The 223,173-nt window shown below is 69.2% G+C and carries 226 protein-coding genes, 5 tRNA genes and 1 pseudogene (2 of these 232 only partly in view); 113 read left to right on the top strand and 119 right to left on the bottom strand.

The window, feature by feature from the left end:
* Window positions 1-491, bottom strand: partial view of a trimeric intracellular cation channel family protein gene (locus AB4Z18_RS08715; protein ID WP_441782287.1) — the 5' portion only. The gene continues 271 nt to the left of window position 1, outside the view; 491 of the gene's 762 nt are visible here — the first part of the coding sequence; its start codon is at window positions 489-491; its stop codon lies beyond the left edge, outside the window.
* 146 nt (window positions 492-637) lie between these two features.
* Between AB4Z18_RS08715 and recO the strand changes: the two genes are divergently transcribed.
* Genes recO through AB4Z18_RS08695 form a run of 4 tightly spaced genes read left to right on the top strand, consistent with a single transcriptional unit; the run spans window position 638 to window position 3,077 of the window.
* Window positions 638-1,423, top strand: a complete 786-nt coding sequence (gene recO, locus AB4Z18_RS08710; protein WP_441782286.1) for a DNA repair protein RecO — start codon at window positions 638-640, stop codon at window positions 1,421-1,423.
* Complete coding sequence (locus AB4Z18_RS08705; protein ID WP_441782285.1) at window positions 1,420-2,244, top strand: isoprenyl transferase; 825 nt, start codon at window positions 1,420-1,422, stop codon at window positions 2,242-2,244. Before recO ends, AB4Z18_RS08705 begins: the two co-directional genes overlap by 4 nt.
* Window positions 2,245-2,271: 27 nt before the next feature.
* Window positions 2,272-2,943 carry a DsbA family oxidoreductase gene (locus AB4Z18_RS08700; protein WP_441782284.1) on the top strand — a complete coding sequence of 224 codons (672 nt, stop codon included), beginning with the start codon at window positions 2,272-2,274 and terminating at the stop codon, window positions 2,941-2,943.
* Entirely contained in the window at window positions 2,940-3,077 is a 138-nt protein-coding gene (locus AB4Z18_RS08695; RefSeq protein WP_441782283.1) for a hypothetical protein, read from the top strand. The genes AB4Z18_RS08700 and AB4Z18_RS08695 overlap by 4 nt, the downstream gene beginning before the upstream one ends.
* Before the next feature lie 21 nt (window positions 3,078-3,098).
* Here the strand turns inward: AB4Z18_RS08695 and AB4Z18_RS08690 are convergent, their stop codons facing one another.
* Complete coding sequence (locus AB4Z18_RS08690; protein ID WP_441782282.1) at window positions 3,099-3,857, bottom strand: endonuclease domain-containing protein; 759 nt, start codon at window positions 3,855-3,857, stop codon at window positions 3,099-3,101.
* A gap of 288 nt (window positions 3,858-4,145) precedes the next feature.
* Window positions 4,146-4,664 (bottom strand): aminoacyl-tRNA deacylase, encoded by a 519-nt coding sequence (locus tag AB4Z18_RS08685; protein ID WP_441782281.1) that lies wholly within the window; start codon window positions 4,662-4,664, stop codon window positions 4,146-4,148.
* Window positions 4,665-4,697: 33 nt separating this feature from the next.
* On the opposite strand from AB4Z18_RS08685, the gene dusB reads away from it, so the two are divergent.
* The 12 genes from dusB (at window position 4,698) to AB4Z18_RS08625 (ending at window position 18,939) form a co-directional block, all read left to right on the top strand.
* On the top strand, window positions 4,698-5,888 hold the full coding sequence (dusB, locus tag AB4Z18_RS08680; RefSeq protein ID WP_441782280.1) for a tRNA dihydrouridine synthase DusB: 1,191 nt from the start codon (window positions 4,698-4,700) through the stop codon (window positions 5,886-5,888).
* Window positions 5,878-7,176: a deoxyguanosinetriphosphate triphosphohydrolase gene (locus AB4Z18_RS08675; protein ID WP_441782279.1), complete on the top strand. Its 1,299-nt coding sequence runs from the start codon at window positions 5,878-5,880 to the stop codon at window positions 7,174-7,176. Before dusB ends, AB4Z18_RS08675 begins: the two co-directional genes overlap by 11 nt.
* Before the next feature lie 106 nt (window positions 7,177-7,282).
* Window positions 7,283-8,548: a DUF4282 domain-containing protein gene (locus AB4Z18_RS08670; RefSeq protein ID WP_441782278.1), complete on the top strand. Its 1,266-nt coding sequence runs from the start codon at window positions 7,283-7,285 to the stop codon at window positions 8,546-8,548.
* Window positions 8,549-8,638: 90 nt separating this feature from the next.
* Entirely contained in the window at window positions 8,639-10,534 is a 1,896-nt protein-coding gene (gene dnaG / locus AB4Z18_RS08665) for a DNA primase (RefSeq protein ID WP_441782277.1), read from the top strand.
* Between the two features lie 194 nt (window positions 10,535-10,728).
* Complete coding sequence (locus AB4Z18_RS08660; RefSeq protein WP_441782276.1) at window positions 10,729-12,357, top strand: ABC transporter substrate-binding protein; 1,629 nt, start codon at window positions 10,729-10,731, stop codon at window positions 12,355-12,357.
* A 95-nt stretch (window positions 12,358-12,452) separates the two neighbouring features.
* Window positions 12,453-13,550: an ABC transporter permease gene (locus AB4Z18_RS08655; RefSeq protein WP_441782275.1), complete on the top strand. Its 1,098-nt coding sequence runs from the start codon at window positions 12,453-12,455 to the stop codon at window positions 13,548-13,550.
* A gap of 1 nt (window position 13,551) precedes the next feature.
* The gene (locus AB4Z18_RS08650) at window positions 13,552-14,622 is read left to right on the top strand and encodes an ABC transporter permease (RefSeq protein WP_441782274.1); all 1,071 of its coding nucleotides are present in this window, start codon (window positions 13,552-13,554) and stop codon (window positions 14,620-14,622) included.
* Entirely contained in the window at window positions 14,619-16,310 is a 1,692-nt protein-coding gene (locus AB4Z18_RS08645; protein WP_441782273.1) for an ABC transporter ATP-binding protein, read from the top strand. The genes AB4Z18_RS08650 and AB4Z18_RS08645 overlap by 4 nt, the downstream gene beginning before the upstream one ends.
* A 10-nt stretch (window positions 16,311-16,320) precedes the next feature.
* Complete coding sequence (locus AB4Z18_RS08640) at window positions 16,321-17,190, top strand: ATP-binding cassette domain-containing protein (RefSeq protein WP_441782272.1); 870 nt, start codon at window positions 16,321-16,323, stop codon at window positions 17,188-17,190.
* Entirely contained in the window at window positions 17,190-18,227 is a 1,038-nt protein-coding gene (locus tag AB4Z18_RS08635) for a D-isomer specific 2-hydroxyacid dehydrogenase family protein (protein WP_441782271.1), read from the top strand. The genes AB4Z18_RS08640 and AB4Z18_RS08635 overlap by 1 nt, the downstream gene beginning before the upstream one ends.
* 90 nt (window positions 18,228-18,317) lie before the next feature.
* Window positions 18,318-18,393 (top strand) — tRNA-Asn (locus AB4Z18_RS08630).
* Between the two features lie 75 nt (window positions 18,394-18,468).
* Window positions 18,469-18,939, top strand: a complete 471-nt coding sequence (locus AB4Z18_RS08625; protein WP_441782270.1) for a hypothetical protein — start codon at window positions 18,469-18,471, stop codon at window positions 18,937-18,939.
* Window positions 18,940-19,223: 284 nt separating this feature from the next.
* On the opposite strand, the gene AB4Z18_RS08620 is transcribed toward AB4Z18_RS08625, so the two are convergent.
* The 3 genes from AB4Z18_RS08620 to AB4Z18_RS08610 form a co-directional block, all read right to left on the bottom strand.
* The gene (locus AB4Z18_RS08620; protein WP_441782269.1) at window positions 19,224-19,886 is read right to left on the bottom strand and encodes a response regulator transcription factor; all 663 of its coding nucleotides are present in this window, start codon (window positions 19,884-19,886) and stop codon (window positions 19,224-19,226) included.
* Window positions 19,883-21,190: a sensor histidine kinase gene (locus AB4Z18_RS08615; protein ID WP_441782268.1), complete on the bottom strand. Its 1,308-nt coding sequence runs from the start codon at window positions 21,188-21,190 to the stop codon at window positions 19,883-19,885. Before AB4Z18_RS08615 ends, AB4Z18_RS08620 begins: the two co-directional genes overlap by 4 nt.
* A 105-nt stretch (window positions 21,191-21,295) precedes the next feature.
* Window positions 21,296-21,505: a hypothetical protein gene (locus AB4Z18_RS08610; RefSeq protein ID WP_441782267.1), complete on the bottom strand. Its 210-nt coding sequence runs from the start codon at window positions 21,503-21,505 to the stop codon at window positions 21,296-21,298.
* A gap of 275 nt (window positions 21,506-21,780) precedes the next feature.
* Between AB4Z18_RS08610 and AB4Z18_RS08605 the strand changes: the two genes are divergently transcribed.
* Both AB4Z18_RS08605 and AB4Z18_RS08600 read left to right on the top strand, forming a co-directional pair.
* Window positions 21,781-22,092 carry an SHOCT domain-containing protein gene (locus AB4Z18_RS08605; protein ID WP_441782266.1) on the top strand — a complete coding sequence of 104 codons (312 nt, stop codon included), beginning with the start codon at window positions 21,781-21,783 and terminating at the stop codon, window positions 22,090-22,092.
* 134 nt (window positions 22,093-22,226) lie between these two features.
* Window positions 22,227-23,102 (top strand): sensor histidine kinase, encoded by an 876-nt coding sequence (locus AB4Z18_RS08600; protein ID WP_441782265.1) that lies wholly within the window; start codon window positions 22,227-22,229, stop codon window positions 23,100-23,102.
* Between the two features lie 31 nt (window positions 23,103-23,133).
* Here the strand turns inward: AB4Z18_RS08600 and def are convergent, their stop codons facing one another.
* Window positions 23,134-23,700, bottom strand: coding sequence for a peptide deformylase (gene def, locus AB4Z18_RS08595; protein WP_441782264.1), 567 nt, complete (start codon window positions 23,698-23,700; stop codon window positions 23,134-23,136).
* 40 nt (window positions 23,701-23,740) lie between these two features.
* On the opposite strand from def, the gene AB4Z18_RS08590 reads away from it, so the two are divergent.
* The 5 genes from AB4Z18_RS08590 to AB4Z18_RS08570 all read left to right on the top strand — a co-directional run bounded on the left by AB4Z18_RS08590 (window position 23,741) and on the right by AB4Z18_RS08570 (window position 28,039).
* A complete protein-coding gene (locus tag AB4Z18_RS08590) occupies window positions 23,741-24,706 on the top strand; it encodes a multidrug DMT transporter permease (protein ID WP_441782263.1) in 966 nt (321 codons plus the stop codon).
* A 95-nt stretch (window positions 24,707-24,801) separates the two neighbouring features.
* Window positions 24,802-26,055: a glycosyltransferase gene (locus AB4Z18_RS08585; protein ID WP_441782262.1), complete on the top strand. Its 1,254-nt coding sequence runs from the start codon at window positions 24,802-24,804 to the stop codon at window positions 26,053-26,055.
* Window positions 26,056-26,339: 284 nt separating this feature from the next.
* The gene (locus tag AB4Z18_RS08580) at window positions 26,340-27,233 is read left to right on the top strand and encodes a hypothetical protein (protein WP_441782261.1); all 894 of its coding nucleotides are present in this window, start codon (window positions 26,340-26,342) and stop codon (window positions 27,231-27,233) included.
* 318 nt (window positions 27,234-27,551) lie between these two features.
* Window positions 27,552-27,625, top strand: a tRNA-Ile gene (locus AB4Z18_RS08575).
* A 174-nt stretch (window positions 27,626-27,799) separates the two neighbouring features.
* Complete coding sequence (locus tag AB4Z18_RS08570; RefSeq protein ID WP_441782260.1) at window positions 27,800-28,039, top strand: hypothetical protein; 240 nt, start codon at window positions 27,800-27,802, stop codon at window positions 28,037-28,039.
* A 196-nt stretch (window positions 28,040-28,235) separates the two neighbouring features.
* On the opposite strand, the gene AB4Z18_RS08565 is transcribed toward AB4Z18_RS08570, so the two are convergent.
* The 3 genes from AB4Z18_RS08565 to AB4Z18_RS08555 all read right to left on the bottom strand — a co-directional run bounded on the left by AB4Z18_RS08565 (window position 28,236) and on the right by AB4Z18_RS08555 (window position 29,574).
* Window positions 28,236-28,466: a hypothetical protein gene (locus tag AB4Z18_RS08565; RefSeq protein ID WP_441782259.1), complete on the bottom strand. Its 231-nt coding sequence runs from the start codon at window positions 28,464-28,466 to the stop codon at window positions 28,236-28,238.
* A gap of 82 nt (window positions 28,467-28,548) precedes the next feature.
* The gene (locus AB4Z18_RS08560; protein WP_441782258.1) at window positions 28,549-28,992 is read right to left on the bottom strand and encodes a hypothetical protein; all 444 of its coding nucleotides are present in this window, start codon (window positions 28,990-28,992) and stop codon (window positions 28,549-28,551) included.
* 57 nt (window positions 28,993-29,049) lie between these two features.
* Window positions 29,050-29,574, bottom strand: a complete 525-nt coding sequence (locus AB4Z18_RS08555; RefSeq protein WP_441782257.1) for a DUF1269 domain-containing protein — start codon at window positions 29,572-29,574, stop codon at window positions 29,050-29,052.
* Window positions 29,575-29,726: 152 nt separating this feature from the next.
* Between AB4Z18_RS08555 and AB4Z18_RS08550 the strand changes: the two genes are divergently transcribed.
* Entirely contained in the window at window positions 29,727-30,275 is a 549-nt protein-coding gene (locus AB4Z18_RS08550) for a hypothetical protein (protein WP_441782256.1), read from the top strand.
* A 112-nt stretch (window positions 30,276-30,387) separates the two neighbouring features.
* Entirely contained in the window at window positions 30,388-31,008 is a 621-nt protein-coding gene (locus AB4Z18_RS08545) for a 4'-phosphopantetheinyl transferase family protein (RefSeq protein ID WP_441782255.1), read from the top strand.
* Here AB4Z18_RS08545 and AB4Z18_RS08540 read toward each other — a convergent pair.
* From AB4Z18_RS08540 to AB4Z18_RS08525, 4 genes are all read right to left on the bottom strand, one after another.
* Complete coding sequence (locus tag AB4Z18_RS08540) at window positions 30,978-32,279, bottom strand: M1 family metallopeptidase (RefSeq protein ID WP_441782254.1); 1,302 nt, start codon at window positions 32,277-32,279, stop codon at window positions 30,978-30,980. The two genes, AB4Z18_RS08545 and AB4Z18_RS08540, sit on opposite strands and share 31 nt — an antisense overlap.
* A complete protein-coding gene (locus AB4Z18_RS08535; RefSeq protein WP_441782253.1) occupies window positions 32,276-36,223 on the bottom strand; it encodes a Pls/PosA family non-ribosomal peptide synthetase in 3,948 nt (1,315 codons plus the stop codon). Before AB4Z18_RS08535 ends, AB4Z18_RS08540 begins: the two co-directional genes overlap by 4 nt.
* Window positions 36,224-36,281: 58 nt before the next feature.
* Window positions 36,282-36,644: a hypothetical protein gene (locus tag AB4Z18_RS08530; protein WP_441782252.1), complete on the bottom strand. Its 363-nt coding sequence runs from the start codon at window positions 36,642-36,644 to the stop codon at window positions 36,282-36,284.
* Between the two features lie 65 nt (window positions 36,645-36,709).
* On the bottom strand, window positions 36,710-37,189 hold the full coding sequence (locus tag AB4Z18_RS08525) for an NUDIX domain-containing protein (protein ID WP_441782251.1): 480 nt from the start codon (window positions 37,187-37,189) through the stop codon (window positions 36,710-36,712).
* 95 nt (window positions 37,190-37,284) lie between these two features.
* Here AB4Z18_RS08525 and AB4Z18_RS08520 point away from each other — a divergent pair, with 95 nt between their 5' ends.
* From AB4Z18_RS08520 to AB4Z18_RS08510, 3 genes are all read left to right on the top strand, one after another.
* The gene (locus tag AB4Z18_RS08520) at window positions 37,285-37,743 is read left to right on the top strand and encodes an NUDIX domain-containing protein (protein ID WP_441782250.1); all 459 of its coding nucleotides are present in this window, start codon (window positions 37,285-37,287) and stop codon (window positions 37,741-37,743) included.
* Between the two features lie 163 nt (window positions 37,744-37,906).
* A complete protein-coding gene (locus AB4Z18_RS08515; RefSeq protein ID WP_441782249.1) occupies window positions 37,907-39,610 on the top strand; it encodes a bifunctional 3'-5' exonuclease/DNA polymerase in 1,704 nt (567 codons plus the stop codon).
* A gap of 67 nt (window positions 39,611-39,677) precedes the next feature.
* Window positions 39,678-40,538 (top strand): DUF1684 domain-containing protein, encoded by an 861-nt coding sequence (locus AB4Z18_RS08510; protein ID WP_441782248.1) that lies wholly within the window; start codon window positions 39,678-39,680, stop codon window positions 40,536-40,538.
* Here the strand turns inward: AB4Z18_RS08510 and AB4Z18_RS08505 are convergent.
* Window positions 40,535-41,143 carry a PadR family transcriptional regulator gene (locus AB4Z18_RS08505; protein ID WP_441782247.1) on the bottom strand — a complete coding sequence of 203 codons (609 nt, stop codon included), beginning with the start codon at window positions 41,141-41,143 and terminating at the stop codon, window positions 40,535-40,537. The genes AB4Z18_RS08510 and AB4Z18_RS08505 overlap by 4 nt on opposite strands.
* 187 nt (window positions 41,144-41,330) lie before the next feature.
* Between AB4Z18_RS08505 and AB4Z18_RS08500 the strand changes: the two genes are divergently transcribed.
* Window positions 41,331-41,822 carry a DUF3145 domain-containing protein gene (locus tag AB4Z18_RS08500; RefSeq protein WP_441782246.1) on the top strand — a complete coding sequence of 164 codons (492 nt, stop codon included), beginning with the start codon at window positions 41,331-41,333 and terminating at the stop codon, window positions 41,820-41,822.
* On the opposite strand, the gene AB4Z18_RS08495 is transcribed toward AB4Z18_RS08500, so the two are convergent.
* The 6 genes from AB4Z18_RS08495 to aceE all read right to left on the bottom strand — a co-directional run bounded on the left by AB4Z18_RS08495 (window position 41,819) and on the right by aceE (window position 49,445).
* Entirely contained in the window at window positions 41,819-43,060 is a 1,242-nt protein-coding gene (locus AB4Z18_RS08495; RefSeq protein WP_441782245.1) for a beta-ketoacyl-[acyl-carrier-protein] synthase family protein, read from the bottom strand. The two genes, AB4Z18_RS08500 and AB4Z18_RS08495, sit on opposite strands and share 4 nt — an antisense overlap.
* Window positions 43,061-43,170: 110 nt before the next feature.
* Window positions 43,171-43,422 carry an acyl carrier protein gene (locus tag AB4Z18_RS08490; RefSeq protein WP_021765217.1) on the bottom strand — a complete coding sequence of 84 codons (252 nt, stop codon included), beginning with the start codon at window positions 43,420-43,422 and terminating at the stop codon, window positions 43,171-43,173.
* A 44-nt stretch (window positions 43,423-43,466) separates the two neighbouring features.
* A complete protein-coding gene (locus tag AB4Z18_RS08485) occupies window positions 43,467-44,471 on the bottom strand; it encodes a beta-ketoacyl-ACP synthase III (RefSeq protein ID WP_441782244.1) in 1,005 nt (334 codons plus the stop codon).
* Window positions 44,472-44,489: 18 nt separating this feature from the next.
* Entirely contained in the window at window positions 44,490-45,410 is a 921-nt protein-coding gene (locus AB4Z18_RS08480; RefSeq protein WP_441782243.1) for an ACP S-malonyltransferase, read from the bottom strand.
* Between the two features lie 85 nt (window positions 45,411-45,495).
* A complete protein-coding gene (locus tag AB4Z18_RS08475; RefSeq protein WP_441782242.1) occupies window positions 45,496-46,710 on the bottom strand; it encodes a PucR family transcriptional regulator in 1,215 nt (404 codons plus the stop codon).
* An 8-nt stretch (window positions 46,711-46,718) separates the two neighbouring features.
* Window positions 46,719-49,445, bottom strand: coding sequence for a pyruvate dehydrogenase (acetyl-transferring), homodimeric type (gene aceE, locus AB4Z18_RS08470; protein ID WP_441782241.1), 2,727 nt, complete (start codon window positions 49,443-49,445; stop codon window positions 46,719-46,721).
* 201 nt (window positions 49,446-49,646) lie between these two features.
* On the opposite strand from aceE, the gene AB4Z18_RS08465 reads away from it, so the two are divergent.
* Entirely contained in the window at window positions 49,647-50,117 is a 471-nt protein-coding gene (locus tag AB4Z18_RS08465) for a peroxiredoxin (RefSeq protein WP_441782240.1), read from the top strand.
* Between the two features lie 43 nt (window positions 50,118-50,160).
* Window positions 50,161-50,233, top strand: a tRNA-Val gene (locus AB4Z18_RS08460).
* Between the two features lie 4 nt (window positions 50,234-50,237).
* Here AB4Z18_RS08460 and AB4Z18_RS08455 read toward each other — a convergent pair.
* Window positions 50,238-50,846: a TetR/AcrR family transcriptional regulator gene (locus AB4Z18_RS08455; RefSeq protein ID WP_441782239.1), complete on the bottom strand. Its 609-nt coding sequence runs from the start codon at window positions 50,844-50,846 to the stop codon at window positions 50,238-50,240.
* 99 nt (window positions 50,847-50,945) lie between these two features.
* On the opposite strand from AB4Z18_RS08455, the gene AB4Z18_RS08450 reads away from it, so the two are divergent.
* The 6 genes from AB4Z18_RS08450 (at window position 50,946) to AB4Z18_RS08425 (ending at window position 57,765) form a co-directional block, all read left to right on the top strand.
* Window positions 50,946-52,265, top strand: coding sequence for an MFS transporter (locus AB4Z18_RS08450; RefSeq protein WP_441782238.1), 1,320 nt, complete (start codon window positions 50,946-50,948; stop codon window positions 52,263-52,265).
* A 61-nt stretch (window positions 52,266-52,326) separates the two neighbouring features.
* Window positions 52,327-54,615 carry a glycoside hydrolase family 3 C-terminal domain-containing protein gene (locus tag AB4Z18_RS08445; RefSeq protein WP_441782237.1) on the top strand — a complete coding sequence of 763 codons (2,289 nt, stop codon included), beginning with the start codon at window positions 52,327-52,329 and terminating at the stop codon, window positions 54,613-54,615.
* A gap of 123 nt (window positions 54,616-54,738) precedes the next feature.
* A complete protein-coding gene (locus tag AB4Z18_RS08440; protein ID WP_441782236.1) occupies window positions 54,739-55,491 on the top strand; it encodes a methyltransferase in 753 nt (250 codons plus the stop codon).
* Between the two features lie 94 nt (window positions 55,492-55,585).
* Window positions 55,586-56,653 carry a zinc-ribbon domain-containing protein gene (locus AB4Z18_RS08435; RefSeq protein WP_441782235.1) on the top strand — a complete coding sequence of 356 codons (1,068 nt, stop codon included), beginning with the start codon at window positions 55,586-55,588 and terminating at the stop codon, window positions 56,651-56,653.
* 108 nt (window positions 56,654-56,761) lie between these two features.
* Entirely contained in the window at window positions 56,762-57,190 is a 429-nt protein-coding gene (locus AB4Z18_RS08430; RefSeq protein ID WP_441782234.1) for a VOC family protein, read from the top strand.
* A 20-nt stretch (window positions 57,191-57,210) separates the two neighbouring features.
* Window positions 57,211-57,765 (top strand): universal stress protein, encoded by a 555-nt coding sequence (locus AB4Z18_RS08425; RefSeq protein WP_441782233.1) that lies wholly within the window; start codon window positions 57,211-57,213, stop codon window positions 57,763-57,765.
* On the opposite strand, the gene AB4Z18_RS08420 is transcribed toward AB4Z18_RS08425, so the two are convergent.
* Window positions 57,762-57,986: a hypothetical protein gene (locus tag AB4Z18_RS08420; RefSeq protein ID WP_441782232.1), complete on the bottom strand. Its 225-nt coding sequence runs from the start codon at window positions 57,984-57,986 to the stop codon at window positions 57,762-57,764. The two genes, AB4Z18_RS08425 and AB4Z18_RS08420, sit on opposite strands and share 4 nt — an antisense overlap.
* 145 nt (window positions 57,987-58,131) lie before the next feature.
* On the opposite strand from AB4Z18_RS08420, the gene AB4Z18_RS08415 reads away from it, so the two are divergent.
* The gene (locus AB4Z18_RS08415) at window positions 58,132-58,977 is read left to right on the top strand and encodes a class II glutamine amidotransferase (protein WP_441782231.1); all 846 of its coding nucleotides are present in this window, start codon (window positions 58,132-58,134) and stop codon (window positions 58,975-58,977) included.
* A 25-nt stretch (window positions 58,978-59,002) separates the two neighbouring features.
* On the opposite strand, the gene AB4Z18_RS08410 is transcribed toward AB4Z18_RS08415, so the two are convergent.
* The gene (locus AB4Z18_RS08410; protein WP_441782230.1) at window positions 59,003-59,491 is read right to left on the bottom strand and encodes an FBP domain-containing protein; all 489 of its coding nucleotides are present in this window, start codon (window positions 59,489-59,491) and stop codon (window positions 59,003-59,005) included.
* A gap of 352 nt (window positions 59,492-59,843) precedes the next feature.
* On the opposite strand from AB4Z18_RS08410, the gene AB4Z18_RS08405 reads away from it, so the two are divergent.
* Window positions 59,844-60,233: a RidA family protein gene (locus tag AB4Z18_RS08405; protein WP_441782229.1), complete on the top strand. Its 390-nt coding sequence runs from the start codon at window positions 59,844-59,846 to the stop codon at window positions 60,231-60,233.
* 18 nt (window positions 60,234-60,251) lie between these two features.
* Here AB4Z18_RS08405 and AB4Z18_RS08400 read toward each other — a convergent pair whose 3' ends face one another.
* Window positions 60,252-60,482 carry a hypothetical protein gene (locus AB4Z18_RS08400; protein ID WP_441782228.1) on the bottom strand — a complete coding sequence of 77 codons (231 nt, stop codon included), beginning with the start codon at window positions 60,480-60,482 and terminating at the stop codon, window positions 60,252-60,254.
* 115 nt (window positions 60,483-60,597) lie between these two features.
* Here AB4Z18_RS08400 and AB4Z18_RS08395 point away from each other — a divergent pair, with 115 nt between their 5' ends.
* The 5 genes from AB4Z18_RS08395 to AB4Z18_RS08375 all read left to right on the top strand — a co-directional run bounded on the left by AB4Z18_RS08395 (window position 60,598) and on the right by AB4Z18_RS08375 (window position 63,997).
* Window positions 60,598-61,341, top strand: a complete 744-nt coding sequence (locus tag AB4Z18_RS08395) for a class I SAM-dependent methyltransferase (RefSeq protein WP_441782227.1) — start codon at window positions 60,598-60,600, stop codon at window positions 61,339-61,341.
* 79 nt (window positions 61,342-61,420) lie between these two features.
* Window positions 61,421-61,804 (top strand): YciI family protein, encoded by a 384-nt coding sequence (locus AB4Z18_RS08390; protein ID WP_441782226.1) that lies wholly within the window; start codon window positions 61,421-61,423, stop codon window positions 61,802-61,804.
* A 197-nt stretch (window positions 61,805-62,001) separates the two neighbouring features.
* A complete protein-coding gene (locus AB4Z18_RS08385) occupies window positions 62,002-62,970 on the top strand; it encodes an RNA polymerase subunit sigma-70 (protein ID WP_441782225.1) in 969 nt (322 codons plus the stop codon).
* A gap of 61 nt (window positions 62,971-63,031) precedes the next feature.
* Window positions 63,032-63,586 (top strand): dihydrofolate reductase family protein, encoded by a 555-nt coding sequence (locus AB4Z18_RS08380; protein WP_441782224.1) that lies wholly within the window; start codon window positions 63,032-63,034, stop codon window positions 63,584-63,586.
* Between the two features lie 60 nt (window positions 63,587-63,646).
* Window positions 63,647-63,997: a VOC family protein gene (locus AB4Z18_RS08375; protein ID WP_441782223.1), complete on the top strand. Its 351-nt coding sequence runs from the start codon at window positions 63,647-63,649 to the stop codon at window positions 63,995-63,997.
* Between the two features lie 20 nt (window positions 63,998-64,017).
* On the opposite strand, the gene AB4Z18_RS08370 is transcribed toward AB4Z18_RS08375, so the two are convergent.
* Window positions 64,018-64,824 (bottom strand): SRPBCC domain-containing protein, encoded by an 807-nt coding sequence (locus AB4Z18_RS08370; RefSeq protein ID WP_441782222.1) that lies wholly within the window; start codon window positions 64,822-64,824, stop codon window positions 64,018-64,020.
* A 75-nt stretch (window positions 64,825-64,899) separates the two neighbouring features.
* Here AB4Z18_RS08370 and AB4Z18_RS08365 point away from each other — a divergent pair, with 75 nt between their 5' ends.
* The 4 genes from AB4Z18_RS08365 (at window position 64,900) to AB4Z18_RS08350 (ending at window position 66,919) form a co-directional block, all read left to right on the top strand.
* Window positions 64,900-65,358 carry an SRPBCC family protein gene (locus tag AB4Z18_RS08365; protein WP_441782221.1) on the top strand — a complete coding sequence of 153 codons (459 nt, stop codon included), beginning with the start codon at window positions 64,900-64,902 and terminating at the stop codon, window positions 65,356-65,358.
* A gap of 84 nt (window positions 65,359-65,442) precedes the next feature.
* On the top strand, window positions 65,443-65,826 hold the full coding sequence (locus AB4Z18_RS08360) for an ArsR/SmtB family transcription factor (protein ID WP_441782220.1): 384 nt from the start codon (window positions 65,443-65,445) through the stop codon (window positions 65,824-65,826).
* Entirely contained in the window at window positions 65,823-66,299 is a 477-nt protein-coding gene (locus tag AB4Z18_RS08355) for an SRPBCC family protein (RefSeq protein WP_441782219.1), read from the top strand. The genes AB4Z18_RS08360 and AB4Z18_RS08355 overlap by 4 nt, the downstream gene beginning before the upstream one ends.
* Before the next feature lie 5 nt (window positions 66,300-66,304).
* Window positions 66,305-66,919, top strand: coding sequence for a dihydrofolate reductase family protein (locus tag AB4Z18_RS08350; RefSeq protein ID WP_441782218.1), 615 nt, complete (start codon window positions 66,305-66,307; stop codon window positions 66,917-66,919).
* 15 nt (window positions 66,920-66,934) lie between these two features.
* Here the strand turns inward: AB4Z18_RS08350 and AB4Z18_RS08345 are convergent, their stop codons facing one another.
* Window positions 66,935-67,384: an ester cyclase gene (locus tag AB4Z18_RS08345; protein WP_441782217.1), complete on the bottom strand. Its 450-nt coding sequence runs from the start codon at window positions 67,382-67,384 to the stop codon at window positions 66,935-66,937.
* A gap of 76 nt (window positions 67,385-67,460) precedes the next feature.
* On the opposite strand from AB4Z18_RS08345, the gene AB4Z18_RS08340 reads away from it, so the two are divergent.
* Both AB4Z18_RS08340 and AB4Z18_RS08335 read left to right on the top strand, forming a co-directional pair.
* Window positions 67,461-68,069 carry a TetR/AcrR family transcriptional regulator gene (locus tag AB4Z18_RS08340; protein WP_441782216.1) on the top strand — a complete coding sequence of 203 codons (609 nt, stop codon included), beginning with the start codon at window positions 67,461-67,463 and terminating at the stop codon, window positions 68,067-68,069.
* A gap of 44 nt (window positions 68,070-68,113) precedes the next feature.
* Entirely contained in the window at window positions 68,114-68,863 is a 750-nt protein-coding gene (locus AB4Z18_RS08335; RefSeq protein ID WP_441782215.1) for a nucleotidyltransferase domain-containing protein, read from the top strand.
* A 30-nt stretch (window positions 68,864-68,893) separates the two neighbouring features.
* Here AB4Z18_RS08335 and AB4Z18_RS08330 read toward each other — a convergent pair whose 3' ends face one another.
* On the bottom strand, window positions 68,894-69,088 hold the full coding sequence (locus AB4Z18_RS08330) for a hypothetical protein (RefSeq protein WP_441782214.1): 195 nt from the start codon (window positions 69,086-69,088) through the stop codon (window positions 68,894-68,896).
* Window positions 69,089-69,134: 46 nt separating this feature from the next.
* On the opposite strand from AB4Z18_RS08330, the gene AB4Z18_RS08325 reads away from it, so the two are divergent.
* From AB4Z18_RS08325 to AB4Z18_RS08305, 5 genes are all read left to right on the top strand, one after another.
* Window positions 69,135-69,641: a GNAT family N-acetyltransferase gene (locus AB4Z18_RS08325; RefSeq protein WP_441782213.1), complete on the top strand. Its 507-nt coding sequence runs from the start codon at window positions 69,135-69,137 to the stop codon at window positions 69,639-69,641.
* 51 nt (window positions 69,642-69,692) lie between these two features.
* Window positions 69,693-70,292, top strand: a complete 600-nt coding sequence (locus AB4Z18_RS08320) for a dihydrofolate reductase family protein (RefSeq protein WP_441782212.1) — start codon at window positions 69,693-69,695, stop codon at window positions 70,290-70,292.
* 14 nt (window positions 70,293-70,306) lie between these two features.
* A complete protein-coding gene (locus AB4Z18_RS08315; protein ID WP_441782211.1) occupies window positions 70,307-70,636 on the top strand; it encodes a YciI family protein in 330 nt (109 codons plus the stop codon).
* Window positions 70,633-71,853, top strand: a complete 1,221-nt coding sequence (locus AB4Z18_RS08310) for an RNA polymerase sigma factor (protein WP_441782210.1) — start codon at window positions 70,633-70,635, stop codon at window positions 71,851-71,853. The genes AB4Z18_RS08315 and AB4Z18_RS08310 overlap by 4 nt, the downstream gene beginning before the upstream one ends.
* 99 nt (window positions 71,854-71,952) lie before the next feature.
* Complete coding sequence (locus AB4Z18_RS08305; RefSeq protein ID WP_441782209.1) at window positions 71,953-72,294, top strand: DUF4190 domain-containing protein; 342 nt, start codon at window positions 71,953-71,955, stop codon at window positions 72,292-72,294.
* 19 nt (window positions 72,295-72,313) lie between these two features.
* Here the strand turns inward: AB4Z18_RS08305 and AB4Z18_RS08300 are convergent, their stop codons facing one another.
* Complete coding sequence (locus tag AB4Z18_RS08300) at window positions 72,314-73,207, bottom strand: hypothetical protein (protein WP_441782208.1); 894 nt, start codon at window positions 73,205-73,207, stop codon at window positions 72,314-72,316.
* Between the two features lie 93 nt (window positions 73,208-73,300).
* On the opposite strand from AB4Z18_RS08300, the gene AB4Z18_RS08295 reads away from it, so the two are divergent.
* A complete protein-coding gene (locus AB4Z18_RS08295) occupies window positions 73,301-73,594 on the top strand; it encodes a DUF4287 domain-containing protein (protein WP_441782207.1) in 294 nt (97 codons plus the stop codon).
* Window positions 73,595-73,603: 9 nt separating this feature from the next.
* On the opposite strand, the gene AB4Z18_RS08290 is transcribed toward AB4Z18_RS08295, so the two are convergent.
* The gene (locus AB4Z18_RS08290; protein ID WP_441782206.1) at window positions 73,604-74,065 is read right to left on the bottom strand and encodes a VOC family protein; all 462 of its coding nucleotides are present in this window, start codon (window positions 74,063-74,065) and stop codon (window positions 73,604-73,606) included.
* 75 nt (window positions 74,066-74,140) lie between these two features.
* On the opposite strand from AB4Z18_RS08290, the gene AB4Z18_RS08285 reads away from it, so the two are divergent.
* The 3 genes from AB4Z18_RS08285 to AB4Z18_RS08275 are packed head-to-tail and all read left to right on the top strand — an operon-like array spanning window position 74,141 to window position 75,812.
* Window positions 74,141-74,575: a hypothetical protein gene (locus AB4Z18_RS08285; protein WP_441782205.1), complete on the top strand. Its 435-nt coding sequence runs from the start codon at window positions 74,141-74,143 to the stop codon at window positions 74,573-74,575.
* A 31-nt stretch (window positions 74,576-74,606) separates the two neighbouring features.
* Window positions 74,607-75,371, top strand: a complete 765-nt coding sequence (locus AB4Z18_RS08280) for an SDR family NAD(P)-dependent oxidoreductase (RefSeq protein ID WP_441782204.1) — start codon at window positions 74,607-74,609, stop codon at window positions 75,369-75,371.
* A 42-nt stretch (window positions 75,372-75,413) separates the two neighbouring features.
* Complete coding sequence (locus AB4Z18_RS08275) at window positions 75,414-75,812, top strand: VOC family protein (RefSeq protein ID WP_441782203.1); 399 nt, start codon at window positions 75,414-75,416, stop codon at window positions 75,810-75,812.
* A 9-nt stretch (window positions 75,813-75,821) separates the two neighbouring features.
* Here the strand turns inward: AB4Z18_RS08275 and AB4Z18_RS08270 are convergent, their stop codons facing one another.
* Both AB4Z18_RS08270 and AB4Z18_RS08265 read right to left on the bottom strand, forming a co-directional pair.
* The gene (locus tag AB4Z18_RS08270; RefSeq protein WP_441782202.1) at window positions 75,822-76,772 is read right to left on the bottom strand and encodes an arginase family protein; all 951 of its coding nucleotides are present in this window, start codon (window positions 76,770-76,772) and stop codon (window positions 75,822-75,824) included.
* A 107-nt stretch (window positions 76,773-76,879) separates the two neighbouring features.
* Window positions 76,880-77,731: a GNAT family N-acetyltransferase gene (locus AB4Z18_RS08265; RefSeq protein WP_441782201.1), complete on the bottom strand. Its 852-nt coding sequence runs from the start codon at window positions 77,729-77,731 to the stop codon at window positions 76,880-76,882.
* Between the two features lie 289 nt (window positions 77,732-78,020).
* Here AB4Z18_RS08265 and AB4Z18_RS08260 point away from each other — a divergent pair, with 289 nt between their 5' ends.
* Window positions 78,021-78,446, top strand: coding sequence for a VOC family protein (locus AB4Z18_RS08260; protein ID WP_441782200.1), 426 nt, complete (start codon window positions 78,021-78,023; stop codon window positions 78,444-78,446).
* Between the two features lie 21 nt (window positions 78,447-78,467).
* Here AB4Z18_RS08260 and AB4Z18_RS08255 read toward each other — a convergent pair whose 3' ends face one another.
* Together AB4Z18_RS08255 and AB4Z18_RS08250 are read right to left on the bottom strand one after the other, a co-directional pair.
* The gene (locus AB4Z18_RS08255) at window positions 78,468-79,391 is read right to left on the bottom strand and encodes a S1C family serine protease (RefSeq protein WP_441782199.1); all 924 of its coding nucleotides are present in this window, start codon (window positions 79,389-79,391) and stop codon (window positions 78,468-78,470) included.
* Between the two features lie 104 nt (window positions 79,392-79,495).
* A complete protein-coding gene (locus AB4Z18_RS08250; RefSeq protein WP_441782198.1) occupies window positions 79,496-80,782 on the bottom strand; it encodes a MinD/ParA family ATP-binding protein in 1,287 nt (428 codons plus the stop codon).
* 234 nt (window positions 80,783-81,016) lie between these two features.
* On the opposite strand from AB4Z18_RS08250, the gene AB4Z18_RS08245 reads away from it, so the two are divergent.
* Window positions 81,017-81,154: a hypothetical protein gene (locus AB4Z18_RS08245; protein ID WP_441782197.1), complete on the top strand. Its 138-nt coding sequence runs from the start codon at window positions 81,017-81,019 to the stop codon at window positions 81,152-81,154.
* A 66-nt stretch (window positions 81,155-81,220) separates the two neighbouring features.
* On the opposite strand, the gene AB4Z18_RS08240 is transcribed toward AB4Z18_RS08245, so the two are convergent.
* Window positions 81,221-81,748, bottom strand: a complete 528-nt coding sequence (locus AB4Z18_RS08240; protein WP_441782196.1) for a DUF1269 domain-containing protein — start codon at window positions 81,746-81,748, stop codon at window positions 81,221-81,223.
* 457 nt (window positions 81,749-82,205) lie between these two features.
* On the opposite strand from AB4Z18_RS08240, the gene AB4Z18_RS08235 reads away from it, so the two are divergent.
* The 4 genes from AB4Z18_RS08235 to AB4Z18_RS08220 all read left to right on the top strand — a co-directional run bounded on the left by AB4Z18_RS08235 (window position 82,206) and on the right by AB4Z18_RS08220 (window position 83,816).
* Window positions 82,206-82,628 carry a DUF7144 family membrane protein gene (locus AB4Z18_RS08235; RefSeq protein ID WP_441782195.1) on the top strand — a complete coding sequence of 141 codons (423 nt, stop codon included), beginning with the start codon at window positions 82,206-82,208 and terminating at the stop codon, window positions 82,626-82,628.
* A 155-nt stretch (window positions 82,629-82,783) separates the two neighbouring features.
* Window positions 82,784-82,984: a hypothetical protein gene (locus tag AB4Z18_RS08230; RefSeq protein WP_441782194.1), complete on the top strand. Its 201-nt coding sequence runs from the start codon at window positions 82,784-82,786 to the stop codon at window positions 82,982-82,984.
* 55 nt (window positions 82,985-83,039) lie between these two features.
* Window positions 83,040-83,324: a hypothetical protein gene (locus AB4Z18_RS08225; RefSeq protein WP_441782193.1), complete on the top strand. Its 285-nt coding sequence runs from the start codon at window positions 83,040-83,042 to the stop codon at window positions 83,322-83,324.
* A 27-nt stretch (window positions 83,325-83,351) separates the two neighbouring features.
* Window positions 83,352-83,816, top strand: a complete 465-nt coding sequence (locus AB4Z18_RS08220; RefSeq protein ID WP_441782192.1) for a universal stress protein — start codon at window positions 83,352-83,354, stop codon at window positions 83,814-83,816.
* 13 nt (window positions 83,817-83,829) lie between these two features.
* Here AB4Z18_RS08220 and AB4Z18_RS08215 read toward each other — a convergent pair whose 3' ends face one another.
* Window positions 83,830-84,477: a response regulator gene (locus AB4Z18_RS08215; RefSeq protein ID WP_441782191.1), complete on the bottom strand. Its 648-nt coding sequence runs from the start codon at window positions 84,475-84,477 to the stop codon at window positions 83,830-83,832.
* A complete protein-coding gene (locus AB4Z18_RS08210; protein WP_441782190.1) occupies window positions 84,474-86,156 on the bottom strand; it encodes a GAF domain-containing protein in 1,683 nt (560 codons plus the stop codon). The genes AB4Z18_RS08215 and AB4Z18_RS08210 overlap by 4 nt, the downstream gene beginning before the upstream one ends.
* Window positions 86,157-86,369: 213 nt before the next feature.
* Here AB4Z18_RS08210 and AB4Z18_RS08205 point away from each other — a divergent pair, with 213 nt between their 5' ends.
* Genes AB4Z18_RS08205 through AB4Z18_RS08195 form a run of 3 tightly spaced genes read left to right on the top strand, consistent with a single transcriptional unit; the run spans window position 86,370 to window position 87,902 of the window.
* Window positions 86,370-87,272: a universal stress protein gene (locus tag AB4Z18_RS08205; protein ID WP_441782189.1), complete on the top strand. Its 903-nt coding sequence runs from the start codon at window positions 86,370-86,372 to the stop codon at window positions 87,270-87,272.
* Window positions 87,259-87,678 carry a pyridoxamine 5'-phosphate oxidase family protein gene (locus AB4Z18_RS08200; RefSeq protein ID WP_441782188.1) on the top strand — a complete coding sequence of 140 codons (420 nt, stop codon included), beginning with the start codon at window positions 87,259-87,261 and terminating at the stop codon, window positions 87,676-87,678. The genes AB4Z18_RS08205 and AB4Z18_RS08200 overlap by 14 nt, the downstream gene beginning before the upstream one ends.
* Window positions 87,675-87,902: a universal stress protein gene (locus AB4Z18_RS08195; protein ID WP_441782187.1), complete on the top strand. Its 228-nt coding sequence runs from the start codon at window positions 87,675-87,677 to the stop codon at window positions 87,900-87,902. Before AB4Z18_RS08200 ends, AB4Z18_RS08195 begins: the two co-directional genes overlap by 4 nt.
* A gap of 33 nt (window positions 87,903-87,935) precedes the next feature.
* Here the strand turns inward: AB4Z18_RS08195 and AB4Z18_RS08190 are convergent, their stop codons facing one another.
* Window positions 87,936-88,490, bottom strand: coding sequence for a flavodoxin family protein (locus tag AB4Z18_RS08190; protein ID WP_441782186.1), 555 nt, complete (start codon window positions 88,488-88,490; stop codon window positions 87,936-87,938).
* Between the two features lie 134 nt (window positions 88,491-88,624).
* On the opposite strand from AB4Z18_RS08190, the gene AB4Z18_RS08185 reads away from it, so the two are divergent.
* A complete protein-coding gene (locus AB4Z18_RS08185) occupies window positions 88,625-89,554 on the top strand; it encodes a universal stress protein (RefSeq protein ID WP_441782185.1) in 930 nt (309 codons plus the stop codon).
* Between the two features lie 18 nt (window positions 89,555-89,572).
* Here AB4Z18_RS08185 and AB4Z18_RS08180 read toward each other — a convergent pair.
* A pseudogene (locus AB4Z18_RS08180) lies at window positions 89,573-90,033 on the bottom strand (MBL fold metallo-hydrolase RNA specificity domain-containing protein); the annotation flags it as partial.
* Window positions 90,034-90,181: 148 nt separating this feature from the next.
* Window positions 90,182-91,285: a bactofilin family protein gene (locus AB4Z18_RS08175; RefSeq protein ID WP_441782184.1), complete on the bottom strand. Its 1,104-nt coding sequence runs from the start codon at window positions 91,283-91,285 to the stop codon at window positions 90,182-90,184.
* A gap of 496 nt (window positions 91,286-91,781) precedes the next feature.
* On the opposite strand from AB4Z18_RS08175, the gene AB4Z18_RS08170 reads away from it, so the two are divergent.
* On the top strand, window positions 91,782-92,321 hold the full coding sequence (locus AB4Z18_RS08170; protein WP_441782183.1) for a hypothetical protein: 540 nt from the start codon (window positions 91,782-91,784) through the stop codon (window positions 92,319-92,321).
* A 424-nt stretch (window positions 92,322-92,745) separates the two neighbouring features.
* On the top strand, window positions 92,746-93,378 hold the full coding sequence (locus AB4Z18_RS08165) for an HdeD family acid-resistance protein (protein WP_441782182.1): 633 nt from the start codon (window positions 92,746-92,748) through the stop codon (window positions 93,376-93,378).
* Window positions 93,379-93,664: 286 nt separating this feature from the next.
* On the opposite strand, the gene AB4Z18_RS08160 is transcribed toward AB4Z18_RS08165, so the two are convergent.
* Together AB4Z18_RS08160 and AB4Z18_RS08155 are read right to left on the bottom strand one after the other, a co-directional pair.
* Entirely contained in the window at window positions 93,665-95,665 is a 2,001-nt protein-coding gene (locus tag AB4Z18_RS08160; RefSeq protein ID WP_441782181.1) for a S9 family peptidase, read from the bottom strand.
* Window positions 95,662-96,432 carry an SDR family oxidoreductase gene (locus AB4Z18_RS08155; RefSeq protein WP_441782180.1) on the bottom strand — a complete coding sequence of 257 codons (771 nt, stop codon included), beginning with the start codon at window positions 96,430-96,432 and terminating at the stop codon, window positions 95,662-95,664. Before AB4Z18_RS08155 ends, AB4Z18_RS08160 begins: the two co-directional genes overlap by 4 nt.
* Window positions 96,433-96,539: 107 nt before the next feature.
* Between AB4Z18_RS08155 and AB4Z18_RS08150 the strand changes: the two genes are divergently transcribed.
* From AB4Z18_RS08150 to AB4Z18_RS08135, 4 genes are all read left to right on the top strand, one after another.
* Window positions 96,540-97,040, top strand: coding sequence for an NfeD family protein (locus tag AB4Z18_RS08150; RefSeq protein WP_441782179.1), 501 nt, complete (start codon window positions 96,540-96,542; stop codon window positions 97,038-97,040).
* The gene (locus tag AB4Z18_RS08145; protein WP_441782178.1) at window positions 97,037-98,080 is read left to right on the top strand and encodes an SPFH domain-containing protein; all 1,044 of its coding nucleotides are present in this window, start codon (window positions 97,037-97,039) and stop codon (window positions 98,078-98,080) included. Before AB4Z18_RS08150 ends, AB4Z18_RS08145 begins: the two co-directional genes overlap by 4 nt.
* Window positions 98,077-98,826 (top strand): glycerophosphodiester phosphodiesterase family protein, encoded by a 750-nt coding sequence (locus AB4Z18_RS08140; RefSeq protein ID WP_441782177.1) that lies wholly within the window; start codon window positions 98,077-98,079, stop codon window positions 98,824-98,826. The genes AB4Z18_RS08145 and AB4Z18_RS08140 overlap by 4 nt, the downstream gene beginning before the upstream one ends.
* Before the next feature lie 123 nt (window positions 98,827-98,949).
* Window positions 98,950-99,321: an RNA polymerase-binding protein RbpA gene (locus tag AB4Z18_RS08135; protein WP_441782176.1), complete on the top strand. Its 372-nt coding sequence runs from the start codon at window positions 98,950-98,952 to the stop codon at window positions 99,319-99,321.
* Window positions 99,322-99,352: 31 nt separating this feature from the next.
* On the opposite strand, the gene lnt is transcribed toward AB4Z18_RS08135, so the two are convergent.
* The 10 genes from lnt to AB4Z18_RS08085 all read right to left on the bottom strand — a co-directional run bounded on the left by lnt (window position 99,353) and on the right by AB4Z18_RS08085 (window position 109,770).
* Window positions 99,353-100,933 (bottom strand): apolipoprotein N-acyltransferase, encoded by a 1,581-nt coding sequence (lnt, locus tag AB4Z18_RS08130; RefSeq protein ID WP_441782175.1) that lies wholly within the window; start codon window positions 100,931-100,933, stop codon window positions 99,353-99,355.
* Between the two features lie 65 nt (window positions 100,934-100,998).
* The gene (locus AB4Z18_RS08125; protein WP_441782174.1) at window positions 100,999-103,431 is read right to left on the bottom strand and encodes a DEAD/DEAH box helicase; all 2,433 of its coding nucleotides are present in this window, start codon (window positions 103,429-103,431) and stop codon (window positions 100,999-101,001) included.
* Window positions 103,432-103,492: 61 nt separating this feature from the next.
* Window positions 103,493-104,245, bottom strand: a complete 753-nt coding sequence (gene tatC, locus AB4Z18_RS08120; RefSeq protein ID WP_441782997.1) for a twin-arginine translocase subunit TatC — start codon at window positions 104,243-104,245, stop codon at window positions 103,493-103,495.
* Between the two features lie 43 nt (window positions 104,246-104,288).
* Window positions 104,289-104,567, bottom strand: a complete 279-nt coding sequence (tatA, locus tag AB4Z18_RS08115) for a Sec-independent protein translocase subunit TatA (protein WP_441782173.1) — start codon at window positions 104,565-104,567, stop codon at window positions 104,289-104,291.
* A gap of 4 nt (window positions 104,568-104,571) precedes the next feature.
* Window positions 104,572-104,931, bottom strand: coding sequence for a hypothetical protein (locus AB4Z18_RS08110; protein WP_441782172.1), 360 nt, complete (start codon window positions 104,929-104,931; stop codon window positions 104,572-104,574).
* Between the two features lie 29 nt (window positions 104,932-104,960).
* Complete coding sequence (locus AB4Z18_RS08105) at window positions 104,961-105,935, bottom strand: helix-turn-helix transcriptional regulator (protein ID WP_441782171.1); 975 nt, start codon at window positions 105,933-105,935, stop codon at window positions 104,961-104,963.
* Entirely contained in the window at window positions 105,928-106,959 is a 1,032-nt protein-coding gene (locus AB4Z18_RS08100) for a helix-turn-helix transcriptional regulator (protein ID WP_441782170.1), read from the bottom strand. The genes AB4Z18_RS08105 and AB4Z18_RS08100 overlap by 8 nt, the downstream gene beginning before the upstream one ends.
* Window positions 106,960-106,980: 21 nt before the next feature.
* A complete protein-coding gene (locus tag AB4Z18_RS08095) occupies window positions 106,981-107,916 on the bottom strand; it encodes a peptidylprolyl isomerase (RefSeq protein ID WP_441782169.1) in 936 nt (311 codons plus the stop codon).
* 73 nt (window positions 107,917-107,989) lie between these two features.
* A complete protein-coding gene (locus tag AB4Z18_RS08090) occupies window positions 107,990-109,021 on the bottom strand; it encodes a tRNA (adenine-N1)-methyltransferase (RefSeq protein WP_441782168.1) in 1,032 nt (343 codons plus the stop codon).
* Window positions 109,018-109,770 (bottom strand): HAD family hydrolase, encoded by a 753-nt coding sequence (locus AB4Z18_RS08085; protein ID WP_441782167.1) that lies wholly within the window; start codon window positions 109,768-109,770, stop codon window positions 109,018-109,020. Before AB4Z18_RS08085 ends, AB4Z18_RS08090 begins: the two co-directional genes overlap by 4 nt.
* 90 nt (window positions 109,771-109,860) lie before the next feature.
* Here AB4Z18_RS08085 and AB4Z18_RS08080 point away from each other — a divergent pair, with 90 nt between their 5' ends.
* A complete protein-coding gene (locus tag AB4Z18_RS08080; protein ID WP_441782166.1) occupies window positions 109,861-110,796 on the top strand; it encodes a proteasome assembly chaperone family protein in 936 nt (311 codons plus the stop codon).
* Between the two features lie 14 nt (window positions 110,797-110,810).
* Here the strand turns inward: AB4Z18_RS08080 and mshC are convergent, their stop codons facing one another.
* From mshC to AB4Z18_RS08065, 3 genes are read right to left on the bottom strand one after another with little or no spacing between them, the layout of a single operon-like run.
* On the bottom strand, window positions 110,811-112,064 hold the full coding sequence (mshC, locus tag AB4Z18_RS08075; protein ID WP_441782165.1) for a cysteine--1-D-myo-inosityl 2-amino-2-deoxy-alpha-D-glucopyranoside ligase: 1,254 nt from the start codon (window positions 112,062-112,064) through the stop codon (window positions 110,811-110,813).
* Between the two features lie 21 nt (window positions 112,065-112,085).
* The gene (locus tag AB4Z18_RS08070; RefSeq protein ID WP_441782164.1) at window positions 112,086-112,949 is read right to left on the bottom strand and encodes an undecaprenyl-diphosphate phosphatase; all 864 of its coding nucleotides are present in this window, start codon (window positions 112,947-112,949) and stop codon (window positions 112,086-112,088) included.
* Between the two features lie 37 nt (window positions 112,950-112,986).
* Entirely contained in the window at window positions 112,987-114,306 is a 1,320-nt protein-coding gene (locus AB4Z18_RS08065; protein WP_441782163.1) for a M20/M25/M40 family metallo-hydrolase, read from the bottom strand.
* 133 nt (window positions 114,307-114,439) lie between these two features.
* On the opposite strand from AB4Z18_RS08065, the gene AB4Z18_RS08060 reads away from it, so the two are divergent.
* Window positions 114,440-114,524: transfer RNA gene (locus AB4Z18_RS08060), tRNA-Leu, on the top strand.
* An 80-nt stretch (window positions 114,525-114,604) separates the two neighbouring features.
* On the opposite strand, the gene AB4Z18_RS08055 is transcribed toward AB4Z18_RS08060, so the two are convergent.
* A complete protein-coding gene (locus AB4Z18_RS08055; RefSeq protein ID WP_441782162.1) occupies window positions 114,605-115,528 on the bottom strand; it encodes a hypothetical protein in 924 nt (307 codons plus the stop codon).
* A gap of 84 nt (window positions 115,529-115,612) precedes the next feature.
* On the opposite strand from AB4Z18_RS08055, the gene AB4Z18_RS08050 reads away from it, so the two are divergent.
* From AB4Z18_RS08050 to AB4Z18_RS08040, 3 genes are all read left to right on the top strand, one after another.
* Window positions 115,613-116,563, top strand: coding sequence for a cation diffusion facilitator family transporter (locus AB4Z18_RS08050; RefSeq protein ID WP_441782161.1), 951 nt, complete (start codon window positions 115,613-115,615; stop codon window positions 116,561-116,563).
* Between the two features lie 61 nt (window positions 116,564-116,624).
* On the top strand, window positions 116,625-117,626 hold the full coding sequence (locus AB4Z18_RS08045) for a helix-turn-helix transcriptional regulator (protein ID WP_441782160.1): 1,002 nt from the start codon (window positions 116,625-116,627) through the stop codon (window positions 117,624-117,626).
* 10 nt (window positions 117,627-117,636) lie between these two features.
* Window positions 117,637-118,725, top strand: a complete 1,089-nt coding sequence (locus AB4Z18_RS08040; RefSeq protein ID WP_441782159.1) for a VIT1/CCC1 transporter family protein — start codon at window positions 117,637-117,639, stop codon at window positions 118,723-118,725.
* Between the two features lie 49 nt (window positions 118,726-118,774).
* On the opposite strand, the gene AB4Z18_RS08035 is transcribed toward AB4Z18_RS08040, so the two are convergent.
* Window positions 118,775-119,317: a DUF1707 SHOCT-like domain-containing protein gene (locus AB4Z18_RS08035; RefSeq protein ID WP_441782158.1), complete on the bottom strand. Its 543-nt coding sequence runs from the start codon at window positions 119,315-119,317 to the stop codon at window positions 118,775-118,777.
* A 191-nt stretch (window positions 119,318-119,508) separates the two neighbouring features.
* Here AB4Z18_RS08035 and AB4Z18_RS08030 point away from each other — a divergent pair, with 191 nt between their 5' ends.
* The 6 genes from AB4Z18_RS08030 to AB4Z18_RS08005 all read left to right on the top strand — a co-directional run bounded on the left by AB4Z18_RS08030 (window position 119,509) and on the right by AB4Z18_RS08005 (window position 129,532).
* Entirely contained in the window at window positions 119,509-122,493 is a 2,985-nt protein-coding gene (locus AB4Z18_RS08030; RefSeq protein WP_441782157.1) for a DUF7927 domain-containing protein, read from the top strand.
* A 75-nt stretch (window positions 122,494-122,568) separates the two neighbouring features.
* Window positions 122,569-122,859, top strand: coding sequence for a DUF6504 family protein (locus AB4Z18_RS08025; protein ID WP_441782156.1), 291 nt, complete (start codon window positions 122,569-122,571; stop codon window positions 122,857-122,859).
* Window positions 122,860-122,937: 78 nt separating this feature from the next.
* The gene (locus tag AB4Z18_RS08020) at window positions 122,938-123,780 is read left to right on the top strand and encodes a DUF3097 domain-containing protein (protein WP_441782155.1); all 843 of its coding nucleotides are present in this window, start codon (window positions 122,938-122,940) and stop codon (window positions 123,778-123,780) included.
* 67 nt (window positions 123,781-123,847) lie between these two features.
* A complete protein-coding gene (locus AB4Z18_RS08015; protein ID WP_441782154.1) occupies window positions 123,848-124,540 on the top strand; it encodes a hypothetical protein in 693 nt (230 codons plus the stop codon).
* Window positions 124,541-126,109, top strand: a complete 1,569-nt coding sequence (locus AB4Z18_RS08010; protein ID WP_441782153.1) for a DNA polymerase Y family protein — start codon at window positions 124,541-124,543, stop codon at window positions 126,107-126,109. It begins immediately after the preceding gene.
* A 33-nt stretch (window positions 126,110-126,142) separates the two neighbouring features.
* The gene (locus tag AB4Z18_RS08005; protein WP_441782152.1) at window positions 126,143-129,532 is read left to right on the top strand and encodes an error-prone DNA polymerase; all 3,390 of its coding nucleotides are present in this window, start codon (window positions 126,143-126,145) and stop codon (window positions 129,530-129,532) included.
* 14 nt (window positions 129,533-129,546) lie between these two features.
* Here AB4Z18_RS08005 and AB4Z18_RS08000 read toward each other — a convergent pair whose 3' ends face one another.
* The 3 genes from AB4Z18_RS08000 to AB4Z18_RS07990 all read right to left on the bottom strand — a co-directional run bounded on the left by AB4Z18_RS08000 (window position 129,547) and on the right by AB4Z18_RS07990 (window position 133,020).
* Window positions 129,547-130,383: an AMP nucleosidase gene (locus tag AB4Z18_RS08000; RefSeq protein ID WP_441782151.1), complete on the bottom strand. Its 837-nt coding sequence runs from the start codon at window positions 130,381-130,383 to the stop codon at window positions 129,547-129,549.
* Between the two features lie 48 nt (window positions 130,384-130,431).
* Complete coding sequence (locus AB4Z18_RS07995) at window positions 130,432-131,172, bottom strand: VIT1/CCC1 transporter family protein (RefSeq protein ID WP_441782150.1); 741 nt, start codon at window positions 131,170-131,172, stop codon at window positions 130,432-130,434.
* Window positions 131,173-131,244: 72 nt separating this feature from the next.
* A complete protein-coding gene (locus AB4Z18_RS07990; RefSeq protein WP_441782996.1) occupies window positions 131,245-133,020 on the bottom strand; it encodes a DEAD/DEAH box helicase in 1,776 nt (591 codons plus the stop codon).
* Window positions 133,021-133,135: 115 nt separating this feature from the next.
* Here AB4Z18_RS07990 and AB4Z18_RS07985 point away from each other — a divergent pair, with 115 nt between their 5' ends.
* Window positions 133,136-133,924, top strand: a complete 789-nt coding sequence (locus AB4Z18_RS07985) for an SGNH/GDSL hydrolase family protein (RefSeq protein WP_441782149.1) — start codon at window positions 133,136-133,138, stop codon at window positions 133,922-133,924.
* A 68-nt stretch (window positions 133,925-133,992) separates the two neighbouring features.
* Here the strand turns inward: AB4Z18_RS07985 and AB4Z18_RS07980 are convergent, their stop codons facing one another.
* Complete coding sequence (locus AB4Z18_RS07980) at window positions 133,993-135,249, bottom strand: D-alanyl-D-alanine carboxypeptidase family protein (RefSeq protein ID WP_441782148.1); 1,257 nt, start codon at window positions 135,247-135,249, stop codon at window positions 133,993-133,995.
* Window positions 135,250-135,269: 20 nt separating this feature from the next.
* Window positions 135,270-136,094, bottom strand: coding sequence for a TrmH family RNA methyltransferase (locus AB4Z18_RS07975; protein ID WP_441782147.1), 825 nt, complete (start codon window positions 136,092-136,094; stop codon window positions 135,270-135,272).
* A 77-nt stretch (window positions 136,095-136,171) separates the two neighbouring features.
* Between AB4Z18_RS07975 and AB4Z18_RS07970 the strand changes: the two genes are divergently transcribed.
* Both AB4Z18_RS07970 and AB4Z18_RS07965 read left to right on the top strand, forming a co-directional pair.
* Window positions 136,172-137,017 (top strand): Sir2 family NAD-dependent protein deacetylase, encoded by an 846-nt coding sequence (locus AB4Z18_RS07970; protein ID WP_441782995.1) that lies wholly within the window; start codon window positions 136,172-136,174, stop codon window positions 137,015-137,017.
* Between the two features lie 43 nt (window positions 137,018-137,060).
* Complete coding sequence (locus tag AB4Z18_RS07965; RefSeq protein ID WP_441782146.1) at window positions 137,061-137,660, top strand: histidine phosphatase family protein; 600 nt, start codon at window positions 137,061-137,063, stop codon at window positions 137,658-137,660.
* Window positions 137,661-137,750: 90 nt separating this feature from the next.
* Here AB4Z18_RS07965 and AB4Z18_RS07960 read toward each other — a convergent pair whose 3' ends face one another.
* Both AB4Z18_RS07960 and AB4Z18_RS07955 read right to left on the bottom strand, forming a co-directional pair.
* Window positions 137,751-138,833, bottom strand: a complete 1,083-nt coding sequence (locus AB4Z18_RS07960) for a glycosyltransferase family 4 protein (protein ID WP_441782145.1) — start codon at window positions 138,831-138,833, stop codon at window positions 137,751-137,753.
* Window positions 138,830-139,741, bottom strand: a complete 912-nt coding sequence (locus AB4Z18_RS07955) for an alpha/beta fold hydrolase (protein ID WP_441782144.1) — start codon at window positions 139,739-139,741, stop codon at window positions 138,830-138,832. The genes AB4Z18_RS07960 and AB4Z18_RS07955 overlap by 4 nt, the downstream gene beginning before the upstream one ends.
* Before the next feature lie 173 nt (window positions 139,742-139,914).
* Between AB4Z18_RS07955 and treS the strand changes: the two genes are divergently transcribed.
* The 3 genes from treS to AB4Z18_RS07940 all read left to right on the top strand — a co-directional run bounded on the left by treS (window position 139,915) and on the right by AB4Z18_RS07940 (window position 142,768).
* Window positions 139,915-141,624: a maltose alpha-D-glucosyltransferase gene (gene treS, locus AB4Z18_RS07950; RefSeq protein ID WP_441782143.1), complete on the top strand. Its 1,710-nt coding sequence runs from the start codon at window positions 139,915-139,917 to the stop codon at window positions 141,622-141,624.
* 59 nt (window positions 141,625-141,683) lie between these two features.
* Complete coding sequence (locus AB4Z18_RS07945) at window positions 141,684-142,370, top strand: exonuclease domain-containing protein (RefSeq protein ID WP_441782142.1); 687 nt, start codon at window positions 141,684-141,686, stop codon at window positions 142,368-142,370.
* Between the two features lie 80 nt (window positions 142,371-142,450).
* A complete protein-coding gene (locus AB4Z18_RS07940; RefSeq protein WP_441782141.1) occupies window positions 142,451-142,768 on the top strand; it encodes a DUF4190 domain-containing protein in 318 nt (105 codons plus the stop codon).
* Window positions 142,769-142,944: 176 nt separating this feature from the next.
* On the opposite strand, the gene AB4Z18_RS07935 is transcribed toward AB4Z18_RS07940, so the two are convergent.
* The 3 genes from AB4Z18_RS07935 to glgA all read right to left on the bottom strand — a co-directional run bounded on the left by AB4Z18_RS07935 (window position 142,945) and on the right by glgA (window position 145,372).
* Window positions 142,945-143,196, bottom strand: a complete 252-nt coding sequence (locus AB4Z18_RS07935) for a type B 50S ribosomal protein L31 (RefSeq protein ID WP_441782140.1) — start codon at window positions 143,194-143,196, stop codon at window positions 142,945-142,947.
* A 154-nt stretch (window positions 143,197-143,350) separates the two neighbouring features.
* Window positions 143,351-144,151, bottom strand: a complete 801-nt coding sequence (locus tag AB4Z18_RS07930; RefSeq protein ID WP_441782139.1) for an ABC transporter ATP-binding protein — start codon at window positions 144,149-144,151, stop codon at window positions 143,351-143,353.
* Between the two features lie 30 nt (window positions 144,152-144,181).
* On the bottom strand, window positions 144,182-145,372 hold the full coding sequence (gene glgA, locus AB4Z18_RS07925; RefSeq protein WP_441782138.1) for a glycogen synthase: 1,191 nt from the start codon (window positions 145,370-145,372) through the stop codon (window positions 144,182-144,184).
* A gap of 47 nt (window positions 145,373-145,419) precedes the next feature.
* Here glgA and AB4Z18_RS07920 point away from each other — a divergent pair, with 47 nt between their 5' ends.
* The gene (locus tag AB4Z18_RS07920; RefSeq protein ID WP_441782137.1) at window positions 145,420-146,664 is read left to right on the top strand and encodes a glucose-1-phosphate adenylyltransferase; all 1,245 of its coding nucleotides are present in this window, start codon (window positions 145,420-145,422) and stop codon (window positions 146,662-146,664) included.
* On the top strand, window positions 146,661-147,317 hold the full coding sequence (gene serB, locus AB4Z18_RS07915; protein ID WP_441782136.1) for a phosphoserine phosphatase SerB: 657 nt from the start codon (window positions 146,661-146,663) through the stop codon (window positions 147,315-147,317). The genes AB4Z18_RS07920 and serB overlap by 4 nt, the downstream gene beginning before the upstream one ends.
* A gap of 18 nt (window positions 147,318-147,335) precedes the next feature.
* On the opposite strand, the gene fabG is transcribed toward serB, so the two are convergent.
* Window positions 147,336-148,046, bottom strand: a complete 711-nt coding sequence (gene fabG, locus AB4Z18_RS07910; protein WP_441782135.1) for a 3-oxoacyl-ACP reductase FabG — start codon at window positions 148,044-148,046, stop codon at window positions 147,336-147,338.
* Window positions 148,047-148,135: 89 nt separating this feature from the next.
* On the opposite strand from fabG, the gene AB4Z18_RS07905 reads away from it, so the two are divergent.
* The 3 genes from AB4Z18_RS07905 to AB4Z18_RS07895 are packed head-to-tail and all read left to right on the top strand — an operon-like array spanning window position 148,136 to window position 149,561.
* Window positions 148,136-148,444, top strand: a complete 309-nt coding sequence (locus AB4Z18_RS07905) for a DUF3099 domain-containing protein (RefSeq protein ID WP_441782134.1) — start codon at window positions 148,136-148,138, stop codon at window positions 148,442-148,444.
* Window positions 148,441-148,701 (top strand): hypothetical protein, encoded by a 261-nt coding sequence (locus AB4Z18_RS07900; RefSeq protein ID WP_441782133.1) that lies wholly within the window; start codon window positions 148,441-148,443, stop codon window positions 148,699-148,701. The genes AB4Z18_RS07905 and AB4Z18_RS07900 overlap by 4 nt, the downstream gene beginning before the upstream one ends.
* The gene (locus AB4Z18_RS07895) at window positions 148,698-149,561 is read left to right on the top strand and encodes an SURF1 family cytochrome oxidase biogenesis protein (RefSeq protein ID WP_441782132.1); all 864 of its coding nucleotides are present in this window, start codon (window positions 148,698-148,700) and stop codon (window positions 149,559-149,561) included. The genes AB4Z18_RS07900 and AB4Z18_RS07895 overlap by 4 nt, the downstream gene beginning before the upstream one ends.
* 67 nt (window positions 149,562-149,628) lie before the next feature.
* On the opposite strand, the gene AB4Z18_RS07890 is transcribed toward AB4Z18_RS07895, so the two are convergent.
* The 6 genes from AB4Z18_RS07890 to sufB all read right to left on the bottom strand — a co-directional run bounded on the left by AB4Z18_RS07890 (window position 149,629) and on the right by sufB (window position 155,476).
* Window positions 149,629-151,227 (bottom strand): ABC-F family ATP-binding cassette domain-containing protein, encoded by a 1,599-nt coding sequence (locus AB4Z18_RS07890; RefSeq protein ID WP_441782131.1) that lies wholly within the window; start codon window positions 151,225-151,227, stop codon window positions 149,629-149,631.
* A 104-nt stretch (window positions 151,228-151,331) separates the two neighbouring features.
* The gene (locus AB4Z18_RS07885; protein WP_285116646.1) at window positions 151,332-151,661 is read right to left on the bottom strand and encodes a metal-sulfur cluster assembly factor; all 330 of its coding nucleotides are present in this window, start codon (window positions 151,659-151,661) and stop codon (window positions 151,332-151,334) included.
* Window positions 151,662-151,684: 23 nt separating this feature from the next.
* Window positions 151,685-152,479 carry a Fe-S cluster assembly ATPase SufC gene (gene sufC, locus AB4Z18_RS07880; RefSeq protein ID WP_441782130.1) on the bottom strand — a complete coding sequence of 265 codons (795 nt, stop codon included), beginning with the start codon at window positions 152,477-152,479 and terminating at the stop codon, window positions 151,685-151,687.
* Window positions 152,480-152,481: 2 nt separating this feature from the next.
* Window positions 152,482-152,811, bottom strand: coding sequence for a non-heme iron oxygenase ferredoxin subunit (locus AB4Z18_RS07875; protein ID WP_441782129.1), 330 nt, complete (start codon window positions 152,809-152,811; stop codon window positions 152,482-152,484).
* Window positions 152,811-154,061, bottom strand: a complete 1,251-nt coding sequence (gene sufD / locus AB4Z18_RS07870) for a Fe-S cluster assembly protein SufD (protein WP_441782128.1) — start codon at window positions 154,059-154,061, stop codon at window positions 152,811-152,813. Before sufD ends, AB4Z18_RS07875 begins: the two co-directional genes overlap by 1 nt.
* On the bottom strand, window positions 154,058-155,476 hold the full coding sequence (gene sufB / locus AB4Z18_RS07865; protein ID WP_441782127.1) for a Fe-S cluster assembly protein SufB: 1,419 nt from the start codon (window positions 155,474-155,476) through the stop codon (window positions 154,058-154,060). Before sufB ends, sufD begins: the two co-directional genes overlap by 4 nt.
* A 329-nt stretch (window positions 155,477-155,805) precedes the next feature.
* Between sufB and AB4Z18_RS07860 the strand changes: the two genes are divergently transcribed.
* Window positions 155,806-156,744 (top strand): COX15/CtaA family protein, encoded by a 939-nt coding sequence (locus tag AB4Z18_RS07860; RefSeq protein ID WP_441782126.1) that lies wholly within the window; start codon window positions 155,806-155,808, stop codon window positions 156,742-156,744.
* Here the strand turns inward: AB4Z18_RS07860 and AB4Z18_RS07855 are convergent.
* Both AB4Z18_RS07855 and AB4Z18_RS07850 read right to left on the bottom strand, forming a co-directional pair.
* On the bottom strand, window positions 156,718-157,302 hold the full coding sequence (locus AB4Z18_RS07855; RefSeq protein WP_441782125.1) for a GNAT family N-acetyltransferase: 585 nt from the start codon (window positions 157,300-157,302) through the stop codon (window positions 156,718-156,720). The genes AB4Z18_RS07860 and AB4Z18_RS07855 overlap by 27 nt on opposite strands.
* 67 nt (window positions 157,303-157,369) lie before the next feature.
* Window positions 157,370-158,290 (bottom strand): heme o synthase, encoded by a 921-nt coding sequence (locus AB4Z18_RS07850; protein WP_441782124.1) that lies wholly within the window; start codon window positions 158,288-158,290, stop codon window positions 157,370-157,372.
* A 272-nt stretch (window positions 158,291-158,562) separates the two neighbouring features.
* Between AB4Z18_RS07850 and tkt the strand changes: the two genes are divergently transcribed.
* The 6 genes from tkt to pgl are packed head-to-tail and all read left to right on the top strand — an operon-like array spanning window position 158,563 to window position 166,720.
* Window positions 158,563-160,656: a transketolase gene (gene tkt / locus AB4Z18_RS07845; protein WP_441782123.1), complete on the top strand. Its 2,094-nt coding sequence runs from the start codon at window positions 158,563-158,565 to the stop codon at window positions 160,654-160,656.
* Window positions 160,657-160,685: 29 nt separating this feature from the next.
* Window positions 160,686-161,816, top strand: coding sequence for a transaldolase (gene tal / locus AB4Z18_RS07840; protein WP_441782122.1), 1,131 nt, complete (start codon window positions 160,686-160,688; stop codon window positions 161,814-161,816).
* Complete coding sequence (locus AB4Z18_RS07835) at window positions 161,813-163,423, top strand: glucose-6-phosphate isomerase (RefSeq protein WP_441782121.1); 1,611 nt, start codon at window positions 161,813-161,815, stop codon at window positions 163,421-163,423. Before tal ends, AB4Z18_RS07835 begins: the two co-directional genes overlap by 4 nt.
* A gap of 26 nt (window positions 163,424-163,449) precedes the next feature.
* The gene (zwf, locus tag AB4Z18_RS07830; RefSeq protein WP_441782120.1) at window positions 163,450-164,991 is read left to right on the top strand and encodes a glucose-6-phosphate dehydrogenase; all 1,542 of its coding nucleotides are present in this window, start codon (window positions 163,450-163,452) and stop codon (window positions 164,989-164,991) included.
* Window positions 164,988-165,953: a glucose-6-phosphate dehydrogenase assembly protein OpcA gene (locus AB4Z18_RS07825; protein WP_441782119.1), complete on the top strand. Its 966-nt coding sequence runs from the start codon at window positions 164,988-164,990 to the stop codon at window positions 165,951-165,953. The genes zwf and AB4Z18_RS07825 overlap by 4 nt, the downstream gene beginning before the upstream one ends.
* Window positions 165,950-166,720 (top strand): 6-phosphogluconolactonase, encoded by a 771-nt coding sequence (gene pgl / locus AB4Z18_RS07820; protein ID WP_441782118.1) that lies wholly within the window; start codon window positions 165,950-165,952, stop codon window positions 166,718-166,720. The genes AB4Z18_RS07825 and pgl overlap by 4 nt, the downstream gene beginning before the upstream one ends.
* Here the strand turns inward: pgl and AB4Z18_RS07815 are convergent.
* The 23 genes from AB4Z18_RS07815 to polA form a co-directional block, all read right to left on the bottom strand.
* Window positions 166,701-167,072: a hypothetical protein gene (locus AB4Z18_RS07815; RefSeq protein WP_441782117.1), complete on the bottom strand. Its 372-nt coding sequence runs from the start codon at window positions 167,070-167,072 to the stop codon at window positions 166,701-166,703. The genes pgl and AB4Z18_RS07815 overlap by 20 nt on opposite strands.
* A gap of 156 nt (window positions 167,073-167,228) precedes the next feature.
* Window positions 167,229-167,594: an RNA polymerase-binding protein RbpA gene (locus tag AB4Z18_RS07810; protein ID WP_441782116.1), complete on the bottom strand. Its 366-nt coding sequence runs from the start codon at window positions 167,592-167,594 to the stop codon at window positions 167,229-167,231.
* Between the two features lie 26 nt (window positions 167,595-167,620).
* Entirely contained in the window at window positions 167,621-167,866 is a 246-nt protein-coding gene (secG, locus tag AB4Z18_RS07805) for a preprotein translocase subunit SecG (RefSeq protein ID WP_018191139.1), read from the bottom strand.
* Window positions 167,867-167,936: 70 nt separating this feature from the next.
* Window positions 167,937-168,740, bottom strand: a complete 804-nt coding sequence (gene tpiA / locus AB4Z18_RS07800; protein ID WP_441782115.1) for a triose-phosphate isomerase — start codon at window positions 168,738-168,740, stop codon at window positions 167,937-167,939.
* Window positions 168,728-169,945, bottom strand: a complete 1,218-nt coding sequence (locus AB4Z18_RS07795; RefSeq protein WP_441782114.1) for a phosphoglycerate kinase — start codon at window positions 169,943-169,945, stop codon at window positions 168,728-168,730. The genes tpiA and AB4Z18_RS07795 overlap by 13 nt, the downstream gene beginning before the upstream one ends.
* 15 nt (window positions 169,946-169,960) lie before the next feature.
* Window positions 169,961-170,965 (bottom strand): type I glyceraldehyde-3-phosphate dehydrogenase, encoded by a 1,005-nt coding sequence (gene gap / locus AB4Z18_RS07790; protein WP_441782113.1) that lies wholly within the window; start codon window positions 170,963-170,965, stop codon window positions 169,961-169,963.
* A gap of 103 nt (window positions 170,966-171,068) precedes the next feature.
* The gene (locus AB4Z18_RS07785) at window positions 171,069-171,695 is read right to left on the bottom strand and encodes a superoxide dismutase (RefSeq protein ID WP_441782112.1); all 627 of its coding nucleotides are present in this window, start codon (window positions 171,693-171,695) and stop codon (window positions 171,069-171,071) included.
* 120 nt (window positions 171,696-171,815) lie between these two features.
* A complete protein-coding gene (gene whiA / locus AB4Z18_RS07780; protein ID WP_441782111.1) occupies window positions 171,816-172,796 on the bottom strand; it encodes a DNA-binding protein WhiA in 981 nt (326 codons plus the stop codon).
* A gap of 55 nt (window positions 172,797-172,851) precedes the next feature.
* Complete coding sequence (rapZ, locus tag AB4Z18_RS07775; protein WP_441782110.1) at window positions 172,852-173,745, bottom strand: RNase adapter RapZ; 894 nt, start codon at window positions 173,743-173,745, stop codon at window positions 172,852-172,854.
* A gap of 34 nt (window positions 173,746-173,779) precedes the next feature.
* The gene (gene uvrC / locus AB4Z18_RS07770) at window positions 173,780-175,843 is read right to left on the bottom strand and encodes an excinuclease ABC subunit UvrC (protein ID WP_441782109.1); all 2,064 of its coding nucleotides are present in this window, start codon (window positions 175,841-175,843) and stop codon (window positions 173,780-173,782) included.
* Window positions 175,844-175,851: 8 nt separating this feature from the next.
* Window positions 175,852-178,764, bottom strand: coding sequence for an excinuclease ABC subunit UvrA (uvrA, locus tag AB4Z18_RS07765; RefSeq protein ID WP_441782108.1), 2,913 nt, complete (start codon window positions 178,762-178,764; stop codon window positions 175,852-175,854).
* A 156-nt stretch (window positions 178,765-178,920) separates the two neighbouring features.
* On the bottom strand, window positions 178,921-179,448 hold the full coding sequence (locus tag AB4Z18_RS07760; protein ID WP_441782107.1) for a hypothetical protein: 528 nt from the start codon (window positions 179,446-179,448) through the stop codon (window positions 178,921-178,923).
* Window positions 179,445-180,797 (bottom strand): DUF58 domain-containing protein, encoded by a 1,353-nt coding sequence (locus tag AB4Z18_RS07755; protein ID WP_441782106.1) that lies wholly within the window; start codon window positions 180,795-180,797, stop codon window positions 179,445-179,447. The genes AB4Z18_RS07760 and AB4Z18_RS07755 overlap by 4 nt, the downstream gene beginning before the upstream one ends.
* Window positions 180,798-180,870: 73 nt before the next feature.
* On the bottom strand, window positions 180,871-181,896 hold the full coding sequence (locus tag AB4Z18_RS07750) for an AAA family ATPase (protein WP_441782105.1): 1,026 nt from the start codon (window positions 181,894-181,896) through the stop codon (window positions 180,871-180,873).
* Window positions 181,886-182,488: a hypothetical protein gene (locus AB4Z18_RS07745; RefSeq protein ID WP_441782104.1), complete on the bottom strand. Its 603-nt coding sequence runs from the start codon at window positions 182,486-182,488 to the stop codon at window positions 181,886-181,888. Before AB4Z18_RS07745 ends, AB4Z18_RS07750 begins: the two co-directional genes overlap by 11 nt.
* Window positions 182,485-183,249 (bottom strand): DUF4129 domain-containing protein, encoded by a 765-nt coding sequence (locus AB4Z18_RS07740; protein ID WP_441782103.1) that lies wholly within the window; start codon window positions 183,247-183,249, stop codon window positions 182,485-182,487. Before AB4Z18_RS07740 ends, AB4Z18_RS07745 begins: the two co-directional genes overlap by 4 nt.
* Window positions 183,250-183,303: 54 nt before the next feature.
* Window positions 183,304-185,370: an excinuclease ABC subunit UvrB gene (uvrB, locus tag AB4Z18_RS07735; protein WP_441782102.1), complete on the bottom strand. Its 2,067-nt coding sequence runs from the start codon at window positions 185,368-185,370 to the stop codon at window positions 183,304-183,306.
* 65 nt (window positions 185,371-185,435) lie between these two features.
* On the bottom strand, window positions 185,436-186,038 hold the full coding sequence (gene coaE, locus AB4Z18_RS07730) for a dephospho-CoA kinase (protein WP_441782101.1): 603 nt from the start codon (window positions 186,036-186,038) through the stop codon (window positions 185,436-185,438).
* An 86-nt stretch (window positions 186,039-186,124) separates the two neighbouring features.
* Window positions 186,125-187,567, bottom strand: coding sequence for a 30S ribosomal protein S1 (gene rpsA, locus AB4Z18_RS07725; RefSeq protein ID WP_441782100.1), 1,443 nt, complete (start codon window positions 187,565-187,567; stop codon window positions 186,125-186,127).
* A 108-nt stretch (window positions 187,568-187,675) separates the two neighbouring features.
* Complete coding sequence (locus AB4Z18_RS07720) at window positions 187,676-188,659, bottom strand: epimerase (protein ID WP_441782099.1); 984 nt, start codon at window positions 188,657-188,659, stop codon at window positions 187,676-187,678.
* Window positions 188,656-189,303, bottom strand: a complete 648-nt coding sequence (locus tag AB4Z18_RS07715) for a DUF4166 domain-containing protein (protein ID WP_441782098.1) — start codon at window positions 189,301-189,303, stop codon at window positions 188,656-188,658. Before AB4Z18_RS07715 ends, AB4Z18_RS07720 begins: the two co-directional genes overlap by 4 nt.
* 20 nt (window positions 189,304-189,323) lie before the next feature.
* Window positions 189,324-190,997: a DUF885 domain-containing protein gene (locus AB4Z18_RS07710; RefSeq protein WP_441782097.1), complete on the bottom strand. Its 1,674-nt coding sequence runs from the start codon at window positions 190,995-190,997 to the stop codon at window positions 189,324-189,326.
* Between the two features lie 127 nt (window positions 190,998-191,124).
* Window positions 191,125-193,797 carry a DNA polymerase I gene (polA, locus tag AB4Z18_RS07705; protein ID WP_441782096.1) on the bottom strand — a complete coding sequence of 891 codons (2,673 nt, stop codon included), beginning with the start codon at window positions 193,795-193,797 and terminating at the stop codon, window positions 191,125-191,127.
* Between the two features lie 56 nt (window positions 193,798-193,853).
* On the opposite strand from polA, the gene AB4Z18_RS07700 reads away from it, so the two are divergent.
* Complete coding sequence (locus tag AB4Z18_RS07700) at window positions 193,854-194,258, top strand: hotdog fold thioesterase (RefSeq protein ID WP_441782095.1); 405 nt, start codon at window positions 193,854-193,856, stop codon at window positions 194,256-194,258.
* An 89-nt stretch (window positions 194,259-194,347) separates the two neighbouring features.
* On the opposite strand, the gene AB4Z18_RS07695 is transcribed toward AB4Z18_RS07700, so the two are convergent.
* Entirely contained in the window at window positions 194,348-194,953 is a 606-nt protein-coding gene (locus AB4Z18_RS07695) for an ANTAR domain-containing response regulator (RefSeq protein WP_441782094.1), read from the bottom strand.
* A 38-nt stretch (window positions 194,954-194,991) separates the two neighbouring features.
* Between AB4Z18_RS07695 and AB4Z18_RS07690 the strand changes: the two genes are divergently transcribed.
* Window positions 194,992-195,074: transfer RNA gene (locus tag AB4Z18_RS07690), tRNA-Leu, on the top strand.
* 5 nt (window positions 195,075-195,079) lie between these two features.
* Here the strand turns inward: AB4Z18_RS07690 and AB4Z18_RS07685 are convergent.
* A complete protein-coding gene (locus tag AB4Z18_RS07685) occupies window positions 195,080-195,580 on the bottom strand; it encodes an FBP domain-containing protein (RefSeq protein ID WP_441782093.1) in 501 nt (166 codons plus the stop codon).
* Between the two features lie 84 nt (window positions 195,581-195,664).
* On the opposite strand from AB4Z18_RS07685, the gene AB4Z18_RS07680 reads away from it, so the two are divergent.
* The gene (locus tag AB4Z18_RS07680) at window positions 195,665-195,988 is read left to right on the top strand and encodes a thioredoxin family protein (protein ID WP_441782092.1); all 324 of its coding nucleotides are present in this window, start codon (window positions 195,665-195,667) and stop codon (window positions 195,986-195,988) included.
* A 55-nt stretch (window positions 195,989-196,043) separates the two neighbouring features.
* Here the strand turns inward: AB4Z18_RS07680 and AB4Z18_RS07675 are convergent, their stop codons facing one another.
* Entirely contained in the window at window positions 196,044-196,853 is an 810-nt protein-coding gene (locus AB4Z18_RS07675; protein ID WP_441782091.1) for a hydrolase, read from the bottom strand.
* Window positions 196,854-196,902: 49 nt separating this feature from the next.
* Here AB4Z18_RS07675 and AB4Z18_RS07670 point away from each other — a divergent pair, with 49 nt between their 5' ends.
* The gene (locus AB4Z18_RS07670; protein WP_441782090.1) at window positions 196,903-197,934 is read left to right on the top strand and encodes an LLM class flavin-dependent oxidoreductase; all 1,032 of its coding nucleotides are present in this window, start codon (window positions 196,903-196,905) and stop codon (window positions 197,932-197,934) included.
* Between the two features lie 154 nt (window positions 197,935-198,088).
* Window positions 198,089-199,042 carry a hypothetical protein gene (locus AB4Z18_RS07665; protein ID WP_441782089.1) on the top strand — a complete coding sequence of 318 codons (954 nt, stop codon included), beginning with the start codon at window positions 198,089-198,091 and terminating at the stop codon, window positions 199,040-199,042.
* 33 nt (window positions 199,043-199,075) lie between these two features.
* Here AB4Z18_RS07665 and AB4Z18_RS07660 read toward each other — a convergent pair whose 3' ends face one another.
* The gene (locus AB4Z18_RS07660) at window positions 199,076-199,543 is read right to left on the bottom strand and encodes a VOC family protein (RefSeq protein WP_441782088.1); all 468 of its coding nucleotides are present in this window, start codon (window positions 199,541-199,543) and stop codon (window positions 199,076-199,078) included.
* A 77-nt stretch (window positions 199,544-199,620) separates the two neighbouring features.
* Between AB4Z18_RS07660 and AB4Z18_RS07655 the strand changes: the two genes are divergently transcribed.
* A complete protein-coding gene (locus AB4Z18_RS07655; protein ID WP_441782087.1) occupies window positions 199,621-200,409 on the top strand; it encodes an SGNH/GDSL hydrolase family protein in 789 nt (262 codons plus the stop codon).
* Between the two features lie 11 nt (window positions 200,410-200,420).
* Here the strand turns inward: AB4Z18_RS07655 and AB4Z18_RS07650 are convergent, their stop codons facing one another.
* Window positions 200,421-202,865: a phosphoketolase family protein gene (locus AB4Z18_RS07650; protein WP_441782086.1), complete on the bottom strand. Its 2,445-nt coding sequence runs from the start codon at window positions 202,863-202,865 to the stop codon at window positions 200,421-200,423.
* Between the two features lie 167 nt (window positions 202,866-203,032).
* Between AB4Z18_RS07650 and AB4Z18_RS07645 the strand changes: the two genes are divergently transcribed.
* From AB4Z18_RS07645 to AB4Z18_RS07635, 3 genes are read left to right on the top strand one after another with little or no spacing between them, the layout of a single operon-like run.
* Window positions 203,033-203,860, top strand: a complete 828-nt coding sequence (locus AB4Z18_RS07645; protein ID WP_441782085.1) for an alpha/beta fold hydrolase — start codon at window positions 203,033-203,035, stop codon at window positions 203,858-203,860.
* Complete coding sequence (locus AB4Z18_RS07640) at window positions 203,857-204,426, top strand: GNAT family N-acetyltransferase (protein ID WP_441782084.1); 570 nt, start codon at window positions 203,857-203,859, stop codon at window positions 204,424-204,426. Before AB4Z18_RS07645 ends, AB4Z18_RS07640 begins: the two co-directional genes overlap by 4 nt.
* A 36-nt stretch (window positions 204,427-204,462) precedes the next feature.
* Entirely contained in the window at window positions 204,463-205,350 is an 888-nt protein-coding gene (locus AB4Z18_RS07635; RefSeq protein WP_441782083.1) for an EamA family transporter, read from the top strand.
* A gap of 13 nt (window positions 205,351-205,363) precedes the next feature.
* Here AB4Z18_RS07635 and AB4Z18_RS07630 read toward each other — a convergent pair whose 3' ends face one another.
* From AB4Z18_RS07630 to hisF, 15 genes are all read right to left on the bottom strand, one after another.
* Window positions 205,364-206,251, bottom strand: a complete 888-nt coding sequence (locus AB4Z18_RS07630; RefSeq protein WP_441782082.1) for an ABC transporter permease — start codon at window positions 206,249-206,251, stop codon at window positions 205,364-205,366.
* Window positions 206,238-207,173 (bottom strand): ATP-binding cassette domain-containing protein, encoded by a 936-nt coding sequence (locus AB4Z18_RS07625; RefSeq protein ID WP_441782081.1) that lies wholly within the window; start codon window positions 207,171-207,173, stop codon window positions 206,238-206,240. Before AB4Z18_RS07625 ends, AB4Z18_RS07630 begins: the two co-directional genes overlap by 14 nt.
* Window positions 207,170-208,231 carry a LolA family protein gene (locus AB4Z18_RS07620; RefSeq protein ID WP_441782080.1) on the bottom strand — a complete coding sequence of 354 codons (1,062 nt, stop codon included), beginning with the start codon at window positions 208,229-208,231 and terminating at the stop codon, window positions 207,170-207,172. Before AB4Z18_RS07620 ends, AB4Z18_RS07625 begins: the two co-directional genes overlap by 4 nt.
* A 143-nt stretch (window positions 208,232-208,374) precedes the next feature.
* Window positions 208,375-209,790 (bottom strand): pyruvate kinase, encoded by a 1,416-nt coding sequence (gene pyk / locus AB4Z18_RS07615; protein WP_441782079.1) that lies wholly within the window; start codon window positions 209,788-209,790, stop codon window positions 208,375-208,377.
* Window positions 209,791-209,870: 80 nt separating this feature from the next.
* Window positions 209,871-211,328, bottom strand: coding sequence for a glutamate synthase subunit beta (locus AB4Z18_RS07610; RefSeq protein ID WP_441782078.1), 1,458 nt, complete (start codon window positions 211,326-211,328; stop codon window positions 209,871-209,873).
* A gap of 42 nt (window positions 211,329-211,370) precedes the next feature.
* The gene (gene gltB, locus AB4Z18_RS07605) at window positions 211,371-215,948 is read right to left on the bottom strand and encodes a glutamate synthase large subunit (RefSeq protein ID WP_441782077.1); all 4,578 of its coding nucleotides are present in this window, start codon (window positions 215,946-215,948) and stop codon (window positions 211,371-211,373) included.
* 195 nt (window positions 215,949-216,143) lie between these two features.
* Window positions 216,144-217,133, bottom strand: coding sequence for a prolipoprotein diacylglyceryl transferase (gene lgt, locus AB4Z18_RS07600; RefSeq protein WP_441782076.1), 990 nt, complete (start codon window positions 217,131-217,133; stop codon window positions 216,144-216,146).
* An 81-nt stretch (window positions 217,134-217,214) separates the two neighbouring features.
* Window positions 217,215-218,015: a tryptophan synthase subunit alpha gene (trpA, locus tag AB4Z18_RS07595; RefSeq protein ID WP_441782075.1), complete on the bottom strand. Its 801-nt coding sequence runs from the start codon at window positions 218,013-218,015 to the stop codon at window positions 217,215-217,217.
* Window positions 218,012-219,223 (bottom strand): tryptophan synthase subunit beta, encoded by a 1,212-nt coding sequence (gene trpB, locus AB4Z18_RS07590; RefSeq protein ID WP_441782074.1) that lies wholly within the window; start codon window positions 219,221-219,223, stop codon window positions 218,012-218,014. The genes trpA and trpB overlap by 4 nt, the downstream gene beginning before the upstream one ends.
* The gene (trpC, locus tag AB4Z18_RS07585) at window positions 219,223-219,993 is read right to left on the bottom strand and encodes an indole-3-glycerol phosphate synthase TrpC (RefSeq protein ID WP_441782073.1); all 771 of its coding nucleotides are present in this window, start codon (window positions 219,991-219,993) and stop codon (window positions 219,223-219,225) included. The genes trpB and trpC overlap by 1 nt, the downstream gene beginning before the upstream one ends.
* A gap of 3 nt (window positions 219,994-219,996) precedes the next feature.
* Window positions 219,997-220,227 carry a DUF6704 family protein gene (locus AB4Z18_RS07580; protein ID WP_441782072.1) on the bottom strand — a complete coding sequence of 77 codons (231 nt, stop codon included), beginning with the start codon at window positions 220,225-220,227 and terminating at the stop codon, window positions 219,997-219,999.
* A 91-nt stretch (window positions 220,228-220,318) separates the two neighbouring features.
* Complete coding sequence (locus tag AB4Z18_RS07575; RefSeq protein ID WP_441782071.1) at window positions 220,319-221,044, bottom strand: Trp biosynthesis-associated membrane protein; 726 nt, start codon at window positions 221,042-221,044, stop codon at window positions 220,319-220,321.
* Window positions 221,034-222,575 carry an anthranilate synthase component I gene (locus AB4Z18_RS07570; protein WP_441782070.1) on the bottom strand — a complete coding sequence of 514 codons (1,542 nt, stop codon included), beginning with the start codon at window positions 222,573-222,575 and terminating at the stop codon, window positions 221,034-221,036. Before AB4Z18_RS07570 ends, AB4Z18_RS07575 begins: the two co-directional genes overlap by 11 nt.
* Entirely contained in the window at window positions 222,572-222,955 is a 384-nt protein-coding gene (gene hisI / locus AB4Z18_RS07565; protein ID WP_441782069.1) for a phosphoribosyl-AMP cyclohydrolase, read from the bottom strand. Before hisI ends, AB4Z18_RS07570 begins: the two co-directional genes overlap by 4 nt.
* Window positions 222,952-223,173: the final stretch of an imidazole glycerol phosphate synthase subunit HisF gene (gene hisF / locus AB4Z18_RS07560; RefSeq protein ID WP_441782068.1), read on the bottom strand. 543 nt of this gene lie beyond the right edge of the window; only the last 222 of its 765 coding nucleotides appear in the window; the start codon falls outside the window, past its right edge; it ends in the stop codon at window positions 222,952-222,954. Before hisF ends, hisI begins: the two co-directional genes overlap by 4 nt.

Below are 223,173 nucleotides of genomic sequence, written 5' to 3'. Positions count from 1 at the left end.
GCGTAGAGCGAGCCGACGTGCATGAGCGCGATCGGCAAGTTCAGCAGCACATCGCGCAGGATGGAACCGCCCACCGCCGCCACCACGCCGACGAACACCGCGGGCACTTCCGGTAGGCCGAGCGCGAGCGCCTTGCTCGCGCCGATCGCGCCGAACAGACCGATCGTCAGCGCGTCGAGGAAGGTGATGACCGGGTCGAGCCGACGGAACAGGCGGATCAGCAGCATCCCGAGCAGTGCGGCGACGACCGTGATCGGCAGGTACCAGTTCGACTGCAGCGCGACCGGCGTAACGTTCAGCAGCAGGTCGCGCAGCAGACCGCCGCCGACGCCCGTCGCCACGCCGATGATGGCGACGCCGAGCAGGTCGAGACGGCGGTCGCGGAAGCCGGAGGCGAACATCGCTCCCTGGAGGCTGCCGACGCCGACGGCGATCAGGTCGCCCCACAACGGGATCGACAGGGCGCCGATAGTCTGGGCGGTCGTGCTCACTTGTCATATGTACCATGCGCGCGCGGTGGAGCTTAGAGGGGCGCGAAGCGGTCCTGCGACCCCAGCGCCGAGGGAGCCTGCGACCGAGGTAACCCCGCACGGCTCTGCATACCCGTTCCTGTCAGCCGTAGGCGCGATACTGGGGTGTGCCTGTCTACCGTGATGAAGCCGTCGTGCTCCGCACCCACAAGCTGGGGGAAGCCGACCGCATCGTCACCATGCTCAGCCGGCAGCACGGCAAGATCCGGGCGGTGGCAAAGGGAGTGCGGCGCACCGCATCCCGGTTCGGGTCGCGTCTCGAGCCGTTCATGGTCGCCGACGTGCAGTTGTACGAAGGCCGGAGCCTCGACATCGTCACGCAAGCCGAGTCGATCGGGGCGTACGGCGCGCTGATCGCCGAGGACTACGCGAGCTACACGGCGGCGAACGCGATGGTGGAGGCGGCGGACCGGCTGACCGACGCCGAGGCGTCCCTCCAGCAGTACCTGCTGCTTGTCGGCGCCCTGCGGTCGCTGTCGCGCCGAGAGCACGGCCCCGGGCTCACCCTCGACTCGTACCTGCTGCGGGCCCTGTCGCTTGCGGGATGGGCGCCGAGCTTCGAGGACTGCTCCCGCTGCGGCGCCCCCGGGCCGCACACCGCGGTCGTCGTCCAGCTCGGTGGAGTGGTCTGCGACAATTGCGCGCCTCAGGGTGCACCCCGGGTCGACGCGGACACGATCGCGCTGCTCGGCGCGCTGCTGACCGGCGACTGGGCGGCGGCGGAGGCGGCTCCCGAACCCACCCGCAGCCGTGCGAACGGCGTCGTCGCGGCGTACACGCAGTGGCACCTGGAGCGCGGCCTGCGCTCACTGCAGCACATCCCGCACGACCAGACGCCGCATAGCCCGGCCCCGCACGACCAGCCCACGCACGACCAGAAGGCGAGTGGATGAGTCCGAAGCCCTACACCCACAAGGATGCGGTCGAGTACCGCCCGCTGGACTGGACCGGGGTGTACCCGCCGGCGTTCCCGGCCGGCGGAGTCCCCTCGCACGTGGCCATCGTCATGGACGGCAACGGCCGCTGGGCGAACCGGCAGGGCCTCACCCGCATCGAGGGTCACCGTGCGGGGGAGGCGGCGCTGCTGGATGTCGTGGCCGGCGCCATCCAGGTCGGCATCAAGCACCTCAGCGTGTACGCGTTCTCGACCGAGAACTGGAAGCGTTCGCCCGAGGAGGTGCGCTTCCTGATGGGCTTCAACCGCGACGTGCTTCACCGCCGCCGCGACCAGCTCAACGAGTGGGGCGTGCGCGTCCGGTGGGCGGGCCGTAAGCCGCGGCTGTGGTCGTCGGTCATCAAGGAGCTGCAGTACGCCGAGCAGCTCACGGCCGGGAACGACGTGCTGACCCTGACGATGTGCGTGAACTACGGCGGACGGACCGAGATCGCCGATGCCGTGCGCTCGATCGCCGACGACGTCGCGGCCGGGCGGTTGCGGCCGTCCGCGGTGAGTGAGAAGACCATCCAGCGTCACCTCTACCTCCCCGACATGCCGGACGTCGACCTCTTCGTACGGAGCTCGGGGGAGCAGCGGACCAGCAACTTCCTGCTGTGGCAGAGCGCCTACGCCGAGATGGTGTTCCTCGACACGCTGTGGCCGGACTTCAGCCGCACCGACCTGTGGGATGCCGTCGACCTCTACCTGCGGCGCAACCGCCGGTTCGGTGGTGCGGTGGATGCGCCGACCGAGGAGACCACGGGCGCCGCGGAATAGTTGCCGTCCCGCACGGTTGTCCTCAGAGTGAGCGAACCCATCAAGGTCGACATCTGGTCCGATATCGCGTGCCCGTGGTGCTACATCGGGAAGCGCAAGTTCGAAGCCGGGAGCGGCCTGTTCTCCGACGCGGGCGATGACCGCGCAGTGGAGGTCGAGTACCACTCGTTCGAACTCTCGCCGGACACCCCCGTCGACTTCGAGGGCAGCGAGATCGACTTCCTCGCCGGGCACAAGGGCATGCGGGCCGCACAGGTCGAGCAGATGCTGGAGCGGGTGACCGGTATCGCCTCCTCCGTCGGGCTCGACTACGACTTCGAGAACCTGAAGCACACGAACACCGTCAAGGCGCACGAACTGCTGCACTTCGCGAAGGCGCATGGCAAGCAGCTGGAACTGGCCGAGCGCCTGTTCCGCGCGTACTTCGTGGAGGGTCGTCACGTCGGCCGCGTCGCAGACCTCGCCGACCTCGCCGCCGAGGTGGGACTCGATCGGGATGCCGCCGTCGCGGCCCTGGAGTCGTCGCAGTACCTCGACGACGTCCGCGCCGACCAGTCCACCGCCGTCGAATACGGCATCAACGGCGTCCCCTTCTTCGTGATCGACGGCAAGTACGGTGTCTCCGGTGCGCAGGATGCGGCGACCTTCGCCCAGGTGCTGGAGCAGGTCTGGTCCGAGCGCGCGGCGGTGACCGCGTGAGCGCGCCCGCCGACGGCGCTGCGGCCCCGCTGCAGCCGACGCCTGCGCCGGCTGCGCCTGCGCCGCGCGTCCCGCTGGTCTCACTCGGCGCCCCCGCCGCCGTCTGCGACGGCGACACCTGCGCCCTCCCGTGATCTACTGGTCCCAAAACGCCGTTACCGACCATGTGATCGCGGCGTGTTGGGACCACCCGTTTTCAGGGCGCCCCGTATCCGCCGCACCGCTTCGCACGCATCGTGGCGCATGTGCTCTTTGCTGATGCGGAGCACCGCCCATCCGAGCGTTTCGATTCGATAGAGCCGGTCGATATCCGCCTGGTACTGCACAGGATTTGACCGATGGTGGTCACCGTCGTACTCGATCACCAGGCGGACAGAAGGGTAGACAAGATCGCCGGATGCGATCGCTCGACCGGTTGCATCGATGATCGTGAAGTTCACCTCGGGTTCGGGCAACCCGGCACGGACGATGGCCAGCCGCAATACCGACTCCATCGGTGAATCGGTCCGCGCCCGCACGAGTTCCGCGGCGGCGCGCAGCTTGCGAACACCGGGACGGGCGGTCGCGGTTCGTGCCGCGTCGGTGAGTTCCTGGTGATCGCAAAGCGGGTGCTTGCGACGGAGGAGGGCGTCGCCGGCGAGGACGAGATCGTCCACGGTGAGTTGTGCGGCGAGCTGACACCACACCTCCACCGGCTCAGGGACGGTGAATCCGGTGATCGCGCGCAACCTCGGAGCCCGTCCGAGGGCGTGGCCGATGACGCCCCGCCCCTTCGGTGCACGAGAAGGAAGCACGGACGACACGTGCAAGGTGTGGTGCAGAACCCAGCGTGGCAACGGCAATCCATAGAGCGCGGCGGCGGTCGAGTGGCTGAAGAATGTGCCTTCGCGCATCACAGTGCGATAGCCGTGCATGCCCGAACGAGATCACCATGGTCCCGGCGGTCTGGCATCCGGACCCCATGGAACGGAGCCGCCAGGTCGGACCGCCGCAACCGTTGCGGTGGAACGCCCGCCGCCCGTGCAGCTGCAACAGAGAAGGCCGAGAGGTGCAGTGATGGAGGCAGGGGCTGTGGAGGTCTCACCCCGTCACCCTGCCGTAACGCGTCCCATCCACTTCCCGTTATCCACAGGCAGCTCAACTACTGGTCCCAACATGCCGTTACGACGCGCGTGTGACGGCGTGTTGGGACCAGCAGATGGCTACTCGGGGTCGGTGATGTCGGCGACGGTGGCGCCGAAGGCGGCGATCAGGGCGTCGGCATCCACGAAGAGGGAGTAGCCGTGCTCGCCGGCGCCCATCGAGACGGTGCGGCCGAGGATGCTCGCGTCGGCGACCACGGGCCAGGCCGTGGTGCTGCCGAAGGGGGTGATGGTCCCGCGCTCGTAGCCGGTCGCCGCGAGGGCGACGGACGCGTCGGGCAGCTGCAGCTTGTTCACCTGCAGCACCGAGCGGAGCTTGGGCCAGGCGATCTTGCGACCGCCGGGCACGAGCGCGAAGACGAACGTGTCGTCGCTGCGCTTGACGACCAGCGTCTTCACGATGTCGGACGGTTGGATGCCGAGCAGCGACGCGGCCTCCTCAAGGCTTCGGGCGGCGGGACGTTCGATGATGCGGATGTCCACACCTCGCGCCTGCGCATCCTCGGCCACTCGCTCGCGACCGGTGCTCACAGCACCGCCAGCGGGGGAGTTGTCCACCTGTTCCGGGCTCTCGGCCATAGTTCAGCGCGCCTTCTGGGAGAATCGAGTGAGATGTCTACCACTGCCACCCTAAGCCACGCGCCCCAGCTGACCATCGGTCCGCTGCAGCTCAACGTGCCCGTGGTCCTCGCGCCCATGGCGGGGATCACCAACACCGCCTTCCGGCGGCTCTGCCGCGAGTTCGGTGCCGGGCTCTACGTCAGCGAGATGATCACGTCGCGCGCCCTCGTCGAACGCACCCCCGAGTCCCTTCGGCTGATCACGCACCACGAGTCGGAGACCCCGCGGTCCATCCAGCTCTACGGCGTCGACCCGAAGACCGTGCGCGAAGCGGTGACCATGCTCGTCGCTGAAGACCGCGCCGATCACATCGACCTCAACTTCGGCTGTCCCGTCCCCAAGGTGACCCGGAAGGGTGGTGGGGCGGCCCTGCCGTGGAAGCTCGGGCTCTTCCGCGAGATCGTCGAGGGAGCGGTCAAGGCCGCAGGCGACATCCCGCTCACGATCAAGATGCGCAAGGGCATCGACGACGACCACCTGACCTACCTCGAGGCCGGGCGCGTCGCCGAGGGAGCAGGCGTCGCATCGATGGCGCTGCACGCGCGCACGGCGGCGGAGTTCTACTCCGGTCACGCCGACTGGTCGGCGATCGCGAAGCTGAAGGAGACGGTCACTTCGACGCCCGTCCTTGGCAACGGCGACATCTGGTCGGCCGCGGACGCGATCCGGATGGTGGAGGAGACCGGCTGCGACGGCGTCGTGGTCGGCCGCGGCTGCCTCGGGCGCCCCTGGCTGTTCGGCGACCTGGCCGCCGCCTTCCGTGCTCGCGCCGGTGAGATCACCGCGGCGGAGGCCGAGGCTGCGCAGGCGCATCCGACGCTCGGACAGGTCGCGCAGGCGTTCCGCAGGCACGCAGAACTGCTCGTCGAGTTCTTCGACAGCGAGGAGCGCGGCTGCCGAGACATCCGGAAGCACGTGGCCTGGTACTTCAAGGGCTATCCGGTCGGCGGCGACCTGCGGGCGAGCCTGGCCACCGTCGACACTCTCGAGCACCTCGACGAGCTGCTCGCGACCCTCGACGCCGACCAGGAGTATCCAGGGGAGGCCGCGGAAGGCCAGCGCGGGCGCGCCGGCTCGCCGAAGCGTCCTGCTCTTCCCGACGGCTGGCTGCAGAGCCGTGAGCTCGACGGCGCACAGCGCGCCGAGGTCGCCGATGCGGAGGTGCATAACAGTGGTGGATGACGTGGCGGCGACCGCACGCCCGACGGCCTCTAGCGGCGAGACGATCGGCGGTGGCTACACCGAGCACGACCAGGAGCGGTGGATGCCTGAGCACCACTCCAACCGCCGGAGCGACTTCGCCCGCGACCGGGCGCGGCTGCTCCACTCGAGCGCGCTGCGACGGCTGGCGGCCAAGACGCAGGTTCTGAGCCCCACCGCCGGGCTCGATTTCGCGCGCAACCGGCTGACGCATTCGCTGGAGGTCGCCCAGGTCGGTCGCGAACTCGCCAACAGCCTGGGGCTCGACCCGGACATCGTCGACACCGCCTGCCTCGCGCACGACATCGGCCATCCACCGTTCGGCCACAACGGCGAACGGGCGCTCAACGCGTGGGCCGACGACATCGGCGGATTCGAGGGCAACGCACAGACCCTCCGGCTGCTGAGCCGGTTGGAGCCCAAGGTCTTCGGCCGTGACGGCCGCCCGTACGGCCTGAACCTGACGCGGGCGAGCCTCGACGCGAGCTGCAAGTATCCCTGGCCGGCTTCCAACTCGGTGGCCGATCCGAGCGGTCGGGCGAAATTCGGGTTCTACGCCGACGACCGGGCGGTGTTCGAGTGGATGCGCACGGGCGCTCCTGAGCGTCAGCGCTGCATCGAGGCGCAGGTCATGGACCTCTCCGACGACATCGCCTACTCGGTGCACGACTTCGAGGACGCCGTGGTCAACGGTTACATCGACGTGGCGGCGCTGGGCAGCCGGGTCGACCACGAGGACCTGGTGGAGTCGATGCACGAGTGGATCGGCGGCGAGATCAGCCACGAGCACCTGATCGAAGCCTTCGACAGGCTCGACAGCATGGATATCTGGCTCGATGGATGGGACGGCTCGCGCCGTTCGCAGGCCCGGCTGAAGAATCTGACCAGTCAGTTGATCGGACGGTTCGCTCACGCCGCCGTGCATGCGACGAAGGAGTCGGCCGGCCGGACGGATCTGATCCGCTTCGGGGCGGACGTCGTGGTTCCGGAGGGCATCCAGGCAGAGATCGCCGTGCTGAAGGGCATCGTGGCGACGTTCGTGATGTCCCGGAACACTCGTCAGCCGATCTACGCGCAGCAGCGGCAGATCCTGACGACCCTGGCCGACCTGCTGTTCCAGCGCGGGCCGGCCGAACTCGACCCCGGATTCGCCGAGGACTGGCGGGCCGCGTCGACCGACGACGAACGCCGCCGCGTGGTGGTGGATCAGGTGGCCAGCCTCACCGACCAGTCGGCGTTGGCCTGGTACGAACGGCTCGTGCAGCACTGAGTCGCAGAGAACTGTGACGCACAGAAGGGACGCTGGGCGCGCAGCCCGGGCTTGAATACCTCGGCCCTGTGCAGAATGCTGGGAGTCGAGCCTCAGGAGGAGACCAATGAGCACCGCAGAACCACCGACGGACGGCGAGCGCCCCACCGAGGGCGGGTCGGCGACGGACGGCTCGGCAGCAGCGGAGGCGGCACAGCCGGCCCCCGTCACGCCGGGAACGCGTCGCCGCACGCCGCGCACGTCCACGGCAAGCGGTGCGACTCGCACGCCTCGCGCGGGAACCACTGCGAAGGCTGCTGAGGCGAAGCCGGCTGCAGCATCCAAGCCCACCGCCGCAGCGAAGCCTGCCGCAGCCAAGAAAGCCGCTACGGAGAAGCCTGCCGCCGCAGCGAAGCCTGCCGCCAAGAAGCCTTCCACGCCGCGCACCCGCCGCACGGCCGCGAAGACGGCGGCGATCGCTCCGGAGGGCGAGGCTCCGGGCATCATGGATGCCACGCTCGGCGCGCGCGAGCCGCTCGCCACCGCCGCTCCGACCACCGCCGCTCCGACCACCGCCGCTCCGACTACCTCAGCCAGCACGGACACCTCCACGTCCCCGGCAGAACCGCTGATCGAGAGCGGCGAAGCAGCCTCGACCGACAACGCCACGACGAAGCGCCTCCCCACTGCGGCGGAACTCTATGCGGGTACCGCGTCGGGCGTGTCGTCCGCGGCCGCGGTTCCGGCCGATACGGTGAGCACGGAGCCGGCTGCCGGCCCCGATGAGGCCACGCAGGAGGCTCCAGTGGATACGACCGAGGCTCGCGAGACGCCCGAGGCCACCGAGGTCGTCGCGACCGAAGTGATCGCGCCCGAAACCGTCGCGCCCGAAACGGCCGCGCCCGAAACCGTCGCGACCGAAGTGATCGCGCCCGAAACCGTCGCGCCCGAAACGGCCGCGCCCGAAACCGTCGCGCCCGAAACGGTCGCGCCCGAGGCCGGCACCCCCGCCGACGCGCAGACCGACCCGAGCCAGCCGGGGCACGGACGCACCGTGACCGACCTCGCCGACCGCCTGGACGACTCGCGCTTCTTCTCCTCGCTGTTCGACTTCACCTTCACGAACTACGTGACGCGCAAGCTCGCGGGTCCGGTGTACGTCGTCGGCCTCGTGCTCATCGGCCTCGGGATCGTGGTCGGCTTCACGAACTCCCTGACGTCCGCCATCGCGACGCACGCGCCGATCGGGGCGTTCGTCTTCCTCTTCGGCGTGCTGATCACGCTGGTCGGGGCCATGCTCAGCGTGCTCCTGCTCCGCGTCGGGATCGAAGTGTTCTGCGCCATCATCGAGATCGCCCAGAACACACGTCGCCGTCGCCCGCCGGGGAAGTAGCAGGACAGTAGCCGGGGCGAGCCCGGGGGAGTACTCCACAGATTCGGCCGAGCCGGACCGAGTGTCTCCGCGGCTCACTAGAATCGAGATATGGCCGGCCGGATTCGACAAAGCGACATCGAAGAGGTCAAGGCCCGCACCAACATCGGCGACATCGTCGGCGACTACGTCAGCCTGAAAACGGGTGGTGTCGGCGCGCTCAAGGGCCTCTGCCCGTTCCACGACGAGAAGAGCCCCAGCTTCTACGTGCGCCCGGGCGTGGGCCGCTACCACTGCTTCGGCTGCGGCGAGGGCGGCGACGTCTACGAGTTCCTCCTCAAGATGGATCACGTGTCGTTCACCGACGCGGTCGAGCGTCTCGCGGCCCGGATCGGGTACCAGCTCCACTACGAAGAGGGTGGCGGCGGCCCATCGGAGGGCTCCGGAAACCGGGCGCGGCTCCTCGCCGCGAACTCCGCGGCGGAGGAGTTCTTCCGCGACCGGCTCTCGGCGCCCGACGCCGACCCCGGCCGCCGGTTCCTCGGTGAGCGCGGTTTCGACTCGGCCGCAGCAGCACACTTCGGCGTCGGCTTCGCCCCGAAGAGCTGGGATGAGCTCACCAAGCACCTGCGCGGCAAGGGATTCACGCAGGAGGAGCTGCTCACCGCCGGGCTCGTCTCCCAGGGCGACCGCGGTGTGTACGACCGGTTCCGCGGTCGGCTGATCTGGCCGATCCGGGATGTCACCGGCCAGACGATCGGCTTCGGCGCCCGCCGGCTGCTGGAGGACGACAAGGGTCCGAAATATCTGAACACCCCCGAGACGCCGGTCTACAAGAAGGCACAGGTGCTCTACGGCCTCGACCTCGCCAAGCGGGACATCTCCCGGCAGGACCAGGTGGTGGTCGTCGAGGGTTACACGGACGTCATGGCGTGCCACCTGGCCGGCATCACCACGGCCGTCGCCACGTGCGGAACGTCGTTCGGCGTCGATCACATCAAGGTGATCCGCCGCGTGATGGGCGACGACAACAGTCAGGGGTCGGTGATCTTCACCTTCGATCCGGATGCCGCAGGCCAGAAGGCGGCAACGCGTGCGTTCGGCGAGGAGCAGCGCTTCTCAGCGCAGACCTATGTCGCTGTGGGTCCGGACGGCCTCGACCCGTGCGACCTGCGGCTCTCCAAGGGCGACGATGCGGTGCGCCGCATGATCGACGCGCGCAAGCCGATGTTCGAGTTCATGATCCGCCAGGTGGTCGAGCGATTCGACCTCGACTCGGTGGAGGGCCGCGCCGCCGCGCTCCGCGCGGGAGCGCCGATCGTCGCCACCATCCGCGACCCCGCCTCGCAGAACGGGTACACGCGCGAACTCGCGCGACTCTCCGGAGGCGACCTTCAGGATGCGGTGCGAGCTGTGCGTGCGGCCCAGCGCGGCGGCTCCCGAGACGGCTCGGGCGGAGACTCCCGCGGCCGTTCCCGCGACGGCCAGGGCGGCACCGCGCAGGGCGGCGCCGACGGCACGTCCGGCCCGGGCGGCGAAGGTCAGGTCCAGCTGTCGCGAGCCGAGCTCTCCGACCCCACACAGCGCACCGAGCGCGAGAGCCTCATGGTCCTGCTGCAGCTGCCCGGCGAGGTGGGCGCCGAGCGGGCCGCCCGCGCCGTCCAGGTGCCCTTCGTGAACCCCACGCACGCCGTCGTGCGGGACGCGATCGCCAGCCAGCTCCCCACGATGACGCAACCGGGGTGGGTCGACCGCGTCCTCGCCGAGGTGCCGCAGGCGTATGCCCCGACGGTGAACGGGCTCGCGGTCGCGGCCCTGCCGCAGGGCGGCGACCCTGGCCGCTACGCCCGGTCGATCGTCGACGGCCTGATCGACCGTGACCTGCTGCGCGAGAAGGCGGAGCTGACATCCCGCCTCGGCCGCACGGAGGAGCCTGAACTGCGCCGCCAGATCGAGCGGGCGATGGTCGCGATCGAGACCGAACGGCGCCGTCTCCGCGGCGAATGACGCTCCTGCGAAATCCGTCGCCGTTCGCCCCGATAGTCGCTCTTTTGTTGCGTCCCTGTAAAGATCGCGCCCGGATCCCTATCCGAATGCATGAATCGTGACCTTTCCGTGCTAGGAAAGTTCTCACGCGATGGGCGACCCGCATGCCTGCGACGACGCCGCCGCGATCCCACACCAGGAAGAGGTAATCGGATATGACATCCGCACACAACGGCGGACGGCGCCTGCTCGCCGTATCCGCCGCGTTCGCAGCAACGGCACTGGTGCTCGCCGGCTGCTCGGGGAGCAACAACGGCTCCGGGGGAGGCGGCGGCGCCCTGACCGTCGGCACGACCGACAAGATCACGTCGATCGACCCGGCCGGCTCGTACGACAACGGCTCCTTCGCCGTGATGAACCAGGTGTACCCGTTCCTTCTGAACACGCCCTACGGCAGCCCGGACGTGAAGCCGGACATCGCCGAGAGCGCCGACTTCACCTCGCCGACCGAGTACACGGTCAAGCTCAAGCCGGGCCTGAAGTTCGCTAACGGTCACGACCTCACCTCGTCGGACGTGAAGTTCACGTTCGATCGTCAGAGCAAGATCAACGACCCGAACGGGCCGGCATCGCTCCTCGCGAACCTCGACAGCGTCTCGACCCCGGACAAGACCACGGTCGTGTTCAAGCTGAAGGTCCCGAACGACCAGACGTTCCCGCAGGTGCTCTCGAGCCCCGCCGGTCCGATCGTCGACGAGCAGGTCTTCTCGGCCGACAAGGTCACGGCTGACAACACCATCGTCAAGGGTCACCCGTTCGCCGGTCAGTACGACATCACGAGCTACGACTTCAACAACCTGATCGCGTACAAGGCGAACCCGGACTACAAGGGCCTCCTCGGAAAGCCGGCGACCGAGAAGGTCAACGTCAAGTACTACGCCGAGTCGTCGAACCTGAAGCTCGACATCCAGAAGAACGCGATCGACGTCGCCTACCGCAGCCTCTCGGCGACCGACGTCTCGAGCCTCCAGGGCAACAACAAGGTCAAGGTCGTGAAGGGCCCGGGTGGCGAGTCCCGCTACATCGTGTTCAACTTCAACACCCAGCCGTACGGCGCCACAACGCCCGAGGCCGACCCGAAGAAGGCACTCGCCGTGCGCCAGGCGGCGGCAGACCTCGTCGACCGCTCGGCGATCGCCGACCAGGTCTACAAGGGCACCTACACCCCGCTGTACTCGTTCGTTCCGGACGGCCTGACCGGCGCCACCACGGTCCTGAAGGACCTGTACGGCGACGGCAACGGCGGCCCGAGCCTCGACAAGGCCAAGCAGGCCCTGCAGTCGGCGGGCGTGACCACCCCGGTCTCCCTGAACCTGCAGTACAACCCGGACCACTACGGCCCGTCCTCGGGTGACGAGTACGCACTGGTCAAGGAGCAGCTGGAGAACGGCGGCCTGTTCAAGGTCAACCTGCAGTCGACCGAGTGGGTGCAGTACTCCAAGGACCGCACGTCCGACGTGTACCCGGCCTACCAGCTGGGCTGGTTCCCGGACTACTCCGACGCCGACAACTACCTGTCGCCGTTCTTCATCAAGAAGAACTTCCTCGCCAACCACTACGACAACGCCGAGGTCCAGGACCTCATCGCCAAGCAGGCGGGCACGACCGACAAGGCCGAGCGCACCAAGCTGATCGAGGAGATCCAGGCCAAGGTCGGAGCCGACCTGAGCACCCTGCCGCTGCTGCAGGGTTCGCAGATCGCCGTCGTGGGCAAGGACGTCTCGGGTGCCGACAAGACGCTCGACGCCTCGTTCAAGTTCCGCTACGCGGCTCTTTCGAAGTAATCCGGCCCTGAGCCACCAGCTCTGAGCCGAACCGGGGGGTGGCTCGCTCACGCAGCGAGCCGCCCCCTTTCCACGAACCACCACGATTGGCTTCCATGACAGCGACTGTCAGTGCTCCGGCGGCGGGACCCGCCCCCGGGCCAGAACGGACGAAGGCGAATCGACGTCCGGGAGGCGGCCTGGGCCGCTACATCCTGGTCCGCGCCCTCCTCATCATCCCCACCATCTTCATCCTGGTCACCGTCGTCTTCTTTCTGATGCGGTCGACCGGTGACCCGATCACCGCCGCGCTCGGCGGCAAGCTGCCCCCCGAGCAGCTCGCCCAGCGCGTGCACGAGGCCGGGTACGACCGCCCGATCTTCGTCCAGTACTTCGAGTACCTGGGCCAGCTCCTGCGCGGCGACTTCGGCACGACGTTCACGGACAACCGGCCGGTCACCGAGGTGCTGCTGACGTACGGCGCCGCCACGCTCGAACTCGCCTTCTACGCACTCATCGTCGCGTTCGTCGTCGGCATTCCGCTGGGCCTCGTGGCCGCGTACTTCCGCGACAAGGCTCAGGATGCGAGCCTGCGCGTCTTCGCGATCCTCTGCTACGCGACGCCCGTCTTCTTCGTGGGCCTCGTCCTGAAGCTCGTGTTCTCGATCTGGCTGGGATGGCTCCCCGTGTCGGGGCGCGCGTCCACCGGCTCCGAACTCGAAATGCAGACGCTCGAGAACAAGACCGGCATCTACCTGATCGACGCGTTCCAGACCGGCGACCCGGCAGTGGTCGGCGACGTGCTGACGCACGCCATCCTGCCCGCCGTCGCGTTGGGCCTGCTGACGGCCGGCATCTTCCTGCGCCTGGTCCGGACCAACGTGATCGGGACACTGTCGACCGATTACGTGGATGCCGCCCGCTCACGTGGCGTAAGCGAATCCCGGCTGCTCCGGAAGCATGCGTACCGGCCGGCGCTCATCCCCATCATCACGGTCATCGGTCTGCAGATCGCCCTGCTGCTCGGCGGCGCGGTGCTGACCGAGTCGACCTTCGAGTGGAAGGGCCTCGGCTTCCAGCTCGTGCACTACCTTCAGGCGCGCGACTTCGTCGCCGTGCAGGGCATGGTGGTGCTGCTCGCGGTGATCGTCACGCTCACCAACTTCGTGGTCGACATCATCGCGGCCCTCCTCGACCCGAGAGTGAGGTATTGAGATGTCCACGGCATCGCTCACCTCCCGCAAGCGCTCCCTCTGGGACCGCCTCCCTGTCGTCCACCAGCTGCGCCAGAGCGTCGGACTGCAGCGCGGGATGCTCGTCGCAGGCCTCGTCATCACGGCCGTCTTCATCCTCCTGTCGATCTTCGCTCCGCTGGTCGCGCCCTACGGCTTCGCGCAGTCGAAGGCCGACGGGGTGTCGTTCGGCGCGCAGCAGCCGCCGAGCGCCGCCCACATCTGGGGCACCACCTCCGGCGGCTACGACGTGTTCTCCCGGGTGATCTGGGGTACCCAGACGGCGATCCTGGTGATGATCGTCGCGGTGATCCTCTCGATCTTCCTCGGAGTGTTCCTCGGCCTGATCTCGGGATACTTCGGCGGCTGGCTCGACCGTGTTCTCGTCGTGCTCTGCGACGCGATCTACGCGTTCCCGTCGCTGCTGCTCGCCATCGTCATGGCCATCGCGATCAGCGGCGGGCAGTCGAGCCTCTGGGGCGGCATCCTGGCGGCGGCGATCTCGATCACCGTCGTGTACATCCCGCAGTACTTCCGGGTCATCCGCTCGGAGGTCGTCCGCATCAAGGCGGAGGCGTACGTCGAGTCGGCGAAGGTCGTCGGGGCGAGCAACAGCCGGATCATGTTCCGTCACGTGCTGCGCAACTCCACCCGCACCCTGCCGCTGATCTTCACGCTGAACTCGTCCGAGGCGCTCCTGACCCTCGCGGGCCTCGGCTTCCTCGGGTTCGGCATCGAGCCGACGGCCGCAGCTGAGTGGGGTTATGACCTCAATAAGGCCGTGGATGACGTGACCAGCGGAATCTGGTGGACCTCGATCTACCCCGGTCTTGCGATCGTGCTCGTGGTGCTCGGCATCACGCTCGTGGGCGAGAGCCTGAACGACCTGGCCGACCCGCGCCTTCGCGGCCGCCGTCGTGCGGCCGCCGCCTCCGGCGAGGTCGCCGAGACCTCGGTGGTGCCGGGCGGCACCCTGACCGCCGGTCCCGGCGGAGTGGACGGCCTCGAGGGCGGCGAGTCCTTCGACGAGCACGGAATCGAGGTACGTCCATGAGCGACGACGTCGTACAGATCAAGGACCTGTCGGTCACGTTCTCCACCGACGCGGGCGCCGTCAAGGCGGTCGATGGCGTGAGCCTCACCGTGGCGCCGGGGGAGGTGCTCGCGATCGTCGGCGAGTCCGGCTCGGGCAAGACCGTGACGGCGAAGACGATCCTCGGGCTGCTCCCGGAGACGGCGACCGCATCCGGCGCGGTCATCCTCCGCAGTCGCGACGGCGGCACCGAGGCGGACATCGTCTCGATCGGTAAGAGCAAGCTGCGCGAGGTGCGCGGCACCGACGTCGCCATGGTGTTCCAGGAGCCCTCGACGGCTCTCAACCCCGTCTATCCGGTCGGCTGGCAGATCGCCGAAGGGCTGCGGGCGCACGGGAAGCTGTCGAAGAAGGAGGCGCAGGCCCGGGCGATCGAGATCCTGCAGCGGGTCGGCATCCCGGAGCCGGAGAAGCGGGTCAAGTACTACCCGCACCAGTTCTCCGGCGGCCAGAAGCAGCGCATCGTCATCGCGATGGCGCTCGTGCTGAACCCCGGGCTCATCGTCGCCGACGAGCCCACCACGGCGCTCGACGTGACGGTGCAGGCCGAGATCCTCGACCTGCTCCGCCGCTGCCGCGACGAATTCGGCGCGGCGATCGTGCTGATCACCCACAACATGGGCGTGGTCGCCGATCTCGCGGATCGGGTCGCGGTCATGTACCAGGGCAAGGTCGTGGAGCAGGCGGAGGTGCGGACGCTGTTCGCCGACCCGCAGGCGGACTACACGAAGAAGCTGCTCGCCGCCGTGCCCAAGATCGGGCAGGGCCTGATGGCCACGCAGGACCGCGCGATAGCGCGAGCCGAGCGTCCGATCGAGGCGCCTGTGGTGCAGGCCCGCGATCTGCGCATCCAGTATCCCGGCCGGCTCGGCCGTCCCGGGTTCGTGGCGGTCGACGGAGTGTCGTTCGACATCCATCCGGGCGAGGTGCTCGGCCTCGTCGGTGAGTCCGGCTCCGGCAAGACCACGATCGGTCGTGCCATCGCGGGGCTCAACCGGGTCACCGGCGGTTCGCTGCAGGTGCTCGGCCAGGAGATGAACGGCGTCCGCGAGCGGCACTTCCGCAAGGTGCGCAGCGACATCGGATTCGTGTTCCAGGACCCGGCATCCAGCTTCAACCCGCTGCTCACCATCGCCGAGTGCGTCGCCGAGCCGCTGGTGGTGCACGGACGCGCGAGTTCGGCCGGCGATGCCCGCAAGCGGGTGGATGAGCTCCTCGAGGCCGTTCAGCTGCCCCGCGCCTACGGCGACCGCTTCCCGCACGAGCTGTCCGGTGGACAGCGGCAGCGTGCGAGCCTTGCGCGTGCGCTGGCCCTCGAACCGTCCCTCCTGATCGCGGATGAGCCCACCTCGGCTCTGGATGTGTCGGTGCAGGCGCGCGTGCTCGAACTGTTCGCCGACCTGCAGCGCGAGTTCGGCTTCGCGTCGCTGTTCATCAGCCACGACCTGGCCGTGGTGGACCTGCTGGCCGACCGCATCGCCGTGCTGCACCGCGGCATCCTGGTCGAGGAGGGGACCGGCGCCGAGGTGCTCGGCAGCCCTCGAGAGGCGTACACGCAGCGGCTGCTGGCCTCGCTGCCCGTCCCCGACCCGATCGAACAGGCCGACCGGCGGGAGGCGCTGCACCAACTGCAGTCGGAGAGCGCTTAGGGTCGAATATGTGAGTTCCGAGCCCGCCATCGTCGTCAGCGACCTGTCCGTCGAATACCCCGCGCGGGGCCCGAGCGCATCGTGCGTGGCCCTGCGCGGGGTGAGCTTCCGCCTCGAGCACGGGCAGGTGCTGGGCGTGCTCGGCGAGACCGGCTCGGGCAAGAGCACGCTCGCGCAGGTACTGGCCGGCCGCGTGCTCCCGGCGCGTGCGTCCGACCCGGGCCCGCGGATCAGCGGAGGCGAGGCGTCCGTGCTCGGGCACCCGCTCCGCAAGGCCCGCAAACGCGACATCGCCGAGGTGACCTTCCACGTCGGATACCTGCCGCAGGAGGCGGCTGCGACTCTGGAGCCGTCGCTCAGCGTGCAGGACAACGTCACGCTGCCGATCTTCGAACGCGACGAGCACTACCCGCGCCGGGCGGCGGGGGAGCGCGCGGCCACGATGCTCGACACGGTCCACCTGCCGTTGAGCGTGCTGAACAAATACCCGTACGAGCTGAGCTCCGGCCAGCGGCAGCGTGTCGCCCTCGCGCGTGCGCTGGTGCTCGGGCCGAGCATCCTGATCGCCGACGAGCCGACGGCGGGCATCGACGCGACGGTCCGGGATGCGGTCATCGACCTGCTCGCACAGCTGCGCGCGCATCCGGACTTCTCCGCGGTCGTCGTCAGCCACGACCTCTCCGTGCTTCGCCGGGCGACCGACACCTCGCTGGTGCTGCAGGGCGGACGGCCGGTCGGCTACGGGCCGATCGAGGACGTGCTCGCCGACCCGACGCATCCCTTCGTCGCCGGACTCGCGCGCGCCCTCAAGCCGCCGGCGCAGCGGACCGAGCGGCGGCCGCAGCGTGCCGCCACGCGGCGGGCCGCGAAGGACCTCTGATGGCAGACGAACGGACGAATGGGGATGCAATGAGCGACGGTTCTGCAGGACCGCGTCACCGGGCGGTGCTCGCCGTCGAGGCGACGCAGTTGTCCGCCGGGGAGCGACCGGAGTCCGGCCCGATCGCGGTGCTGCCCGAGCCGGAGAAGCAGTTCGTGGATGCGGTCGAGGCCGCCGGCGGCACGGTCGAGCCGCTCTCGGAGCGGACCCGTGGCGTCGTCTGGCTGTCGAACAAGGATGCCGCGGCGTTCCCGCCGGTGCTGGAGGCGCATCCCGGCATCGGCTGGGTGCAGCTGCCGTTCGCCGGCGTCGATGCGTTCGCCGACATCCTCTCGGCCGAGGACCGCCCGGGACTCGTGTGGACGAGCGCGAAAGGCGCCTACGCGCAGCCCGTCGCCGAGCACGCCCTGGTGCTGAGCCTCGCGCTCTTGCGGGTGCTGCCCAAGCGCGTGCGCGCGCGATCGTGGGCCACCGAGCCGGAGGGGCGGTCGTTGTACGGGCTCGACGTCGTCATCGTCGGCGCCGGCGGGATCGCCCTGGAGCTGATGCGGCTGCTGGAGCCGTTCGGAGTGCGCGCGACGATCGTGCGACGGTCCTCCGCTCCGGTCGAGGGAGCCGTCCGGACGGTTTCCGCCGACCGGCTTGCCGAAGTGCTGCCCACGGCGGACCTCGTGGTGGTCGCCGCGGCGCTCACTGGTGGCACGCGTCACCTGTTCGGCGCCGACGAGTTCGCCGCCATGAAACCGACCGCGTACCTGGTCAACATCGCGCGCGGCGGCCTGGTCGACACCGATGCCCTGCTCGAGGCCCTGCGTTCCGGCGCGATCGCCGGTGCCGGGCTCGACGTGACCGAGCCGGAGCCGCTGCCCGACGGGCACCCGCTGTGGGACGAGCCGAACGTGATCATCACCCCGCATCAGGCGGACACCCCCGAGATGACGGCGCCGCTGCTCGCCGAGCGCATCCGCCTGAACGTGCGCGCCTTCCTCGACGACGGCCGGTTCGTGGGCGTGGTCGACCCGTCGGCGGGGTACTGAGTGTGGTGCTGAATATGACGCGCGCGGGATGCGGCCCCGATTTCTCGACGGGCCGCGAATATTGCTAGAGTAGCTTCGCTGATCAAGCATTCCTCGATAGCTCAATTGGCAGAGCAGCCGGCTGTTAACCGGCAGGTTCTTGGTTCGAGTCCAAGTCGGGGAGCCAGTGAAACCCCCGGCCTTCTGCGGAAGGCCGGGGGTTTTCGGTGTCTGGCGATCCTGTGATGGAATGGAGCGTGCGGTGACCGGTGACGACGCAGAAGCGCCGATCGCGGCGTCATGGTCGAACAACTCCGCTGTGCTCGCAGCGTTGATCCTGCCCGTCTTGATTGTGGTCGGCGTCTCGATCGCCGTTCGCGTCCATTCGGTCGGAGAGATCGTGTTCCTGGCGTTGTGGTTCGGAATTCTCGGGTGGAACGCGTACTGGTTCCTCTTCCGAGTGGTCCGCCGCCTGGAGCTCCGTGGTGAGACGCTGTACTGGTACGCGATCCTGCGGCGTGGGAGCGTTCGCGTCGAGGACATCGTGGGGCTTTCGCGGATGCGCGGTGCGCCGGGAGTGCTGTTCCTGCGTACGCGCGCCGGCGTTTCGCCCGCGATCCTCGTGCGTGGCGGGTTCGGTACGTTCCTTCGGCACCTGCACCGTATGAACCCTGCTGTGCCGGATCGTCTTCCGTTCGCCGCGCGGCTCATGAGCGGTCCGCCCTGGCGGTGACCTGGCTGCGCGGTCTTTCGCGTGGTCGGGTGTCCTGTTTTCAGGACATGGGAGTTGTCTGGCCCCGATTCCTCCCCCTTTTCAGGACATAGCAGCGCATAGAACGTGCGATCTCCTGAATACAGGACGCCGCCAAAGCATCCCCGCCCGGATCGTGTCGTGCGGGTGGCGCGGCCGACGCCATCCTGTATTCAGGACATCGGCGCTGGGGGAGCGCACTTTCTCCCCCTATTCAGGACGTGGCTGCACGCAAGAGGCGCAAAGTCCTGAATACAGGAGCGCCCCTACTGCCACCCCGGCTGCACGAGCCCGGTCTCGTACGCGAGGACGACGAGGTGGACGCGGTCGCGCGCATCCAGCTTGGTCATGATCCGGGACACGTGCGTCTTGGCGGTCAACGGGCTGAGGTAGAGCCGCTCGCCGATCTCCGTGTTCGTCAGGCCGTGGGCGACCAGCGCGAGCACCTCCCGCTCGCGGTCGGTCAGTTGCTCGAGCCGCGCGGTGTCCGGGGCGGGGCGAAGTCCGCCCGAGACGCGCTCGATCAAACGGCGCGTCACCCCGGGGGAGAGCAGCGCATCCCCGGCGGCGACCACCCGCACCGCACGGATCAGCTCGACCGGTTCCGTATCCTTCACCAGGAATCCGCTCGCGCCGGCCACGATCGCCTGCGCCACGTACTCGTCCAGCTCGAACGTGGTCACGATCACGATGCGCGTACCGGCCAGTGCCGGGTCGGCGACGATCTCGCCGGTCGCCCAGAGCCCGTCGCCGTCGGGCATGCGGATGTCCATGAGCACGACGTCGGGATGCGTCTCCCGCACCACGTCGAGGGCCGCGCGTCCGGTGCCGGCCTCGCCGACGATCTCGACGTCGTCCTCAGACTCGAGCAGGGCGCGGAAACCGGCCCTGACCAGCAGCTGGTCGTCCGCGAGCGCCACCCGGATCACGATGCGCGCCCCGAAGCGGGCGACGAAGACGCCCGGCCGGACGGGATGCGCGCCTCCACGACGAGACCGCCGCCCTCTGCGCCGCGCACCTCGAACCGCCCGCCGAGCAGCTCGGCGCGCTCGCGCATCCCGAGCATCCCTCTGCCCGTCGAACCGCCGTCGGCGAGGTCGCCGGCGACACCGGCCCCCGGGCCACCGGGCTTCTCCTCCGGAAGCCCGCGCCCGTCGTCCTGCACCGTGAGCACGTACCAGCCGCCCTCCTCGACGAGCCGGATGGACACGGCGCGCGCCTGCGCGTGGCGGCCGACGTTCGTGAGCGACTCCTGCACGATCCGGTACAGCGCCAGCTGGGTCGCCGCCGACGGGGTGGAGGTCAGCTCGCGGTCATACGACACGCGGAGCCCCGCCTTGCGATACGTCTCGACCAGCACGGGGATGCGCGCAAGGTCCGGCTCCGGAGACCGCGACGCGTACTGCTCGGTCCCGCGGAGGAAGCCCAGCACACCGCGGACCTCCTCCAATGCCTGTCCGCTGGTGGCCTTGATCGCTTCGAGGCTCTCGCGCGCCTTCTCCGGACGGGAATCGAAGAGGTGCAGGCCCACGCCGGCCTGGACACTGATCTGCGACAGCGAGTGCGCCAGCACGTCGTGCAGCTCCCGGGCGATGCGCAACCGCTCCGCCTCGGCTGCCGACTCGCGCCTGGCCGCGACCGCGCGTGCCACCTCCCGGTAGCGTTCCCGGCGGTTGCGGAGCGCCTCGCCGACCCCCAGGAGCAGCACGAGGATGAGCGCGATGATCAGCGGGCGCAGCATGGCGGCGGGCTGGCCGCGCAACAGGTAGGCGGCCACGGGACCGGCGATCGCGAAGCCGGCGAGCGTCCACCACGCCCAGACCCGGGCGCCGCGCACGACCGCGCTGACGACGGCGAAGGCGAGGGGGACCGCCGAGAAAGGGGGGCCGGTCGTCACCGCGATCGCGGGCCCGCACAGCACCGCGATGGCCACGACCGTCGGTCCGGGATACCGGCGCGCACCGAGCAGCAGGAACGATGCGGCGAAAGCGAGCAGAGCGAATCCCAGCGTGACCGGGTCGTTGGCGGCATCCCGCCCGGCGATGAAGAGCCCGGGGATCTGCACGAGCGCGGCGACGATGGGGGCGAACCAGCGCGTGCCCGGCGGGCGCCCGCGTTCGCCCCATGGCGGACGTGACCACCGCTCGGAGGGGTTGGACCAGCGGTCGGCAGTGTGGGGCCCGGACTCGGGAGGCGCGCTCCAGCCGGGATCGGCGGACGCGTTCGAGGGCATTACCTCATGCTAGCCACGGCGCATCCACTCGACGTCGGCCGCGGGGTGTCTCGCGGCTACTCCCCTGGGAGTACCCGGCGGGCGCCCGGCGGACGCCCGGGCGGCTCACGGGTTGTGCTCGGCGTCGAAGCCGCCGTCGTCCGGCTGCTGGTCGAACAGGTGCCCGAACGTCGGACCTCCGAAGGCGGTCAGGCCTGCCTCGCGCTCGAGCGACTCCCGGTTGGACGCCTGGTCGTTCTCGTACTCGGTGACCGGGTCGTCCGGGTCCTCGTTGCTGCGGTCGTCCGCGTCGTGCCTGCCGTCGTCATGCTCCATGGGCGCATCGTATGTCCAGGGTGGGCCCTGCCGACAGGGACTGGTCGGCAAGTGAAGGAGATCGGGCGTCGAATCTCCTTCGAATGGCAGTACTGAAGGAGATTCGGCCGGAGGGGCGACGAAACTCCGTCGTAAGGGAGGGGAGGCGGGGGGCCTGCTCCCGGGGGAGTAGGCAGGAACGCTCCCGCCGGCCGATTCGCCGACGCCGCCGCCCGGCGAGGCTGTGGGTGACGGTTCGCGGATGGCGCGGGCCGCACACCGATTGGACAGACATCATGCTCAGCTCACTGGCCACCGCCGTCGCCGCCGCGCCGTGCGCCGTCGCGTACGGCCCACACTTCTTCGGCTGGTGGTGGATCTTCATCCCGATCTTCTGGATCCTCGTCTTCGTGCTCATCTTCGGCTTCGCCGGGCGGCGCTGGCGTCGGGCTGCCATCGCACGCGGTGGATACTCCGGCTGGGGCCCGAACGGTGGAACCCGCTCCGCCGAGCAGACGCTCGCACAGCGTTACGCCAACGGCGACATCGACGAGCAGGAGTACCGGGCCCGTCTGGAGGTGCTGCGGGCCAACCGCGACACCGCCTGACCCATCCCGGACGGGCGGCCGCCGAGTTATCCACAGAGCTCGGCGGTCGCCCGTCGCCCCGCCTGCGCGGCCCGGTAGTATCAACCGGGCCGCGCAGCCGCGTGGCCGGATCGGACAGAAGGAACGGAGCGGAGATGGACGTCATGCTGCTCGCAGCCGCAGGGCTCGGGCTCGCCGCGCTCGTCTTCCTCGTGCTCTGGCTGTGGGAGCGGAGCGGCCGCATCCGCCTGCGCGACACCCGGCAGGAGTCGGAGTGGGACCGCATCGACCGCGAGCTCGACCTCGCCGAGCAGGCCGGCCGGTTCCGCATCATCGGCGATCTGGGGGATGTGGCGATCCAGTCGGTCTCGCGTCTGGTGACGCAGGCCGAGGGTGTCCGTTACGCCGCCGACGCGGACCCAGCGACCGCGCTCCGCTCGGTCGCTGCGCTCGAGACCTCAGCCCGTGACGCCCTCGCCGACCTCCGTCGCCTGCAGGCTGTGGCACGGGAAGCGCAGGAGTCCGCGCTGCCGCAACCGAGCCTCCACTCCGCCCGCGACCTGTTCCGGGTGATGCGGGATGCCGGACTCGCCGTCACCTTCACCGAGAGCGGTGAGCGCTTCGAACTGCGGCCGGGCGCCGAACTCGCCGTGTTCCGCATCCTGCAGACGAGCCTCGAGAACGCGCTCAAGCACGGCGGCGCCGGCACGAATGTCGCCGTTGCGTTCGCCTGGACGCCGGACGGACTCCAAGTGAGCGTCGAAGACGACGGGATCCGCGCGGCCGCCCGCAGGCTCGGCCTCGATCGCGACGGGGTCGACCAGGCGACGGCGTACAGCATCGCAGACGACGTCCGCGCCCTCACGGAGCACTACGAAGGCGCAGGGATGATCGAGATGCGGGAGCGCGCTGCCCTCTTCGGCGGGACGCTGAACGCGCAGACCGTGCCTGGGGTCGGCTTCACGCTGTCCGTCGTCTTCCCGGCGCTCCGCCACCACAACGGCGTGCACGGGGTCGATCTGCGGCGCTGACCGCCGGCCCGTCTCCGGGCGCCGACGGCTTTCAGTCCTCCAGGTGGTCGCGGCCCGGCAGCCAGCTCAGCCCGGGCACGCCCCAGCTGTTCTTCCGCTGCGTCTTCAGCGCCGCCTTGCCGAACGGATGCTCCAGACGGTCGACGTAGAGCACGCCGTCGAGGTGGTCGTACTCGTGCTGGAAGATCCGGGCCAGCCAGCCGTCCGCGCGCACCTCGTACTCCGCGCCGTCGAGGTCGGTGGCCTGCAGGATGACACGCTCGGCACGGCGCAGCGGGAAACGTTCGCCCGGGAACGACAGGCACCCCTCCGACTCGCTGTCCTCATCGAGCTCGCCGACGGCGAGCGGACTCTGCCAGAGGGTCGGGTTGATCGCGACCCCGCGGTGCAGCGCGCCGTCGTCGGCGCTCCACCCGTACACGAAGAGCCGCAGCGGCACGCCTACCTGCGGTGCGGCGAGCCCCACTCCGGGCGCTTCATCCATCGTCTCGAACATGTCCGCGACCAGCGCACGCACCTCATCATCGATCTCGGCGACGGGCCTGGCGGGGGAGTGGAGTACAGAGTCACCGGTGATCCGGATCGGGAGGACGGCCATTCAGCAAGACTATCCGGATCATTCCCGGTAGGGTCGTGGGGTGGGTACGGAACTGATGGACGCTTTCGACCTGTCCTATCAGCCCAGCCAGCTCCTGGGCATCCCGGTCGCGCTGGTCGGTGCCTGCTTCCTGTCTGTCGGCGCGCAGTTGCAGCATCACGGCGTCGCCAAGGTCGAGGCGACCGCCGGCCATGCCGAGTCCGGACTGGGTGTCCGCGCGCTCGGACTGCTGCTCGCCCGGCCGTCCTGGGTGATCGGGACGCTGCTGCTGGGTCTCGCGATCGTGTTCCAGCTGGTCAGCCTGAAACTGTCGCCCCTCATCCTCGTCCAGCCGCTCGGTGTCGTCGGTCTCGTGATCACGAGCATCCTGAACGCCCGGGTCAGTGGCGTGAAGCTGAACCATCAATCGGTGGTGGCGGTCACACTCTGCGTGAGCGGCGTCGGTGCGTTCGTCCTGCTCGCCGCGGTCTTCGCCCGCGATCTGCCGGTGACGAGCCGGGCGCTGATCGTCATCCTCATCATCCTCGCCGTCGTGCTCATCGCGTTCGGCGTCCTGTTCTACTTCCTGCGGCACCGGTTCAAGGCGCTGATCTACATCGTGGGCGCGGGCGTCCTCTACGGTTTCGTGGCGACTCTCGCCAAGGTCGCGATCGACCGCATCTCGAACCAGGAATGGGACTGGCTGCTGGTCCTCTGCATCGTCGCGCTGCTGCTGGCCGCCGTCCTCGGCGCCTACTTCGTGCAGAACGCGTACTCCTCGGGGCCGCCCGATCTGGTCATCGCCGGCCTCACGGTCATCGACCCGATGGTCGCCGTCACCATCGGCATCGTCGTGCTCAACGAGGCGGCGGGCGCCCCGTGGTGGGCCATGGTCGGCTTCGCACTGACCGGCGCCGTCGCCGTCTTCGGTGTGGTCCGGCTGGCGAAGTACCACCCGCAGAGCGCGTCGGACGCGCCGGTCGCTGACCGCATTACGGACGTAGCAAGGGAAACCCGCCTAGACTAGGCCGTTGAATCGACCGGGCACACCCACTCGCCCGGACCGCGAACACCGTCGCAGGGTTCGCCTTCCGAAGCACACGACCGTAGGGAACGAACAACGTGCCTGATACGAGCGGACCGCATCCCACACCGCCCGCCCCGGCAGCCCACAAGCCGCTGACCATCGTCATGGGCTGCGACACCTTCGCCCCCGACGTCAACGGGGCCGCCCGCTTCGCCGAGCGCCTCGCCGCCGGCCTCGTCGAGCGCGGCCACGATGTGCATGTCGTCGCCCCCGCCGCGAGCCGTGCGCACGGCACGTGGGTGGAGGAGCACCAGGGCAGCAAGATGACGGTCCACCGGCTCCTCAGCTGGCGCTGGTACCCGCACGACTGGCTGCGGTTCGCGCTCCCGTGGACGAGCAAGGCGAACGCACGCCGGATTCTCGACGAGGTGAAGCCGGATGTCGTGCACATCCAGTCGCACATCGTCGTCGGGCGCGGGCTCGCAGCGGAAGCCGAGAAGCGCGGCATCCGGATCGTCGCGACCAACCACGTGATGGCGGAGAACGTCGTCGAGTTCACCCTCCTGCCGAAGTTCCTGCAGAAGATCTTCGTCAAGCTCTCCTGGGCCGACGCCCGCAAGAGCTTCGACCGCGCGGAGTCCGTTACCACGCCGACACGCAAGGCGGCGGAGTTCCTCGAAGCGTCGACCGGCCTGCGTGGCGTCCACGCCATCTCCTGCGGCATCGACGCCCACAACTACATCCCCGACTTCACCCAGCGGGCGGGCAACCACATCCTGTTCGTCGGCCGGGTGACCGGCGAGAAGCAGATCGACGTGCTGCTCAACGCGATCAAGCTGCTGCCCGCGAGCCTGGATGCGCGCCTTCAGATCGTCGGAGGCGGCGACCAGCTGAGGAACCTGCAGACCATGGCGGAGACCATCGGCATCGCCGACCGGGTCGACTTCCTCGGCTACGTGAGCGACGAGGAGCTGCGCCAGGCGTACACGCACGCGACCGTCTTCGCGATGCCGTCGATCGCCGAGCTGCAGTCGATCGCGACGATGGAGGCCATGGCGTCCGCCTTGCCGGTGGTCGCCGCTGACGCGATGGCGCTGCCGCACCTCGTCCACGACGGTGAGAACGGTTACCTGTTCCGCCCCGGCGACGCGCAGGACCTCGCGGACAAGCTGGAGGGCGTGCTCACGCTGCCCCAGGAAGAGCTGGATGTGCTCAAGCGCGGCTCGCTCCGCATCGTCGCCACGCACGACATCCAGACCACGATCAGCACCTTCGAAAGCCTGTATCGTGGTGAGCCGGTGGCCGACCCGGTGACGGACGCGGCCCCCAGCGTGCCCGCACCGGAGTGACCCGGGCCGGCGCACGATCGGGGCGGTAGCTCAGGACGCCGCCCCCGGCTGCGACGACTATCTCGATATAAAAAGAGTCCTCCGCGTCACGATTCGCCCGTTTCCGCGTCGTCATTGGTGACGGGGTCATTCCCCGTACGGTCGCAAACCGCGCCGCCCCTTCCGGATGCCGGGTGAGGGACACAGGTTCGCGAGTTCGACGGAGAACGAGAGGAGATTTCCATGCGGAAATCTCAGACCGCGAAGCCACTTACCAGAATCCAGCTGAGTTGCGTCGTCGTGGCGTGCTCGACCGTTGTCGCTGCCTGCTGGGGGCAGCGCCGGCGTCAGGGGACACCGCGGCCGACGACCCGCTTGCGGCGGTGCAGCAGGCGACCCCGCAGACGGCCAACAATGCCGCACAGATTGCGACTCGTGCTACCGGCCAAGAGGCCATCGATGTAACGGTGGCGGGTGTTGACGTTGCTCTTCCCGTGCGGGCTGCGGACGGAATCACTCTCGGTGCGGAGTCGGACTCGATTTCGATCAGCCTCCCATTCGCGGTGTCCTCCGACCCCGCAACGGTAGAGAAGAGAGGGATCGTGTCCTACGACAACAACAACGGGTCGACTACTGTCCCGGTGGTCACGAACGATGGCGTAGTGCAGATCAACACCGTCATCACGCAGTCCTCCGGTCCGACTCGCTACGACTACGAGTTGAGCATCCCAGACGGCGGCGAGATCGTTGCGGCGAACTGCGGCTTCGTGGTCGTGGACGCGGACGGCGATCCGCTCGCAAACGTGGCTCCGCCATGGGCCAAGGACGCCGAAGGAAACCCGGTGCCCACGCGCTACGAGCTGAACGGGAACACGTTGACCCAGGTGGTCGACTTCGACGCGCACACGGCCTTCCCGGTAGTGGCGGATCCTGCGGTCACCTGGTTGTGGTGGGGTAGGACGATCAAGTACACCAAGAACGAGACGAAACAGATTGCCAGCTTTGCAAGTGACGGGGCCGCAGTGAGCTTTGCCTGCGCGATCGCCGGGCCGGCCGCGGGTTTGATGTGCGGAGCGGTCATCGCCATTGGACTTCGGATCGTCGCGACGGCCGCCCGCAACGCAAGTAAGGCGGGCCGCTGCATCCAGCTCAACATTCCACACGTGGGACCGGGGCTTATCTATGACGTCAAATGCTGACCGCGATTCGTTTTTCACGAGGGCGGTGCTCGATGTCCTAATCGCCGTGCTGATGGGCTGCGCGTTCGCCGGTGGACTACTCGCGCTCGGCTCGCCCCCACGTGTGGTGATCGCGGTCGGGCTTCTGGTTCCTCCGACGTACTACTTCGGACAATGGCTGCGACGTCGGAATCGTGACCACGGCCGTGGTTAGCGTAGGTCGCAGCGGCGGCATCAGCACCTTCGAAAGCCTGTATCGTGGTGAGCCGGTGGCCGACCCGGTGACGGATGCGGCCCCCAGCGTGCCCGCACCGGAGTGACCCGGGCCGGCGCACGATCGGGGCGGTAGCTCAGCTGGTCAGAGCAGGGAACTCATAATTCCTCGGTCACGGGTTCAAGTCCCGTCCGCCCTACGACTGCGTGATGAGCTGTACCCGTCGACGGTCGCTCACCGCCGTGCGCGGCGTCAGTGTAGATTCTGGCGTGTGAGCGACCCGCACCGGAAGTCACGACCCCGGGGTCGACTCATCGCCCGCGGACGAGCACCGGGACTTGCACGCCCAGGCGCGTGGCTGGCGCGTGTCACCATGCCTGCCCGGCCCCTGAGCACGTGGGAGATGGCCTGGCGGCTGACCGTGCGGTGGACAGCCACCATGGTCATGTCCGGGTTCCTCGGTTTCGCCATCTGGTCCGCCGTGGTGACGCCGTCGTCGAGGGACTGGTCCGCGCTGCTCGAACTCGGTGCCGGGTGGGCAGGCAGCGTCCTGCTGACCGTCGGCGTGACGATCGCCGTGCTGCGTTCGCCGCGCGCGCGGCGGCGCGGCTGAGGAGCACTCCCTCCAAATCCACGGCTTCCTCGACGGCGAATCGGTCAGCGACGGACTCTACTTCCTCCGGCGCATGTGGCGAACCACGGCTGCCGCGACAATGACCCCAGCGAGCATGGTTAGGATCGCCGGTGCGAGAGCCCACCCCGGTCCCTCGAGGGACACGTACATACCCCGCAGACCCGCCACAACCGCTTCAGTCACGGCGCGCCCCGAACTCGCGCTCCCGTCTTCCTCGTCGGTACTGCTGGAAGTAGCCGATGCTCTGTATCGCGAGGAGGAGTGCCAGCCCTATTGCGATCCATCCCGTCCAGGAGCCAAGCACAATCCCGCCGATGCCACCCACAGTGACGATCGTGGCGGATACAGCGCACACCCATCCGAACGCCTGCCAGTACTCGGGGCTGCGAGTCTTCGGGTCGGTCACGGGTCGCACTCTACTCGCGGGCCTCGACTAGACATCCGATAGTCCGACATGCGGAACTGGCGATCGTCGACAGAAACTTCCGTCAGATGAGTTCGGCCAGCCAATGGTAGTGCTCGAGTGCGCGGGCGGTGAGGTCGCCGGTGTCCTTGTAGTCGTCGACGTGGAGGCGGTAGAACTGCTGACGGCCCGGGACCGCTTCAATCTGCATCTCGAAGTTGCATTCGGCCTGGTTGGCGGCCCAGGTCGTTGTTCCCGGTCCGAGCTTCCCGCTGGCTATGACGGCGCCGGACTGATTCAGGACGGTGACACGGCGACCCTGCAAGGGGTTCCGGTCGTCGCAGCGGCTGCCTTCAGGGAACTGCTGCTTCGTTGCGTTGCCCAGTCCGAACGTGAACGTTCCGGCGACACTGAACGGCGTCGATCGGGTCGGCTCCCGAGTGTCAGGAGTGCCGACCGCTGGCAGAGTCGTGCAAGCGGTCAACGCCAACGCCACGCCGATGACAATTAGTGCGGCGAGGCGTCTCATAACTGGATCGTACTTAGGGCTGGCGTCTCTGCGGTGCCACCCGCTCAGTAGTGCTGTTCAGGACGCGTTCTTCACCTCTTCGTCCAGCTTCTCCTCGTCGACCGCGAGCTCGGCTCGGGTGACCCCGGTGGCGTGCGTGAGCTGCTGCTGGACCGTGTCGGCCTGCTCCGGAGACACGACGACGACGATCCCGGCGCTGCCCGCGTGCAGGGTCTCGCTGATCTTCTTCAGTTCCTTCGCCGACGACTTGTTGGAGATGTGACCGGCGAGGGCGCCGATCCCTCCACCCACGCCGGCTCCCGCGAGGAGTGCACCGCCGAGGGCGACCGCGGGGAAGAGTGCGACGACGACGCCGCCGGCGATTCCGACCGCGATGCCTTTGCGCCCGCCGTGGCTCTTCGCCTCGTTGTCGCGTTTCGGGATGGAGACGTTCCCCTCCTTGTCGCGCACGACGACGGCGGCGTCGAACGACTGCTTCCGTCCGTCGTCCTTGTAGTGCTCCTTGAGCGCGTCGAAGTCCGCCACGGCCTCGTCTTCGCTCGCATACTGCGCGGTAATCGCCACATAAGGCTTGTCGGCCATGTCGCCGCTCCAATCGGGTCTGCACGCGCGCGAAGTGCGGCTGCAGGCACACGGTAGGTCTCGATGGGGAGGCGGCGATAGTCAGCGCCCAGCGCGCGCGAAGTATTTCAATCCCCTAGCGATTCCGCTTCTCAGGGGTACCGTGATGCAGCATGAACACAACCGGATGGATCATCCTGATCGTCGTCGTCGTTGTCGTGATCGCAGTGATCGCCATCATCGCGACCGTCGGCCGCAACCGTAAGCGCGAGGCGGACCGCCGCCGCGCCGAAGAGATGCGGCAGTCGGCCGCGCAGACCGAACTGGACGCGCGGGACCGGGAAGCGAAGGCGGCACGCGCCGCGGCGGACGCCAAGCAGGCGGAGGTCGACGCCGAGCGGTTGCGGCGCGAGGCGGAGGAGCGTGAGTCCTCGGCGGCCAGCGCCCGCTCCGAGTCGGAAGAAGCGATGCGTCGGGCGGACCACGTCGACCCCGACGTCCGCACCGACAAGAACGGCAACCGCATCGATGACGGGACGCGCACGGACGCCGCGGCCCCGGCGGGCACGACGCCCGCGGGTACGGCCCGCACCGACGCAACCGCAGGCACCGTCCCCCCTCAGGATGCGACGGTCACCCCGGCGGACGACGACGCGAGCCGCCGCACCGCCCGCCACGAGGCACCTCGTTTCGATGACGGAACCGGCCGCACCACCCCCTGACCCGACCTCCACAGATCGCGTGAATCGCCGGGTCGGGCCCGACCCCGGCCCGGCGGTTCGCGCTTCTGCGCGCTAGCATCGACGCGGATCGGGGTGCACGGACGGAGGTCGGATGCCCGCCTTCGTCGTGATGCCGTACAGCGAGCTGGATGCGGTGACCGCTTCCCGGGTGACAGCCCGGCTGGATGCGGGCGATCGCGCGCGGCTGACGTCGCACGCAGCGAATGACGAGAGCATCCGGCGATTCCTCTCCGGCCGCCGGGCCTTGCTGGCCGCTGCGGAACGCCTGGGCGAGCACAGCGTCCAGATCGCCGCGCCCTGCGCCGACTGCGGCCTGTCCCACGGGCAGCCGACCGCCTCCGGGGCAGGTCGCCCGCTGTACCTCGCACTCGCCCATGCCGACGGGTTCGCGTTCGCGGTGGCCTCTCGCAGCCCCGTCGGCATCGACGCCGAACCGGCCCGCGCAGAGGCGGACCGTACAGAGGCGGACCGCACCGCCGCCATCGACGACCTCGCACCCGGCCATGGGCATCCGCTCCGGAGATGGACCGCGGTGGAGGCCGTGCTGAAGGCCGACGGACGCGGGCTGCGCGTGCCGCCGGACGCCGTCCACCTCGGTCGGTGGACGGCGTCGCTCGACGGCGTCCGCTACCGCCTGCGCACCTCCCGGGTGTCAGGCTGCGTGGTCACTGTCGCGACCGGTCAGCGCGTCAGCGACGGCAGCCGGGGCTGACGCAGCCAGGCGTCGAAGAATCCGCCGAGCGGCTCGGCGGAGAACCGCTGTGCGTGCGCCTCGAAGTCGGCGGAGGTGACGGTCCCGAAGCGGTGGTCCTGCGTCCACCCGCGCAGCAGGTCGAAGAAGGGCCCATCGCCCAGCCGCAGCCTCAACGCGTGGAGCAGGCAGGCGCCCCGCTTGTAGACCCGGTCGTCGAACATCGAGTCCGGGCCGGGGTCGCCGATCAGAAGGTCGGCGGGCGCAAGGCGGAGGCCGGCGTGATGCGCCCGTGCCTGCGCCGAGGCCGACAGTCCGCCCGACGCCTCCGACCATAACCACTCCGCGTAGCAGGCGAAGCCCTCGTTCAGCCAGATGTCCCGCCAAGAGGCGAGGCCAACGCTGTTGCCGAACCACTGGTGGGCCAGTTCGTGCGCGATCAGGCGCTCCGAGCCGCCGTGGCCGTCGGCGTGCGATGAGCCGAACGTCGCCATCGCCTGCGCCTCCAAGGGGATCTCCAGCGGATCCTCCGTCACCACGACCGTGTAGGAGGGGAAGGGATAGGGCCCGAACAGCTCCTGGAAGGTCTCCAGCATCCGCCCGACTGGCTCGAAGTCGTGCAGCACCCGGCGGGCGAGGGCCGGCGGGTACGCCACCACCCACTCCACTCCGGCGGTCCGCCGCGGCTCGAGCGTGTACCGGCCGATCTGCACCGCCGCGAGGTAGCTTGCCGTGGGCTCCGGGCGATCGAACGTCCAGGTGCCGCGTCCGCCGCTCACACTGTGGCCGGTCGGCTCACCGGTCGCCAGTACCGTGTAGGCCTGCTCGGTGGTGACCCGGATGCCGTAGGCGGCGCGGTCGGAAGGCCGGTCGTTGCAGGGGAACCAGGTCGGCGCCCCCGAGGGTTGCGCTGCGACGATCACTCCGTCGGTCAGCTCCTCCCAGCCGAGGGCGCCCCAGCGGGTGCGGCGCGGCACGGGCGACCCGTCGTACGCGACTTCGACGGTGAACTCCATGCCGGCCGGGATGGGCGCAGCGGGCGCGATCCGCAGGTGCGTCGGCGTCTGGCTGAAGCGGACGCGTTTGTTGCCGTCCACTCGGACCCGCTTGGCCTTCAGGTGCACGAGGTCGAGCATGATCGCCGACAGTGCGACGTTCGCGCGCGCACGGATGATCGCCGTCGCATCCAGCCGGTTGGTCGCCACCCGGTAGTTCAGGTCCAGGTCGTACCGGAGGACGGAGTAGTCGGTGGTGCCGGAGCGCGGCAGGTAGGCGTGTGGGGCGTCGCTCATCCGCCGGACCGCGCCCGGTACTCGCGCACCACGACCTCGCGCCACGGCCCGATCGGGTTGCCGCTCCAGCGGCTTCTCGCCGGAACCGTCTCGCCGCGCATCACGAGGGACGCGGGCCCGACGGTCGCGTCGGAGCCGATATCGGCGGCGGGCAGGATGACGCTGTGCGGCCCGAGGGTGCCGCCCCGCTCGATGGTGACCTGGTCCATGCTCATGATTCGATCATGGAACAGGTGCGTCTGCACAACGCAGCCCCGATTGACGGTGGATGCGTCCCCGAGCGTCACGAGGTCGGCCTCGGGCAGCCAGTAGCTGTCGATCCACACCCCGGACCCGATCCGCGCCCCGAGGCTGCGCAGCCACCACACCAGCGCCGGGGTTCCGGTCGCCGCCCAGGCGAACCAGGGCGCGGCGACCATCTCGGTGAAGGTGTCCGACACTTCGCTCCGCCAGATGAAGGACGACCAGAGCGGATGCTCGCCCGGCTTCAGCCTCCCGAGCAGGATCCACTTGGCCGCTGTGCTGATGCCCGCGGCGACCGCCCCGGTCACGATGAGCACCGGTCCGCTGAGCACGACAGCCCAGACCGGACCCCACGCGGTGTCGATCGCGCCGAGCGCGATCACGACGCCGAAGCCGATGCCGCAGGTCACGATGACCGGTACGAACCGCAGCAGCTCCCAGGCGGTGCGGGCCACGCGAAGCGCGGTCGGCGGCTCGAACGTGCGTGTGAGGTCGCCCTCCTGCGCCCGCCGCCGCAGCCGGACCGGAGGGGAACCGAGCCACGAGGAACCCGGTTTGGCCTTCCTCGGCGCGGAGGACAGCACCGCGACGAGCCCGTCCCTGGGCACGCGGTTGCCGCCGAAGGCCATGCCCGAGTTGCCGAGGAAAGCCCGCGCACCGATGTCGACGGCCGCGATGCGCACGTAGCCGCCGCCGAGCTCGTAGGAGGCGACGAGGGTGTCATCGGCGAGGAAGGCGCCATCGCGGATCCGGGTCATGCGGGGGAGGAGCAGCACGGTGGAGGCCTCGACGTCCGTGCCCACCCGCGCGCCGAGCATCCGCAGCCAGACCGGCGTGAACAGGCTGGAGTACAGCGGGAACAGCACCGTGCGGGACAGGTCGAGCAGTCGTTCGGTCGACCAGGCCTGCCAGCCGGCTCGGCTGCGCACCGGGTGGACGCCCTCGCGCATCCCGATGCCGAGCAGGCGTACCAGGCCGACGATCAGTCCGGCGAGCACCAGGCCCGCCGCCAGTGTTCCCGGAACCAGGCCCGCGGCCGCCCGGGCGACGACGTCTCCCCAGGTGGATGCGCCACGCACGAACGCCGCGACGACCGCCGCCGCCGCGGCCAGGGCGATCACCGGAACGAGGGAGACGACGGTCGAGGCCAGCGCGTAGGCGGGGACCCATCGCGTCCGTCGCTCCGGGCGTGCCTCCGGCCACCATTCGCGGGCACGCCCCACGCGGACGGCCGGGGAACCGGACCAGTGCTGGCCGGCCGGAATCCGGCCGAACACCGCAGAACCTGGGGCGACCGTGGCGTTGCGGCCGATCTTCGTGCCCGGCATCAGCGAGCTTCGGGCGCCCACCGCACTGCCGGCGCCGATCCGGATCTCGCCGATCCGCAGCACATCCCCGTCGATCCAGTACCCGGCGAGGTCCACCTCCGGTTCGATGGAGGCGCCGGCGCCGATGCGCAGCATCCCGGTCACCGGCGGGAGGGTGTGCAGGTCGACACCGCGGTCGATGGTCGCGCCTAGCGCACGGGCGTAGTAGAGGATCCAGGGAGCTCCGGCGAGGCTCGCCGCCCCGATCTGGTGCGCGACCTGCTCGGCCAGCCACAGCCGCAGGTGCACGCCTCCACCGCGCGGATGGTCGCCCGCCTTCACACCGGTGAGCAGGAGGCGCGCGGCCACCACCGAGATCGCCATGCGGCCCCAGGGCGTCACGAAGACGAGGAGGCCGACGACCAGCCATACGAGGTCGACGGCGGGAAGCACATCGAAGCCGCCGAACGGACGGAGCAGCGCGGACGCGGTCAGCAGGTAAAGCAGCCAGCGGATCCCGCCCAGGATGAACAGCGGGACGCCGAGCACGGTCTGCAGCGCACGCATTCGCAGCGGTGTCGGCGGCACGACATGCGTGGAGGCGGCGGACGACGACGGAGAGCTCTCGGCGAGCGCCTGCGCCATCGCTCCGAACCGAGGCGTCGCATACACATCGGCGACGGTGACATCGGGATGCCGCCGGCGGATCAGCGACACGAGCTGGGCGGCCGCGAGCGACCCTCCACCCAGGTCGAAGAAGTTGTCGTCGGGGCCGGAGACCCGTAGACCCAGGACGCTGTGCCAGTCGGCAGCGAGCGCTTCGGCAACCGGGTCGTCCCCGCCCGCCGTGTCAGCCCCGGCGTCATCCAGCGGCCAGGGGAGCGCGGCCCTGTCGACCTTGCCGGAGGTGCGCACCGGGAGCTCATCGACGACCGCGAGCAACGGGACCAGCGCTGCGGGCAGCGTCTCGCGCAGGTGCTCGACGGCCGCCCGGCGATCGAACGCAGTGGCGTCCGGGACGGCGAGATAGCCGACCAGAACGTCGTTGCCCGCCGCGGACTTGCGCACCGCGGCCGCTGCGCCCGAGACGCCCGGGACCTGCTGGAGGGCCGCTTCGACCTCGCCCAGCTCGATCCGGCGCCCGCCCAGCTTCACCTGGTCGTCCGCACGGCCCAGATAGAACAGGCCCGCCGGGTCGAACCGCACCAGGTCGCCGCTGCGGTAGGCACGCTCCCAACCCAGGGCCGGCATCGGGGCGTATTTCTCGGCGTCCTTCGCCGGGTCGAGGTACCGCGCCAGCCCGACGCCTCCGATCACCAGCTCGCCGCCCTCGCCGTCGGCGACCGGGTGACCCGCCGCATCCACCACCGCGAGGTCCCAGCCGTCGAGCGGAAGCCCGATCCGCACCGGCTCGCCGGTGATGAGCGGCGCGGCGCAGGCCACGACCGTCGCCTCGGTCGGACCGTACGTGTTCCAGACCTCGCGGCCGGGCACCGCCAGGCGGCTCACGAGTTCCGGCGGGCACGCCTCCCCGCCGAAGATGAGCAGCCGGACGCTGTCCAGCGCATCCACGGGCCAGAGGGCCGCCAGCGTGGGCACAGTCGAGACGACGGTGATGCGGCGCGCGGACAGCCACGGGCCGAGGTCCATGCCCGTGCGGACCAGCGACCGCGGGGCGGGGACCAGGCACGCGCCGTGCGCCCACGCCAGCCACATCTCCTCGCAGGAGGCGTCGAACGCGACCGACAGGCCCGCCAGCACCCGATCCTGCGGCCCGATCGGCTCCTCCTGCAGGAACAGTCGCGACTCGGCGTCCACGAAGGCTGCGGCGGAGCGGTGCCGCACGGCCACGCCCTTTGGCGTCCCGGTCGACCCGGAGGTGAAGATGATCCACGCGTCGTCCTCCGGCGTGGGCGCCGTGCTCACCGGAATGGCGGACGTGCTGGGATGCGGTGCTCCGCCGTCGAAGACCGGGCGGGCGGCATCCTCACCCCGCAGCAGGAGTCCCTCGTCGGTCATCACCGCGCGCACGGCGGCCTCGCCGAAGACCAGCTCGGCTCGCTCCTCCGGATCGTCCGCGTCGACGGGCACGTAGGCGGCGCCGGCGGCGAGCACGCTCAGGATGGCGAGGTACAGGTCGCGCGTGCCGGAGCTCATCCGCACGCCGACCCGGTCGCCACGACGCACGCCGGCGTCGCGTAGCCGCGCGGCCCCGGCGGAGACGCGCGCGAGCAGCTCGCGGTAGCTGAGAGCGCCTGCGGCATCCTCTAGAGCGGAGGCGTCCGGGAAGCGCCGCGCGGTCTCCGTCAGGATGTCGAACAGCGTGCGGGCGGGAGGGGCGCTCTCGGCGCGCAGCAGCACTCCCGGCGCAGGGGTCACGGAAGCATCGGGCACGGCCGCACGCTACGGGTGGCGGGTTAAGCGGGGGTGAACGGCGGGTGCGCCCGCACGCTCATCCCTCGCCGAGGGCGTGCAGCAGTTGCGCCTTGTTCATCCGCGAATAGCCCTGGATTCCGCGCGACTTCGCCCGGTCGCGCAACTCGCGGAACGTCGGGATGCCGGTGCTCGCCGCGGGGGCCGCCACGTGCTCGGCGATCTGCTTCGCCGAGGTGCGGGCCTCAGCGGCGGTCTTCTTCGCCCGCCGGATCGCCTTCTGCGCGTCCTTCGCGGCCACCTGGAGGCGGTCCGCGAGATCCTCGGCCTGCCGTCGGGTCTTCTTGTCGAGCTTCTTCACGGCATGCTCAGCCTCGCCGACCGCGACCCTCGCCGCATCCAGCGCGCTCTCCGCTGCCTTCTCCGCCTTGCTCTTGGCCACAGTGCCTCCTTCGGGTTCGGCCCCCTGGATGGGGCTTACCCTACGGCTCGCAGCGCCTGTGCGCGCTAGTGGATTTCCGCGTCCTGCTCCAGGCGGGCGAGGAGCGCATCCAGAATGGGCCGCTGCGCCTTCGTCAGCTTCACGCGCGCCTCGTCGACGGTGAACCAGCGGGCGTCGTCGATCTCCGGGAACTCCTGCATCCGGCCGGAGCGTGGTGGCCACTCGAGCTCGAAGGTGTTGCTCTCGACGGTGCCGGGATCGAACTCGCTCTCGGCCGCGAAGACGACGATGGTCTTACCCGACCCGCGGAACTCGCCCAGCGGCACGTAGTCGGCATCCGGTGCGGGCGTCCCGATCTCCTCCGCGAACTCCCGACGGGCGGCGGAGAGCTCGTCGCCCAGGTCGTCCGACTCGACGATGCCCTTCGGGAAGGACCAGGCCGCCTCGTCCTTGCGCGCCCAGAACGGGCCGCCCATGTGCCCGATCCACACCTCCACTCCAGCGCGGCGGCGGTACAGGAGGAGGGCGGCGCTGCGGACGGTCATGCCGCCCAGCCTGCCACCTCGCGTCGCCGTGTGACACCGCGTCGCCGTGTGACACCGCGTCTGCTGGGCACGGCGACGGCGACTAACGTGGAGACGTGGATTCGGGAGACGCGTGGGTGGAAGGGCCGGAGGGCCAGCGGTTCTGGGGCCGGTTCGGTGCCGCGGGTCTGCTCGTGCACGACCTCCGGCGCGGCGTGCTGCTGCAGCACCGGGCCGACTGGAGCCACTTCGGCGGCACCTGGGGCCTCCCGGGCGGCGCCCGTCACGCCGACGAGAGCGCCGTGCAGGGAGCGCTGCGTGAGGCTGCGGAGGAGGCGGCCGTGCCTCCCGACGCCGTCCAGGTGCTGTTCGAAAGCGTTCTCGACCTCGGATTCTGGTCGTACACGACCGTCGTCGCGCAGGCGGTCCGGCCGTTCGAGCCGCACATGGCGGACGTCGAGAGCATCGAGCTGCGCTGGGTGCCCATCCACGAGGTCACCGACCTGCCGCTGCACCCCGGCTTCGCGGCCTCCTGGCCGCAGCTCCGCTCCCGCCTCACCGCCCTCTCCGACTGACGCGGCCGCCCCTCCCTCTCCTCCCGTCGGCCTCTGCGCCCGCCCCAAGCCATCCGCTCCTGAGTTTTTCGCCCGACACGCGGTCGCACAGGCGAAAAACTCAGGAGCGGATGGCGTGGATGTGCGGCAGAGAGGTGTCGGGGGTGGGCGCGAGAATGGGAGGGTGCACATCCTCCTCGAGCGCGCCGAGCGCGGCGTCGTCCGCGCCACGCGGCTGGGGGCAGGCGGCGCGGGCGACAGCGAGCGCGCCGAGACCATCGCGGCGGACGACCTCGCTGCGTTCGTCCGCAGCGAAGAAGCGGCGGCCGACCGGCCCCGCTGGGTGTGGGATGACACGCGCGCCTGGTATCCGCCGCTTCTGGCCCAGGGCGTGCGCGTCGAGCGCTGCGTCGACCTCCGGCTCAGCCACGCCATTCTGCGCAACTCCACGCTGACCGCCGCAAGCGCCCTGGCGCGCGCTGAGCCCGGGCCGTGGGATGTCGCCGCCGAGCCGGAGCTGGAGGCTCCGGCCGCCCATACCGCCCACACCGCGCTCTTCGACCTCGACGACGCCGCGCGTACCGCTGCGACCGTTCGACCGTCGTCGCGCGCCGAGTTCGCCGCCCAGGAGGATGCGGTCGCCACCAGCACCGACCCGCGTCGCCTCCGGCTGCTCCTCGCGGCGGAGTCGGCGGGCGCGCTCATCGGCGTGGAGCTGCAGCATGCGGGACTCCCGTACCGCGCCGACCGTCACGACGAACTCCTCACCGACCTTCTCGGCCCCCGACCCTCGTACGGGCGGCCGGCGGTGCTGGATGCGCTGGCGCGCGAGATCCGCGACGAGTTGGATGCTCCCGAGCTGAACCCCGACAGCCCGCCCGATCTGCTCAAGGCGCTGCAGCGCGCGGGCGTCATGGCGACATCCACTCGCTCGTGGGAACTGAAGAAGCTCGAGCATCCCGTCATCGACCCGCTCCTGCGCTACAAGAAGCTCGCCCGGCTGCTGACCGCGAACGGCTGGACCTGGCTCGACACGTGGGTGCACGACGGTCGTTTCCGGCCCGATTACGTGCCCGGCGGCGTCGTGACCGGCCGCTGGGCCACCCGGGGCGGGGGCGCGCTACAGCTGCCAAGGCAGGTGCGCGGTGCGGTCGTCGCCGATCCCGGCTGGAAGCTCGTCGTCGCCGACGCGGCGCAGCTGGAGCCTCGCGTGCTGACCGGGCTCGCCGGCGACCAGGCGATGGCAGCCGCGGGTCGGGGCAAAGACCTGTATGAGGGCATCGTCGCGTCCGGAGCCGTCGAGCAGCGCGCGCAGGCGAAGGTGGCCATGCTGGGCGCCATGTACGGCGCGACGACAGGGGAGAGCGGACGGCTCATGCCCCGGCTGACCCGCGCCTTCCCGCGCGCCGTCCGGCTCGTGGAGGAGGCCGCGCGGGCGGGGGAGCGCGGCGAGAAGGTGACGTCGCGCCTCGGCCGGAGCTCGCCGCTGCCCGGCCGGTCGTGGGCCGTGGCCCAGTCGGCCGCCTCCGCTGCCGATTCGACCGACGCCGACGAGCGCCGCGCGCGCGGCCAGGCACGCGACTGGGGCCGGTTCACCCGCAACTTCGTCGTGCAGGCGAGCGCGGCGGAGTGGGCGCTGTGCTGGATGGCCGAACTGCGCAATCGGCTCACCGCGCTCACGCCCGATGCGCCCCTGACCGCCGCGCCGCACCTGGTGTACTTCCTGCACGACGAGGTGATCGTCCACACGCCCGAGGCTCTGGCCGAGCCGGTCGCCGCGGCTGTCCGCGCCTCGGCGGAACAGGCCGGGAGGCTGCTCTTCGGGGACTTCCCGGTGGAGTTCCCGGTCACCACCGCCATCGTCGACACCTACGCGGAGGCGAAATGACCGCCCGCGCGGAATGCCCGAGTGTCGGAGTTGGTTGTCACCACAGACCTGGCCGAGGATGGAGATCATGACCGACACCGCCACGCAGAGCAACGAAGCCCCCAGAACCGACCCGAATTCGGTTCTCGCACGGTACCGCGCACGCCGCGAACAGGCGGTCACGGCTCCCCAGGGCAACCTGGCCCTCGTGAACACCCAGTGGATCACGGGCGAGCCCGACTCCGAGCAGCCCGTGTGGGGCGTCCCCGGCCTGTGGTCGCCGCTGCCGAAGGGCGAGTCCGGCCTGAAGGTCACCGCGCAGGCGACCGACAATATCTACGTGGATGAGGTCCTCGTCGACGGTTCGGCGATCGTTCGCGGCAAGGACGACCCGAACCCGGGCGCCATCCGCTTCAGCGACACCCAGACCGGTTTCGTCATCGCCAGCGAGGAGGGCGACTACGCCCTGCGGGTGTGGGATGCGCAGTCCGAGGCGATCCAGGAGTTCGGCTCCATCGACGCCTTCCCGTTCAACCCCGAGTGGATCATCACGGCCACCTTCAGCCCGATCGAGGGCGGGAAGACGGTCGGCTTCGAGCACCTGAAGGACGACGGCGCCACTCGCGACATGGTGATCCCGGGCGAGATCACCTTCAACAAAGACGGCGTCGACTACAACCTGGCCGCCTTCAAGGCGGGCCGCGCCCTCCAGCTCGTCTTCTCGGACACCACCAACGGCGACAGCACCTACTCGGTCGGGCGCTTCCTCTTCGTCGTTCCGAACGAGGACGGCACGGTCACCCTCGACTTCAACCTCGCGGTGCTGCCGCCGTGCGCATTCAGCTACAACTTCAACTGCCCGCTCCCGCCGGCGCAGAACCGGTTCGCGGTGCCGATCGAGGCCGGCGAGAAGAACGTCCTGAACAAGCAGGGCGAGCTGCTCCACTAGTCCGTCGCGGACGCTTCCTGACCGACGGGCGGGACGGTTTCGGTCGTCTCCGCTGCCGGCCGACGCCCGCGTCGCGGACGCTCGGGGGAGCGCGGCTGCACCAGTGCGCCGGGATGCGCTCTCAGGGTCGCGGCCACCTCATCCAGCCACTCGATGGCCGCTTTCGCGCCTAATTCCGCCGCTCGGTTTGCCGCGAGGAGCGCCCGCGAGTCGGCCTCATGGCTGAGGTACCGGATCTTCTCGGCGAAGGCGGCGCGGTAGTCGTCGACGATCGCGAGGGCGTCGGCTCCGTCGAGGGAGGCGGCGATCAGTACCTGATCCTGCATCTCGTCCCAGTCGGGCCGCGCGTCCGACGGCCCGCTCCGGAGCCACACCGCCGCGGCTTCGCGGCCGGCTGGCGTCAGTTCGTACAGCGGGAGGCCGTCATCGGTCGCGCCGGCGGAGGCGACGAGTCCCTGGTCGGTCATCCGGTCGAGGGTCGAGTACACCTGCCCAGGGTTCAACTGCCGTCGATGCGCAGCGCGGCACAGGAACTCGCTCTGCAGCTGCGACCCGTACGCCGCTCCCTGCGTCAGCAGGGCCAGGAAACCGTTCTGCACCGACATACTCGGTATGCTATTGCGCCGAACGTTCGCAGGACGAGCGAATCGCCGAATCACAATCTTGTAACTACCCGCGGTTCTCGGGCATAATCGTGGCAACGCGCGCGAGCGCCTGCACAATTGCATACGCCGAACCAATCCATCCGTTCCTGGTCGTAGGGGAAGACGCACCAACGAACGGAGGAGAACCATGTCGGCACAGACAGCTCGAGGGGTGCTCTACGTGCACTCCTCACCTGGCGCGCTCTGCCCTCACATCGAGTGGGCTGCAGGACGCGCGCTCGGTCGCGCCGTCAACTTCACGTGGGAGACCCAGCCCGTGCTCAAGGGCTCGCAGCGCACGGAGTTCTTCTGGGATGGCCCCCAGGGCACCGGCGCGCGCCTCGCCTCCGCCCTGCGCGGCTGGGAGCACCTGCGATACGAGGTCACCGAGGATGCCGGTCACGGCACCGACGGCGGCCGGTGGATGCACACTCCCGACCTCGGCATCTTCTTCGCCCAGGTGGACACGGCCGGCAACATGGTGATCCCGGAGGACCGCATCCGCTACGCCATGGAGATCGCAGGCTCGAACACCCTTGAGCTGCACCGCGAGCTGCGGCTCGCGCTCGGGCAGGCGTGGGACGACGAGCTGGAGCGGCCCCGGTCGATTCGACCGGGGCCTTCTCTACGGGAGCGTTAGTCTCCGTAGCTGCGGAAGGCGGCGACGGCGTTGTGGCCGCCGAAGCCGAACGAGTTGCTGATGACCAGCTGCGAGCCCGCGCCGAGCGGCTGCGGCTCACCGACGACCTTCAGCGGGATGGCCGGGTCCATCTCCGTGATGTTGATTGTCGGCGGCGCCTTGCGGTCGCGGATCGCCAGGATCGAGAACACCGCCTCCAGGGCGCCGGTACCACCGAGAAGGTGGCCGGTCGACGCCTTCGTGGCAGACACGGGGATGTCGTGCACGCGCTCCCCGAACACCTCGCGCAGGGCGACGTACTCGGACGGGTCGCCGACCGGCGTGCTCGTCGCGTGCGCGTTGATGTGGGTGACGTCGTCCGGAACCGCACCGGCGCGCTCCAGCGCGATGTGCACCGCGCGGCTCGCGCCACGGCCTTCGGGGTCGTTGGCGGTGATGTGGTACGAGTCGGCGGTCACTCCGCCGCCGGCGAGCTCGGCGTAGATGCGCGCGCCGCGGGCGAGCGCGTGCTCTTCGGTCTCGAGCACGAGGCTGGCTGCGCCTTCGCCCATGACGAAGCCGTCACGGTCGACGCTGTAGGGCCGCGACGCGGTCTCGGGGGAGTCGTTGCGGCGCGAGAGCGCCTGCATGGAGGAGAACGAGGCCACTGTGATGGGGTGGATGGCCGACTCGGTGCCGCCGGCGATGACCACGTCGGCGAGGCCGGCCTGCAGGTGCTCGTACGCGTTGACGATTGACTCGGTGCTGGAGGCGCACGCGGAGGCGACCGTACGGGCGAAGGCCCGCGCCTCGAAGTGCATCGATACCGCGGCGGAGGCGGCGTTCGGCATCAGCATCGGCACGGTCATGGGAAGCACACGCCGGGGCCCGCGCTCGCGCAGGGTGTCCCAGGCGTCGAGCAGCGTCCACACGCCACCGATGCCGGTCGCGTAGTCGACGCCGAGGCGCTCGGGGGCGACCTCGGGGCGTCCGGCGTCCTCCCATGCCTCCATGGCGGAGATGAGGGCGAACTGGCTGGACGGGTCGAGCCGCTTGGCGACGGGACGCTCCAGCACTTCCTCCGGGCGCACCTTCGCCTCGGCGGCGAACGTGACAGGCAGCTCGTACTTGGCGACCCAGTCGTGCTCGAGGGCGCGGGCGCCGGACGTACCGGCGAGCAGCCCTGCCCAGCTGTCGGGGGCGGTGCCACCGAGGGGCGAGGACGCACCCATACCGGTGACGACGATCTTTTTGGTCATAACGGCAACTCTCCGTGAGAAAGAACAGCGGCGCGCTCAGCTAGAGCGCGTTCGCACGCGCGGGCGGCGACTCGAGGTGGCGCCGCCCGCGCGGAAGTCCTTGGCGGCGCTTAGGCGTCCTGCGCCTTGACGATGAACTCGACCGCGTCTCCGACGGTCTTGAGGTTCTTGACCTCTTCGTCGGGGATCTTGACGTCGAACTTGTCCTCGGCGTTGACCACGATGGTCATCATCGAGATCGAGTCGATGTCGAGATCGTCGGTGAACGACTTGTCCAGCTCAACCGTGTCGGTCGCGATGCCGGTCTCGTCGTTGATGAGCTCGGCCAGGCCGGCAAGAACTTCTTCGGTGGACAATGCCATGGTTTTTCTCTCCTTGGGGGGTGTCGTTTTGACCGTGGAACAGTCTAGGGCAGCACGACGACCTGCGCGCCGAACACCAGACCGGCTCCGAAGCCGATCTGAAGCGCCAGACCGCCGCTCAGCTCCGGGCGTTCCTGGAGCAGTCGGTGGGTCGCGAGGGGGATGGACGCGGCGGACGTGTTGCCCGTCGTCTCGATGTCGCGGGCGATCGCGACGGTCTCCGGCAGCTTCAGCTGCTTGGCGAACTCGTCGACGATGCGCATATTCGCCTGGTGCGGAATGAACGCGGCCAGCTGGTCGGGGCTGACCCCGGCCTCGTCGAGCGCCTGCTTGGCGACCTTGGCCATCTCCCACACGGCCCAGCGGAAGACCGTCTGGCCCTCCTGGCGCAGGGTCGGCCACGGCTTCTCGCCGTCACGGTACTCGAGGAGCGTGTTGCCCATCCCGACCGCGTCGGCTTTTGAGCCGTCGGAGCCCCACACCGTCTTCGCGATGCCGGGGTAGTCGCTCGGCCCGATGACGACGGCACCGGCGCCGTCGCCGAGGAGGAACGAGATGGTGCGGTCGGTCGGGTCGACGACGTCGGACAGCTTCTCGGCGCCGACGACGAGCGCGTAGTGCGCGGCGCCGGTGCGGATGAGCGCGTCGGCCTGCGCGATGCCGTAGGCGTAGCCGGCGCAGGCGGCGTTCATGTCGTATGCCGCTGCGGGATTCGCACCCACACGGTCGGCGAGGACGGCGGCGATGGACGGCGTCTGCTGCACGTTGGACACGGTGGCGACGATGACGGCGTCGATGAGCTTCGGGTCGACGCCCGACTTCTCGATCGCCTCCTTCGAGGCTTCGGTGGCGAGGTCGACGGCGAGGATGTCGGCGCTGGCACGCGTGCGCGTGATGATGCCGGTGCGCTGCCGGATCCACTCGTCGGAGGAGTTGATCGGGCCGACCAGGTCGTCGTTCGGCACGACGAGGTCGCCGCGGGCGGCCCCGATGGAGAGGATGCGGGTGTACTGCGGGCCGTGAGACTGCTGCAGGGTGGGCTGGGTCATCGTGATGCTCCTTGCGGCTCAGGCGGCCTGGTCGATGAGGTCGAAGGCTGCGGCCAGGTCGTCCGGGGTCTTGATCGCGACGGTCGGCACGCCCTTGAGGCCGCGCTTGGCGAGTCCGACGAGGGCACCGGCGGGGGCCACCTCGATCAGCCCGGTCACGCCGGCCTGCTCGAACGCCTTCATGTCGAGGTCCCAGCGCACCGGCGACGACACCTGGCCGACCAGCAGGCGCAGGAACTCGGCGCCGTCGGTGACCTCGGAGCCGTCCTTGTTGGTCCAGAGCCGCAGGCTCGGGTCATTGGTGGTCAGAGTGGAGGCGAACTGCTCCAGCGCGGGCACCGCGGAAGCCATGTAGCGGGTGTGGAAGGCGCCGGCGACCTGCAGCGGGATGACGCGCGCGCGGGCCGGCGGGTTCTCGGCCAGCTGGGCCAGCGCATCCACGGCGCCCGCGACGACGATCTGGCCGCCGCCGTTGTAGTTGGCGGGGGATAGGCCGAGCTCGTCCAGACGGGCGAGCAGTTCCGCCTCGTCCGCGCCGATCACGGCGCTCATGCCGGTCTGCGCCTCGGCCGCGGCCCGGGCCATGGCGGCGCCGCGCTCGCGCACGAAGGCGACGGCGTCCGTCTCGCTCAGTACCCCGGCGCCCGCGGCAGCGGTCAGCTCGCCGACCGAGTGGCCGGCGATGCCGCCGACACGCTCGCGGCGTCCGTCCGCCAGCAGTGCCGACAGGGTCAGCAGGCCCGCCGAGACGATGAGCGGCTGTGCGACCGCGGTGTCGCGGATGGTGTCGGCGTCGCTCACGGTGCCGTGGGCGACCAGGTCCATGCCCACGGTGTCGGAGATGCCGGTGAGCTGATCGCGGAACGAGGACTCGCTGAGCCAGGGGTCCAGGAAGCCCGGGGTCTGGGATCCCTGCCCGGGGCATACGATGACGATCACGGTTTCCAGTCTGCCAATCTTCCGCCGAGCGGATGTGTCGAACGGATACGAAGTATCCGCGGATGCTTTGTGGTTGTCTACAAACTCAGCCGCCGCGACGCGACGAATCCGGCTCGTTGATGGAGCCGACGATCAGCGCCGCCTGCAGGATGAGGGCCTCCCGGGCGCCGGTCGCATCCCACCCGATCACCTCCGAGACCCGCTTGAGGCGGTACCGCACGGTGTTGGGGTGCACGAACAGCTCGCGGGCCGTGGCCTCCAGCGAGCGGCCGTTGTCGAGGTAGCACCAGAGCGTGGTGAGGAGCTCGGTGGAATAGCCCTGCAGCGGACGGTAGATGCGGCTGATCAGGGTGGCGCGCGCCAGGCCGTCGCCCGCGAGCGCCCGCTCGGGGAGCAGGTCGTCGGCGTGCACGGGGCGCGGGCAGTTGCGCCACGCCTTCGCGACCGCGAACCCGGCGAGGGCGGCCTTGGCGCTCTTGGACGCATCCACCAGGCTCGGCACCTCGTGACCGAGCACCAGGTGGCCGGCACCGAATCCTGGCTCCAGCTGCTGCGCGATCTCCAGGAACGGGACGATGGGCGCGGTGCCGATCTGGTCCTCCGGCGTGCTGCTGCTCGGCCAGGCACGGCCGATGACGAGCACCAGCCGGCTGCCCTGCACGCCGATCAGCACGTCGGCCGACATGTGTCGCGCCGTACGGCGCAGCTGGTCGACGTCGAGCATCTTCGGAGCGGTGCCGACCAGCACGCTGACCTCGCCGTGGCCGTGCCAGCCGAGGGCGGCGATCCGGCTGGGCAGTTCATCGTCGTACTCACCGGTGAGGATGCTGTCGACGACGAGCGCCTCCAGCCGGGCGTCCCACAGGCCGCGGGCCTCGGCGGCGCGCGCGTACACATCGGCGGCCGCGAACGCGATCTCGCGGGAGTACAGCAGGATGGACTCCCGAAGGTCCTCCCCGCCGCCGCTCTTCACGCGCTCCTCGACCACCTCGACGGTGATCTTGATGAGCTGGAGGGTCTGCTGCAGGCTGACGCTGCGGAGCAGTTCGCGCGGAGCCGCGCCGAACACGTCGGCAGCGATCCACGGTGTCGACCGCGGGTCGTCGTACCAGGAGATGAACGACGAGATGCCCGCCTGGGCCACCAGGCCGACGGCGCTGCGTCGGCCCGGTGGCATGTCGCGGTACCAGGGGAGGGTGTCCTCGAGGCGCTTGAGCGTGGTCGTCGCCAGCTCACCCGAGATCTTGCGCAGCCACGCGAGTGTCTCGGGCTTCGTCCTCTCCACCGGCTTGCCGGCCACGGGAGGCGTTACGCCTCGCCGCCCGCGGAGCCGGTGGTGCCGGCGTTGACGTCGTGCAGCAGGTACTTCTCGATCGCCCAGGCCGGTGCGTTCGGGTCGACCTTGCCCTGAGCTGCGAGCAGCTCGAGCGTGCGGACCACGAGCGACGGGCCGTCGATCTTGAAGAACCGGCGCGCGGCCGGGCGGGTGTCCGAGAAGCCGAAGCCGTCGGCGCCGAGGGTCGCGTACTCGCCCGGGACGAACTGACGGATCTGGTCGGCGACGGCGTGCTCGTAGTCACTGACGGCGACGAACGGGCCGTCGGCCTCCTGCAGCTTGCGGGTCACGTACGGCACCTGCTTCTCCTGCTGCGGGTAGAGGAAGTTGTGCTCCTCCGCCTTCAGGCCATCGCGACGCAACTCGTTCCACGAGGTGACGCTCCAGACATCCGCCGACACGCCCCAGTCCTGCGCGAGCAGGTGCTGGGCCTCGAGAGCCCACGGCACCGACACGCCCGACGCGAGCAGCTGGGCCTTCGGGCCCGCCACATCGGAGGTGCTGATGCGGTGGATGCCGCGGACGATGCCGTCCACATCCACACCCTCGGGCTCCGCCGGCTGGACGATCGGCTCGTTGTACACCGTGAGGTAGTACATGACGTTCGGGTCCGGGTGATTGCCGCCGTACATCCGCTCGAGGCCCGCGCGCACGATGTGGCCGATCTCGTAGCCGTACGCGGGGTCGTACGAGACGACCGCCGGGTTCGTGGAGGCGAGAAGCGGCGAGTGGCCGTCGGCGTGCTGCAGGCCCTCACCGGTCAGCGTGGTGCGGCCGGCGGTGGCGCCGATGAGGAACCCACGCGCCATCTGGTCGCCTGCCGCCCACATCGCGTCGCCGGTGCGCTGGAAGCCGAACATCGAGTAGAAGACGTAGACCGGGATGAGCGGCTCGCCCTGCGTCGAGTACGACGTGCCGACGTTGGTGAACGCGGCGAGCGCGCCCGCCTCGTTGATGCCGACGTGGATGATCTGGCCCTGCGGGCTCTCCTTGTAGGCCAGGAGCAGCTCGCGGTCGACCGACGTGTAGTGCTGGCCGTTCGGGTTGTAGATCTTCGCGTTCGGGAAGAAGGCGTCCATACCGAAGGTGCGCGCCTCGTCCGGGATGATCGGGACGATGCGGTGCCCGAAGTCCTTCGAACGCAGCAGGTCCTTCAGCAGGCGGACGAACGCCATCGTCGTGGCGATCTCCTGCGTGCCCGAACCCTTCTTCGAGATCGCGTACGCGGAGTCGTCCGGCAGGTTCAGCTGCGTGTACTTCGCGCGGCGCTCCGGGACGTAGCCGCCCAGGTCGCGACGGCGCTCGTGCAGGTAGCGGATCGTCTCGTCCTCGGCGCCCGGGTTGAAGTACGGCGGGAGGTACGGGTTCTCCTCGAGCTGGGCGTCCGACACGGGGATGCGCATGGCATCCCGGAACGCCTTCAGGTTGTCGAGGGTCATCTTCTTCATCTGGTGGGTCGCGTTGCGGCCCTCGAACGACGGACCGAGGCCGTAGCCCTTGATCGTCTTCGCGATGATGACCGTCGGCTGTCCCTTGTGCTCGACCGCCGCCTTGAAGGCCGCGTAGACCTTGCGGTAGTCGTGGCCGCCGCGCTTGAGGCCCCAGACCTGGTCGTCGCTGTAGTCCTTGACGAGCTCGAGGGTCCGCGGGTCGCGGCCGAAGAAGTTCTCGCGGACGTACGCGCCGTTCTCGGTCTTGTACGTCTGGTAGTCGCCGTCCGGCGTCTGGTTCATCAGGTTGACGAGGGCGCCGTCGTCGTCGTGGGCGAGCAGGTCGTCCCACTCGCGGCCCCAGATCACCTTGATGACGTTCCAGCCGGCGCCGCGGAAGTAGCTCTCCAGCTCCTGGATGATCTTGCCGTTGCCGCGGACGGGCCCGTCGAGGCGCTGCAGGTTCGCGTTGATGACGAAGGTGAGGTTGTCGAGCTTCTCGTTCGCCGCCACCTGGAGCTGGCCGCGCGACTCCACCTCGTCCATCTCGCCGTCGCCGAGGAACGCCCAGACGTGCTGGTCGGACGCATCCTTGATGCCGCGATTGGTGAGGTACTTGTTGAGCTGCGCCTGGTAGATCGCGTTGATCGGGCCGAGACCCATCGACACGGTCGGGAACTGCCAGAACTCGGGCATGAGGCGCGGGTGCGGGTAGCTGGAGAGCCCTCCGCCTGCGTGCGACTTCTCCTGGCGGAAGCCGTCGAGCTGGTCGGCGCTCAGGCGGCCCTCGAGGAAGGCGCGGGCGTAGACGCCGGGGGAGGCGTGGCCCTGGAAGAAGATCTGGTCGCCGCCGCCCGGGTGGTCCTGGCCGCGGAAGAAGTGGTTGAAGCCGACCTCGAACAGCGTCGCGCTGGAGGCGTAGCTGGAGAGGTGACCGCCGACGGCGATGCCGGGGCGCTGCGCGCGGTGCACCATCACGGCCGCGTTCCAGCGGATCCACGCCCGGTAGCGGCGCTCGATCTCCTCGTCGCCGGGGAACTCCGCCTCGTTCTCGGGGGAGATGGTGTTGATGTAGTCGGTGGTCGGCACCATCGGGACGCCGACGTGCAGGTCCTTCGAGCGCTTCAGCAGGCTGAGCATGATCTCGCGAGCACGCTCATGGCCCTGGGCCGCAACCAGTTGGTCGAGGGATTCGCGCCACTCGGCGGTCTCCTCCGGGTCCGAATCGATGTTATTCATCGAGTACGGGTCCTGGTCGTTTACAGTCACCCTCGACCTCTTTCTTGTGTCGGATGGATCGTGGACGGGCCTCAACGCTGTCGGGTCTCGACAAGCGTGGGCACCAACATTCAGCCTAGCCTCACTCCGCGGGTACTGATGACCGCCGCTTGGCTCTCCCGGAAGCGAGGTCTAAGCTCTGTTCTCGTGCCTGCGCGCGAGCCACGCCGCGCCGGCGTGAAAGGACTTTCGATGGCACTCGAGAACGACACACTGGCTCCCGACTTCGAGCTTCGCAACCAGTACGGCGAGACCGTGCGGCTGAGCGACTTCCGTGGACGCAAGGCGGTGGCGCTCGTCTTCTTCCCGCTGGCCTTCTCCGGCACCTGCACGGGGGAGCTCTGCGCGCTGCGGGACAACATCGGCCTGTTCGAGGACCACCGCGTCGAGCTGCTGGGCATCTCCGTCGACTCCAAGTTCACGCTGCGCGCCTGGGCCGAGCAGGAGGGCTACGACTTCTCGCTGCTGGCCGATTTCTGGCCACACGGCGAGATCGCGAAGGAGTACGGCGTGTTCCTCCCGGAGAAGGGCTTCGCGAACCGCGCCACGTTCCTGATCGACGAGCGCGGCATCATCCGCGCGTCGTTCATCACGGCTCCGGGCGAGGCCCGTTCGATCGACGCGTACCGCGCCGCCCTCGACCGGCTGCCCGCCCACGTCTGATGCGTCGGCGACTGGCCGCATCCACTAAGCTGGCGATCATCCCGGGCCTTTAGCTCAGCTGGTAGAGCGCCACGTTTACACCGTGGATGTCGTCGGTTCGATCCCGGCAGGGCCCACTCATTAGACGCCGCGGGCGGGGACCTTCGCGTCGAGGAGTTCGAAGAAGGCGTCGACGGTGGCGGACATGTCGACGGCGGGGTCCTGCATCCACTGCAGCTGCATGCCGTCGGAGACCGCCTGAACGAGGCGCGCCAGCGTGTCGGGATCGACCCGGTCGGTGAGGCGGCCGTCGCGCTGGCGGTCGGCGATGGCCTCGCTGAAGGTCTGACGGATCGCGGCGCTCCGCTCGACGAAGTACTCGTGGGCGGGATGCTGCGGATCGCCGGCCTCGACGGCGAGGCGCGAGAACAGCTCCACGAGGCCCGGGACCTCCGCGTTGTGCGCGACGATACCGACGAATCCCTCGCGGATGCGGTCGAGCGACGGATGCTCGTCGATGGCGCCGAAGCGCCGCGAGTCGACCTCGTCGCGCTTGCGGAGGATCGCCGTGAAGAGCTCATCCTTGCTGTCGAAGTAGTGCAGCAGCCCGGCCTGGCTGAGGCCGACCGCCTCCGCAAGCTCCTTCACCGACGCGCCGTGATATCCCTCGCGGGCGATCACCTCCAGCGCGCTCTCCAGGATCTCTTCGCGCTTCGCCACGCCCTTGGCGTAGGCCCCTCGTCGTGCCATGCCTCCACACTAAACCCGAACATCGCTTGCATTTCCAAAACCGAGTGACGTAAGGTTTTGCCACCATCCACGGTGGATGGTGAGAGGACACCTTCGACAATGACGTCAGACACCTCCGTGCCGACCGGCGACCCGGTCGCCGAACCCGTCCGTCCCATCACGACGAACACCTTCGTCGGTACCGCCTCCGGCAGCGACGACCCGCCCACGCCGCTCAACGGCCTCCGGCGCCTGATGGCGTGGATCATCCCGGCCAATATCGGCATCTACCTGATCTGGGGAGCCGTCCCCGGCATCCTGCTCCCGCAGCAGATCACCGTGCTGTTCGGCGAGGAGGACAAGGTCGCCAACCTGGCCATCGTCGCCACCATCGGCGCGTTCGCCGCCATGGTCGCGCAGCCGATCGCCGGGCAGATCTCCGACCGCACGCGTTCGCGCTTCGGCCGGCGGGCCCCGTGGATCATCATCGGAGCACTCGCCGGCGGGCTCTCTCTCGTCGGACTCGCGTTCGCCGGGTCGTTCATCGGCGTGATCATCGCCTGGACCCTCGTGCAGATCTCGTTCAACTTCGCCCAGGGGCCCCTGACGGCGGTGATGCCCGACCGTGTCCCGCTCAAGCGACGAGGCACGTTCGCGGCCCTCATGGGCATCGGACTGATGGTCGGCGCGCTCGGCGGATCGATTGTCGGGTCCCTGTTCTTCAACAGCATCGCCGTCGGCTACATCTTCTTCGCAGTCTTCGCCCTCGTCATGCTCAGCCTCTTCGTGCTCGCGAACCCGGACTACTCCAGCCGTCAGCTGCAGCGGGAGCCATTCACGATGACCGAGTTCCTGAAGACGTTCTGGGTCAACCCGATCGCGCATCCCGACTTCTTCTGGGCGTTCACCGGCCGGCTCCTGCTCTATACCGGCTACTTCGCCGTGACCGGGTACCAGCTGTTCTTCCTCACCGACTACTTCCACATCGCTCATCCGGAGCAGGTCATCCCGCTGCTCGGGCTGCTCAGCCTTGTCGGCATCATCGTGTCGACCCTCGTCGCCGGGCCGCTCTCCGACCGGGTCGGCCGCCGCAAGCCGTTCGTCTTCGCGTCGGCGGCCGTCGTGAGCCTCGCCTTCCTGATCCCCTGGATCTGGCCGGACATCACCGCCTGGTTCGTCATGACGATCATCGCGGGCTTCGGATTCGGGATGTTCCAGGCGGTCGACACGGCGCTCATGAGCGAGGTGCTCCCGTCGGCGAAGTCCTTCGCGAAAGACCTGGGCGTTGTCAACATCGCGGCGACCCTGCCGCAGACGCTCGCGCCGGGCGTCGCCGGAGCTATCGTCCTGGCGTTCGGCTTCGTGGGGCTCTTCCCCGTGGCCATCGTCCTCGGCATCCTGGGTGCACTGGCCGTGTGGCCGATCAAGGCGACCCGCTGACCCGCTCGCGCGCCGGCCGCGACGCATCCATCACCGCACAGTTCCGCACGGAAGGAAACACATGACCGACACGATCACGCACGGCCCGGCCGCCGACGTCACCGGCCTCACCACCGAGGAAAAGGCGTCGCTCACCAGCGGCGCGAGCTTCTGGCGAACCAAGGGAGTGGAGCGCGCGGGCATCCCGTCGGTCATGCTCACCGATGGCCCGCACGGACTCCGCAAGCAGCGGGAGGGAGGCGACCACCTCGGGATCGGCGACAGCGTTCCCGCCACGTGCTTCCCGCCGGCCGTCGCCCTCGGCTCCTCGTGGGACGTCGAGCTGGTCGAGCGCGTCGGTGCTGCCCTCGGCGTCGAGTCGTCGATCGAGGACGTCGCCGTCATCCTGGGCCCCGGCATCAACATCAAGCGTTCGCCGCTGTGCGGCCGTAACTTCGAGTACCTCAGCGAGGACCCGATCGTCTCCGGCGTTCTGGGCGCGGCTCTCGTGCGCGGCATCCAGTCGAAGGGCGTCGGCGCGTCGCTGAAGCACTTCGCGGCGAACAACCAGGAGGACGACCGGATGCGGTCCTCCTCCGACGTCGACCCGCGGCCGCTGCGCGAGATCTACCTGCGCGCCTTCCAGCGGGTGGTCGAGGACGCACAGCCGCACACCGTGATGTGCTCCTACAACCGCATCAACGGCGTCTTCGCCTCGGAGAATCGCTGGCTCCTCACGGACGTACTGCGCGATGAGTGGGGCTTCGAGGGCCTGGTCGTGTCGGACTGGGGCGCGGTCTCCGATCGCGTCGCCGCCCTGCGCGCGGGTCTCGATCTCGAGATGCCAGGGAACGGAGGACAGACGGATGCGAAAGTCGTCGCAGCTGTCTCCGACGGTTCGCTGGACGAGGCGCTTCTGGATGCGTCGGCGCAGCGGGTGGCGTCGCTGGCGACCCGCTGGGCGGCCACTCCGCGGGTGGAGGGACCGCTCGATGTCGAGGCACACCACACCCTCGCCCGCGAGGCCGCCGCGCGGTCGATCGTGCTGCTGAAGAACGAGCCGGTGGACGGCGAGCCGCTCCTTCCGCTGACGACCGGCCGCTCGATCGCGGTGATCGGCGCCTTCGCCGAGAAGCCGCGCTACCAGGGCGCGGGCTCGTCGATGATCAACCCGACGCGGGTGGATGATGCGCTGACGGCGATCCGCGCGGCGGCCGGCGAGGCGGCCTACGCGCCCGGCTTCACGTTGGCTGCCGAGCCGGACCCCGCCGAGACCGCGCGCCTGCGCGACGAGGCCGTGGCTGCCGCATCCGCCGCCGACGTGGCCGTCGTCTTCGCGGGTCTCCCGGCGCGGCTCGAATCGGAAGGCTACGATCGCGACGACATCGACCTGCCGGCCGACCAGCTGGCCGTCATCGACGCCGTCTCCGCGGCCAACCCGCGGACGGTCGTCGTGCTGTCCAACGGCGGCGTGGTCACCGTCCCGTTCACGCGGCGCGTGCCGGCGATCGTGGAGGGATGGCTGCTCGGCCAGGCGGGCGGCTCCGCGACCGCCGACGTGTTGTTTGGGGTGGTGAATCCGTCGGGCAAGCTCACCGAGACCATCCCACTGCGACTGGAGGACACCCCCGCGTTCCTCAACTTCCCCGGGGAGGAGGGGCACGTCCGCTACGGCGAAGGCCTGTTCGTGGGCTACCGCTGGTACGACGCGCGGCGGATGGAGGTCGAGTACCCGTTCGGCCACGGGCTCTCGTACACGACGTTCGGGTACGACGCGGCCCGGGTCTCCGTCACGGACGGCGGCGACCTGGAGGTGCGGGTCACCGTCACCAACACGGGCGACCGCGCCGGGCGTGATGTCGTGCAGGTGTACACGTCGCTGCCGGGATCCCGCGTTCAGCGGGCGCCGCGCGAGCTCAAGGGCTTCGCGTCGGTGGAGCTCGAGCCGGGCGCCTCGCGTGAGGTGGTCGTGGTCGTGCGGCGGAAGGACCTGCAGTACTGGGACCTCCGCGCCGAGCGCTGGCTGGTCGAGGGCGGCGACTACGTGGTCGAGGTGGGGGCGTCGAGCCGTGACCTGCGGTCCTCCGTCACCGTCGCAGTCGAGGGCGACGCGCTGCGGCTGCCGCTGACGCGGGAGTCGTCGCTCGGCGAGGTGCTCGCGCATCCCGTCGCCGGCCCGCTGGTGCAGGGAGCACTGGCCGGCATGTCGCAGATGCTGGAGGGCGCATCCTCGATCATGCCGGAGGGCGTCTCGATGGAACGGATGATGGCGTCGTTCCCGATCGGCCGGATCGGCATGATGGCCGGAGGCCAGGTCACTCCGGAGATGATCGACGGCCTCCTGGCCGCCGCCAACGCCCCGCAGCAGTAGCGCATCGCGCATCGCGCATCCAGTTGACACGACACGCCGTCGGGGCACCCGCTCCGACGGCGTGTCGCGTCAAGTAGGCGATGAAAAAGGGCGGACGTCGCCAGGCATTGCTAGCCTGACCGCATGCCCGAGGGAGCGTACCGCTGGTTCGTCTACGCCGAGTTGGCGCTGGCAGCGGTCACCTACATCGCCCTGCAGTTCGTGGTGGCGCCGTACGGCGGCCGGCACGGTCGCGCGGGATGGGGGCCGACCGTCCCCGCGCGCGTCGGCTGGGTCGTCATGGAGGCGCCCGCGTCCATCCTCTTCGTCGTCTTCTACCTGCTCGGGTCGCACCGGGCGGAGCTGGTGCCGCTGCTGTTCCTCGCGCTCTGGCTCGTCCACTACGTCTACCGCGCGTTCGTCTATCCGTTCCTGACGCGCTCGGGTTCGCGGATGCCGGTGCTCGTGATGCTGCTCGCGATCGGGTTCAACGTGCTGAACGCCTGGGTGAACGCGCGCTGGATCTCGGAGTACGGGACGTACCCCGTCGCCTGGCTCTCCGATCCACGGTTCTGGATCGGCGTGGTGCTGTTCGCGGGAGGACTCGCGCTGAACGCGCGGTCGGACCGGACGCTGCGGCGGCTGCGTCGCGCCGGCGGCGGTTACCGCATCCCGAGCGGCGGAGGCTTCCGGTACGTGTCGAGCCCCAACTACCTCGGCGAAATGGTCGAGTGGACGGGCTGGGCCATCGCTACCTGGTCGCTCGCCGGAACGGCGTTCGCGCTGTACACGATCGCCAACCTGGCTCCGCGCGCGATGGCGAACCACCGGTGGTACCGGGAGACGTTCGACGATTATCCGCCGGAGCGGCGCGCGCTGATCCCGTTCGTACTCTGAACGGATGTGGCGAACGCGGGATGCGGCGCGGGATGCGGTGAGAGCCCGATGACGGTGGTCCCGCTTACGCTGGCTGCGGGAGAAGGGATCGCTGGTGCCGGAGAGCGTCGAACAGTGGTGGGCACGCCGCCAGTGGTCGAAGGGCGTCGCGGTGCCGTACCCGATCGGCAGCTACCGCAGCGACTGGGAGCGGTATCCGGTGCTCATCCGGCAGTACCATCCCGACCTCAATCACGGCATCACCCTGACACAGGTGCCTCCCGCCGCCGACGTCTATCTGGTGTGGGAGTGCGACTCGGGCCACCGGTTCGTGGCGACGCCCGAGGAGCAGCGGTCGCGGCCCGGGGGCACGCGGCGTCGGTCGGTGTGGTGCCCGCAGTGCTTCGAGGCGGCGGCGCCGCGCCCAGTGCGCACCCCGGAACCCGACGCCGGCGTCCACGTCTGCGGCCATGTGCGCGATCTGCGGAGGATCGAGAACGACCCCGCCGATGACCGCTGCTACCTCTGCCGCCGGCTCGACCGCGAATCGATCACCCGGGAGCAGCTGGTGAGCATGGCGGCGCCCGGCTCGCGCGTCGCGGTCTCGGCCGACAACGGGACGGCGACGAAGCACTCCTGGCAGTGCGAGGCCGGACATCCGACCTATCAGGCGAACATCGAGCGGATCCTCGGCGGGCGACGGTGCCCGGTGTGTCGTCACGCGCGGGGCGGGGCGGACTCGGTGGCGGTGGGGGAGGCGTTCGTAAGCCGCTGGGCGCCTGTGCCGGCCTCCGCGGCGGAGCCCGAACTGAAGCGGCGCCTCGCCGCTCGCCTGGAGCTCGACCTGGGGATGAATGCGGTCCGCGTCGCGAAACCGTTCCATTCCCACCTCGAGGTGTGGCCCGACATCCTGCTGCCGGACCTCAAAGTCGCGATCGAGTACGACACCACCGGGCGGCACGGGCTGGAGCACGTCGGGCCGAGGGAGGCCTCGGACCGGCGTAAAGACCGCCTGCTGCGGGCGGCCGGCTGGGAGGTGGTGCGGGTGCGTTGTGGGAAGCTGCAGCCGATCGGACCGTACGACGTGACGGCCGGAGCCGTCAGCGACACGCTGGTCGAGCGCATCCTGGGGCGGCTGGGGGAGATCCGCGGAGACCTGTTCGTGGCGGCCTACCTGCGCTGAGCGGTGTGTGCGCATTTTCGCGCATCCGCACTCTGGTACCCGGCGCGCACCCGTGGCTACGCTGGGCGGCGAACCGGCATCCACACGCTCTCACGAGGAGGACCCACCATGCCGTCGACATTGAACCCGTACCTCAACTTCCGTGCGTCCGCACGCGAGGCGATGGACTTCTACCAGTCCGTCTTCGGCGGGGAGGTGCAGCGCAGCACCTTCGCCGAATACCAGATGGCGCAAGACCCGGCCGACAACGACCTGATCATGCATTCGCAGCTGACCTCTCCAGCCGGCTTCACCCTGATGGCCGCCGACGTGCCCGCCCACATGGACTTCAACGAGGGAACGAACATCAGCATCTCCCTGAGCGGCGACGATGAAGCGGAGCTCACCGGGTACTGGGAGAAGCTCGTCGACGGCGGCACCGTGGTCGAGCAGCTCGCCAAGGCGCCGTGGGGCGACAGTTTCGGCATGGCGGTCGATCGCTTCGGCATCCAGTGGCTGGTGAACATCGCTGGGGCTCCGCAGGCGTCCGCGGGCTAGGCGACTGGCCCGGCGGGGACGTGGACGAGAACGGGTCGGTACCCGCCGCGGATGTGACGGACGCCGACGAAGAGTCGCCGCAGACGGCGGGCGCCGTCGTGGTCGGCGTCCTCCGCGGGCAGGCCCGGACGGTGGTGGAGGAGGCCGCTCGCCTGGCCGCCGAGCTCGGCCGGCCACTGCTGTGCGGGTACGTCAGTGAGGACAGCTACCTGACGGAGTGGGACAAGCCGGACACGGTCGCCGGCGAATCGCTGCACCCCACGGAGGTGGGTGCGGGGGAGGGGCAGGCCGTGCTCGCCCTCACGGCCGCCGTTGCGGAGGTGCTGGACGCATCCGACATCACCGTCTGGTCGCTGCGGCTGCTCGCGGGCGATCCCGCCAAAGCCCTCGCCCGGCTCGCGGCCGAGGTGGAGGCGCGGCTGATCGTCGTCGGCACCCGGCGGCGCGGTTTCGCGAATGCGGTCGAAGACCGGCTCGCCGGATCCGTCGCCGCGCGGCTCGCGCACGACCAGCTCGTACCCGTGGTCGTGGTTCCCGTGCCGACGAAGGAGCGCGGCCGGCCGACCCTCGCTTAGGAGTGGAGCGCGTCGAGCGCAGCGTCGAAGGAGCGGAAGTAGCTGCGCTGGCCGGGACGCCCGATCTGCGTCACCTCGAACATCGCATCCAGCTGCAGGATGAAGCCCACCACGGGAGGCGCGCCGACCGCCGCGACCCGAGTGTCGCTGACCCTCCACTCGTGGTCCGAGATCTCCGACACCTCCAGCCCCTGCCGGAGGAAGCGCGCGTGCGTTTTCATAAGCCCAGCCAAGTAGACCGGTGAGTCCAGGGCCAGCGCTTGACAACGATCCCGAACGGTGGTCGATGCTTCGATTTGCTGTATTCCCGAACGGTCCTCGCGCGGGATATGTTCAGCCCGTCCACCCAGGACGAGGAGGTCATTCATGTGCCGTTGGCTTGCGTATACCGGGGAGCCCCTGAAGCCCTCGGAAATCATCCTCAACAGCCAGCATTCGCTGGTCGCCCAATCTCTCAACTCCGAACTCGGGGTAGAGACCGTGAACGGCGACGGTTTCGGCATCGGGTGGTACCCCGAGGACCCGTCGCACGGCAACATCCCGGCTTTGTACCACAGCATCGAGCCGGCCTGGAACGACGAGAACCTGCGCGAGCTGACCGGTGCGATCGCCAGTCCGCTGTTCTTCGCGCACGTCCGCGCGGCGGCCGGTCCGCCGATCCAGCAGACCAACTGCCATCCCTTCCGGTACGAGAACTGGCTGTTCATGCACAATGGCTTCCTCGACGGGTTCAGCGAGATGAAGCGCGACCTCGCGTTCGCGGTCGACCCGTCGCTGTACCCGCTCATCCATGGGACCACCGACACTGAGGTGCTGTTCTACCTCGCGCTCACCCTGGGCCTGAGGGATGACCCGGTGGCAGGCCTCAGCCGGGCGGTTCAGATGGTGGAGAAGGTGGGCCACGAAAAGGGCATCAGCTTCCCCATGCAGGGCACCGTCGCGGTGAGCGATGGACACACGCTGTGGGCGTTCCGGTACTCCACTTCGCACAACACCAGAAGCCTGTTCCACTCGGTGGCGGTTCCGGAGCTGCGTGAGCTCTACCCGGACGCGGAACGGCTCCAGATCTTCGGAGATAAGGCGAAAGTCGTCGTCTCCGAGCCGTTCAGCGACCTCCCGGGGACTTTCGTCGAAGTGCCTGAGTCGACCGTCGCGATCCTGGACGACTCCGGCTACCACCATGAGCCCTTCATGGAGGCGGTGGCGGTCTGAGCCGCCACCGCCTCCAGGGCCGGGTTCAGTCGTCAGCCTGAACCCGGCGGACGAACGCATCGACGTGCTCGCGCAGGGCGTCGATGCGCCGGAGGCGTGCCGCCTCGACGTCGAAGCCGACGTATGCGGTGGGCGGGCGCTTGCGCACATTCGCGGAGCACTGGAACTCGGCGCAGACCAGGGTGCCGAGGGTGTTGCCGTTCCGTCCGGCTTTTCCGGGGCGCTTGGCGATGAAGAAGACGACGTCGTTCGGCAGGTGGACGTCCTCGCACCAGGAGCACTGCGGCCGGGAGCGGGTCCGTCCTTCGGCCTGTCGCAGGAGGACGCCGACGGGTTCGCCGTCGATCTGCACGACCACGTAGCCCTGGCCGGGCAGCTTGCGGTCGCGCCAGCCGAGGTAGTCGATGTCGTCCCAGCGCACCTGCGCCAGGTCGGGGAGGGTGAGCTCCTTGCGTTCACGCTGGGACGCGTTGACGAAGGAGGAGCGGAGCTGTTGCTCGGTCAGGGGAAGCATGGATGAACGCCTGTCTGTCGTGACGATGGGTCGGCCTGCCGCGGGCAGGCCGATGCCGGAGAGAACCGCCGGCGGGCATGCCGCTGCGGCGGGGTCGCGCCCGAGGGCGCGCGGAATCACCGAGAAGGGGACAGCGCTATCTCGCGCCGGCGCGAGACGCGCCGACGACCTCCAGACGCCCGGCGACCGCAGAGGGCGCACTGGGCTGAGAGACGAGCGGGTTCACCCCACCACTCTACCTGCCGGTCCTGTTCTCAGTACGGCCCGGCGTGGCACGCCCGTACGGATGTCGGTGGTCGGCGGGAGAGTGGATGCGACACCAGGAACACACGCCAGAGAACAAGGGGGCGCCATGTCCGACACTCCGATCGCGGTCGATCCGCCGCAGCTGTACCGAAGCCCGGCCTTCGCGCAGGGGATGATCGTGCCCGCCGGCCCCATCCTCTTCGTCGGGGGTCAGAACGGCGTGGATGCGGAGGGCGCGCTACTCGACGGGTTGCAGGCACAGACCGAGCAGGCGCTGCGCAACCTGCTGCTCGTGCTCGCCGAGGCCGGAAGCGGACCGGAGCACGTCGCCAAGCTGACCATCCACCTGGCGCCCGGGATCGACCCGACCGACGCGTACGGTGCCACGCGGACCGTCTGGGGCGATCACCGGACAGCGGTCACCGTGCTGACGGTCGCTCCGGCCCGGCCGGGCGCGCTGGTCGAGATCGAGGCGGTCGCCGCCGTCCCGAGCTGACGCGGCGCCAGCCCGCCGTTATTCGTCGCGCGCGTCGGGCGCGTCGAACTCCGTCAGCTCCTCGACGATCTCTTCGCCCTCCTGGCCCGTGTCGTCGCGGCCGCCGTCATCGGCCGCCTCGTCGCCCGTCGGTCCCGTGCGGAAGGCACCGGTGCCCTCGTCGAGAGTCCCGGCGCCGTCCGGGTATCCCGCGTCGTCCGGATACTCCGCGCCGTTCGAGGTTCCGTCGCGGTCTGCTGCGTTGTCCATGAGCGTCCTTCCAGGTCGTGAACGCATCATCTACCCGAGCGACGTCCTCGACCAGCCCCGGTCGGACTCACGACCTCACAAGCCTGACGGCTCCGCCGCGGGTACAGTCGCATCCATGCCCGACCCGATGCACTTCGACCGGCATGCCGACCTGTACGACCATGCCAGGCCGCCGTATCCCGACCCGCTCTGGGATCGGCTGACGTCTCTCGGCCTGCTGACCGAGGGGAAGCGCGCGCTCGACGTGGGCGCGGGCACCGGGCAGGCCACCCACGCCTTGGTGAGCGCCGGGATGGACGTCACCGCCATCGAGCCGGGTGCCGCTCTGGCCGCGCGCCTTCGGGAGCGACTCCCGTCCGTCCGGGTCCTCCGGACGTCGGCGGAGGACGCCGACCTCCCGCCGGCAGCGTTCGACCTGGTCACGATCGCGACGGCCGTGCACTGGTTCGACCTGGACGTGGTCTTGCCGAAGCTGCACGCGGCCCTCGCGCCGGGCGGCCGCCTCGCCGTGTGGCGGAACGCCTACGGCGATGACTCGGTGCCGCCCACGCCGTTCCGGCGACGGATGCAGGAAATCGTCGCACGGCGCAACGCCCCACCGCGGCCGGTTCCGGGGGAGTCAGACACGACGCAGTGGGCGCGCCTCCTCGAGGCGGGTGGGCTGTTCGAGGTGGCGAAGATGGACGAGTTCCGCTGGACGATCGACCTCGACGAGGATGCCGTCCGCGCCCTTTTCACGACCTTCAGCGACTGGACGCCCGAGGAGGCTGACGAGGCGGCACACGCGGCGCGCGACCTCGGCGGGACCGTGACCGAGCACTACCTGACGCCGCTCATCGTGCTCGACCGGGTCGCCTGACCGGTGCCCGCTGTCGATTCGCGCTGCTTCCGTTCGACGTCATGTCAGGAGATCATCCACCACGACGAAGGGCTACACCATGAGTGAATTCATCATCCTGATCCAGGGCGACGAGAAGCGCTGGAATGCGATGTCGGCGTCCGAGCGTGCCGAGATCGACACCGCGCACCGCGAGTTCCGGACGAAGGCGGGGGATGCCGTTCTCGCGTCGGGCGAGCTGCAGGGCTCGGCGACGGCCGTCACGGTGCGGCGCGGAGAGGACGGCGAGCCGGTCGCGGTCGATGGGCCGTTCACCGAGGCCAAGGAAGTCGTCGGCGGCTTCTACGTGATCGACGTCCCCGACCAGGCGGCCGCGGTCGCTCTCGCCTCGGGGCTCGCGGAGGCCCGGCACGATCACAGCGGTGTCCAAGTTCAGCCGCTGGTCGATCACAGTGCGGGAGAGACCGGGATGAGCGGGGTCTGAGCACTGAGGGGGTTTCCCGGGATGCCGTTCCGTCCACGTCGGGTTGAGACGTCTTCGTTCACGAATTCGTTTCCGCTTGGGGCGGCATCCCCGGGTACTCACCACGCTATCCGGCGGGTGGGGGTGTCCTCAATTCGGAGGACAGAAACCGTCAAGAGTTGACGGGTGGCCCACTGGCGACTCATTAGGATCGGCCCATGGCGGCGTTCGGCGAGGCAGAACTCGAGGGCGTCCGTCGTGGGCTGCTGGCGTTCTCGTACCAGCTGCTGGGCTCGCCGTTCGAGGCGGAGGACGCGGTTCAGGATGCGATGGAGCGACTCTGGCGCTCCCGCGACTCGTTCGATCCCGCCCGTGCGTCGTTCGCGACCTGGGCGTATCGGGTCGCGCACAACGTGTGCGTGGACCGGTTGCGCGAGACGCCTCGCCGTCCGCTCCCGCGGGACCTGCGGGACCCAGGCCTGGAGGCCGGGGCGCCGCTTGTCCCGGCGTTCGACGTGCCGTGGCTGCTTCCGGCGCCATCCGGGTGGATGGGCGGCTCGGATGCCGAAGCGTCGGCCGAGCGCCGCGAGGAGGTGCGGTTCGCGGTGACCGCCATGCTGCAGGCGCTCTCGCCGACGCAGCGCGGGGCGTTCGTGCTGCGCGACGTGATCGGGCTCTCCGCGGCCGAGACGGCGGACGTCCTCCAGGTTTCGATAGCGTCGGCGAACTCGTCGCTTCAGCGTGCGCGGGCGGCGATCCGGGCGGGCACGCGGCGCGCCCATCCGCTGGCCTCCGACGCCGTCGAACGGTACGCCACCGCCATCGAGCGGGCCGACCTCGCGGCGCTCGCGTCTCTGGTTGCGGACGATGTGGTGTTCGAGATGCCGCCCGTGCCGGACTGGTCGCTCGGCCGCGCACCGTACGCCGCCTTCATGGCGCACCTGTTCGACTGGCGGGGAACCGCGTGGTCGACGACGCCGATCACGGCGAACGGCCAGAGCGGCCTCCTGCTCTACCGCGGCACCGGCGACAACGCCGAGCCGCATACGGTCCAGCTGTTCGACGGCGCCAACAGCCCTGACAGCGAAGGCAGCGACGGTAGCGACGGCGCGATCGGCCACGTCCTCGTCTATCAGGATGCGCGCCTCTTCGCGCTGTTCGAGAGGTCGACGCTGCCGCAGCGATGAGTTTCCGGTCCGCCGACCGTATGTCCTGGTGAAGCATCCATTGACATGAGGGAGACGGACGATGGGACGAGTGATCGTAGTGCAGTTCATCACGCTGGACGGCGTGGTGGAGGATCCGGACGGCAGCGACGGCACGCCGTTCGGAGGCTGGGCGATGCGGTTCGGGCCGCAGAGCGTGGCGGGGGACAAGTTCCGGCTGGGCAGCATCCTGGAGACCGGGGTGCTGCTCTTCGGCCGCCGGACGTGGGAGCACTTCGCCACGCTCTGGCCCACGCGCGACGATGACTTCTCGCAGGCCATGAACCGTGCGCGCAAGGTGGTCGTGACCGGGCGGGCGCTTCCGAAGGACCCGTGGTCGAATTCCGTGGCGATCGGCAGTGATGTCACCCGCTGGCTGGCGGAGACGCTTCCCGAGCGCGATGTGGTGGTGATCGGCAGCGGCTCGGTGGCCACGGAGCTGGCCGAGAAGGACGCGGTCGACGAGTACCGCCTGCTGACCTTCCCGCTCACGGTGGGTGCCGGTCGGCGGCTCTTCGGCGCCGGGACGCAGCTTCGCCTGCTCTCCGCCGAGCAGGTCGGCCCCGTCGCGCTCACGGTGTACGACGCACGCGGATGAGCACAGCAGCAGCCCGCGCTGGATGCGCTAGCTTCGTTCCACGACGAGGGGAGGCCCGAGGTGGGCGTGACGGGAATCGGCGGGGTGTTCCTCCGCAGCCGCGATCCGGAAGCCAGGGCGGCCTGGTACCGGGAGCACCTGGGCATCGACGCCGGGTCAAATGCGGTGTGGCACCAGGAGGCGGGCATGACGGTGTTCGCGCCGTTCCCGGCCGACTCCGACTACTTCGCGGCCGATCAGCCTCTGATGCTGAACCTCCGGGTGACGGAGCTGGATGACCTGGTCGCCTCCCTGGAAGCGGCGGGCATTGCGGTCGAGCGGCGGCCCGAGTGGGATGGCGAGTACGGTCGCTTCGCCCGCATCCACGACCCGGAGGGCCTGCCGCTCGAGTTGTGGGAGTCGGCCGGCTGAGGGAAGCCGTCCCGGCGGCCTCACTCGGCCGGCGCGGTGACGACCTTCTCCAGGGCATCCAGCAGTTGCGTCCAGCCCGGCTCCAGTCCCGCGATCATCGAGGCGGACGCCTCGGTCGGAGCGTCGGCGCGGATGGTCAGCTCGAGCGCGCACGGCTCCTCGCCCGACAGCACGACCTCGTGGACGGCGCCGAACAGCGGTTCGCCATCCGCGCCCACGGGAGCGAGCGTGAAGACGAGCCGCCGACCGGGCTCCACCTCCGTCACCACGCCCGCCGACGCGTAGCGCGCGCCGTCGCCTTCCTGCAGCTGGAGCTCGACCCGACCGCCGGGGACGGCATCCATTCGGCAGTGCACCACCGTGAAGTGCTGAGGGGCCCACCAGCGGGCGAGCACCGACGGGTCGGTCCACGCGGCCCACAGCCGCTGCCGAGATGCGGGCACTGTGCGCGCCAGCCGAATCAGAGTCGGACCGGCGGCGCCGGCGCCCGCCGTCGCTTCGGCGGCCGCGACGGACCGGGCGTACTCGTCCAGGGTCCCGTCGTCCGGCGAGGGGATAGCCACCTGCCCGAGCCAGTGGGCGAGCGCCGCCACCACCTCGCGGTCGACGCTGGCGAGCCGCCGTCGGCCGAGGCGGTGGATCCGGATGACGCCGGCCGCTTCCAACGCCTGAAGGTGCTTCGTCGTCTGCGGCTGCAGTGCGCCGATCGCGGCGGCGACCTCGCCGACGGTGTGCGGCCGCTGCGCGAGGATGCTCAGGATGCGGAAGCGCGTCGGCTCGGAGAGCGTCGCCAGCGCCTGCCGCACAGCGTCGTTCGTCAGCTCCATCCGGTGACCTCGATTCAGTACTTGACACATTCGTCACGACGAATATAACGTTCGATCGAGCGAAGGAGCAAACTCATGGAAACGATCGAGAGAATCATTCCCGCACCGGTCGACACGGTCTGGCGGCTGTGGACGACACCGGAGGGTATCGCGCAGTGGTGGGCGCCGGACGGCTTCCGCACCGACGTGTCGGCGTTGGAGCTCCGACCCGGGGGAGAGCTGGTCTACACCATGACGGCGATCGCACCCGAGATGGTCGCGTTCATGGAACAGAGCGGGATGCCGCTGAGCACCGAATCCCGCAAGGTCTTCACGGAACTGGACGAGCCGACACGCATCGCGTACCGGTCGCTGATCGACTTCGTGCCCGACCACGCCCCGTACGAGCAACTGACTGTCGTCGATCTGGTGCCGACGGAAGAGGGCACCCGTGTCGTCATGCAGGCGGAGCCGCTGCACGACGAGGTGTGGACGGAGCGCCTAGTGGCCGGCCGCGCCAACGAGCTGGAGAACCTGGCGCGCCTCGTCGGCTGAGTGGGCGGGGAGGTGTTGACGCGCGCCTGGTCCGGTCGTACGCTTAGTCAATCAATTAGTTGATTAAGCGAACGGTTGAACACTGTGGACGATGACGAACTCGACAGGGCGTTCTCGGCCCTCGCCGACCCGGTGCGGCGCGCGATGGTCGCGCGCCTGAGCCGCGGGCCTGCGACCGTCGGCGAACTCGCCGAGCCGTTCCGGATCACCCTCCAGGCGGTATCGAAGCACATCAGCGTTCTCGAGGCGGCTGCGCTGGTCTGGCGGACGCGGGAGGCGCAACGCCGCCCCGTCCACCTGGATGCGGCCGCCCTCGAGCAACTCACCGCCTGGATCGACCGCTACCGCCTCGACGCGGAAGCGCGCTACCGGCAGCTCGACGGCATCCTCGCCGCCCGCTCACCGGGTCGCCCCAGCGGCGACGCCACCCCAGCCTCACCCCAGCAGAAGAAGGACGAATCATCATGAGCAATCCCGTCATCATCGATGCGGTCCCCGGCACCTCGTACGCCGATCTCACGCGCGAATTCGACGTGCCGGTGGAGGCGCTGTTCCGCGCCCACACCGACCCGCAGCTGTACGCCGAGTGGATCGGTCCACGACGCCTCGAGACGACCATCACCGAGTGGGACTTCCGCACCGGCGGTGCCTACGGCTTCGAGCAGCGCGACCCGGAAGGCGGTGTCTACGGCTTCCGCGGCGTCATCCACACCGTGCTCGAGAACGAGCTGATCATCCAGACGTTCGAGTTCCTGGGAGCGCCTGGCGAAGTGAGCCTGGAGCGCACCCGCTTCGAGGCGCTCGGCAACGACCGCTCGCGCCTGGTCGGTCGCTCGGTCTTCACCTCCAAGGAAGCCCTGGAGCAGATGATCGCGTCCGGCATGGAGCACGGCGTGGTCGAAGGCTACGAGAAGCTCGACGAGCTGCTGGCCAGGGGGTGAGCGGCATGACCCGCGTAGTGGCCGACATCTCGGTCTCGCTCGACGGCTTCGTCGCCGGTCCGAATGTGGGGCTGCGCAACGGCATGGGCGACGGAGGTATGCAGTTGCACGCCTGGGCGTTCTCCGACGATCCGGACGAACGGAGGCTGCTGCAGCGGGGCACGGACCGTTCCGGCGCCGTCATCATGGGCCGCACCCTGTTCGACGTGGTCGACGGCCCGGAGGGGTGGAGCGACGAGGTCGGTTACGGCGCCGAAGAGGTGGGCCGGCCGCCGTTCTTCGTCGTGACCAGGTCCGCGCCCGCGTCGGTCCGGCTCGCCGAACTCGACTGGACGTTCGTCACGACGGGTCTGGCCGACGCCATCGGCGCCGCCCGGGAGAGCGCGGAGGCCGTGTCCGCGACGCACGGGAAGGACGTCGATGTGGTTCTCATGGGCGGTGGCGAGCTCGTCGGCTCTGCGGTCAACGGGGGCCTTGTGGATGAGCTGGTCCTGCACCTGGCGCCGGTCCTGCTGGGATCGGGGACACCGCTGTTCCGCGACCCGGTCCCGCGAACACTCGTGCAGCGCGATGTGGTCGTGACCAGCAACGCCACGCACCTGACCTACGACGTGCGATGAATCAGGGGCGCTGAGTCAGGGGCGCTGACCCGTCGGCACTTCGATCCGCCCGAGGCGGATGAGGATCTCGAAGCGGTCCGGCACGCCCCAGTGCTCGACGATCCGGCCGTCTTCGATGCGTGCGACATCCATGATGGTGAACTGCACCGGCAGAGCGGTCGGCGGGCCGAAGAACGGGCCGGTGTTGGTGGCCGACCCTTCCGCCCGCACCCAGATGGTGTCGTCGCGCTCGACCCAGTCACCGACCGTCAAGCGGAGGTCGGGGAAAGCCGTGTGCACATCGGTCATGCCCTTCTTGACCTTGGCGATGGCATCGGCACCGGTGCCGGAGAGGCCGAACTGGTGCTCGACCAGATCGGGGGAGCAGAGCTCGTCCACCACCTCGGTTCGGCCGTGCGCGAAGCCCTCGCTCAACATGCGCTCCATGATGTGGAGTGCGGTGGATTCGGTGTGTGTGGTGATCATGAGAACTCCCTTGTCTGCACCTTCACTGCGATGAGTGCAGTATCACTGCACTCAATGCACCACTAGTATCGATCTCGTGAACGCCGACGTCAAGACCGGATCGTCCTATCGCCAGGAGCAGGCGCAGCAGACACGGCAGCGCATCGCCGAAGCCGCGCAGGTGCTGTTTGCACGCGACGGCTACGCGGTCACGAGCATCGAGGCCATCGCGAAGGAGGCGGGAGTCGGAACCCGTACCGTCTACGCGGCGTATGGGGCCAAACGCGAGATCCTCAACGTCATCTGCGAGCGCTGGCTGGAGCGGGCGCGCGCCCGGGAACTCGCCGCCGAGATCCTCGAGGAGCCGGAGGAGCGTGCACGGGTCGCCGGAGCCGCACGCTGGCTCACCGTCCTGTATTCGACCGATTTCGACGTGGTCCGCATCCTCGACGGCGCCATGGACGAGGACGCGGAGACGCAGGCACTGCTGCGGTCGAAGCTCCGCGGCCGGAACCGGGTGATGGACAGTCTGATCGCGTCCGTGGAGCCGGTGCTGGTGGTGTCTCTCGCGGAAGCGCAGGCGGTCTACCGCGCCTTCGCCGCGACGGGCGTGTACCAGGAGCTGGTCGTGAACTCGGGATGGACGCCCGCCCGTTTTCAGGAGTGGCTCAGAGGCACGCTCGTGGCCCAGCTGCTCGGCGGCTAGGTCCGGCCGCCCGGCGGTCGGGCCGCCCGGCTAGCATCGCCTCCATGGACCCGTCACTCGTGCGCCTCGTCGACCAGCTGGCTGCGATCGGGGGAGTCGAAGCGATCAGCCTGGGCGGCTCGCGCGCCACCGGCGAGGCGCGCGACGACTCCGACTGGGATCTCGGCGTCTACTATCGCGGCCGCTTCGACCCGGCCGAGGTGCGCGCACTGGGCTACCCCGGCGAAGTCGCCGAGCTGGGCGCCTGGGGCGGGGGAGTCTTCAACGGCGGCGCCTGGCTGCGGGTGGACGGCGTCCCCGTGGACCTGCACTGGCGCGACCTCGATGTGGTGGATCGTGAGTGGGCGGATGCCGAGGCCGGCCGCATGCACATCGAGCCGCTCGCGTTCCATCTGGCGGGCATCCCCGGATACATACTGCTGGCCGAGCTGGCGATCGCGCGGCCGTTGCACGGCGAGGTCCCGAGGCCGTCCTATCCGCCGGCCCTACGGAGAAACGCGCCGCGGGTGTGGTCGAGCAACGCGCGGATGCACGCGTCCTACGCCCGATCGCACGCCGCCGCGGGCCGGGTCGCGCAGTGCGTGTCCACCCTCACCGTCGCCGCCCTGCAGACCGCGCACGCGCTCCTCGCCGAGCGAGGGGAGTGGGTCACGAACGAGAAGCGGCTGCTCGGCTACGCCGGGATGCGCGAACTCGACGACATGGTCACCGCCGCGACAGCCGATGACCTCCAGCACGTGTGCGACCGCGTGGAGGCCCTCTGCCGCCCAGTGTGGGAGGCGGCGGGCGCGTGACGGAGGTGCCGCCCCACGCAGGCCCCTGTCCTAAGGCTTTGGCCGAGGGCTGGGCTTCGCGCCGGTGCGCTTAGACAGCGCCGAGCGCCGCACGAAGGCGATGACGAGCGTCCCGAGCACCAGGACGATCCCGATGATGCCGAGCCACAGCAGACCCTTGATGGCGAACCCCACGATCGCGAGGATGACCCACAGGACGACGAGGACGATCACCAGTATCAGCATGCTTCGACGCTACGCCGGAGAGCACCCGTGCTCTACCCTGATCGGCATGGCCGTCCGGATCCAGATCACCCCCGCCGTCGACGCCGACGTCCCCGCGGTGGAGGAGCTCGTGCACGAGGCGTACGAGCCGTACGTGGAACGCATCGGAAGGAAGCCCGGACCGCTGCTGGAGGACTACGCCGCCATCGTCGCGGACGGCCGCGCGCTGGTGGCCCGGCGCGACGGCATGGTCGTCGGACTGCTCGTCCTGTCCCAGCATCCCGATCACATCCTGGTCGAGAACGTCGCCGTCTCCGCGAGCGAGCGCGGCACGGGCCTGGGGGCGCGGCTGCTCGCCATCGCGGACGACCGTGCCCGGGAAGCCGGAGTCGACGAGGTCCGGCTGTACACGCACGTGACGATGGTCGAGAACCTGGCGTACTACCCGCGGCGTGGATTCGTCGAGACGGGCCGCCGCGCAGACGACGGTTTCGAGCGCGTCTTCTTCACGCGTCACGTCGAGGCGACAAATATTTCAGAGCGGACTGTTGAATCGGCGCCGCCGCGTTCGTAGCAGGAGTGAAGCCGCCCACGGGAGGTGGCACGAACGAAGGGGAGCACCACCATGAGCACCACCCTGACGGTCGATTTCTTCTGCAGCGTCGACGGCTACGGCTCGGCCGAGGGCTGGCCAGGATACTGGGGCAAGGAAGGTCCGGAGGTGATAGAGGACCGCGTCCGCACCTTCGCCCAGGACCAGGTGCTCGTGTTCGGCGCCACGACGTTCCGCCAGTTCCGGAAGTTCGTCGCCCTGTTCGACGAGCCGTACTACGGCAGCCTCAACGAGCTTCCGAAGATCGTCTTCTCCAGCACCCTCCAGGAGCCGCTGGAGTGGCAGAACTCGACCGTCATCAACGAAGACGCCGTGACGGCGATCGAGCGCCTGAAGCGGACGACGGACGTTCCGATGCGGTCGCACGGCAGCATCTCGTTGAACCGGGCGCTGCTCGCCGCAGGTCTCGTCGACCGGATCGAGATCATGATGTTCCCGGCGATCACCGGTCGTGCGGGATACGCCTCCCTGTTCCAGGGCGGCGCGGAGTTCGACCTGGACCTCCTCGAGTCGACCGTGCTCGATGGGCGGACCCAGAAGCTCGTGTACGCACCGCACGTGCACGGCGAGATCCCCGAGGGCGTCGGTCCGAAGCCCCGGAACGCGGACTGAGAGGGAGAGTGAACATGCAGTATCTGGTGAATGTCATCGACAGCCGCAGCAGCTCGGGCACCGAGGAGGAAGCCGTCGCCATCGACGCGTTCAACGACAAGCTGCGCGCCGGCGGCCACTGGGTGTTCGCCGGGGGGCTCGCCGACCCGACGGTGTCGACCGTGATCGATGGCCGGGGGGATGAGCCCGTCTTCACCGACGGACCCTTCCTCGAATCCAAGGAGTGGGCGGCCGGCTTCTGGATCATCGAGGCACCCGACCTCGACGTGGCGCTGAAGCTGATGGGCGAAGGCTCGAAAGCCTGCAATCGCCGGCTCGAGGTGCGGCCCCTGCTGGAGCCGTGATCGACGCGCACGCAGCCCTCACCCGCGCCCACCGTGACGAGTGGGCGCGGGTGGTGGCAACCCTCGCCAAGCGGTTCGGCAACCTCGACACTGCCGAAGAGGCCGCAGCCGAGGCATTCGCGACGGCGGCTGAGCGCTGGCCGGTGGACGGCATCCCGCCGCAACCGGGCGCCTGGCTCACCACCACCGCGACCCGCAAAGCGATCGACCGCATCCGCCGCGAGAGCACCCGCGATGCACGACACAGGGAGGCGATGCTCGTGTACGAGACGGAGCCCGAGCCACTCGGCGTGATCGACGACGACCGGCTGCGCCTGATCTTCATCTGCTGCCACCCGGCGCTGGCGGCGGAAGCGCGGGTCGCGTTGACCCTGCGGATGGTGGGCGGGCTCAGCGTGCCGGAGATCGCCCGCGCGTTCCGGGTGCAGGAGACCACAATGGGCGCCCGTATCACCCGGGCCAAGGCGAAGATCCAGGCTGCAGGCATCCCGTATCGCGTTCCTGCTGCGGACGACCTGCCCGGCCGGGTGACCGGCGTCCTGGCCGTGCTGTTCCTGATCTTCAACGAGGGCTACCTCGCCACCGGCCCGGACACCGCACCGGTGCGCGAGGACCTCACGACGGAGGCCATCCGGCTGGCCCGCTTGCTGCACAGCCTCCTGCCGGACGACGGCGAGGCGACGGGGATGCTCGCGCTCATGCTGCTCACCGACGCACGCCGTTCCGCGCGAGTGTCGTCTACGGGGGAGCTGGTGCCGCTGGCCCAGCAGGATCGCGGATCATGGGATGCGGCACTCATCGAGGAAGGGCACGCTCTCGTGCGCGAGCGCCTGGCCACCGGAACGGCGCCGGGCCGCTACCAGCTGCTCGCCGCCATCAATGCCGTTCACACCGACGGGGATGCGCCCGACTGGTCTCAGGTGGTCGCCCTGTACGACCAGCTGCTCCGGCTCGACGCGTCGCCGGTGGTGCGCCTGAATCGTGCGATCGCCGTGGGGGAGCGGGACGGGGCGGAGGCCGGACTCGCCCTCATCGACGAGGTCGGCCCTGCGCTGGACGGGTACCACGCGTACCACGCCGCGCGAGCAGGGCTGCTCGCGCGCCTTGGTCGGACCGACGCCTCCCGAGCGGCCTACGACGCCGCCATCGGACTGGCCGGCAACACGGCGGAGGTCGCGTACCTCGCGCGTCGACGTGCCGAGACCTGGGACGTTTGAGTCGCTCCCGTCATGAAATGCACGGAATGGCGTCTTCTTCATCGGGTGGTGGAGACCACAAGTGCTTCACACGAACACACCCTGTGAATGGAGCATCCCATGTCCGCTGCACCCGATACCCAGCTTCCCCCTCACCCGGCGAGCGCCCCCGCTCCCCAGCAGGGGACGAACACGCTGTCGATCATCTCCCTGATCTCGTCGTTCTTCATCGGCCTGGCCGGGGTGATCACCGGACACATCGCCCTCGTGCAGATCCGCAGGAGTGGCCAGAGCGGTCGCGGCATGGCGATCGCGGGCCTGGTCATCGGCTACGCGAACATCCTCGCCGGTTTCATCTCGATCACTGTCTTCGTCGTGCTCGCTGTCACTCAGGTGAACGAGCTCGCCGCGTGCGCAGGCGACGGGGTCGCGGCCGGCATGGTGGACGCCTGCACATACTGACGCAGGCTGCCGGTACCGGTCAGGCCCACTCCTCGAAGACCATCAGCGGCACTCGGGCGCGCCACGTCTGGAACGCCTTGCTCGACCCGATCGTGTCTTTGGTCGAGAAGTCGATTCCGCCGTTCATCCAGAACCACACCAGGTACCAGTCGTTGCTGGTGCCCCAGAAATAGTTCTGGTTGGGCCAGTAGCCGCCCCCGCTGTCGCTGTGGTCCTCGTACCAGGAGGTGCCGTCGGACCACAGCTGATCGCGAGTGTCGAGGATCGTCTCCATGTCACCAGGGCCGCGCCGATGCTGCACCATGACAGCGAGCTGCGCGCGGTTGTGCGCGACCTGCAGGCTGGAGCTGTCCGCCCAATCGTAGGAGTACTCCACTAGTCCCGAAACACGGACGTACGTGGTGGGTGCCTTCGGTTTGAACCACAGCCCGAGCCCGGCGCCGGCGTACATCCAGCCACCTTCGGCGACCGGGCGGTCGACGTAGGTCTCGGTGAGGTCGATGAACATGCTGCCGTGCTGTTTGAGGACGCTCGGGCCGTGCGCCGCAGTGCCGGCGGCGCCGGGCGGCTGGAACGTCGTCCAGGTCTCGTCATACGGGGGAGCGGCGATGAAGAGCCGATCGGTGCTGCCCGCCGTGACCAGGCTGAGCGTGTGCAGTTCGCCCGGCGACGGGTTGGCCTCGCGCGGGATCGCGACGGGCGCCTCCAGGCGGCCGATCGCGGACGTCAGCTTGGCGAACCGGTCGTCGCGGGAGACCACCTCGGCCACCTGCTCCGCCCGCCTCGAGGCACGCAGGTAGGCGTTGCGCGACTTCCGGAGATCGAGGTCGAAGACGCGGTCGAGCGCCTGCGAGGCGTACGGTTCGTCGGGCTTCTCTTCCGCTGCGCGACGGTTTTCGGGTGAAACGGCCACAATGACCTCCAGGAGCGCTGCGTGAGTCGCACGAACAGGCTCGGGATGTGCGAAAAGTAGCGCCGGGGTGCGGTGTGCGGCTAGACAGGACTCATGTCGTTTCAGGCGTACTTGGACACCATCGAGAAGAAGACCGGCCTCACCCCGCGCGAGCTCGTCGACATCGCGCATCAGAAGGGCCTGGACGCGCCCGGCGTGAAGGCTGGCGACATCCTGACCTGGCTGAAGGACGACTACGACCTGGGCCGTGGACATGGGATGGCGCTGGTGCACGTCATCCAGAAGGGCCCGACGATCAGCACCAAGCACGTCGGGACGGACGGCGTCCACCGCGACGAGTCGGAGACCCTGTGGCTCGACGGCATCGCCACCAAGCCCGCCGGCTAGCTCCTTCTCTCAGCGCTCCCGCTCATCGTCGGTGGTGAACCCCTCCCGCGATTCGCGCGTCTCCAGCGGCTCGAGCTCCTGGAAGAACGTGATCTGCCACCCCGCCGGTCCTTGGATGCGGGCGTTCAGGCTGCGGAACGGCGTCTCGATGGGAGGCGCGATCGACGCCAGCCCGGCGGTTTCGGTCGCGGCGACGGCGGCCGGGGTGTCATCCACCTCGAGGGCGATGCGCAGCGAATGCCCGGCCGACTCCGGCACCCCCTCGACCTCGTCGATGTTCGCCGCGTGCGCGGGCGTCGCGAGTTCGATGGTCGCGATGCCGGCATGGAGGATGGCCACCCGGTCATCACCCTCGGTCGCGAACGCCGCCTGTTCCGGCATCCCGAGCACATCCCGGTAGAACCGGAGGGCACCGTCGAAGTCGTCGGTCTCGATGATCAGGCGGAGCTGTTTGGGTCGGTTGGTCGTCATTCGTCCAGTGTTGCGCGGCGGGGGAGCGATGTCAGGATGGCTGGCGCTCCGACCGATTGCTCATAGGCTCAGAAGGTGTCCGAGTTGCTGAGGCTCTTCCCCGACAGCTCTGCTGTGCGCGCCGTGCGATTCCCGACAACCAAACAGGCTCTGAAATCGTTCGGCGTCCGACACCTCCCGATCGCCTATGTGGTGGCGGTCCAAGCAGGCAAGGTGAGATTGATCGGCCAGCGTCGCCAGGACCTCGTCTGGGAAACTCCGGTGTCGAGCGTTGAAGCCATATCCGTTTGTGAAACGCGATCGCATCCGCCGTATCCGCAGGTCGAGCTCGCCATCGTGTTGAGCGTGCGTGGTGGCTACGGCACCACGGATATTCCCATCGTGCCGGTCTCCGACGACGGTAAGAGGTCCTTGACCTGGAAGGACACCGAGGTGCGAGCGCTTGCGCGGCGTCTGTCGGAATCGATTAAGGGTGAACCGGGTGTCTCTCACCCCCAGCGCTTATCGTGACCACGCAACCCTCTAGAGAGATGGAGTCATCGTGAGCGGAGTTCTGGACGGGACCGTCGCACTCGTCACCGGCGCGAGCAGCGGAATCGGCGCGGAGACAGCGCGCCGGCTCGCCCGTGAAGGCGCGGCGGTCGCGCTCGTCGCGCGTCGGCGGGAACGATTGGATGCCGTCGCGGCCGAAATCGTGGAGGCCGGCGGCCGCGCGGTCGTCGTCGAGGGAGACGTCTCCGAGCGCTCGTCCGCCGAGGCCGCAGTGAAGCAGGCCGTCGAATCGCTCGGCCGGCTCGACATCCTCGTCAACAACGCGGGCGTGATGCTGCTCGGTCCCGCGCAGCAGGCGAGCCTGGACGACTGGGAGCGGATGCTCTCCATCAACGTCAACGGCGTGCTCGCCGTCACGCACGCCGCGCTGCCGCACCTGGTGCGGGCGGCGGAGGATTCCGCCAGGGGAGTGGCGGACGTGGTGACGATCAGCTCGACCGCGGGCCGGGTGGCGCGACCGGGGAGCAGCGTCTACAACCTGACGAAGTTCGGGGTCAACGCGTTCTCGGAGGCCCTGCGACAGGAACTCGTGCCGCAACGCGTGCGTGTCGGCGTGATCGAGCCGGGGACGGTGGACACTGAGCTGGTCACCCACAACTCGGCGGCCGTCCGCGAGGCGACGGAGCGTCAGCTCGCGACGATCGAGGCTCTACAGCCGTCGGACATCGCGGATGCCGTTGCCTACATGGTGACCCGGCCGCGCCGGGTGGCCGTGAACGAGCTGCTGGTGCGGGCGGCGGAGCAGACGTGGTAACCGGTCGGTGCGTGACCCTCCACGGGGGAGTAGGCAATCACCATGCCGCTCCGTGATTTTCCGGTGCGAGCCTCCATCGCCGTGTCCGACATCGGAAAGGCCGTCGAGTTCTACGAGGGGAAGCTCGGCTTGCCGTTGGTGCAGTCCGGACCGAGCGCGAAGATCGCCGACGGGAGCCGCGTCTATCGCTCCGGTGGCGAGGTGGCGCTCAACGTGTTCCAGTCGGCCACTGCGGGAAAGTCGGAGGCGACGATGGCGACCTGGTACGTCGACGACCTCGACGCGATCGTCGACGAACTCACCGCGGCCGGCGTGCGATTCGCCCGTTACGACGGGCTCGAGCACGACGCGCGCGGCATCACCGAAAGAGCCGGCGGCGGGCGGATCGCCTGGTTCCAAGACCCGGACGGCAACACCTTCGCAATCGAGTCCGACCGCTGATCCGAAACGTCACGCCCGGAACCGCACGGCGTCGAGACCGCTCACGACCAGCTCCACATAGTCCGCCATCGTGGACAGGTCCGGAGCGTTTCCGGGGTTGACCTCCGTCAGGACGACGCCCGCGAACCGGTCGCTACCCGAGAACACCCTGAGGCTGGTCACGACCTCCTCGATGGTGAGACCCCACGGTTCGGAGTCCGGGTTCGGCATGTTCGCCAGGGGCAGGTGCAGGTGGCCGAGCACATCCACATCGAAGTGCACGACGAAACGCTCGCCGGCGAGTTCCACGGCCCGCAGCGCCGTGCGAGCCGCGTGCTCAGCATCGTCATGGATGCGCGCCGCCGGCACCCGGACGAGCCCCAGCTGCTCGGCGACCGTCCGCTCGAAATCGTCGCCCTTCTCCGGCAGCGCGTCGCCGTACAGCACCACCTCGTCCGGACGGAGGATCGGGGGCGTGCCCTCGAGCGTCGTGAGCAGCGGATCGCTGCCCGGGAGAGCCAGGAGGTGGGCGAGCCCCATGGCGTCGACATTGCCGTACGCGATGGCGCCCGGCGTGTAGAGGTCGGGACCGCCATCCATATAGAGCAGTGCGGTCGGGCGGTCGGCCCTGCGGAAGCCCGCCACCACTCCGAGCGTCACCGTGCAGTCGCCGCCGACCACCAACGGCGTGAGGCCCGCCGTGAGTACTTCGGCCACGGCTGCCGCGGTCTCCGCAGCGACCCGGCGCACCTCGCCGATGTTCTGCCGATCCAGGTTGTCCGGGTCGGGGCGCCGCCGTGACGCGCGAACATCGCCGAAGTCACGGACGGCGTGGCCATGCTCTTCGAGGCGACGTATCAGGCCTGCAGCCCTGATCGCGGCGGGCGCGAGGTCCATTCCGGGCGTGTGACCCCCAGCACTCGATGGCACCCCGACGACGCCCCATCCACGTGCACCACTCGCCCCGCGCGCCCCGCTCACGTCGCCATCGTACGAGCCGCCTACGCCGTAGTCACCCGCCAACAGTTCCTGAGTTTCTCTGCCCGACACGCCGGTGCCCAGCGGAAAAACTCAGGAATCGTTGGCTGTCAGACGGGTTTGTCGAGGATCGCGCGACTGTACAGCAGGTCGAAGCCCATCTTCTGCATCGTGAACTGCGACACCGAACCGGGTTGGGTCGTGACGACCGCCAGGTCGCATCCTTCATTCACCGCGTCGATGAGCCGGGCCTGCACCAACGCCGTCTGCACACTGCGGCGCCGATATTCCGGCAATGTGGCCGCGCCCGTGAGTTGCGCGATCCGGCCGGCGATTCGAAGCCCGCCACCGCCGGCGGGTGTCCCGTCGATCTCCGCGAGGTAAGGACGGCTGCCGGCGCGCCGCATCGCCAGTTCGGACCGCTCCAGCTCTGGCACGCCGAAAGTTTCGTGCTCGTGAACACCCACCGTCTCGGGGGAGAGCGACGCCCGCACAACGACGTCCAACCAGAGTTCGAGTCGTTCGTCAGCCGGTTTCACGACAACGGCCGCCGAGTCGGCCATACCCGCCAGCTCGGTCGGATCGATTGAGCGACCCAAGACGTTCTCGAACCCGACCAATCGGTAGCCTCGGCTGGTCAAGGATTCAACGAGTTGGGGATCGGCCAGAGTTGCCACTTCGAACTGCGGGACGCCGTGGGAGTCCGCGATGCGACGCTCGACGCGTTCGATTTCATCGCGTGACGGCTGGTCGCCGAAGCCGGCGCCTGCGACTTTGGTGAACGGTGAGGAGGTGCCACCGAATGTCGCGATTCCGCTGCCGAGTGTCATCGCGAAATTGCCGTTCGTCGCGGGGTCATCTGGGGACACTGCAACGCATTGCGCCATGAAATCTGCCTCGGCTCGCTCGATTAGAGCTGCCAGTTCGATGCTGGTGAAAATCGATGTGCGGCGCGCGCCCATCCGTGCCTCCAGTCGCTTCGGGTACGGCAGAGAGTCAGAGTGTCCCGCCAATCGTCCATCCGCGGAGGTCACTCGTTACTGATGGCGAGGATACCGCCCGGTCAGGCACGATCTCGCGCAGGTGGCCGCCGCGATCATACGAGCCGCCTACGCTGTAGTCACCCGCCAACAGTTCCTGAGATTCTCTGCCCGACACGCCGGTGTGGACCGGAGAAACGCGAGGAACCGTTGGCTGGTGACGTGGAGTCGAACGCGACCGCGCCCACTTGCCCCAGGAGGATTCGAGCACATGGCCACACTCGGCAATATCGTCTTCTACGCCAACGATCCACAGGCACTGTCCGACTTCTGGGCGGGGGTGTTCCGGTACCCGCCGCAACGGATCGAGGGGGAGTTCCGTGAGTCGCTGCTGGCCACCGGGCTCACCGAGGAGCAACTCGCCAAGCGCGCCCTGGCGGAGAGCGATGACGGGAGCGGCCCGCGGCTGTACTTCCACCACGCCGACCGCCCGAAGGAGGGGCGCAACCGCATCCACCTCGACGTGCAGGCGGTCCAGGGACGCCCACCGACGGATGAGGAGCTGGACGCCGAGAAGGACCGTCTCGTAGCCCTCGGTGCGACGGTCGTGCGCTTGATCCACCAGGAGTGGGGCCCGGTGACGGAGCATTACTACCAGCTGCAGGATCCGGAGGGGAACGAGTTCGACCTCCAGTAGCGCATCTTCAACTGGATACAGTCACGCGTTGGAGAGCTCGGTGGGCTCGACGACAGCGTCGACGAGGGCGCCGTTGCGCCAGACGGTCAGCTCGAGGCGGCGGCCGATCGTGCTGGCGATCATCAAGCGTTGCACGTCTGCCACCGAACGGATCGGGTTCCGGTCGAGCGAGATCAGCACGTCGCCGGGCCGGACACCGGCGAGGTCTGCCGGGCTGCTGGGCACGACCGTCATGACCTGGATCCCGGTACGGGCGCCGGCCTTGCGTGCGACGGCCTCCTGGAGCGCGATCTCTGCGCCCGCGATACCAAGCCAGCCGCGGCGTACGCGACCCTCTCGCATGAGGGTGGTCATGATCTGCCTGCTCGTCGCATTGACGGGTACGGCGAGACCCAGGCCAGTTCCCGCGACGGCGGTGTTCACGCCGATCATGCGCGCCGAACTGTCGGCCAGCGCTCCGCCGCTGTTGCCGGGATTGAGGGCGGCATCGGTTTGGATGACCTCGTCGACCACCCGGCCCGCACGGGTCGGGAGCGAGCGGCCGAGCGCCGACACGATCCCGGCCGTCACACTTCCCGCCAGGCCGAACGGATTGCCGACCGCGACGACGAGCTGGCCGACCTGGAGATCTGCGGCATCACCCAACTCCACCGGAGGCGGTGTGGCTGCGTCGGCCTTCAGGATGGCGAGGTCGGAGAGCGGATCTCTACCTACGACCTGCGCTCGCACCCGTGTTCCGTCCCCGAACGCCAGGTCGACGCTCGTCGCGCCCTCCACGACGTGCGCGCTGGTCAGGAGGTGTCCCTCGGCCGAGACCACCGTCGCACTGCCGAGGCCCACGCCTCGTGCGGTCCGCGCGGTGACGGCGGCGACCGCCGGGCTCACTGCAGCGGCGACGCGCACGACGACAGTCGAGTAAGCGTCCAGGGCATCGGCATTCGACATGACACGAGTGTGCGCGCCCCAAGCCGACGCTGGGGGAGCGTTCGCCAGCGGCTTACCGATCTGCGTGCCTGGGCGAGAGCCCGCGGGGAATCGGGGAAGAGTGGCTAGAGCCCATCGGCGACGGCTGCGGCCGCGTGGAGCCACGCGCGCCGGGTTCGAGGCGCGAGCGACTCGAACGACAGCCGGCCGCCGTGCATCTCGGGGTCGAACGGGATGGTCACCGCGCGCCGAGCGAGCGGCTCGAAGCCCGTTGCGACCCGTCGAACGTCGGCGGCCGGACCGGTGCGCTCCGACTGCGAGACGATCACGACGGCCTCGCGCGCCAGCCGGGCGGAGTGCGAATCGCGCTGCAGAAGAGCCTCCAGGAGCAGCGCCCCCGCCTCGGCGTGTTCGCCGAGCGCAGTGGTCGCGATGACGAGCTGGTCGGTGTGGTCGATCATCCGCAGCCAGCGCTCGGCCGACTCGTCGTTTCCGCTGTCGATGATGACGAGGCGGTAGAACTTGGTGGCGACGGCGTGGAGGCGGTCGAAGTCGGCGCTGGAGATGCGTTGTTCGGTGGCCAGCATCGTGGGGTTGGACCTTAGCACGTCGTACTTGTCGGCGTTCTGGTGGTGCACGAAGTGGCCGATGTCGGCGGTGCGGGCGCCGGCAGACATGAGCATGTCCGTGGCAGGGAGCAGCGATTGCACGGTGGAGTCGTGCTCGTCCTTCTCCGTGCGCCACCCGAGCGTTCCGCGGGTCTCGTTGTTGTCCCAGGCGAGCACGCCCGACCCGCCGTTCCTGGCGAAGACCGCGGACAGGAGGGCGGTGGTCGGCGTCTTGTTGGCGCCGCCCTTCCCGTTGACGATGGCGATGGTGCGCGGGCCGGCCCAGTGGCGGCTGACCGCATCTAGCTCGATCCGCTCCCGCAGTTCGGCCGCCGAGGGGGAGAGCGGCATTCCCGCGCGTGCAAGGGCACCGCGGACTCCCTGCTTCGCACGATCGGGGCGGGGCCGTTCCACGTGGAGGAACGATTCCCGTGTCGGCGCCTCTCGTGCCGCGGTGTCTCTCGCGGGCACCTCCTCCGAGGACGAGCCGCCCGAGAGCGAACCGCGCGAGGAGACGGGCACGTGCTCGCCGCTCTGGGCGGCGGAGAGCGCCGCCTCGTCGCCGATGCTCCCGTCGGGCTGCACGGCAAGCAGCCAGTCGCCCTCATCGTCGGAGACCGTCAGCTGGACCGGTCGTCCCGCCGCGGACGCGAGCTCGCCCACACGGCCGAGCACGGCCTCGCGAAGGCGCTCCGTGCTCTCCTCCGCGAAGGTCTCGCGGACGCCGTCTCCGATGAGTTCGCCGGTCGCGTCCGAGTCGAATCGCGCGGTCAGCTGCGGGGTCGAGGACAGGTCGAGGGTCAAAGTGTTCCTTCCGTGGTCCGTGCGACGAGAGTGCATAGACCGAGATCGCACGGTAGACCTGTTCCGGCGAGCCCTCCAGCTGTGCTCAGGCTCTTGCCAGGCGGGAAGGGCGTTGGAGTGGGAGGGGAGCGTTCACGTGACCTGGGCCCGTTCGGATCCGACGCGAAGATGCCGTCTTCGAATGGTGAGGGTGCGTATTCGCAAGCGGCGTGTTCGTCCTGGAGCAGGTGCTGCATGCGCACGTACAGTGTCGTGCTCGAGCGCCCTCGGGTGAGCATCGAGGTTCGCCGCAACAACTGGTTCCGCAGGATCGTCCCAATGACGATCGGCGTCACTCTCATTGGCGCGGCCGCCAGCCTAGTCGGCGTCTAGGTTGGCGGCCCCCCCGTCGTGCCGGGAGTCGCCAGGTGGGGCTCGGCGCCGGAAGGGCCTGTCTCGTCAGGACTGTGCGCCGCCCTTGACCTCGGTCTCCGACTTCTCGACCGCGCGCTGGAGCTCGTCGTAGTCGCCCGAGTCGATCGCCTTCGAGATCCTCTTGTCCGCCTTGACGAGCGCCGCCTCGACTTTGTCCGCCCACGTGTCGTCGACGATCGCGACGACGGCCGAGGACCCCGGCGGCAGGTACTCATCCACGTCGACCCCCAGCGCCTTCTCGTCGTGCCGTTTGCGGAGAGCGCCGACGACCGCACCAATACCGGCACCGATCGCGGTCGCGGCCAGAAGCGGCGGTGCGAAGAGCCCGACGACGACGCCGGCACCGGCGCCCATGCCGGCTCCTTTAGAGACTTTGCCGGTCTCGTGCTCGGTGACCCGCACCTTGCCGTCCTTGTCTCGGTTCATGACGACGGCTCCGACGATGTCGTAATCGCCGGCGCTCTCGCCTGATTTGAGGGCTTTGTAGTCCTCGTTGGCCGTGTCGGGTTCGCCGTACGCGCCGACCACCAGGAACAGATTCTGCTCAGCCATGTTCTTCCCCTTCGTGTGAACGATGGATTTGCCGGTGAACGGGAGCCACGTCGCCGACGAGGGCATGATGGCAGCGGCACGGTCGGTGCGGCTAGGGACGTTCGACCCTCGCCGGTGAGGACGCAGCAACTCGGCGAGGATGGCGTCGCCATCGACATCGCGATAGGCGGGCGGCACGGTCGGCGCACCATGGATCCGAGCCGCCGATCGCTCGCGTTGATAGTTAGGGCAGTGCCGTGTGATCGGCCGGGCGTGCTTGATGTCCCGGTCGGGCGAGCCCACTTCACAGACTTCGCGGATGCGGGGTCGGTGACCTGATCCAGCCAACGGCACCCCGTTGGAAGATTCGATTTATTCGAGGGCTGGCCTGGGTCTTTAGTCCCTAGTGTCAGCCTCTGTCGGGCGGAATCATGGGTACGACGATCAGGTCATAGACGGCAGATCTAAGGAGATCACCATGGCTGCCACGAATATCGACACGACGCACGGGGCGACCGAGGTCACCCGGTGGACCGGATGGATTGCGTTCGCCGCTTTCATCATGATGCTCAGCGGCGCGCTCAGCCTCATCACGGGCTTTTTCGCCGTGATCAACAACAACTGGACCGTGTGGAACAACAGCGGGGCGCCGTTTGGCACGACCTACTGGTGGGGCTGGTGGACCATGCTCGTCGGCGTGGTCGTGATTGCGATCGGTGGAGCCCTTATGCGCGGGAGCATGTTCGCGCGCACTGTCGCAGTATTCGTCGCGGCCGGCAGCCTGCTGAGTCAGTTCATCTCACTGAATGTTGCTCCATTCTGGTCCCTGACGATCATCGCCATCGACCTCGTCATCATCTGGGCGATCATGATGCACGGCCGAGAGATGCGGGTTCGCTGAACTCGATCTGCGCCCACACGGGGCGGTGTGCAACCACTGATTCCGCTGGCCCAGCGTGTGCACGGAGACAGACCGATGCGGTGGGGCGAAAGCACCTGTATCCGCTGCGTCACCGGCGAGAGGATGTGGGCACACGAATGTAGGCGGGAGATCCGATGACGGATAGGGGAAGTGCGGGAACGATCGTCCGTGACGGGCCGTGGGGGTTCTTCTTCCTATTGGCCTACGTCGGAGCGGCGATCTACTTCATCTCGATTTCGGACGGCTCGTTCTGGGCTGTCGTGCTCGGGCTGCTGCAGGCCATCGTCTGGCCGGTTTACGTTGTGTATCACCTCTTGGTCGTGCTGGGCGCATGACTCAGAGACGTGGAACTAACGACCGCTTCAGGGGTGCCGCTCATGTCTCCTGGCGGTGCCCACCCTGGGCCGGCTCGCCGGTCGCGGCGAGGATCGCCTCCTCCACGACGCTCTGCGAAGACACCCCGAGGTGCGCTTCGAGGTCGACGACGTGGTCAGCGTCGACGAACGGCGGAGCGTGATCGCGTGGGGCACGTTCGAGCAACTGCTGGGCGCCGAGGCCTGGGAGGGACTGGATGTGCTCCTCGACCGGCTGCGACCTGCCCGGGAGTCTGCAGGTACCGCGCACCGGGAGCTGAAGTCGGGTTATGTGGTGCCCGGCACCGACGACACGATCTGAACCGATGCCGGCCGACGGAGGAGCATCATGCAAACAGGGCAGACACTCTCGCCACCCATCGTGTGCGGCGTGGATGGGTCGGAGGGGTCGCGGCGCGCGCTCCATGAGGCGGTGACCCTCGCACGGGCCCTCGATACGCGGCTCGAAGTAGTCATGGCCTGGCAGCATTCGACATCCATGTACGACGCCTACTTCCCCTCACCCGAGCAATCGCCGAAGGTGGTGGCGTATTCGACGTTGCAGGAACTGGTCACGGCGGAGTTCGGGCAGCTTGTGCCGGATTGGGTACGGCTCCGTGCGGAGTCCGGTCACCCAGGCAGTGTGCTCGTCGAGGCGGCCCGGGATGCGGCGATGCTGGTCGTCGGCAGCCGCGGCTTGAGCGGTCTCGCCTCACCGTTTCTCGGCTCGGTGAGCCTGTACTGCGCGACGCAGGCTCCGTGTCCTGTTCTCGTTGTCCGTCCGCCGCGACCGGACGCCGCGGCGAACGTCTGATCGGCGTCGGAGCTCAACGGTCGGACCGGTGGTGCTCCAATTGGGCGACGGCGGCCTGGGTCCGCCGTTCCAGGCCTAGCTTGGCCAGGAGCGAGCTGACGTAATTCTTGACGGTCTTCTCGGCGAGGCCGAGCCGTTCGCCGATCTGCCGGTTGGTGAACCCGTCAGCGATGAGGGTGAGCACCTGACGTTCCCGCAGACCGAGGGAGGCGAAGCGGGGGTCGTCGGCGGGTTCGCGGAGCTGGGCGGCCATGCGGGCGGCGATGCGTGGGTCGATGAGCTTTTTGCCGCGGGCGGCGGCGCGGATGTCGTCGAGCAGGGAGCTGCCGCGGATGTCCTTGATGACGTAACCGTCGGCGCCCGCAATCAGGGCGGCACGCAGGGCGTCCTCGTCGTCGTAGGCGGTGAGCATGAGGCAGCGGATGCCCGGCTCGTCCTGTTTGATCCGTCGACACACGTCGATGCCGCTCCCGTCGGGCAGGCGCACATCGAGCACGGCGACGTCCGGCCGGACAGCAAGGATGCGGGAGCGCGCCTGCGCGGCCGTCGCCGCCTCTCCGACCACCTCCAGGTCATCCTGGGCGTCGATGAGCGCTGCAAGACCACGCCGCACGATCTCATGGTCATCGGCGAGAAACACTCGGATGGCCGGTGCGGTCATCGGGCGACCTCCGAAACTGGGAGCCGGAGGCTGAGCAGCGTCCCTCGTTCGCTCGAGTCCACATCGAACTCGCCGCCGCGCAGGCGCGCCCTCTCAGCAAGGTTGCCGAGACCGCTCCTCCTGGTCGTTTCGCCCAGCCCGGTCCCGTCGTCGACGATGGCGACCGTGATCTCGTCGGCGGACGCTGTCACCGCCACGGACGCGGTCTCCGCGCCCGCGTGACGCACCACGTTCGTCAGACCTTCACGGACGAACGCGACGATGTCGTCGTCGAGCTGGGGATGCGACACCACGTCGACCGGCCCACTGAAAGAGACGGTCGCCGGCACCGGGAGGGATGCGCCCACCTCATGGACGATGTCGAGCAGGCGGTAGCGGAGGCCGGCATGTGAGCCATGACTGTGCGAGAGTGCGAAGATCGCCGTCCGGATCTCGGCGATGGCCTGGTCGATCGAGGACACCGCGCCCTCGATCCGATCGGTGACGGCACTTGGTCCGAGAGCCGACTCGATGCTCTGTAACTCGATACCGGCGCCGAACAGCTGCTGGATGACATGGTCATGAAGATCGCGGGCGATCCGAGCCCGCTCCTCCAGCAACAGGGCCCGCTGCCGGTCGGCGCGCCCAGCAGCCAGTTCAAGGGCCAGTCCACCCTGACGGGCGAACGCCGTGGCACGTTCGAGCTCGAACGAGCTGAAGCCGACGGCTCCGTCTTCGCGAACCGCCACCAGAGCTGCTGTGCGGCCGTCCAGGAGTGCGAAGGGCGCCACCAGGACCGGTCCTGCTTCGGTATGGTCAACGGATTCAGCCGCGGCGAGCCCTGCGAGCCGTGTCGGCTGCATTCCCTCCACAGCACTGCGCACCTGCTCCGCTGCCGCGGCGGCCTCGGCCAGCGGGCGGTCAGCGTCGCCTGCCGCAGAGATCCGGAGGGGAGAGCCGGACTCCGGGTGCACGACGAAGGCCGCGCGTGCGCCCAGCAGACCGCGGGCGCGATCCGCCAGCTCGGTAAAGGCCTCAGCGGACTCACCGCCGAGGATCGACGCGGTCAACTCCGCGGCAGCGGCGCTCCAGGCCTGCCGGGAGCGCGACTCCGCGTAGAGCCGCGCGTTGTCGATGGCGAAGCCAGCGTTTGCCGCCAGCGCTTTGACGAGCTGCTCGTCGTCCTCCGTGAACTCTCCCGATTCCGGCTCGGTGAGGTAGAGGTTGCCGTACACCGTCTCGCGTACGGTGATGGGTACGCCGAGGAACGCCGTCATCGGTGGGTGTCCTTCGGGGAACCCGGCCGAGCGGATGTCGGCAGCGATGGACCTGATCCGGATGGGCCGGGGGTCGTCGATGAGTGCCCCGAGCAGCCCGTGCCCTTCTGGCAGGTGCCCGATGTGGGCGACGTCCTCCGGCAACATCCCGACGTGGATGAACTGTTCGAGACCTCCTCCTTCGGCGATCACGCCGAGGGCGCCATAGCGGGCACCGACGAGGTCGACGGCTGCCTCGGCGATGGTGCGCAGCACGGTCGGGAGCTCGAGGTGAGAGACGACCGCCCGGTTGGCTCGGACCAGCGCGCGGAGGCGTCCCTGCGTTCGCAGCACCTTGCCCGCCTGATCGACAAGGTGCGCCAGCGCATTGTCGAGTTCTGCGCGCGGGGCGTCTGGGAAGGTGATCGGGTCATCGCCTGACATGACGCTCACCCGCTCTCGGACGGATCCCGGAGGGTCCGGTCGGGCCCACCCATCGCGGCGATTCTAGTCAGGAGGCCGGGACCGCACACCCCTCTCGTCCGGCCGGATGCTCCAGCAGACGACGCTGGGCGGCACACCCGGCCGAGCTCCCGCGGGACCAACGACCCGTCGCCGCGGTTCTCGGCGCAGGACAGTGGGAGCGGAGGTACCCGAATGGAGATCCGCAGATATATCGTCGGTGTCGACGGATCGCTGCCATCGCGCGCGGCGATCCGCTGGGCCATCGGCCACGCTCGGCAGCACGATACCGAGGTCGTCCTCGTGCACGTCGCCGACGACGAATGGGGAGCTGCCGGAACAGATCTCATCGACGAAGTCGACTCCGGCGCACGCCGACTGCTCGAGGACGAGGTCGGGTACACACGCTCGTTGCATGGCGCAGCCGGACCGCGGGCGGAGCTGCGCAGCGGAAGCCCGATGACGGTCCTCGCCTCACTCGGCGACACCGAAACGATGCTTGTTGTCGGCACTCACAAGACCGGCTTCCACTACGGTCGTGCGTTCGGCTCCCGCAGCCTGCAGCTCGCCAACCTGGCTGTCGGCCCGGTCGCGATCGTCCCTGATACCGAGTCGCACCTGCGGCGCGGCGTGGTGGTCGGGGTGGATGACAGTCCAGCCGGCAGCGCGGCACTCGATCTAGCGGCCGACCTGGCGTGCGACCATCACTGCGAACTCATCGCGGTGCGGTCCTCGGGGCCATCGCCCAGGGGGGCCGACCGACGGGATGCGGAGCCGGAGCGGTTGTCGCAGTACGACGACGAGGCGCGGGGTCTGCTCACGGCCGCCGTCGAGCGCGTACGTCGCAGCCAGCCCGGGATCACGATCCGCAGCCGCGTGGTGCGACGACCTCCCGGAACAGCGCTCAACGACATCGCCCGCGGCGCCGAAGTGCTCGTCGTCGGTGATTCCCGTCGCGAGGAGGCGCTGCCGGGAGTTTTGGGTTCTGTCGCCTACGACGTCCTGCTCAATGTGACGTCTCCGACCATCGTCGTCCATGCGCCACCGGTGACCTCCGCGGTCGCCCAGCCTGAAGGAGAAGCCCATGTCGTCCGATGATCCCGTCCAGGAACTCGACAGGACGGAATGCCGTGAACTGCTCAAGCAGGGCGTCCTCGGCCGGCTCGCCACCGCGGCCGGGGGAGAGGTGGACATCTTCCCCGTGAACTACTACTCGGACGGGGATAGCATCCTGATCCGGACAGCGCCCGGAACGAAGCTGCTCGAACTCACGGTGCACAGCGCGGTCGCATTCGAGACCGACGGCTATACGGACGACGAGGCTTGGAGCGTCGTCGCACACGGACGCGCCCGTCAACTGGAACAGCAGGCCGAGATCGATGCGGCGGATGGTGCGCCCTTGCAGCCGTGGGTGCCCACGCTCAAGTACCGCTACATCCTCATCGATGTCGACGCGGTGAGCGGTCGACGCTTCCACCGCACGGCGGAGCCGGAACGCTGGTGACCTCCCCGAAGGGCCGCACCGTGGTCGGTGTCGACGGCGCAGTCCTGGCCGGCTATGCGATGGACGGGTGGTCCCCGGAGGCTGAAGCGCGCGCGATCGCCGACCAGGCAGCCAGAGAGGTGTTCACCGGGCTGCTTCTGGGATCGGTCTCGCGGTCCTCCGTCGAGCATGCGGACTGCCCCGTCCTGGTCATCCACGGATCCGAGGGCGCCGGCGCACGCTGAGAACACGGGCAGGCGAGGCCTTGTTCCGTGCCGTCAGCGGAGCGCCGGAGCCTGCAGCTCGGTCGCCAGCGTCCGGCCCCAGTCGCGGGCGAGTTCCAGCTGACCTGGCTCAAGCACACTGTTCTTGTCGACCAGGAAGCTCTTCCGCTCACAGAATTGCTGCGCCCCCAGCTTCTGGAGCCGCTTCTCGATGCTGCGCGCCGCCGAGCCGGAGAAGAGTTCCGTCATGTCGGCGCGGGTGTCGAAGGCGGCATATCTGGCGGGGGCGTCTGCGCAGGCGTCCAGCCACTCGCGCACGCCGATTCCTTCGGCGTCCGGCTCGAGAGTCAGATGACGCTCGGGGTCATCGACCCACGTACCCGCCTCGGTGCGGCTCGCCGGTCTGCTCAGGCCGTGGACATGGGTGGGGGCTCCGACGAGGACCAGGTCGACGTCGGGAAAGGATTCCGGCGCGTCCTTCACCGGAATGACGGTGACCGTCGTCGCGGACCGGAGGCCGTCAGCGATCGCCGCGGCCACTGCCCGAGTGTTGCCGAACATGGACTCGTAGATGATGGTCGCCGTGGCGACACGGGGTGTCTGGTTCATACCGGCAGTGTCGCGCCGGGATGACGAGGTGAGCAGGGTCGAAAGTCACCTGGGTGCGAGGGACTTTCGGCTCTACGGCGTCGGCTGCTGTGGCGGCATCCTCGTAAGTGTTGTCATCGGAAGGAGATGTCGCGATGTCCTACACGATCATGGTCGCTGTCGACGGGGAGCCGGATCACCGGGCCGCCCTCGACTGGGCGGCCGCACGGGCTGCGCGCGACGGCGCCCGTCTCGAACTGGTCCACGTGATCGAGCGGACCTGGGGCGACAACCCGGCGGAGCCGAGCCACCTGCTTGTTCTGGCAGTGAAGTCGCTTCTGGAGGCCGAGAAGCGGATCGCCCTGCACCACGCGCACGAGGTGCTGGAGCGCCAGCCGGTCGCGGCCGGGGCCGCGGCGCCGTCCGGTCAGGCACCCGAGGACATCGAAGTGAGCACACATTTCCGCTACGGCCATATCGGGCCGGAGCTCGCGGCTATCTCCCGCGAGACCGACCTGCTGGTGATCGGGACCCTGGCCGAGGCCGACCGCCAGCGGGCCTTCGCCGGGTCACTCGCAGTGCGCGTGGCGGCCGTCGCGGAATGCCCGGTGGCGGTGATCCCGCACAGCTGGACCGACGTCGGGCGCGGAGTAGTGGTCGGCGTGGATGGCGAACTCCAGACCGAGACGGCTGTGGAGTTCGCGGCGGCTGAGGCCGAGGCGCTCGGCGAGCCGCTGACGGTCGTGTGTGCCGGCTATGTCGCAAACCCGCTGCTCGCCGGACTCGTCCCGGAGATTTCCCTCGGCGACCGCCGTGAGCGGATCGCGGAGGAAGCGGCCGGCCTTGCCCGGGAGCGGCATCCGGGGGTGATCGTCCTCACGGAGGTGCTCGACACAGCGCCCTCGCGAGCGCTTGTTGCCGAGAGCGATGGTGCCAGCATGCTGGTCGTCGGTGTCCATGACCGGCACAATGTGCAACGGCTGATGCTCGGCTCGGTCGCGCACGATGTCCTGCTCGACATGCGAACACCCGTCGTCGTGGCGCGGAACCCGCTCAATCGGGTGGAAGACACTGCACCTCGGTGAGCCGGCGGGCATTGCGGTTCACGGCCCGGTCGCCGCAGTCGCACTGACCCTCTCCCCGAAGTCGGGCACGCGGGCGGTCCAGCCGAGTGAGCGGCGGATCCGCAGCCGCAGCTGATCGGCGGCATCCGGCTCTCCGTGGGTCAGGTACACCGCGTTGGTGCGGTCGGCGCCGTGGCCATCCACTCGATGATCTGCTGTGCGTCCGCGTGCGCGGAGAGCATGTCGAGGGTGTGCACCTGTGCCCGGATCGGGACGTCACGTCCGTGGATGCGCAACATACGTTCCCCGCGTTGCAGCGCCGCCCCGCGGGTTCCGCCGGCCTGGAACCCGGTGAGGACGATGGCGTTCCGCCGGTCCCCGCCGTACGCCTCGAGGTGATGCAGGATCCGGCCGCCTTCGAGCATCCCACTGGCGGAGATGATGATCGCAGGGCCCCCGCGCAGGTTCAGAAGCTTCGACTCATCCGCCGTGCGCACCAGGGTGCCAGACGTTGCGCGCTGAGAGCAGCGGGCCGAGCAGGCCGATCGCGACGATGAGCGCAAATGATGCCGGAGTCATGACGCGAATGTCTCATTCACGTCGGCGGTGGCTGGGGTACCCACTGTCGCACCGTAACGGATGCGCAGCTCAGCCGTGGGGTGCAGTCGAGTGCTGTGTGGCCATGGACGGTTCCATCGTCCTTCTCCATGGCGCTTGTCGATGGAATTCGAGGAGCTGGGCGCCCAGGCCAAAGAAGACCATAGCCAGCCACACCAGGATGTTCAGCCAGGGGATCTGCAGTGCCACGATCAGGATGAGGCCGCCGAGGAATGAGGTGAGCACCGGGGGATGGTTGCCGCGGAGTACAAGCCGTCCGAGGTAGTGGGCGCTGAATAGGAATGTCGCAAGAGTGAGTCCGGCCCACACCAGCATGCCCGCAAGAGCGAGCGGAGCCCCGATGATGGTCACCAGCAGGAAGAGCAGCGCGAAGGGTACGACGATCGCCGCCACGAATCCGACCAGGAGGGCGCGCCAGGGGGAGGGGAGCAACCGGTCGGTGACCCGCTGCAACCAGCGCGGGATGAGCAGGCCGGCCGTGACCGTGAGGATGCTGAGTGCGATCAGTGCGTACAGCACTCCCAGCACCCATCCGAACAGCACGGCCCAGGGGGAGATCTCGACGGCCGGCGACCGCTGAGGTTGTACACGGTGGACGGTGCCACCGACCGCTCCCTGCGCGATGCGTGCGGTGTTCTCACTGGAGTAGGTGACGTCTCCGCCTACCGACCCATCGATCGTGAGGTTCGCTGCGCTGACCTGCAGATCCCTTCCGATGTCACCCGAGATCCTCAGTGAGCTCCCCGCGGCCACGAGGTCGTTGCCGATCGCCCCGCCGTCGGCCAGCACAAGACTGGAGGCGAAAACTGTGCCGCTCCGGGTGACACCACCGGTGATCGTCACATCCTGCGCGGCGAGCCGGACGTTGCCATCGACGGTGCCGGCGATCGTGATCGTCTGCGCGGCCGCGATCACGTCGCCGCGGACGTTGCCGCTGATGGTGACGCTCTGCCCTGCGGCATAGACGTCACCGTCGATAGGCCCGGAAACATCGATGGTAACGCCAGTGTAGAAGTGCGGTCCTTGCGTGCCGTCTGTCGCAGCGGGCCGGGGTGCGGCGGCGGATGCGCCTCCGATTCCCAGGAGCAGGAAGGCGGCCACGGCTGTAAAGGCAGCCCGTCGTCGAGCGGTCATGTCGGAGGTCCCCCGGTCTGCGGCGTACGCACCGCATGCTCACCCTCCCGCCGTCCGGTCTTCGGTCATAGGGTCGGAGGTCCTGCGCGAAGGCGTCAACGGCTGCCGTCGCCGATCAGTCGCAGCGCGGCCAGGGGGCAGAGTGCCGCGCGACCGGGAACCTCCAGTCGTCGCGGCCGAGCGCGTGTTCGAGTATTTCCGCGCAGAGCCCGCGACCGTCGCAGCGGGTCCAGTCGATATGCAGTGCGCGTGGGGAGGGCGCGCTCACCGGGGACTCCTTGGGCAGCGACCGCGGGCATGGGCACCGATATCCGCGCTGAAAAACTTCTAGAGCACTTCTGATCAGGCGGACGGTTCCTTAGGGATGGTGGCGCCGACGCTGCATGGGAGCCAGCTAGGGGAGTGCTACGCATCAGCACCACGAACCGGGCGGGCGGGTTCCAGAATCCTTCCCCAGGATGACGACGCGGTCATCTCTCGGGGCCATGCTCGGCACATGTGGGTCCGCCGAATTCTGATAGCCATCGTCGCGTATGCACTATTCGCCCTCGCTCTGGGCGCGGTCGGCATCGTGGCACAACACGGTGGTCGCAGCGCTGCGGAAGACGCGCCGCGTGCGCTGCTGTCGTCCCAGGATGTCTCCGACCAGCCTGCGCGGCTGGACCTTGCACGCGTCCGGGGGACGTTCTGGCTCCGCTACAACGCGGTGAACGAGCCGACTGCGGGAAACGGCTACCTCGGCAACCGGTTAGCCACGATCCCGGGCGGTGTGCTGGACGCGGCTCGAAGATCCGGTGAGGATGCGGTGACCTGGGCACCGGCGAATGGTCTCCGTTTCGCCATCGTGGCGCAGCGCCTTTCCGGTGGGGACGTGCTTGTTTCCGGGCAATCCCTCGAACGTACTGAGCTACGCGCGTCCCAGATGATCATGTATCTGACGCTGGCTCTCCTGGCTGGGCTGCTCCTCATAGCAACGGCAGTCGTCGTGGACTGGCAGCTATCGCGGCGCAAGACGCTCCCGCAGCCGGGACCGTGATTGCGCTGCAGCCACCACTCCGCGACTTATGAGATCTACTCACATTCATTCCTTGTCCCGGCCACGGACGGGACCTTCGGCCCTGCACGCGGGGGCGCTTGAGCCGCACAGTCGGTGCACGGGCAGTTCCCGGCAACCGGAGGTGATCCAGACTCAACACCTGGTCACGCGGTCGGGGGCCCTCACAAGGTGACCGCAACACACGGTTGCGGGGACCGGGGCGGGCTCTGACGAGCTTCGTCCCGGTCCCTGTGAGAGGAGCTGCAGCGTACGCATCCAATGGGACATGCCAGCTGCATACTGACATAATGTGCATTATCAGCGATGCGCGACAGGCCTGTCACGGCTCCTGACACGCGGCCCGCTGAGCGCTAGTGTCAGCAGCAATCGCCGAGTACCGGCGCACTTGCGAAGGGATGAAGCAATGAGCGCGACCGATCCGATCGTGAACGAACTCTCTCTGAATGCGCGTGACATGACGCGCTCTGCCATCAATGCCGTCCGGACGGCGCTCGGCGTCAGCGGCGGCGTCTCGCTGATCCTCGGCATCGTCCTGTTGTTCTGGCCCGAGAAGACGCTCTCTGTTCTCGCCGTCTTCCTCGGGATCTACTTCCTGATCGCCGGCGTGCTGCGGCTGGCCATCGGAATCTTCGCCCACGGGCTCCGCGGCGGCTCACGAGTGCTCAACATCATTCTCGGAGTTCTGCTCATCTTCGCGGGCATCCTGGCGCTCAAGAACATCTCCGCCGCGGCCGTGACGCTGGTGATCTTTGCGGTCGCCTTCATCGGAGTCGCGTGGATCATCGAAGGCGTCATGGCACTCGCCGAAGCCGGCCGTGCCGCATCGTCGGGCTGGGCCATCGCGTTCGGCATCCTGAGCATCATTGCCGGCATCGTCGTGCTGGTGCTGCCGGCGTCGTCCGCGGTGTTCCTGCTCTGGTTCGCGGCCTTCGCGCTGATCGTGCTGGGCGTGATCGGGATCGTGCGGGCGTTCACGTTCGGGCGCGACGTCCTGAAGGCGACCGACTCCCCTGCCACGGCACCGCGCGTCGCCTGATCGTATACGATCCGCCCGTCATGCCCTGAAGCCGGTCACATCCTGAAAACAGGACTCGTCCAGAGTCCTGTTTTCAGGATGTGCCGCCCCTGTTTTCAGGATGTGCCGCCCCTGTTTTCAGGAGATCGGGCGCGTGAGGGCGCTGAAACTCCCCCTTTTCAGGACATGGCGGAACGAGCGCCCTCGGATCTCCTGAATACAGGAGTCCTGAAAAGAGGACGCGCCGGGTCCTGAAAACAGGGCCGACGGCGGCCACGCTCATCCGCCGAGCGAGGCCGCCCGCGGCTTAGCGGTGGTTGTTGCGGCTGGGCAGGTGACGCGCCCACCAGTCCAGGATGATGTCGAACCTCTGCTGCCGGTGCCGGGGTCGCCCGCCCCGGCTCAACTCGTGGTCCTCACCCGGGAAGATGACGAGCTCGGTCTGCACTCCCCTGCGCTTCAGCGCGGCGTAGTAGCGCTCCGCTTGCCCGAGCGGGCAGCGCAGGTCGTTCGCCGAGTGAAGCACCAGCGTGGGCGTCCGCACCCGGTCGACCACTGCCTGCGGGCTCTGCGACCGCATGAGCTCGGGATCGGTGCCGGTGTACTCGTCGCCGAAGAAGCTGCCGATGTCGCTGGTTCCGACGAACGCCTCGGGATCGAGGAATCCGCGCTCGACGATCGCCGCGGCGAACCGGTGGTCGTGCGCGATCGTCCAGGCCGTCAGGTAGCCGCCGTACGACCCGCCCATGATCCCGACGCGGTCGGCGTCGAGCCCGGGCACCTGCACGATGGCTCCGTCGAGGAAGTCGAGGACGTCGTCCAGGTCCACTGTCCCCATCTTCTGGCGGATGACCCGGCCGTGCTCCTGGCCGTATCCCGCCGCTCCGCGCGGGTTGGACATGACGACCGCGTAGCCGGCCGCCGCGTAGACCTGCGCCTCGTCGAACAGCGCATGCGTGTAGGCGGCGTACGGGCCGCCGTGGATATTGAGGAGGACGGGATGCGGTCCCTCGCCCTCCGGGACCAGCACCCAACCGTGCACCGGGTAGCCGTCGCGACCGGTCACGGTCAGCTCCTGGGCGGCGACGACACCGCGAGCACGCAGCGGGGCGCTCAGGTCGGTCAACCGATTCACGGCTCCGCCGGCGATCAGTCCGACGTCGCCGATCGTCCGCGCATCGGCGTACGAGACGACGATGGTGTCGCCGACCGAGTCCACCCCGTTCACGACGGTGCGGTCGTCGGTGAGGCGGCGGCTCTCCCCCGCCCCATCCACCTCGGTGAGCACCAGCGCGCCGCGGCTGCGGTCGAGGACCAGCACGGAGTCGTCGCGGTGTGGGGCGATGGCGGACTCTGTGAAGTCGACCGTCTCCGGGTCGGTCAGTCGCCTCGGTGCGGCGTCCATCCGGTCCGGCTCGATGACATAGAGCGCCGCGTTGCGTGCGACGAAGTCGCGACCGCTCTCCCCCACATCCTGAGCCGTGAAGAACAGCGCGCCGTTGCCGGTGAAGGAGGCATCCAGGACGCTGTAGGAGCCGTGCCGACCGGTGAGGTCCTTTGCGTCTCCCCCGTCGACGGAGACCAGGAAGACGTTGGAGCGGAGGTCGATGTCGCGGCTGGCGTGGCGTGCCGATACGAAGGCGATGCTCCGGCCGTCCGGTGAGAACGAGATCGCGCCGTCATCCCACGGTCCGTCGGTAAGCTGCCGCGGCTCGGCGACCGTCGGCGCGGCCCCCGTCGAACCGTCCGGCAGCGGCACGGGCGCCGGGATGGGCTCGGCCCAGACGTCGGGCACCGGCACGGTGAACACGTGCGCCTGACGGTCGATCGTGTAGCCGAGCCCGTTCGCCTGATATTTCAGCGTGTCGATGCGACGTGCGGGCTCGCCGGACGGATCGATCCCCTCGACGGTCCCGTAGCGGCCCTGCTCCGGCTCGCGGCTGACGAACGCCAGCGTGCGGCCGTCGGGCGACCAGTCGAACTCGGAGACGCCGAGGGTGCGGTCGGTGACGGCCACGGGTTCCCCTCCGGCGGCGTCGACGACGTACAACTGCGGCGGCCGCTTGGGCTCGGAGCGGAGGAAGGCGAGAAGCCGGCCGTCCGGCGAGAAACGAGGAGCCGTGTCACGGAACCCGCGGGTGACCAGCTTCGGCGCGGCATGACCGGTGAGCGGGATGCTCCACAGCTGGCCGACGGTCGCATCGGCGTCGAGCGAGGGATGCGTCACCGACACGACGGCGCGCCCGCCGCCCGGGTGAACCGTCGGCGTCGAGACGCTGGTCAGCAGCCCGAGATCGGCGGCCTTCACTCGTCCACCGGGGTGAAGCTGGAGACGTCGCCGACCAGGCGGGTGTGATCGGCGGGGATCGGGTCCACGACGGCGGAGGCGACCTCTGCGGCAAACTCGCTGACGTTGTAGAGGCGGCCCGCGGCCTCCTTGCGGGCGTCGATGGCTCCGGGATTCAGACGGTTGAGCAGCGTCGCGGTGATGGTGCCCTCGATCATGTCGCCGGAGACGACGACGAACTCGACGCCCTTGTCTTCGAGCGTCGGCAGCAGCTCGCGCAGCGCATCCTCGCCCGCACGCTTGCTCAGGGCGACGGCCTCGTACTCGGGCATCGTCGGCGTGGTCTTGATGAAGTGCGCCTGGTGGCTGGTCACGAATACGACGCGGGCGCCTTCGCCGAGCAGCGGAAGTGCCGCCGTCAGGGCGTTCACCTGCGCATCCCGGTTCAGCTGCATGGCGTAGTCCTCGGCCATGCCGGACTCCATGCCGCCGGAGGCGTTGAGCACCAGGATGTCGAGGCCGCCCCAGGCGTCCGCGACTGTCCGGAACATGGCCTCTACCGAGCCGGCGTCCGTCAGATCGGCGCCGACCGCGAGGGCCGTTCCACCGCCTGCGACGATGGAGTCGACGAGCTTCTGCGCCCGCGCTTCCTTGTTGCGGTAGTTGATGACGACACTCGCGCCCGCCTCGGCGAGATACTGCGCGGTGTCCGCGCCGATCCCGCGCGACGAGCCGGTGACGAGGGCGCGCTTGCCCGTCAGCGAACCAGGTGAAAGGGGGTTGGCCACGTAAAACTCCTCGGCGTCGATGTACAGCATCCTGAGACTACCAAGAGCGTCCGAAGCGGCGTCGGCCGCACCTGGTACCGTCATATCAAGTGTGAAAGGGGGACGTCATGGACATCACGTCCTTCGCCTGGATTGCCTGGCTTGTCCTCATCCTGATCTTCGTGATCATCGAGATGCTGACGCTCGATCTCGTCTTTCTGATGATGGCCGTCGGCAGCCTCGGCGGCCTGCTTTCCGGCCTGTTCGGAGCCCCGTGGTGGCTCCAACTCATCATCGCCGCCATCCTGTCTGTGGTGCTCCTCTTCGGCATCCGCCCGCCACTCCTCCGCGCGCTGAAGCGCGGCGGTGACCCGGCGAAGAGCAATGTCGACCGGCTGATCGGGATGGGCGGAGTCGTCGTGTCCACGGTCACCCGCTCGACCGGCCTGGTGAAACTGCAGATGGGCGAGACCTGGACCTCGCGCCTCGCAAATCCCGACCTCGTCCCGGGCGAACTCGTACCCGGCGAACATGTCGTCGTCGTCTCGATCGAGGGAGCCACAGCCGTCGTGGCTCCCGCACCGGTCTCCGCAGGAACCGACGGCCTCACCGAGAGGATCGCCCCGTGAACGAAGTCAGCCAGTTGATCGTGACCATCGTGGTCAGCGTCATCATCCTGGTGATCGCGATCTTCGTGCTGGTCACGCTGTTCCGATCGATCAGGATCATCCCGCAGGCGCGCGCCGGGGTCGTGGAGCGGCTGGGCCGGTACCACAAGACCCTCCTGCCGGGCCTGAACGTCGTCGTCCCCTTCGTCGACAAGGTGCGGCCGCTGATCGACATGCGCGAGCAGGTCGTCTCCTTCCCGCCGCAGCCGGTCATCACCGAGGACAATCTGGTCGTCTCGATCGACACGGTCGTCTACTTCCAGGTGACGGATGCGCGGGCCGCGACATACGAGATCGCCAACTATCTCGGCGCGGTCGAGCAGCTGACGACCACCACCCTCCGTAACGTGGTCGGTGGCCTCAACCTCGAAGAGGCGCTGACCAGCCGTGACAACATCAACGGCCAGCTGCGACTCGTCCTGGACGAAGCGACCGGCAAGTGGGGCATCCGCGTCTCCCGGGTGGAGCTGAAGGCGATCGACCCGCCTCACTCCATCCAGGACTCGATGGAGAAGCAGATGCGCGCAGAGCGCGACCGTCGAGCGGTGATCCTCACGGCTGAGGGCACGAAGCAGTCCGAGATCCTCAATGCGGAAGGTCTGCGTCAGGCGGCGATCCTGCGGGCGGAGGGCGAGGCGAAGGCCGCCGTCCTTCGCGCCGACGGTGAAGCGCAGGCCATCACGACGGTGTTCGGCGCGATCCACCGAGGCAATCCGGACAACCTGCTGCTGGCCTACCAGTACCTGCAGACGCTGCCGAAGCTCGCCGAGGGTCAGGCCAACAAGCTCTGGATCATCCCGAGCGAGCTGACCGAGGCGCTCAAGGGCATCGGCACGGCGTTCGGCTCCGGCGGCGCTGCGGCTGCTGCGGCTGCTGCACCGGTCGACGCGACGGCCGCGTTTGCAGCCGCTGCGGATGCCCCTGCAGTTGCGGCGGACTCTGCCGCGAACTCTGCCGCGGACTCCCCCGAGCCGGGAACGCCTCCGACGTCCACGCCGTGACCTTCCTCGACGGGCCGGGGCCGCGGATCATCGCGCACCGCGGTCTGGCGGTCGACGCGCCCGAGAACACCCTGCTGGCGTTCCTGCGCGCCCTCTCCGCCGGGGCGACGCACCTCGAGACCGACATCCACGCGTCGGCAGACGGTGTCGCGGTGATCTCGCACGATTCCGACCTCTCACGTGTCGCCGGACGCCAGGTGGAGGTCGCGCAGCTGACCATGCGGGAGCTCCGCCGCATCGACCTCGGTCACGGGCAGGCGTTCTGCTCGCTGGCCGAGGCACTCGACGCCTTCCCACATGCGCGCTTCAACATCGACGTGAAGGATGCGCGGGCCGCAGCACCCGCCGTGGATGCCATCCGTAACGCCCGTGCCGCCGATCGCGTGCTCATCACGAGCTTCTCGACTGACCGCCGCACGGCCGTCGCCGACCACTTCCCCGGCATCGCCTCCTCCCCCTCTGTCTCCGAGTTCGTTCCGGCCCTGATCGGAGCGAAGCTGGGCATCCGCCCGCTCGTCCGGCGGGCGCTGCAAGGCTTCGTGGCCGTCCAAATACCCGAACGCCGCGGACCGGTGCGCATCGTGACGGAACGGACCGTGGAGCGCATCCACGCCGCCGGCGCGGAGGTGCACGTCTGGACGGTCGATGACCCGTCCGACATGGCGCGCCTGTTGAATCTCGGCGTGGACGGCATCGTGACCGACCGCTGCGATGTGCTCGCCGCGCTGGTGGGCTCGCGCCACTGAATCGCGTCCCCAGAGTGTGCGGACTCTGAGAGGCCCCTGGGAGAAACGCGCCACCGGAAAGAGAATCCCCAGCTTGACGGTTTATAACTGTGAGGATTCGCGCGCACAGAGGAGAACCACACAATGGCAGATCGCAGCTTGCGCGGAATGAGACTCGGCGCTCAAAGCCTACAGAGCGAAGAAGGCGTCGTCTACTCTCCGCGTTCCCGTTACACCTATCTTTGTCCCGCCTGCGGCAAGGAGACCGACGTCGTATTCTCGGCGGAGGCAGATGCTCCCCAGGGTTGGGAGTGCAAGCACTGCGGCCACGAGGCACACCTTCTCGTCGGTGACATCCCGGTCGAGATCGACCACTCCGACGTCAAGACTCCCCGCAGCCACTGGGACATGCTGCTCGAGCGCCGCAGCCGCGCCGAGCTCGAGGAGCTCCTGGAGGAGCGCCTGCAGTACCTGCGCGCCCGTCGCGGCACCAGCGAGCGCCGTCACAGCGCCTGACCCCAGGCAAGACCACCAGCTTCGGCCGTTCTCACCCTCGCGGTGAGAGCGGCCTTTGCATGTTCGGAGCACCGTAGTCGGATCCGCTCCGTCGCCCGACGAACGCGGCCAGGAGCCCGAACAGCCCGAGCCCTGCGACCAGGAACTCGATCCCCCGGCTGAGCAGCGTCGCCGGCGTCGTGGTGGTCCCGAGCGGCACATCCGCCACCATGTGCCCCGGCTTGAACGGAGGGGTGGAGGCGATGGTGCTGCCGTCCGGTCCGATGATCTGGCTGCTGCCGACCGTGGAGATGTTCACCAGCGAACGTCCCGCCTCGATGGCGCGGAGCCGCGCGATGGCGAGCTGCTGCTGGTTCTCGTCCGTCTCGCCGAAGTCGGCGTTGTTGGTCTGCGCGAGGATCACCTGCGCTCCCCCGCGCATCATGTCGGTGAGAAGCTGGTCGTCGACGATGTCGAAGCAGATGGAGATACCGGCCCGCACGCCTCCGACGTCGAACACGTTGTCGCGGGTCCCCGGCGTGTAGTCGCGCCCGATGAGGTCGATCAGAGCGGGGGCGAACGGCCGCCAGAACGCGCGGTCGGGGACGTACTCGCCGAACGGCACGGGATGCTTCTTGTCGTAGTAGTCGACGGCGCCCTTGCCGGCCTCCCACTGCAGCGACGTGTTGTACAGGCGATCATCGCGGGCCGTGATCGTGCCGACCACGAACGGCGCGCCGAACTTGCGGCTCAGCGCATCCAGGATCGCCGCGTTGTCAGGGTCGCGCGTGGGGTCCGGCAGCGCCGATCCCTCCGGCCACACGACCATGTCGACCGCGTTCGACCCTGTGACCTGCGATCGCGGGATGCGGAGCGTCTCGGCCACCTGCGAATCGAACACGGCTCCGGGCGGCGCGTTGTCGAAGTAGCCGGCTGGTCCGTTGCCCTGCACGGCGGCGATGCGCGTCGACCCCTGCGTCGTGGCCGGCCACGCCGGGATGGCGAACACGAGCGCGACCGCCGCGCCGGCGAGCAGCGCGCGCGAGACGGCACGCACATCCACGACCCGGGGCAGCTCGAGAAGGAGTGCGACGAGCCAGACCATCACGAAGCTGAGCCCGGAGATGCCGAGCCACGCGACGAGCGGCGCGAGCGGGCTGGTGGACTGCGACTCGGCGACGCGCCCCCACGAGAAGCCGCCGTACGGCCAGGTGCCGGTGACGAACTCGCGGAGCACCCACAGCCCGCCCACGATGACCGGCAGCAGCCCTACCCGCCCGAGCACCGTCGGGAAGGCCCGGGGCACCCAGCGGTAGGCCAGGGTGATCAGGATGCCGCCAACACCCCAGAACAGCGCCTCCAGCGTCGAGAGGGCCACCCAGGGCACGGGACCGAGGTAGAGCGCCGTCCAGGCGACGTGGACGAGATAGAACGACTCTCCCGCGACCCACCCGACCAGGAAGGCCGAGCCTGCGCGACGTCCGCGCTGCGCGAGCAGCACCATCGCGATCCCGACGAAGGTGAGCGGCCACCAGTCCTTGTCGGGGAAACCGGCGTCGAGCACCGGCCCCGCGCCGGCCGCCACGAGCACCGCGAACCAGAGCGGAAGCGGGGCTCGCGGGACGATGTGCACGAAGGGAGAGCCTAAGGCATCCGCGTGTGATCCCCGCTCAGGATGCGCCGCGCGGCACGCGCGCCCTACGCGACCGACGAGTACGCGACGATCCCCCGGCGGATGGACTCCAGCGCTTGCCGGGCGACCCGCCCGACGTTCCCCTGCGCCACGAGCGACAGCTGGTCGAGCAGATCGATCGTCTGCTTCGTCCAGCGGACGAAGTCCCCGGCCGCCATGTCGGCCTCGGTGAGCACCGCATCCAGCCCCGAACCGCGGGACCACATCCACATGGCCAGCGCGATGGCGGTCGACGGCGGCTCGCTGCCCGGGAGGTGGTGGTCCTGCTCGAGGTCGTCGAGGCGGCTCCACAGTCCGACCGTCTTCTCCAGCGCCGGACGGAACGCACCGCGCGGAAGGTTGCGGTCGCTGGCGAGCCCCTCCTCGCGCCGCGGCTCGAACACCAGGGCGGACGCCATCGCCGCGAGCCCCGCCACGTCGAGGTCCTTCCACGCGTTGCGGCGCAGACATTCGGCGACGAGCAGGTCGCGCTCCCCGTAGATGCGCTTCAGCGTGCGGCCGTGCACCGTCAGGGCGACTTCGCCGTCCTCCTGGGTCAGGTAGCCGAGCTCGAGAAGCACGTCCGACACCCGGTCGAAGACCTTCGCTACCGCTCCGGTCCGCGACTGGATCTGCGACCGCAGCCGATCGGTGTCGCGCTTCAGCTTCCACCAGCGCTCGGCCCACCGCGCATGCGCCTCGCGTTCGGGACAGCGGTGGCAGGGGTGGTCCTTCATCCGCTTGCGCAGGTCGGCGAGCTTCCGCTGCCGCTTCTCGCGGTCGCTGTTGGACGTCGACTCGACGCGCGAGCCGGCGCGCTCCAGGTCGGTGAGTTCGCGCCGGATGGCGAAGTACTCCTTGAAGTCGCCCAGGTGGCAGGTCATCGCCTCCTCGTACCCGGCGAGCGACTGCTCCTGCTGCAGAGCCTTGCGCGCCAGGTCGACCACCGCGCGGTCCGCCTGGAACTGCGCGAACGACGACTCCAGGATCTCGCGGGTGCGTCCCCGGCCGAACTGGTCGATGAGGTTGACGGCCATGTTGTACGTCGGCCGGAAGCTCGAGTTCAGAGGGTAGCTGCGGCGGGAGGCGAGGGACGCGACAGACTGCGGGTCCAGCCCGTCCTCCCACTGGATGACGGAGTGCCCTTCGACGTCGATCCCGCGACGGCCGGCGCGCCCGGTGAGCTGCGTGTACTCCCCCGGCGTGATCGGGACGCGTGCCTCGCCGTTGAACTTCTCCAGCTTCTCCAGCACCACTGTGCGGGCGGGCATATTGATGCCGAGGGCGAGCGTCTCCGTGGCGAAGACGACCTTCACCAGCTTCCGGCGGAACAACTCCTCGACGACCTCCTTGAAGGCAGGGAGCAAGCCCGCGTGATGCGCGGCGACCCCACGTTCCAGCCCCTCCAGCCACTCCCAGTAGCCAAGGACCGCCAGGTCCTCATCGAGCAGGGTCCGGCAGCGGTCCTCCACGATCTCGCGGATCTCGTCGCGCTCGTGCTTCTCGGTCAGCCGGACGCCGGCCCGCAGCACCTGCTTCACCGCGGCGTCGCAGCCGTTGCGGCTGAAGATGAAGAAGATCGCAGGCAGCAGATTGCGCTCGCCCAGCAGCGCCACCAGGTCGGCGCGGTTCATCCGGAACGAGTCGGGGCGACCGCCCTTCGAGTGGTAACGACCCACATCCCGCATCTGCCGGCTGCTGAGCACGCGCCCGCCGTAGCGAGCCATCTGCACCAGCTCCGGGTTGACGCGATTGGTCGCCGCGAGGCCCGACGAGTCGAACAGGTCGATCAGCTTGGAGCGCATCAGGATGTGCTGCTCCAGCGGCACCGGGCGCTCCTCCGACACCACTACATCCGTGTCGCCGCGGACGGCCTGCAGCCAGTCGCCGAACTCCTCCGCGTTCGACACGGTCGCGCTGAGGGACACCATCCGCACCTCCGACGGCAAGTGGATGATCACCTCCTCCCAGACAGCGCCGCGGAACCGGTCGGCCAGGTAGTGCACCTCGTCCATGACGACGTAGGCGAGGTCGTCGAGGAGGTCGGAGTCGGCGTAGAGCATGTTGCGCAGCACCTCGGTCGTCATGACGACGATCCGGGCGTGCGAGTTGATGTTGGTGTCGCCGGTGAGGAGACCGACGGATTCAGCGCCGTACGCCTCCTGGAACTCCTGGAACTTCTGGTTGCTCAACGCCTTCATCGGCGTCGTGTAGAACACCTTCGCGTTGGCTTCGCGCATGGCGAGGAACACGGCGAACTCGGCGACGATGGTCTTGCCCGCACCCGTGGGCGCCGCCACCAGCACGCTGCGGCCGCGCTCGAGCGCCGCGCACGCCTCCCGCTGGAACGGGTCGAGGTCGAAGCGGAGCCCCGTGCGGAAAGTCTCGAGCAGGGGCTGGCGGGCCCGGTCGCGGGAGGCGGCGAACCGCTCCGCCGGCGAGAGCGTCTGGTCGGTCACACGCCCAGCCTATGCCTGCCGCAGAGACAGACCGCGGTGGAGCGGAAAGGTGGCTGCCAGGTCAGGCAGCGAGTTCCGCTTCGATCCGCAGCTGGATCTTGGCCGCACGCCGGTCGTGCAGCCAGGCAACGCCGTACGCCGCGAAGTACAGGGCGACCATCGGGATGGCCAGCAGGAACATCGAGAGCACGTCCGCGGCCGGGGTCGCGATCGCGGTGAACAGCGCGATGAGGATGAGCGCCCAGCGCCAGGAGGCGATGATCGACTTCGCGCTCAGCACGCCGACGAAGTTCAGCAGCACCAGGAAGACCGGCAGCACGAAGGCGATCCCGACCGCGATGACCAGTTTCAGGATGAAGTCGAAGTACGTCTTCGCCCCGATGATCGCCGAGTCCGCCTCCGGAGCGAAGCCGGTCAGCAGGCTCACGATGTGCGGGACGAGCAGCCAGCCGCACACTCCCCCGGCGATGAACAGCGGCACCGCGGTGAAGAAGAACCCGAACCCGTACTTCTTCTCCTTGCGCGTCATCGCCGGAACGAAGAACGCCCAGATCTGGTACAGCCACACCGGGCTCGAGATGATCGCGCCGATGGTGATGGCGACCTGCATCTTCAGGTCGAAGGCTCCGGTGATGCTGTCGTAGTTCAGCATCGCCTCGCGACCCTGATCCTTGGCGATGGCGGTGATCGGGCCGCGCATCGCGTTCATCACGTAGTCGCTGAGGAACCAGCCGATCACGGCGCCGCCGACAAGGGCCAGAGCGGAACGGAAGAGCCGTTTGCGAAGCTCGATGAAATGCTCGGCCAGCGTCATCCGTCCGTCGCGGTCCGTGCCTCGCTTGGTGGAGGCCACCGGACTACGACTTCGGGTTGGATTCGGTCGAGGGGTCGACCGGGGCGACCGGGGTGACCGTCGGAGCAGCGGGGGCCGGAGCCGAAGCAGCGGTGTTCTGGACGGAGCCGTCGGCGGACTTGTCGTCCTTGCCGTCCTTCTTCAGCTCGTCGACCTCGCCCTTGAAGATCCGCATCGACTGACCGATGCTCTTGGCGAGAGCGGGCAGCTTCGGCGCACCGAAGAGCAGCAGGATCACGGCGAGGATGATGAGCAGATGCCATCCGGTCAGTCCTGCGAACATGAGATCAGATCCTTCTCAAAAGGTGGGCGAAGCGATCGGGAACCGTTGCCGGGTCCACATCGACCAGTAGTCTACCGCGCCTGACCCGGGCGTCCCTGCGAGCTTGCCGCGCGAAGACACGCTCCGTAACGCGGTCCTGGCGCTCCGCATACAGCTCGGCGGCGTCGGCCAGCACGGCCGGCTCGAAGGTGTCGTGCAGCTCCTCCGCGCGGTGCGACAGCACCTCCGCCTTCTCCATGAGCGCGGCCGCCTCTCGGCCGGCGGCGACCACCTTGCGGAAGAGCCACCAGGCGAAGAACGCGAGCATGCCGAGCAGACCGAGCACGAGCACGGTCCAGATCACCAGCCACGACCACCAGGGCATGCCCCCAGCCTACCGGTCGCGCTCGGCGCCTAGAGGTAGCGTTCGACGCCGGCGCGAGCCCACCCTGCGACTACTTGGCGAGCCTCGGGAGGGTCGAGCACCGTCAGGACACCGGACAGCCCGGCGACCAGGCGCTTCAGCCCGTGGAAGTGCGCCACCCGGAGGCTCGTGCGGATGACGTCGCCCCGGGCCTCGCGTGCCGCGCCCTCGGGGATGTAGTCCTCGATCAGCGGGATGGCCGAGGCAGAGATCTCCACCGTGACCAGGAGGTCGTCGGGGGTGCCGGTGAACAGCGTCTCCGGCAGCTTCACGTCGCCCGGCCGGTAGGTGATCGCCTCGTCCGTGGCGACCAGGTTGTCGATGCGGTCGAGACGGAAGGTGCGGATCGCCGTGCGCAGATGGTCCCAGCCGCGCAGGTACCAGTCCTGGTCGACCGACTCGATCCGCAGCGGATCGACGCGGCGGCGTTCGCGCTCCCCCCGCGAGCTGAGGTAATCGAACTCCACCTGGACGCCGCCGAGCACGGCGTCCCGGATGATGCCAAGGGCCTCATCGGACTCGGAGCGTGCGACGGCGAGCTGGCTGGGCGCCGCGGAGGCGCCGCGCGCGAGCTTCGCCATCAGCGAGCCGATCGCATCCCGGTCGGCGTTCTCCGGCAGGGCGGTCAGGTACTGCAGCCCGGCGATGAGCGCCGCAGCCTCACGGGCCGAGAACCGGGGCGAGTCGTCGATCGCGACCTGATGCGTGAGGACGATCTGGTCGTTCTCCTCGAAGTCGTCCCACGCGATGTCGAACAGGTCGCCCGGCTGGTACGCGTTCGTCTCCCCCGGGATGCCCGAGACGGCGATCAGGCGCACGGCGTCGCGCAGCTGCTCCTGCTCGACGCCGAAGTGCTCGGCGGCCTCCGCCACGCTCACTCGGTCGCGGTCCATCAGGTACGGCACGAGCGCGAGCAGGAAGGCCAGCTTGTCCTGGGCCTGCATCGGCTTCCGGCGCTCAGCCATCGTGCGCCTCCACCGTCGCCTCGAGGCGGCGGAGGACCTGCTCGCGTAGCTCCGGCGGCGCAAGCACCAGCACCTCCGGCCCGAACGAGGCGAGCTGGTCGGCCAGGATGTTGCTGTCGGAGAAGTTGACGGTGAGCCGCACGGGCTCCCCCTCCGCCCCCACAGGGATCGCGTCTCCGTAACGCTTGCCCAGGCGGGTCGCCGCATCGGTGCCGGCGGTCACCTCGATCTCGGCGAGATTCGACTCCCAGATGCGCTCGAGCTCCAGGAGGGCTCGCTCGGCGAAAGCCTCCCCGTCGACGCGGTACTGCTCCGGATCGAAGACGCGCGACGTCACCTTCACCGCGCCGACGATCCGCGACAACAGGAAGGTACGGGACGCCTTCGCCTCCTGGTCGATGCCTTGGAGATGCCACCGGCCCTGGTGCTGCACGAGGGCGAGCGGCGCGACCGTGCGCGACCGCGACGCGCTCTCGCCCGGCTTGAGGTACGGGAACTGCACCATCACGTGCCGCTCCAGCGCCTGGCTCAACGGTTCGAAGGCGCTCTCGCGTACGCGCAGGCGTGGGGCGTAACCGACCACCGGGTCATCGGCTTCGACGCCGAGCGACCGCAGCTTCATCAGCGCGCGCCGAGACTCCCCCGACAACGACCCCTCACGCCAGACGGCCGCGGCAAGGCCCAGAAGGGCGAGCTCCTCCGGCGAGAAGCTCACATCGGCCGGAAGATCGTATGCCCCTTTGGGAATGCGATAGCGCAGCAGCTGATTGTTGCCCGATGCCTCGGGCGCTTCCACCGTCTCCAGCGGCACGCCCAGCTCGCGGATGTCGTCCTTGTCGCGCTCGAACTGCCGCTCCAGGCTGCTGTTGTCGCCGTGGGATTCGTACCGCTGCCGGTACCCCTGCACGGTCGAGAGGATCTCGCTCTTGGTCAGGCCGTTCTCGGTCGCGAGCAGAGCCAGCACGAGGCTGAACAGACGCTCCTCGACCGGGACGCGCGAGGGCGAGACGGATGAACGGGACACCCGACCATCCTAGTGCGCGCGCTAGCGGATCCCGAGGATGTCCACCACCCACGCCGCGGCCGGAACCTGACCGTCGGTGGGGGCTTCGATGACGACCTGCGAGCCGACCTTCTTGCCGACCAGTTCCTTGAGCACGCTCTGCGGCAGCGCCTGGTTCAGCTGGCTCTGACCGTTCCCGATGGAGACGAGGTCGGGCGAGCCGGACTGCCAGCTGGAGAGGACGACGTTCTTGTTGTCCCAGCCGACGGCGGTGTAATGCAGGATGGCGATCGAGTCCTTCTTGACGGTCGCTCCGTCGCCCGCCTTCAGCTCTTCGGTGCGGATCTTCTTCGGCGCGGAACCCGACGACGGGATGGTGATCCCGGGCTGTCCGGTCGGCGCGAGCACCACGGTCGGGAACCCGGACACCGACGGACGGACGGCGCCGTTCGCACTCGGCAGGTACGCCTTCAGGATGTCGGCGACGAAGATCCCGGACGATGTCGCGCCGCTGCCGCCGGAGTCCTTCGGCGAGATGACCACCGCGACCCGCGAACCGACGGGCGCGCACTGCAGGCCCTTGGTCAGGGCCGCGTTGCCGGAGCCCAGCGCCAGCGGGTAGGTGTCGCCGCTCCCGAAGGAGGTCTGCTGCACCTGACCCGTCTTGCCGTCGAGGATCGTGTACTGGATCTCGACGACCTGGCCCTTGTGCACCTGCTCACCGGTGCCCTCGGTGATGATCGTGCGCTCCGACTTCGTGGTGTCGAGCGGGCTCGGGACCGTGATCTTGGGCTTCGAGCCGATCTTCCCTGTCGCCTCGACCAGCTGCGAGGCCTTTCCCGACGGGAGGGCGGTGCCGCAGTCGGCGTTCGGGTTGCTCGAGCATCCGGTCAGGGCGACGGCCACCAGGCCGACGGCTCCGATGACGGCGGCTGCTCTGCCGAGTGCGGTTGCGCGGCGACCAGTTGCGTTCGGCACGGGTCCTCTTTCGATCCGATCGATGGGGGATGTGGGACGGCCGCAGGCGTGCACGGCATCCCGGTGTCTCATGCTAGCCGACGCCCGGAGCGTCCTCGTCCGTGTCCGCGGAGTCCATAGCCGCCTCCCGGCCCTTCGCCAGATCGGCGGAGGCAGCGGCCTCCCGCATCCTCTTCCGCAAGCTCTTCGGGCTCGACTCCCGCTCGCCGAGGGCGCCAGGGGTCCAGGCTTCGACGTCGGCGTCCGAGTAGTCCGACTTCGACGGACGGCGCTTGAGCTCGGGCAGCACGGTTCCGGGAGCCAGCCGGCGCGCCGTGATGAGGAACCCGGTGTGCGCGATCATGCGGTGGTCCGGGCGGACGGCGAGGCCCTCCACGTGCCAGCCGCGCACCATCGTCTCGTTCGACTGGGGATGCGTGTAGTTGCCGGAGGCGCGGATCGCCTCGGCGACGCGCGACAGCTGGGTCACGGTGGCGACGTAGCAGATGACCACGCCGCCGGGCTTGAGGGCATCGGTGACGACATCCAGCGTCTCCCACGGTGCCAGCATGTCGAGCACGACGCGATCGACGCTGCCCGGCTCGACCGCCGACGGCAGGGCGTCCTGCAGGTCGCCGACGGTCAGCGTCCAGTTCCCGGGCTCGGCGCCGGCGAAGGTCGCCGCGTTGTCGCGCGCGACGTCTGCGAACTCCTCGCGGCGCTCGAACGACAACAGCCGCCCCTCCGGACCGATCGCGCGCAGCAGCCACAGCGACAGCGCGCCGGAGCCGACGCCCGCCTCCACCACCGTCGCGCCCGGGAAGATGTCGGCCAGCGCGAGGATCTGAGCGGCGTCCTTCGGGTACACGATGGCGGCGCCGCGCGGCATCGACATCACGAAGTCGGTGAGCAGCGGACGCAGTGCCAGGTGCTCGACGCCGGCGTTGTTGGTGACGACCGAACCGTCGGGAAGACCGATGATCGCGTCATGCTCGAGCACCCCGCGGTGGCTGTGGAACAGCTTGCCCGGCTCCAGCGTGATCGTGTTCATGCGGCCCTTCGGGCCGGTGAGCTGCACGCGGTCGCCCGCGCGGAACGGACCGGAGCTACGACGCGTCTCGTTCATCGGGTGGCCGCCTCTCGGCGTGCGCGGGCCACAGCGACGACATCGTCCGCGGTGCGGCCGTCCAGGGACTCCCACAGGGTGTGCTCCTCGGACACCGGAAGCGGCACGATGTGCGGGACTCCGATGGTCGCCGCACCGGACGACACGGCGGACGCCAGCCCGACCAGCGAGTCCTCGATCGCGACGGAATCACGCACCTCGACGCCGAGCAGCTCGGCAGCGCGCAGGTACGGCTGAGGGTCGGGCTTGGGCGCATCCACCTCGTCGCCGCTGACGATCACATCGAACGCGTCGAACGGGATGTGCGCGACGATCTGCTCCGCCATCCGTCGCACGGACATGGTCACGAGGGCTGTCCGGATGCCGCGCCGGCGCAGCGATTCGAGGAGCTCGCGCGCGCCGGGGCGCCACGGCACGCCTTCGTCGTCGAGCTTCTGCTGCACCCGGTCGGTCAGCCAGTGCACGATCTCGTCCGCCTCCATCGCGACACCGCGCGAGCGGAGGATCTCGGCCGAGTTCCACAGTCCCAGCCCGACGAGCAGTAGGCCGTCGTCGTGCGTCCAGGTGCCGCCGAACGAACCGACCAGCTCCTGCTCGGACGCCATCCAGTACGGCTCGGTGTCGACGAGCGTGCCATCCATGTCCCAGAGGACGGCCGCGGGGAGCCCGCTGCCGTCTGCACCGCCGCCCTGGGCGGTATCGGCGCTGTCGGCAGGGGGATGTTCGCTGCGGGGAGAAGACGCGGTCACAACGGGCAAGTCTATCGGGAGAGCCGCGGGCCTATCCTGGGATGGGATGGCGTCCCGACCGGGCGCCAGGAAGGGACGAGGGACAGCTTCGTGACTGACGGACACAACATCCTCGGCGGCCGCATCCTCGTGGTGGCTTTCGAGGGCTGGAACGACGCGGGCGAGGCGGCCAGCGGCGCGGTGAAGACGCTCAAGGAGCAGCTCGACGTCGTGCCCCTCGCCGAGGTCGACCCCGAACTCTACTTCGACTTCCAGTTCAACCGGCCGGTGGTGACCGACGACGACGGGCGGCGCCGCCTGATCTGGCCGTCCGCTGTCGTCTACGGGCCGTCGCTCCCCGGGCATGTGGGCGAAGGCCTCGCCGGCGATGCGGAGCTCACCGTCACCGGCGACAACGCCGGCAACATCTTCCTCCTGCTCGGAACGGAGCCCTCGCGCAGCTGGCGCAGCTTCACCGCCGAGATCATGGATGTGGCCCTCGCCGCCGACATCGGAGCCGTCGTCTTCCTCGGCGCGATGCTCGCCGACGTGCCGCACACCCGTCCCATCTCCGTCTTCGCCTCCAGCGACAATGCGGCCGTCAGGGCCGAGCTCGGCGTGGAGCGCTCGAACTACGAGGGGCCGGTCGGCATCCTCAGTGCGCTCGCCGAGGGCGCGGAGGACGTCGGCATCCCGACCATCATGATCTGGGCGTCCGTGCCGCACTACGTGCACAACGCGCCCAGCCCCAAGGCCGTGCTGGCGCTCATCGACAAGCTCGAGGAGCTGGTCGATGTGACCATCCCGCGCGGCATGCTGGTCGACGAGGCGGCAGCCTGGGAGGCGGGCATCGACGCGCTGGCGTCGGACGACGAGGAGATGGCCTCGTACATCCAGCAGCTGGAGCAGGCACGCGACACCGTCGACTCGCCGGAGGCGAGCGGCGAGGCGATCGCGCAGGAGTTCGAGCGCTACCTGCGCCGCCGGGGCGACGGCCGCGACGGCGGAACCGCTGGTCGCGCGCCCGACGACCCTCGCCGCGGCTGACTCGGTCCCCCGGGTCAGAGACGGATGCCGAGGAGCGCGTCGACGGCGCGCGGGACGAGGTCGGTGAGCGCCGGCGGGGACGCCGCCACCCAGTGATCGATCACGCGCAACGCCGAGGGCGTGTCGAGGTCGTCCCGCAATGCCGCACGCAGGCGCGCGACCAGCGCCTGCTCCTCCAACGCAGCCTCCGCCGCCACCTCGGCGACGGGATGCGCCATCGCCGCCTGCCAGGCCCCGAGCCGCACCTGCGCCTCCGTGAGCGCCTCGTCGAACCACTCCCAGTCGCTTCGGTAGTGGTGCGCCAGTAGCGCAAGCCGGATCGCCCGAGCGTCCACACCCTGCTCGCGGAGCCGCGAGACGAGCACCAGGTTGCCGAGCGACTTGCTCATCTTCTCGCCCCGGTACGCCACCATGCCGGCATGGCTGTACACCCGAGCGAGTGGATGCCCGCTCAGCGCCGCCGCGTGCCCGGCGCTCAGCTCGTGGTGCGGGAACACGAGGTCCGACCCTCCGCCCTGCACCGTGAAGTCGCGCCCGAGGTGCATGAGCGCAATGACCGAGCACTCGATGTGCCAGCCGGGGCGTCCCTCCCCCGCGTCCGACGGCCAGCTCGGCTCGCCGGGCCGAACCGCGCGCCACAGCAGCGGGTCGAGAGGGTCGCGCTTGCCCGGGCGATCGGGGTCGCCGCCGCGTTCGGCCGAGAGGGACAGCATCGTGTCCCGACCGAGTCCGCTCTCCTCCCCGAGGATCCACGGTGCGGCATCCTGAGCGGCGGCGATGTCGAAGTAGACGTCGTCCTCCACCCGGTACGCCAGGTCGCGGTCGAGCAGGATGCGCGTCGCGCGGCCGATCTGCTCGATCACCTCGGTGACGGCGACGTAGTCGTCCGGCGGGAGGACGCGGAGCGCCTCCATGTCGCCGCGGAAGAGCTCGACCTGCTCGTCGGCGAGTGTGCGCCAGTCGACGCCCGTCTGCTGGGCGCGCTCGAGCAGCGGGTCGTCCACATCCGTGATGTTCTGGGCGTAGTGGACGCGGTAGCCGGCATCCCGCCACACCCGCTGCAGCGTGTCGAACGCGAGGTAGGTGGACGCGTGACCGAGGTGCGTCGCGTCGTACGGGGTGATGCCGCAGACGTAGAGTCGCGCGATGTCGTCGGGGCGCGCCTCGACGAGCTGTTGCGTGGCGGTGTCGAACAACAGGGGCACGTCCCCCGCCGCACCGGGCACCGGTTCCACCCGCGGGACCTCGGGTGACGTCCAGGCGCGCACGGCGTCAGCCGACCATCCGGGTCACGCCGCCAGCACGCCGGTGCCGAGCAGGATCATGAGCAGCACGCCGAGCGCGATGCGGTAGATCACGAACGGCAGGAAGCTGCGGCGCGAGATGTAGCTCATGAAGAAGGCGATCACGAGCAGACCGACGACGAAAGCGACGACCGTCGCGGCCGCCGTCTCGACCGGGCCGAAGACCTCGGGCGTGCACGTTCCAGCACTCGCGAGAGCCTGGGTGCACGGCTCCTTGACCGCCTTGTACAGCTGGTAGAAGCCGCTGCCGAACACCGCGGGCAGCGCGAGCAGGAACGAGTAGCGGGCGGCCGCGCGACGCTGGTAGCCCATGAAGAGCCCTGCAGTGATCGTGCCGCCGGAGCGGGACACGCCCGGGATGAGCGCCAGCGCCTGGGCGAACCCGTAGATGATGCCGTCGCCCCAGGTGAGGTCACGCAGCCGCTTCCGCTTCGAGCCCACCCAGTCGGCGATCCCGAGCAGGATGCCGAAGACGATCAGCGTCGTCGCGACGATCCAGAGCGAACGGAATGTCGTCTCGATCTGGTTCTGGAACAGGATGCCGAGGACCACGATCGGGATGCTGCCCACGATGACGAGCCACCCCATCCGGGCGTCCGGGTCGTTGCGCGGGATGCGGCCGAACAGCGCACGGAACCACTGCGCGATGATGCGGGTGATGTCGCGCCAGAAGTACAGCAGCACGGCCGCTTCGGTGCCGAGCTGGATGATCGCGGTGAAGCGTGCACCGGGGTCGGCCCCCGTGCCGAGCAGCTCGCCGACGATGCGGATGTGAGCGGACGACGAGATCGGGAGGAACTCGGTGAGCCCCTGAACGAGGCCGAGGATCAGGGCGTTGATGAAGTCCATAAGGGCTGTGGTTCCTGGAGTCGAGAGGAGCGCGCGGTCAGTAGGAGCGCAGCAGGTCGCGGAGCACGGTCCTACCGAACACTAGCGCGTCGAGCGGCACCCGCTCGTCGACCCCGTGGAACATGCCAGGGAAGTCGAGATCGGCGGGCAGCCGGAGGGGTGCGAAGCCGTAGCCGGTGATCCCGAGGAGGCTCAGCGCTTTGTTGTCGGTGCCGCCCGACAGGAGGTACGGGAGCACGGGCGCGCCCGGGTCGTGCTGCTCCAGCGTGCCTGTGATCGCATCCACCAGCCTGCCGCCGAAGTCCGCCTCGAGCCCGATATCGCGATGCATGATCTGGATCTCGACGTCGTCGCCGATCAGTTCGCGTACGCGGTCGAGTACAGCATCCTCGTCGCCGGGAAGCGTGCGGATGTCGATCAGCGCCTCCGCCCTGTCGGGGATGACGTTGTGCTTGTAGCCGGCCTCGAGCAGCGTGGGGTTCGTCGTCGTGCGCAGGGTGGCGAGGATGAAACCGGCCGCCGTCCCGGTGCGGATGACCACCTCATCCGGGCCGATCTGTTGCGGGTCGACCTCGAGCAGGCGCCCGAGCTCACCGATCAGTCGCGTCGTCGTCGCGGTCAGCTGGATGGGCCAGTCCTCGCGTCCGAGCGCCACCACGGCCTCGGCCAGGCGGGTGATCGCGTTCTCGCGGATCAGCCGCGAACCGTGCGCCGCGCGGCCGCGGGCGATGAGCTTGATCCAGACCAGGGACTTCTCCCCCGTCTGCAGCAGGTACGCCCGGCGCCCGGCGAGGTCGATCGAGTAGCCACCGACCTCGCTGATCGCTTCGGTCGCCCCCGCGAAGAGCTCGGGATGCGTGTCGACGAGATGGTGCGAGCCACGACGTCCGCCATCCTCCTCGTCGGCGAAGAAGGCCACCACGAGGTCGCGGGCCGGACGCTCCCCCGCGTTCAGGATGTCGCCGACCGCGGTCAGGATCATCGCATCCATGTTCTTCATGTCGACGGCGCCGCGGCCCCAGAGCAGGCCGTCCTTGATCTCACCGCCGAACGGGTCGACCGACCAGTTGCGCGGGTCGGCGGGCACGACATCCAGGTGCCCGTGCACGACGAGTGCGGGCTTGCCGGGATCGCGTCCCTCAACCCGTGCGACGACGCTCGCGCGGCCGGGATCCGACTCGAACACCTGCGGCCTCAGCCCCAGTTCCGCGAGCTTCGCCTCGACGTACTCCGCGGCATCGGCCTCGCCGTTCGACCGGCCCTCGCCGTAGTTCGTCGTGTCGAACCGGATGAGGTCACGCGCGATGATCGCGGTCTCGTCGAGGTCCTGCTCGGTCGCGCGGAGTTCGTCGGTCATCCCTCCACGCTACCTGCCGCGACCGACGCCCGCTCCGCCACGCCCGGGGTGTGCCTCCGAGTGATCCCGGCCGGTGAATCCGTGCTATCGTCTTTCTTCGGCAGCCGGAGAGATCCGGCCGTCGATCTCACCCGTCCGGGTGGCGGAAATGGCAGACGCGCTAGCTTGAGGTGCTAGTGCCCGTATAGGGCGTGGGGGTTCAAGTCCCCCCTCGGACACAGAAGGTAAGGCCCCGGTCATAGCGACCGGGGCCTTCTGCTTTCCCGGGTGGAATCTAGAGGGCTGCGCTGGGCCTGAGCTACTCCGAACCGATGGGCAGATCGAACCCGCGCGGGCCGATCTCCCGAGTTCTTCCCGGCGCCCCCACCACGCCCATGACACTGTGCGTTTGCGCCACGACGGCCGGTTGGTATAGCCGCGAGGCGCGGATGCCTTTGAAATCGCGGATGTAGTTGATCGCCAGTGGCAACGTGTGGAGCATCTCATCGGTTGCTTCGTTGTCCATCAGAAGATTGACTTCAGTGCTGCCGACGGCCCTGATGGGAAGGATCGATACGAGGCATGACTTTCCTACTTCGCCAGAGCCCAAGTCACTTACCGCATAGACAAGATCCGCCAAGCGATCCATCAGAAGTCGCGGGGACGCGTGCGGCTCTCCATAGATCTGCTGGGCGTCTTCCTCAAACCGGGCAATAGCACTAGCGCGTCGCTCCATCACATTGATGTCCGGGCTCTCGGCGCCGACGGCGAAAATAGCGAGACCGTCGCGATGCGTTGGTAAGACCATCGAACCAAAGCGCATGTCGACGTAGTCGGGCGCGAACCTGCCCTCCTCTATTGCGTTCGAAGTCAGTACGGCATTGGGAATCCACCGACCGCTAACCTTCCGAAAGCCGAGAGAGATGAAGGCGTGCGGAGTAGGCGGTAGGGGAAAGTCTGAATTCGCGGTTGACGCTAGTGATGCTTGGTAGTCCCCGGGTCGGGAACTCGCTAGCGCGTCGACAATCCACTCCTCCATCAGCAGCGTGCGCAATCTCGCATCCTCTGTCCTGCGAATGCTCGCAAGGCCCGCAAAGCCTAGTAGGTACTCACCGTTCAGATTCACGATCTTGGTGTCCCTATCCGCGAACTCCGTCGGTCGGAGGGGATGAATCGTTGTGACGCGCCTATCAGCCGCAAGCATCGCAAACTGAGGAGAGGTCAAACCAACGACAAAGGTCATGTGCGCAGGCTAGGACCGCTAGAAGCCGGTTGTCACGCCGTGGCCGTCGTTCACCCCGTCGCCGGGCGGGGATATGGTGTCGCCATGGCCCGCAGGAAACGCTCGTCCAGCTTCTTCACGGTGCTCTTCGCCTTCGGCGCGAACGTCCTGGTGGCCGTTGCGAAGACCTTCGCCGCGGCGATCACCGGATCCGCATCGCTCGTGGCCGAGGCGGCGCACTCCTGGGCCGACGCGGGCAACGAGATCTTCCTCATCCAAGCCGAGCGTTCGGCGGTGAAGCCGCGAGACGACGCGCATCCCGGAGGCTATGGGCGCGACGCGTACGTGTGGAGCCTGTTCGCCGCTGTCGGGCTGTTCACCGCCGGCGCCGTCGTCTCGATCATGCACGGCGTGTCCGCACTCGGGTCGCGGGAGGAAGACACCGACTACCTCATCGCGTACCTGGTGCTGGCCGCCGCGTTCGTCTTCGAGGGCATTTCGTTCATCCAGTCGTACCGGCAGGCGCACGCGAAGGCCGAGTCGTCCGGCACGGGCACGTTCGAGCACGTGTTCACGACCTCCAACCCGACGTTGCGGGCGGTCTTCGCCGAGGACTCCGCCGCCCTCATCGGGCTGGTGATCGCCTTCTTCGGCGTGCTGCTGCACGAGTTGACCGGCAACCCGTTCTGGGATGCGCTCGGCTCCATCCTGGTCGGGGTGCTTCTCGCGATCGTCGCTGTCGTGCTGATCGAGCGGAACCGGCGCTTCCTGCTCGGGCAGCCGGGCTCCGATCGGGCGTGGCAGGCCGCCCTCACGGCGCTGCTGCAGCATCCCGAGGTCGAGAAGGTCACGTACCTGCACCTGGAGTACGTCGGACCTGAACGCTTCTATCTGGTGGCGGCGGTCGACCTGGTCGGCAATGATCGGGAGGCGGATGTGGCCGCCGATCTGCAGACCGTTGAAGAGGAGTTGGAGCGTTCGGAATGGGTCACCGAGGCTGTGCTCACGCTGTCGCGACCCGGGTCGGAGGCGCTGCATCCCTCCCTCGCCTTGTAAGGCCTCACGATTGCGGCCATAGCGGTCAGGTTCTGTCCACAAGTGTGTGCACACTAGAGACATGGCCAGCACAGGTTCCCGCGCGCTCCAGCTCCTCTCGCTCCTCCAGACCCACCGCTACTGGCCTGGACAGGAGCTCTCCGAGCGCCTCGGCGTCTCCCCCCGCACCCTCCGGCGCGACGTCGAGCGGCTGCGCGACCTCGGCTACCCCGTCGACGCGACGCGTGGAGTCGCGGGCGGGTACCAGCTCGCCGCCGGCGCGTCCCTCCCGCCGCTCGTCGTGGACGACGACGAAGCCGTCGCCCTCGCCGTCGGTCTGAGGACGGCGGCGCAGAGCGGGATCGCAGGAGTGGACGAAGCGTCCGTCCGCGCCCTGGCGAAGATCGTGCAGGTCATGCCGCCCAAGCTGCGCCGCCGGGTGGATGCGCTACGCACCACGACATTGTCGACCACGTTCGGCCCGGGCCCGACCGCCGACGCCGGCATCCTGACCGCCCTCGCACAAGCCTGCCGCGACGAGGAGCGGATCGAGTTCGCCTACGTCGCGCGCGATGGTCAGGCATCCAAGCGCACCGTGGAGCCGCACCGGCTCGTCTCCATCGAACGGCGCTGGTACCTGGTCGCCTACGACCTCACCCGCTTCGATTGGCGGAGCTTCCGGCTCGACCGCGTCGCCGAGCCGCGGCCGACCGGCACCCGCTTCCGTCCGCGCGCGCTTCCGGCGGAGGATGCCGCGGAGTACGTCCGGGAATCCCTGCACACGATCTCCGAATCCGTGGTCGTCGAAGCGGTCATCGAGGCGCCCCACGACCGCGTCCTCGAGCGGCTCGGACGATGGGCGACGGTCGACGACCTGGGCGACGGGACCAGCGCCGTCCACATCACGGCCGACAGCGCCGAATGGGCGCTGTTCGGGCTCGCGGCGGTCGATGCCCCCTTTCGCATCGTCGGGCCGGAGGAGGCCGTCGTCGCCGCGGCCGACTGGGGAGAGCGATTCACCCGGTCGGCGGCGGAATTCGGGATCGAGCGCAGCGAGCCGGTGAGCGGCGGGAACGCACTTTAGACTGGAGGGGATGACGACCGCCGCCCGAACCCCGAGCCCCGCCGACATCCGGCGGTGGCGCCGCTACCTCGCCGACGAACGTGCCGAGGCCTCCGTTTACCGCGACCTCGCCAGCCGACGGCAGGGCGAAGAACGCGAGATTTTGCTCGCCCTGGCCGAGGCCGAACGCCGGCACGAACAGCACTGGGTCGACCTGCTGGGCGACCACGCGGGCAGGCCGCTGCGTGGCGATGTCCGCACCCGGATGCTCGGCTGGCTGGCGCGACGGTTCGGCTCGGTGTTCGTCCTCGCGCTGGCCCAGCGTGCGGAAGCGCGGTCCCCGTACGCGGCCGACGACGACGCGACCCCGCAGATGGCCGCCGACGAGCAGGTGCACGAAGAGGTCGTGCGCGCACTCGCCTCCCGCGGCCGGCAGCGGCTGTCGGGCACGTTTCGTGCCGCCGTGTTCGGCGCGAACGACGGCCTCGTCAGCAACCTGGCCCTGGTCCTCGGCGTCAGCGCCAGCGGCGTCGCGACCCACATCGTCCTCCTCACCGGCATCTCCGGCCTCCTCGCCGGAGCCCTCTCGATGGCCGCGGGAGAGTACGTGTCCGTGCGGTCGCAGCGTGAACTGCTGGAGGCATCCAGCCCCAACCCGGAGACCGGCTCGGCACTTCCCCATCTGGATGTGGACGCGAACGAACTGACGCTGGTCTACCGTGCCCGCGGCATGTCGCCCGACGAAGCCTCCGAGCACGCGCGCGAGGTGCTCACGGGCCTGCAGGCCGTGACCTCGCCCATCCCCGTGGCCCCGGCCGGCCTCGAGGACGAGCACGAGGCGGTCGGAAACGGGTGGAGCGCGGCACTGTCGAGCTTCTGCTTCTTCGCGTCGGGCGCGTTCATCCCGATCATCCCGTTCCTGTTCGGGCTCACCGGCACGACCGCGATCATCGTCTCGGCCATCCTGGTCGGGATCACCCTGCTGGGGACAGGCGCGGTCGTCGGGCTGCTGTCGGGGGCGTCGCCGCTGAAGCGTGCCGTGCGGCAGCTGCTGATCGGCTACGGGGCCGCGGCGGCGACCTACCTCTTGGGGCTGTTGTTCGGCGCCACCGTCGGCTGAGTCGGCTGCGCGGGATGCGGGGGATGCGGGGGCTGCGCGGGATGCGCTGCTAGCGCCGTCGCCCGCCGTCCGTCCCGTATGCGATGGCGCCGACCAGCGGGATGAGCAGGAACCACAGCCACGAGAACTGGTACCCCCACACCGCCCCGGTGATGAAGAAGAGGATCAGTGACACGAACGGGATGATCGAGACGGCGAGCAGGCCCCACCGGCTCGACGGCTCGCGTCCACTCCATCCTGAGCCGCCGCGGCCGTCGTAGGCCTGCTGCGGCGGGTACGGCTGCGCGTACGGCTGCTGGGGTGGGTACGGCTGCTGGGCGTTCTGCGGACCGGGGTAGGCCGCTCCGGATGCAGGCTGGGCGCCCGGCTGCGGACCGTGGGCATCGAGATGCAGCCCGCCCGGCAGGTCGGAGAACAGCGGGGCGAGGTCTCCTCGCGTGACCGCGGCTCTGGCGGCCGTCGAGCGCGTCTGCAGTTCTGCATCGGTGATCCGCCCCTGCGCGGCGTACGTCTGCAGGGCGGCGACGGCACGCTCCCGCTCGTCGTTGCTGAGGCGAAGCGAAGCGCCGGAGGGATCCGTGATGTCGGTCATGGAGGTCAGTATGCCAGCGAGGTCGCGCCGCAGCGAGAGGACGCTCGTGGGCACGCAATATACGCATTAGATCGGTTATCTGTATAGGGTCCCCGGCCCCGTAATAGACGCCTCCCGACCGAGTCCCCATAGGTGGAGGCCACCGGCCTCGCTGCGAGCGGCACCCGGCCGCACAAGGGGAAGGCTTCACGATGGCCCGTTTCGGTTCCCGTCCACACACGGCACGACGCCGGCGTCTGATCGCGTACGTCGTCGCCTGCGCGATGGCCGGTGCGTTGACTGCAGTGCTAATCCTCCCTCAGTACGACTCCAATGCCACCACGAGCACGGCGTCTACGACGTTCAAGAGCGGCGTCAACGAGACCAACGGATCGACGGCGGCTTCATCCGATGCCGCCGGCGGTGCCAAGAGCGGAACGGCCAAACCGGGCGACACGCTGAAGTGGACGGCGAGCTATCAGAACAACACCGCGGCGAGCGCTTCCGTGAATCTGACGGACGTCCTGACCGATGCAGGAACATACGTCCCCGGCTCACTGCAACTGCCTCCGAATCAGAACCCCGTGGGTGCCCTGTCGCCCCAGTACTCGACGGACGGCGGCACCTCTTGGACGGCGGGCGCTCCTCCCGCCGGCGCGTCCGGGGTGGGGTTCACCGGCACCGTTGTGCCGCAGGGCACACAGCAACTCTCACTTCCGTTCGTGACTCCGCCGGCTGCCGCCATCACCATGGCTGGAGGCGATGCCTACAACGCCGTGGTCTACAAGGCCCAGGTCTACGCCCTCAACCACCACCGGTCCGGAAGGGTGGTGTACTGCGCGCGATTGGACGGCACGACATGCGTCGGCTGGCCGACGGACAGCAACCTCCAGTACTGGTCCGCCACGCCCGGCGCTCCGATCGGCACCGGAACGACATTCGCCGGCAGCACCGCCCAGACGAACGGCACCTGGGTCGCGGGCGACAAGCTCTACTGGTATGCGGGGCCGTCCGACTCGTCCAGCGCCGGCCTCGGCTGCCTCGACCTCTCACCGCCGACGCCGATCAGCTGCGGGTACCTTCCCCGCACCGGCAGGGTGGTGAGCAACACGGTCATCTCACCCCAGGTGGGTGGCACCGGCATCCCTTCCTCCGACGGAAACCGGTACAGCGCGACAACCAACAACGGCTCGGCCGCCATCATGTGCGTCACCCCGACGGGCGCAGCGTGCACCGGGGTGCCCAGCCTGATCGCTGGCGTGACCAGTCCGAACCTCTTCACGGCGGCGACGTTCGGAGACTACGTCTTCGCGAGCATCCAGCAGACGGCAACCAGTAACTGGAAGACGTATTGCTACAACGTCAAGACATCCGCTCTGTGCACAGGAGCGACGTTCTGGCCGACGAACGGCTCTCCCAGCACGGCATTGCAGGGCAACAACTTCGCGCCGGTACTTTCGACCGTGGGAGCCCTCATCGGAGTCTGCACCATCACCAACGGGGCTGGAACGTCGTCGGTCTGCTGGAATCTGGCAGGCACGGTCATCACTAACCCCTACGCCGGCACGGGCGCCAACTTCAATGCAGGTGGATGGCCCGCCGGCGACGCCTTCGTGCTTGGGGCGAAGGTCTACCTCTCGAATGGCGACCAGGTGATGTGCCGCGACTTCGGCGCGTACTCGGGAACGGGGACCGTCCCCGCCTGTGCGGGGTTCACCACCGTTCCGAACTCGAAGAACTACACCGTGCGGTCGGCGGAGGGGCTCGATGTCGACTGTCTCGTAGCCTCCGGTGACGTGGGTCAGATCCGGTTCTTCAACGCCCTCAGCGGAGGCAGTTGCACCAACTCCGGCCCACAGGCCGTCGCGGTCGACGCCGGCGCCTACTACTGCGGTACGGGCACCGGATCGTTCCGCGGGTGGAACAAACTCAGCCTCCTCGGCGCCGTCACCACCGCGTACACGAGCGCCCTGGTCACGCTGCGGGATCAGAACGGCGTGGTCATACCGAACTTCGACACCGTGCGGCTGTCCGCCGGAGCGACACTGAGCCTGACGGCCGTCCCTGCCTCGGTGACCTCGCTTTCGGCGACGGTGTCGCTCATCGGCGTGAGGGACCCGGCAGGCGTCAAGACGGCGCAGATCTCGATCAGTTGGCAGGGCGACCCGCCTCAGCTGTGCTTCCGCACGACCGCTCCCCCGGCATCGTGCGACGCATCGTCGACGAGGATGCTGTCGAACACCGCAAAGGCGGTCACGGTCTCCGCCGCCGGGAGCGATGCCCCCGGCGGGAACTCGACCGGTGCGGTGCAGTTCGCCGAGCGCGCCGATCCGTCGCAGTGCTCGCTCGCGATCCAGAAGACATCGCCGGTGCAGACAGCGAGGCCGGGCGACAAGCTCGAATACGCGATCACCGTGCGCAACACCGGAACTCAGGCGTATGACGCCGCCCGGTTCGTGGACGACCTCACCGATGTGCTCACCGAGGCTGTCTTCGTCGGCGACCAGCGCGCCACCACCGGTACGCTGACCTACGCGCAGCCGATCCTCTCGTGGTCCGGTCCACTGCCCGCGGGCGCCTCGGCGACGATCACCTACAGCGTCACCGTGATCAGCCCCGACCCTGGCGATCACCACCTGGTCAACACGGTGGTCTCGACCTCGCCACAGAGCAATTGCGCACAGGGTTCGGTCGACCCGGCCTGCACGACGACGATCACGGTGCAGGTGAGCGACCTTCTGTGGCACAAGGTGGATGCGACGGACGCGAAGAACATCCTGCCGGGTGCCGAGTGGACACTGACACCGGTAGATGCCGCGGGCACGCCCACGGGCCCCGCCATCGTCGTGAGCGACTGCACGGCCGAAGCGGCCTCCGCCTGCACGGGTGCAGATACGGAACCCGTCGGCGGCCTTTTCCGCCTGACGAATCTCGGGCCCGGCAGCTACCGGCTCGTGGAGACGCGCGCCCCGGTGGGGTTCGTGCTGAATCCGACGCCGATCGCGGTGACCATCGGCCCGACAACCGTGACGGTGCCCCTCGCAGACATCGTCAACACGCAGTTGCCGGTTCCGATCATTCCCCTGACGGGCGGTCTGGGTACGGACCTGCTGACACTGTCCGGGAGCGGCCTGATGACCGCAGTGCTCGGACTCGCCGGGTGGCAGCTGCTCCGACGAGTCCGCGCGGCCGGCTGATGATCGGGATGCGATGTCGGAGGCCCGCGGCTACACTCGGATTCGAACATACGTTCGATGAACGAGGTGAGCATCATGACCGATATCGACGAAGCGGTCGCCGTGTGGACGACCGACGACGGGGTCCCCACGCGGCTGGTGTGGAGATCCACTCGCTACCGCGTCTCCGACACTCCGACCGTGTGGGCTGCGGTCTGCGGGTGGTGGCGGCCCTTCGGTGAGCACTGTTACGCCGTCGGGAGCCTGCCTCGCGAGATCGGTGGCTGGCGTTTTCAAGGCACGGACGAGAAGGGCGCCGCGCACGTGTTCGACGTCCGGCACGACGCCGACGATCGGAGTTGGCGGCTGGTGCGGGTGTTCGACTGAGCAGGGAAGCCGCGATCGACGCGGGCGCAGCGTGGCACCCACGGCTGCGGCATCCGGTCGCATAGCCTCCATCGGGTGATGGACGATCGCTACGGACCTGATGTATTGGCCACCGACTGGCGGAAGGCCGGGCGCAAATCGATCCCCACGGTCGAGGCCGTCAGGGATCTGGTCATCGAGGAGACTGCTACGGGCTTCTGCGGCGCGATCACGCGCCTGGAGGCGCAGACCATCGAGCTGGAGGACTACTTCGGTAAGAAGCGCGTGTTCCCGCTCACCGGCTCGTTCCTGATCGACGGCGAACCTGTGCGGCTGGTCGCGCCATCCCGGGCACCCTCCGGGCCGTCGCGGACGGCGTCGGGTTCGTTCGCGGTAGCCGAGCAGAAGGCACGGGTTGCCCGGGCGAGCCGCATCTTCGTCGAAGGCCGACACGACGCCGAGCTCGTCGAACGCGTCTGGGGCGACGATCTGCGCGTCGAAGGGGTCGTCGTCGAGTATCTGGAGGGCGTCGACGATCTGGACGCGATCGTGAAGGAGTTCCGTCCGGACCGCAGGCGGCGCATCGGCGTCCTGGTCGACCATCTCGTCGCAGGTTCGAAGGAGAGCAGGATCGCCGAGCAGGTGGCGCGCGGGCCGTACGGTTCTCATGTGCTCGTGGTCGGGCATCCGTTCGTCGACATCTGGCAAGCGGTGAAGCCGGCCCGGGTGGGGCTTGCGGAGTGGCCGACCATCCCCCGGTCGGTTCCATGGAAGCACGGGATCTGCGCCGCGCTCGGCCTACCGCACGAGACGCAGGCCGACATCGCGCGGGCGTGGAAGCGCATCCTGGGTCAGGTACGGTCGTATTCCGACCTTGAGCCGGAACTGCTCGGCCGGGTCGAGCAGCTGATCGACTTCGTCACGGAGCCGCAGGGGCACTAACCGGGCGGTTGTCCACAGCCTCGAAATTCTATTTGCTTCATTCGAACATGTGTTCGAAAATAGGAGCATGTCCCTCGCAGCTCCCCACCTCGACGCACCGGTCCCCGACCGGGCGCAGGTGCACGAGTTGCAGACCCGCATCCGGCAGATGCAGGCAACCAAGCTCGAGAGCCGCACGCTTCCGACGCATCCCGCGCTCTCCCCGTTGCTGCCCGGCGGTTCGCTGAAGGCCGGCGCCGCCTACTCGGTGCGGGGGTCGACCACACTGCTTATGGCCATGCTGGCCGGTCCGAGCGCGGCCGGAGCCTGGTGCGGCGTGGTCGGTATGCCCGATTTCGGCGCCGAGGCGGCCGGCCGGTTCGGCATCGACCTCGAGCGACTCGTGCTGGTTCCGCATCCCGGCGACGACTGGCTGACCGTGACCGCTGCGGTGGTCGACGTGCTCAGTGTGGTGGTCGTGGCTCCTCCCTCCCGCGCCAGGGATGGCGACATTGCCCGGCTCAGCGCCCGTCTGCGGCAGCGTGAGGCGACCCTCATCGTCGCCGGTGACTGGCCGCAGGTGGAGGCGACCCTCGCGGTCGCACGCAGCGGCTGGGAGGGGCTGGGTACAGGCAACGGCTACCTCTCGTCGCGCCGGGTGACGGTCGAGTCAGCTCCGCGCGGCGGGTCCGGCCCGCGGCGCACCGCCGAGCTGTGGCTGCCAGCCGTCGATGAGAGCTTCCGCGTCTCCGCACCGACCCGGCTCGAAGCGGTGGGCTAGATGGCGCGCGGAGCACACGAGCCGGTCGTCACCCGCGCGATCGTGCTGTGGTGTCCTGACTGGCCGGTCATCGCGGCGCAGCAGGCGCTCGATCTGGCCGCCGACCTCCCGCTGGCACTGGTCGAGAAGGGCCTGGTGTTCGCGTGCTCGCCCACCGCCCGCGCCGACGGCGTGAAGCGCGGGCTGCGGATGCGCGAAGCGCAGGCGCGCTGCCCGCAACTGGAGGTGGTGCCGTACGACCCGCTGCTCGACGCCCGCACGTTCGAGCCGGTGCTCGCCGCGATCGAGGAGATCGCGCCCGGTGTGCAGCCGGTTCGCCCCGGCACCTGCGTGCTGCGGGCGCGCGGGCCGGCACGCTACTACGGCAGCGAGGAGGAGGCGGCCGCCGAGTTGCTGCGCTGTCTGGAGGCGCTGGGGGTCACGGATGCGCGGGTCGGCATCGCCGACGGGCCCTTCGCGGCCGAGCAAGCCGCCCGGTCCACGGGGCGGGCGCGGGTGCGTGTCATCCCGGTCGGCGGCTCCCCCGCCTTCCTAGCGCCATTGCCAGTCAGCCAGCTCGGCCTCCTCAAGCTGACCCCGCTGCTCCGCCGGCTCGGGCTGCACACACTCGGAGACATCGCGGCGCTGTCCCGCACCGACATGCGGGAGCGGTTCGGCGAACGGGGCGAACACGCACACACCCTCGCGAGCGGGCTCGACGGCACCGCGGTGGTGCCGCGCACCCCGCCCAAGCAGCTCGACCGGGCCATCGAGTTCGAGCCTCCGCTCGACCGTGTCGACCAGGTGACCTTCGCGGTCCGCGGCACCGCGGAGCAGTTCGTCGCCGGCCTCACCAAGGCGGGGCTCGTCTGCACCTCGCTGCGGGTGGAGGTGACCGACGAATCCGGCCGGGTCAGCGAGCGCACCTGGCTGCATCCGCGGCTGTTCTCGGCGCCCGACGTGGTCGACCGGGTGCGCTGGCAGCTCCAGGGGGCAGGGGCGATCGACTCCGGGCTGGCCTCGCCGATCGCCCGCGTGGTGCTCGACCCCGAGGCGGTCGACGACATCGGCCATCACGAGGACGGCCTGTGGGGTGGCGGCGCCGACGAGCGCATCCACCACGGCCTCACCCGCGTGCAGAGCATGCTCGGGCATGAGGCGGTGGTCACGGCCACGATCGGCGGCGGCCGGGCGCCCGGTGAGCGGCAGGTGCTGGTGCCCTGGGGTGACCGTCCGGTGGGCGTCGCGCGTGCCGACCGGCCGTGGCCGGGGTCGCTGCCCGCGCCCGCACCGTCGACCGTGTTCGAGGTTCCCCGTCCCGTCGCCGTGCTGACGGAGGACGGCGCCTCCGTCGAGGTGACCGACCGGGGCGATGTGACCGCGCCGATCGCCCGCTTCTCCCCCACCGGTCAGGCGCGCGACGCACGACCGGTCGACTCCTGGGCGGGTCCGTGGCCGGTCCGGGAGCGCTGGTGGGATGCCTCGCTCACCCGGGCGATGCACCGTTTCCAGCTGGTCGACGCCGACGGGACCGCGTGGCTGCTGTCGCTGGCCGGTTCCGGCTGGTTCGCCGAGGCGCGTTATGACTGACCGCAGCGGTTCCCCGACGGCGAGGTGGCGCTGATGGGATGGAACAACCCACCGATCCCGTGGGCCGAGTTCGAGCGCCGGCTCTCCGGGCGGCGCACCGGACAACAGCCGGACGAGCGGCCATCGTCGCGCAAGCGGCAGAAGTACGTGCCGCAGCCCATCCCGGAGATTCCCGAAGGCGAGGCCGTCCCCTACGCCGAGTTGCACGCGCACAGCAACTTCAGCTTCCTCGACGGGTCCTCCTCCCCCGAGGAACTGCTGGAGGAGGCCACCCGGCTGAATCTGCACGCGCTCGCCCTCACCGACCATGACGGCATGTACGGCGTCGTGCACCTGGCGGAGGCGGCCGAGGCGTACGACCGGGTGAAGACCGTGTTCGGCGCCGAGCTGTCCCTCTCGCTCACCAAGCCGCAGAACGGCGAGCCCGACCCGGAAGGCAGCCACCTGGTGGTGCTCGCCCGCCGCCAGGAGGGCTACCACCGGCTCGCCGCCGCGATCACCGCGGGGCAGCTCGCCGGCGAAGAGAAGGGCCGCCCGGTCTACCGCCTCGACGAGCTCGCCGCGCAGGCGGCCGGCGAGTGGATGGTGCTGACCGGCTGCCGCAAAGGCGACGTCCGGCTGGCACTCGCCGAGCGCGGCGAGCGAGCGGCGGAGCACGAGGTCGCCCGGCTCGCCGAGCTGTTCGGCCACGACAACGTCCTCGTGGAGCTGATCGACCAGGGCGGGCCGCGCGACTCGACGGACAACGACATCCTGACCCGTATCGCCGGCCGGCTCGGGCTCCCCACGGTCGCGACCAACAACGTCCACTACGCGAGTCCGGCGCAGTACCCGCTCGCCACCGCCGTCGCCGCCGTCCGCGCCCGGCGCAGCCTCGACGAGCTCGACGGCTGGCTGCCCGCCGCGGGCGCCGCCCACCTGCGCAGCGGCGCAGAGATGAGCAGGCGCTTCTCGCGCTACCCCGGTGCGGTCGAGCGCACGGTCGAGATCGCCGACGACCTGTCGTTCCGCCTCCGCAGCGCGCGTCCACGACTCCCGAAACAGGAGGTGCCGGAAGGCCACACCCCGATGAGCTGGCTCCGCGAGCTCACCTGGCGCGGCGCCGCCGAACGCTACCCCGACCTCGACCGCACCCCCGCCAAGCGGGAGCGCATCGAGCGCGAACTGGATGTGATCGAGGCGAAAGACTTCCCCGGCTACTTCCTCATCGTCCACGACATCGTCCAGTACGCCCGCAGTCAGGGCATCCTCTGCCAGGGCCGCGGATCGGCTGCCAACTCGGCGGTCTGCTACCTGCTCGGCATCACCGCGGTCGACTCCATCAAGTACGGCCTGCCCTTCGAGCGCTTCCTCTCCAGCATGCGCGAAGAGGAACCCGACATCGACGTCGACTTCGACTCCGACCGCCGCGAGGAGGTCATCCAGTACGTCTACCGCAAGTACGGCAGGCACAACGCGGCGCAGGTCGCCAACGTCATCACCTACCGGCCCAAGAACGCGGTGCGCGACATGGCGAAAGCGCTCGGTTATTCGACCGGCCAGCAGGACGCCTGGAGCAAGCAGATCGACTCGTGGGGCAGCGTCCAGACCAGCGACGACCACGACATCCCGGACGACGTGGTCGGGCTGGCGCAGCAGGTGCTGAAGTTCCCCCGGCACCTCGGCATCCACTCGGGCGGCATGGTTCTCACCGACCGGCCTGTCGGCGAGGTGTGCCCGATCGAGCACGCCCGTATGGAGAACCGCACGGTGCTGCAGTGGGACAAAGACGACTGCGCCTGGATGGGCCTGGTGAAGTTCGACCTGCTCGGCCTCGGAATGCTGTCGGCGCTCGACTACTCGATGCGCACCATCGAGGCGTCGCTCGGCGAGCGGTGGACGCTCGACAGCATCCCGAAAGAAGAGCAGGGCGTGTACGACATGCTCTGCCGTGCCGACTCGATCGGTGTGTTTCAGGTGGAGAGCCGGGCACAGATCGGCACACTGCCGCGGCTGCAGCCGCGCAGCTTCTACGACCTCGTGATCGAGATCGCGCTCATCCGGCCCGGCCCCATCCAGGGCGGTGCGGTGCACCCGTACATCCGCCGCAAGACCGGGAAGGAGCCGGTCACCTACCTGCATCCGTCACTCGTTCCGGTGCTGGAGCGGACGATGGGCGTCCCGCTGTTCCAGGAGCAGCTGATGCAGATGGCGGTGGCCGTCGGCGACTGCACCGCGGAGGACGCCGACCTGCTCCGGCGCGCCATGGGCTCCAAGCGCGGGGTGGAGAAGATCGAAGCGCTCAAGGCCAAGCTCTACGACGGGATGGCGCACAACGGCATCACCGGGGACGACGCCGACGCCATCTACGCGAAGATCGAGGCGTTCGCGAACTTCGGCTTCGCCGAAAGCCACGCGATCAGCTTCGCCTTGCTGGTGTACGTCAGCTCGTGGATGAAGCTGCACTACCCCGGCGCGTTCCTCGCCGCCCTGCTGCGCGCACAGCCCATGGGGTTTTACTCACCTCGCACGCTGACCGCCGACGCGAGACGCCACGGCGTGGTGGTGCACCGGCCGGACATCCAACGATCCGGAGTGTTCCCGCTGCTGGAGCCGTTGGATGAGGCCCGGCCCGGCCCCACCGGAACCGACCCGTGCCTGGAGACCGAGCAGCCCGCGATCCCCACGTTCGACCCCGCCGTCCCGCTCGACTTCGCCGCCCACCGCCGCGACGCCGGTCACGCCGTACGGCTGGGGCTCGCGGGCGTCACCTCCATCGGCGAGAAGCTCGCGGAGCGGATCGTCGCCGAGCGGGAGGCGTTCGGGCCCTTCCGCGACCTCGGCGACCTCGCCCGCCGCACCGGCCTCAACACCGGCCAGCTGGAGGCGCTCGCCGCAGCCGGTGCGTTCGAGGGCTTCGACCTGAGCCGCCGTCAGGCCATCTGGGAGGCCGGCAACGCCGCCCAGGAGCGCCCCGAATTCCTCGCGGGAACGGCGATCACCGTGCAGCCGCCCCTGCTGCCGATGCTCTCCCCCGCCGAGCAGCTCGCCAGCGACCTATGGTCGACCGGCATCTCGACCGACGACCACCCGATCCGGTTCCTCCGCCCGGCGCTCGCGGCGCGCGGCGTGCGCCCGGCCGACACGCTGGCCGCCGGCGAGTCCGGACGCCGCATCGAGGTGGGCGGGGTGGTCACGCACCGGCAGCGTCCGGCGACGGCGGCGGGAGTGACGTTCCTCAACATCGAAGACGAGACCGGCATGGTCAACGTGGTGTGTCCAGTCGGAGTCTGGAACCGCTACCGCCGGGTCGCCCGCCAGGCGCCCGCGATGATCGTCCGTGGCATCCTTGAGCGCAGCGAGGAGGGCGTCGTCAACGTGGTGGCCGACCGGCTCGAAGCGCTCGACACCGGCATCCGCACCGTCTCCCGCGACTTCCGATGAGCCGCCGTGCCGGGTCAGTCGTCCTCGAAGCGCAGATGCCGGACACTGCGGCCGTTGCGGCGCACCAGCCGCAACGCCTCCACGCCGATCCGGATGTGCTGCTCCACGAAGTCCCGCGTCACCCCGCGATCGCTCTCGGCCGTCTTCACACCCTCCGGCGTCATCGGCTGATCCGACACGAGAAGCAGCGCGCCGCTCGGGATGCGGTTGGCGAAGCCCGCGGCGAAGACCGTCGCCGTCTCCATATCGACCGCCATGCACCGGGTACGCCGCAGGTACTCCTTGAACGTCTCGTCGTGCTCCCACACCCGGCGGTTGGTCGTGTAGACCGTGCCGGTCCAGTAGTCCTGCTTGACGTCACGGATGGTGGAGGACACGGCCCGCTGCAGTTGGAACGCCGGCAGCGCGGGCACCTCAGGCGGCAGATAGTCGTTCGACGTGCCCTCCCCACGGATCGCCGCGATCGGCAGCACCAGGTCACCGAGCCGGCTCTTGCGCTTGACCCCGCCGCACTTGCCCAGGAACAGCACAGCCTTCGGACACACGGCCGAGAGCAGGTCCATGATCGTCGCGGCGTTCGGACTCCCCATCCCGAAGTCGACCATCGTGATGCCGTCGGCGGTCGCGTTCGGCATCGACCGGTCCCGGCCACGTACCTCTGTGCCGTACCACTCGGCGAACCGCTCGACGTAGTCGCCGAAGTTCGTGAGCAGCACGTACTCGCCGAACTCCTCGAGCGGCGTGCCGGTGTAGCGCGGCAGCCAGTCGTGGACGATCGCCGCCTTGTCCCTCAGCGACGCCTCCGGGGGGACCTCCGGGGCCGTGTCGACCGTGTTCTCCGCATCCACCATGCGTCGTGTCCCTTCGTCGTGCCCGATCCGGCGGCGGCGCGGCCGTCGCTACCCCGCGACGCCCGTGCCGAGCAGCGTGCCCACCAGGAACGTCGCGGCCAGCGCCAGTGCGCCACCCACCACCACTCGTACCATGGCACGTCCGCGAGAGCTGCCCCCGATCCACGCCGCAACGTATCCGGTGATCGCCAACGCGATGAGCACCGCGACGAACGTGACCGGAACTCTCAGCTCCGGCGGCAGCAGGATGGTCAGCATCGGCAGCACCGCACCGCACGTGAACGCCACGGCGGATGCCAGAGCCGCGTGCCAGGGACTGACCACGTCGTCCTGGTCGATGCCGAGCTCCGCCGAAAGGTGCGCCGCGAGCGCGTCGTGCGCCGTCAGCTCAACGGCGACCTGGCGAGCGGTCGCCGGCGAGAGCCCGCGCTGCTCGTACAGGCCGGTCAGCTCCTCCAGCTCCTCCTCCGGCATCTCCGCCAGTTCACGGCGTTCCTTCGCGATCAGCGACCGTTCGCTGTCCCGCTGGCTGCTCACCGACACGTACTCCCCCAGCGCCATGGAGATCGCACCACCCACGAGCGCCGCGAGGCCCGCGGTCACGAGCGCCGGCACAGAGCTGGTCGCCCCTGCAACACCGACCACGACGGCGGCGACCGAGACGATCCCGTCGTTCGCGCCGAGTACGCCCGCGCGCAGCCAGTTCAGTCGCTGCGCGAGCCCGGCGCGGTGGGGTTCGTCCGGATGCGGTTGCGGGTCGGCCCCGCCGATCCCTGTCGTCTCGCTCATGCGCTCAGCCTAGGAAGCATCGCATCCCGGCGCCATGAAGGTTCGGCGAACCTCAACTCTGCCGGGGCCCGGCTAGTGACTCCCGAGCCGCTTCCGCAGGAAGTCGATGCGCGCCTGCAGCTGTGTCACGCTCGCCTGGGCGACGGCCGGACCGCCGCACGCGCGTCGCAACTCGGCGTGCACGAGCCCGTGCGGCTCCCCGGACTTCTTCGCGTACAACCCGACGAGGCTGTTGAGCAGCTGCCGCTGCTCCTTCAGCGTCCGGTGCAGCGGCGCAGGTGCATGGCCTTCGGCTGTTGCGGGCCGCGACGAGTGCCGCCGCGCCTGCCGCTGCTGCCGTTGCTGCAGCAGCTCGTGCACCTGCTCCGGTTCGAGGATGCCGGGAAGGCCGATGAAGTCGAGCTCCTCATCGCTACCGGGCACGGCGAATCCGCCGAACTCCTTGCCGTCGTACAGCACGCGGTCGAAGTTCGCCTCCGACCCGAGTGCCTCGAACGCGAACTCCTCGGTGAGCCCCTCCGACGCCCGCTCCTCGCGGTTCGCCTCGGCGACCATCGCATCTTCGGGGTTCCAGAGGTCGCCCTCGGCATTCTCCTCGACCACCCGATCGAGCGCGTGGTCGCGTTCCAGCTCCAGCGCGTTGGCCAGCGCCATCAGCGTCGGCACGTTCGGCAGGAATACCGACGCCGTCTCTCCGCGCCGGCGCGCGCGCACGAAGCGACCGATCGCCTGCGCGAAGAACAGCGGCGTGGATGCGCTGGTCGCGTACACGCCGACTGCCAGCCGGGGCACGTCCACGCCTTCCGAGACCATCCGCACCGCCACCATCCACCGCGAGTCGCCCTTCGAGAACGCCTCGATGCGGTCGCTGGCCTCCTTCTCGTCTGACAGCACGACGGTTACCGGCTCGCCGCTGATCTGCTGCAGCAGGTCCGCGTAGGCGCGCGCGCCGTAGTGGTCGGTAGCGATGACGAGGCCGCCCGCATCCGGGATGGAGTTGCGCACCTCGGTCAGCCGGCGATCCGCCGCCGCCAGCACGGACGGGATCCACTCGCCGCGCGGATCCAGGGCCGTGCGCCACGCCTGCGCCGTGATGTCCTTCGTGTTGCCCTCGCCGAGGCGCGCCTCCATCTCGTCGCCGGTCTTGGTGCGCCACCGCATGTGGCCGGCGTAGACCATGAAGATCACGGGACGAACGACGCCGTCCTCCAGGGCCCGGCCGTAGCCGTAGTTGTAGTCGGTGAGCGAGGTCCGGATGCCCTGCCGGTCGGGCAGGTAGGTCACGAACGGGATGGGTGCCGTGTCGGAGCGGAACGGCGTCCCGGTGAGCGAGAGTCGGCGGGTCGCCCGCTCGAACGCATCCCGGATGCCGTCACCCCAGCTGAGCGCGTCGCCGCCGTGGTGCACCTCGTCGAGGATCACCAGGGTCTTGTACGACTCGGTGATGTCCTTGTGCAGGCTCGGCCGCATCGCCACCTGCGCGTAGGTCACCGCGACGCCGCGGTAGTGCCGGGCGTAGCGGCCGTCCGAGTTCTTGAAGTCCGGGTCGAGGTGCAGGCCGACACGTGCCGCTGCTTCCGCCCACTGGCGCTTGAGGTGCTCCGTCGGCGCCACGACGGTCACGCGCTCGACGATCCGCCGCGAGAGCAGCTCGGTCGCGAGCCGCAGTGCGAACGTCGTCTTGCCGGCACCCGGGGTCGCCGCGGCCAGGAAGTCGCGCGGTTCATTCACGAAGTACGCGTCGAGGGCCTCGGCCTGCCACGCGCGGAGCTTGCCCGCGGTCCCCCACGCGGCGCGCTCCGGGAAGGAGGGCGAGAGATGCTCGGCAGCAAAACTGCCCGCGTGCACGCCGGGCCGATCGGACTCCTCGAAAGGCTCGTCCGGCTCGGGTAATGCTGAGGTCTCCACTTGGATCAAATCTACCCGAGCCCGCCGACACCGCGGTCCGATGCAGAATGGAGCAATGGCCGAAGCACTGCATCCCTGGTCCCGCTACGTCGCTCTGGGCGACTCGTTCACCGAAGGCATCGGCGATCCGGAGCCCGGCAGCCCGGGCGGGCACCGCGGCTGGGCCGACCGGGTGGCCGAGGTGCTCAGCCGGCAGACGGGCGACTTCGCGTACGCGAACCTGGCCGTCCGCGGCAAGCTCATCAAGCAGATCCTCGACGAGCAAGTGGATGCGGCGGTCGCCCTGCGGCCCGACCTCATCACCCTCTCTGCGGGCGGCAACGACGTGATCCGCCCCGGAACGGACCCGGACCAGATCGCCCTGCTGTTCGACGAGGCGGTCTCACGACTCAGCGTCGACGGCGCCACGATCGTCGTCTTCACGGGCGTCGATGTCGGCTTCTCGCCGGTGTTCCGGGGTATCCGCGGCAAGGTCGCGATCTACAACGAGAACGTCCGCGCCATCGCCGCCCGCTACGACTGCATCGTGGCCGACCAGTGGGCGCTCACCGACATCCAGGATCAGCGGATGTGGGCGCCCGACCGGCTGCACCTCGCGCCGCTCGGACACCACACCGTCGCCCGCATGGTGCTGGCGGCGCTGAACGTCGAGAACGATCTGCAGCCGCTCGAGCCCGAGCCGCTGCCGCTGCGCACGTGGCGGCAGGCCCGCTCGGAGGACCTCTCCTGGGCGCGCGCGTACCTGGTGCCGTGGGTGGTCCGGCGCATCCGGCACCAGTCGTCCGGCGATCACATCTCGGCGAAGCGCCCCGAGGCGGGCCCGTTCCTCATCAGCGGCGACTGACCGCCAGCACAGACCGCCAGCGCGGTCCGCCGCGACAGACCGCCGCGGCACCGCCAGTGCCCGGGCCGTTACGTCCCGAGACCGCCCGGGTGCGCCAACCGCCAGCCGAACCCGGGGTCCGGCACATCGCTCGCCAGCGCGAGCGGAACCGTGGCGGTCTTCCCGTTCAGGGTGAACGTCCCCTGCCCGAGGATGTCGCCCGTGAAGCCGGACGACAGTGGACGCGTCTGCAGGTCCACCGTGATGGGCGTGTCCGACCACACCACGAACGTCTTCGTCTCCGTGGCGATCAGCTTCGACCGCGCGCCCCAGGCCGTGGTGTAGGTCCCGAAGACCTGGCCCTTCTCGACGGCCGTGACGGTGTGGAAGCCCGCTTTCATGCTGGTCAGCAGCGCCTGCACTCCCGCCCAGAGGTCGTCATGGGTGGGCGCGCCCAGCACCGCCCCGATGACCCGGACCTTCGTCGACCCGATCGGAACCTGCGCCGAGAAGAGCAGGCAGTTGCCGGCTTCGTCTGTGTTGCCCGTCTTGATCCCGTCCATGCCCTCGAATCCGAGGAGCGTGTTGGTGTTGTCCTGCGACCCCGCGCCGGGCAGGTTCACGTTCTTCTGGGAGACGATCGAGGTCAGCGCGGGCGACGCGAGCACGAGCTTCCCGATCCCGATCAGATCCTTCGTCGTGCTGACATTGCCGGGATCGAGGCCGTCGGGCGTGACGATCTTGGTGCCGGTGAAACCCTTCTGGGCGAGCCAGTCGTTGGCCGCCTTCACGTAGGCGCTGGTCGAGCCGAACGCCCAGTTCGTGAGCGAGATCGCGTAGTTGTTGGCGGACGGCAGCAGCATCGCCTCGAGCGCCTGCTTCTCCGTCAACGACGTACCGGCGACGACCGGCGCCCAGGAGCCTCCCTCGCCGACGACCTCGTTCCAGATGTCGACATCGCGCTGCGTGAACGCGATGTCGGGGCCCTGCTCGTCACCGTTCAGCGGCTTCTTCTCAAGCACGACGAGGGCGGTGATGGTCTTCGTGACGCTCGCGATCGGCACGCTCGCCTCGGTGCCGTGCGAGGCGGAAGCTCCGGGATAGTCGGGCGCGACGATCGCGGACGACCCGTATCCGGGCCACGCCAGCTGCACGGCGGGCTGCACGAGCGCCTTCTCGTGCGAGACGGCGGCAGCGGTCGCGGGGACGGGCGCCACCAGCGATCCGACGACGTAGACGAACGCCACCAGCACGGCGATCACGAGACCGAAGACGACGATCCGGCGTCGACGGTAGACCTTCCGCGAGAGACGGCGCGGCGGATCGGCGAGGGCTTGCTGGGACATTGGCACGATTTTAGCGGGGGCTAGTCATGCGAGGGCTGAGAACGCGCCCGCAACGCCCACAGTGCGACGGCCGAAGCGGACGCGACGTTGAGCGAGTCCACACCATGCAGCATCGGGATGGTCACCACCGTGTCCGCCGCCGCCAGCGCGCGCCTGCTCAGGCCATCCCCTTCTGCGCCGAACACCAGCGCGACGCGCTCCGGCGGCTCGGCGGCATACGCATCGAGGGTGACCGCGTCTTCCGCGAGGGCGAGCGCCGCGATGTCGAATCCCGCATCGTGCAGCAGCGGCACCGCCGCATCCCACTCGGGCAGGCGCGTCCACGGCACCTGCAGCACTGTGCCCATCGAGACGCGGACGCTGCGACGGTACAGCGGGTCCGCGCAGCGCGGCGTGACGAGCACCGCGTCGGCGCCGAGGCCCGCGACGGCGCGGAAGATCGCGCCGACATTGGTGTGGTCGACGATGTCCTCCAGCACCACCACGCGCCGCGCATCCCGCAGCAGGTCGGCGGGATCGGGTAGCTCGGGTCGGTGCATCGCCGCCAGCGCGCCCCGGTGCAGGTGGTAGCCGGTGAGGCGTTCGAGCACGGCCGGGTCGCCGACGAACACGGGGACGTCGGGGAACGGCTCCAGCAGCGGCTCCACGTCGGGCAGCCACTGCTCCTGCAGCAGCACGGAGCGCGGGATGTGCCCTGCGGCCAGCGCCCGCGTGATCACCTTCGTCGACTCCGCGATGTACAGGCCGCTCGCCGGCTCCGTCACCCGGCGCAGCGCCACGTCGGTGAGGCGGGAGTAGTCGGCGAGGCCGTCGGCCTCCAGATCGTCGATGCGGCGCAGGAGCATGCCTCAACATTGCCAGCCCGACGAAACAAATCGGAAAACTGGGGTGTTTAGACTCACAGAAGGATCGGGAGGTGGATGTGACCACGCTGACGACGACGCTTCCGCCGGAGCTCGCCCGCGGCATCGACCAGACCGTCGAGCTGCTGCAGGGCCGAAGCTTCGCGGTGCTGACCGGCGCGGGCGTGTCCACCGACTCCGGCATCCCGGACTACCGCGGCGAGGGCGCTCCTCAGCGCACGCCGATGACGTTCCAGCAGTTCCTTGCCGACGACCGTTTCCGCAAGCGCTACTGGGCAGGCAGCCACCTGGGCTACCGACGGTTCGCGGCCGCGCATCCCAACGACGGCCACCGCGCTCTCGCTCGCCTCGAAGCCGCGGGCGCGGCCAACGGCGTCATCACCCAGAACGTGGATGGGCTGCACAAGCAGGCGGGATCGCGCAAGGTCGTCGACCTGCACGGCGCGATGGACCGCGTGCTGTGCCTCATCTGCGGCCAGATCTTCGCCCGCGAGGCGATCACCGCCCGCATCGACGCCGCCAACCCGTGGCTCGACACCGAGGGAGCCGTCGAGAGCGCGCCGGACGGCGACGCGATCGTGACCGACATCGACGCTTTCGTCGTTCCCGACTGCACGGTCTGCGGCGGGCACCTGAAGCCCGACGTGGTCTTCTTCGGCGAGTTCGTCCCCGCGGAGAAGTACCGGGAAGCGAGCGCTCTGGTCCGCTCGGCCGACGCGCTCGTCATCGCCGGGTCGTCGCTGGTGGTCAACTCCGGCATCCGCCTCTTGGAGGAAGCGCGGCGCCGCCGCCTGCCGATCGTCATCGTCAACCGCGGCCAGACGAAGGGCGACGGGCGCGCGACCATTAAGCTGGATGGCGGGACGACCGAGACACTGGTCGAGCTCGCCGAGCGGCTGGGCTGACCACCGACCTCCTCACCTGCGTCCCGGCGACGAAAGGACGCGTGTGACCTTCATCTCGCTGGTGCGGCACGGCCAGACCGACTGGAATCTCGCCAAGCGCATCCAGGGATCCAGCGACATCCCGCTGAACGCGACGGGACGCGCGCAGGCCGAGACGACGGGCCGCGCACTCGCCGGCGGACGGTTCGACGCCATCTACGCCAGCCCGCTGTCGCGCGCACTCGATACGGCGCGCATCATCGCCGACCACGTCGGCCTCGGTGAGCCGGGTCGCCTGGCCGCGGTGGCCGAGCGTCAGTACGGCGAGGCGGAGGGCCTCACCGGCGAGCAGATCCTCGCCCGCTGGCCGGATGGAACCCCGGTTCCCGGCCGCGAGACGCGCGACCAGGTGGTCGCCCGGGCGCTGCCCGCGCTGCGGGAGCTCGGCGAACAGCATCCCGGCGAGAACGTGATCGTGGTCAGCCATGGCGGCGTCATCTCGTCGCTCGTACGGCACGTCACCGACCACGCGCTGCCGGGCCCGGGCGAACTCATCCCGAACGGCTCCGTGCACCGCTTCCGGTACCTCGACGGCGACCTCACGCTCGACCGCTTCAACCTCGGCCCGGAGGACCGCGACCTGTTCACCGCCTCCGTCATGTGACGCGCAGGCGCCCAGTTGACGCGACACGCCGTCCAGCGGGTCGGCGCAACGGCGTGTTGCGTCAACTCCGTCGGAGTGCGGCGGACTGCGTCAGCGCTTGCGACGCGACGCCGTCGCGGTGAGCACCGTCAGCAGCCGTTCGGCCGACGCCTCCCACGTGTAGCGCTGCGCCTGGGCGTGACCGGCCGCCGAGCGCGCGGCCCACACGCCGTCCTCCTCCAGGTGGCGCACCCGCGCGGCCACCTGCTCCGGCGAGTCCGCCTCGAAGAACAGCGCGGCCTCCCCACCGATCTCCCGGAAGATCGGGATGTCGCTGACCACGACCGGCGTGCCGACCGTCATCGCCTCCACCAGCGGGATGCCGAACCCTTCGTCGTGCGACGCCGACACCAACGCGGTGGCCGCGGCGAGCGTCTCCGCGTACTCCTCGTCGCTCGCGCCGTCGTGGAAGACGAGCTGCGCGCCCGGTGCGAGCTCGCGCAGCCGCTGCCGCTCAGCCTCCGACACGCGGCTCATCAGGTGGAGGGCGTACTCCGGCAGCAGCGCGACCGCGCGCACCAGCGTGTCCACGTTCTTGTACGGCATGAAGGAGCCCATATAGACCAGGCTCTTCGTCTCGGGCGCCGTGCGCTCGGCGCGGCCCGGAGCGAGCTCCGGCATGTCGGCGGCGTTCGGCACGACGTGCACGGGTCGCTTCGTCAGCCGGTGCTCGGCGATGAGCTCCTTGGTCGTCTCCGAGACCGTTACGACAGTGTCGGAGCGATTCAGCAGCAGCCGCTGCGGCCACCACGCGAGGTGATACAGCCGCCACAGCCCGCGCACGAACGCCGGAAGGTCGCGCGGCGGGGTGGGGTGCCGGTAGTAGATGAGGTCGTGGACGGTCAGCACCAGGCGGTACTTGCGCCCGAAGCCGCCCATCGTCTGCATGGGGGTGAACACGATGTCCGGCTTCAGGCGGTTCACCGTGCGCGCGACCCAGGGCTCCCCCGGCGAGGTCGGCGAGGGGATGAGCTCCCACGGCAACTCGGGAAGCAGCTCCAGCTGGCGGTGGTCGCTGATCAGCATCGTGACCGGGTGACGTTTTGCCAACGCGGTGACGAGCCCGGCGGTGTAGCGGCTGATGCCGTCATGACGCCCGATCCGGGTGTAGCGGCAGTCGAAGAGAATCCTCACGACGGCTCCTCCAGAAACCGCTGGATGGCGCGGGCGGCGGCGACAGGCGTCTCGTAGTGGATGAGGTGGCCGACCTCCGGGATGACCACCAGCTCCGCCTGCGGGAACAGCGTCTGCAGCCGGTACTCGGCGGCGATGGGCGTGATGTCGTCCTTCTCCGCCGCCACCAGCAGCGTCCGCTCCGGGATGCGCTGCGCATACTCACTGACGTCGTGCGACACGGACGCGCGGAACGCATCCAGCACCACCGTCCGGTCGCTGAACGCCGAGAAGTAGCGGTCGTGCTGGTCGTGGATCCAGCGGAGCAGCGCCCGGTTCTTCGTCTTGGCCATGGTCACGCTCATCACTCGCACGATCAGCCGGTTGCGGAGCAGGGCGAAGCCGAGCCGCTCCGGGAGGACCGAGGCGAGCCAGTAATAGAAGATCGCGAGCCGCGTGAAGATCCCGCGCGGCCCCTCGAGCGCGGGCTGGCCGATCGGGTTGACCAGCACGACGGCGTCAGGACGGTCGCTGGAGCCCGACGCGCCCGCCGTCGCCAGCGACGCTGCGACCACGATCGACCCGAAGGAGTGGCCGAGCAGCACCACGCGCCCACTCAACTCGAGCGACGCGACGAACCCCCTCAGCCAGCGGCCGTACCCGTCGATGTCGTGCGCCGCCTCGGTCAGCGGCGTCGACGCGCCGAACCCGGGCAGATCGGGCGAGACCAGCCGGATGCCGTCCAGCTGCGCGACCACCGGCTCGAGCCCGTGGTGGTCGCCGCGGAACCCGTGGACCAGCACCAGAGTGGCGGCCGCATCCGGGTCGCCGTAGTCCCAGAACCGGGTCGTCGAGCCGAGCACGACGGTCGCCCCCTCGCGTATGGGCACCCGCCCGAGAGCGGCGGCGTAGGGTGAGGTCACAGTCATCGTCCTCCAGTCTAGGCAGGGACTGGACAGCGCACCGTCTGCACGTCCTAGACTTCTGTGGTTGCAATCGCTTGCAGCACCTCGCGCTCCCCCGCCACCACCCCGCACGCCCCCGTACTGCCCCCATCTCCCCGCATCCCCCGTCCCGCGGCTTGCCGCGCAGAAGGAGAACCGTGAGCTTCACCGCGCCGATCACGCTGCCCGGCCTGGCCCTCGATCCGCAGTGGTACCGCCGGTCGGTCTTCTACGAGGTCATGGTGCGGTCGTTCGTCGACAGCAACGGCGACGGCTCCGGCGACATCGCCGGCCTCACCTCCAAGCTCGACTACCTGCAGTGGCTGGGCATCGACGCGCTCTGGCTCCCGCCGTTCTTCCAGTCGCCGCTGCGCGACGGCGGTTACGACGTCGCCGACTTCAAGTCGATCCTCCCCGAGTTCGGGACGATCGACGAGTTCCGCGAGCTCGTCACCAAGGCCCACGAGCGCAACATGCGCATCATCATCGACCTGCCGATCAACCACACGTCCGACCAGCACGAGTGGTTCCAGCAGTCGCGTTCCGACCCGGAAGGTCCCTATGGCGACTTCTACGTCTGGAACGACACGGACGACAAGTGGCCGGACATCCGCATCATCTTCGTCGACACCGAGGACTCCAACTGGGCCTTCGACGAGGCGCGGCGCCAGTTCTACTTCCACCGCTTCTTCTCGCACCAGCCCGACCTCAACTTCGAGAACCCGGCCGTCCACGAGGCGATGTACGACATCGTCAAGTTCTGGCTCGACCTCGGCGTCGACGGCTTCCGGCTCGACGCCATCCCCTACCTCTACGAGTCCGACGAGGGCAACGGCGAGGGCGAGCCGAAGACCCACGAGTTCATCATCAAGCTGCGCGAGTGGGTCGACCGCGAGTACCCCGGCCGCATCATGATCGCCGAGGCGAACCAGTGGCCCCGCGAGGTCGCGGCGTTCTTCGGCAGCGAGGAGGAGCCGGAGTGCCACATGGCCTTCGACTTCCCCGTCATGCCACGCATCTTCTACGCGCTGCGCTCCCAGCAGGCCGGCGAACTCGTCCGTGTGCTGTCCGAGACGACCGACGTGCCCGACGGGGCGGCGTGGGGCGTGTTCCTCCGCAACCACGACGAGCTGACGCTCGAGATGGTGAGCGAGGAGTACCGGCAGGCGATGTACGGCTGGTACGCCTACGACCCGAGGATGCGCGCCAATATCGGCATCCGCCGCAGGCTCGCCCCGCTGCTCGACAACTCCCGAGCCGAGCTGGAGCTGGCCCACGCCCTGCTGTTCTCTCTCCCCGGCAGCCCGTTCCTCTACTACGGGGACGAGATCGGGATGGGCGACAACATCTGGCTGCCCGACCGCGACAGCTCCCGCACGCCGATGCAGTGGACGCCGGACCGCAACGCCGGCTTCTCCAGCGCCGACCCCGGCAAGCTGTTCCTGCCGATCGTGCAGTCGCTGGTCTTCCACTACAACCAGGTGAACGTGGAGGCGCAGCTCGCGCAGTCCCGGTCCCTCCTGCACTGGATCCGCAACGTCATCCACGTGCGCAAGGCGCATCCCGTGTTCGGGCTGGGCGACATCCGGGTGCTCCCCACCGACCACGAGTCGGTGCTGGCGTTCGTGCGCTCGTACGCCGGCAGCGGCTCGCACTTCGGCGACCAGCCGGAGGACGTGCTGTGCGTGTTCTCGTTCGCGCACAATCCCGTCTCCGTCTCGCTGGAGGCGACGGAGTTCGCCGGGGCCACGCTGTACGACCTGTTCGGCGGAGCCGAGTTCCCGACGGTCGCCGACGACGGCCGCTTCACACTCACGCTCGGCACGCAGAACTTCTACTGGCTGCACATCGAGCCGCGCCGCGACTGAACTCACCGTTCGGCGTGCCGTTCCGCGGGGATGACGGTGGTCGTGCTTAGCGTTGGGGCATGAGCACGTGGCATCACCGATTGGGCGTCTTCGACCTCGAGACCACCGGCATCGACGTCGAGACGGCCAGGATCGTGACCGCGCACGTCGGGCTGCTCGACGAGACCGGTGAGGTGCTGCACCGCCGCGACTGGCTGGTGGATCCGGGGGTCGAGATCCCGTCGGAGGCGACCGCCGTCCACGGCATCACCACCGAGAGGGCGCGGGCCGACGGGATGGATCCGGCACGCGCCGTCGCCGCGATCGTCGCGCAGCTGCGCAGCCTGTTCGACCGCGGCATCCCCGTGGTCGCCTACAACGCTCCCTACGACTTCACCCTGCTCGACCGGGAGGCCCGCCGCTACGACGTCGCACCGCTCGCCTCCCCCGGCCCCATCGTCGACCCGCTCGTGATCGACAAGGCGGTGGACAAGTTCCGCCGGGGCAAGCGCACCCTGACGATGACAGCGACCCACTACGGCGTCGACCTGATCGCGGCCCACGATGCGGGAGCGGATGCGATCGCCGCCGGGCGCGTTGCGCAGGCGCTCGCGCGCATCCACGCCGAAGCACTGGCGCTGGAGGCCGCGGAGCTGCACCGCCGCCAGGTGGACTGGTGCAAGGAGCAGGCTGCCGATTTCCAGGAGTACATGCGGCGGGAGCGCGACCCGCAGTTCACCACCTCCGGAGCCTGGCCGCTGCGCTGAGCCGCCGAACCGGGCCGGGACGCTCGCCCCTCCACCTGGGGTCTACTCGCGCGTCCGCCACTCCCGCTAGTCTCTGCGCCATGAGCGACTCGAACCTGAACCCGCAGCCCCTCCCGCCACAACAGCAGCCCCAGTACGCGCAGCCCTACGGCTCCGGGCAGCCCGGCTGGAACACCATGTCCATCGTCGCGTTCGTCGCGACGTTCTTCATCAGCATCGTGGGCATCATCCTGGGCTTCATCGCCCTGTCCCAGATCAAGCGCACCGGCGAGCAGGGCCGCGGCCTCGCACTCGCGGCCATCATCATCGGCTTCGTCGCACTCGCGCTCGGCATCATCGTCACGATCATCGTGGTCGTCGCCGCCGCCAACTCCGCCGTCTACTACCAGAGCAACTAGCCCGCTGCTATCGAAGGAGAAAAGCCCCCGAATCTCCTTCACAAGGCAGTGGTGAAGGAGATGCGAGGGCTACAGCGTCGAATCTCCTTCGATAGCCCCCGCACTACCGAGGGGACGCGACCACCGGGAACGACGAAGGCCCCCGTCCAGAGGACGGGGGCCTTCGTACGTGCGGCTTACTTGCCGAAGCTCTTGTAGCGCGAGTTGAACTTCTCGACGCGGCCGGCCGAGTCGAGGATGCGCTGCTTGCCCGTGTAGAACGGGTGCGACTCCGACGAGATTTCGACGTCGATCACCGGGTAGGTGTTGCCGTCCTCCCACTCGATCGTCTTGTCGCTCGAGACGGTGGAACGGGTGAGGAACGTCGCACCCGAGGCCAGGTCGCGGAAAACCACGGGGGCGTAGTCGGGGTGGATGCCAGTCTTCATCAGGACTTCCTTGTTGCAGCTAGTAGTCGGTTCGGTCGTGTCCGCGCAGACCGCGTGGACGGGAAGCTTCAGGCCCTCGGAGAGCGAACGCAGCCAAGACGGTGCGAACGGTTCGGGAGCCAGCTATCGAGTCTAGCAGATCGGGTCGCGGTGCTCAGCCTTCGACGCCCTGGCGCGCCCGGGCCGTGTACCGGCCGTCGGACTCGCTGATCTCGATCTCGATGTCGAAGGTCGCGGTCAGGTTCTCGCTCGTCAGCACCTCGCCGATCGGGCCCTGGGCCATGACCTCGCCGTCCTTCAGCAGCAGCGCGCGGTTGAACGCCTGCGGGATCTCCTCGACGTGGTGGGTGACCATGACGATCGCGGGCGACTTCGGGTCGCTGGCGTAGCCGCCGAGGAGCTGCAGCAGCTCCTCGCGCCCGCCGAGGTCGAGACTCGCGGCCGGCTCGTCGAGCAGCAGGATCTCCGGGTCGGTCATCACCGAGCGGGCGATCTGCACGCGCTTCTGCTCGCCGTCAGACAGGCTCCCGAACGTGCGCTCGGCCAGGTGGTCGAGGTGCCACTCGGAGAGCACGCGGTGGGCGCGGCGCTCGTCGATCTCCTCGTACAGCTCGTTCCAGCGACCGGTGACCGCATATGCGGCCGTCATCACGACATCCAGCACTCGCTCGTTCCGCGGGATGCGCCGGGCCACGGCGCTGGACGCGAAGCCGAGCAGCGGGCGGAGCTCCGCGAGGTCGGTGTGACCGACCGATTCGCCCAGCACAACGGCCTCGCCGGAGCTGGGGTGCATCGCGGCCGCCGCGATCTGCAGGAGCGTCGTCTTACCGGCGCCGTTCCGGCCAAGGATGACCCACCGCTCGTCCGGCTCGACCGCCCAGTCGATTCCCTTCAGGACGGGGTTGCCGTCCCGTACAACGGACACGTCGGAAAGCTGGAGAACGCTGTCGGCCATGCCATCCAGCCTACCGTCGCCCGAAGCGCATCAGTGACGGCCGGAGAGCGATCGGTAGACGTCGCGCGTCTGCTCGGCGATCGCCGTCCAGCTGAACGATGTCTCGGCCCGCTCGCGCCCGACGCGGCCCATTTCCGCGGCCCGCGCGGGGTCGCTCACGACCTCGGTGAGGGCGGCGGCGAGGTCCGCCACGAACGCTTCCGGGTCGGTCGGGGTGCCGGTGCCGTCCTGCAGCTGGTCGATGGGCACGAGGCGTCCGGTCACTCCGTCGACGATCACTTCGGGGATGCCGCCGGTCGCCGTTCCGACCACGGGCAGCCCGCAGGCCATGGCCTCGAGGTTCACGATGCCGAGCGGCTCGTAGATCGACGGGCACACGAAGACCGTGGAGGCGGTGAGGGCGATGCGCAGCTCGTCGTTCGGGAGCAGCCGGTCGATCCAGACCACCCCGTCCCGCTCCTGCTGCAGCTGCTCGACCAGACCGCTCACCTCGGCGAGGATCTCGGGTGTGTCGGGCGCGCCGGCGCAGAGGATGACCTGCACCTCCGGCGGCAGCAGCCGCACCGCCCGCAGCAGGTACGGCAGCCCCTTCTGCCGGGTGATCCGGCCGACGAAGATGACGGCCGGGCGGTCCGGGTCGATGCCCAGCGCCCGTGCTCGCTCGTCGTCGCGCAGCGGCTGCCAGCGCTCCAGGTCGATGCCGTTGTAGATCGTCACGACCTTGGCGGGGTCGAGCTCGGGATACGCGGCCAGGATGTCGCGCCGCATCCCGTCGCTCACCGCGATGACGGTGTCGGCGGACTCGAACGCCGTCTTCTCGATCCAGCTCGAGACGCGGTAGCCGCCGCCGAGCTGCTCGGCCTTCCACGGCCGCAGCGGCTCGAGGCTGTGCGCGGTCACGACGTGCGGCACGCCGTGCAGCAGCTTCGCCAGGTGGCCGGCGCCGTTCGCATACCAGGTGTGCGAATGGACGATGTCCGCTCCCCCGCAGTCCTGCGCCATCTGCAGGTCGACGCCGAGCGTGGCGATGGCGCCATTGGCATCCGCGAGCTCGGCAGGCACGCGGTACGACGCGGTATCCGGCTCTTCCCGCGCCTCCCCGAAGGCGCGCACGATCACCTCGGTGTCCACTCGCAGAGCCCTCACGAGCTCGGTGACGTGCACCCCGGCACCGCCGTAGATGTCCGGCGGGTACTCCCGGGTCAGAAGATCAACGCGCATGACCAAAACGCTAGTACAGCGAACACTTCGCCTCTACTGTTGAGGGCATGGCACCAGGCAAGAAGATTTTCGGCATCGTCCTCGCGGGCGGCGAGGGAAAGCGGCTGATGCCGTTGACGGCGGACCGGGCGAAGCCCGCCGTCCCGTTCGGCGGGCAGTACCGCCTGATCGACTTCGCCCTGTCGAACCTGATCAACTCGCAGCTGCGCCAGATCGTCGTGCTGACCCAGTACAAGTCGCACAGCCTCGACCGCCACGTCTCGCAGACCTGGCGGCTCGATGGCATCACCAGCTCCTACATCGCCTCCGTTCCCGCACAGCAGCGCCTCGGCAAGCGCTGGTTCAGCGGGTCGGCCGACGCCATCCTTCAGAGCCTCAACCTGCTGCGCGACGAAAAGCCGGACATCGTGGTCGTCGTCGGCGCCGACCACGTGTACCGCATGGACTTCGGCCAGATGATCGACGCGCACATCGCGTCCGGGGCGCCGGCGAGTGTTGCCGCCATCCGCCAGCCGATCGGGCTCGCCGACCAGTTCGGCGTCATCGAGGTCGAGCCGGAGCGCCCCGACCGCATCGGCGCCTTCCGCGAGAAGCCGCGCGACCCGATCGGTCTGCCCGACTCCCCGAACGAGGTGCTGGCCTCGATGGGCAACTACGTCTTCGACGCGGATGCGCTGATCGACGCGGTGATTCGCGACGGCGACCGTCCAGACTCGAACCACGACATGGGCGGCGACATCATCCCCGACTTCGTGGCGCGCGGCGAGGCCGCCGTCTACGACTTCAACAACAACGACGTGCCGGGCTCGACCGACCGCGACCGCTACTACTGGCGGGATGTCGGGACGATCGACTCGTTCTTCGAAGCCCACCAGGACCTCATCTCGGCCCTCCCGATCTTCAACCTGTACAACAACCGCTGGCCGATCTTCAGCCAGGTGCTCAACTCCCCGCCGGCGAAGATCGTGCGGGACGGGCGCGGAGCGCTCGGCACGACGATCGACTCGATCGTGTCGCTCGGCTCCGTGATCTCGGGTGCCCACCTGGAGCGCAGTGTGCTGGGCCCCTGGGCGAAGGTCGACTCCGGCGCGAAGGTGATCGACTCGGTCGTCTTCGAGCGCGCGATCATCGAGCCGAATGCGTTCGTCGGCCGTGCCATCCTCGACAAGGATGTGGTGGTCGCCGAGGGCGCGCAGATCGGGGTCGACCCCGACCGCGACCGCGCTCGCGGGTTCACCGTGACCGACTCGGGGATCACCGTGGTCGGCAAGGGCGTCCACGTCGTTCCATGACGCCTGAGCACAGCACAGCGTCCGTCCTGGTCGTCCTCGATGCCGATTCGACCCTCCTGCAGGACGAGGTCATCGAGTTGCTCGCCGAGGAAGCGGGCTCGCGCACCGAGGTCGCTGAGATCACCGAGCGCGCGATGCGCGGCGAACTCGACTTCGAGGCGAGTCTGCGTGAGCGTGTCCGCACGCTCGCCGGTCTCCCCGCAGCCGTCTTCCAGCACGTGGGTGAGCGCATCCGGGTGACGGAGGGCGTTCCGGAACTGGTTGCGGGCGTCCACGAGGCGGGCGGGGTGGTCGGCGTCGTCTCCGGCGGCTTCCACGAGCTCCTCGACCCGATCGGCGAGCGGCTGGGCCTCGATCACTGGCGCGCCAACCGGCTCGTCGTCGAGGACGGCGTGCTCACCGGCGAGGTCGACGGCCCGGTCGTCGACGCGGCCGCCAAAGCGCAGGCCCTGCTGTTCTGGGCCGCAGCCGCGGGCGTGCACCTGTCTCAGACCGTCGCGATCGGCGACGGCGCCAACGACCTCCGGATGATGGCCGAAGCCGGCCTCGCCGTGGCGTTCAACGCCAAGCCGAAGGTACGCGCCGAAGCAGACGTGGTCATCGACCGGCCCGACCTGTCGCAGGTGCTCCCGCTGCTCGGCCTGCGCGGCTGACCTACGACTGAGCTGCCGCTAGTGGCCCATCCCGAGGCCGCCGTCGACCGGGATGACCGCGCCGGAGATGTATCCGGCGTCGTCGCCCGCGATCCAGGTCACGACCTTCGCGACCTCTGTCGGCGAGGCGAAGCGGCCCGCAGGGATGCTCTTCTTGTACTCGGCCTGCTGCGCCTCGGGCAGCTCGGCCGTCATGTCGGTCTCGATGAAGCCGGGCGCCACGACGTTCGCCGTGATGCCGCGGGCGCCCAACTCGCGGGTGATCGAGCGCGCCATGCCGACGAGTCCCGCCTTCGACGAGGCGTAGTTGACCTGGCCGGCGCCACCGAAGAGACCCACCACGCTGGAGATGAGGACGATGCGGCCGAACCGGGCCTTCAGCATCCCCTTGTTGGCTCGTTTGACGACGCGGAACGCGCCACCGAGGTTCGTCTCGATCACCGAGTCGAACTCCTCGTCCGTCATCCGCATCAGGAGGGTGTCCTTGGTGATGCCCGCGTTCGCGACCACGACCTCCACCGGGCCGAGCTTCTGCTCCACCTCGGTGAACGCAGCGTCGACGGAGGCGGCGTCCGTCACATCCGCCCGCACCGTCAGCGCGCCCTCCGGACCCTCGCCCGAACGCGCGGTGACCGCTACCCGGTGGCCCTGGGCGACGAACTCCTCGGCGATGGCGAAGCCGATCCCCCGGTTGCCTCCGGTGATGAGGACGGTGCGTGGCGTGGTCATGCGGTTCCCTTCAAGGAGTACAGCTTTCTGCAAGATGTCCGTGAACGGACCGCCACCTAGTTTATGGACGTACGCTGGACTCAACGCACATGAAGAAGCCCACAGCTCCGTCGATCACGAGCCTGCCCCTCTCCCCCGACGAGGAACGTCGGCACCGGATGATCAAGTATTCGGTCGCCATGGGTATCCGTGTGGTGTGCCTGATCGTCGCCGTGATCGTCCCGGGATGGTGGGCGGCCGTCCCGCTGATCGGTGCGATCTTCCTGCCGTACTTCGCGGTGGTCATCGCGAACGTGTCGGTGGACCCGCGCCGAGAGGAAGTTCAGCGACCAGGCAATATCCTTCCAGTGGCGCCCCCGCCCCCGGGGCCGCGCCAGGACCCTCGGGAGGACCAGTGATCGGGCTCGGATCGGACGCGCCTGCGCCGTTGACGTGCTCCCGCGCCGGCTGCCGCGAGACGGCGTCCTGGCGGATCGAATGGCGCAACCCGCGCATCCACGCCGAGGACCGCGTGAAGGTGTGGCTGGCGTGCGACGAGCACGAGGAGTTCCTGCGGCAGTTCCTCGCCGCCCGCGACTTCCCGCTGCGGGTCGTCTCCGTGGATGAGGCCGAGGTCGCCGGGGCCGAGGTCGAGCCCGAGAGGCCGACGGCGTGAGCGGGCGTCAGCCCGAGGGGTGGCGCTTCGCGATCTCCCGGCGGTGGTTCGGTTACCTGGCATTCGCCATCGTCTTCGCCATCGCGTGCGGGTTCCTCAGCAACTGGCAGCTCGCCCGCAGCAAGGAGGCGGCAGCAGCCAATGCGCTCGTCACCGAGAACTTCGACTCGAAGCCGGTGCCGCTGACCGACGAACTGCCGGGCCTGTCCGCCTACTCCCCGAAGCAGGAGTGGAGGCGCGTCACCGTCACCGGAACGTACGAGCGTGACAAGCAGCTGCTGGTGCGCAACCGGCCCTTCAACGGAAGCCCCGGCTTCGAGGTGCTGACGCCGCTGCGCACGGCCGACGGCTCGCTGTTCATCGTGGACCGGGGATGGGTCCCGACCGGCAACACCACCGACACGCCCGACCACGTACCGGCCGCTCCAGCGGGAACCGTCACCGTGGTGGCACGCCTGAAGGCCAGCGAACCGGCGATCCCCGGGCGCACGGCGACCGGCTCGCAGGTGGGCACCATCCAGCTCTCGGTCGTCCAGCAGAAGCTCGGCGGCGCGGATGTCTACACCGGCGCGTACGGACTGCTCGACAGCGAGGACCCGGCGCCCGCGACCGCTCCGACGCCCACCGTCACCTCTCCCCCGACACAGGATGAGGGACTGCACTGGTCGTACATGATCCAGTGGATCATCTTCGCGCTGATCGGGTTCTTCGGCCTCGGCTACGCGCTGGTCACCGAGTACCGCAAGCGCAACTCCGACGATCCTGCCGAGCGGGTGCGCGCGGCCGAGCGCGAGCGTCGGCGCCGCGCGAAGCGCACCGACGCCGACGTCGAGGACGAACTGCTCGACGCCGCCCGTTAAACGACGGTCCGATTCGTGCCGAATGTCGACTTTCGCGCCGCGAAAGTCGACATTCAGCACGAATGCGCTACGCCAGCGAGATCAGGTCGAGGTAGTCGCGGTTCCAGTGGTCTTCGACGCCGTCGGGGAGGATGAGCACCCGCTCCGGGTTCAGCGCCTCCACCGCGCCCTCGTCGTGGCTGACCAGCACGACCGCGCCCTCGTAGTGCGCGAGCGCATCCAGGATCTCCTCGCGGCTCGCCGGGTCGAGGTTGTTGGTCGGCTCGTCGAGCAGCAGGACGTTGGCGCCCGAGACGACGATCATCGCCAGGGCGAGACGCGTCTTCTCGCCGCCGGAGAGGACGCCCGCGGGCTTGTGCGCGTCATCCCCGGTGAACAGGAAGGAGCCCAGCACCTTGCGGGCCTCGGTCTCGGTGAGCGACGGTGACGACGACACCATGTTCTGCAGCACGCTGCGCTCGACGTCGATCGTCTCGTGCTCCTGCGCGTAGTACCCGACGCGCAGGCCATGGCCGGGTTCGACCTGGCCGGTGTCCGGGCGGTCGACGCCTGCGAGCATCCGCAGCAGCGTGGTCTTGCCTGCGCCGTTGAGCCCGAGCACGACGACCTTCGAGCCGCGGTCGATCGCGAGGTCGACGGCCGTGAAGATCTCGAGCGACCCGTAGCTCTTCGACAGGTCGCTCGCCTGCAACGGAGTCCGGCCGCAGGGAGCGGGCGTCGGGAAGCGCAGCTTCGCCACGCGGTCGGCCTGACGAACGTCCTCCAGCCCCGCGAGCAGCTTCTCGGCGCGCGCGACCATCTGGTGGGCGGCCGCCGCCTTCGTCGCTTTCGCGCCGAACTTGGCCGCCTGCAGCTGCAGGGCGCCGGCCTTCTTCTCGGCGTTGGCGCGCTCCTTCTTCCGGCGCTCCTCGTCGGCGGCGCGCTGGCGCTGGTAGTGCTTCCAGCCCATGTTGTAGATGTCGATGACCTGACGGTTCGCATCCAGGTAGAAGACGCGGTTGACCGTCTCGCCGACCAGCTCCACGTCGTGGGAGATGACGATGAACCCGCCGTTGTAGTTCTTCAGGAACTCACGCAGCCATATCACGGAGTCGGCGTCGAGGTGGTTGGTCGGCTCGTCGAGGATCATCGTGCGCGCATCCGAGAAGAGGATCCGCGCCAGCTCGATGCGACGCCGCTGACCGCCCGAGAGCGTCTTCAGCGGCTGATCCAGGATGCGGTCCGGCAGGTTCAGGTTCGACGCGATGGAGGCGGCCTCCGCCTCGGCCGCGTAACCGCCGTGCAGGTGGAACTGCTCCTCCAGCCGGCCGTACTTCTTCATCGCGGCCGCGGAGACGGTTTCGTCGGTGCTCGCCATGTCGTGCGTCGCCTGCTGCATCTGCAGCACGATCGAGCCGAGGCCTCGTGCGTCGAGGATGCGCGTGCGCGCCAGGTCGTCGAGGTTCCCGGATCGCGGGTCCTGCGGCAGGTAGCCGAGGTCGCCCGAGCGGTCCACCTTGCCGGCGTTCGGCAGCAGGTCGCCGGCGAGCACCCTGGTGAGCGTCGTCTTCCCGGCGCCGTTGCGCCCGACGAGCCCGATCTTGTCGCCGTCGGCGACGCGGAAGCTCACGTCCTCCATCAGGAGGCGTGCGCCTACGCGCAGTTCAAGACCCTGCACGGCAAGCACAGTGATTCCATTTCTCTTGGTTCTCAGCAAACAGTTCCGGACTTTTTCGGCCCGACACACCACGGCGCGGTCGAAAAAGTCCGGAACTGATTTAGAGGGATGTCTTAGATTGCGAAGCCGAGGGCGCGCATCATGTCGCGCCCGTCGTCGGTGATCCGCTCGGGACCCCACGGCGGCATCCACACCCAGTTGATGCGGAAGGCTTCCACGATGCCGTCCAGGCTCTCAGCGGTCTGCTCCTCGAGCACGTCGGTGAGCGGGCAGCCGGCGCTGGTCAGCGTCATCGAGATGATGAGGGCGTTGTTCTCCTCATCGAAGGCGAGGTCGTAGATCAGGCCCAGGTCGACGACGTTGATCCCGAGTTCGGGATCCATGACGTTCTTCAGCGCCTCCTCGACCTGGTCGAAGAGCGCCGGGCTCAGCGTGGCGGGCATGATGCGATTGTACCTCTCGGTTTTCAGGCCTCGGCCAGCTCGGCTGCCGAAGCGGACGCGGGCTCGGGGGCGTCGACGTAACGGTCGTAGCCCTCCTCCTCCAGGCGGTCGGCGAGCTCGGGGCCACCCTGCTCCGCGACCCGGCCGGCGACGAAGACGTGCACGAAGTCCGGCTTGATGTAGCGCAGGATGCGCGTGTAGTGCGTGATGAGCAGGATGCCGAGGCCGGTGTTGGTCTTGGCGCGGTTGACGCCCTCGGACACGACCTTCAGCGCATCCACGTCGAGGCCGGAGTCGGTCTCGTCGAGCACGGCGAACTTCGGCTTCAGCAGTTCGAGCTGGAGGATCTCGTTGCGCTTCTTCTCGCCGCCCGAGAAGCCCTCGTTGACGTTGCGCTCGGCGAAGGAGGAGTCCATGCGCAGCGCGTTCATCGACTCGCGGACATCCTTCACCCAGGTGCGGATGGACGGCGCCTCGCCCTCGATCGCGGTCTTCGCGGTGCGGAGGAAGTTCGTGTTGGTCACGCCCGGGATCTCGACCGGGTACTGCATCGCGAGGAAGAGGCCGGCGCGGGCACGCTGGTCGACCGTCATGGCGAGCACGTCTTCACCGTCGAGCGTGATGGTGCCCTGGGTGACCGTGTACTTCGGGTGACCGGCGATCGTGTACGCCAGGGTCGACTTGCCGGAGCCGTTCGGGCCCATGATCGCGTGGATCTCACCCTCGTTGATGGTGAGGTCGACGCCGTTCAGGATGGGCTTGACGCCCTGGTCCGTCTCGACGGTGACGTGGAGGTCGCGGATCTCGAGGACTGACATGATTACTGGTTCTCTTTCGTAACGCTGGAGTCGATGTAGACGTCTCCGTCGATGATCTCGACGGGAAAGACGGGGACCGGCTCGTAGGCCGGGAGGTTGAGGGGCTTGCCGGTGACCAGCGAGAACTGCGACCCGTGGGCCCAGCACTCGAGCGTCTCGTCCTCGACGAAGCCCTCGGACAGCGAGATCTCGCCGTGGGTGCAGGTGTCGCCGATGGCGTGGATGGTGCCCGCGGAGTCTTTGACGACGGCGATGGGGACACCGTCGACCACGACGCGGGTGGCCTGGTTCTCGACCAGTTCCGTGACCGCGGCGACGCGCTGCCCCGCCATCAGCGCTCGGCCCCGGCGGACGGGGTCGGCGCTGAGGACGGAGCCGACACGGCGGAGGAGGACGCTGTGACCGTCGACGACTGGAGCTCGTCCTCGATCTTCGCCTGCAGGCGCTCCTGGAGCGCCGGCGACCCGATCTGCTGCACGATCTCGGAGAGGAACCCGCGGACGATGAGGCGACGCGCCTCCTCCTCCGGGATGCCGCGCGACTGCAGGTAGAACAGCTGCTCGTCGTCGAACCGGCCGGTGGCGCTGGCGTGGCCGGCGCCGACGATGTCGCCGGTCTCGATCTCGAGGTTCGGCACCGAGTCGGCGCGGGCGCCGTCGGTGAGCACGAGGTTGCGGTTCTGCTCGTAGGTGTCGGTGCCGACGGCCTTCGGGCCGATCAGCACATCCCCGATCCACACCGTGCGGGCGCCCTGGCCCTGCAGCGCGCCCTTGTAGGTCACGCGGCTGCGGGTCTCGGGGCCGTCGTGGTGGACGTAGACCTGCTGCTCGAGGTGCTGCGACGCGTCGGCGAAGTAGGCACCGAGCAGTTCCGCGTCGGCGCGCGCACCGGAGAGGTGGGCGGACGGGTTCAGGCGAACGACGCCGCCGCCGAGGGTGACCGCGACGTGCTTGATGCGCGCGCCCTCGCCGATCTCGGCGAAGTGGGCGGCCACGTGGATGGCGTCGTCGTCCCACTCCTGTAGCGAGACGACCGTGAGGTCGGAGTCTGCACCGAGCAGGAACTCGACGTTCTCGGTGAGGTGCGCGGCTCCGGTGTTCTGCAGGATCAGTGTCGCGACGGCGCCCGCGGCGACCTCCACGACGGTGTGCGCCGCGCGGGCGGCGCCGCCGAGGGCGGAACGCGTGAGCGTCACCTCGCGGTGGTCGCCGCTGAGGTTCTCACCGATGCTGATCAGCAGCGCCTGCTCGAACGCGGTCCACGCGTTCGCGGACGCGCGGTCCTCGGGGATGCCGGCTGAGCCGATGCGGGCGTCGTCGCGACCCAGCCACGCGGTGGTCACACCGGGCGCCGTCGTCACGTCGTACACGTACGGCGAGCCGTCCAGGTCGCCCGAGATGAGCTCCTGGATGCGCGCCACCGGCGTGTACTTCCACATCGGCTCCCGACCGGTCACCGCGGGGAAGTCCGAGACCTCCGTCGAGGTGAACCGCTCGGCGCGGCTCTGTACGGGGACGGGCGCGCGCAGGTGCTTTGGGGCGGGGGCGGCCGGGTCGGTCGTCGTCGTCTCGATCTGCGTCATCCGACAGAGCCTTCCATGCCCATCTCGATGAGCTTGTTGAGTTCGAGTGCGTACTCCATGGGGAGTTCACGGGCGATCGGCTCGATGAAGCCGCGGACGATCATGGCCATGGCCTCGTCCTCCGGGAGTCCGCGGGACATCAGGTAGAACAGCTGCTCCTCGCTCACGCGCGACACGGTCGCCTCGTGGCCGAGCTGCACGTCGTCCACCCGGATGTCGATCGCCGGGTACGTGTCGGAGCGCGAGATCGTGTCGACCAGCAGCGCGTCGCAACGCACGGTGTTCGCGGAGTGGTGCGCTGCCGCGTCCACCCGCACCTCACCGCGGTAGCCGGCTCGCCCTCCGCCGCGGGCGATCGACTTGGAGACGATCGACGACTGCGTGTACGGCGCCATGTGGATCATCTTCGCGCCGGCGTCCTGGTGCTGGCCGGGGCCGGCGAACGCGACGGACAGGGTCTCACCCTTGGCGTGCTCCCCCATCAGGTAGATCGACGGGTACTTCATCGTCACCTTGGAGCCGATGTTGCCGTCGATCCACTCCATGGTGGCGCCCTCGGCCGCGGTCGCCCGCTTGGTCACGAGGTTGTAGACGTTGTTCGACCAGTTCTGGATGGTCGTGTAGCGCACCCGGGCGTTCTTCTTGACGATGATCTCGACGACCGCGGAGTGCAGCGAGTCGGACTTGTAGATCGGCGCCGTGCAACCCTCGATGTAGTGCACGTAGCTGCCCTCGTCGGCGATGATCAGCGTGCGCTCGAACTGGCCCATGTTCTCGGTGTTGATGCGGAAGTAGGCCTGCAGCGGGATCTCGACGTGCACGCCCTTCGGCACGTAGACGAACGAACCGCCCGACCAGACGGCCGTGTTCAGCGCGGCGAACTTGTTGTCACCGGAGGGGATGACGGTGCCGAAGTACTCCTCGAAGATCTCCGGGTGCTCGCGCAGGGCGGTGTCGGTGTCGAGGAAGATGACCCCCTGCTGCTCGAGGTCTTCGCGGATCTGGTGGTAGACGACCTCGGACTCGTACTGCGCCGCGACGCCGGCCACGAGGCGCTGACGCTCCGCCTCCGGGATGCCGAGCTTCTCGTACGTGTTGCGGATGTCCTCCGGGAGGTCTTCCCAGCTCTGCGCCTGCTTCTCGGTGGAGCGGACGAAGTACTTGATGTTGTCGAAGTCGATCTCCGAGAGGTCGGCGCCCCAGGTGGGCATCGGCTTCCGCTCGAAGAGCTGGAGGGCCTTGAGGCGACGCTGCAGCATCCACTCGGGCTCGTTCTTCAGTGCGGAGATGTCTTTCACCACCTGCGGTGAGAGCCCGCGACGCGCGGAAGAGCCCGCCGCGTCGGAATCGGCCCAGCCGAACTCGTACTGCCCCAAAGAGGCGAGCTCTGGCCGATCGATCAGGATGTCTGACATATCTACCTCGTTTCCTTCCACTCGTAACCGGATATCAGTCCGGCTCATTCCCTCTCCAGACGCACGGCTCATGCCGGTCGACTGGAGAGTCCTGATTGCGCGGGTGGCGGTGTGCGTACCAACACGTGCGTACCTAAACTGTCCGTGGAGACGGGCCACGATGCCCCGGCCACGGCCGGAGAATCCGACCGCGCGCACGCGCTGCAAGGCGCGTTCCTCGAACCCACCAATTCTACAGGTGCGGCGCGGTATTAGTAGAGGCGCGCCTGCGCATTGCCCGAGTATCCGCATCCGGAACCGCCGAACAGACCCGAGGAAGCCCCCGAACCATGAAGCGCATCATCGCCTGGCTGCCGGACCGCATCGACAGGCGGACGCGGGTCGTCGCATGGATCTACCTGGCCGCCCAGATCCTGCTCGTCGCGACGGGCGGGGCGGTGCGGCTCACCGGCAGCGGACTCGGATGCCCGACCTGGCCGAAGTGCACGGCCGACTCCCTGGTGAACACGCCCGAGATGGGCATCCACGGCGTGATCGAGTTCGGCAACCGGATGCTGGGCGGCGTGCTCGCGATTCTCGCGATCATCGCCTTCCTGCAGGTCGTGAAGCTCTACCGATCACGCTCCGATCTGTTCTGGCTGACGCTCATCGCCGGGCTCGGTGTCCCCTTCCAGGCGATCCTGGGCGGGATCACGGTGCTCACCGGGCTCACCTGGTGGGTCGTCGGCATCCACTTCGTCACCTCTATCGTGCTCGTCGCCCTCACCACGTCGTACCTCGTCCGGCTCTATGCCGTGCCCGGCGCACGCTATCGGGCGGTTCCCGGCTGGTACGCGGGCGTCGCCTACCTGACGAGCGTCGTCGTCGTGCTGACCATCCTGGTCGGCATCGTCACGACCGGCGCAGGTCCGCACGCGGGCGATCAGAACACCCCCCGCAGTGGCCTGAACCCGGAGATCCTGCAGCACGTTCACGCCATCCCTGCGTACGTCACCTTCGCGCTGACCATCCTGCTCGTCGTCGCCGCATTCCGGGTCGGCGGGCCGGCGCTTCGCCGTTTCACGCAGTACCTGCTCGCCGTCGAGCTGCTGCAGATCGCCGTCGGGCTGATTCAGGCGAACACCGGACTGCCCGGGGTGCTCGTCGGCATCCACATGACGCTGGCCGCGCTGCTGGCGAGCACCATGACCGCGGTCGTGCTCGCGCTGTACGAGCCGGTCGTTGCTGCGGTGGACGCCGACTCAGCCGCCGACGTCGTCGCGGCGTAAGGAGCCGACGCGCGCCTCGAGCGCCTCGCCGTGCAGGCTCACGATCGTCCGTAGGTCATCGCTGAAGTCGAAACCGGCCGACTCGCCGAGCCGCCTGCTCGCCTCGTTGCCGGGCACGTACTCCCAGTTCAGCCGATCGAAGCCGAGCCCGGCAGGGTCGAGCGCGTACCGCGTCACCGCGCCCAGCGCCTCCCGCATGTAGCCACGGCCGCGCGCCCACGGGCCCGACCAGCAGCCGAGGGAGGCGGAACCGGCGCGTTCGTCCTTCCGTACCTCCAGGGCGCCGAGCATCCGGCCGCCGGCGAGCCCAGCATCCGGGGCGCCTTCCCGCCCGTGCAGCGCCCACACGATGTACCGCCTGCTGGCGACGCCGTGCGGGCAGTAGCTGCGGACGAAGAACTCCGCGCTCTCGCGGGTGTACGGCGCAGGAAGCGGCACCCAGCGCTGGGTCTCGGCGTCCTGGCAGGCTTCGATCACGTCCGGGATGTCGTCGTCCGTCGGCGCGTCGAGCACCAGGCGCGGTGTCACCAGCCGCGTCGTCAGCAACTGCGCTGTCATGCGCACATGCTAGGGGCCCCGCGGCCTTTCCGGCACGGCTTTCCTGCGAAGGCCGATCGAGCGGAGCCTAGAACGGCAGCAGCGGGTCGATCGCGACCGCGAGGAAGATCAGCGTCAGGTAGGCGATCGAGCCGTGGAACACGCGCATCGGCGACACCGTCTCGTGGCGGATGGCCAGGTTGTAGAGCCGGTGCGACTCGTAGATGAACCAGCCGCCGGCGACCAGCGAGACCGCGGTGTAGACGAGGCCCATGTGCGCCACCGGGATCAGCAGCAGCGAGCAGGCGACCATCGCCCAGGCGTACAGGATGACCTGCAGGCCGACGACGGCACGGCCCCGCACCACGGCCAGCATCGGCACGCCCGCCTCCTGGTAGTCGGAGCGGTACTTCATCGACAGCGGCCAGTAGTGCGGCGGCGTCCAAAGGAAGATGATCCCGAACAGGATGAACGGCGCCCAGTCGAGCGAGCCGGTCACCGCCGCCCAGCCGATCAGCACGGGCATGCAGCCGGCGACGCCGCCCCAGACGATATTCTGCGGGGTTCGGCGCTTGAGGATCAGCGTGTAGAAGACGACGTAGAGCAGGATGGCCGCGACCGACAGCGCCGCTGCCAGCCAGTTCGTGAAGAAACCGAGCACCAGCACGGACGCGATGCCGAGCGCCCACGCGAACACGAGAGCCTCGCGGTCGGAGAGTTCGCCCGTCACGAGCGGCCGGTTCTTGGTGCGGCGCATCACGCGGTCGATGTCGCGGTCGATGTAGCAGTTGAACGCGCCAGCGGACCCGGCGCTCATGTAGCCGCCGACCACGGTCGCGAGCACCAGCCAGAGGTTGGGGATGCCGTGCGCGGCGAGGATCATCGTCGGGACCGTGGTGACCAGCAGCAGCTCGACGACACGCGGTTTGGTGAGGGAGATGTACGCCTTCACCTTGCGAGCGGCGCCGATGCGGCCCGGTGCGACACGGCTCTCTACAGCGACGTCCATTGCTCCTCGTGTGTGCTCGGCGGATGGGTGCGGGACCCCGGGCAAGTCTACGACACGTAGAGGTGCCGCCGGGCGGATACGCCGTGTACGCCTCTGGCACAACCGTCTGGGGGAACACCCCACGTTTCGTGCGTGTTACCTATACTTGGAGATGCTCGCCAGCCGAGGCCCCGCGGGGCCCGGCGCCGATGACGTCCACGGCGCGCACTACCTCAACCGGTGCGGGTTCCCTACGACGACCCTCACCATTTCTACGAAGGGTCAGTTTTCACGTGGCAGCACTGCAGTGGGATCCCATTGACAACAAGGCAGTAGACACGGCTCGCGTCCTCGCGGCCGACGCGGTGGAGAAGGTGGGCAACGGGCATCCCGGCACCGCCATGAGCCTCGCCCCCGCCGCCTACCTGCTCTTCCAGAAGGTGATGCGCCGCGACCCGCGCGACCAGCACTGGCTGGGGCGCGACCGCTTCATCCTCTCGGCGGGCCACTCCTCGCTGACCCAGTACGTCCAGCTGTATCTGGGCGGCTACGGGCTCGAGCTCGACGACCTCAAGGCGCTCCGCACCTGGGGCTCCCTCACCCCCGGCCACCCCGAGTACGGACACACCGACGGCGTGGAGATCACCACCGGACCACTCGGTCAGGGCATCTCCTCCGCCGTCGGTTTTGCATATGCGCAGCGTTTCGAGCGCGGACTCTTCGACCCGGATGCCGCTCCCGGCACCAGCCCGTTCGACCACCACGTGTACGTGATCGCCTCCGACGGCGACCTCGAGGAGGGCATCAGCTCCGAGGCGTCGTCGCTCGCCGGCCACCAGGAGCTCGGCAACCTGATCGCGATCTACGACAGCAACCAGATCTCCATCGAGGACGACACCGACATCGCCTTCACGGAGGACGTCAAGGCGCGCTACGAGGCGTACCACTGGCACGTCCAGGTCGTCGACTGGAAGAAGACGGGCGTCTACGAGGAGGACGTGCAGGAGCTGCACCAGGCCATCGTCAACGCCCAGGAGGTGACGGACAAGCCGTCGCTCATCATCCTGAAGACGATCATCGGCTGGCCGTCGCCGAAGAAGCAGAACACCGGCAAGATCCATGGATCGGCCCTCGGCGCCGACGAGCTGCGCGCCGTCAAGGAGGTGCTCGGCTTCGACCCCGACCAGACCTTCGAGGTCGCCGAAGAGGTCATCGAGCACACCCGCAAGGCGATCGACCGGGGTGCCGAGGAGCACGCCGAATGGCAGAAGGGCTTCGACGCCTGGGCCGAGGCGAACCCCGAGCGCAAGCAGCTGCTCGACCGTCTGCTCTCGGGCGCGGTCCCGGAGGAGCTCGAGAGCGCCCTCCCGGTGTTCGAGCCCGGCAAGGACGTGTCCACCCGCGCTGCGAGCGGCAAGGTGATCAACGCGATCGCCGGCGTCATGCCCGAGCTGTGGGGTGGCTCCGCCGACCTGGCCGAGTCGAACAACACCACCATCGAGGGCGCCGCATCCTTCGTGCCGGCCGAGCGGTCGACGCACGAGTGGACCGGCAACCCGTACGGCCGGGTGCTGCACTTCGGCATCCGCGAGCACGCGATGGCCGCGATCCTCAACGGGATCGTGCTGCACGGACCGACGCGTCCGTTCGGCGGCACCTTCCTGATCTTCAGCGACTACCAGCGCCCCGCGATCCGTCTGGCCTCTCTCATGCAGGTGCCGTCGATCTTCGTCTGGACGCACGACTCGGTCGCCCTGGGTGAGGACGGCCCGACGCACCAGCCGATCGAGCAGCTCTCGACGCTCCGCGCCATCCCGAACCTCGCGGTCGTCCGCCCGGGCGACGCCAACGAGGTCGCCTACGCGTGGAAGACCATCCTCGAGCGCCGCAACGGCCCGGCCGGCATCGCGCTGACGCGCCAGAACATCCCGGTGTTCGAGCGCGGCGAGGGCGACGCCGAGGGCGACACCCTCGCGTCGGCCAAGAACGTGTCGAAGGGCGCGTACATTCTGGCCGAAGCGCCGGGCGGCACGCCCGACGTGATCTTCATCGCCACCGGCTCCGAGGTGCAGATCGCCCTCGAGGCCCGCGAGGAGCTGCGCGGCGAAGGGATCAACGCCCGCGTCGTCTCCGCTCCGAGCCTCGAATGGTTCGCCGAGCAGCCCGCCGAGTACCGCGAGAAGGTGCTCCCCAGCGACATCAAGGCCCGCGTCTCCATCGAGGCCGGCCTGGCGCTCGCCTGGGACAAGATCGTCGGCGACCACGGCCGCAGCGTGTCGATCGAGCACTTCGGTGCGTCGGCCGACTACAAGACGCTGTTCCGCGAGTTCGGTATGACCACCGAGCACGCCGTGTCCGCCGCCAAGGAATCGCTCGCGTCGCTCTGACCGCTGAGCACAAGAGGAGATAAGAGAAAATGACCGACACCACTTCTACTACCGAAACCCCCACCGCAGCCCTCTCGGCTGCCGGCGTCAGCATCTGGCTGGACGACCTCTCGCGTGAGCGCATCAACTCCGGGAGCCTGGTCGACCTCATCGCCCAGAAGAACGTGGTCGGCGTGACCACCAACCCGACCATCTTCGCGGCCGCCCTCTCCAAGGGCGAGGCGTACGACGAGCAGGTCCGCCAGCTCGCCGCCGCCGGCGTGAGCGTCGACGACGCGATCTTCGAGATCACCACCGACGACGTCGCCAACGCGAGCGACATCTTCCACGAGGTCTTCGAACGCTCGAACGGCGTCGACGGTCGCGTGTCCATCGAGGTCGCCCCGGGTCTCGCCCGCGACACCAAGGCCACCATCGAGGCCGCCAAGAAGCTCTCGGACAAGATCCAGAAGCCCAACGTGATGATCAAGATCCCGGCGACGACCGAGGGCCTCGAGGCCATCACCGAGACGATCGCCGCAGGCATCAGCGTCAACGTGACCCTGATCTTCAGCCTGGAGCGCTACCGCGAGGTCATCAACGCGTACCTCACGGGTCTCGAGAAGGCCAAGGAGGCGGGCATCGACCTGTCCGGCATCCACTCGGTCGCCTCGTTCTTCGTCTCGCGCGTCGACACCGAGGTGGACAAGCGCCTCAGCGCCATCGGCACCGACGAGGCCGAGGGCCTCAAGAGCAAGGCCGGCATCGCCAACGCACGCCTCGCCTACGAGGTGTACGAGCAGCAGTTCGCCACCGAGCGCGCCAAGCTCCTGGTCGAGGCCGGAGCGAACGAGCAGCGCCCGCTGTGGGCCTCCACCGGTGTGAAGGACCCGAGCCTGTCCGACACGCTCTACGTCGAGGCCCTCGTCGCCCCGAACGTGGTCAACACCATGCCCGAGAAGACGCTCGACGCGACCTTCGACCACGGCAACATCACCGGCGACACGGTCACCGGCACCTACGCCGAGTCGAACGACGTGCTCAACAAGCTGGCCGACCTCGGCATCTCCTACGACGATGTCACCGAGACCCTCGAGCGCGAGGGCGTCGACAAGTTCGTCGTGTCGTGGGGCGAGCTCGTCGAGACCGTGAAGAACGCCCTCGAGGGAGCAGCCAAGTGACGTTCCGCATCCACGTCACGGGCCCGGCCGCCGAGGCCGTCCGCACCGTCGTCCCGCAGCTCGTCGCCGACAGGGTGGCGTCCGGTATCGCGGCGCAGGAGCCGGCCCTCTGGGGGCCGGAGGCCGAGCCCGAGGCGAGCAAGCGCCTCGGCTGGACCGAAGCGGTCGCCATCTCACGTCCCCTGGTTCCGGAGATCGTCGCCCTGCGCGACGAGCTCCGCGCCAAGGGCGTGAACCACATCGCCCTGGCCGGCATGGGCGGCTCGTCGCTCGCGCCGGAGGTCATCACCCGGACGGACGAGGCCGAGCTGACCGTGCTCGACTCGACCGACCCGGGCCAGGTGCTCTCGGCGCTCCGCGACCGGCTCCAGGCCACCGCGCTGGTCGTCTCGTCCAAGTCGGGCTCGACGCTCGAGACGGACAGCCAGCGCCGGGTCTACGAGAAGTGGTTCCAGGATGCCGGCATCGACCCGCGCGAGCGCATCGTCGTCGTCACAGACCCGGGCTCGCCGCTCGACCAGTCGGCGCGCGAGGCCGGCTACCGCGTCTTCAACGCCGACCCGAATGTCGGCGGACGCTACTCGGCGCTGACCGCATTCGGTCTGGTCCCGTCGGGCCTCGCCGGAGTCGACCTCGACGCGCTGCTCGACGAGGCGGACGCCACGCAGATCGAGCTCGCGGTCGACAACCAGCAGAACCCGGGCCTCGTGCTCGGCGCCGCCATCGCCGGCACGAGCCCGCTGAAGGACAAGCTGGGCATCGTCGCCGACGGGACGCACATCGTCGGCTTCGCCGACTGGGCCGAGCAGCTGATCGCCGAGTCCACCGGAAAGAACGGCACGGGGCTCCTCCCCGTCGTGCTCGACAAGCTCGCCCCCGAGCTCGAGTCGAAGCCGGCCGACCTGCAGGTCGTGCGTCTCGTCGCCAACGCCGAGGCCCACCACCTGTTCCCGGCGGACCGCCACGAGGGCGAGATCCTCGTCTCGGGAAGCCTCGGCGCCCAGCTCATCGTCTGGGAGTACGCCGTCGCGGTCGCTGGTCGTCTGCTCGGCATCAACCCGTTCGACCAGCCCGACGTGGAGGCCGCCAAGGTCGCCGCCCGCTCGCTGCTGGACAACCGTCCTGAGCCCGTCGCCCCCGCGTTCACCGCGGGCGGCATCGAAGTGCGCACGACAGGTTCGTTCCTCGGCGCTGCGACGACGCTCGACGCGGCAGTGGATGCGCTCCTCGCGCAGCTCGGTCCCGACGGCTACGTCGCGGTGCAGGCCTACGTCGACCGGCTCGCCCTCCCCCAGCTCGCGGGCATCCGCGACCTGCTGGCGGCGAAGGCCGGCCGTCCGGTCACCTTCGGCTGGGGTCCGCGGTTCCTGCACTCCACCGGTCAGTTCCACAAGGGCGGCCCGGCTGTCGGCGTGTTCCTGCAGCTCACCGCGACGCCGTCGGAGGACCTCGAGATCCCCGGCCGTCCCTTCACCTTCGGGCAGCTCATCCAGGCCCAGGCCGCCGGCGACGCAAGCGTCCTCGGCGAGCACGGCCGCCCGGTGCTCACGTTGACCCTCACGAACCCCGAGGCGGATGTCGTCTCGCTGTTCGAGGCCGTCAACTGAAGCCGTCGATAAAGGAGAACAGTCACTTGTCACCGGTGGAGATCACCCCGGAGTTCAACCCGTTGCGGTTGCCCTCCGACCGTCGTCTCAATCGCATCGCGGGGCCCAGCAGCCTCATCATCTTCGGAGTGACAGGCGACCTGTCCCGCAAGAAGCTGATGCCCGCGGTGTACGACCTCGCGAACCGCGGCCTCCTGCCGCCCGGGTTCTCCCTCGTCGGCTTCGCCCGGCGTGACTGGGAGGACCAGGACTTCGAGAAGGTCGTCTACGACGCGGTCAAGCAGTACGCACGCACGCCGTTCGACGATGACGTGTGGCAGCAGCTCGCGCAGGGCATCCGCTTCGTTCCAGGGGAGTTCGACGACGACGACGCGTTCCAGCGCCTGAAGCAGACGGTCGAAGACCTGGATGCCGAACGCGGCACGATGGGGAACCACGCGTTCTACCTGTCGATCCCGCCGAAGGCGTTCCCGATCGTCACCGAGCAGCTCAAGCGGTCCGGTCTCGCCGACCAGTCCGGCGAGGGCTGGCGGCGCGTCGTCATCGAGAAGCCGTTCGGTCACGACCTGCAGTCGGCGCGCGAGCTGAACGCCGTGGTCGAGACGGTCTTCCCGCCGGACTCGGTGTTCCGCATCGACCACTACCTCGGCAAAGAGACGGTTCAGAACATCCTGGCGCTGCGCTTCGCCAATGAGCTGTACGAGCCGATCTGGAACGCCAACTACGTCGACCACGTGCAGATCACCATGGCCGAGGACATCGGAGTGGGCGGCCGTGCCGGCTACTATGACGGCATCGGAGCGGCGCGCGACGTCATCCAGAACCACCTGCTGCAGCTCCTCGCGCTCACCGCGATGGAGGAGCCCATCTCGTTCAACGCCGCAGACCTGCGCGCCGAGAAGGAGAAGGTGCTCGCTGCGGTCCGTCTGCCCAAGGACCTCGCGAAGTCGACCGCCCGCGGGCAGTACGGCAGCGGCTGGCAGGGCGGCGAGAAGGTCGTCGGCTTCCTGGAGGAGGACGGGATGAATCCCCAGTCCACCACCGAGACCTACGCCGCGATCAAGCTGGAGATCGGCACCCGCCGCTGGGCGGGCGTCCCGTTCTACCTCCGCGCGGGCAAGCGCCTCGGCCGCCGCGTCACCGAGATCGCGGTCGTCTTCAAGCGCGCGCCGCAGCAGCTCTTCGCGGAGTCGCAGACCAGCGCGCTCGGCCAGAACGCACTCGTCATCCGGGTGCAGCCCGACGAGGGTGTGACCATCCGCTTCGGCTCGAAGGTCCCGGGCGCCGGCATGCAGGTGCGCGACGTGAGCATGGACTTCGGCTACGGGCACGCCTTCACCGAGGCGAGCCCCGAGGCGTACGAGCGGCTCATCCTGGATGTGCTGCTCGGCGACCCGCCGCTGTTCCCCCGCCACGAGGAGGTCGAGCTCTCCTGGAAGATCCTCGACCCGATCGAGGACTTCTGGGCCACGCAGGGCCAGCCCGAGCAGTACCGCCCCGGAACCTGGGGCCCGAAATCGGCCGACGAGCTCCTCGAGCGCGACGGCCGGGTCTGGAGGCGTCCATGATCGTCGACCTTCCCGCGACGACCGTCAGCAACATCTCGAAGGCGCTGGTCAAGATCCGCGAAGAGGGCGGCGCCGTCGCCCTCGGGCGCGTGCTCACCCTGATCATCGCCACCCACCTCGGGCAGGAGGAGGAGGCCATCGAGGCCGCCAACGACGCCTCCCGCGAGCACCCGATGCGCGTCATCGTGGTGTCCACCGAGGAGGACCGGGAGCACAAGGGCGGCGAAGCCCGCCTCGACGCCCAGATCCGGGTCGGCGGCGACGCCGGCGCGAGCGAGGTCATCGTCCTCCGCGCCTACGGCGAGACGGCGAGCGACGAGGAGGGACTGGTCACCGGCCTGCTCCTTCCCGACGCCCCCGTCGTCGTCTGGTGGCCTGGGATCGCGCCCGAGAAGGCATCCACCTCGCCGCTGGGCCGCATCGCGACCCGTCGGATCACGGATGCCTCGGCTCAGCTGAACCCGCAGGAGTTCCTGTTCCACCTGGGGAAGACGTACGCCCCCGGCGACACGGACTTCGCCTGGACGCGGCTCACCCTGTGGCGGGCGCAGCTCGCCGCGGTGCTCGACCAGCCGCCGTACGAGCCGATTACAGCCGTCGACGTGGCGGGTGCCTCCGACTCCCCCTCGACCCTGCTCCTCGCCGCCTGGCTGCGACTGCAGCTGCAGGTGCCCGTGCAGTACGACCTCGCCTCGCGCGCGATCGGCTCCGGCGGCATCCACGGCGTCAAGATGTCGCGCGCCACCGGCGACATCGAGCTCCAGCGCGAGATCCCTAACGTCGCCCGCCTGTCGCAGCCGGGCCAGCCCACCCACGACCTCTCCCTGCCACGCCGCAACCTGCGGGACTGCCTGGCCGAGGAACTGCGTAGGCTGGACCCGGACGACCTCTACGGTGAGGTGATCACGAAGGGTCTCGCACTACTGGAGACCTCTGACGAAGGAGCAGGCGCCAGGGCATGACGAACGAACGGCGGGTGCTCGTCCACCCGGACAAGGAGGCCCTGACGGCGTCGGTCGCCGCGCGCTTCCTCACCAAGACGATCGACATCCTCGACGATCTCGGCGGCGCCAACATCGCGCTGACCGGAGGCACGATGGGCATCGCAGTGCTGGAGGCGGTCAACTCCTCCCCCGCTCGCGACACCATCGACTGGTCGAGGGTGCACTTCTGGTGGGGCGACGAGCGGTTCGTGCCGCGGGACGACCCGGACCGCAACGAGCGCCAGGCCCGGGAGGCCCTGCTCGACCACATCGCGGTTCCTCCGGAGAACATCCACCCGTTCCCGTCGTCGGACGAGGTATCGGACATCGACGAGGCCGCTCGCCTGTATGCGGCCGAGCTGGAGGCGTTCGGCACGGACGGCGCGCCGTTCCCGAAGTTCGACATCACCTTCCTCGGCGTGGGACCGGACGGGCACATCGCCTCCCTGTTCCCGGACCGCCCCGGCATCCGCGAGACGGAGAAGACGGTGATCGCCGAGCGCGAGTCGCCCAAGCCTCCGCCGGCGCGCCTGAGCCTCACCCGCCCGGTGCTGAACGCATCCGACCGGATCTGGCTGGTGCTTGCCGGCAGCGACAAGGCGAGCGCTCTCGGGCTCGCCCTCGCCGGCGCGAGCTTCACCGAGGTTCCGGTGGCAGGCGCCAAGGGCCGCAAGCGCACCGTGTTCTTCGTGGACAAGGAAGCCTCGGTCGACGTGCCCGAGAACCTCATCGCACCCAGCTACTGACCCGCTCCCGAAGCGTCGTCAGCCGCGCGCAGGGCGCGCCGGTGAGTGGTCCGCGACTGCGGATCGCCAGCCGGTCGCGCCCTGCTTCGGCGATGCGGCGGTCGAACGCATGCGTCAGCAGGTGCAGGTAGAACGCCAGCAACCGCGCCGTCTCGTCCCGGACCTCTGCGTCACGGCCCGAGAGTTCCAGGTCGTCGACCCAGCGCTGCAACTCGGCGAATCGAATGCGCAGGTGCAGGGCGAGGCGTGCGTCTCCGGCCGTGGGCGGCGATCCGTCTTCGGCCCGAGTGAGAACCTGCTCCGCGCGGCCGGCGGCGACCACCGCCTCCTCGAGTAGGGCGAGCAGGCTCACCCGGCCCACCGTCTCTCCGAGCGCTCCCGGAACGCCTGGTGGTTCCTGTGGCGACCCGCGCATCCCTGGCCCCTCTCGTCTGGGACGCAGTGTAGCCCGGCAGCCGCGCGAAAAGGCCGCCCACCCGGAGGTGGACGGCCTGTTCGACGCGACGCGTCAGTTGGTGGTGGGTCGGCCCCGACGGGCGCGCAGCTGGTTGAGGGCGTCGTCGAGCAGCTGCTCCGCCTCTTCCTCGCTGCGGCGCTCCTTCACGTACGCGAGGTGCGTCTTGTAGGGCTCCGTCTTGGCGACCGACGGCGGGTTCTCCTTGTCGCGGCCGGCGGGAAGGCCCGACGACGGCGAGTCGATGATGTCGGGGATCTCTTCCTCAGGAAGATTCGCCGCGAAGTACCGGACGGTCTCGTTGCCGAGAGCGTCCCAGTAGGACACCGCGACGCGGTCCGCGTGGAACCCGCGGTCCTGTTCGCCCATGGGACCCGCGCCGACGCGCGAGCCACGAATTGCACTGCCTCCGGAAGCCATGCAGTCTCTCCTTCTTCAGTGTGCGCTTACGCGCTGAACTTGGTGATCAGACCGAGCACCACGATGCAGGTGATCCAGATCAGCCCGAGGATCACCGTGATGCGGTTGAGGTTGCGCTCGGCCACACCGGACGCACCGAGGTTGGAGGTGACTCCGCCGCCGAACATGTCGGACAGACCACCACCACGGCCCTTGTGCAGCAGGATGAGCAGCGTCAGCAGCAGGCTGGTGATGCCCAGCAGCACCTGCAGGACGACCTGGAGAATCAGCACGGGGTACCTTTCGGGAAGCGTCCGGGCTCCGCCCGGGTAAGACCAACGTCCAGTATAACTTGCGACCCGGTCAGAGACCGACGTGCTTCTGATAGCGGACGATCGCGGCGAACTCGTTCACGTCCAGGCTCGCTCCACCGACGAGGGCGCCGTCCACGTTGGGCTCGCGCATGAAGGCGGCGATGTTGCCCGACTTCACCGATCCGCCGTAGAGGATGCGCGTCTTCGCCGCCACATCCTCGCCGAGCAGCTCCACGATCACCGCGCGTAGCGCAGCAGCGACCTGCCCCGCCTGCTCGGGAGTCGCGGCCTGGCCGGAGCCGATCGCCCAGACCGGCTCGTACGCGACGACGAAGTCGGCCGCGGAGTCGACCTTCGAGAGCGCAGCACGCAGCTGCGCGACCGGAACGGCACTCGCGCCGTGCGTCTCAAGGTCTTCCGCCGTCTCTCCGACGCAGATGATGGGCGCGATGTTGTGCTTCAGAGAAGCGGCCACCTTGCCGGCCACCTGCTCGTCGGTCTCGCCGTGCAGCGTGCGCCGCTCGGAGTGCCCGATGATGACGTAGCGCGACTCCAGCGCCTCCAGGAATGCGGCCGAAATCTCGCCTGTGTAGGCGCCGGACTCGTGCTCCGACACGTCCTGCCCCCCGAAGGCGAGCGGGAGCTTGTCGGCCGAGATCAGCGTCTGAACGCTGCGCAGGTCGGTGAAGGGCGGGAAGACCGCCACCTCGACCGCGGAGTAGTCGTGCCCCGCGTCTTTCAGCGTCCACGCCAGCTTCTGCACGAATGCGATCGCCTGGAGGTGGTCCAGGTTCATCTTCCAGTTGCCGGCGATGAGCGGCACACGCCGCACCGAGGCGCTCACTGCTGCCATCCGAGGACCTCCAGACCGGGGAGACGCTTGCCTTCGAGGAACTCGAGGCTGGCGCCTCCGCCCGTCGAGATGTGACCGAACTGGTCGTCACGGAAACCGAGGGCGCGGACGGCGGCTGCGGAGTCGCCTCCGCCGACGACGCTCAGGCCGTCGACCTCGGTCAGCGCCTGCGCGACGGCCTTCGTGCCGGCGGCGAACGGCGCCAGCTCGAACACGCCCATGGGGCCGTTCCAGAAGACGGTGCGCGCGCCGCGGACGTACTCCGAGAAGAGTTCAGCGGTCTCCGGGCCGATGTCGAGGCCGAGACCCTTGTCGCCCCAGTCGGTGTCCTCGATGGCGTCGATCGGACGCACAGCGTGCTCCGCATCGGCGCCGAACTTCGAGGCCACCACGACATCGCGGGGAAGCACGATCTCGACCCCGAGCTCCTCCGCCGTGGCGAGGTAGCCCTTCACGGTCTCGATCTGGTCGGCTTCGAGCAGACTCGAACCGACCTTCAGGCCCTTCGCCGCGAGGAAGGTGAACAGCATCCCGCCGCCGATGAGCAACGAGTTGACCTTCGGCAGCAGGTGCCCGATGACGCCCAGCTTGTCGGAGACCTTCGAACCGCCGAGGACGACCGCGTACGGCCGCTCCGGGTTCTCGGTCAGCCGGTCGAGCACCTCGAGCTCGGCCTGGATCAGTGTTCCCGCGGCACTCGGCAGCAGCTGCGCGAGCTCGTAGACGCTCGCCTGCTTGCGGTGCACGACACCGAAGCCGTCGGAGACGAACGCGTCGCCGAACGCCGCGAGCTTCTCGGCGAACGCCTTCCGCTCCGCGTCGTCCTTGGAGGTCTCCCCCGGGTTGAACCGGAGGTTCTCCAGGAGCGCCACGTCGCCGTCCTTCAGGCCGTCCACGGCTTCCTTCGCGCCACCGCCGACGGTGTCCTTCGCGAAGGTCACCGGCGCGCCGAGGAGCTCGGAGAGCCGCTGCGCGACCGGCGCCAGGCTGTACTTGGCGTCGGGCGCGCCGTCAGGGCGGCCCAGGTGGGAGACGACGACCACCTTCGCACCCTGATTGATCAGGGCGTTGAGGGTCGGGATCGACGCCCGCACGCGGCCGTCGTCCGTGATCTTCGAGCCCTCCAGGGGCACGTTGAGATCACAGCGGACGACGACACGCTTGCCGGCGAGCGAACCGAGTGAGTCGAGAGTGCGGAGCGTCACGTCGGTTCCCCGGGGTCAGAGACGCTCGGCGACGTACTCGGTCAGGTCGACGAGACGGTTGGAGTAGCCCCACTCGTTGTCGTACCAGCTCGAGAGCTTCACCTGGTCGCCGAGGATGCGCAGCAGACCGGAGTCGAAGATCGAGGAGTGCGGGTCGGAGACGATGTCGCTGGAGACGATCTCGTCCTCGGTGTACTTCAGGATGCCCTTGAGGGGGCCTTCGGCCGCCTTCTTGTAGGCCGCCTTGACCTCGTCGACCGTGACCGGGCGCGACGCGGTGACCGTGAGGTCGGTGATCGAGCCGGTGGGGACCGGGACGCGCAGCGCGAAGCCGTCGAGCTTGCCCTTGAGCTCCGGGAGCACGAGACCGATGGCCTTCGCGGCGCCGGTGGAGGTCGGGACGATGTTGATCGCGGCGGCGCGAGCGCGGCGGAGGTCGGAGTGCGGGCCGTCCTGCAGGTTCTGGTCGGCGGTGTAGGCGTGGACCGTGGTCATCAGACCGCGCTCGATGCCGAACTCGTCGTTGAACACCTTGGCGAGCGGCGCGAGGCAGTTCGTCGTGCAGGAGGCGTTCGAGATGATGTTGTGCGACGCCGCGTCGTACAGGTGCTCGTTCACGCCCATGACGAACGTGGCGTCCTCGCCGGTCGCCGGAGCCGAGATGATGACCTTCTTGGCGCCCGCCTCGATGTGCTTGCGCGCGTCGTCGGCCTTGGTGAAGCGTCCGGTGGACTCGATGACGATGTCGACGCCCAGGTCGCCCCAGCCGAGGTTGGCGGGGTCGCGCTCGGCGAGCACCTTGATGGGCTTGCCGTTGACGACGATGTTGTCGCCATCCAGCTCGACGGTGGCGTCGAGACGGCCCGTGATGGAGTCGTACTTGAGCAGGTGCGCGAGCGTCTTGTTGTCGGTGAGGTCGTTCACCGCGACGATCTCGAGCTCGCTGCCCTTCGCAAGGGCCGCGCGCAGGTAGTTACGACCAATGCGACCGAACCCGTTGATTCCGATCTTTACGGACACAGATGTCTCCAGTTACTCGATGGGCGCCGAAGGGCGCGCTTTGTCAGGTGTTGTGTGCGGACGGCGGCGTCCCGGGAGGCTCCCTCCCGGGACGCCAGCCCGCCTACGACAGTAGCAGCAGACCCGCGGTCTTCTCGCGCGTCCGGATGAAGCGGTCATTGACGTCGGACCAGTTGGTGATGTTCCAGAACGCCTTGACGTAGTCGGCCTTCACGTTGACGTAGTCGAGGTAGAAGGCGTGCTCCCACATGTCGAGCATGAGGAGCGGCACGGTCGCCGCAGCGAGGTTGCCCTGGTGGTCGTAGAGCTGCTCGATGATGAGCTTCTGACCCAGGGAGTCCCACGCGAGGATCGACCAGCCGGAGCCCTGGATGCCGAGAGCCGACGCCGTGAAGTGGGCGCGGAACTTGTCGAACGAGCCGAAGAACTCGTCGATCGCGGCGGCCAGCTCGCCGACCGGCTTGTCGCCGCCGTCCGGGGAGAGGTTGTTCCAGAACACGGTGTGGTTGACGTGACCGGCGAGGTTGAACGCCAGGTCCTTCTCGAGCTTGTTGACGTAGGTCAGGTCGTCGGCGTCGCGGGCCTCGGCCAGCTTCGCGAGAGCGGTGTTGGCCCCGTCCACATACGTCTTGTGGTGCTTGTCGTGGTGCAGTTCCATGATCCGGCCGCTGATGTTCGGCTCCAGGGCCGAGTAGTCGTACGGAAGGTCCGGCAGCGTGTAGTCAGCCATTACTCATCTCCACTGTTGTTGTGATTCGAGCGACTTCTCGAGTCTGCTGAGAGCAACCCGAGCGGCCGTCGGATGCTTCCTGACGGCCACAAGTCCCTTACGAAACGTACACCGCGAAAGCTACACCTCGTCCAGATCCGCGGGGAGGCTCGCCTCGGTGCCGGGGATACCCAGGTCGCTCGCCCGCTTGTCCGCCATGGCGAGGAGCCGGCGGATTCGGCCGGCCACGGCATCCTTCGTCATGGGCGGGTCGGCGTGGTGTCCGAGCTCGTCGAGGCTGGAGTCGCGGTGCGCGAGCCGCAGCTCGCCCGCGTAGCGCAGGTGCTTCGGCACGTCCGGGCCGAGGATCTCGAGGGCGCGCTCGACGCGGGCGCAGGCGGCGACGGCGGCCTGGGCGGAGCGGCGCAGGTTGGCGTCGTCGAAGTTGACCAGGCGGTTGGCGTTGGCGCGGACTTCGCGGCGCTGACGCAGCTCCTCCCAGTTCGTGACGGTCTGGAGGGCGCCCATCGCCACCAGCATCGCGCTGATCGCCTCGCCGTCGCGGATGACGACGCGGTGGACGCCGCGGACCTCGCGGGCCTTCGCGGAGATGCCGATCCGGCCGGCCGCACCGACCAGGGCCATGGCGGCCTCGTTGCCGGGGCAGGTGATCTCGAGCGCCGCGGAACGGCCGGGGTCGGTCAGCGATCCATGCGCCAGGAACGCTCCGCGCCAGACGGCGGCGAGCTCGTCGCGCGAGCCCGTCGTCAGCCGGTTCGGGAGGCCGCGGATCGGCCGGCGGCGCGCATCCAGTAGGCCGGTCTGCCGGGCGAGCGTCTCGCCGCCGTCGAGCACGCGCACCAGGTACTGGCTGCTGCGGCGCAGACCGGATGCCGAGATGACGGACACCTCGCTGCGGACGCCGTAGAGCTCCGCCAGGTCTTTCCGGACGCGCCGTGCGAGCTCCGGGGTGTCGAGCTCGCTCTCCACCGCGATCCGGCCGCCGATGAGGTGCAGGCCGCCCGAGAACCGGAGGATGGTCGCCAGCTCTGCTGCTCGGACCGTGGTCTTGCTGACCTCGACCTTCGTGAGCTCGTCCTTGACGTCGGAGGTGAGAGCCAATCGGATTCCTTACTGTCTCAAGGCGGGGGTGGTGCCGTGGAGGGAAAGGCCGTGATCATTCACGGCCGAGGTCGCGGTGCTTGGTGTTGACCGCAAGACCGGGGAAACTGCGCAACCGCGCCGCGAGCTCTTCCGCAATCGCGACGGACCGGTGTTTTCCGCCAGTGCAGCCTATCGCGATCATCGCGTGTCGTTTGTTCTCGCGCTGGTAGCCGGTCATGATCGGGCGCAGCGCCGCGATGTACCCCTGGATGAACTCGGCAGCGCCGTCCTGCGCCAGCACGTAGTCGCGCACGACCTCTTCGAGGCCCGTGTGGGGCCGCAATTCGGGGTTCCAGAACGGGTTCGGGAGGAACCGCGCGTCGGCCACCAGATCTGCGTCGGCGGGCAGACCGTACTTGAAGCCGAAGCTCATCACCGTGACCTGCACGTCCGCCGCATCCTCCGCCGCGAACGTGTCGGTGATGTTCGTCGCCAGCTGGTGGATGTTGAGGTCGGTCGTGTCGACGATGATGTCGCTCGCCTCGCGGATCTCCCGCAGCCGCGTGCGCTCGGCGGAGATCCCGTCGAGGATCGTCCCGTCGCCCTGCAGCGGGTGCGGCCGGCGCACCTGCTCGAAGCGGCGCACGAGCACCGCATCCGACGCCTCCAGGAAGAGCACCCGCACTTTGGTGCCCTCGCGGAGGCTCTGGATCATGTCGCGCAGGTCGACGAAGAAGTTGCGGCCCCGCACGTCGACCACCGCCGCGATGCGCGGGAGCCCGGACTCCGCCCGGTTGGCGAGTTCGATCAGCGGGCGCAGCATCTGCGGCGGGAGGTTGTCGACCACGTACCAGTCGAGGTCCTCCAGCGCGTTGGCGACCGTCGAACGGCCGGCCCCCGACATCCCGGTGACGATGAGTACTTCCTGTTGCTCCCCGCTTGCGACAGTGTCGTCGTCGGTGGCCATCGTCCGGTCTCCTCCGTGTCGGTGTAGGTCCAGCCTAGCGACTGACCCCGGACGCCTGACCGCTCTGCTCACCTGCGCTGTCGGTTGCAGCGTCGGTCGCGCCGCCCTCCGCCAACCGCTCGAAGATGGCCGTGGCGAGGGTCGGGCCGACCCCGCGCACCTCGGCGATCTCCTCGGGAGTGGCCTTCCTCAGCTGGGCTACCGATCCGAAGTGCTTGAGCAGCACCTTCACGCGCGACGGGCCGAGCCCCGGGATCTCGCCCAGCACCGTGCCGATGTCGCGCTTGCGGCGCGCACGCTGGTACGTGATGGCGAAGCGGTGGGCCTCGTCGCGGAGGCGCTGGATGAGGAAGAGCGCGTCGCTGTTCCGCGGCAGGATCACCGGGAAGTCGGAGTCGGGCAGCCAGATCTCCTCGAGCCGCTTCGCGATGCCGGCGAGCTGGATTCCGGTCACGCCCGACTCGTCGAGCGCCCGTTTGGCGGCGGCCACCTGCGGCTGGCCGCCGTCGACGAGCAGCAGGTTCGGCGGGTACGAGAACTTGCGGCGACGGCGCTCGGCCGCGGCCTCCACCACCTCGTCGGCACCCGCTGCCCCTTCGGCGTCCAGCGCGGTGTCTTCCGCGGTCGCGTCGACTGCGGCGTCCCCGATGGCGTCCGCGGCCGGATCGACGGACGAACCGTCCTTCAGGTAGGCCAGCCGGCGGGTGATGACCTGGTAGATCGACTCGGTGTCGTCCGTGGACTCGGGGATGCTGAAACGGCGGTACTGGTCCTTGCGGGGCAGGCCGTCCTCGAAGACGACCATCGACGCGACGATGTTCGTGCCGCTCAGATGGGAGACGTCGTAGCACTCCATCCTCAGGGGCGCGTCCGGCATGCCGAGGGCGTCCTGGATGTCGTTCAGCGCCTGGGAGCGCGCCACGAAGTCGGAACTGCGGCGGGTCTTGTACAGGATGAGCGCGTTCTTCGCGTTCATCGAGACGGTCTGCGCGAGCGCGGCCTTCTCGCCCCGCTGCGCGGTCCGCAGTTCGACCCGGCCGGTGTGCCGGCCGCGCGGGGCGGACGGATCGGGCGTCTCGCGGCGCCGCTGGGTGAGCCACTGCTCGAGCTCCGCCGTGTCTTCGGGCAGCTCGGGGACGAGGATCTCGCGTGGCGGGGCATCGGGGCCGTCGTAGGCGTTCTGGACGACCGTTTCGACCAGCTCGCCGAGCTCCATGTCGAGCTCCTTGTCGACCACCCAGCTGCGGACACCGCGCACGCGGCCGCCGCGGACGATGAACTGCTGCACGGCCGCAGCGAGCTCGTCGTGGGCGATGCCGAACACATCCGCGTCGATGTTCTCGGTCAGGACGACCGCGCTCTTGCCGAGCGCGCCCTCGAGCGCCTGGATGGCATCCCGGTGCCGCGCTGCGGACTCGTAGTCCATCGTGCTGGCGGCCTGCTTCATCTTCTCGTTCAGGTCGCGGAGGTAGCCGGTGTCGTTGCCGGCCATGAACGACGCGAAGTCGATGGCGAGCGATTTGTGGTCCTCCGGCGAGATGCGACCGACGCACGGCGCCGCGCACTTGCCGATGTCGCCCAGCAGGCACGGACGCCCGGTCTGCTCGGCGCGCTTGTAGACGCCGTCCGAGCAGCTGCGCATCGGGAACGCTTTCAGCATCAGGTCGACCGTCTCGCGGATGGCCCACACCTTCGTGTACGGGCCGAAGTAGCGCGCATCCTTCAGGTTGCGGTTACGCGTGATCATGACCCGCGGGATTCGGTCGCCGAGGGTCACCGCGAGGTACGGGTACGTCTTGTCGTCGCGGAACTTGACGTTGAACGGCGGATTGAACTCCTTGATCCAGGTGTACTCGAGCTGGAGCGCCTCGTACTCGGTGCCGACCACCGTCCATTCGACGCTCGACGCGGTCGTGACCATGCGGCGGGTGCGCTCGTGGAGGCTCCGCAGCGGCTGGAAGTAGTTGCTCAGCCGGGCGCGGAGGTTCTTCGCCTTGCCGACGTAGAGCACGCGCCGGTTCTTGTCGCGGAACCGGTACACGCCCGGCTGCGTCGGGATCTCGCCGGCCTTCGGCCGGTAGCTGACGGTGTCTGCCACGGCGCGCCTTACGCGGCGCCCCGAGCCGACTCGCCCTGGAGCATCTCCTTGAGGAAGAAGCCGGTGTGGCTGCCCGGGGTCTCGGCGACCTTCTCCGGGGTGCCGGTCGCGATGACCTCGCCGCCGCCGGCACCGCCCTCCGGACCCATGTCGATGATCCAGTCTGCGGACTTGATGACGTCGAGGTTGTGCTCGATGACGATCACCGTATTGCCCTTGTCGAGCAGTCCGTTGAGGACCAGCAGGAGCTTGCGGACATCCTCGAAGTGCAGACCGGTGGTCGGCTCGTCGAGCACGTAGACGCTCCGGCCGTTGGACCGGCGCTGCAGCTCGGTCGCGAGCTTCACGCGCTGGGCCTCGCCACCCGACAGGGTCGTCGCGCTCTGGCCGAGCCGGACATAGCCGAGCCCCACATCCACCAGCGTCTGCAGGTAGCGGTGGATGGCCGAGATCGGCCGGAAGAACTCCGCCGCCTCGCTGATCGGCATGTCGAGCACCTCGGCGATGTTCTTGCCCTTGTAGTGCACGGAGAGGGTGTCGCGGTTGTACCGCGCTCCCCCGCACACCTCGCACGCGACGTATACGTCTGGCAGGAAGTTCATCTCGATCTTGATCGTGCCGTCGCCCGAGCACGCCTCGCAGCGGCCGCCCTTGACGTTGAAGCTGAACCGACCGGGAAGGTAGCCCCGGGCCTTCGCCTCGGGCGTCTCCGCGAACAGGTTGCGGATGCGGTCGAACACGCCCGTGTAGGTCGCCGGGTTCGAGCGGGGCGTCCGCCCGATCGGCGCCTGGTCGACGTGCACGACCTTGTCGAGGTTCTCGAGTCCGGTCACCGTGCGGTGCTTGCCCGGCACCTTGCGGGCGCCGTTGAGCTTGTTCGCCATCACCCGGTACAGGATGTCGTTCACGAGCGACGACTTGCCGGAGCCGGAGACGCCGGTGACCGCGACGAACGTGCCGAGCGGGAAGTCGACCGTGACCTTCTTCAGGTTGTTGGCCTCCGCATCCACGACCCGGATCATCCGCTTCTTGTCGACCTTGCGCCGCTTGCTGGGGAGCGCGATCTCGCGACGGCCGGCCAGGTAGTCGCCGGTCAGCGAGTCGGTGTTCGCGAGCAGGTCGTCGTACGAGCCGGAGTGGACGACGTGGCCGCCGTTCACGCCTGCGCCGGGGCCGATGTCGACGATCCAGTCGGCGGTGCGGATGGTGTCCTCGTCGTGCTCGACGACGATCAGCGTGTTGCCGAGATCACGGAGGGCGACGAGCGTGTCGATGAGCCGGCGGTTGTCGCGCTGGTGCAGGCCGATGCTCGGCTCGTCGAGCACGTAGAGCACTCCGGTCAGGCCCGAACCGATCTGCGTCGCCAGGCGGATGCGCTGGGCCTCGCCGCCGGACAGGGTGCCTGCCGCGCGGGCCAGGTCGAGGTAACTGAGGCCCACCTGGATGAGGAAGTCGAGGCGGATCTTGATCTCGCGCAGCACCTGCGCGCCGATCTTCTGCTCCCGCTCGGTCAGGTGCAGCTTCTCCATGAAGGTGCGGGCGTCGCTGAGGCTCAGCTGCGACGCGTCCGCGATGCTCTTGCCGTGCACGAGCACCGCGAGCACCTCGGGCTTGAGTCGCTTGCCACCGCAGACCGGGCACGGCACCTCACGCAGGTACTCGGCCCAGCGGGCGCGCTGCGTGTCGGTCTCGGCCTGGAGGTACTGGCGCTCGATGTACGGCACCACGCCCTCGAAGCCGGAGGTGTACGACATCTCGCGGCCGTAGCGGTTCTTCCACTTCACCTTGACCTCGAAGTTGTCGCCGTGGAGCACCGCGTCCTTGACGTTGTCCGGCAGCTTCTTCCACGGCGTCTTCAGCGAGAACTTCAGGTCGCGTGCGAGGCCGTCGAGCAGCTTCTCGTAGTAGTTGAAGAGTCCCTTGCCCTGGGTGGTCCACGGCACGATGACGCCCTCGGCGATGCTGAGCGTGTCATCGCCGAGCAGGAGCTCGTCATCGACCGACATGCGCGTGCCGAGTCCCGAGCACTCCGGGCAGGCGCCGAACGGCGCGTTGAACGAGAAGGTCCGCGGCTCGATCTCGGTCAGCTGGATCGGGTGGCCGTTCGGGCAGGAGAGCTTCTCGCTGAAGTTCTGCCACGCCGCGGCTCCCTCGCGGTCGACGTAGTTGATCTGGACGAGGCCGTCGGTCAGCCGGAGCGCCGTCTCGAGGGAGTCGGTGAGGCGGCCCAGGATGTCGGGACCGGCGACGAGACGGTCGACCACGACCGAGATGTCGTGCTTGTACTGCTTCTTCAGCGTGGGCGGGTCGGAGAGCTGAATCTGCTCACCGTCGACGAGCGCACGCGAGTAACCGCTCGCGGCCAGCTCCTTGAAGAGGTCGACGAACTCGCCCTTCTTCTGCGAGACCACGGGGCTGACGACCATGTACCGGGTGCCCGGCTCCAGCTCCATGAGCTGGTCGGCGATCTGCTGCACCGTCTGGCGCTGGATGCGCTCACCGCAGATAGGACAGTGCGGAACCCCGATGCGGGCCCACAGCAGTCGCATGTAGTCATAGATCTCGGTGATCGTGCCCACGGTCGACCGCGGGTTGCGGTTGGTGGACTTCTGGTCGATCGAGACCGCGGGGCTCAGGCCCTCGATGAAGTCCACATCCGGCCGGTCGACCTGACCGAGGAACTGGCGCGCATATGCCGACAGGGACTCGACGTAGCGCCGCTGCCCCTCGGCGAAGATCGTGTCGAACGCGAGCGACGACTTGCCCGATCCGGACAGACCTGTGAAGACGACCATCGAATCGCGCGGGATCTCGAGGTCGACGTTGTGGAGGTTGTGCACGCGTGCTCCGCGCACGCTGAGGTGCGACCCCGTCACTCTGCTGATGTTTCCCGTCTCGCTGTTCACTCGCCCGCTGCTCACTCGCTCTATTCTCCGCCATCCGTGCTGGGAAATCGGGGCTGTTCGCCCACCGCGCACCTCGCCCGCCAGGTCGAACGTGTGTTCGATTCTACCGGATGGACGCGGTTCACCCATGCAGCCGCGAGTCTAGGCTCGACCACCGACATTCGAACCCCGTCACCGAGGCGACCGCCGGATCAGCGCGGGGAGGAGCATCCCCACGAGCGCTACCAGCGCAAGTCCCGAGACGACCGCGAGGACCGGCTCGCCCGTTCCTCCGCCGAACACCAGAAGCAGGACGGCGGCCGCCTGGACCGGCACCTGGATGAGCACGAAACGGCGCAGCGACGGCAGGAGCACCGCGGGTTGCAGCCGCGCCGCGGCCGGAACCACGAGCATCCACGCGGCGATGAGATGCAGGGCGTGCGCCCCGGCGATCAGCGCGAGCAGCCGCGGACTCGCCGTGCCCGGTTCGATCAGGGACGACAGCACCAGCACGCCGAGGAGCACCCACGCGGTGAGCCAGCGCGGTCGCCAGACGGCCACGCCGACGAGGAGGGTCGCGATCGCCGACCACGGCCCGCCCGGAACCCCCACCAGGACCAGCGGAAGGGCGATCGCGACGAAGAGAACGCGCAGCGACCAGCCCGGAACGGTGGCGACGTCGAGGACCGGCGGTCCCCCGAACTCCGGACGCGCGCTCATCGCCGCGCCCTCGCCGAGGCCCGTGCCGGCGCCGAGGCCAGCGCGCGTAGGGCGCCCTGCCGAGCAGCCGCATCCTCCCACGCGAGCAGCTCGACGCCCCCGGCCTGCAGCTGGTCGAGCCGGAGGCGCCGCTCCAGTTCGATCGTCCTCAGCGCCAGGAGGTCGCGTGTGGACAGGTCGCGCGCATCCCGAGCAGGGAGGACATCCACGGCGATCACCCGGTGCCCCGCCGCCCGCCAGGTGAGCGCGAGCGTCAGCGCCTGGTCGTCGAGAAAGGTCGAGAGCATCACGGCCAGAGAACCCGGCGAAAGCCGCGGCGCCCGGACGCGATGGTAGGCCCTGTTGTCCGCTGCGGTCAGCTCGATCGCCCGGAGCACGCGCTCCCGATGACGGGCGCCCGCACGCGGAGGGAGGACGCGCCTCGACTGGCCCAGATCGTCGAACCCGACCCGGTCGCCGGCCGCCGCATACGCCACGGCGAGGGAGGACGCCGCCTCGCGCGCCAGATCGAGCGAGGAGACGGCCGGCCGCGGGTAGGCGCGGGACCAGTCGGCCACGACGGCGCTGAGATCGTCGCGGGCGTCGACGACGAGGTGCACGGCGGCGTCCGAAGTCGCGGTGGTGCGGCGCACGTACAGCTCCCCCGCCCGCCCGGCACGCGCGGTGGCCCGCCAGTCGATGCGACGCAGCCGGTCACCCGGATGGAACTCGTCGATGTCGCGGAACTCGCCGCCCTCGCCCGGTCGCGTCGAGATGTGCTGGCCGGTCAGTCCGAGAAGACGGCTCGGGAGGGGGATGCTGCGGATCGGCACGGTACCCGGGCGCACCACGCGCTCCACCGCCGCCTCCTCCCCCGGCTCTCCGGCCCAGACCGCGTCCGCCCCGACCGCTCGCACCTCCACGGAGGCGACCCGCTGCCGTCCGGAGTGCACGACGGGGACCTCGCTGCCGAGTTTCGCCGCCGCACGCGGCGTGAGCACCGCATCCACCGGGGCAGCCGTCCCGAGCGTCAACCGCACCTGCAGGGCGTCGGGATGCTGTGCCGCGGTCGCCCGCACCTCGACCGTCAGCGCGTCGACGCCGCGGTCGCTGTGCACGGCGCCGTCCGCGGCGACCTCGGCGGCCACCGTGACCGCGTCGCCCGCTGCGGGATCCTCACGGACACGGCCGGGGCGGCGATCCCACGCCAAGGCGGCCGCGAGGAGGAGTGGCGCGCCGACCAGGGCCGGCTCCAGCCGCGACATCACGAAACCCGCGACGACCCCGATGGCGCCGACGACGACGGCTGCGGCGAGAGCGGGGCTGAGCATCCACGCGGTCCGTGTCGTCGTGCTCGTGCGGAGTGTCATCGTCGTGCCTGGTGCGCCGGCCGCAGCCTTACCCGTCGTGAGCTCATCGGTCGCCGGCCCACCGGTCGCTGGCTCATCGCGCGGCCGTCTCGCCGCCGGCACGCTGCGTCGCCCCGACGGCGGGCGGCCCGGGCACCGTGTTGACCACCTCGGTCACGATCTCCTCGGCGCGCACCCCGCTGGTCCACGCCTGAACGGTCAGCGTGAGGCGGTGCGCCAGCACCGGGACGGCGACCGCTTTGACGTCGTCGGGGATGACGAAGTCGCGTCCGGCGAGCACGGCCAGCGCCCGCGCGACCAGCAGCAGGCCCTGCGAGCCGCGTGGGGAGGCGCCCACGTCGACCGACTTGTGACGACGGGTCGCCGCGGCCAGCCGGACGCAGTACTCCGCGATGTCGGGATCGACATCCACCGCCTCCACGCCCGCCTGCATCGCGGCGAGCGTCTCCGCGTCGATCACCGGCTCCACCGTCGCCACCTCGTGCCGCCGGGCGACACGCGCCAGCAGCACCCGCGCCTCCCCCGCCTCGTCGGGGTAGCCGACACTGAGCCGCACCATGAACCGGTCGAGCTGAGCCTCCGGCAGCGCGTAGGTGCCCTCGGACTCGATCGGGTTCGCCGTCGCGACGACGTGGAAGGGCGACGGCAGTGGGAAACTGCGGCCCTCGACCGACACCTGCCCCTCCGCCATCGCCTCCAGCAGCGCCGACTGGGTCTTAGGCGAGGTGCGGTTGATCTCGTCCGCCAGGAACAGCCCGGTGAACACCGGCCCCGGCCGGAACTCGAAGTCGGAGGTGCTCGGCACGTACACGAACGAACCCGTGATGTCCGACGGGAGCAGGTCGGGCGTGCACTGCAGGCGGCGGAAGTCGAGACCGACGGCCGCGGCGATGCTGCGCGCTGCGAGCGTCTTGCCGAGACCGGGGACGTCCTCGAACAGCACGTGACCGCCCGCGAGGATGGTCGCGAACGCGATCCGCAGGGGGTCCCGCATCCCCACGACGACGCTCCCCACCCGGTCGAGGACCTCGGCGCCGAGACGCGCCACGTCGGCGAGGGGAAGGGGCGATGCGGATGTGGTGTGGGGGTCAGCGGGCACGGGGCGTCTCCTCAGGGGTCGGGGCGGTGGGACGGGTCGGGGCGGTGTGGCGGGTCGATGCTCGGGGACGGGTCGGGACGGTAGCGCCGGCCGGGGCGTCATCGCGGACGAGCGCCTCCAGGCGGTCGAGGGCAGCGGCTACCTGCGCCGTGCGTGGCGGCTGGACCGCCGACCCTCGCCGCAGCAGCGCGAGCAGGTCGGAGCCCAGGAGCGCCGCCAGGTGCGCGTCGGCGGACCGGTCCTCCAGGTCGAGCCCGCGCAACTGCAGGGCGCGTTCGGCGACCAGGCGAAGGGCGCGGATCCCTTCGGGCGATGCGCGGCCGCCGCGCGAGCTGAGGGACCAGCCCAGCTGGACGACATCCCGTCGGGCACCCGGCCGCGGGGGCGGCGGCGGCATCGGCCAGCTCAGGTCGACCGCCTCCCCGAGCGCGGAGAGGCAGGAGGAGAAGGCGAAGACGACCGCTCCCAGCCCGATCGCGTGCGGGGCGTCCATCCCGAAGTACCAGGCCACAGCGCCGAGTGCGATGCCGAGCACGGCGCTGAGTATGAGGCGGCGCAGCATGCCGGACGGCAGCCGGCGGTGCGGGGTCATCGGCGACCTCCGCGCGGCTCGCTGCCCGCTCGCCGCGCGGAACTCGCACGGCCGCCGCCGTTCCAGGAGGCGCGGAGCGCGTCCACGGCAGCGCGAGCGGACGCGACGTCGTCCGGCGTGACCGGCGCGCTGCTGAAGCGCGCACGCTGGTACAGCGCAAGAAGGCGCCCGGCCGCATCCCGGTCGGCGGCGACGCGGGCGACCACCCTGGCGGCGAACTCGGCCGGAGTCTCGGCCGGGATCCGGCGCACTCCGGAGTCGGCAGCGCCCTCTTCGAGCCCGACCCAGGCGCGCTCGACGGCGTCGCGCGGCTCACGGGGTTCGGCGAGCACCTCCGCCGCGCGGTCGAGTCCGCGACGGACCTGCTCGGGCTCCGGTTCCGGATCCGGGTCGGAAGCCGACGGCGCGCTCGAGGCTTCGGCGCCGGTGACGACCCCCAGCGGCGGAAGCGGGGGCGGCGCATTCCTGCGGCGGCGCAGTCGCCAGATCAGGGCCAACGCGATGATGACGGCCAGAACGATAAGGGCCACGAGGATCCAGGAGAGGTCCAGCCGCACTTCGTGGATGGTCTGCTGCGGTTCCGGTGTGCCGCTCGTCTGCTGCCCCGGCTCGTCGGTGCGGACCGGTCCAGGCGGCAGGAACACGCGGGGGCCGCTGAACTGCGGTGCGCCCTGGAACGCCACCGCGATCAGCGCCACCGCGACCAGTGCGACGCAGACGGCGAGCGTCCACCGCCGCGGTCCCGTCGCCTTCGCTGCCACTCTGCCACCGTAGTCCGACTCGGGCCCGGGTCCGGCACCACGGACCCGGGCGTCTCAGCCCAGGTGCCCGGCCTTCTCCATCTGCCGCAGGTCGCGCTTCAGGTCGGAGAGCTCGTCGCGCAGCCGAGCCGCCAGCTCGAACTTCAGCTCACCGGCCGCGGCCAGCATCTGCTGGTTGAGGTCGGCGATGAGTCCCTCGAGCTCAGCGGCCCCCTGCGCGGCGATGCCGCCATTGCGCAGGTTCGGGGTCGGGCTCTTGCGCCTCTGGTCACGACCGGCCAGGATCCGCGCGGTGTCGGCCTCTTCGCGTGCCAGCACGTCGGTGATGTCGGCGATCCGCTTCCGGAGAGGCTGCGGATCGATGCCGTTCACACGGTTGTACTCGACCTGCTTCTCGCGCCGGCGATCCGTCTCTTCGATCGCGTTCTTCATCGAGTCGGTCAGTACGTCGGCGTACATGTGCACGGCACCCGAGACGTTACGCGCCGCTCGTCCGATGGTCTGGATGAGCGACGTCGACGACCGCAGGAAGCCCTCCTTGTCGGCGTCGAGGATCGCGACCAGCGATACCTCTGGGAGGTCGAGGCCTTCTCGCAGCAGGTTGATGCCGACAAGGACGTCGTAGACGCCCGCGCGCAGTTCGGTGAGGAGTTCGACGCGGCGGAGCGTGTCGACATCCGAGTGCAGGTACCGGACCTTCACCCCCGCCTCCGCGAGGAAGTCGGTGAGCTCCTCAGCCATCTTCTTGGTCAGGGTGGTGACCAGGATGCGCTCGTCGCGCTCGACGCGCACCCGGATCTCTTCGAGCAGGTCGTCGATCTGGCCCTTGGTCGGCTTGACGACGATCTCGGGGTCGATGAGGCCGGTCGGGCGGATGATCTGCTCCACCACGCCGTCCGCGATGCCGAGCTCGTACTTGCCGGGCGTCGCGGACAGGTAGACCGTCTGGCCGACGCGATCCTTGAACTCGTTCCACTTCAGCGGCCGGTTGTCGAGCGCGCTCGGCAGACGGAACCCGTGCTCCACAAGGGTGCGCTTGCGCGACGCGTCGCCCTCGTACATCGCGCCGATCTGCGGCACAGTGACGTGCGACTCGTCGATGACCACGAGGAAGTCGTCCGGGAAGTAGTCGAGCAGGCAGTTCGGCGCCTCGCCCGGCTGGCGACCGTCGATGTGCCGCGAGTAGTTCTCGATCCCGGAGCAGAAGCCGATCTGCTCCATCATCTCCAGGTCGAACTGGGTGCGCATGCGGAGGCGCTGTGCTTCGAGCAGCTTGCCTTCGCGCTCCAGCTCCTGCAGTCGCTCGTGCAGCTCCTCCTGGATGGTGACGATCGCACGCTGCATCGTCGCCGGGCTGGCGGCGTAATGGGTCGCCGGGAACACCGACACCGCATCCATCGTCTGCAGCACGTCGCCCGTCAGCGGGTGCAGCGAGTACAGCGCCTCGATCTCGTCGCCGAAAAGCTCGATCCGGACCGCGTGCTCCTCGTACATCGGGATGATCTCGATCGTGTCGCCCCGCACGCGGAACTTGCCGCGCGAGAAGTCGACGTCGTTGCGCTCGTACTGCATGCCGACGAAACGACGGATGAGCGCATCGCGCCCCACGTTCTGGCCCACCTGCAGCGCGACCATCGCCTCGAGGTACTCCTCCGCCGCACCGAGACCGTAGATGCAGGACACGGTGGACACCACGACGACGTCACGACGGCTCAGCAGGGAGTTCGTGGTCGAGTGGCGCAGCCTCTCCACCTCGGAGTTGATCGAGGAGTCCTTCTCGATGAAGGTGTCGGTCTGCGGGACGTACGCCTCGGGCTGGTAGTAGTCGTAGTACGAGACGAAGTACTCGACCGCGTTGTTGGGCAGCAGCTCGCGGAACTCGTTGGCGAGCTGAGCCGCGAGGGTCTTGTTATGCGCCAGCACCAGCGTGGGCCGCTGCACCTGCTCGATGAGCCACGCCGTGGTCGCCGACTTGCCGGTACCGGTCGCGCCCAGGAGGACCACATCCGTCTCGCCTGCGTTGATGCGGCCCGCGAGCTCTGCGATCGCCTGCGGCTGGTCGCCGCTGGGGCTGTATTCGCTGACGACCTCGAAGGGACGGACGGCGCGCGTGGGAAGCATGCTTCTAGTTTAGGAACGACCACCGACACTCGGTCCGGCTCTCGCTCACAGCGGAACGCGCGGGGTCAGGCCCCGGCGCGCAGTTCGTCCCAGAGGGCGTCGACCTGCGCAACTGTCTGCTCCAGAGTGCCGCCGGTGTCGATCACGACGTCGGCCACCGCGAGCCGCTCCTCGTCGGTCGCCTGCGAGCGGATGCGGCGCTCGGCCTCGGCCGGGTCCATCCCGCGGAGGCGCACCAGCCGATCGATGCGCGTCCGCTCGTCGGCGTGCGCGACGACCACACGGTCGAACGGATACTCGTTGGCCGACTCGACCAGCAGCGGCACGTCGTAGACGACGATCGCCTCAGGGTCGGCCTCGGCGGCGGCGCGGAACCGTGCGGTCGACGCGGCGAGCACAGCCGGATGCGTGATCCCGTTCAGCGCCTTCAGCGCCTCCGCGTCGCCGAAGACGATCGCTCCGAGCGCCGGACGGTTAAGGCTCCCGTCGGCCGCGATCACGCCGTCGCCGAACCGTTCGGCGATCTGCGCGAGCGCCGGCCTGCCGGGCTCCACCACCTCGCGAGCGATGCGGTCGGCATCCACCACGACGGCGCCGTGCGAGGCGAGCCGGGAGGCGATGGTCGATTTGCCGGAGGCGATCCCGCCCGTGAGTCCGATCAGCTGCACCCCACCAGCCTAGCCACGACGCGATTCCGCCCGGAAACGCCGAAACGGCCGGCCCCGAAGGACCGGCCGTCTCAGAGAGAGGATGCTCAGGAGTTGGAGCTGAGCTTCTCGCGCAGAGCCGCGAGCGACTCGTCGTCGGCGAGCGTTCCGCCACCGGCCGAGTCGGAGGTGTAGGTCGAGGTACCGCTGTCGGCAGCAGCCTCCTCGAGCCCCTTCGCGACCTGGCGCTTGTGCGCCTCCCAGCGCGCCTGGGCGGCAGCGTACTGCTGCTCCCACTCGTCGCGCTGCGTCTCGAAGCCTTCCTTCCACTCGTTGGTCTCCGGGTCGAAGCCCTCCGGGTACTTGTAGTTGCCCTGGTCGTCGTACTCGGTGACCATGCCGTAGAGCGCCGGGTCGAACTCGGTGCCCTCGGGGTCGACACCCTCGTTCGCCTGCTTCAGCGAGAGGGAGATGCGGCGACGCTCGAGGTCGATGTCGATGACCTTGACGAACACCTCGTCGCCCACCGAGACGACCTGCTCGGCCAGCTCGACGTGCTTGCCGGACAGCTCGGAGATGTGGACGAGGCCCTCGATGCCGTCCGCGACGCGGACGAACGCACCGAACGGAACCAGCTTCGTGACCTTGCCCGGTGCGACCTGACCGATCGCGTGGGTGCGGGCGAAGACCTGCCACGGGTCCTCCTGCGTCGCCTTGAGCGACAGCGAGACGCGCTCGCGGTCGAGGTCGACCTCGAGGATCTCGACGGTGACCTCCTGGCCCACCTCGACGACCTCGGAGGCGTGCTCGATGTGCTTCCAGGAGAGCTCCGACACGTGGACGAGACCGTCGACGCCGCCGAGGTCGACGAACGCACCGAAGTTGACGATCGACGAGACGACGCCCTTGCGGACCTGGCCCTTGTGCAGGTTGTTGAGGAACGTGGTGCGGGACTCCGACTGGGTCTGCTCCAGCAGCGCGCGGCGCGAGAGCACCACGTTGTTGCGGTTCTTGTCGAGCTCGAGGATCTTGGCCTCGATCTCCTGACCCAGGTACGGGGTGAGATCGCGGACGCGACGCAGCTCGATGAGCGAAGCCGGCAGGAAGCCGCGGAGGCCGATGTCGACGATCAGGCCGCCCTTGACGACCTCGATCACCGTACCGGTGACCACGCCGTCGGCTTCCTTGATCTTCTCCACGTCGCCCCACGCGCGCTCGTACTGCGCACGCTTCTTGGACAGGATGAGGCGGCCTTCCTTGTCCTCCTTCTGGAGAACGAGGGCCTCGACGGTGTCGCCGACCTCGACGACCTCGCTGGGGTCGACGTCGTGCTTGATGGAAAGCTCGCGGGAGGGGATGACGCCCTCCGTCTTGTAACCGACGTCGAGGAGGACCTCGTCGCGGTCGATCTTGACGACGGTGCCTTCGATGAGGTCTCCGTCGTTGAAGAACTTCAGCGTCTTTTCGACCGCGGCAAGAAAGTCCTCAGCAGATCCGATGTCGTTGACGGCGACCTGCTTGGGTGCCTTGTCGGTCGTTGCGGTTGTCATGTAGTGGGTGCTCCGTAATGGACAGGAATCAGGCCGGTCGCGATGATGATCATGTAGTTTTCCGCGAACGGCAGGCGGATAGGGATGTCACACAAGTGACGTTCTAGTCTACCGGGCTGCGGACGCGTCCAGCAAGCCGCGGTCGGTCAGGATGTCGCGGAGCGCCGTCGCGAGCTCCGGGTAGGCGAATTCGTAGCCCGCGTCGAGCAGCCGTTCGGGCGCGACCCAGCGGCTCTTCAGCACCAGCTCGGTCTCAGTGCGGATCGCGATCGAGCCGAGTTCGAGCATCCACCGATACGCCGGAAGTCCGACCGGGCGCCCGAGGAGTCGCCGAAGCTCCGCCATCAGCGTGCGGTTATCTGTGGGATGCGGCGCCGCCACGTTCACCGGACCATCGAGGTCGGGGCGCGCCCGCAGGAACTCGATCGATCCGAGCACGTCGGCGATGTGCACCCAGCTGAACCGCTGGGTGCCGCCGCGCGCGCGGAACTCGTGGAAGGTCCCCGCGTTGCGGCGGCCGGCCGTGGCGAACCAGCGGCCGTCGACCTGGGGTCCGCCGAGCCCGAAGCGCACGAGGTTCACCAGCGGGGTGAGGGCGCTGCCGTCGCCGAGGACGATCGCCATGCGCAGAGCGACGCGCCGAGTGTCCGGCAGGTTGCCCTCGAAGAGCTCGCGCTCCCACGCCTTGGCCACCTCCACCGAGAATCCGGTGCCGAGCTCACCGGTCGACTCGGTCATCGGCCGGTCTTCGGCGTGACGGTAGATCGTCGCGGTGGAGGCGTTGAACCAGACGGGCGGCGGAGCGTCGCTTGAGGCGATCGCTTCGCGCACCGCGCGGGTCGTCATGAGCCGCGATCGGAAGATCTCGGCCCGGTTCGCGTCGCTGTACCGGCAGTTGACGCTCTTGCCGGCCAGATTGATGACGGCATCGGCGCCGGTGACGGCCTCCCGGAGCCCGATTGCGTCGTCCCAGCGCACGCCGGGCCCGTTCCGGCCGACGACGACGACCTCTGCGCCGACGCTGCGGTAATGCTGCTCAAGGTACTGGCCGACGAAACCGGACGCCCCCGCGATGACGATGCGCTCGCTCACTCCGACCACTCCTCCTGTTCGTTGACGATCTCGTAACGGAACCGGCCCGCGTACTGGTAGACCCGGCCGATGACGGGCGCCCTCACCGTGATGGAAACCCGCTGCTGCCCGGACTCCTCGTCCCAGCGCTCCGTCAACACGACGACGGGAGCGAATGGACGCGGGACGCGCACCCGCCTTCCCGCCAGGATCAGCCACACGACGGTGGACCGGAGCCGGAGCCCACCGTCGCTCACGCTCGCGGCGAACCGGGCCTCCGTCCTCACCGGGCCGCCGAGGCGGTCGACCAGGTGAGGACCGTCGATGCGACCTGAGTCCACCCCGATCGCATCCACCATCGTCGCGGTGCGGCTCCGAAGGTCGAACACCCGCGTCGCGAGCACGACCGGCGAACCGTCCGGCCGACGGCCGGGACGGTTCTCGACCGTGAACGGCACCTGCCGCTCCCACACCGGGAACATGACGTGCGAGCGTGCGAACACCGCGAGTACGGGCCACAGCCACCGCCGCGGCGTGCCGACCGTGTCGAACACGCCCGCGCCTCGCCCCACCGCGCCGGCCGGGATGGCGTCGAAGTACGCCCGCAGTCGCGGATGCAGCTCGTCGAACGCCGCGCCCAGCACGGCGCGGTACGGGGAGGTCACCGAGGGGATGTCGTGGCTGCTCAGTCGAGCAGCGCTGCCTTGAGCGTGTCGAGGCCGACACCGCCGATGTCGAGCGCCTTCTTGTGGAACGCCTTGATGTCGAAGGCGGCCCCTTCCCGGCGGGCGTACTCGTCGCGAAGCTGCTCCCAGATGCGCTGGCCGATCTTGTACGACGGCGCCTGGCCCGGCCAGCCGAGATAACGGTTCACCTCGAACCGGACGAAGCTGTCGTTCATGTTGACGTTCTCGCGCAGGAACGGGAAGGCGTCCTCCCCCGTCCACGGCCGCGAGCCGTCCGGGAGCGGCTTCTCCAGGTGCACGCCGATGTCGAGCACCACGCGAGCGGCGCGCATCCGCTGGCCGTCGAGCATCCCGAGCCGGTCGGCCGGGTCGTCGAGGTAACCGAGCTGCTCCATGAGGCGCTCTGCGTACAGGGCCCACCCTTCGGCGTGACCCGAGGTGCCGGCGATCCGGCGCCAGGAGTTGAGCTGCGCCTTGTTGTAGGTGGCCTGCGCGATCTGCAGGTGGTGGCCGGGAACGCCCTCGTGGTAGACGGTGGTCAGCTCGCGCCAGGTGTCGAACTCCGTCACGCCCTCGGGGACGCTCCACCACATGCGGCCTGCGCGCGAGAAGTCGTCGCTCGGACCCGTGTAGTAGATGCCGCCCTCCTGCGTCGGGGCGATCATGCACTCGAGGCGACGGATCTCGGCCGGGATGTCGAAGTGCGACTTACCGAGCTCTTCGATCGCGCGGTCGCTGGTCTCCTGCATCCACCGCTGGAGGGCGTCGGTGCCATGCAGCTTGCGGCTGGGGTCGCCGTCGAGGAACTCGATCGCCTCGAGCACGCTCGCGCCCGGCTTGATCTCGCGCGCGATCGACTCCTGCTCCGCACGCATCCGGGCGAGCTCTTCGATGCCCCACTCGTACGTCTCGTCGAGGTCGACGGTCGCGCCGAGGAAGTCGCGCGACGCCAGCGCGTAGAGCTCCCGGCCGACCGCATCCTTCTCCGGTGCGTGCGGAGCCAGTTCGTTCTCGAAGAACTCGGCCAGCGTGGCGTACGCCTGGGCGGAATCCTGCGCTCCGCTCGCGAGGTCGCTCTTCAGCGACTCGGGAAGCTCGCCGTTCAGCGGCCGCGCCTCCTGCGTGAACTCGAAGAAGAAGCCCGTGTCGGCGACCTGCTTGCGCGCCTGGGCGAGCACCTCCCGCACCTGGCGGATCGCGGGGACGTTGCCGGCCGCGATCCCGCTCCGCAGCGTCTCGATGTAGCCGTTCATCGCGGCGGGAAGGTTGTGAAGGCGCTTGGCGACATTGGCCCAGTCGTCTTCGGTATCCGTCGGCACCAGGTCGAAGATGTCACGCAGCTCCTGCGGGGGCGACGCGATCACGTTGAGGTCGCGCTGTGCAAAGCCGGCGTCGTGCTTTTCGATGTGGAGCTGAAGCTCACGGGCGAGGTCCATCTTGGTGATGCGGTCGATCTCGTCGACCGGCTCGGCCGCTTCGATGCGGCTGAGCGTCTCCTTCACCTTGGCCGTCGCGTTCTCGGCACCGGCCGGCGAGTAGTCGGCGTATTCGCCCTCACGCCCCGGTCGGCCGAGCCACACGTGGTACTCGGGGTACAACTCCAGCTGGGTGTCGACCCACTCGTCGGCGATCGTGTCGACCGGAGTGGGTTCGCGCTTCTGATCGTTGGTCATGCTTCGACCCTATCGACCAACGCCTCGGCGGCACACGATCGAATTGCGACTGTGGACAAGTCGCCACGACGACGCGTTGTGGACAGGCGAACCGCGGCGGCGAATGGTGAGTTGGCGCGGCTGAACGTCAGTGTGCGGCCGCGTCCCAGTTCGAGCCGCGGCCCACCTGCACGTCGAGCGGCACACGGAGGTCGGCAGCGCCCGCCATGCGCGCGCGCACGATCGACTCCAGCGCATCCCACTCGCCGGACGCCACCTCGAAGATGAGCTCGTCGTGTACCTGGAGCAGCATCCGCGACTGAAGCCGCTGATCGATGATGTCGCCGGCGATGCCCAGCATCGCGACCTTCATGATGTCGGCCGCCGAGCCCTGGATGGGCGCGTTGAGCGCCTGGCGCTCCGCGTTCTCGCGCAGGACGCGGTTGGTCGACGTGAGGTCGGCGAACGGACGCCGACGGCCGAAGATGGTCTCCGTGAAGCCGTCCACGCGCGCCTGCTCGACGACGTTCCGCAGGTAGTCGCGCACCGCGCCGAACCGCTCGAAGTAGTCCGTCATCAGCTGCCGCGCCTCCGAGGTCTCGATGCGCAGCTGCTTCGACAGTCCGAACGCACTCAGGCCGTAGGCGAGTCCATACGACATCGCCTTGACCTTCGTGCGCATGGCGGAGGTGACTTCCGCGGGGTCGACGCCGAAGACGCGCGAGCCCACGAACCGGTGGAGGTCCTCCCCCGCGTTGAACGCCTCGATCAGGCCCGGATCCTCGGACAGGTGAGCCATGATCCGCATCTCGATCTGCGAGTAGTCGGCAGTGAGGAGCGTCTCGAATCCCTCGCCGTGCCGGAACGCGGAGCGGATCTCGCGGCCCTCCTCGGTGCGGATCGGGATGTTCTGCAGGTTCGGGTCGTTCGAGGAGATGCGGCCCGTGCTCGTGCCGGTCTGGTCGTAGGTCGTGTGGATGCGCCCATCCGTCTCGACCGAGCGCTCCAGCGTCTCGATGATCTGCTTCAGCTTGGTCGCGTCGCGGTGCTGCAGCAGCAGCCCGAGGAACGGATGCGGATTCTTCTCCTGCAGGTCGGCGAGCGAGCCGGCGTCGGTCGAGTACCCGGTCTTCGTGGCGCGGGTCTTGGGCATCCCCAGCTCTTCGAAGAGTACCTGCTGCAGCTGCTTGGGCGAACCGAGGTTGATCTCGTGGCCGATCTGCGCGTAGGCCTGAGCCGCGTAGTCGTTGGCTTTGTCGGTGAGCTGTCCGCGGAGGCGTGCCAGCACCTCCGCATCCATCGAGACGCCGTTCAGCTCCATCTCGGCGAGCACCGCCACCAGCGGCAGCTCGATGTCGTCGAGCACCGCGCGGGTTCCTTCGTCGAGCGCGATCATCTGGCCCTCGGCGACCCGGCGGATGTACCAGGCCTCGGTCGCGGGACTCACGGCATCGTTGATCGGGACGAGCTGATTCGGGTCGGAGACCGGCAGGGTCTCCCCGAGCACCTCGTACACCTGCTCCGCGAGCGACTGCGGGGCGGCGCCGGGCTTGACGAGCCACGAGGCGATCCGCGTGTCGAAGGCGAGGCCGTCGACCACGAAACCGGCGCGGCTGAGGGATTTGAACTGCGGCTTGGCGTGGAAGAAGTACTTCGGCGCGCTGCTGGCGAGCCATTCCTCCAGGGCCTCGTAGTCTTTGCGACCCGCCACCCAGGGCACGTACACGCTGTCATCGCCCGTGGCGAGGCCGAACCCGGTGATCCCGGCCGGGCCGACCTCCAGCTGGACGGCGACGGCCGCGCCGTCGGCAGACGCTTTCGACAGCCAGTTCGCGAGCTCTTCGTCGACCATCGTGCGCACGGCTGGGGCGCTGACGGCTCCCGCGTCGCCGACCTCGGCGACGCTGAGGACGCCGTCGAGCATCCCCTCTTCTGCCGCCGTCTTCATCAGACGGTCGAGCAGGGTCTTGAACTGCAGCCGCGCGAAGATGTCACGCACCGCGTTCTCGTTGAGCGGCTTGCGCTCGAGGTCGTCGAGGGCGATAGGCAGCTCGACGTCGTCGAGCAACTGATTGAGGCGGCGGTTGCGGAGGGCGTTCTCCTTCTGGTCGCGCAGGTTCTGACCGACGACGCCCTTGATCTCGTCGGCGTGCGCCACGATGTTCTCGACCGTGCCGTACTGCTGCACCCACTTCACGGCGGTCTTCTCGCCGACCTTGTCGATGCCGATCAGGTTGTCGCTGGTCTCACCGACGAGCGCCGCGATCTCCGGGTACTGGTGCGGATCGATCCCGTACTTCTCGCGCACGGCCGCCGGGTCGTACACCTTGAGCTCGGAGACGCCGCGGACGTTCGGGTAGAGCAACGTGACGTCGTCGTTGACGAGCTGGATGGTGTCGCGGTCACCCGACACCAGCAGCACCTTGTAGCCCTCGTCGACACCGCGCTTGGCGAGGGTGGCGAGGATGTCGTCGGCCTCGTAGTCCTCCTTGGCGATGGTGGTGACGTTCATCGCGTGGAGCGCCTCTTCGAGCAGCGGCACCTGGCCGGCGAACTCCGACGGCGTCTCGCCACGGGTGCCCTTGTACTCCGGGTACTCGCGCGTGCGGAACGAGTAGCGGGAGATATCGAACGCGACAGCCAGGTGGGTCGGCTTCTGCTGCTGGAGCAGGTTGATGAACATGGCGATGAAGCCGTGGATCGCATTCGTGTGCTGACCCTCGCGGTTCACGAAACTGTCCACCGGAAGTGCGTAGAAGGCCCGGAAAGCGAGCGAATGGCCGTCGATCACGAGGAGGGTAGGCTTTTCGGAGTCTGACACCAGGCAAGCCTACAAGGGGCCGGTGACACCGCAGACGACGCTCAGAGAGGCCGAGGATGACCGGAGACGCGCTCGCGTTCGTGCAGGAGAGAGGTCTCGGCCGTCTGGCCGAGAAGATGGGCATCGAGATGCTCGAATTCACCGTGGAGCGGGCCGTCGCACGCATGCCGGTGGAGGGGAACACCCAGCCCGCCGACCTGCTGCACGGCGGCGCGTATGTCGTCCTCGGCGAGTCCCTCGGCTCGATGTCGGCGAACCTCTACGCCGGCGAGGGACGCCTGGCTGTCGGGATCGAGATCAACGCCTCGCACACCCGTTCGGCGACGAGCGGCTACGTGACGGGAGTGTGCACGCCCATCCACCTGGGACGGACGCTGACCACGCACGAGATCGCCGTGACCGACGACCAGGGCCGCCGCTGCTCAACGATCCGCATCACGAACCTGATCAAGGACCTCTAACACGCCAACAGCTCCTGACTTTTTCGGCCGAATCGCCGCGGCGAGGTCGAAAAACTCAGGAGCTGTTAGCTGGGGACGCTGGGGACGCGCTACTTCTTCGGCGCGAGCTGGTCGATGATCGCCTGGGCGACGTCGTGCATGGTGAGGCGGCGGTCCATCGACGCCTTCTGGATCCAGCGGAACGCCTCCGGCTCGGACAGGCCCATCTTCTCGTTCAGCAGGCCCTTCGCGCGGTCGACGAGCTTGCGGGTCTCGAAGCGCTGCACCATGTCGGAGACCTCGGCCTCGAGCGCGATGATCTGCTGGTAGCGCGCCAGCGCGATCTCGATCGCGGGCAGCAGGTCGTTGGGCGTGAACGGCTTCACCACGTAGGCGAGGGCGCCGGCCTCGGTCGCACGCTCGACGAGCTCCTTCTGGCTGAAGGCGGTCAGCAGCACGACGGGGGCGATGTGGTCCTTCGAGAGCCGCTCGGCCGCCGAGATGCCGTCGAGCTGGGGCATCTTGACGTCCATGATCACCAGGTCGGGACGCAGCTCGGTCGCCAGGGCGACAGCCGTCTCGCCGTCTCCGGCCTCGCCGACGACCTCGAAACCGTTGTCGCGCAGGATCTCGACGATGTCGAGGCGGATGAGCGATTCGTCCTCCGCCACGACGACGCGGCGGGGTGCGGTGGAAGAGGTCTCCTGGTCAGTCACGGTCAAAAGCCTACGGTATTCTTCAGGGGTTGTTGTGCGCCGCTGTGGCGGAATGGCAGACGCGGAGCACTCAAAATGCTTTGTCCGAAAGGGCGTGTGGGTTCGAATCCCACCAGCGGCACGACCTCAGATCCGGGCACCGACGATCGTCGCGGCGAAGCGCCTGGCGCGCTCGGCGAGACCGGTAATCCGGTCTTCCACGACCTGGTCGACGTCGAATCCGACGTACGACGGCGGGGGCGTGCGCCGCACGTTCGCGCTGCACTCGAAGGCGCCGCAGACCAGTGTTCCGACCGTGTCCCCATTGCGGCCAGCCTGACCCGCCCGCCGGGCCGACCAGAACCAGACGTCGTTGGTGAGGTGCACATCCTGGCACCATCCGCACATCGACGGCACATGCGAGCGCATCGACGCTTCAGACGCGCGCAGCACGATGCCGACGGGGCCATCGGCCGTCGGGATGACGACGTAGCCGCGCTGAGGCAGCTTCGGGTCGCGCCAGCCGAGGTACTCGCGGCGGGCCCAATCCACCTCGTGCAGTCCCGGTGGAAGCGGAAGCTCCTCGGCTTCGCTGCGGGAGCAGTTGACGAACGACTCGCGGATCTGCTGCGGACTCAGGATCTCCATGCGCACCTCCTCCCTCCATGCTCGCACAGGATCGGCGTGTCACCGCTTGACCCTGCCCCTGTGGTCAGGGCTTAGCGTGCTCGCATGACCACGATCGAGAGCGTCACGGACGCCACTTTCCAAGAGGACGTGCTCGCCGCCCCGGGCACCACCGTCGTCGAGTTCTGGGCGGAATGGTGCGGTCCGTGCCGGGCCCTCAGCCCCATCCTGCAGCAGCTGCAGGAGGAGCACGCCGACCGCATCCGCATCGTCAAGATCAACGCCGACGAGAACATGGAGAGCACCGTCGCCTACAAGGCGCTCGCTCTACCGGTGATGAAGGTGTTCCGCGACGGCGAGGTGGTGAAGACGATCATCGGCGCGAAGCCGAAGCCCGCCATGGAGCTGGAGCTGGCGCCGTTCCTGTGAGCGGCTCCTGAATTCAGGGACCTGTATTCAGGGACCTGAATTCAGGGACCCGAATTCAGGTCAGGTGGTCGAATGCCCCGCTGACCCAGCCGATGTAGCGTTCGGCCGAGCGCAGCACCGCCGCGCGCGCATCCTGCGGGATGACGTTGCCGAGGTTGCCGTACATCCGCTCGAAGGGCCGGTCGCACACCGTGTCGGCGACGCGCCGCACCACGGCGGCGGACAGCGGGATGTCGTTCGGGAAGCTGCGCTGGAACGTCACCCACCGCTGCGATGGCCCCGGAAACACGGTGTCGCCGCTGAGCACGACGCCGCGATCCCAGTGGACCACCGCGCTGCCCGGGAAGTGCCCGCCGATCGTCCGCAGGGTCACCCCGGGCAGCACCTCCACCTCCCCGGTCCAGGATTGGATGGCCGGGTCGTCCCGCTGCACCCAGTGGCGGTCGGCGGCGTTGACGAGCACCGGAGGGTCGCCGAGCATGCGCGACCAGGTCACCTGCGCGCCGAACATGTGCGGGTGGCTGGTCGCGATGATCGCGGCGCCGCCGAGGTCCTGCACTGCGGCTGCCGCCGCCTCGTCGACGTACCCGGTCGGATCCCACAGCAGGTTGCCTTCGGGCGTGCGCAGCAGCAGGCTCTGCTGGCCGATGCCGACCCTCGGCTCGCTGCGCAGCCCGTACAGGTCGGGCTCGAGCTCGGTGACGACGACGCGTTCGCCCTCGCGCTGCAAGCGCTGGAGCGTCGTCCACTCCTGGCCGGGCGGCGGCACGTACTGCCGCTCGTCCTCGCAGATCGGGCACGATGCGGGAGGGTGCTCCCCATCCCCGAACTCCACAGCGCACGCCGCGCACAGCCACTCCGCCACATCCCGGACTCTAGCGCGACGGAATAGGCTGCGACGAGGACCGATTGGAGTGGATGTGAAACGCATCGGGTTCCTCAGCTTCGGGCACTACCAGCCCATCCCGGGTTCCGTCTCGCGCACCGCGGCGGACGCCCTCCACCAGGCGATCGACCTTGCCGTGGCTGCGGAGGAGCTGGGCGCCGACGGCGCGTTCTTCCGCGTCCACCACTTCGCGCCGCAGCTCGCCTCGCCGTTCCCGCTGCTCGCGGCCATCGGCGCGCGCACCTCCCGCATCGAGATCGGCACGGCCGTCATCGACATGCGCTACGAGAACCCGCTCTACATGGCCGAGGATGCGGCCGCGGCCGACCTGATCGCCGACGGACGGCTGCAGCTCGGCGTGAGCCGCGGGTCACCCGAGACGGCGCTGCGCGGCTCCGAGTCGTTCGGCTATGTGCCGGCCGAGGGCGAGTCGGATGCGGACATGGCCCGGCGGCACACCGAGCTGTTCCGCGCCGCGATCGCCGGAGCCGGGGTCGCCGAGGCGAACCCGGCCATGACCGGCGGGCAGCGCGGCGGCCTCGCCATCGAACCGCAGTCGCCCGGCCTCCCCGACAGGATCTGGTGGGGCGCCGGCACGCGCGCGACCGCCGTGTGGGCGGCCGAGCAGGGCATGAACCTGATGAGTTCGACCCTCCTCACCGAAGACACCGGCGTGGCGTTCTCCGACCTCCAGGCGGAGCAGCTGCAGCAGTACCGGGACGCGTGGACAGCGGCCGGATGGGAGCGCGAGCCGCGCGTGTCGGTCAGCCGCAGCATCCTGCCGATCACCACCGACCTCGACCGCCGCTACTTCGGCGCGTCCGCCCTCGCCGAGCGGCACGACCAGGTAGGCCACCTCGACGGCGGCCTGGCGCGGTTCGGCAAGAGCTACGTCGGAGAGCCGGAGCAGATCGTCGCGGAGTTGCGCGAGGACGCCGCCGTAGCCGACGCCGACACCCTGCTCGTCACCGTCCCGAACCAGCTCGGCGTCGAGTACAACGCGCACCTGCTGGAGACGATCGTCACGCAGATCGCGCCGGCCCTCGGCTGGCGGGACTGACCCGGGACTGAGCGGGGGGCCGAGCGGGGTACAGCGGAGGCCGGCGCGTGTACCCCGAACGCGGCATAGACGCCAGCGCGGAGACTGACATGATGGACGTACCGCACACCCGAATCTGCGGTGACCGTTCCGTTCCGCGTTCGAAGGGTGTGCCATGCGAGCTCCGCGTCTCCGCTCCGCCGTCACCGCCACGGCCATGGCTGTGGCGATCGGCGGCTCAGCACTCGCGGCGCCCGTGCTCGCCGCTGCACCAGCGGCTGCCGTGACCGCCCGGATCGACAGCGGACCTGCCACATCGGCGATCACTGGGATGTGGGCCTGGGGCAATCCGATCGATCCGGCAGTGGATGCGCGCGGCGAGGGCCTCGCACAGTTCGAACCGCAGGCGCTGGCCGACTTCGCGGCGGCCCACCACCTGCGCACGGTCTTCCTCTCCGTGCCGTGGGCGGCCGACGAGGGTCCCTTCGGCGTGTGGCTGACCGACGCGGTGAACGCACTGCACGCGGCCGGAGTGACGAAGGTCGCGGCCCTCGGCGGCGACCCGGCCTGGGCGGACGACCCGTCGCTCGCGGCGGCGTGGACCACCGCAGCCCTCCGCGCGGCGCCGTTCGACGCGGTGCAGTTCGACGTGGAGCCGTGGGTCGTCTCCTCCGACGCCGAGCTACCCGCAGTGGTCACCAAGCTGCAGACCATGTACGACCGTGCCCGGGTAGCCGCGGGAAGCGTCCCGGTCGGCGCCGACCTGCCGTGGTGGCTGGCCGCCAAGCCGCAGCCGGGCGGCGGCACCGCGTTCGACGCCCTGCTCCCCCACCTGAAGTCGGTGGCGATCGTCGCGTTCAGCGACCACGCGGCCGGGACGGACGGGATCGTCGCGTTCGCAAAGCCTGCGGCGCAGGCGGCGGCCGCCAAGCGCATCCCGTTCACCATCGGGGTGGAGACGGACACGCCGGAGGTCGCCGGCGGACCCGGCGCCACGTTCGGCGACGACAGCGCGTCCTTGCTGGAGTCGGAGACGGCGGCGGTACGCACGCAACTCTCCGGCCTCCGCGGCTACGGCGGGGTCACCGTCGAGCACCTGCTGGCCTGGCAGGACCTCCTCGCCCGCTGAGCTGACGCGGGCGACGCGAGCGACGCGAGCACCTCAGCGACCGTCGGCGGCCGCCTCCAGCGCCGCGATGTCGAGCTTGCGCATCGTCAGCATCGCCTGGTTGGCGCGGCTCGCGCGAACCGGGTCCGGGTCGGCCTGCAGCTCGAGCAACCGGCGCGGCACGATCTGCCAGCTGACGCCCCAGCGGTCCTTCAGCCAGCCGCACTGGCTCTCCTCGCCCCCGTCGGCGGTGAGCGCATCCCACAGCCGATCGACCTCGGCCTGGTCGTCGCAGATCACCGACAGCGAGATCGCCTCGGTGAAGTTGGCGGCCGGCCCGCCGTTCATCGCCTGATACTCGACGCCGCCGAGACTGAACTGTACGACGACGAGGCCGTCCGGCATCCCCTCGCCGAACCGCTGCACATTCAGGATGCGCGAGTCCGGGATGAGCGACGTGTACAGCTCCGCCGCCTCCTCCACCCCCTCGGCGTACCAGAGGAACGTCGTGACCTTCTGCATGGGAGCCCCCTCCCCGCGCCCTCCGTCGGACGCGGTCGATGCCGCCCATGGTAGCCGGGAGCGGTAGCCTTGCACCCGTGTCGAGCACCGCATTCAGCAGCTACATCGCCATCGGGGACAGCTTCACGGAGGGCGTCGGCGACGATCTCCCCGACGGACGCGTCCGCGGCTGGGCCGACTTCGTCGCGCTCGGGATGGCCGCGGCCTCGGATGCCCCGTTCCGCTACGCGAACCTCGCCGTGCGCGGGCGCAAGCTCGGGCCGATCGTGGCCGAGCAGGTGGAGCCGGCGATCGCGCAGCATCCCGACCTCGTCAGCCTGAACGGCGGCGGCAACGACATCATGCGCCCGCGCGTCTCCATCGAGGGCGTCGCCAGGACGCTGATGGATGCGGCCGACCGGGTCGTCGCCTCCGGCAGCCACATGCTGCTCCTGAGCGGAGCGAACCCGAGCGCGCATCTGCCGCTCGGCGCCCTGATCCGCCGGCGCGGCGAGGAGCTCGCGGTGGCCGTGCGCGCGATGCTGCCGCGCGACGGCATCACCTTCGTCGACAACTGGGCCGACGAGGGGCTGGAGGACTTCCGCTACTGGTCGGAGGACCGCCTCCACCTCGGTCCCCTCGGGCACGCGCGCGTCGCGAGCAACGTGCTGACGGCCCTCGGCGTCCCGGTGCCCGAGGAGTGGGGCGTCGCGGAGGTGGCGGCCGCGCCACCCGGCGAACGGAACCGCCGAACCGCCGACTACTACCGTCGCTTCGTGCTCCCGTGGGTCGGACGCCGGCTCACCGGCCGCTCCTCCGGCGACGGTCGCGCCGCGAAGATCGCGGAGCTCACCGTCGTCGACCCCGAGTCCGCGCACCCGCTGTAAGCCCTGCGGCGTCAGTCGTTGTCGCCCCCGGTGGTGTCGAAGCGCGTCGTGTGCTCGCCTCCGCCCCACGTCCACTCGGCGACCTCCGGGATGTCCTCCCCCTGTTCGCGCGTGTACTGGCGTGCGCGCAGGCGCGCATCCTGCATCTCCTGGCGCAGCTCCGCCTGGCGTGAGGCGAGCCCCGGCACCCGGTCGATGACGTCGATCACCAGGCGGTACCGGTCGAGGTCGTTGAGCATCACCATGTCGAAGGGCGTCGTCGTGGTGCCCTCCTCGCGGTAGCCGCGGACGTGCAGGTTGCTGTGGCCGTTGCGGCGGTAGGTGAGCCGGTGGATCAGCCACGGATAGCCGTGGTACGCGAAGATGACCGGCTTGTCGGCGGTGAACAGGGCATCGTACTCGCGATCGTTCAGCCCGTGCGGATGTTCGCCTTCGCTCTGCAGCCGCATCAGGTCGACCACGTTGACCACGCGGACCTTGAGGTCGGGCAACCGGCGGCGCAGGATGTCGGCCGCGGCCAGGATCTCCAGTGTCGGGATGTCGCCCGCGCACCCGAGCACCACATCCGGCTCCTCGCCCTCCTTCTCTGTGCCGGCCCAGGGGAAGATGCCGATGCCGCGCGTGCAGTGGGCGATCGCCTCCTCCATCGTCAGCCAGTTCGGCGCGGGCTGCTTGCCGGCGACGACGACGTTCACGTAGTCGACCGAGCGCAGGCAGTGGTCGTAGGTCGACAGCAGCGTGTTCGCGTCGAACGGCAGGTAGACGCGCACCACGTCGGCCTTCTTGTTGACGACGTGGTCGATGAAGCCGGGGTCCTGGTGCGACGCGCCGTTGTGGTCCTGCCGCCAGACGTGCGAGCTCAGCAGGTAGTTGAGCGAGGCGACGGGCCGCCGCCAGGAGACCTCGCTCGCCGACTTCAACCACTTGGCGTGCTGGTTGAACATGGAGTCGACGATGTGGATGAAGGCCTCGTACGACGTGAAGACGCCATGCCTGCCCGTCAGCAGGTACCCCTCCAGCCAGCCTTGGCACTGGTGCTCGCTGAGCACCTCCATCGCCCGCCCCTTCGGCGCGAGGTGGTTGTCGTCGTCGATGGGCAGGTACTCGGCGTTCCACTGCTTGCTGGTGTCCTCGAACACGGCCTGGAGGCGATTGGAGGCGATCTCGTCCGGGCCGAACAGCCGGAAGTCGTGCGGGTTGGCGATCATCACATCCCGGATCCAGTCGCCGAGCACCCGCGTCGCCTCGGCGACCGTCTCGCCGGGAGCGGGGACATCGACCGCATAGTCGCGGAAGTCGGGCAACCGCAGGTCGCGCCGCAGCAGGCCGCCGTTCGCGACCGGGTTGGCGCTCATGCGGCGCTCGCCCTCCGGCGCCAGGCTCCGGATCAACTCGACCGGTCGTCCCTGCTCGTCGAACAGCTCCTCCGGCCGGTACGAGGCCAGCCAGCTCTCCAGCAGCCGCGTGTGCGCCTCGGTGTCGCGCGCGTTCGCCAGCGGCACCTGGTGCGACCGCCAGTTGTTCTCGGTCGGATGCCCGTCGATCTCGGCCGGGCACGTCCAACCCTTTGGCGTGCGCAGGATGAGCATGGGCCAGGCGGGCCGCCCCTCCAGCTCGCCCGCGTCGGCGCTGCGCTTGATCTCGGCGATGCGGTCGAGGATCTCGTCGAGCGTCGCGGCCATCCGCTTGTGAACCGCGCGCGGGTCCTCGCCGTCGAACCCGCCGGACACGATATACGGCGCGTAGCCGTAGCCGCGCATGAGGTCGAGGAGCTCGGACGCGGGGATGCGCGCGAGCACGGTCGGGTTGGCGATCTTGTAGCCGTTCAGGTGCAGGATCGGCAGGACCACCCCATCCTGTTGCGGGTTCAGGAACTTGTTCGAGTGCCAGGCGGTCGCCAGCGGACCGGTCTCCGCCTCCCCGTCGCCGACCACCGCCGCGACGAGCAGGTCGGGGTTGTCGAAGGCGGCGCCGAAGGCGTGCGAGAGCGCGTAGCCGAGCTCGCCGCCCTCATGGATCGACCCGGGCGTCTGCGGCGCCGCATGGCTCGGGATGCCGCCGGGGAACGAGAACTGGCGGAATAGGCGCCGCAGGCCGTCCTCACTCTGGTCGATCGCGCTGTACAGCTCGCTGTAGGTGCCGTCGAGGTACGCGCTCGCCACCACGCCCGGTCCGCCGTGACCGGGTCCGGCGACGAAGAGCGTGTTCAGGTCGCGCTCGCGGATGGCGCGGTTGAGGTGCGCGTAGATGAAGTTGAGCCCGGGCGTCGTGCCCCAGTGCCCGAGCAGCCGTGGCTTGATGTCGTCGCGCGACAGCGGGCGCCGCAGCAACGGGTTGTCGAGCAGGTAGATCTGCCCGACCGACAGGTAGTTCGCTGCCCGCCACCAGGCGTCGATGCGGTCGAGCATCTCCTCGGTCAGTTCGTGCTGCGCGGACGCCGTGCTGGTCTCGGTCATCGGTGCTCTCTCCTCGCTGACGGGTCCCGTGCGCGGGCGGGCCTGCGCCAGGTGGGTGTGCCGCGCATCCTACGGCGGGTCCGCTCCGAACAACAGGCGTGGAACAGACGATGGTGGACACCGGTGCCGGTCCGATGACCGTGCGGTATACCGCGCGTGAATCAGGCGTGGCGACGATCCTCCTGCACGGCGCGGCGGGCTCCTGGACGACCTGGCAGCCTCTGATGGCGGCGGCCGCGTCGGAGCGCGGCGGCGAGGTGCCGGACCTGATCGTGCCGGACCTCCCGGGCTGGGGCAACTCCCCCGCGTCCCCGCAGCTGTTGGATGTGGATGTGCTCGCTGCAGCCGCCGCGGCGGCCGCCCGCGCACTCGGGTACGAACGGTGGCGCGTCGTCGGACATTCGCTGGGCGGGTTCGTCGGGCTGGAGCTGGCCGTGCAGGAGCCGTCGGCCACCGAGTCGGTCGTCCTCGTGTCGGCGACGACCTTCGGCGGGCAAGCGGACCGGCTCGGCACGGCGGCCCTGTTCCGGGCCTACGCGCCGCTCATGCTGCTGCTGCAGGGGATGCGCGTGCTCGCGGCACTCGGACCCTTCGCCGCTGTGCTCGTGCCCGCTCTTGACCGATCGCGCCTGCTCGACCTCCTGGCCGCCCCGCTGTTCCGCCGGCCGGTCGCCGGGGCGGTGCACGAGCTCGCGCGCGACCTGCGGCCGGCGGCCTTCGTCCGGGCCGTGGCGTGCGCCCGCCGCTACCCGGCGGAGAAGCGCTGGGGCGGCATCTGCTGTCCGGTGCTCGCGCTGCACGGCGACCGCGACGTGTTCGTTCCGCGGGCCGACGACGCACGGCTCACGGCCGTCGTGCCCGGCATCCGCACCGTCGTCGTGCCCGCGACCGGCCATTTCGCGCACGTCGAGCATCCCTCGCTGGTCGCGCAGTTGTGCCTGTCGCCGGATGCCTCTTGGCCGACCCCGGACCGGGACGCTAGCGTCGGAGCATGAGCGACACAGTGGTCCGCCCGGTCGACGATGTGGTCTGGGGCGATCTGGAGACCGTGTTCAGCACGCCAGGAGACCCTTCGGGATGCTGGTGCCAGTGGTTCAAGGTGCCTCGCGCGCAGAACGACCAGCTCTCGAACGTGGAACGCCGCGAGCTGTTCCACGATCAGGTGCGCTCGGGCTCGCCGGGCGTGATCGCCTGGATCGACGGGGAGCCCGCCGGCTGGGCGGCCGTCGAGCCGTACACCGCGTATCCGACCCTGGCCCGCTCCCCCATCACGAAGCGGCTGGCCGACGATCCAGCCGATCCGTGGGCGGTGACGTGCTTCGTCGTGCGTGCCGAGTTCCGGAAGCAGGGCGTCGCGCGGGTGCTGCTGGATGGCGCCGTCGACCACGCCAGGGCTCAGGGCGCGGAGGTCGTCGAGGGGTATCCGGTGGACCCGGAGGTGCGGCCCTCGCTCTCTGCGGCCGAGCGGTACCACGGCACCGTCGCGTTGTTCCGGGACGGTGGCTTCGAGGTGGTGCGGAGGCCGAGCGCCACCCGCGCGATCATGCGCCGGGCCGTGTGACGCAACGCATGATCGGGCGCCGGTAAGCTCGATCGGGTGAGCTCCACCCGTCGCGACCGCCTCGTCGGCGCGAGCACCCAGGTCGCGACGGAGATCAGCATCAACTACGGCTCGGCGCTGGCCGGCCTGCTGATCCCGGTCGTCGGATCGATCGTCGTCGTCGCCGCGAGACAGGTCGTCACCGCGGTCGCGGTGCTGCCGTTCTACCGTCCGCGGCGCTCCGAGCTGACCTGGCGCCGGCTGTGGCCGGCCCTCGCCCTCGGCGTCGTGCTCGCCGTGATGAACCTGAGCTTCTACGCGTCGGTGGGCCGGCTCGGGCTGGGCATGGCGGCCACCATCGAGTTCCTCGGGCCGTTCGCGCTCGCACTCGCCGGCTCCCGGCGACTGCTCGACGCGGGATGCGCGGTCGCCGCCGCCGCGGGCGTCCTGCTCCTGACGGCCACCGAGGGCAGTGTCGATCCGTTCGGCGTGGCACTGGCGCTCACCGCGGCGGCTGCGTGGGCGGCGTACATCCTGCTGACCCGCCAGGTCGCGACCCGGCTGCCGGGCCTCGAGGGACTCAGCGTCGCGAGCATCGTCTCCACCGTCCTGACGGTGCCGCTGGCCCTCATCGTGGTCGACTACAGCCGGATCGACGCGCGCGTGCTGCTCTTGCTGCTGGCCCTGGGCGTGCTGTCGTCCGCCGTCCCGTACAGCCTGGACACGTTCATCCTGCGCCGGATCACGCCGCGCCTCTACGCCGTCATCACGAGCTTCGGGCCGGTCGTCGCGACCGTCTTCGGCGTGCTCGTGCTCGGCGAGCACTTCACCCTCGTGCAGTTGATCGGCATCCTCATCGTGTGCGCGGCCGCGGGAGTCACCATTGCGACGCAGCGCGACCACCCGCGCTCGGAGCTGGAGCAGACGGCCGAATCGGTCCCGTGATCGAGCTGACCGATCAGGACAGGATGTCTTTGGTCGTGAACCGGCCGATCGCCAGCGCGCCGAAGACGGCGATGTAGCCGAGCTGCAGGAGCGCGTTGTCGCCGAACGAGTCCCACGAGATCGGGTCGCGAAGCAAGTCGCCGAACCCGAGCCAGTAGTGGCTGAACAGCCACGGGTGCAGCCCCTCCAACTGCGGCAGCTGGTCGAGCACCTGCGAGACGACGGCCAGCACGGCCGTCGCCGCCATCGCCCCGACCGGGACGTCGGTGAGCGTCGAGAGGAATAGTCCGATCGCGCACAGCCCCAGCAGCGACACCACGATGTACAGGGCGATCAGGAGCAGCCGGACGTACGCCTCCCCCGGGCTGACCTCCACACCCGACAGCAGGGTCACCGGACCGATCGGGAACAGCAGCATCCCGATCAGTGCGCCCGCCACCCCTACCACCAGCGCTGCGGCGATGCAGAACACCGCGCATCCCGCGTACTTCACCGCCAGCAGACGCAACCGGCCGGCCGGGGCGATCACCAGGTAGCGGAGGGTGCCGTGGCTCGCCTCGCCGGCGATCGTGTCGCCCGCGACCACGCCGATCGTCAGCGGGAGGAACAGCGGGACGCAGACGACGAGGGCCGTGAACGCGACGAACAGGCCGTTCGAGGTGATCTCGCTGAGGAATGCCGGTCCACGCGAACTGCCCCCGGTCAGCCGCACGGCCACGGCGATCAGGATGGGGATGGCGGCCAGGGCCTCGAGCATCGCCCAGGTGCGCCAGCGGCGGAACATCACCGAGATCTCCGATCCGAGAAGCGCCCAGCCGCCGGACGGGCGTTCCCGGCGTGCGGCGAGGGAGGTTCTCGGTGGCGCGTCCGCGGGCGTGACCGTCAGCTCACTGCTCGACATCGAAGCCCTCCCCGGTGAGTTCCACGAAGCGCTCCTCGAGGCTGGATGCGCGCACGGCGAAGCCGCGGAGGCGCACGTCGTCGCGCACCAGAGCCGCGGCGAGCTCCTCGGGCGGCGGCGTACTCTCGCCGAGGGCCGCCTCCACACCGGAGCCGGTGGCAACGGCCTGGAGGCCGAAACGGGCGAGCACCGAGACGGCGAGCGACGCATCCGGAGTCTCGACCGCGAGGCGGGGACCGGAGGCCTGGCGGAGCTCGTCGAGCGACCCCTGAGCCACCAGACGGCCCGTGCGCATGATCGCCGCGTGCGTGCAGACCTGCTCGATCTCGGCCAGCAGGTGGCTCGACACGAAGACGGTCGTGCCCTCGTCTGCCAGCGACCGCACGAGCGAGCGCACCTCGCGCGTGCCCTGCGGGTCGAGCCCGTTGGTCGGCTCGTCGAGCACCAGGAGGTCGCGATCGGTGAGCAGCGCGCCGGCGATCCCGAGCCGCTGCTTCATCCCAAGGGAGTACGCGCGCACGTGCTTCCCCGCCGCGTGCGAGAGGCCGACCCGCTCCAGAGCCGCGTCGACGCGCGCCCGCCGGGTCGCGCCCGGCGCGTAACGGTCGGCGGTGTCGCGGCGCAGGAGGTTGGCGGCGCCGGAGAGGTACGGCGCGAACGCCGGTCCTTCGACGAGCGCCCCGACCCTCGGGAGCACGCGGGCGCCCCGATCAGGCATCGTCTCCCCGAGCACCTGAATGGACCCGGCCGACGGGGATACCAGGCCCAGCAGCATCCGGATGGTCGTGGTCTTCCCCGACCCGTTCGGACCGAGGAACCCGAACACCGAGCCGCGCGGCACGTGCAGATCGAGGCCGTCGACGACCGCACGCGACCGGAAGCGCTTGGTGAGGCCGCTGGTCGCGATCGCCGCTTCGCTCACCGGCCGGTCGCTTGCGCCGCCGCCTGCAGGGCCGAGACCGGCACGGAACCCGCGAGTACCCGGCCGTCGGCCGTCACGAGCACCGACACGATCGAGGAGCTGAGCGCACGCCCGCCGTCGACCGGCTGCGTCAGCTGCGCGAACAGCGGATCGTCGGCCACGGCACTCGGAGCAGAGCCCGCAGGCAGTGCGACGATGGTCGCCCAGCCCGTGCCGGACACCGTCGGCTTCGGGTGCGAGCCCGCCGCATCCCGTGGCTGGTCGCCGGTCGGCAGCTTCTGCTCGGTGACGGTCGCGCCCTTCGGCGGGGTGAACGAGAAGACGGAGGCGTCGGGCTTCTGGTCGCTGAAGGCGGTGAAGCCGGCCTCGAACGCCGGGCTGCTCGCGCCGCGCGCGGTCACGGAGACTTTCAGCGGGATGCCTGTCTTGCCGTCCACCGCGATCGACACCGTCCCGATCAGAGTCGTGTCGGCCTTCGGCGTGAGAACGAGGTCGTAGGCGTCACGCCCAGCGACCGACGTGTCGTCGCCGAGCGAGACCTTCGTCGTCGGGTCGACCGCGTCGAGGAACCGCTGCGCCAGCTGGGACGGGGTGAGCGAGGTCGCGTCGGGAGTGGGCGATTCCTTCAAACGAGTCGGGATGGTGGCGTGCGCAACCTTCTTGCCCGAGGACTGGTACAGCCACAGGTCCGAGCCGTCGCGGATCGCGTCTCGCTCGGCCAGGTTGTCGAGCACCTCCACCCGCAGGCGCGACGGGCCGTCGACCCAGACCTTCGCAGTGTGATCGGCGAGGGCCAGCTCCAGCACATCGGCGGCGCTGCCGTCGTCCATGCCCTTCGAGGTGGTCACCGGAAGGCTCGGCAGCCCGAGCTCGGAATTCTGCTCGACGGTGCCCGAGAACGATTCGGTGTGGCTGGCCGCGACCAGCCGGAGCACGTCAGCCGGCGACTTCACCGGCAGGTCGCTCGCGCCGGCGGCCAGTGGCGTGACGATCACAGCGGCCGCGATCGCGACCGGGACGACGACGGCGGGCGCCCAGCGCATCCAACGGTGTTCCATAGCCTGAGGATACGCGCGCGGCACCCCATCCGACCCTCCGGGTTGCATGGGAAAACCCGAGATCATCCGGTGGTCTGACGCGGCGTCATACCCCGGGAGGACGCCAAAAGGGCCCCGCCGGAGCGGGGCCCTTCTCGCCGGTGCTACAGGACGTCGCCGACCCGGTGCACGCGGATGTCGTTGGTGGTTCCGGGGATTCCGGGAGGGGAACCCGAGATGATGATCACCTTGTCGCCGTCGACGGCACGGCCGGTCGACTTGAGGGCCTCATCCACCTGCGCGACCATCTGGTCGGTGTGGGTGACGCGACCGACGACGAACGACTCGACGCCCCAGAACAGCGACATGCGGCGGCGGACCGACTCCTCCGGCGTGAAGGCCAGGATCGGGATGCGGCTGCGCAGACGCGACATGCGGCGGGCGGACTCGCCGGACTCGGTGAACACGCAGAGGAACTTGGCCTCGACGAAGTCGGCGACCTCGACGGCGGCCAGCGTGATCGCACCGGACTGGGTGCGCGGGCGGGTGCCGAGCGGCAGGATGCGCTCCAGGCCGTGCTCCTCGGTGGAGGTCACGATCTTCGCCATGGTCTGCACCGTGACGGTCGGGTACTCGCCGACGCTGGTCTCGCCCGAGAGCATGACCGCGTCCGCACCGTCGAGCACGGCGTTCGCGACGTCGGAGGTCTCGGCGCGGGTCGGGACGGGGCTCGAGATCATCGACTCCAGCATCTGCGTGGCCACGATGACCGGCTTCGCCGCGCGACGGGCCAGCTCGACCGCGCGCTTCTGCACGATCGGGACGGCCTCGAGCGGCAGCTCGACGCCCAGGTCGCCGCGGGCGACCATGATGGCGTCGAACGCCTCGATGATCTCCTCGAGCGCATCGACGGCCTGCGGCTTCTCGATCTTCGCGACGACGGGGACCTTGCGGCCCTCCTCCGCCATGATCTCGTGCACGCGCTCGATGTCCTTGGCGTTGCGGACGAACGACAGTGCGATCAGGTCGGCGCCGAGTTTGAGGCCCCAGCGCAGGTCGGCCTCATCCTTTTCGGACAGGGCCGGCACGTTCACCGCGACACCCGGCAGGTTGATGCCCTTGTTGTTCGAGACGGGACCGGCGACGATCACCTCGGTGGTGACGACGGGGCCTTCCACCTCGATGACCCGGACGCGGACCTTGCCGTCGTCGATCAGCAGGAAGTCGCCCGGCTTCACGTCGTTCGGGAGACCCTTGAACGTCGTTGAGGAGATCTCCTTGGTGCCGATGATGTCCTCGGTGGTGATCTTGAAGATGTCGCCCTCGGCGAGATCGTAGGGACCGGCCTCGAACTTGCCGAGGCGGATCTTCGGGCCCTGGAGGTCGACGAGCACCGCAACCGGCTTGCCGGCGTCGTCGGCGGCCTTGCGCACGTTGGCGTAGACCCCCTCGTGCACCTCGTAGCTGCCGTGGCTCAGGTTCATCCGGGCCACATCCACACCCGCGTCGATGATCGCGCGGATGTTGTCATAGCTTGAGGTCGCGGGCCCGAGGGTCGCGACGATTTTCGCCCTTCTCATGCTTTTCTGTTCGCTCCGTTGTTCTGCGCCGACGGCGCGTGGTTCGGTGGTGGCGCCCGGTCGTGCGGGCATCTCCTCGTTCAGACGAGGATGCCGCGGTCGGTGGGACGGATCGGAGACGGCAACTGCGTCTCCCCTTCAAGATACCGGTCAACGGCGGCGGCCGCTGCCCGGCCCTCTGCGATAGCCCACACGATGAGCGACTGACCGCGGCCGGCGTCGCCGGCGACGAAGACGCCCTCCTGCGAGGTCTGGTACTCGCCGTCGCGCGCGACGTTGCCGCGCTCGTCGAACGGCAGGCCCAGCTGGCCGGAGAGATCCTGCTGCTCGGGGCCGGTGAAACCGAGGGCGAGCAGCACCAGGTCGGCGGGGATTTCGCGCTCGGTTCCCGCCTTCGGCACGCGCCGGCCGTCCAGGAACTCGGTCTCGGCCACGCGCAGCGCGCGGACCTCGCCGAAATCGTTGGAGAGGAACTCGACGGTCGACGCGAGGAACTCGCGCTGGCCGCCCTCCTCGTGCGCCGACGAGACCTCGAACAGCGTCGGGGTGACCGGCCACGGCTGGTGGCCCGGACGCTCCGACGGCGGCTGTTTGCCGATGGCGAGGTTGGTGACGCTGGCGGCGCCCTGGCGGTGGGCGGTGCCGATGCAGTCCGCACCGGTGTCGCCGCCGCCGAGCACGACGACATGCTTGCCGTCCGCGGTGATCTGGTCGGCGATGCCGTCGCCGGCGCCCGCCTTGTTCTGCTGCACCAGGTACTCCATGGCGAAGTGGACGCCGGAGAGCTCGCGGCCCGGGATGGGCAGGTCGCGGGGCACCAGAGCGCCGGTGGCGACCACGACAGCGTCGTAGCGCGCACGCAGGTCGTCCCAGGTGATGTCGACGCCGATGTTGACGCCCGCACGGAAGCGGGTGCCCTCGGCCATCATCTGGTTGAGACGCGCCTCGAGGTGCTTCTTCTCCATCTTGAAGTCGGGGATGCCGTAGCGGAGCAGACCGCCGATGCGGTCGTCCCGCTCGTACACGGCGACGGTGTGACCGGCGCGCGTGAGCTGCTGGGCGGCGGCGAGGCCCGCGGGGCCGGAGCCCACGACGGCGACGGTCTTGCCGGTCAGGCGCTCCGGCGGGTGCGGCTGCACCCAGCCGTTCTGCCAGGCCTGGTCGATGATCGAGACCTCGACCTGCTTGATCGTGACGGCCGGCTGGTTGATGCCGAGCACGCACGACGACTCGCACGGCGCCGGGCAGAGGCGCCCGGTGAACTCAGGGAAGTTGTTGGTCGCGTGCAGGCGGTCGATCGCCTGGCGGCCCTCCCCGCGCCACATCAGGTCGTTCCACTCCGGGATCAGGTTGCCCAGCGGGCAGCCGGAGTGGCAGAACGGGATGCCGCAGTCCATGCAGCGGCCCGCCTGCCGGCGCAGCTGCGCGGCATCCTGGTTCTCATAGACCTCTTTCCAGTCCATGAGCCGGACGGAGACCGGCCGCCGCTTCGGGAGCTCCCGCTCCGTGGTCTTCAAAAAGCCTTTAGGATCAGCCACCAGTCACCTCCAGTTCGACGGAGCCTTTTGGATCAGACAGCATCATCCGCCAGTCACCTCCAAGATTCGGTTCCACACGATGTCGCCGTCGGGGTCGAGCCCTTCGTCGACGGCTTCCTGCCGCATCTGCAGCACCGCGGCGTAGTCGCGGGGAAGCACCTTGACGAACTTCGCGACGGTCGCGTCGAAGTCGTCGAGCAACTGATCGGCGAGCGTCGACCCGGTCTCGGCGACGTGCTGCTCGAGCAGGTCGCGGACGATCTCGATGTCGGCGCTGCCGAGCGGCAGCACCTCCAGCTCGCCGGTCGCGAGCGCATCGCGGTTGACGCGCTCGCGCTTCAGGTCGTACACGTACGCCGTGCCGCCGGACATGCCCGCGCCGAGGTTGCGTCCGGTGCTCCCGAGGATCACCGCGAGGCCACCGGTCATGTACTCGAGCGCGTGGTCGCCAACACCCTCGACGACCGCGGTCGCGCCCGAGTTGCGCACCAGGAACCGCTCACCGACGATTCCGCGGATGAACATGCTGCCCTGCGTCGCGCCGTAGCCGATCACGTTGCCCGCGATCACGTTGCGCTCGGCGGCGAAGACGCTGTCGCGCGGCGGCCGCACGACGATCTGGCCGCCCGACAGCCCCTTGCCGACGTAGTCGTTGGAGTCGCCCTCCAGTCGCAGCGTGATGCCGGACGGGAGGAAAGCGCCGAGCGACTGACCGGCCGAACCGGTCAGCGTGATGTCGATCGAGCCGGCGGGCAGGCCGTTCTCGCCATGGCGGACGGTCACCTCGTGCCCGAGCATCGTGCCGACGGCGCGCTCGGTGTTGCGGATCGGCAGATCGAGCTCGATCCGGCCTCCCCGCTCCAGCACGTCGCGGGCGGCATCGATCAGCTGAACGTCGAAGTGCTTCTCGAGCTCGTGGTCCTGGGCGCGGCCGTTGCGCCGCGGCGCCTCCGGTCCGAAAGCCGGACCGTGCAGGATGGGCGCGAGGTCGAGGCCCGACGCCTTCCAGTGGTCGATCGCGCGGTCCACATCCAGAAGCTCGGCGTGGCCGATGGCCTCCTCGAGCGTCCGGAAACCGAGGGCGGCGAGGTACTCGCGCACCTCTTCCGCGATGAACTCGAAGAAGTTGACGACGAACTCCGGCTTGCCCGAGAACCGCGCGCGAAGCTCCGGGTTCTGCGTGGCGACGCCGACCGGGCAGGTGTCGAGGTGGCAGACGCGCATCATGACGCAGCCCGAGACGACCAGGGGCGCGGTCGCGAAACCGAACTCCTCGGCGCCGAGCAGCGCGCCGACGATGACGTCGCGCCCGGTCTTCAGCTGGCCGTCGACCTGAACGACGACGCGCTCGCGCATCCCGTTCAGCATGAGGGTCTGCTGTGTCTCCGCGAGGCCCAGCTCCCACGGCGTGCCCGCGTGCTTCAGCGAGTTGACCGGGGATGCGCCCGTGCCGCCGTCGTGGCCGGATACCAGGATGACGTCGGCCAGCGCCTTCGCCGTACCCGCAGCCACCGCGCCGATGCCCGACTCGGACACCAGCTTGACGTGGATGCGGGCGCCCGGGTTGGCGCGCTTCAGGTCGAAGATCAGCTGCTTGAGGTCTTCGATCGAGTAGATGTCGTGGTGCGGCGGCGGCGAGATCAGGCCGACTCCGGCGGTCGCGTGCCGGGTGCGAGCGACCCACGGGTACACCTTGGTAGGCGGCAGCTGGCCGCCCTCGCCGGGCTTGGCACCCTGAGCGAGCTTGATCTGGATGTCATCGGCGTGCGTCAGGTACATCGACGTCACCCCGAACCGGCCGGAGGCGACCTGCTTGATCGCGCTGCGGCGCTCCGGGTCGAGCAGACGGTCGAGGTCTTCGCCGCCCTCGCCGGTGTTCGACTTGGCGCCGAGCCGGTTCATGGCGATCGCGAGGGTCTCGTGCGCCTCCTTCGAGATGGAGCCGTAGCTCATCGCGCCGGTGGAGAAGCGCTTGACGATGGAGGCGACGGACTCGACCTCCTCGAGCGGCACGGGCGGCCGCTCCCCCTCCTTCAGCGAGAACATCCCGCGCAGGGTCATCAGCGACTCGGACTGGTCGTCGACGAGCTTCGTGTACTCGCGGAACACGTCGTACCGCCGCGTGCGCGTCGAGTGCTGCAGGCGGAACACCGTCTCCGGGTTGAACAGGTGCGGCGACCCGTCGCGGCGCCACTGGTACTCGCCGCCGGTCGCCAGGCGCTCGTGCGCGAGGGCCGCACCCTCTGCCGGGTAGGCGCTCTCGTGCCTGGCGAGGTTCTCTGCGGCGATGACGTCGATCCCGACGCCGCCCAGCTTGCTGGTCGTGCCGGTGAAGTACTGGTCGACGAACGCCTGGCTGAGGCCGACCGCCTCGAACGCCTGGGCGCCCGCGTAGGAGGAGACCGTCGAGATGCCCATTTTGGACATGATCTTCAGGACGCCCTTGCCGAGCGCCTTGATGACATTCTTGACCGCCTTCTCCGGGGTCACGCCGGTGATCATCCCGCTGCGGACGAGCTCCTCGCAGGTCTCCATCGCCAGGTACGGGTTGATCGCCGAAGCGCCGTAGCCGATGAGCAGCGCGACGTGGTGCACCTCGCGGACGTCGCCCGCCTCCACGATCAGACCCACCTTCATGCGGGTCTCCGAGCGGATGAGGTGGTGGTGTACCGCAGCCAGCATGAGCAGCGACGGGATGGGCGCGAGGTCCTTCGTGGAGTCGCGGTCGCTCAGCACGATGAACTTCGCGCCGGCGGCGATCGCCTCATCCACCTCGTCGCACATCTCGGCGAGGCGGCGCTCCAGAGCATCCGGGCCTGCGTCCGAGCGGTACAGACCGCGGACCGTGGTGGTCAGCGTGCTGCCCGGCCGCGGGTCGATGTGCTGGATCTTCGCCAGCTCGTCGTTGTCGATCACCGGGAAGTCGAGCACGACCTGCTTCGCGTGCTCCGGGCCGGCGTCGAGGAGGTTGCGCTCAGGTCCGAGGCCGAGCTTCAGGGAGGTGACGACCTCCTCGCGGATGGAGTCGAGCGGCGGGTTGGTCACCTGCGCGAACTGCTGCGTGAAGTAGTCGAACAGCAGGCGCGGGCGCTCGGAGAGCACGGCGACCGGCGTGTCCGACCCCATTGCGCCGAGCGGCTCCGCGCCGGTCGTCGCCATCGGCTTCAGGAGGATGCGGACCTCCTCCTCGGTGTAGCCGAACGTGCGCTGGCGGCGCACGATCGAGGCCGGGGTGTGGACGATGTGCTCGCGCTCGGGGAGGTCCTTCAGGTTGATCCGGCCCTCGTCCAGCCACTCGCCGTAGGGCGCGCCGGCGGCGAGTTCCGACTTGATCTCCTCGTCCTCGATGAGACGGCCGGCGACCGTGTCCACGAGGAACATCCGACCCGGCCGCAGCCGGCCCTTCCGCACCACGCGGCTGGGGTCGAAGTCGAGCACGCCGATCTCCGACGCGAGCACCACCAGGCCGTCGTTGGTGACGACGTAGCGACCCGGGCGCAGCCCGTTGCGGTCGAGGGTGGCCCCGACGAGGGAGCCGTCGGTGAAGACGATCGCGGCCGGGCCGTCCCACGGCTCCATGAGCATCGAGTGGTACTCGTAGAACGCGCGACGGACCGGGTCGATCTCCGTCTGGTTCTCCCATGCCTCCGGGACCATCATCATGACGGCGTGCGGGAGCGGGCGGCCGCTCAGCGAGATCAGCTCGACGACCTCGTCGAAGGAGGCCGAGTCGCTCGCGCCCGGCGTGACCACCGGGAAGATGGGACGCAGGTCGCCGAGCAGCTCGCTCTCGAGCTGCGACTGCCGCGCGCGCATCCAGTTGCGGTTGCCCTGCACGGTGTTGATCTCGCCGTTGTGCGCGATCATTCGGAACGGCTGCGCGAGCGGCCACGACGGGAACGTGTTCGTCGAGTAGCGCGAGTGCACGAGCGCGAGCTTGGAGGCGAAGCGCTCGTCCGACAGGTCCGGGTAGAACGGCTCAAGCTGGAGGGTCGTCACCATGCCCTTGTAGACGAGAGTGCGGCTCGACAGCGACGAGAAGTAGAGGTCGAGCTCACGCTCCGCGCGCTTGCGCAGGAAGAAGGTCTGGCGGTCGAGCGCGATGCCCGAGGCCTGCTCGCCATCCTCCCCGGTGCGGGTGGACGCGACGTACAGCTGCTCGATGACCGGCATGGCCTGGCGGGCCAGCGTGCCCAGCTCCTCCGGGCGCACCGGCACCTCGCGCCAGCCGAGGACGGTCAGCTCGTGCTCGGCGGCGATGCCTTCGAGCGCCGTCTTGATCTCGGCGCGCTCCTCGGCGCTGCTCGGTAGGAAGGCGTTGCCGACGGCGTAGCGTCCTGCGGCCGGGAGGTCGAACCCGGCGACGGCGCGGAGGAACGCGTCCGGGACCTGGGTGATGATGCCCGCACCGTCGCCGGTGCCGGCGTCGGAGCCGACCGCGCCGCGGTGCTCCAGGTGGCGCAGCGCCTCGAGTGCCGCATCGATGATGTCGTGCCCGGCCGTGCCACGCAGCGTCGCCACCATGGCGAGGCCACAGGCGTCCTTCTCGTGGGCAGGGTCGTACAGGCCCTGCGGGCCAGGCACGGTCCCGAAGCGGGAATGGGGAGGCTTGAGCGCCATCTGTCGACCGTCCTCACAGTGTCGTGGATGTGGGGATGTTGGGGTGCGGGGACGCCATCGGCCCGATGCTTGGGAAGAGGCCCGCCGCATCCACCAGGCTGTGTGCGGCCCGGTCTCTCGGTGCGGTCAGGGGTGAAGGATGATCGCCTCGGCGGTTTGTCTACCGCCGCTCATGTGGCTTCGGATCGTCCGGAATCATCCGTTCGTGGGGCTTGTGGCCTTGGCCGAAGCGGACCCGGCAGGCACACCGTCGTCGTCGGCGGTGCCCTCGTCGTCCAGGTCCGTGTCGTCAGAGTCTACCTCAGCATCCGGGCGGACCCATTCACGGCCCGGCCGGTACGGGCTCGGCTCGAGACCGGTGTGCCTGCGCGACTGGACGATGAAGATGATGACACCGAGGACCACCGCGACGAAGGCGGCCCAGACGTTGGTCGGGATGCCGAGGAACGAGAACTCGCTCGGGTCGATGCGGATCGACTCCAGGTACGAGCGGCCGAGGCCGTACCAGATCAGGTACAGCGCGAGGACCTTGCCCCACTGCAGGCGGAACTTCCGCTCCAGCAGCACGAGCAGCACGACGCCGATGACGTTCCAGATGATCTCGTACAGGAAGAGCGGCTGGAAGAGCGTGTTGTCGGGTAGCCCGACCGGGATCGCCTTGTTGGTGGAGTCGATCTGCAGTCCCCACGGGAGGTCGGTGGGCAGGCCGAAGAGCTCCTGGTTGAACCAGTTGCCGAGGCGGCCGATCGCCTGCGCCAGCAGCAGGGCGGGGGCGAGGGCGTCGGCGAAGGTCCAGAACCGCAGGCCCGTCCAGCGGCAGCCGATCCAGGCGCCGACGGCACCGCCGATGAGCGAGCCGAAGATGGCGTTGCCGCCCTCCCAGATCGCGAAGACCTTCCACAGCGGGGCGCCGTCGTAGAAGTAGTCGCCCGGGTGGGTCACGACGTGGTAGAGCCGCGCGCCGACGATCCCGAGGACGATCACCGGGATCAGCACGTCGAGCAGCACGCCCGGCTCCGCGCCCCGCTTCGTCAGCCGTCGCGAGGTCCAGAGGGAGGCGACGACGATGCCGATCAGGATCATGATCGCGTACGTCTGGATGCGCCAGTGCAGACCGAAGACGTCGATCGGGATCTGCTGCCACTCGGGCCCGGGGCTCGGGATGCTGGTGAGCCAGCTGCTCATGGTGAGGGCCACCGGATGACTACCTTTCGATCATGGGGAGGCGACGTCGAGTCGCGAACTGCCCTTTAGTTTAGGACGCGGTCAGGAGCGGTTCGTGCCACCGGCGAGGGCGGCCGCCACGCGGCCCGCTTCCGCCACGCCGCCGTCGCCGAGCGCCTTGACGAGCGCGGAGCCGACGATCGCGCCGTCCGCGTACTCCAGCACCTCGGCCACCTGGGCTGCCGAGGAGATGCCGAGGCCGACGCAGGCGCTCGTGGCTCCCGCCTCGCGGAGCCGGGCGACGAGGGTGCGTGCCGCCGCATCCACGTCCGTCCGCGCACCGGTTATGCCCATGGTCGAGACGGCGTAGACGAAGCCGCGGCTCGCCTCGACCGCCTGCCGCAGGCGGGCATCGGTCGAACTGGGAGCGGCGAGGAACACGCGGTCGAGGCCCACACGGTCGGAGGCGGCGAGCCAGTCGGCACCCTCATCCGGGATGAGGTCGGGCGTGATGAGGCCCGCTCCCCCGGCCTCCGCCAGGTCGTCCGCGAAACGCTCGACGCCGTACTGCAGCACCGGGTTCCAATAGGTCATCACGAGGACGGGGATGTCGACCTGAGCGGTGATCTCGCGCACCGCCGTGAAGCCGTCGCGTAGGCGGAAACCCGCGCTCAGAGCCTGCTGCGTGGCGGCCTGAATGACCGTGCCGTCCATCACCGGGTCGGAGTACGGCAGACCCAGCTCGATGACGTCGACGCCGTTCTGGGCGAGCGCGACGGCGGCATCCACACTGGTGACGAGGTCCGGGAAGCCCGCGGGCAGGTAGCCGATGAGGGCTCCTGCGGCGTCCTCGTTCCGCCGGGCGATGGTCTCGGCGACGCGGCTCTTCGTTGCCGCGCTCACGACTGCACCGCGCCAGCGTCGAGGAGGTCGAAGTAGTGGGCGGCGGTCTCCATGTCCTTGTCGCCGCGGCCGCTGAGGTTGACCAGGATGAGACCCTCCGGCCCGAGCTCTTGCCCGAGAGCCAGCGCGCCGGCGAGGGCGTGCGACGACTCGATCGCCGGGATGATGCCCTCGGTCCTGCTGAGCAGCCGCAGCGCAGCCATCGCCTCGGCATCCGACACCGGCAGGTACTCGGCGCGACCGATCTTCGCGAGCCAGGCGTGCTCCGGGCCGACCCCGGGGTAGTCGAGCCCGGCGGAGATCGAGTGCGACTCGATCGTCTGGCCGTCCTCGTCCTGCAGCAGCATCGAGCGGGCGCCGTGCAGAACGCCCGGCCGGCCCTTCGTGATCGTGGCCGCGTGGCGCGGGGTGTCCGCCCCCTCGCCGCCCGCCTCGTAGCCGATCAGGCGCACGTCTTCGTCGTCGAGGAACGCGTGGAAGATGCCCATCGCGTTCGACCCGCCGCCGACGCAGGCGACGACCGCGTCGGGCAGGCGGCCGGTGAGTTCCTGCACCTGCTCGCGCGCCTCTTCGCCGATGATCTTCTGGAGGTCGCGGACCATCGCCGGGAACGGGTGCGGGCCCGCGACGGTGCCGAAGATGTAGTTGGTGTGCTCGACGTTGGTCACCCAGTCGCGCATCGCGTCGTTGATCGCGTCCTTGAGAGTGCGGGAACCGGTCTTGACGGCCACGACCTCGGCGCCGAGCAGGCGCATCCGGGCGACGTTCAGCGCCTGGCGCTCGGTGTCGACCTCGCCCATGTAGATGGTGCACTCCAGGCCGAACAGCGCGGCGGCGGTCGCGGTGGCCACGCCGTGCTGACCGGCGCCGGTCTCGGCGATGACGCGGGTCTTGCCGATGCGCTTGGTGAGGATGGCCTGGCCGAGCACGTTGTTGATCTTGTGCGACCCGGTGTGGTTGAGGTCCTCACGCTTCAGGATGATGCGGGCGCCGCCGGCGTGTTCCGCGAAGCGCGGCACCTCGGTGATGATCGACGGACGGCCGGTGTAGCTGCGGTGCAACTCATCCAGCTCGGCGTGGAACGCGGGATCGGCCTTCGCTTCCTCCCACGCCGCCGACAGCTCGTCGAGCGCTGCGACGAGCGACTCGGGGACGAACCGCCCGCCGAAGTCGCCGAAATACGGACCCTGCTCAGTGCGGAGGGACATCAGACTCCCAAGAACTCTTCGAGCGTGGCGACGGGGTCGCTCGTCACGAGCGCCTCGCCGACGAGCACCACATCGGCGCCCGCCGCTCGGTAGTGCGCGACGTCGTCGGCCGACTTCACGGCCGACTCCGCCACGCGGATCACGCCGGACGGGATGCTTCCGGCCAGACGGCCGAACAGGTCCCGATCCAGCTCGAACGTCGTGAGGTCGCGGGCGTTCACGCCCACGAGCCCTGCGCCGGTGTCGAGCGCCCGGCTCAGCTCGTCGGCCGAGTGCGCCTCCACCAGCGAGGTCATGCCGAGCTGGGTGATCAGCTCGTGCAGCTCGACGAGCCGCTTCTGGTCGAGCGCCGCCACGATCAGGAGCACCAGGTCGGCCCCGGCCGCGCGGGCCTCGAACACCTGGTACGGATCGCTGACGAACTCCTTGCGCAGCACCGGGATGGACACGGCCTCGCGGACCGCCTCCAGGTCGGCCAGCGAACCGCGGAACTTCCGCTCCTCGGTCAGCACGCTGATAGCGCTCGCACCGCCGGTCTCGTACGACACGGCGAGAGCGGCCGGGTCCGGGATGGCCGCGAGCGACCCGCGGGACGGGCTCGCGCGCTTCACCTCGGCGATGATCTTGACGCGCTCCGCCGGAGCGAGCGCCGCGAGGGCGTCCAGCGCCGCCGGACGGGCCAGCGCTGCGGCCTCCACCTGGGCGAGCGGACGCTCGCTGCGCCGCCGGTCAGCGTCCTCGAGCGCGCCGGCGACGAGGTCGGCCAGCACGGATCAGTGACCCTTCGGGGTGTACTTGGAGCCGCCCACTCCGTAGCCCGCGCGCTTCATGACGCCGCCGACGATGAGGCCGATCACCGCGAGTCCCGCGGCGGCCCAGACGATGATGGGAGCGTCGTAGAAGAACGCGATCGCACCGATGGTGAACGCCACCAGCATGATGATCACGGCGGTCCACGCCGCCGGCGAGTGACCGTGACCTGGCTCGACTGACTCGCTGCTCATGGGACTCCTGCACGTCGGGTGCGCGCTCGTTGCCTGCGCGCACGGGAATTGGAACGCATCCAGTCTAGTAGGACGCCGTCTCGTGGCGGCGTCAGCGGGTGGGGTCGTCGCCGCGGGTGAGCTCGTCCCAGCTGTCGATCGCGGTGTCGCGGTCGAGACCGCCCGGGCGGTCGACCTCCGGCGACTCCGCGGCGGCGCGCGCTTCGTCGTCGTCCGTCGCGGGAGCGGCGTCGGGCGTGTCGTCCGCCGCTTCGGCCATGACCTCGTCGGCCGGGCGACCGTCCTCGCCCGCGAAGCGGGTCTGGTACTTGCGCGACGGGCCGGGCCACAGGCGCGAGAACACGACCACGGCGGCGCTGGCGAGGATGATCAGCACCGCACCCACGATCGCCAGCCACGGCCAGAGCTCGGTCTCGACCGACTGCACGAGGCGCCGCACGGACGCCTCACCGGCCACACCCGTCGCGGTGGTGATCGCCGCGGACGAGGCGCCCACAGCATCCGACACCGCGGTGATCGCCGAGATCATCACCGAGACGCCCAGCAGCACGCCGAGCAGGGCCAGCACGATGCGGAATACCGGACCGGCGATCGCCAGCGCCGCCGTCAGGGCGAGACCGGCGAGCGACAGCGCCGTCAGCGCTGGTGCCGCCACGGAGCCGGCGACCGTGATCGTGCTGGCGTGGTTTGCCGTGTCGGTCAGCCGGATGGCGAACCACGGCTGCGTCGCGGCGAGGAGGGCGAGTCCGCTGCCCACGAGGAGCAGCAGCATCGTGGAGTACTTGACCCTGCGGCCGATCCCGCTCTCAGCGGCCACGGGACACCCGCTTCATGGCGTTCGCGACGGCGACCGCCCGCAGCGGCGCCGCCGCCTTGTTCTGCGACTCCTGGAACTCGCTCTCCGGCACCGAGTCGGCGACCAGTCCCCCGCCCGCCTGCACGCGCGCGACGCCGCCCATGATCGTGGCCGTGCGGATGGCGATGGCGAGATCAGCGTCGCCGGCGAAGTCGAAGTACCCGATCACGCCGCCGTAGACCCCGCGCTGCACCGGCTCCAGCTCGTCGATGATCCGCAGCGCCATCGGCTTGGGCGCACCCGAGAGCGTCCCGGCCGGGAACGTCGCCCGGAACACGTCGATCGCCGTCGCGTCCGGGAGCAGGTCGCCCTCGACCGAGGAGACGATGTGCATGATGTGGCTGAAACGCTCGATGCGCATGAACTCCGTCACTTCGACCGTTCCCGCCTCGCACACCTTGAGCAGATCGTTGCGGGCCAGGTCGACGAGCATCAGATGCTCGGCGCGCTCCTTGTCGTCGGCGAGGAGCGACGCCTCCAAATCGAGGTCCTGCTCCGGGTTCGCGCCGCGCGGCCGGGAGCCGGCGATGGGATGCGTGAACGCGCGTCCCTCCTGCACCTTCACCAGCGCCTCCGGCGACGAACCCACGATCTGGTACGCCTCACCGTCCGGCTTCTCCAGCGAAAGCAGGTACATGTAGGGGCTGGGGTTGAGTGCGCGGAGCACCCGGTAGACGTCGAGCGCCGGGGCGGTGCATTCGAGCTCGAACCGCTGCGAGATGACGACCTGGAAGATGTCGCCGTCGACGATGCGCTCCTTCGCCGTGACCACCGCGCCGAGGAAGTCGTCGCGGCGCGTGTGCGAGACGGCCTCCGCCGGGGTGCCGAGGTCGACCTCCTCGAGCCAGGCCTCGGACGGCTGTGCGAGCCGCTCCTGCATGGCATCGAGACGCTGCTGCGCATCCGCCCACAGGGTGTCCGTGTCGTCCGCGCCGTCGGCCAGCGCATTCGCGATCAGCTTGACCGTGCCCGACCGGTGGTCGATGACCACGAGGTCGGCCGCGAAGGCCAGCGCCTGGCCGGGCACATCCACATCGGCCGGAGGCGCGTCGGGCAGCCGCTCGATCTGGCGGATCGCCTCCCACCCGATGAAGCCGACGAGGCCACCGGTCAGCGGCGGGAGGCCCGGGATGCGCGGACTCTGCCAGCGGGCGTGCAGCGCCGCGAGGGCCTGCAACGGGCGGAGGGATGCGGCGGTGCCGAGCGCGCGCTCGGCCGGCAGGCCGTAGTCGAGCCAGCGCACCTCGTCGCCCTGCTGGGTCAGCACGCCGAAGGAGGCCGCGCCGACGAACGAGAAGCGCGACCAGATGCCGCCCTGCTCGGCCGACTCCAAGAGGAAGGTTCCCGGACGCCCCGCGGCCAGCTTCCGGTAGATGCCCACCGGGGTCTCCCCGTCGGCGAACAGCTCCCGGATCACCGGCACGACGCGGTGGTCGACGACCAGCGCGTCGAAATCCGGGCGGGAGGTCGTGCCCGCGGCCGTGTCGATCACAGGTCGCCCGCCTCGATCTCCGGACTCGCCCCGACGGCCGGCTCCAGCACATCCGCGTCGAAGCAGGTGCGCGTGCCGGTGTGGCAGGCCGCGCCGATCTGCTCCACCGTGATCAGCAGGGTGTCGCCGTCGCAGTCGAGCGCGGCGCCCTTCACGTACTGCACGTGACCGGAGGTGTCGCCCTTGCGCCAGTACTCCTTGCGTGAGCGTGACCAGAAGGTAACCCGGCCCTCGCTCATGGTGCGGCGGAACGCCTCCGCGTCCATCCAGCCCATCATCAGCACCTCGAGGGTGTCCCACTGCTGGATGATCGCCGGCACCAGCCCTGCATCGGTGAAGCGGATGCGCTCCAGGACCACGTCGCTCGCTGCCGTGTTCATCGGCGGACCTCCATCCCGGCCGCAGCCAGTTCGTCCTTCACCTGCTCGATCGTCAGCTCACCCTGGTGGAACACGCTCGCCGCGAGCACGGCATCCGCTCCCGCCTGAATGGCCGGGACGAAGTGCTCCAGCGCGCCTGCGCCTCCCGAGGCGATCACCGGGACGCTGCTGAGCGCGCGCATCTCGCGGATGAGCTCCAGGTCGAAGCCCTCCTTGGT

The organism is Leifsonia sp. 2TAF2 (assembly GCF_052115085.1).
In the GTDB taxonomy this organism is placed as follows: domain Bacteria; phylum Actinomycetota; class Actinomycetes; order Actinomycetales; family Microbacteriaceae; genus Leifsonia.
This window is presented reverse-complemented; position numbering and strand designations above follow the sequence as displayed.

Bases quoted from the DNA above. Each gene is read 5' to 3' on its own strand.
- AB4Z18_RS08705 (WP_441782285.1), top strand. From the start codon at position 1,420: ATGAGTCCGAAGCCCTACACCCACAAGGATGCGGTCGAGTACCGCCCG.
- AB4Z18_RS08690 (WP_441782282.1), bottom strand. From the start codon at position 3,857: ATGCACGGCTATCGCACTGTGATGCGCGAAGGCACATTCTTCAGCCAC.
- AB4Z18_RS08685 (WP_441782281.1), bottom strand. From the start codon at position 4,664: ATGGCCGAGAGCCCGGAACAGGTGGACAACTCCCCCGCTGGCGGTGCT.
- dusB (WP_441782280.1), top strand. From the start codon at position 4,698: ATGTCTACCACTGCCACCCTAAGCCACGCGCCCCAGCTGACCATCGGT.
- AB4Z18_RS08670 (WP_441782278.1), top strand. From the start codon at position 7,283: ATGAGCACCGCAGAACCACCGACGGACGGCGAGCGCCCCACCGAGGGC.
- dnaG (WP_441782277.1), top strand. From the start codon at position 8,639: ATGGCCGGCCGGATTCGACAAAGCGACATCGAAGAGGTCAAGGCCCGC.
- AB4Z18_RS08660 (WP_441782276.1), top strand. From the start codon at position 10,729: ATGACATCCGCACACAACGGCGGACGGCGCCTGCTCGCCGTATCCGCC.
- AB4Z18_RS08655 (WP_441782275.1), top strand. From the start codon at position 12,453: ATGACAGCGACTGTCAGTGCTCCGGCGGCGGGACCCGCCCCCGGGCCA.
- AB4Z18_RS08650 (WP_441782274.1), top strand. From the start codon at position 13,552: ATGTCCACGGCATCGCTCACCTCCCGCAAGCGCTCCCTCTGGGACCGC.
- AB4Z18_RS08645 (WP_441782273.1), top strand. From the start codon at position 14,619: ATGAGCGACGACGTCGTACAGATCAAGGACCTGTCGGTCACGTTCTCC.
- AB4Z18_RS08635 (WP_441782271.1), top strand. From the start codon at position 17,190: ATGGCAGACGAACGGACGAATGGGGATGCAATGAGCGACGGTTCTGCA.
- AB4Z18_RS08615 (WP_441782268.1), bottom strand. From the start codon at position 21,190: ATGCCCTCGAACGCGTCCGCCGATCCCGGCTGGAGCGCGCCTCCCGAG.
- AB4Z18_RS08610 (WP_441782267.1), bottom strand. From the start codon at position 21,505: ATGGAGCATGACGACGGCAGGCACGACGCGGACGACCGCAGCAACGAG.
- AB4Z18_RS08605 (WP_441782266.1), top strand. From the start codon at position 21,781: ATGCTCAGCTCACTGGCCACCGCCGTCGCCGCCGCGCCGTGCGCCGTC.
- AB4Z18_RS08600 (WP_441782265.1), top strand. From the start codon at position 22,227: ATGGACGTCATGCTGCTCGCAGCCGCAGGGCTCGGGCTCGCCGCGCTC.
- def (WP_441782264.1), bottom strand. From the start codon at position 23,700: ATGGCCGTCCTCCCGATCCGGATCACCGGTGACTCTGTACTCCACTCC.
- AB4Z18_RS08570 (WP_441782260.1), top strand. From the start codon at position 27,800: ATGCCTGCCCGGCCCCTGAGCACGTGGGAGATGGCCTGGCGGCTGACC.
- AB4Z18_RS08560 (WP_441782258.1), bottom strand. From the start codon at position 28,992: ATGAGACGCCTCGCCGCACTAATTGTCATCGGCGTGGCGTTGGCGTTG.
- AB4Z18_RS08555 (WP_441782257.1), bottom strand. From the start codon at position 29,574: ATGGCCGACAAGCCTTATGTGGCGATTACCGCGCAGTATGCGAGCGAA.
- AB4Z18_RS08550 (WP_441782256.1), top strand. From the start codon at position 29,727: ATGAACACAACCGGATGGATCATCCTGATCGTCGTCGTCGTTGTCGTG.
- AB4Z18_RS08545 (WP_441782255.1), top strand. From the start codon at position 30,388: ATGCCCGCCTTCGTCGTGATGCCGTACAGCGAGCTGGATGCGGTGACC.
- AB4Z18_RS08540 (WP_441782254.1), bottom strand. From the start codon at position 32,279: ATGAGCGACGCCCCACACGCCTACCTGCCGCGCTCCGGCACCACCGAC.
- AB4Z18_RS08525 (WP_441782251.1), bottom strand. From the start codon at position 37,189: ATGACCGTCCGCAGCGCCGCCCTCCTCCTGTACCGCCGCCGCGCTGGA.
- AB4Z18_RS08510 (WP_441782248.1), top strand. From the start codon at position 39,678: ATGACCGACACCGCCACGCAGAGCAACGAAGCCCCCAGAACCGACCCG.
- AB4Z18_RS08505 (WP_441782247.1), bottom strand. From the start codon at position 41,143: ATGTCGGTGCAGAACGGTTTCCTGGCCCTGCTGACGCAGGGAGCGGCG.
- AB4Z18_RS08500 (WP_441782246.1), top strand. From the start codon at position 41,331: ATGTCGGCACAGACAGCTCGAGGGGTGCTCTACGTGCACTCCTCACCT.
- AB4Z18_RS08495 (WP_441782245.1), bottom strand. From the start codon at position 43,060: ATGACCAAAAAGATCGTCGTCACCGGTATGGGTGCGTCCTCGCCCCTC.
- AB4Z18_RS08490 (WP_021765217.1), bottom strand. From the start codon at position 43,422: ATGGCATTGTCCACCGAAGAAGTTCTTGCCGGCCTGGCCGAGCTCATC.
- AB4Z18_RS08485 (WP_441782244.1), bottom strand. From the start codon at position 44,471: ATGACCCAGCCCACCCTGCAGCAGTCTCACGGCCCGCAGTACACCCGC.
- AB4Z18_RS08465 (WP_441782240.1), top strand. From the start codon at position 49,647: ATGGCACTCGAGAACGACACACTGGCTCCCGACTTCGAGCTTCGCAAC.
- AB4Z18_RS08455 (WP_441782239.1), bottom strand. From the start codon at position 50,846: ATGGCACGACGAGGGGCCTACGCCAAGGGCGTGGCGAAGCGCGAAGAG.
- AB4Z18_RS08450 (WP_441782238.1), top strand. From the start codon at position 50,946: ATGACGTCAGACACCTCCGTGCCGACCGGCGACCCGGTCGCCGAACCC.
- AB4Z18_RS08445 (WP_441782237.1), top strand. From the start codon at position 52,327: ATGACCGACACGATCACGCACGGCCCGGCCGCCGACGTCACCGGCCTC.
- AB4Z18_RS08440 (WP_441782236.1), top strand. From the start codon at position 54,739: ATGCCCGAGGGAGCGTACCGCTGGTTCGTCTACGCCGAGTTGGCGCTG.
- AB4Z18_RS08430 (WP_441782234.1), top strand. From the start codon at position 56,762: ATGCCGTCGACATTGAACCCGTACCTCAACTTCCGTGCGTCCGCACGC.
- AB4Z18_RS08420 (WP_441782232.1), bottom strand. From the start codon at position 57,986: ATGAAAACGCACGCGCGCTTCCTCCGGCAGGGGCTGGAGGTGTCGGAG.
- AB4Z18_RS08415 (WP_441782231.1), top strand. From the start codon at position 58,132: ATGTGCCGTTGGCTTGCGTATACCGGGGAGCCCCTGAAGCCCTCGGAA.
- AB4Z18_RS08410 (WP_441782230.1), bottom strand. From the start codon at position 59,491: ATGCTTCCCCTGACCGAGCAACAGCTCCGCTCCTCCTTCGTCAACGCG.
- AB4Z18_RS08405 (WP_441782229.1), top strand. From the start codon at position 59,844: ATGTCCGACACTCCGATCGCGGTCGATCCGCCGCAGCTGTACCGAAGC.
- AB4Z18_RS08400 (WP_441782228.1), bottom strand. From the start codon at position 60,482: ATGGACAACGCAGCAGACCGCGACGGAACCTCGAACGGCGCGGAGTAT.
- AB4Z18_RS08395 (WP_441782227.1), top strand. From the start codon at position 60,598: ATGCCCGACCCGATGCACTTCGACCGGCATGCCGACCTGTACGACCAT.
- AB4Z18_RS08390 (WP_441782226.1), top strand. From the start codon at position 61,421: ATGAGTGAATTCATCATCCTGATCCAGGGCGACGAGAAGCGCTGGAAT.
- AB4Z18_RS08385 (WP_441782225.1), top strand. From the start codon at position 62,002: ATGGCGGCGTTCGGCGAGGCAGAACTCGAGGGCGTCCGTCGTGGGCTG.
- AB4Z18_RS08380 (WP_441782224.1), top strand. From the start codon at position 63,032: ATGGGACGAGTGATCGTAGTGCAGTTCATCACGCTGGACGGCGTGGTG.
- AB4Z18_RS08370 (WP_441782222.1), bottom strand. From the start codon at position 64,824: ATGGAGCTGACGAACGACGCTGTGCGGCAGGCGCTGGCGACGCTCTCC.
- AB4Z18_RS08365 (WP_441782221.1), top strand. From the start codon at position 64,900: ATGGAAACGATCGAGAGAATCATTCCCGCACCGGTCGACACGGTCTGG.
- AB4Z18_RS08355 (WP_441782219.1), top strand. From the start codon at position 65,823: ATGAGCAATCCCGTCATCATCGATGCGGTCCCCGGCACCTCGTACGCC.
- AB4Z18_RS08350 (WP_441782218.1), top strand. From the start codon at position 66,305: ATGACCCGCGTAGTGGCCGACATCTCGGTCTCGCTCGACGGCTTCGTC.
- AB4Z18_RS08345 (WP_441782217.1), bottom strand. From the start codon at position 67,384: ATGATCACCACACACACCGAATCCACCGCACTCCACATCATGGAGCGC.
- AB4Z18_RS08335 (WP_441782215.1), top strand. From the start codon at position 68,114: ATGGACCCGTCACTCGTGCGCCTCGTCGACCAGCTGGCTGCGATCGGG.
- AB4Z18_RS08330 (WP_441782214.1), bottom strand. From the start codon at position 69,088: ATGCTGATACTGGTGATCGTCCTCGTCGTCCTGTGGGTCATCCTCGCG.
- AB4Z18_RS08325 (WP_441782213.1), top strand. From the start codon at position 69,135: ATGGCCGTCCGGATCCAGATCACCCCCGCCGTCGACGCCGACGTCCCC.
- AB4Z18_RS08320 (WP_441782212.1), top strand. From the start codon at position 69,693: ATGAGCACCACCCTGACGGTCGATTTCTTCTGCAGCGTCGACGGCTAC.
- AB4Z18_RS08315 (WP_441782211.1), top strand. From the start codon at position 70,307: ATGCAGTATCTGGTGAATGTCATCGACAGCCGCAGCAGCTCGGGCACC.
- AB4Z18_RS08305 (WP_441782209.1), top strand. From the start codon at position 71,953: ATGTCCGCTGCACCCGATACCCAGCTTCCCCCTCACCCGGCGAGCGCC.
- AB4Z18_RS08295 (WP_441782207.1), top strand. From the start codon at position 73,301: ATGTCGTTTCAGGCGTACTTGGACACCATCGAGAAGAAGACCGGCCTC.
- AB4Z18_RS08290 (WP_441782206.1), bottom strand. From the start codon at position 74,065: ATGACGACCAACCGACCCAAACAGCTCCGCCTGATCATCGAGACCGAC.
- AB4Z18_RS08275 (WP_441782203.1), top strand. From the start codon at position 75,414: ATGCCGCTCCGTGATTTTCCGGTGCGAGCCTCCATCGCCGTGTCCGAC.
- AB4Z18_RS08265 (WP_441782201.1), bottom strand. From the start codon at position 77,731: ATGGGCGCGCGCCGCACATCGATTTTCACCAGCATCGAACTGGCAGCT.
- AB4Z18_RS08260 (WP_441782200.1), top strand. From the start codon at position 78,021: ATGGCCACACTCGGCAATATCGTCTTCTACGCCAACGATCCACAGGCA.
- AB4Z18_RS08255 (WP_441782199.1), bottom strand. From the start codon at position 79,391: ATGTCGAATGCCGATGCCCTGGACGCTTACTCGACTGTCGTCGTGCGC.
- AB4Z18_RS08245 (WP_441782197.1), top strand. From the start codon at position 81,017: ATGCGCACGTACAGTGTCGTGCTCGAGCGCCCTCGGGTGAGCATCGAG.
- AB4Z18_RS08240 (WP_441782196.1), bottom strand. From the start codon at position 81,748: ATGGCTGAGCAGAATCTGTTCCTGGTGGTCGGCGCGTACGGCGAACCC.
- AB4Z18_RS08235 (WP_441782195.1), top strand. From the start codon at position 82,206: ATGGCTGCCACGAATATCGACACGACGCACGGGGCGACCGAGGTCACC.
- AB4Z18_RS08230 (WP_441782194.1), top strand. From the start codon at position 82,784: ATGACGGATAGGGGAAGTGCGGGAACGATCGTCCGTGACGGGCCGTGG.
- AB4Z18_RS08220 (WP_441782192.1), top strand. From the start codon at position 83,352: ATGCAAACAGGGCAGACACTCTCGCCACCCATCGTGTGCGGCGTGGAT.
- AB4Z18_RS08215 (WP_441782191.1), bottom strand. From the start codon at position 84,477: ATGACCGCACCGGCCATCCGAGTGTTTCTCGCCGATGACCATGAGATC.
- AB4Z18_RS08210 (WP_441782190.1), bottom strand. From the start codon at position 86,156: ATGTCAGGCGATGACCCGATCACCTTCCCAGACGCCCCGCGCGCAGAA.
- AB4Z18_RS08205 (WP_441782189.1), top strand. From the start codon at position 86,370: ATGGAGATCCGCAGATATATCGTCGGTGTCGACGGATCGCTGCCATCG.
- AB4Z18_RS08200 (WP_441782188.1), top strand. From the start codon at position 87,259: ATGTCGTCCGATGATCCCGTCCAGGAACTCGACAGGACGGAATGCCGT.
- AB4Z18_RS08190 (WP_441782186.1), bottom strand. From the start codon at position 88,490: ATGAACCAGACACCCCGTGTCGCCACGGCGACCATCATCTACGAGTCC.
- AB4Z18_RS08185 (WP_441782185.1), top strand. From the start codon at position 88,625: ATGTCCTACACGATCATGGTCGCTGTCGACGGGGAGCCGGATCACCGG.
- AB4Z18_RS08175 (WP_441782184.1), bottom strand. From the start codon at position 91,285: ATGACCGCTCGACGACGGGCTGCCTTTACAGCCGTGGCCGCCTTCCTG.
- AB4Z18_RS08170 (WP_441782183.1), top strand. From the start codon at position 91,782: ATGTGGGTCCGCCGAATTCTGATAGCCATCGTCGCGTATGCACTATTC.
- AB4Z18_RS08165 (WP_441782182.1), top strand. From the start codon at position 92,746: ATGAGCGCGACCGATCCGATCGTGAACGAACTCTCTCTGAATGCGCGT.
- AB4Z18_RS08150 (WP_441782179.1), top strand. From the start codon at position 96,540: ATGGACATCACGTCCTTCGCCTGGATTGCCTGGCTTGTCCTCATCCTG.
- AB4Z18_RS08135 (WP_441782176.1), top strand. From the start codon at position 98,950: ATGGCAGATCGCAGCTTGCGCGGAATGAGACTCGGCGCTCAAAGCCTA.
- tatC (WP_441782997.1), bottom strand. From the start codon at position 104,245: ATGACGCTGGCCGAGCATTTCATCGAGCTTCGCAAACGGCTCTTCCGT.
- tatA (WP_441782173.1), bottom strand. From the start codon at position 104,567: ATGTTCGCAGGACTGACCGGATGGCATCTGCTCATCATCCTCGCCGTG.
- AB4Z18_RS08110 (WP_441782172.1), bottom strand. From the start codon at position 104,931: ATGCCCTGGTGGTCGTGGCTGGTGATCTGGACCGTGCTCGTGCTCGGT.
- AB4Z18_RS08105 (WP_441782171.1), bottom strand. From the start codon at position 105,935: ATGGCTGAGCGCCGGAAGCCGATGCAGGCCCAGGACAAGCTGGCCTTC.
- AB4Z18_RS08090 (WP_441782168.1), bottom strand. From the start codon at position 109,021: ATGAACGAGACGCGTCGTAGCTCCGGTCCGTTCCGCGCGGGCGACCGC.
- AB4Z18_RS08070 (WP_441782164.1), bottom strand. From the start codon at position 112,949: ATGGACTTCATCAACGCCCTGATCCTCGGCCTCGTTCAGGGGCTCACC.
- AB4Z18_RS08065 (WP_441782163.1), bottom strand. From the start codon at position 114,306: ATGACCGACGAACTCCGCGCGACCGAGCAGGACCTCGACGAGACCGCG.
- AB4Z18_RS08055 (WP_441782162.1), bottom strand. From the start codon at position 115,528: ATGACCTTTGTCGTTGGTTTGACCTCTCCTCAGTTTGCGATGCTTGCG.
- AB4Z18_RS08050 (WP_441782161.1), top strand. From the start codon at position 115,613: ATGGCCCGCAGGAAACGCTCGTCCAGCTTCTTCACGGTGCTCTTCGCC.
- AB4Z18_RS08045 (WP_441782160.1), top strand. From the start codon at position 116,625: ATGGCCAGCACAGGTTCCCGCGCGCTCCAGCTCCTCTCGCTCCTCCAG.
- AB4Z18_RS08040 (WP_441782159.1), top strand. From the start codon at position 117,637: ATGACGACCGCCGCCCGAACCCCGAGCCCCGCCGACATCCGGCGGTGG.
- AB4Z18_RS08035 (WP_441782158.1), bottom strand. From the start codon at position 119,317: ATGACCGACATCACGGATCCCTCCGGCGCTTCGCTTCGCCTCAGCAAC.
- AB4Z18_RS08030 (WP_441782157.1), top strand. From the start codon at position 119,509: ATGGCCCGTTTCGGTTCCCGTCCACACACGGCACGACGCCGGCGTCTG.
- AB4Z18_RS08025 (WP_441782156.1), top strand. From the start codon at position 122,569: ATGACCGATATCGACGAAGCGGTCGCCGTGTGGACGACCGACGACGGG.
- AB4Z18_RS08020 (WP_441782155.1), top strand. From the start codon at position 122,938: ATGGACGATCGCTACGGACCTGATGTATTGGCCACCGACTGGCGGAAG.
- AB4Z18_RS08015 (WP_441782154.1), top strand. From the start codon at position 123,848: ATGTCCCTCGCAGCTCCCCACCTCGACGCACCGGTCCCCGACCGGGCG.
- AB4Z18_RS08010 (WP_441782153.1), top strand. From the start codon at position 124,541: ATGGCGCGCGGAGCACACGAGCCGGTCGTCACCCGCGCGATCGTGCTG.
- AB4Z18_RS08005 (WP_441782152.1), top strand. From the start codon at position 126,143: ATGGGATGGAACAACCCACCGATCCCGTGGGCCGAGTTCGAGCGCCGG.
- AB4Z18_RS08000 (WP_441782151.1), bottom strand. From the start codon at position 130,383: ATGGTGGATGCGGAGAACACGGTCGACACGGCCCCGGAGGTCCCCCCG.
- AB4Z18_RS07995 (WP_441782150.1), bottom strand. From the start codon at position 131,172: ATGAGCGAGACGACAGGGATCGGCGGGGCCGACCCGCAACCGCATCCG.
- AB4Z18_RS07985 (WP_441782149.1), top strand. From the start codon at position 133,136: ATGGCCGAAGCACTGCATCCCTGGTCCCGCTACGTCGCTCTGGGCGAC.
- AB4Z18_RS07980 (WP_441782148.1), bottom strand. From the start codon at position 135,249: ATGTCCCAGCAAGCCCTCGCCGATCCGCCGCGCCGTCTCTCGCGGAAG.
- AB4Z18_RS07975 (WP_441782147.1), bottom strand. From the start codon at position 136,094: ATGCTCCTGCGCCGCATCGACGATCTGGAGGCCGACGGCCTCGCCGAC.
- AB4Z18_RS07955 (WP_441782144.1), bottom strand. From the start codon at position 139,741: ATGACTGTGACCTCACCCTACGCCGCCGCTCTCGGGCGGGTGCCCATA.
- AB4Z18_RS07945 (WP_441782142.1), top strand. From the start codon at position 141,684: ATGAGCACGTGGCATCACCGATTGGGCGTCTTCGACCTCGAGACCACC.
- AB4Z18_RS07940 (WP_441782141.1), top strand. From the start codon at position 142,451: ATGAGCGACTCGAACCTGAACCCGCAGCCCCTCCCGCCACAACAGCAG.
- AB4Z18_RS07935 (WP_441782140.1), bottom strand. From the start codon at position 143,196: ATGAAGACTGGCATCCACCCCGACTACGCCCCCGTGGTTTTCCGCGAC.
- AB4Z18_RS07930 (WP_441782139.1), bottom strand. From the start codon at position 144,151: ATGGCCGACAGCGTTCTCCAGCTTTCCGACGTGTCCGTTGTACGGGAC.
- glgA (WP_441782138.1), bottom strand. From the start codon at position 145,372: ATGCGCGTTGATCTTCTGACCCGGGAGTACCCGCCGGACATCTACGGC.
- AB4Z18_RS07920 (WP_441782137.1), top strand. From the start codon at position 145,420: ATGGCACCAGGCAAGAAGATTTTCGGCATCGTCCTCGCGGGCGGCGAG.
- serB (WP_441782136.1), top strand. From the start codon at position 146,661: ATGACGCCTGAGCACAGCACAGCGTCCGTCCTGGTCGTCCTCGATGCC.
- fabG (WP_441782135.1), bottom strand. From the start codon at position 148,046: ATGACCACGCCACGCACCGTCCTCATCACCGGAGGCAACCGGGGGATC.
- AB4Z18_RS07905 (WP_441782134.1), top strand. From the start codon at position 148,136: ATGAAGAAGCCCACAGCTCCGTCGATCACGAGCCTGCCCCTCTCCCCC.
- AB4Z18_RS07885 (WP_285116646.1), bottom strand. From the start codon at position 151,661: ATGCCCGCCACGCTGAGCCCGGCGCTCTTCGACCAGGTCGAGGAGGCG.
- sufC (WP_441782130.1), bottom strand. From the start codon at position 152,479: ATGTCAGTCCTCGAGATCCGCGACCTCCACGTCACCGTCGAGACGGAC.
- AB4Z18_RS07875 (WP_441782129.1), bottom strand. From the start codon at position 152,811: ATGGCGGGGCAGCGCGTCGCCGCGGTCACGGAACTGGTCGAGAACCAG.
- sufD (WP_441782128.1), bottom strand. From the start codon at position 154,061: ATGACGCAGATCGAGACGACGACGACCGACCCGGCCGCCCCCGCCCCA.
- sufB (WP_441782127.1), bottom strand. From the start codon at position 155,476: ATGTCAGACATCCTGATCGATCGGCCAGAGCTCGCCTCTTTGGGGCAG.
- AB4Z18_RS07860 (WP_441782126.1), top strand. From the start codon at position 155,806: ATGAAGCGCATCATCGCCTGGCTGCCGGACCGCATCGACAGGCGGACG.
- AB4Z18_RS07855 (WP_441782125.1), bottom strand. From the start codon at position 157,302: ATGACAGCGCAGTTGCTGACGACGCGGCTGGTGACACCGCGCCTGGTG.
- AB4Z18_RS07850 (WP_441782124.1), bottom strand. From the start codon at position 158,290: ATGGACGTCGCTGTAGAGAGCCGTGTCGCACCGGGCCGCATCGGCGCC.
- tal (WP_441782122.1), top strand. From the start codon at position 160,686: ATGACCGACACCACTTCTACTACCGAAACCCCCACCGCAGCCCTCTCG.
- AB4Z18_RS07825 (WP_441782119.1), top strand. From the start codon at position 164,988: ATGATCGTCGACCTTCCCGCGACGACCGTCAGCAACATCTCGAAGGCG.
- pgl (WP_441782118.1), top strand. From the start codon at position 165,950: ATGACGAACGAACGGCGGGTGCTCGTCCACCCGGACAAGGAGGCCCTG.
- AB4Z18_RS07810 (WP_441782116.1), bottom strand. From the start codon at position 167,594: ATGGCTTCCGGAGGCAGTGCAATTCGTGGCTCGCGCGTCGGCGCGGGT.
- tpiA (WP_441782115.1), bottom strand. From the start codon at position 168,740: ATGGCAGCAGTGAGCGCCTCGGTGCGGCGTGTGCCGCTCATCGCCGGC.
- AB4Z18_RS07785 (WP_441782112.1), bottom strand. From the start codon at position 171,695: ATGGCTGACTACACGCTGCCGGACCTTCCGTACGACTACTCGGCCCTG.
- rapZ (WP_441782110.1), bottom strand. From the start codon at position 173,745: ATGGCCACCGACGACGACACTGTCGCAAGCGGGGAGCAACAGGAAGTA.
- AB4Z18_RS07760 (WP_441782107.1), bottom strand. From the start codon at position 179,448: ATGAGCGCGCGTCCGGAGTTCGGGGGACCGCCGGTCCTCGACGTCGCC.
- AB4Z18_RS07755 (WP_441782106.1), bottom strand. From the start codon at position 180,797: ATGACACTCCGCACGAGCACGACGACACGGACCGCGTGGATGCTCAGC.
- AB4Z18_RS07745 (WP_441782104.1), bottom strand. From the start codon at position 182,488: ATGACCCCGCACCGCCGGCTGCCGTCCGGCATGCTGCGCCGCCTCATA.
- uvrB (WP_441782102.1), bottom strand. From the start codon at position 185,370: ATGCTTCCCACGCGCGCCGTCCGTCCCTTCGAGGTCGTCAGCGAATAC.
- rpsA (WP_441782100.1), bottom strand. From the start codon at position 187,567: ATGACAACCGCAACGACCGACAAGGCACCCAAGCAGGTCGCCGTCAAC.
- AB4Z18_RS07710 (WP_441782097.1), bottom strand. From the start codon at position 190,997: ATGACCAACGATCAGAAGCGCGAACCCACTCCGGTCGACACGATCGCC.
- AB4Z18_RS07700 (WP_441782095.1), top strand. From the start codon at position 193,854: ATGACCGGAGACGCGCTCGCGTTCGTGCAGGAGAGAGGTCTCGGCCGT.
- AB4Z18_RS07685 (WP_441782093.1), bottom strand. From the start codon at position 195,580: ATGGAGATCCTGAGTCCGCAGCAGATCCGCGAGTCGTTCGTCAACTGC.
- AB4Z18_RS07680 (WP_441782092.1), top strand. From the start codon at position 195,665: ATGACCACGATCGAGAGCGTCACGGACGCCACTTTCCAAGAGGACGTG.
- AB4Z18_RS07665 (WP_441782089.1), top strand. From the start codon at position 198,089: ATGCGAGCTCCGCGTCTCCGCTCCGCCGTCACCGCCACGGCCATGGCT.
- AB4Z18_RS07660 (WP_441782088.1), bottom strand. From the start codon at position 199,543: ATGCAGAAGGTCACGACGTTCCTCTGGTACGCCGAGGGGGTGGAGGAG.
- AB4Z18_RS07650 (WP_441782086.1), bottom strand. From the start codon at position 202,865: ATGACCGAGACCAGCACGGCGTCCGCGCAGCACGAACTGACCGAGGAG.
- AB4Z18_RS07640 (WP_441782084.1), top strand. From the start codon at position 203,857: ATGAGCGACACAGTGGTCCGCCCGGTCGACGATGTGGTCTGGGGCGAT.
- AB4Z18_RS07630 (WP_441782082.1), bottom strand. From the start codon at position 206,251: ATGTCGAGCAGTGAGCTGACGGTCACGCCCGCGGACGCGCCACCGAGA.
- AB4Z18_RS07620 (WP_441782080.1), bottom strand. From the start codon at position 208,231: ATGGAACACCGTTGGATGCGCTGGGCGCCCGCCGTCGTCGTCCCGGTC.
- pyk (WP_441782079.1), bottom strand. From the start codon at position 209,790: ATGAGAAGGGCGAAAATCGTCGCGACCCTCGGGCCCGCGACCTCAAGC.
- gltB (WP_441782077.1), bottom strand. From the start codon at position 215,948: ATGGCGCTCAAGCCTCCCCATTCCCGCTTCGGGACCGTGCCTGGCCCG.
- lgt (WP_441782076.1), bottom strand. From the start codon at position 217,133: ATGAGCAGCTGGCTCACCAGCATCCCGAGCCCCGGGCCCGAGTGGCAG.
- trpB (WP_441782074.1), bottom strand. From the start codon at position 219,223: ATGTCCCTCCGCACTGAGCAGGGTCCGTATTTCGGCGACTTCGGCGGG.
- AB4Z18_RS07580 (WP_441782072.1), bottom strand. From the start codon at position 220,227: ATGAGCAGCGAGTCAGTCGAGCCAGGTCACGGTCACTCGCCGGCGGCG.
- hisI (WP_441782069.1), bottom strand. From the start codon at position 222,955: ATGAACACGGCAGCGAGCGACGTGGTCCTGGAGCGCATCCGCTTCACC.